Consider the following 223684-nt stretch of genomic DNA (forward strand, 5'->3'; position numbering starts at 1 on the left):
AGTGCTTCGGCTGGCGAAGGGCGCCATCGCCGACGGCGACCCGCTCGCCTTCGAACTGGTTGTCCGCCTCGATGAGCCGTTCGTCGGTGTCGACGTCGAGCCGGTGCGCGGCGGCGATCGGCGCCGCGGTCTCCTGCGCGCGCTGAAGCGGCGAAGCGACGACGTAGGTGATGTCGTGCGTCGCGACGGCTTCGGCGACCGTCAGCGCCTGGCGCTGTCCGCGGTCGGAGAGCTTGAAGCCGGGAAGGCGGCCGTACAGGATTCCGTCCGGGTTGTGCACCTCGCCGTGGCGGAGCAGGTGCACGATCGTCGTCTCGCTCACGCCTGGACCGCCTCGGCGGCGGCGCGGGCGGCGACGCGCAACGCGGACTCGATGATCTCGAACTCGGCGTCGCCCATGGCCGCGTTGACGAACCACGCCTCGTACGCGCTCGGCGGCGCGTAAACGCCGTTGTCCAGCAGCGCGTGGAAGAACGCCGGGAACCGCCAGGTCTCCGAGGCCTGCGCGCCCGGGTAGTTCGTCACCGGGTTCTCGCTGAAGAACACGCTGACCAGGTTGCCCGCGTACTGCACGGTGTGCGTGACCCCCGCCTCGGTGAGCGACCGGTCGAACAGGTCGCCGAGCCGCTTCGCGTTGGCGTCGAGGGCCGCGTACACGGCGTCGTCGGCCGCGCGCAGCGTCGCGAGCCCGGCGGCGACGGCGACGGGGTTCCCCGACAGCGTCCCCGCCTGGTACACCGGCCCGCCCGGGGCCAGCTTCGCCATCACGTCGGCGCGGCCGCCGAAGGCCGCGGCGGGCAGCCCACCCGACATCACCTTGCCGAACGTGTACAGGTCACCGGCGACGCCTTCGAGGCCGAACCAGCCCGCCTTCGAGACACGGAACCCGGTCATCACCTCGTCCATGATCAGCAGCGCTCCGTGCTCGCGCGCGATCTCCTTGAGGCCGGCGTTGAACCCGTCGGCCGGGGCGACGGCGCCCATGTTGCCGGCGGCGGCTTCGGTGATGATCGCGGCGATCGCGTCCGGGTTGTCCGCAAAGGACTTCCGGACCGCGTCGAGATCGTTGTAGGGCAAGACGATCGTGTCGGCCGCCTGCGCGCCGGTGACACCGGGCGACGTCGGAAGGCCGAGGGTCGCGACGCCGGAACCCGCTTCGGCGAGCAACGCGTCGACGTGACCGTGGTAGCAGCCCGCGAACTTGATGATCTTCGCCCGGCCGGTGAACCCCCTGGCCAGCCGGATCGCGCTCATCGTCGCCTCGGTGCCCGAGTTGACCAGGCGCACCTGCTCCACCGGCTCGACGCGGCCGATGATCTCTTCGGCGAGTTCGACCTCGCCGCGCGTCGGGGTGCCGAACGACAGGCCGTCGACAGCGGCTTCGCGTGCGGCCGAAACGACGTCCGGATGCGCGTGCCCGAGGATCATCGGGCCCCACGAGGAGACCAGATCGACGTAGCGGTTGCCGTCGGCGTCCCAGAGGTACGGCCCCTCACCGCGCACCATGAACCGCGGGGTGCCGCCGACGGAGTTGAAGGCCCGCACCGGGGAGTTCACCCCGCCCGGGACCACGGCCTTCGCTCGTTCGAACCACGCCTTGGACTGATCGACTCCGGTAGTCACGTCCCCAGTCTCGCAAATCACGGAGGACACCCGTCGCCGAGTCCTCGCGGTTCCGGGCCCGGCGTGACCAGGCCCACTAGGGTGGGAGCACTCGGCGTCGAAACCCTCGCGGAGGAATCCACGTGTCCACGGTGCCGTCACCACCGACCCACCACCGTCGCCTGCGCTGGCAGGCCCTGGCCGGGTTCATCGCCATGGCGGCGATCGTGGGGATCGTGGCCGGGCTGGCGGTCGCCACCCGCTCCGAAACGCACAACGCGCTGGCCCGTCCGTCGTGGGCGCCGCCGGGCTGGCTATACGGCCCGATGTGGTCGGTCCTGCTGCTCCTGGTCGCCTTCGCGGGCTGGTTCTACTGGCGTACCGACGGTGAAACGCGCGGCTTCGCCTTCTACGGCGTCTGCCTGCTGCTGACCCTGCTGTGGACGCCGCTGTTCTTCGCCGGCGGCGCGCACGTCCTCGCGCTGGCCGACGTCGTCGTGCTGGACTTCGTCGTGCCCATCACGATGGCGGAGTTCGGCCGCCGGTCGAAACTCGCGGCGTGGCTGCTCGTGCCGTATCTGCTGTGGCTGCTGTTCTCGACCGCGGTCAACGCCGCGGTCGTGTGGCTCAACTGAGCTTCGGTTCCTTGGGCTTGCGGCCCTTGGCTCGGACGGCGAGCAGGAACTGGCGGATCGCGTCCACCACCAGGATCGCGGCCAGCACGCCCAGCCCGATGGCGCCGGCGAGCGGGCCACCGAAGTAGCGCTGCGATTCGAGCGTCGTTTCGCCGTAGGAGATCACGACCGGGACGACACCGGCCTTCCAGCACGCGAAGGAACCCCACACGGCGAGCGCGGCGAGGATCAGTTCGACCGCCCCCACCACGGCGCGCAGGGGTTTGTGCAGCCGGGCTTCGCGCCGGGAGTCCTCCGGTGGCCACAGATCGGCGCCGGTCGGCTGGGGAAGGTCGATCACGGTGAGCAGTTTCTCATGACTCTGTGGTGCGGGCACGCACCAAATCCCCGAGAGCCTCGCGAAGGGCGTCCGGATCCTTGGCCCAGGCGCGGACGAAAACGCCGTCGTCGAGCTTCAAGCCGACTTCGCCGTACTTCTTGGGAATCGTCCAGCCTCCGCCGAGGACCCGTGAGCCGACCGGGGCCTCGTCTTCGAGCACCTCGGCGATCCGGGCCGCCTCCAGCGTTTCCCGGCCCTGCCGGTAGCCGTCCACGGTGACCGCGAGCGAGAGGTACCGGCGACGCGCGTACACCCAGGGCACCGTGATCGCCACCAGCCCCACCGCGACCAGGGTCCAGGCGAGCCAGTGGACCGGGCCGCCCGTCGCCAGTTCCGCGAGCAGCCCGGCGAGGGCGAACAGCGGCGCCCACAGCAAAGCCGTCCAGCCGACGCCGGGTTCGTCGTAGAGGGACGGCTCGGCGGTCATGGCAGCGTGCGCCCGACCTTCGGGAAATGGTCGGAGACGCTGGGCAGGTACATGAGCACCAGCGCGATCGCCACCAGCAGCGTGGACACCAGCAGGAACACGTTGAGCGAACCGCGCAGGATCAGCAGTTCCACCAGGACCAGGAAGACCGCGCCCACGGTGAGGACCGTCCTGGCCGACCGCGTTCCCTCACGGGCCTTGTACGCGAACAGCGCGAACAGGACCGCGAAGGTGAGCGCGCCGCCGAACAGCATCCACAGCAGGGTGTTCACGCCGGAAGCGACCTGCGCCGGATCGGCGGGCTGGCCGGGAACCGGGTTCTCCCTGATCTGCTTGAGGATGCCCTCGGTCAGTTCGTCCTTCAGCACCAGCAGGGCGATCTGCCCGGCCACCAGGACGACACCGGCGAGGACCCACAGCCAGAACGAAAGGGCGACCGGTTTCGGCACCGTGATCTTCGGCGGCTTCTGGCCGGGCAGGATCGGATCCGGTGACATCCCCCGCTTGCGGCGCTCGTCGTCCGTCTCGCCGGCTGTGCTGTCGCTCACGCGAGGCAGCCTACGTGGTTCCGCAGGCCAGAGCGTTGCCACCCGGGTAGCTTGTGCGCGAATCGACTCGAAAACTGGGGAATGCGAATGACCGGACCCACTCCGCCCGGCGGCGCGCAATGGCCGCCACGACCACCATGGCAACCACAGCAGGGCTTCCAGCAGGCGCGGCCCTACCCGCAACAACAGCCCTATCCGCAGAACCAGTACGGCCCCCCTCGGCAGGAACCGCCCAAGGGCAAGAAATTCCTCTTCTGGCTGGTCCCGCTGGTCGTGGTGGTCGTCGCCGCGGCCATCGTGATCCCGATCGCGCTGAGCGGAGGCGGGGATCCGAAGCAGGATCAGGCCGCCCAGCCCTCCGCCGTCCCCGGATCTCCCGGCGGGTCGCCGAAGAGCAAATGGGAACTGTCGGGCGCGAAGGACGTCCCGGAGTACAAGCACGGCATCACCACTTGGCTGCACGAAGACGACCTCGTCGTCGTCCGCGACAAGTACGTCGCCGCCTTCACCAGGGCGGACGGCAAACAGCGCTGGCTGGCCGAGGCGCCGGACGGCAAGATCTTCTGCGGCACCGGAGTCGAGCCGGTCGAGGGCAAGATCGTCCTCGCCTTCGGCAAGGCGAAGGCGGGCAGCGAAGACGGCAGCTGCGACAACGCCACCGTCCTCGATCTCAAGGACGGGAAGCTCGGCTGGCAGGTGCCGATGGCCATCCCGCAGAAGATGCCGGACCGGGTGGTCTCGGTGGAGGCCGTGGTCACGCAGATCATGGGTGACGTCGTGTTCGTCACCGCGGACCAGGGCTACGCGGCGCTCGACCTGGCCACCGGGGCGATCAAGTGGACGAAGACGTTCTCCCGCAAGGCCGACGGCGAGGACACCTGCGCCGGGCACGACATGCTGCCGCGGGACGGGAAGGCCGTCGTCGCCGTCTCCTGCCTCACCGGTGATTTCTCGGTCACCGTGATGCAGATCGACCCGGCGACCGGGAACGTCGAGCTGGAAGACAGCGTCCCCCACTCCGGCTACTCGATCTCCGGGATCGGCCTCCTGTCCGTGAAGCCCGTGCTGGCGTACGGCTCGAACACCGAGGAGGGCACGTACTTCGTCTTCGGCGACGACTTGAAGTTCAAGTCGAAGATCGACGGCGGCAAACCCAACTCCGAGGAGGAACTCGACGGCACCACCTCGCAGGGCTTCGGGCTCAGCACCTCGGGTACCGAACACCATCCGAGCGCCATCATCGTGGAAGGCGACACGTTCTACACGCCGACCAGGACGATCGGCGGACAGGTGAACGCGCTCGTCGCGGTGGAACTGAGCACGGGACGGCGCAAGTGGACGGCCTCGGTCCCGGAGGGCACGATCCAGGCGCCGATCAAGATCGTGGACGGCCAGATCCTCGCCCAGGTCGGCCCGGTCCACAACACCGGACCACAGCGGACGGTCAAGATCGCGGTCGCCGACGGGAAGGTGACACCGTTCCTGGAGGCACAGATCAGGAACTCCGAGCAGGACGAGACCGGGCCGATCCCGGGGTTCTTCCGGTACCTCTGGGCCGACGATCGCGTCTACGCCGTGGCGGGCAGGTGGTCGAAGCTCAGCGTGGACGTCTTCCTGGTCCAGGCCGGGTAGCAAGACGAAAGGACCCTCTTCGTCTCGGCGGAGAGGGTCCTTTCGTCGTTCCGGGCCTAGTCCAGCCAGGCGGCGGCTTCGGCGGCCCAGTAGGTCAGGATCATGTCCGCGCCCGCGCGGCGGATCGACGTCAGCACCTCGAGGATCGTGCGTTCGCGGTCGAGCCAGCCGTTCGCCGCGGCGGCCTCGATCATCGCGTACTCCCCCGAGATGTTGTACGCCGCGACGGGAACCGTCGACGTCTCGGCGGCGGCCCTGATGACGTCCAGATAGGACAGCGCCGGCTTGACCATGACCATGTCGGCGCCCTCGGCGATGTCCAGCTCGATCTCGCGCAGCGCCTCGCGGACGTTGCCCGAATCCTGCTGGTACGTCTTCCGGTCGCCCTTCAGCTGCGAATCGACGGCCTCGCGGAAGGGGCCGTAGAACGCGCTGGCGAACTTCGCCGAGTACGCGAGGATGCCGGTGTCGGTGCGTCCGGCGCGGTCGAGCGCGGCGCGGATGACGCCGACCTGGCCGTCCATCATTCCGCTGGGGCCGAGCAGATGCGCCCCCGCTTCCGCCTGCGCCAGACCCATCTCCGCGTACACGCGCAGGGTCGCGTCGTTGTCGACACCGCCGTCGGCGTCGAGGACGCCACAGTGGCCGTGGTCGGTGAACTCGTCGAGGCACGTGTCCGCCATCAGGACCGTCGCGTCGCCGAGTTCGGACCTCAGGTCGCGCAGGGCGACGTTGAGGATGCCGTCCGGGTCGATCGCGCCGGAGCCCTCGGCGTCCCGTGTTTTCGGGATGCCGAACAGCATCAGGCCGCCGACCCCGGCGTTGACCGCGTCGACGGCGGCTTTGCGCAGCGTGTCGCGGGTGTGCTGGACGACCCCGGGCATGCTGGAGATCGGGCGGGGCGCGTCGGCGCCCTCGGCCACGAACATCGGGAGGATCAGCTGGCGTGGGCGCAGCGTCGTCTCACCGACCAGCCTGCGCATCGCCGGAGTGGTACGGAGCCTGCGGGGACGATGTTCGGGAAACACCCTCACGACGGTACTCCCGCTCACTTGAGAGGTGGTGAACGGCCGAACCTTTCCTAAGGAACGGTAAAGAGTCACCTTTGTCCGATTCCCGTCCAGTGTGACGCGGGTTACCTTCCCCTGCATGTCGAGCTCAACGGTGACCGACCAACCGCAAGAACCGCCCGTCGGCTGGCGCGCACGGCTGCGCCAGGTCGGGCCAGGGATCATGGCCGCGGCGACCGGGGTCGGCGCGGGCGACCTCGTCGCGACGATGGTGGCCGGATCGCGCTTCGGGTACACGCTGCTGTGGGCGGTGCTCGTCGGCACGATCTTCAAACTCGCGCTGGCCGAAGCCGTCGGCCGCTGGCATCTGACCTCGGGCCGGACGATCCTGTCCGGCTGGCGGACGCTGGGGATCTGGGCGCTGATCTATTTCGGGATCTACACGGTGATCTGGGGTTTCGTCTACGGCGCGACCGCGATGTCCGCGTCAGGATTGCCGCTGAACGCGCTCTTCCCCGCGCTTTCGGTGCGGTACTGGGCGATGATCTGCGGCCTGCTCGGCTTCGCGCTGGTGTGGTTCGGGCGCTACGCGATCATCGAGAAACTGATGACGGTGCTCACCGGCGTCATGTTCGTGACCGTGGTCGGGACCGCGATCCTCGTCGTGCCGAACTTCGCCGCACTGTTCAAGGGCGCCGTCCCGACCTTGCCCGACGGCTCACTCGTCTACGTCCTCGGCCTGGTCGGCGGCGTCGGCGGCACGATCACCATGGCGGCGTACGGCTACTGGACGCTCGCGAAGGGCTGGCGTTCGTCGAAGTGGCTCCCGATGATGCGCACCGACAACGCCGTCGGCTACGTCATGACCGGCATCTTCGTGATCGCCATGCTGATCGTCGGCGCGGAACTGCTGATCGGCCAGAAGATCATCTCGGGCGACAAGGGCCTGCTGTTCCTCGGCGACACCCTCGCCGCGGATTACGGGCAATGGGCGCGGATCCCGTTCCTCATCGGCTTCTTCGCCGTTTCGTTCACGTCGGTGATCGGTGTGTGGCACGGCGTGAGCCTGCTCTTCGCCGACTGGTGGCGCATTCTGCGACTGCCCAAGGACGCGACGGAAAGCGTTGAAACGTATGAAAAGAAGGCCGGTGAGCGCAGTGCCGCGTACCGGGGATACGTGCTGTGGCTGACCTTCCCGCCGATGGCGTTGCTGTTCCTGGACCAGCCGTTCCAGCTCACCGTGATCTACGGCGTGCTGGGCGCGTTGTTCATGCCGTTCCTGGCCGCGACCCTGCTGGTGCTGCTGAACACTTCACGGGTGCCTCGGGAAGGGCGTTCACGGTGGCTGTCGAACGGGCTGCTGGGCGTATGCCTGGCGATGTTCGCGTATCTGGCGTACACGGAGGTCGTGAAGTTCTTCAGCTGAGGTTGGTGGGCGTCGTGAGTGATAAGTGTCGTTCTAACGCTCTTCACCACTCACGACCCCCACCCGGAACTGTCCTATGCAGACGTGCAGGGCCTACAGCGGAATGGGCTTCGTGGTGCACCCGCCGCCGCCACAGGCCGAAACGGTCAATTTCGTCTGGAAGGGCCCGGACTGCAGCACCAGGGTCTGCGTGTCGTCGTTGATGATGACGTTCTTGACTTCCGTGGTCGAACCGGAGAAGACGAACCGCGCGGTCAGCGTGTCGGAGGGCGAACTGTCGGAGACGGTCGCCACCACCCGGATCCGACCGCCGACGTTCTCGGCGGTCCCCCGCACACTCTGCACCGCGCACCCGAGCGGACTGCAGACCTCGAACGACGTGGACGGCGCCGCGGCGGCGGTACCCGCCAGACCGACCAAACCGAGCGCGAAAGCGCCGGCGGCGATACCGATCTTGGCGGCGTTGGCCAGAGATTTCATGATCACTCCCCAGTGATTGTCGGAATCACCGAGGCTACGGCCCACCGCGTCCCGCGCGGCGAAGTTTCAATCAGAACCGAAATAGCGACCCAAGTACGTGAAGGCCCCCTTCATTGCGTTAGGCGCAATGAAGGGGGCCTTCACGTACTTACCGATCGTCAGGAGCGGCGAGCCCGCTTCGCCTTGCGAGGCGGCGGGAGCGCGCCTTCGGCACGGAGCCGCGCGGCGTGCTCGGCGAGCGCGTCGACCAGGTGCGGGACGTCGGCCTTCTCGGGCTGGACGTCGACCCGCAGCCCGAACTCCACGGCGGTCTCCGCGGTCTTCGGGCCGATGCACGCGACCAGCGTGCGGGTGTGCGGCTTGCCGGCGATGCCGACGAGGTTCCGCACGGTCGAGGACGAGGTGAAGCAGACCGCGTCGAAACCGCCGGTCTTGATCATCTCGCGGGTCTCGGCGGGCGGCGGCGCGGCCCGGACGGTGCGGTACGCGGTCACGTCGTCGATCTCCCAGCCGCGTTCGCGCAGGCCTGCCGAAAGGGTCTCGGTGGCGATGTCCGCCCGCGGCAGCAGCACGCGGTCGACCGGGTCGAGGACGTCGTCGTACGGCGGGAACTCGGCGAGGAGACCCTCCGAGGACTGCTCGCCCTCCGGGATCAGCTCGGGGATGATGCCGAAGGAGCGGACCTTCGCGGCGGTCGATTCACCGACACAGGCGATCTTCACGCCGGAGAAGGCGCGGGCGTCAAGGCCGAACTCCTCGAACTTCTCCCACACCGCGCGGACGGCGTTGGTCGAGGTGAAGACGATCCACTGGTAGCGGCCGTCGACGAGCCCCTTGACCGAACGCTCCATCTGGGCGGGGCTGCGCGGCGGCTCGACCGAGATGGTCGGAACCTCGTGCGAGGTGGCGCCGTGGCCGCGAAGCCGCTCCGCCATCTCACCGGCCTGCTCCTTGGTGCGCGGCACCAGGACCTTCCAGCCGTACAGCGCGCGCGACTCCCACCACGACAGCTTCGAGCGCTGGCCGACGGCCTGGCCGATGGTCACGATGAGCGGGCCGACGAGCTCGCCCGCCTCGTTCGCGACGGTGGCCAGCGTGGTGTCCAGGGTGCGCTGGGTGTTGATGGTGCCGTTGGACGTCACCGCGACCGGGGTGGTCGGCGCCAGCCCGTGCTCGGTCAGCGCGGACGCGGCCTCGGCCAGGTGCGCCGACGTCGCGTGCAGCACGATCGGGCCGGGGGTGGCGGCCAGCGCGGCCCACTCGACGTCACCGCGGACGTCGACCTCGGTGTGCGTGCCACCGAGCGCGACACCGGCGTACGCCGGGACGGCCGCGCCGGGCGAGACGCCCGGGATGATGTCGAAGACGGCGCTGGTCCGGGAAACGGCCTGCACCTCGGCGACGACGGCGGGCTGGGTCAGCGGGTCACCGGCGATCAGCCGGAGCACCAGCCGTCCGGCCTTGGCCTCGTTCACCAGGTCCTTGGCGACCTCGGTGGCCTCGCCGACGGCGGGGCGCACTTCGGCACCTTCGGCGGCGAAGGCCAGGACGCCTGCTGGGACGTCCGGGTCGGTCACCACGACCTCGGCCTTGGCGAGCAGCTCCTGAGCGCGGACGGTCAGCAGACCGGCGTCACCGGGGCCCGAGCCCACGAAGGCGACACGCCCGGTGGTCTTACGCGCGGGGGTCATCTGTGCGTTCTCCTCTTGAGCGGCCGCAGTCGAGCGCGGCCCTACCTTCAACGTTCTGACTCACTGGGCGGGGCCGGACAGCGCGCCGGCCCCCAGGTCGAGCAGCTCGGCGGCCAGTGTCCGGCCGAGTTGTTCGGCTTCGTGCTTGTCGGCGAGCGCGGAAGCGCGCACCATGTCGACCGTGTCCCCGTCCTCTTCGACGGCGGCGGTGCCCCGCAGCGAGATCCGCTCGACGACCCGCCCTTCGGCGTCCAGGTCCTCGACGATCTCCGCGAGCGCTCCGACCGGTGCGCTGCACCCGGCTTCCAGCGCCGCGAGCAACGCCCGTTCGGCGGTCGCCACGGCACGGGTGCCTTCATCGTCCACTGTGGACCCGAGCAGGTGCTCGATGTCCACGTCCCCGGTCCGGCACTCCACCGCCAGCGCACCCTGTGCGGGCGCGGGCAGCATCTGGATCGGGTCGAGGGTCTCGGTGATCTCCTCCGCCCGGCCGATCCTGGCCAGTCCGGCACGCGCCAGGATGACGGCGTCCAGCTCTCCGTCGGTCACCTTGCGCATGCGGGTGTCGATATTGCCTCGGATCGGCACGATTTCCAAACCGAGACCGAGCGCGCGCAGCTGCGCGGTGCGTCGCGGCGAGCCGGTGCCGACGGTCGAACCGGGCGGGAGCTCGCCGAGAGTCAGCCCGTCACGGGCGATCAGCGCGTCACGCGGGTCCTCGCGGCGCGGCACGGCGGCGAGCGTGATACCGGGCTCCGGCTTCGTCGGCAGGTCCTTGTACGAGTGCACGATGACGTCGACTTCCTCGCGCAGCAAGGCTTCGCGCAGCGCGGAAGTGAAGACGCCGACCCCGATCGTCGGGATCGGCGCGGACGACTTGTCGCCGGGCGTCGTCACGGTGACGAGCTCGACCTCGGCCCCGGTGGCGCGCAGGGCGTCGGCGATGGTGCCGGTCTGCGCGAGGGCGAGTTTGCTGCCGCGTGTCCCGATGCGGATGACTCTGCTCACTGATGATCACTGTCTTTCGTAGCGGTGGGACTCGCCACCGCGGCGGGCGCCTGCGGGTCGAGACAGAACAGCTCGCGCAGCGCGTTGGCGTAATCGGTGTCGGCCGTCTCGGCGGCCAGCTGCTTGACCCGCACCGTCGGCGCGTGGAGCAGCTTGTCGACCACGCGGCGGACCGTGCGGCCGACCTCCTCGCGGACCCCGGGTTCGAGGTCCGGCAGGCGGTTGTCCAGCCGCAGCAGCTCGGCGTCGACCACCTCGGCCGCGCGGCGCCGCAGCGCCGTCACCGTCGGGGTGACCTCGGCGCTGCGCTGGCCGGCGAGGTACTCGCGCACCTCGTCGAGCACGATGCCGGTGGCCTTCGCGGTCTGCCGTTCCGTGGTCGGGGTGCCCGCATCCCGCATGCGGCGCTGGATGGTCTCGAGATCGACCACGGTGACGTCGGCCAGCTCGGCGACGTCGTGGTCGACGTCACGCGGGAGGCCGAGGTCGCAGACGACCAGCGGACGCCCGGCGCGGGCAGTGACGTGCGCGGCGGTGAAGACCGCGGCCTGCGCGCCGGTGCAGCAGACGACGACGTCCGCTTCGGCGACCGCGTCCGCGATGCCGCTCATCTGGACGGCCTTGGCGGGTACGCCCTGCTCGACGCTCGCGGCGGCGAGGCGGGCGGCCCTCGCCTCGGTGCGGTTGGCGATGGTGATCTCGCCGATGCCGGATTTGCGCAGCTGGGACGCGGTCAGCGCGCCCATCGAACCGGCGCCGACGATCAGCGCGTGCTTGCCCGCGATGTCACCCGCGGCGGCCAGCGCCTCGGAGACCACCGACGCGCCCAGCTGGTCGAGGCCGGTCTCGGTGTGGACGCGTTTGCCGACGCGGAGCGTGGTCTGGATCAGCTCGTGCAGCGTGCGGCCGACGGTGCCCGCCTCACGCGCGGTGGCGTACGAGGACCGGATCTGGCCGAGGATCTGCGTCTCGCCGACGACCATCGAGTCCAGCCCGGAGGTGACCGAGAACAGGTGCTCGATCGCGGCGCCCGCGTAGTGCACGTACAGCGAGTCGTAAAGGTCCGCGGGCTGCATCCCGGCCTGGCGGGCGAGCACGTCGGAGACGTCGTTCAGGCCGCCGTGGAAGGTCTCGACGACGGCGTAGACCTCGATGCGGTTGCAGGTCGAGACGAGGATCGCCTCGCTGACGTGCTCGGCCTGCTGCAGTTCGTGGAGCACCTTGGTCACGTCGGTCGCGGGGACCGCGACGCGTTCCAGGGTGCTCAGCTCGGCACTGCGGTGCGAGAGCCCGACCGCCAACACGCTCATTTCAGCGCACCACCATTCCGTTGCCGTGGCCGTTCACGCTGCCATTGTCGGCGCCCCCGGGGCCACCGTCTGCTCCGCCGTTGCCGTTAGCGGCCAGATCGGCGCGGCGAGCGACGTGGAACGACAGGATCTGCAGCTCGACCGCGAGATCGACCTTGCGCACCTCGATATGTGCCGGAACCTGCAGCACCACCGGGGCGAAATTCAGGATGCACTGCACGCCACCTGCGACGAGGCGGTCGCAGACCGACTGCGCGGCGGTGGGCGGAGTGGCGATGACGCCGATGGAGATCTGCCGTTCGGCGCAGACTTTGGGGATCTCGTCGAGATGCGAGACCGGGAGGCCGCCGACCGGGACGCCGACCAGGTCGGGGTCGAGGTCGAACAGCGCCTCGACCGGGAAACCGCGGCCGGGGAACCCGCCGTAGTTCGCCAGCGCGTGCCCGAGGTTGCCGATGCCGACCACGGCGACCTTGTGCTTACGGGTCAGGCCGAGGATCCGCTCGATCTGGCTGACCAGGACCTGGACGTCGTAGCCGACGCCGCGGGTGCCGTAGGAGCCGAGGTAGGACAGGTCCTTGCGCAGTTTCGCGGAGTTGACGCCCGCGGCCTGGGAAAGCTCCTCGCTGGAGATCGTCGTCGAGCCCTGCTCGGCCAGCCCGGAGAGGACACGGAGGTAGACGGCGAGGCGGGCGACGGCGGCTTCGGGGATCGACTTCGCGCGAACCGCTTCCGGTTCGGCGGTGGCCTCGACGGCGGGCATCTCCGCGGTGGGCGCGTTGTCGGCGTCCGGTGTCACCCGGGTGCGCCGGCCTCGTTGCGACACCACGCTTGTCCGCTCCTCTGGTCCTGCTGACGACATGAGTCGCCGAACCTGGAAATCGGCTCTTGACCCGCGGCGCTGAGTCCGGTTCGATGCCGGGCGCTTTCGGAGGCGACGTATCTACGGTAGCCACTTGTGAACGCAGGCACAAAGTCACTGGTAGGTGCTGTGGTCAGTCTCTCGTAGAGCTTCTAACGGCACCGGTGGACCGTCGCTACGGAAATGTTTCGTAGGGCGCCCTCCGCACCTGGGTGACGTGCAGCTCGGCCCCGGCGCCCTGCGAAAGGTTTCCGTCAGCGCGCGCTGAATGTCACCGTGTGCCAGCCGGTGGCGCCGTCCGGAACGGTTCCGGCCCGCTCCGGCGTCTGCGTGTAGCCCGACTGGTCCGTCGCCCGGACGGCGATCTCGTGCTGACCAGGGCCGACCTGCACCTCGGTCCACCACATCCGCCAGGTGTCCTTCGACGTCTCGGCGGACAGGACGGCTTCCTGCCACGGCCCTTGATCGACCCGGACCTCCACCTTCGCGACGCCGGTGTGCTGCGCCCACGCGGTCCCGGACACCACGACCTTGCCCGCGTTCACCGCCGAGCCGGGCGCGTCGATCCGCGACTGCGTCTTCACCGGCGCTTCCCTGGCCCAGCCGCGGCCGAGCCAATAGGCCTGGCGCTCCGCCCACGTGGTGATCTCCAGTTCGGTCACCCATTTCGTGGCGGACACGTAGCCGTAGAGCCCGGGGATCACGATCCGCGCGGGGAAGCCGTGCTCGATCGGGAGCGGTTCGCCGTCCATGCCGAGGGCGAGCATCGCGCCGCGTCGCGGGTCCAGGGCGGCTTCGACCGGGGTGCCGCAGGTCCAGCCGTCGACACTGGTCGCGAACATCTGCTCGGCGCCGGGTTTCACGCCCGCTTCGATCAGCAGGTCGCGCAGGTCGATGCCGATCCAGCGGGCGTTGGAGATGTACGGCCCGCCGACCTCGTTGGAGACGCAGCACAGGGTGACGTCGCGTTCGATCAGCGGCCGCGAGCGCAGATCTTCATACCTGTAGGTGACTTCGCGGTCGACCATCCCGCGGATCTGCAAGCTCCAGTCCTCGGTGCGGACCTGCGGGACCACCAGCGCCGTGTCGATCCGATAGAAATCCTTCGAAGGAGTGATGTACGGCGGGGTGCCGAGCTTCGCGAAGTCCGCGTCGGGCGGGATCGGCGGCGCGGTCCTCGCAGCGACGAGCCTGCCGACCGCGGCACGCGACTCCTCGGCGTTCTTCCTGGTCCCGACGATCTGGCCGGTCAGCGCGGCGACGCCCGCCCCCGCTGCGACCGAAGCGCCCGTGATCAGCACCTTCCGCCGGTCCGGGCCTTCGCCTTCACGGTCGTCGAAGAACACCTTCGGGCGGAAGAACGAGTGCAGCCGGGTGAACACGACGAGCGCGACGACGGTGGCGATCACCGGCGCGAGCAGCGCGATCTGCCCGAGGTCGGTCCGCACGAAGACGGCCGCGACGCCCGCCGCGCCGAGGACGCCGACGATCACCTGGCCCGGGACCGGGTTGCGGCGCGAGAGCTGCCCGGCGAGCAGCGCGAACAGCACCAGTACGACGGCGAGGCCGATCTTGAGGACGAACTTGTCCCAGGTCTCCAGCGTCCGCTCGGCCCAGGCGACCACCGCGTGCGGGCTGTGGTCGATGACGAAGTTCGCGACGGCGACGAACGGCGAGGCCGTGTACCCGACGAAGCCCGCGACGAGATGCCCCACGCCGAGCGCGGCCACCAGCGACAGAAGGCCGGTCAGCGCGGCTTGCGAAAGGGTGAGCCTGCGTTCGTCGTCCACGACTCCATCTTCGCCACGGATACGCCCGGACGTCGGCCGATCGCCCTTACGAGACTGTTACGCCGATTAGCGGAGCTGAAGATGGACCTGAGGACGCGACCGACGTGTGAACCCGCCATGGCCGAAGGCCCCGCGATCGCGGACGCGGGTTCACCTTCAGACACTCACGCCAGCGCCTCCCGGAGCCTGTCCTCTTCCACACGCCAGTAGCCGTGCTCGGCGTCGTCGACGAGGATCACCGGCACGCGGTCGCCGTATTCGGCCCGCCATTCGGGGTCGCTGTCGACGTCCTCCGCCGACCAGGCGACGCCCAGCTCGCCGCAGATCCGCTCGATGTCCTGCTCCGCGACCTCGCACAGGTGGCAACCCGTGCGGGTCATGACGGTCACGTGGTGGGCCATGACCCCATCCTTACCTGAGGCGCATTCTGCGCAGCTTCCCGGTGGCGGAATGCGGCAGCGACTCGGCGAACTCGACGGTGTGCGGCACCTTGTACCCGGCCAGGTGCTCCGCGCAGTGCTCGACGACCTGCTGCTCCGAAAGCGAAGCGCCGGGCGCGGGAACGACGACGGCCTTCACCGCTTCGCCGGTCCGCTCGTCGACAACCCCGACGACGCCCGCCTCGACGACCTCGTCCAGCATCGAGATCACGTTCTCGACCTCGTGCGGGAAGACGTTGAAACCGTTGACGATGATCAGGTCGTTGGCCCGGTCCACCAGGTGCAGGTCGCCGTCGGTGTCGAGGTAGCCGACGTCACCGGTGCGGAACCAGCCGTCCTCGTCGGGACCGTGGGAGCCGTCGGGCCAGTAACCGGAGAACAGGTTCGCGCCGCGGATCGACACCAGGCCGGTGCCGCCGTCCTCGTCGAAGGCGTCGCCGAGGTCGTCCGGGTCCAGCGGGACGGGCTCCGCGTCGCCGTCGCTGTCGACCAGGCGGAGCTCGACGCCGGGCAGCGGCCGCCCGACCGAACCCGGCTTCGGATAACCGGTGACCAGCGTCGTGGTGACCACCGGCGCGCATTCGGTGAGGCCGTAGCCCTCGTAGACGTCGAGGCCGGTGGCGCCGCGGAGGGCTGTGAGGATCTTGGGGTGCAGCGGCGCCGCGCCCGACGTCATCCGCCGGACGGTGGACAGGCCCTGCCCGAGTTCCTCGGGGTCCATCGCGGCGAATTCGGCGTACATCGCGGGCACGCCGGCGATCGACGTCACCCGGTATTCGGCGCAGTCGGCCAGCGTGCGCTCCGCGAGGAACCGTTCGGACAGGATCGCCGTCGCGCCGACCGCCGTGGTCTGCAGCAGACCGGGGCCGAGGCCGTAGACGTGGAACAACGGGATGGTGATGAGCACGCGATCGCCGTGTACGAGCGGTGTGGGGACGATCCGGCTCAGCTGATCGAGGTTCGCCAGCAGTGCCCGGTGCGACAGCATCACGCCGCGCGGCGGGCCCGTCGTGCCGGAGGTGTACGAGATGACCGCTATGTCCTCCCCGGCTCCGGACTCGTCGACCGGCTCGGCTGCTCCATCCGAGGTAACAGGGGGTGAGAGGCTTGTCACTCCGCCGGGGAGTTCTTCGGTGACTTCGCGTTCGAGGACGAGCCGTGCGCCGCTGTGCTCCAGCAGCCCGTTCAGCTCCGCCGCCGGACCCTGCGGCGAGATCGGCACGACCACCGCGCCCGCCCGGAGCGCCCCGAACAACGAGACGGCGAACGCGGCCGACGTCGGCAGCCGCAGCGCCACCCGGTCGCCGCGCTCGATTCCCGCGTCGAGCAGGGCGCGGGCCAGCGAGTGGGCGGCGTTGTCGAGTTCCGACCAGGTCAGCGCGACCCCGCCGCCGGTCTCGTGGACGGCCGCCTTGCCGGGCCACTGACGGGCGGCCTCGGCGAGCAAAGTGGGCACGCTTCCTTCGGCAACCTGCTCCGCGCTCAACTGCGAACCTCTTCCCTCGGTGAACGGCGTTGTCAGTTTGTCATCTCGGCCACCGTCATGGGGGTCACTCGCTTTCGTCGCAGTTCCGTAACCCCGCCACCGCTACCTACTTCGCGGTAACTACACGTATGCTGCTGGGCGTCGTCGAGTGGTGTTGATCACTCGATGGTGAGAAAGGGAGTCCGGACGTGCAGATCTTGCAGGCCCACGCGGCGGTGGGACATGCGGGCCGGTACTCCCTGTCCGGAACGGGAGGTGCACCGTGACCCTTCCCGCGCCGCATCCCGTCTCCATGGTGGCGGGCCATATCCTCCGCCGGAGTGGCTTCCCCGCGGCGCCGTCGTCCCGGCCCAAGGTCGAGGAAAACGACGCCGCCGCCGAAGCCGCGAAGGCCGAGGCATGGGACCTGGTCAGCGCCGCCCAGGGCGGTGACACCTCCGCTTTCGGGCGGCTCTACGACCGCTACGTCGACGTCGTCTACCGCTACGTCCTGTTCCGCCTCGGCGACCGCGACCTCGCCGAGGACGTCACCAGCGAGACGTTCCTCCGCGCGCTTCGCCGCATCACGTCGGTGAGCTACCAGGGGCGTGACGTCGGCGCCTGGTTCGTCACCATCGCGCGCAACATCATCCTCGACCACGTGAAGTCGAGCCGGTTCCGCCTCGAGGTGGTCACCGACGAGGTGGCCGAGCCCACTGGGGCGCCGATCGGGAACGTCGGCGTGCAGGCGGTCGCGGGGCCCGAACAGCAGGCCATCAGCCGCGCCACCCGAGCCGAACTGCTGCGCTGCGTCGCCGAACTCGGCGAGGATCAGCGCGAGTGCATCGTGCTGCGGTTCATGCAGGGGCTCTCGGTCGCCGAGACCGCGGCGATCATGAAGCGCAACGAGGGCGCCATCAAGGCCCTTCAGCACCGCGCGGTACGCCGTTTGGCACAACTTCTGCCCACCGGATTGCGTTAAAGTCCCATATTTATGCCTCACCCGGCCTTGCCGTAACCCTTGGGCGTCCCCGCTCGTTTTCACTGCCAGACCGGTGTCAGGACCGGGCTGAGCAGATGGAGACTTCGCCGTGGGCGTGCCGGGATGGTTCGCGCGGGAGCGGGCGGACGGTGACCGCTTCGCCGATCTTGTCGACGGCTCCGCGTCCCCGGAGGACGACGAGTTCGCACGTGAACTCGCCCTTGTCGGCGGTTTGCGCGAGCTGGGCGCGGGCGGCGCTCCCGACGCGGAGACCCGGCAGCGGATCCGTGACGAGATCGCCGGGCGGCTCGCCGAGGCCGAAGCCGCGCCCAAGCGTCGTGGGCACCTCGTCGCCAACCTCGCCGCGGCCGCCGTCGCACTCGTGCTGACGCTGGGCGGCATCACCCTGCTGCTGTCCAAGGACGCGTTGCCGGGCGATCCGCTGTACGGCATCAAACGCGCGGGTGAATCGGCCGCGCTCGGGCTCACCTTCGACGAACAGGACAAGGCGAAGAAGCATCTGGAGTTCGCCGCGAGCCGCGTCGGCGAGCTCGACGAACTGACGCGGCAGGGCGCGCACACCGACGCCTACTTCACCGGCCTCACCGATTTCGAGACGGATCTGCGCGCCGGTGTCTCACGGCTCACCGCGCTCGTCACCGATCAGGGTGGCCAGACCCGGCTCGCCGAACTCCGCACCTGGGCGCGGAACCAGTCCGACCGGCTCGGTCTCCAGGTCGAGCACGCGCCCGCCGAGGCACGCGACAAGTTCTCCGCGGCCCGCGCGCTGCTCGACAAGGTCCAGGAGCGCACGACGGATCTCGGCTCGCGACTGGTCTGCTACACGATCACCACGGGCTCGTCCGACGATCTGGGCGCGGTCCCGGCCGCCGGTGACTGCGTCCGCGACCCCGATTCCCCCCACGCGGTCCTGCCGCCGCCGGTGACGTCTTCCCCGCCGTCGTCGGCACCGACCGGGTCACCGGCGCCGGTGTCCTCCGCGCCGCCGTCGTCCGCCGTGGACACCGCGGCCCCGACCGGGCCGATCGCGCCGCCGACCGGAGGCACGCCGCCGCCCGTGGCGCCCGTCCCCGGCCCGACGAACCTGCCGCCGCTACCGACGACCACCACCACGCCGAAGCCGCCGCTGCTTTCGATTCCGCCGCTCATTCCGGGATTACCGCCGATAACCATCGGCTGACTCGCTGTCACGTGAGGCAGGCACCACACCCGGGACACCGTGCTCGGCCGCTCGCTACGCTGTGCACAGGCACCTGGGATTCCGGAGGCGGTGTGCGTGTCAGTTTGGCGGGGCAAGGATAAGAGTCAAGAGCTCGAACGACTGGCCGAGCTGGCGGGCGAGGCGTCGGCCGAGGCCGCCATGGCGACCGCGTCCGCCGAAGCGCTCGAACCGCCCGCACCGCCCGCTCCGCCGGACCTGACGGCGGCCGCGTTCTTCGACGTCGACAACACCATGATGATGGGCGCGTCGATCTTCTACTTCGCCCGAGGCCTGGCCGCGCGCAAGTTCTTCACGTCCGCCGATCTGGCCGGATTCGTCTGGCAGCAGGTGAAATTCCGGCTCGGCGGCCGGGAGAACAAAGAGGACATCAAAACCCACCGCGAGCGCGCACTGTCCTTTGTGGCCGGCCGCACCGTGCAGGAACTGACCGACATCAGCGAAGAGATCTACGACGAGCTGATGTCGGACAAGATCTGGTCCGGCACCAGGGCACTCGCGCAGATGCACCTCGACGCCGGCCAGCGCGTCTGGCTCGTCACCGCCACCCCGATCGAGCTCGCGGCCATCATCTCGCGGCGCCTCGGCCTCACCGGCGCGCTGGGCACCGTCGCGGAGACCAAGGACGGCGTCTACACCGGCCGTCTCGTCGGAGACCTGCTGCACGGCCGGGCGAAAGCCCACGCCGTCCGGGCGCTCGCGTCACGCGAAGGGCTGAATCTCAAGCGCTGCACGGCGTATTCGGACTCGCAGAACGACGTTCCGATGCTGTCCGTCGTCGGGACCGCGGTCGCGGTGAACCCGGACGGCGGACTTCGCGACGTCGCGCGGGCGCGCGGCTGGGAGATCCGCGATTTCCGGACCGGACGGAAGGCCGCGAAGATCGGCGTGCCTTCGGTGCTCGGTGTCGGTGCCGTGGCCGGTGCCGTCGCGGCCGGGATGGCGTACCGGAAGCGCTGACCCGACCCCCTGAGCAATTAGTCACCTACTTGCGCCGATCGCGGCCGCGCGTGAGCACGTGCGCACGCAAGTAGGTGACTAATCGCGGAGGGCTCTAGCCCTTGAACACGCTCTTCCGCTGCGAAAGGCGTTTGTACAGCGACTGCTGGATCGACTCCCGGACCTGGTCGGTCAGGGTGAACACCAGCATCGGGTCGTCGACCGCGTCCGCGTCGTAGGTGTCCGTGCGGATGGGCTCGCCGAACTCGATGCTCCACTTCGTCGGCAGCGGGATCGCGCCGAGCGGGCCGAGCAGCGGGAAGAGCGGCGTCACCGGGAAGTACGGCAGGCCGAGCAGACGCGCGAGGAGCTTGATGTCGCCGATCTTCGGGTAGATCTCCTCCGCGCCGACGACCGACACGGGGATGATCGGCACGCCGGTCCGCAGCGCGGCCGAGACGAAACCACCGCGGCCGAACCGCTGCAGTTTGTACCGTGACGAGAACGGTTTCCCGATCCCCTTGAATCCTTCCGGCCAGACGCCGACGAGTTCTCCCTTGCGCAGCAAGCGTTCCGCGTCGGCGTTGCAGGCGAGGGTCTGCCCGGACTTGCGGGCGAAGGAGCCGACCAGCGGTACCTGGAACACCAGATCCGCGCCGAGGCCGCGCAGATGCCTGCCGCCGGGGACGTGGTCGTGCACGGCGACGGCGGTCATCAGCGCGTCGAGCGGCAACGTGCCGGAGTGGTTCGACACCAGCAGCGCGCCGCCGTCGGCGGGCAGGTTCTCGACGCCGAAGGTGTCGACGCGGAACCACTTCTCGTACAGCGCGCGGAGCGGGGGCAACAGCAGGGTCTCGGTGAGCTCGGCGTCGAAGCCGAATTCGTCGACGGTGTAGTCACCGGTCAACCGGTCACGCAGGAACCCCAGCGCCGTCCTGAGCGAGGCCGGGAGGAGCTCCGCGTCGGCCGGACGGGTCTTGGCGGGCGCGACGCGCGCCGCCCCCGGGAATTCGACGACGGGCGCGTCCGCCCGGCGCTCCTGCTCCAGATGTTCTTGCGCCTCTTCCGACTCGCGAAGATCCCGTTCCGCTTGGACGGCCGGGTCCGGCTTCTCTCTGCCGGGGCCGTGCAACGGGATGACCTGCGCTTCAGCGCCGCTCACGTTTTCCGCCTCGCCTTCTTGAGAGTTCTCGTATGGCCTGCTCACCGGCGCGCCGCCTGTCCGGTCGCCGCGGCCACCAGCACCTTGCTCGCGAACCCGGCCAGCCTGCCGCCATCCACCACGGGCCGGAGCCCGCGGCCGGTGATGTAGTCGTCGAACGCTTCCCGCGTCGTCCAGCGCGGGGTGTAGCCGAAATCCTTCTTGAGCTTCGTGATGTCCACGACGCGGCCGAAGTTCAACAGCCGCACCTGGTCGGCGGAGAAGTCGACCACGCGGGCTCCGCGCAGCACCTTGCCCACCGACGGCACGACACCGCTGGGCATCGGCAGTCCGACGCGGCCTGCCCGCCGGATGGCCTGAGACAGGGTGAGTACCCCCTCCGAGCCGACATTGAACACGCCGGGTTTGTCTTCCAGCGTCGCCTGTTCGAACACGGACAGCGCGTCCGAAGCGTGCAGCAGCTGGATTCGCGCGTCGTAGCCGAAGACGGTGGGGACGACCGGCAGCGCGAAGTAGCGCGAAAGCACGGTGTCGATCTCGGGGCTGATGATGTTGGCGAACCGGAACAGCGTCGTCGTGATGTCGGGACGGCGGCGCAGGAGACCGCGGACGTAGCCCTCCATCTCGACGGCGTCCTTCACGTAACCGCTGGTCGAGGTGGGGATGAGTTCGGAATCCTCGGTGAAGACGGCCTGCGAGCGCGCGCCGGCGCCGTAGACGGCGGCCGTCGACTTCACCACGAGCTTGCGCACGAGCGGCGAGCGCTGGCAGGCCGCCAAGAGCCGCATCGTGCCGATGACGTTGACCTCTTTGATCGCCGTGCGGCGAGCGGGACCTGCCGGATGCGCGGTGCACGACGCGTGCACCACGGTGTCGACCTTGGCCGTGCTGATCACCTTGGCGATCAGCGGGTTGCGGATGTCGGCACGGACGTATTCGGCGTGGCCCATGCGTTGCAGGACCGACTTCCGCGGGGGCGTGGTGTCGACGCCGATCACCCGCTCGAACTCCGGATTGTTGCCGAGTCTGGCGAGCAGCTTCCCGCCAAGGTCTCCCCCGACCCCGGTCACGAGCACGATGTTCGACGGCATAGGACTCCCTGCGGCTTTGGGCGGTTCTCGGACTTCGATCACGGGGTCCTGATGACCTTGAGCGCTGGTCCATCGACCGTGTGTGCGCGTACCTGCACCCATGGGAAGCATCGCGCGGCTGCCCTTGAGATGTTACCGCTCATTAGGGGTAGTCGAGCCAGCGCTTACATGCTATTAACCAGCCGCTCGCGGAGGGGATGCACGTCTCACTCGAATGGGCGGAAACCGCCCACCAAATGGGAGTGGCCCGTCCAGAAACTGGACGGGCCACTCACCGGCTGTGTCTTACTTGCCGGCCTTCCTACGCTGAACGCGCGTCCGGCGCAGCAACTTGCGGTGCTTCTTCTTCGACATGCGCTTACGGCGCTTCTTGATCACAGAGCCCATCGTGAGCGCTCCTTCCTTCGTCGTCGGTCACGCTGCCCGGCGCAGCGTCCAACGGGTGGAGCGCACAGGCACGAGCGGTCTTCCAGGGTACTCGCGCCCCGGAAGACGCCCTCGGGCGGGCACGTCGTACCCCGCGAAACGGGCCTCAGCCCACGTCGAAGTACGCGCCCTGCAGATATTCGTGAACGGCCTTTTCGGGCACTCTGAACGACTTCCCGACGCGCACCGCGGGCAACTCGCCCGAGTGAACCAGTCGGTAGACGGTCATCTTGGAGACCCGCATCAGCGTGGCCACCTCGGCGACCGTCAGGAACTGGACCTGGCCCACTGAGGGCAGATCGTCTTTCTTGTTCGGCGGCATGATTCACCGTGTCCTTCGACACGTGTCGCGCCACGAGGCTTCCCCACCTGTGGTATCGACACGCACGTGCTCTCCTGAGAGTAGCGGGACACGTGTGGCCAAAGCGACGCGAGTCACCGAGATGGGCCCGTCCGACTACGCGATCAGTCATCTACTTGCGCCGGTTCGAGGACACACGCGAGCGAGTGCCCCCGCAAGTAGATGACTAATTGCGGGGGTCGTGGGCGGCGCCCAGCTCGGTCGAGCGGTCCTTGGCGGCCTCGATGGCGGCCAGGAGCGCCGCGCGGACGCCGTGCTTCTCCAGCTCGCGGATGGCGTTGATGGTCGTCCCGGCGGGCGAGGTGACGGCTTCGCGCAGCAGCACCGGGTGTTCGTCGGACTCGGCGAGCATCTTCGCCGCCCCGACCGCCGACTGGATGATCAGCTGCCCGGCGAGCGCGCGGGGCAGGCCGAGCAGGATCCCGGCGTCGATCATGGCCTCGACCAGGTAGAAGAAGTACGCGGGCCCGGAACCGGACAGCGCCGTGACGGCGTCCTGCTGCGACTCGGGCACTTCGACGACCTGCCCGACGTGCGACAGCAGTTCCTTCACCACCGCGATGTGCTCGGCGGTCGCGTGCGCGCCCGCGGAGACCGCGCTCATCGCCTCTCCGACGAGCATCGGGGTGTTCGGCATGACCCGGACCACCGGGACGCCCTCGGCCAGCCTGCGCTCGTACAGGGCGGTCGGCAGGCCCGCGCACAGCGAGACCACCAGCGACTCCGCGCCGAGCAGCGGCGCGAGCTCGTCCAGCACCGGTTCGATGTCCTGCGGTTTGACCGCGACGACCAGCACGTCGGCCCGGCGCGCGGCGTCGGCGACGGTGACCCCGTGTACGCCGTAGCGTTCGGTCAGCTCGGCCGCGCGCGCCGGATAGCGCTCGGTGAACAGCAGGTCGGCGGGGCTGTGTCCGCCGTGCAGCAGGCCCGAGAGCAGGGCTTCCCCGATCTTCCCGGCACCCAGAACCGCGATCACAGTCATGCGCTTCAGCGTGCCAAACGGCCGCTAGGCTCCAGGCGCCGGGGCAAGCGCCAGCTGCCGCGCCTGGCAGACGAGCCTGCCCTGCGAGTCGACCACGAGCGCGTCCGAGTCGAACCAGGCCTCGTGCACCGACTGGCTCTGGACGAGCACCCGCAGCCAGCCCGGCGCCGGCCGCGTGCGCAGCAACGCGGTCAGCTGCACGGTCGGTGCCCAGCCGACCCGGCCGAGGTTGTAGACCACCGGCGGGTTCACGTCGCTCGCGAGCAGGGCGAAGTACGGATCCGCGAGCCCGTGCCTCGGCCGGACCCACAGCCGGATCCTCGGCGGGTCGCCGATCCGGCCGTGCAGGTAGCCGACGCTCGCGGGATCGAGCCGGACCTCGCAGCCCTTCGCGAGGTTGAACAGGCCTTCCGAGGTCTCGCCGGTCACGGGTACCGCGCCGGGCGGCGGCTCCGCGGGCATGGCGGGGACGTCGGTCCACTCCGGGCGCCGCATCGGCAGCCGCCCGGTGGTCACCCTGGCCTCGACGCAACTGCGGCCCCGCTGCTCCAGCGTGACCGCGACGACCGAGGACCGCCTTCCGACCTTCCGGACGTCCATGCGCAGCAACACCGGCCCCACCGCCGGGGGGTGCAGGAACTCCGCGCTGATCGCCAGCGGCTCGGACGGCGGCTCACCGCGTTCTTGGAGGAAGGTCAGGGCGGCCCGGGCCATCAGGGCCATCAGGAAGCCGCCGTGGGGGTGTCCACCGATCGACCATTCGGTCCGGAGGACCGCCGTGAAAGTGCCGTCACCCAGTGATCTCGTCGCGCACGCCGCGTCGAAGGAGGTGCTCGTTTCGTCGGCCGCGCTCACCGAGCACTGACCCAGGCCACGAGCCGATCCATCGGGGTGCGGGAGATCAACAAGCGCAGCTGGTTCACGGTCGGAACTTTACGTGTACCAGCGCCTGGAGCGCAGGGAGGAATGAATCTCCGCACTCGGAGACGATCTTTGTCACTGACCGAGGTGAAGCCTCGCGAACAGGAGTGACTCCGCGAGGTCCCGTGACCGCCGTGCCGCGCTCGGCGACCGCCGGGTGTTGATCTCCAGCACGATCTGCCCGGAGAAATCGCTGTTCACGAGCTTTTCGAGCAGTTCGGCGCAGGGCTCGATCCCGCGTCCGGGCACCAGGTGCTCGTCCTTCGGCAGGCCCGTTCCGTCGGCCAGATGGACGTGCGCGAGCCCGGAACCCATCCGTTCGGCGAGCGCGAGGGCGTCCATCCCGGCTGCCGCTGTATGGGACAGGTCGAGCGTGTAATGGCGAAACCCTACGTCCGTAGGGTCGATCGACGGACGGAACGCCGACACGCGGGCCGTCCGGGAGCCGCCGGGCGGGCGGACCTTGAACATGTTCTCGACCGCGATCTCGATCCCGCTGGCTTCTTCGAGCTCGTCGACGAGGTCACCGAACGCGTCGCCGTAGCGGCGCTGCCACCGGAACGGCGGATGCACCACGACCGTGCGCGCGCCGAGTTCCTGTGCCGCGTCCACGGACATCCGGAGGCGCACCTCGGGATCCGGCGACCACACGCGCTGGGTGATCAGCAGCGAGGGCGAGTGGATCGACAGCACCGGCACGCCGGTGCGGCGCGACCAGCGGCGCAGCGCGGAGACGTCCTGGCTGACCGGGTCCGCCCAGACCATCACCTCGACACCGTCGTAGCCGAGGTCGGCGGCCAGCTCGAACGCCGCGCCCGCCCCCAACGGCCAGACGGACGCCGTCGAGAGGCCTACCGGAATCTGCTGAACCATTCCGGCATCCTTCCCGAGGCCGCTAACGCGCGACCAGCAGGAGTGCGGCCGGTGAGACCGTCACCACCAGTCCGACCAGTACCGCGAGCACCAGGGTCTGGAGATCCTCCGCCTTGCGGATCTTCCGGACGATCCACACCAGCGCGACGATCACCAGCAGCGCGGCGACCAGCGCGGCGGCGGGGATGTTCACCCACAGCCAGTTGAAGCCCAGCCAGACACCGGCGCCGCCCACGACACCGAGGGCGAGCTGACCGGCCAGTGCCAGCCACTGCTTCCCCGGCGAGGCCTTCTCGGCGGGCGCCGCGGGCTCGTCGTCCTCGACGACCTCCTCGGCGCTGTCGTCGTAGTCGTCCTCGTACTCGTCGGCGCGGTAGCCGTAGTCGTCGCGGCCGAAGTCCGGGTACGCCGGGTCGGCGAACTCGCGCTCGTACTCGTCGAGGTTGTCCTGCCGGTCGCGGTCGTCGAGCGAATGCGGCGGCACGAACGGCATCGGCGCCGGGTGGCCCATGGTGGGCGGACCGGCGTCGAACGGATCCGGCTCGGGGTCGGCATCCGGTTCGACGGGCGCGACCGGGGGCGGCACCGGCGGGATCCCGCCGATCTCGGTGTCCTCGGACTGCACCTTCTGCCTGCGCTTGCGCCAGCCGGCGAGGCCGGCGGGCGGTGCCGGAGGCTCGACGGGCGCAGGGGCCTCGGGTTCGGGCGCCGCTTCGTCGCCGACGGCGGCGAACTGTTCGGTGCTCGGCTCGGCCTTCGGCTGGGGTGGGCGCGCCGCGGGACGGCGGCGCCGCGCCGGCTGGGCGGGCGGCGTCGCGAACGCGCCGCTCGCCATCGGACCCGGCTGGTCCTGCACGTCTTCGGCCGGAGCGTCGAGGCCACCGTCGAGCCTCGCCGACAGCCCGGACGACGGGGGCCCGGCGGGCGGCTCGGGGCGACGGCGGACCGGCGGCACCGCGCCGCGGGTCTCCTCCGGGCCTGCCGGGCGGGGACGGCCACGCGGGGGCAGGCCCTCGGAGTCCGGCGGACGCTGCTGGTAGCCGGACTGCTCCTGCGGCGGAGTCGGCCGGACGAACTGACCGGATTGCTGAGGCGGCTGCGGCGGACGCTGCTGGTAACCGCTCTGCTCCTGCGGCGGAGTCGGCCGCAGGAACTGACCGGATTGCTGAGGCGGCTGCGGCGGACGCTGCTGATAGCCGCTCTGCTCCTGCGGCGGGCGCACCGGCGGCGTCTGCCGGGTCGGGGTGGACGCGACGTCCGGCGGCACCGGCAGCGGCGCGGAGTCCTGCTGCGGAAGCGGACGCGGACCGGAGTCCTGCTGCGGCTGCGGAAGCGGGCGCGGTGCGGAGTCCTGCGGGCGCGAGCGGCGCGGCGGACGGTTGGGCGGCGGCGGGGTGTCGCCGGACACCCTGTCGATGATCGCCTGGGGCGCGGTGTCGCTCACCGACGGCGCGCGCCGTCCGCGAGTGGGCTCGGGAGCCTCGTCGTCGTCGGCCGCGCGGCGTCGCCTGCGGCGCCCGCCCTCGGGCTGGGCTCCGTGCTGCGCGAGCAGCTCCGCCACGGTCTTCTGTGGCTGGCCGCTCTCTGTCTCGTCCGTCATACCGTGCTGTCCAATGCGCGCTCAAGCCGTTGCGAACCGGCACGCGACGGGGCATCGGCGGCGTCGCACGCGCTGTCCACCGTCATCCGCATCTCCGTCACCTTTTCACCGTGCCCGTTCTCCGTCGACTAAGTCCAGTCGGGCGCTGCCGCCCACAGTCTCGTCCGCACCGTTCGAATGGTCCAGCCGTCGAAGGATGACACCTTCTCGCAGCGCCCACGGACAGATCTCCAGTTCTTCCAGGGAAAGCGCCCGCATGGTGGCTTGTGCGACGAGCGCGCCCGCCACCAGCTGATGCGACCGGCTCGCGCTGACCCCCTCGAGTTGTGCCAGGTCATGGGCGGTCATCCGGGAGATGAACGCGATGAGCTGGCGCAACGCGGTGTCGGTCAGGGTACGGCGCACATGCGGCCCGCTGGCCGACGGCGCCGCTCCGGTCAGCCGGGCGAGCGACCGGAACGTCTTCGACGTCGCCACGACACGATCGGGTTCACCCAATTTGGCGACCTTCTTCGCGAGCGGGGCGAGTTGTTCTTCGAGCCACGCCGAAGTCGCGATGAGCTCCGACCTGGTGGGCGGGTCGTGCTGGAACCGCGTCCGGGTGGTCCGGCCGGCACCCAACGGCAGCGATTCGGCCAGATCCGGTTCCTCGTCACGACCCATCGCGATTTCCAGCGAGCCGCCGCCGATGTCGAGCACCAGCAGCTTCCCCGCCGACCAGCCGAACCAGCGGCGGACCGCGAGGAAGGTGAGCCGGGATTCGTCGATCCCCGAAAGCACCTTCAGTTCGACGCCGGTCTGTTCCTGGACCTTCGCGAGCACCTTCGGGGCGTTCTTGGCTTCGCGGACCGCGGAGGTGGCGAACGCCATGACCTCTTCGCAGCCGAGCCGAGCCGCGGCCGCCTTCGCCGATTCGACCGCTCGCACGAGGCTGTCCGCGCCCGCGCGGCTCAGGTCGCCGTTGCGGGTGATCTGCTCGGCGAGCCGGAGGACGGCCTTTTCGGAATGCATCGGGGTCGGGTGGGCGCCACGGTGGGCGTCGACCACGAGCAGGTGGACGGTATTGGAACCGACGTCGAGTACCCCTAGGCGCACGAGCGTCTACGGTACCCGCCCCCACGTCAGGTCACGAAACCGTAACCGTGATCTGTATCGCAGGAGGCGGGTACCGGCCCTGTCACGTCTCGAACTTGTAGCCCAGGCCACGCACCGTGACCAGGTGCCGGGGCGAACCGGGGTCCGGTTCGATCTTCGAGCGCAGGCGCTTCACGTGGACGTCCAGCGTCTTGGTGTCGCCGACGTAGTCCGCACCCCACACCCGGTCGATCAGCTGCCCGCGGGTGAGCACGCGGCCCACGTTGCGCAGCAGGTACTCGAGCAGGTCGAACTCCTTCAGCGGCAAGGAGACCTCCTGGCCGTCGACGGTCACCACATGCCGCTCGACGTCCATCCGCACCGGCCCGGCGGCCAGCACCAGCGGCGCCAGATCGCCTTCGGAGCCCGGCTCGCCACCGCGGCGCAGCACCGCCCGCACCCGCGCGATGAGCTCACGGGCCGAGTACGGCTTGGTGACGTAGTCGTCGGCGCCGAGTTCCAGGCCGACGACCTTGTCGATCTCGCTGTCGCGCGCGGTCACCATGATCACCGGTACCGCGGAACGCTGCCTGAGCTGTTTGCAGACGTCCGTTCCGCTCATCCCGGGGAGCATGAGATCGAGCAGGACGATGTCGGCGCCGTTGCGGTCGAACTCCTCGAGCGCCTGCTGCCCCGTCACGGCGACGGCGGCGGTGAAGCCCTCCTTGCGGAGCAAGAACGCGAGCGGGTCGGCGAACGACTCTTCGTCCTCGACGATGAGAACCCTCGTCACAGGTTTCCTCCATGGTCGGGGCTTTCTTGCCCTGTTGCCACGAGACGGGGTGTCCGCTCGGGGGTCTTCTCCGGCCGGGACACCGGCGGAGCCTGTTTCGCGGCCGCGGCCGGTTCGGCGGGGATGTGCGCGGGGATCCGCAGCGTGAACGTCGACCCGGTGCCGGGACGGCTCCACAGGCCGACCGAACCGCCGTGGTTGGCGGCCACGTGCTTGACGATCGCCAGCCCCAGCCCGGTGCCGCCGGTCGCCCGGGACCGTGCCTTGTCCGCGCGGTAGAACCGCTCGAAGACACGCTGCTGTTCGTCCTCGGCGATGCCGATACCGCGGTCGGTCACCGCGATCTCGACCTTCCCGTCGACCAGCCGCCTGCTGATCGACACCGGGCTGCCCGGCTGCGAGTACGCGACGGCGTTCTCCAGCAGATTCGACAGCGCGGTGACCAGCAGCGTCCGGTCGCCCTCGACGAGGAGCCCGCTGGCCGCGTCGGTGGTGATGGTGATCTCGGCGGATTCCGCCGAAAGCGTCGTCCTGCCGAGCGCCTCGCGGACGACGGCGTCGACCTCGACGACGTTGAGGTCGGGCAGCCGCTCGGCGCCCTGGAGCCGCGACAGCGCGATCAGTTCGGTGACGAGCTGGCCGAGCCGCGTCGATTCGCGGAGGATCTTGCCGCCGAAGCGGCGGACCTCCTCGGTGTCTTCCGCGGCGTCGAGGACGGCCTCGGTGAGCAGCGCGATCGCGCCCACCGGCGTCTTCAGTTCGTGGCTGACGTTCGCTACGAAGTCCCGCCGGACGGCTTCGAGACGGATCGCCTCGGAGTGGTCGACGGCCTCGACCACGGTGAACCCGTCGCCGAGCGGGCGGACCTCGCCGTGGACGGCCTCGGGCTGACGCCCCCTCGCCTCCAGCGGGGAGAGGTCGATCTCCATCGGCTCGTCGGTCTCGACCACCTGCTCGGCGGCCTTGCGGGCCCGCGGATCGGCCTGGTTGACCTTCACCAGGCCGAGCTCGTAGGCGCGCGGGTTGTGCAGGACCATGTCGCCGAACTTGTTGAGCACGACGACGCCGTTGTTGCTCGACCGCACGAGGCGTTCGAGCAGTTCGGCCACGGTGGGGCCGGTCGGTCGCCGCTCTTCGCGGCGGGCGCGGCCCCTCGCGATCAGGAAGCCGAAAACCACACCGACGATCAGTCCGCCGAGGGCCATGGCGAGTGCAACAGGCGTGGTCACAGGGGAATCGTAAGCGCGTGGGTAGTCTTTTGGCCTAGTCCCGGCCGCGTACTCGTGATGCCTATGACACCTGGGGACACCCTGTTCGCCTGCAGGTCAGGCCTCGTTCACGTGACCGAGACCTCCCGGGTGAGACGGGTCACCCGAAACGGGGACAGCGGCACCCTCTCGTGCCCGGATTCCGACTTTCGTCGTGACCTTCCGAACCCGCTCACTGGTGAATAGCCACGTTCCCGTCACGGGTGCCGGGGAATGTTGGAAGACTGTCGCCGTGGAACTCGTCAGTGACATCTCCCTGATTCGCGGAGAAGAAGAGCTGTTCGACCGGACGGCTCATCTGTTCGTCGCGGCGACCGACATCGCGTGCGCGGCCGACGACCTCTACACCTGGGCGCTTTCCCGGCCTTCACTCACGCGGCAGGGCGAACGGCTGGTGCGCGACAAGCGGATCCGCAAGCTGTACCGCCCCGGCGTCCTGCTGAACGAGCAGACCGCGGAGCACCTGCATCACCTGTCCGGACTCGGCGCGCAGATCCGCATCGGCACCGAGGAGATCAACGAGACGATCCTGCTCGACGAGCGGGTCGCGATCATGGCCGGAGACGAGGGCAAGGCGGTGCGCTCCTACAGCGTCATCTCGCGCCCCGAGCTGGTGCAGGGCATCCTGTCGCTGTTCGAAACCGCCTGGCTGGCGTCCACCACCCTGGAGACGTTCGACGCGCGGTTCGCCGACATCCGGATGGAGGCACCGCAGATCCTCGAGTTCCTGACCACCGGCTGCAAGGACGAGAAGGCCGCGAAGAGCCTCGGCATGGGCGTGCGCACCTATCAGCGTCGCGTCTCGGAGCTGCTGGTCGCGCTCGGCGTGACGTCGCGGCTCCAGGTCGACGCGCGGGCGCGGGAACTCGGCCTCTTGTGAAGCGCTGGGCGGGGCTCGCGGTGGTGCTCGCGCTCGCGGGCTGCACCACCGCGGTCTCCGGCACCGCCGGGCCCGAGCCGGAAACCCCGCCCTCGAACCTCGCGCTCGTCGACCCCGCGCGGACGGCCTCCGTGCTCACGGCGGTGAAGACGGCCACCGAAGCGGTGTTCTCCTACGACAGCACGGCCGTGCCCGCCTACGAGAAGGCGCTCGCCGACAACCTGACGCCGGGCGCGCGTGACGAGCTGGCGAAACTGTTCGCCGAGGTCCGGAAATCGGCGGAACCGATCAAACTCGTGACGAGGGTGATCGTCTCGGCCGCGGCCGAGGAGACGCCGGACAAGGCGCGGGTGCTGACGGTGCTCGACCAGAGCAGCACCAGGGCGGGTGCGACCAGCAAGGGCATCGCGTCGGTGCTGCTCGCGACCGTGCGCGAAGGCGACCGCTGGCGGATCGACAAGGTCGAGGTGAATCCGGCGGCGTCGCCGCCCGCGGCGGAGAAACCGGGCGCCGGCGACCGAGTGTTCGCGAGGGTGCGGGATTCCGCCCGCGACGGCGCCCTCCGCGCCGCGGAGGCCCTGCTGAACGTGGACCCGGCCGACCCCGAAGGCACGTACGCCCGCTACGAGTCCGTGTCGACCGGGCCGTTGCTGACCCAGTTCCGGCAGGACAAGGCGGCGCGGCTGAACCAGATCCGGTCCGGGGGCGCGAAGGCGTCCCTGGCGCCGAACCCGGCCACCGCGGTCATGGAGGTCGTGGACGACAAGGCGAGCGTGCTGCTCTTCGCGACGACGGACGTCAAGGACGCGGCCGGGCAGGCGACGAAGCGGCACCTGCCGATCGTCCTGCGCCTCCAGCGGCTGCCCGAGGGCTGGAAGGCCGCGGGGGTCGAATCGGTCCAGCCTCTCCCCTGAACGCAATTCGTCCTCTGAATGCGGTGGTTCGAGAGCGAACTACCGCGTTCAGAGGACGAAATGCGTTGGGTTGTCTAGCGACCCTGGTTCGCGACGGCGGCCGCGGCTTCCTTGGCGGCCTCCGGGTCCAGGTAGGTCCCGCCGGCGGTGACCGGCTTGAGGTCTTCCGTGAGGTCGTAGCGCAGCGGGATGCCGGTCGGGATGTTGAGCCCGGCGATCGCGTCGTCGGAGATGCCGTCGAGGTGCTTCACCAGCGCGCGCAGCGAGTTGCCGTGCGCGGCGACCAGCACGGTCTTGCCGGCGCGCAGATCCGGCACGATCGCGGACTCCCAGTACGGCAGCAGCCGCGCGACGACGTCCTTGAGGCATTCGGTCAGCGGGGCGGCGTCACCGAGGTCGGCGTAGCGCGCGTCGCCCACCTGGCTGAACTCGTCGGCCGGGTCGATCGGGGGCGGCGGGGTGTCGTAAGAGCGGCGCCAGAGCATGAACTGCTCCTCGCCGAACTCGTCCAGGGTCTGCTTCTTGTTCTTGCCCTGCAGCGCGCCGTAGTGCCGCTCGTTGAGGCGCCAGTCGCGCTTGACCGGGATCCAGTGCCGGTCGGCGGCGTCGAGCGCCAGGTTGGCGGTCGAGATCGCCCGGCGCATCAGCGACGTGTGGACGACGTCCGGCAGCAGACCGGACTCCGCGAGGAGCTGCCCGCCCTTGCGCGCCTCCTGTTCGCCCTGCTCGGACAGCGGCACGTCCACCCAGCCGGTGAACAGGTTTTCGGCGTTCCACGTGCTCTGCCCGTGACGCAGCAGCACCAGAGTCCCAAGCTCAGCCATGGGGTTCAGCCTGCCAGAGTGAGCGGAAGCGCCGGTCAGAGGGCCGCGCTTCGCCTGGTTTCTACGGAGAGTGCGTTACCCGCAAGTAACACCTTCACCCGTCCAGAAGACGGGTTGCCAACAAGTCCCGATCTCCGGAAAACAGGCTGCACTCCGTTATCCCCGTTTTTGAATTTCACTCGAACGGAGTAACCGGTAGTCTTGTGATTACAGGTGGAGATCTGACAGGTTGACTACGTCCCGCGCGGCCGGATTCCACGCACTCCCCGGTTCGACGCGGGTGACGACCGCGACTCGTCTCCCCCCTGCCGAGTCGCGGCGCCCGCCGGCCCCGTTGGCATCCCCCTCGTCACCGGGTCCACCTTGGCGGGAACTTCAGCGGGGCGGCTCGAGATCGCGACTCCCCCCTCCCTCGAGCCGTCCCGCCTGTTCACTTTCCGGGGCCCTCGTTCGTGACAGGTATCCCCTGCCGTGCCGGCGCGGCCATTTCGCGTGATCGAACGGACGACACGCGTGCTGGGATGGACGACACGCGTGATTGAGTGGACGGCACTCCGGCCGCGATCGTGTCGTCCGCCGGATCACGCGTGTCGTCCGTTCAGTCACGTGACGTCGCCGGAACTGCGCCTCGGGGGCCTGGCCTGCTCAGTCCAGTGGGGGCGCGGACGGCAGATCCGAAGCGGTCGCCATCGCGGGCTCCGCCGGACGGCGCCGCTTGCGCAGCCACCACACCAACGCGGCCGCGGGGACGCCGAAGACCAGCAGGAACGGCGCCATCGCGCCGAGCACGGTCAGCAGGCCGCCGCCGAAGGTCAGGAACGCGTCCCAGCCGTCGGCCAGCCCGCCGAGGAACCCACTGCGGGATTGCTCCGCCGCCGCGACCGTCTCCGCCTTCACCTGCAGGGAAATCGTCGACATGGCGACACTTCCGGCCAGGCTTTCGCGCCGCTTCTGCAGCGACTCGAGCTCGGCCTCGCGGCTCGTCAGCTCGCTCTCGACCGAGGCAATCTCCGAGACCGACGTCGCCCTCGCGAGCAGCGCGCGGATGCGCTCGACGCTCGCCCGCTGGGTGGCCAGCCGCGAATCGACGTCGACCATCTGCTCGGTCACGTCCGTCGCGGTGACCTCGCGTTTGATCTGTTTCCCGAGCTTCCCCAGCTGGTCCAGCACCCCGTCGAGACGCTCGGCGGGCACGATGACGTTGACCGACGCCCGCTTCTCCTGTGTGCTCTCCTGCCCCGTGTAGCCGGCGGCGCCCTGGGTGATGACGCGCACCTGCGAGATCACGTCGGCGACGTTCGGCGCGGTGAGCTCCAGGCTCGCCGTGCGCACCAGCTTGCGGTCGGCGATGCCCGGCTGCCCCGCCGGCGCCGGGGCCTTCCCCGAACCCGCCTTGCTGTCGGGCGCTTCCTTGTTCGCCGGCCCTTGGTTCGGCCCACCTTGGTTCGGCACGGCCTGCTTGGTGTCGGCCGACATCGGCATCCCGGCGGATTCACTGCTGCCGCCGGAATCGTTGGCCGAACAGCCCGCCAGTGCCAGCACGATGCCGGCGGCGGCGACCCATCTCATTCGCTTGCGCATCAAGACCGTCTCCCTCCAGTGTCGCGGAAAGAGACGGAGCCGGGCTCAGGCCCGTTGCACCATTCGGGTCACGAGTCGGTCAAGGCTCCGGGTTCGTGTCCGTTCGAAGGCTCGACGAGATGTTTGAACGCCTGCAGGTTCGCCAGCGACTCGCCGCGGGAAACGCGCCAATCCCACTCGCGTTTGATCGATTCCGCGAATCCGAGTTCCAGCAACGTGTTGAAATCGCCGTCGGCGGCTTCGAGCACCTGTCCGAGGATCTTGTCCAACTCGGACTCGGTGACGGTGTCCAGGCCGAACCGGCCGACCAGGTAGATGTCGCCCATCGCGTCCACGGTGTAGTGCACGCCGTACAGCTTCGCGTTACGGCGCAACAGAAACCGGTAAACGTCCTCATGGGACTCATCGGGGCGGCGGCAGACGAAGGCTTCGACGGCGAATGCGTGATCCCCGGCGACCAGCCAGCAGTTGGTCTGCAACTTCTTGGTACCGGGCAAGGTGACGAAGTACTTTCCCTCGCCACGCCTTTCGTATTCCAGGCCCGCATTGTCCAAAGAGGACCGTAAGGTCTCGTCGAGCGTCAAACCGCCACCTCCGCGCGCTGTTCGAGGGCACGCCGGAACGCGCCGGTCGCCTGAGCGTACGTGTCCAGCAGCCGGTCCGTCGTACGGCGCCAGGAGAAGCGCCGCGCGTGGACGACGGCGTTGGCCGAAAGTTCGGCACGCCAGCCGGGCCGCAGCGCGACGTTCGCGAGCGCGCCCGCCCAGTCCTTCGCGTCGTGCGAAGGCACGAGCAGCCCGGAGACCCCGTGCGGGACCGCGACCGGCAGCCCGCCGACCTCGGCCGCGATCACCGGTGTTCCGCAGGCCTGCGCTTCGAGCGCGACCAGCCCGAACGACTCGTTGTAGCTCGGCACGGCGACGATGTCGGCCGCGCGGTAGACGTTGACCAGCGACTGGCCGGGCTGCGGCGGCATGAACCGGGTCTGCTCCTCGATCCCGAGGGAGACGGCCAGTTCACGCAGGGCCTGCGGCTGCTCCAGTCCGGTCCCGGACGGGCCGCCGACGATCAGCACCACCAGCCGCGACGCCAGCTCCGGCCGCTCGCGCAGCAGTTCGGCCGCGGCCAGCAGGAGGACGTCCGGCGCCTTCAACGGCTGAATGCGGCCCGCGAAGGCCAGCACGATCGCGTCCTGCGGCAGGCCCAGCGCCCGGCGCGCGGCGGGCCGGGATCCGGGAGTGAACCGATCGAGGTCGACGCCGGGCGGGATGGCGTGCACGGCGTGCGGGTCGGCGTCGTACAGCTCGATCAGCTCGCGGGCCTCGACGCGGGTGTTCGCGACCAGGCAGTCCGCCTCCTCGACGACCTGCTCCTCGCCGATCACGCGGGTGCGCGGCTCCGGGGTGTCGCCCTCGGCGAGCGCGGCGTTCTTGACCTTGGCCAGGGTGTGCGCGGTGTGCACCAGCGGCACGCCCCAGCGGTCGCGGGCGAGCCAGCCCGCCTGGCCGGAAAGCCAGTAGTGCGAATGGATGAGGTCGTAGTAGCCCGGCTCGTGGAACGCCTCGGCCCGCAGCACCCCGGCGGTGAACGCGCACAGCTGCGCGGGCAGTTCGTCGCGACCCAGCGGCTCGAACGGCCCGGCCGGGATGTGCCGGACCACCACGCCCGGCGCCAGCTCGGCGACCGGGGGCTGATCCGAGGACGTCGCCCTCGTGAACACCTCGACCTCGACGCCGCGGCGGGCCATCTCGGTGGCCGTCTGGCTCACGTAGACGTTCATGCCACCGGCGTCGCCGGTACCCGGCTGCTCCAGCGGAGAGGTGTGCAACGACAGCACCGCGACGCGCCTGGGCGCGGCGTCGAACCCGTGCAGGGGGATCGTCACCTGGTCAACACTCCCGAAGTCCTACTGATCGGCGAACCGGCGCAGTAGATCACCGAACTCGTCCGCCGCTTCGGCGAACGGCAGATGCCCCACCTCAGGTAGCCAACGCACGACAGCCCCCTGAATCTTCCCCGCCGCGTATTCCGCCGACGTCGGATCGATCACAGCATCCGCGAGACCATGGACGATAAGTGCCGGTTTGTCCAGATCGCGAAGGACGTCCTCGCTCCCGACGTCGCGCCGGAAGAGCGCGGAGCGCACCGCGGGCGGAGTGGAAAGGCACGCGCCGAGCAAGGACTGGGTGAGCGTGCCCGACACGGGGGCGGCGGTCATCCGCTCGCTGAACTGCACCAACGCGGGGATCGCGACCGCCGGATCGTCCGCCAGCACCGCCGGGATGGCCTCACGCATGGCGGGCCCGACCTTGCCGCCGGGCCGGTTCTTGCCGATTTCTGTGATGGCGCCCACAAAAACGACGCCGCCGAGCCTCGACGAGCCGTGCACGCGGAGGTAGTCGGTGATCACCAGCCCGCCGTAGGACCAGCCGACGACGATGGCGTCGTCACCGGCGAAGTCGAGGACCGAGGCGAGATCTTCGGCCCAGACCCGCGGATCGTCGTAGCCGGCGGAGGGCACCTCGGAATCGCCGTGACCGCGCAGATCCATCGCGACCAGGCGGAACCGCTCACTGAGCGCGGGATCCGCCATCTGCGGCGCCCAGGCCTTGGCGGACTGGGCCCAGCCGTGCACGAACACGATCGGACGGGTGTTCTCGGCGCCCTCGACCCACAAGCCGATGCGGGTCCCGCCGTAGCCGACTACCTCGGTCTTCATGGGCGTCAGCCTAGGAGGTTCCGGTATGCGTGGGCTCGTGAGTGGCAAGGACGGTTCTAACCGTCCTTGCCACTCACGAGGCCAAAGGGGCTACTTGATCGCCGAGAGGGCCTTCCAGGACTTCCAGTCGTAGAACCAGTCCTTGACGTCCGATTTGGTCGGGCTGCCCAGTTTCGAGCCGGTGATCTCGACCGGGTCGCCGATCATCGCCGTGTCGAAGTACTTCTTCGCGTCCGCGTCGAGCAGGTTCACGCAGCCGTGCGAGGTGTTGGCCTTGCCGATGTTCGCCGCGTTGTCCTGGTTCTCGTGGATGTACTCGCCGTTGTTCGAGATCCGGCAGGCCCACTTCTTGTTGACGTTGGTGTAGCCGTAGCGCGCGTTGTCGAACCGCGCCGTCGGCTCCTTCGTCATCACGATGAACGTGCCGTTCGGGGTGTTGCGCTGGACGTCGGAGTCGAGGCCGTTCGAGCACGGGTAGCTCGCCGATTCCGACCCGCCCCGGTAGACCTTCATCACATGGTCCGGCGTGTTGATCTTGACCACCTGGTTGCGGCCGATCTTGAACTCGGTGGTCACGTCGGCCTTGCCGTACGCGCCGCCGCCGAGCGCGACACCGTAGAGCTTCGCCTCGACGCTGACCTTGATGTTGGCGGGCCAGTACTCCTTGGGCCGCCAGTCGACCTGCGTGTCCGACAGCCAGCCCCAGGAGCCCTCGACGTCCTTGTCGGTCTTCACCTTGAGCGCCTTCTCGGCGGCCGCCTTGTCCTTGACCGGGGACGCGAACTTCACGCTGATCGGCATCGCGACGCCGACCTCGGCGTCGTCGGTCGGGTTCAGCGTGGCGCGAATCTCCTTGGCGGGCTTGACCGTGCTGAACGAGCCCTTGAACTCGGCAGGCTTGTTGTCGCTGCCGGTGGCCTTCGCGGCGTAGGTGTACGTCTTGCCGTAGCCGAGGACCTCGGTGCTGGTCCAGGTGAGCCCGTCGGGCGAAAGTTCACCCTTGACGTCCTTGCCGCCGTCCCCGGTGACCTTGACCTCGGTGAGCTTGCCGTCGGCGACCTTCACCACGACCGGCGTCACCACGGAGGCGTCCTTGGCGTCGGCGGCGGGTTCGGCGGTGATCTTCGCGAGAGGGGCGGCGTTCTGCTCTCCGGCACCACTGCCTTCCGGCTTGGCGTTGCCGCCTTCACCACTGGAGCAGGCAGCGGCCAGCATGGCCGCCCCCGCGGCGAGCGCGGCCTTGAACACCGTGCGCCGTTCGATCACGTGTACCTCCCGTTAGCTCCCCGCGAGCCCCTACCCGCTCAGCGCTGGGAACCTCTCCGACGTTACCCGCGGCGGCGGAACTCACCCCGCGCCCCTCATGGGGATAGACGCACGAAGCCGGGGTGGGGTTGTTCACCCTCCCGCAATTCGTCACCTGCTTGCGATCTTTGCGCGTGCAAGGAGACCGCAAGTAGATGACGAATTGCGGGGGTCAGAGCGCGCAGTTGATCAACAGGGGTTCCGGGTGCAGCGAAACACCGAAGCGGGCCTCGACGCCATCGCGCACTTCGCGCGCCAAAGCGAGAAGATCCTCTGTCGAGGCCTTACCGCGGTTCGTGAGCGCGAGCGTGTGCTTGGTCGACAGCGAGACCCTGCCGCCGGGCCCTTCGTGACCCTTCACGAAGCCGGCCCGCTCGATCAGCCACGCGGCGGACAGCTTCGTGCCGCCGGGCGCCGGGTACTGCGGCACGCGCACGTCCTCGCCGACGACATCCACGATCCCCGCCAGCACCTTCGCCAGCCGCGCCTCGCCGATGATCGGGTTGGTGAAGAACGAGCCCGCGCTCCACGTGTCGTGATCGTCGGCGTCCAGGACCATGCCCTTGCCGCGACGCAGGCCGAGGACGGCTTCGCGAGCTTCGGCCGCCGGGACCCGGTCACCGATCTCGACACCGAGCGTGCGAGCGAGTTCGGCGTAGCGGATCGGGGCGGACAGGCCGTCTTCGGTTACCTTGAAGCGCACGGTGAGCACGACGCCCGCGTCGGTCCCCTTCAGGATCGACGTGCGGTAGCCGAAGCCGAGCTCTTCGGCGCTCAGGGTGCGGATTTCGCGGGTAGCGCGGTCGTAGAGGTCGACCGAGACCAGGGACTCGGCCACCTCGCAGCCGTACGCGCCGACGTTCTGGATCGGTGTCGCACCGACCGATCCAGGGATCCCGGACAGGCATTCGAGCCCGCCGACGCCCTTCGCGACCAGATCCTCGACGAAACCGTCCCAGCTCTCCCCCGCCGCGACCTCGACGAGATCCCCGTCACGTTTCCAGCCGGTGGTGCCGACCTTCAGCACCGCGCCGTCGAAGCCGTCGTCGGCGACGACGAGGTTCGAACCGCCGCCGAGCAGCAGGACCGGCTCACCCGCTTCGTCGGCCTCGCGGACCGCGTCGACCAGGGCCTCCACGGTCTTCGCCTCGGCATAACGCCGTGCCGGACCGCCGAGGCGCAACGTGGTGTGGTCGGCGAGGGTGGGAGTTTCGGCTGTGCTCACGCCCGTGAACGGTACTGTCTGGCGCCATGGCCTCCCGTATCGAGCACCGATCGACGTTCTCCGCAGACCTCGCGACCACGTTCGACGCGGTCGCCGGCGAGACGGCGCTGCGGGCGAGGCTGGAGCAGATCGGCGGCGACGACGCGGAGCTGCTGGAGTACGCCCCGGCCGGGGACGGCGTGCGCTACAAGCTGCGCCAGGGCATCAGCTCGGACAAGCTCCCGTCGGCCGTGCGGACGCTGCACCGGGGCGATCTGATCGTCGAGCGTGAGCAGACCTGGAAGACCGCCGGATCCGGCTACACCGGCACCGCGACGGCGTCGGTCTCCGGCGTGCCGGGCGAGATCACCGCGAAGACGTCGCTGACCGGCGAAGGCGAGCGGACGACGCTAGTCAACAGCGGCGAGGTCAAGGTGCGGATCCCGTTCGTCGGCGGGAAGCTGGAAGGCGTGATCGCCGAGCAGGTCACCAAGCTGTTGGAACGCGAGGCCGAATTCGTCGCGAAGTGGCTGGCCGAGCGCTGAAACCGGTCGGGGCACCGACACGGGGCACGACCAACCCCAACCGGCTCCGCCGCGTCGACCGCTGGCTCGCGAGCGACCCCGGCGTGACCGGGCTGCTGCATCGCGCGGACGAACCGCTAGTGGTGGACCTCGGCTACGGCGCCTCACCGGTGACCACGGTCGAGATGGCGCGCCGGCTGCGAACGGTCCGGCGTGACGTCCGAGTGCTGGGCCTGGAGCTGGACGCCGAACGGGTCGCCGTCGCGCAAACCGCCGTCGACCGGCCGTGGCTGGACTTCCGGCGCGGCGGCTTCGAACTCGCCGGGACGCGGCCGGTGCTGGTGCGCGCGTTCAACGTGCTGCGCCAGTACGACGAAGCCGAGGTCCCGGGCGCCTGGTCGCTGATGCTGGACGCGATGGCGCCGGGCGGGCTGCTCGTCGAAGGCACCTGCGACGAGATCGGGCGGCTCAGCACCTGGGTCGCGGTCGGCTCCGCCGGGCCGCGCAGCCTGACCCTGTCGGTCCATCTCGCCAGCCTGGAACGTCCGTCCACAGTGGCCGAACGATTGCCCAAGATTCTCATCCACCGCAACGTTCCCGGCGAACGCGTCCATGAACTGCTGTCCATTTTGGACATCTGCTGGGCGACGGCGGCGCCGCACCAGAACTTCGGTGTCCGTGCCCGCTGGGCGCATACCGTCCACCTGCTCACCGCCCGGGGCTGGCCGGTGCTGAACCGGCCGTCGCGGTGGCGGCTCGGTGAACTCACCGTGCCGTGGTCGTCGGTGGCCCCGGACTAGGAATTCACCGGTCGAACCCCGCTCCGTCACCCCAAAGCGACCTGCGGTGATCACCATGGAACCGTGGAACTGCTGGAGTACGTCACCGAGCTGCTCGAGGGCACGCTCGGATCGCCCTGGCTGTGGGTGATCGTGTTCCTCGTGTCCGGGTTGGACGCGCTCCTGCCGTTCATGCCGAGCGAGACCACCGTCATCACCGTCGCCGTCCTGATCGGCACGGACTTCTCCCAGCTGGCGCTGCTCGCGCTGGTCGCCGCGCTCGGGGCCTGGCTGGGCGACTGTCTCGGCTACACCGTCGGCGCGGCCGCGGGGCCGCGAGCGCTCGCCCGCCTGCAGCGCGGTCCGGACGGCGTCCGGCGCTACGAATGGGCGAAGATCCAGGTGCGGCGCAACGCCGTCCTGCTGATCCTCGCCGCCCGCTATCTGCCAGGAGGCCGGGTCGCGAGCGGCCTCGCCAACGGCAGCCTCGGCTACCCGCCGCGCAAGTTCGTCCCGCTGGACGCCCTCGGCGCGGGCATTTGGGCGGTGTACAGCGTCCTCATCGGTCTCGTCGGCGGAGCGGCCTTCGCGGACGAACCGGAGAAGGGTCTTCTGCTGTCCTTCGCGCTCGGCCTGCTGCTCGTCGCGGCGATCGAGGTCGGGCGGCGGGTCCGCGTCCGGATACTGACCCGGCGCCGCGCGGCGGCCGAGACCAGCGACAATGGAGTCCGTGTCGAACCCTGAACGTCGCTATGTGATCTCCTTCGGCTGCCCTGACCGCACCGGCATCATCGCCCGTATCTCGGGTTTCCTCGCCGAACACGGCGGGTGGATCGTCGAAGCGGCGTACCACACGGACCCCGACACCGGCTGGTTCTTCACGCGCCAGGTCGTGCGCGCCGACTCGCTCCCGTTCGACGCCGCCGAACTGCGCACCCGCTTCGCCGACGTCGCGAAGTCGCTTTCGGCCGAGTCGAGCTGGCAGGTCAGCGACACCGGTGAGCGGCGTCGCGCCGTGATCCTCGTCTCCAAAGCCGGGCACTGCCTCTACGACCTTCTCGGCCGGGTCGCCTCGGGCGAACTGGACGTCGACGTCGCCGCCGTCATCGGCAACCACGCTTCGCTGGGCGACATCACCCGCGCTCACGGCATCCCGTTCCATCACGTCCCGTTCCCCGCCGGTGACGCCGCGGCCAAGGCGCCCGCCTTCGCCGAAGTGCGGAAACTCGTCGACGAGCACGACCCGCACGCCGTCGTTCTCGCCCGGTTCATGCAGGTCCTGCCGCCGGAACTGTGCGAAGCCTGGGCCGGGCGGGCGCTCAACATCCACCACAGCTTCCTGCCGTCGTTCGTCGGCGCGCGGCCGTATCACCAGGCCCACGCGCGCGGGGTGAAGCTCATCGGCGCGACCTGCCACTACGTCACCGCGGACCTCGACGCGGGCCCGATCGTCGACCAGGACGTCATCCGCGTCGACCACGGCGACTCCGTCGAGGACATGGTCCGCAAGGGCCGCGACATCGAGAAGGTGACGCTGGCGCGCGGGCTGCGGTGGCACCTCGAAGGCCGCGTGCTGGTGCACGGGAACCGGACTGTCGTGTTCTAGTGGTTCCTGGCGGTGCGGACGGGTCGTACTCGGCCGCGCCCGCCCGTGCCGTCAGGGAGCACCTGGGCGCGAAGACCGCGGACAGACCCACAGGACAGCGCCTAGTGGTTCACTGGTTCCATGGGGACCTCAGAGATCAAGGTGATCGAGACGCGCGAAGCGCTGCGTGAGCACCTCGGCCACCCGGCCGAGCGCACCAAGGGGAAGATCATCCCCTTCCTCGACCCGCATGCCCGCACGCTGATCGAGCACTCGCCGTTCTATCTGCTGGCGACGGCGTCGTCCGACGGGACCTGTGACGTCTCCCCGCGGGGCGACCCGGCCGGTTCGGTGAAGGTCCTCGACGACAAGACGCTGGTGCTGGCGGACCGCCCGGGCAACAAGCTGCTCGACAGCCAGACCAACATCCTCGAGAACCCGCACGCCGGGCTGCTGTTCCTGATCCCGGGGATGAACGAGACGCTGCGGATCAACGGCCGCGCGAAACTGGTCGCGGACGCGCCGTTCTTCGACGACCTCGTGGTCAAGGGAAAGCGGCCCGCACTGGCGATCATGGTCGAGGTCGAAGAGCTGTACATGCACTGCGCCAAGGCTTTCCTGCGGTCGTCGCTGTGGAAGCCGGAAACCTGGCCGGAGCGGTCCAGCCTGCCGACCGCCGGCCAGATCTTCCGCGACCAGATGAAGCTGGACATGTCGGCGGAGGCGCTGGACGCCGCGCTGACCGAAGGCGCGCTCACGACGCAGTACTGATCCGAAGGACACTTTCCTCGCATGAGATGCGGGGAAAGCGTCCTTCGCTTCAGGTCAGACGCGGACCAGCATCTTGCCGGTGTTCGCTCCGCCCAGCAGATCGAGGAAGGCCTGCGGTGCGTTGCGGATACCGTCCACAATGGTCTCCGAGTACTTGAGCTCGCCGGAGGCGACCAGCGGCGCGACCTCCTTGACGAACTGCGGCTGGAGCGCGAAGTGGTCGCCGACCAGCATGCCGCGCATGGTGAACCGCTTCGCGATGATCGACGCGAGGTTGCGCGGCGCCGCGGCCGGTTCGGTGTTGTTGTAGACCGAGATCATCCCGCAGATCGCCATCCGGCCGTGCAGGTTGATCGAGTCGATCGCGGCTTCGAGGTGCTCGCCGCCGACGTTGTCGAAGTACACGTCGATACCCTCGGGCGCCGCCGCGCGCAGCTGCTCGGCGACCGGGGCGTCCTTGTAGTTGAACGCCGCGTCGAAGCCCAGCTCGTCGGTCAGCCACTTGACCTTCTCGTCGGTGCCCGCGCTGCCGATGACCCGCTTCGCGCCCTTCAGCTTCGCCAGCTGACCGACGACGGAACCGACCGCGCCCGCCGCGCCGGACACGAAGACGGTGTCGCCCTCTTTGAACTCCGCGACGTCGAGCAGGCCGGCGTACGCGGTGAGCCCGGTCATGCCGAGGACACCGAGGTACGCGGTGATCGGCGCGGCTTCGGGGTCGACCTTCACAGCGTGCTTCGCGTCGACGACGGCGTGGGAGCGCCAGCCGAGCCCGTGCAGCACGATGTCACCCGGCTGGAAATCGTCCACGGTGGACTCGAGCACTTCACCGACGGCGCCGCCGTGCATGACCTTGCCGACCTCGTACGGTTCGGCGTAGGACTTCGCGCTGCTCATCCGGCCGCGCATGTACGGGTCCACGCTCAGCACCTGGTTGCGGACCAGGATCTGCCCCTCGCCCGGCACCGGGATCTCGACGTCGGCGATCTCGAAGTTCTCGAGCGTGGGGACGCCGTGCGGACGGGATGCGAGCCGGATCTCGGTTGCGTTCACGAGGTAACTCCAAGTCTGTTGCCCAAGCGGGGCGGTCGCCCCGTATTCACGACGGGTACAACGAACGAACCGGGGCGACCATTCCGGTTGTGGCGAGCACTACACGACCTCGGCGAGTTTGCCGAGCACTCCCTCGTAGATCCGCTTGAGCCCACCGGGCGCGAAGGTCTTTTCGAAGAAGCCGCCGATACCGCCCGCGCCGTCCCAGGTCGTCTCGATGCGGACGACGCTGCCGTCCGGCACCTCGCGGACGGTCCAGGTGGTGACCATGCTGGAGTTCGCGTCGGTCTCGACGAGGGTGCCCTCGGACGGCTCGGTCACCGTCGCGGCGACGTCACGCACGCGCTTCGACGTGGCCTGCAGCTTCCAGCGCGCCTTCGTGCCCGCGCCGACACCGCCTTCGGTGACCTCGTAGTCGCGGTAGTGCTCGGTCAGCAGCTTCGGCCGGGTTTCGGCGTAGTCCGCGACGAGCGCCCTGACCTTGTCCGCCGGCGCCTCGATGGTGCGCTCCGCGATGGCCGTGACCTTTCCCATCCCACTCCCTTTCACCCGTGTTGCAACGACAGCGTCCACGATTCCACCGGTGCTCGCAGCCGGAGCGGGCGGCCCCTCGGCGCAAGTACGTGAAGGCCCCCTTCACTGCGTCTAGCGCAATGAAGGGGGCCTTCACGTACTTCAGCTCTAGATGAGGGACTTTTCCTTCAGCCAGTCCTTCGCGACATCGGCCGGCTTCTCGCCGTCCGAGTCGACGCGCTTGTTCAGCTCACGCAGCTGCACTGTGTCGAGCGCCTTGCTCACGGCGTTGACGGCGGCCGCGAAGTCGGCGCCGCGCTCGTCGAGGACCTTCTTGTTCACCGCCGGCACGACGTTCTCGGTCGGCACGATGCCGAGGTCGTCCTCGAGCGCCACGAACTGCGGGTCGCCGACGAGCGGGCTCACCGAGTCGACCGGGATGACGGTGACCTTGCCGGACCGCAGCTGCTCGACGCGCGGGCCCGCTTCCTGCACGGTCTGGAACGTGGCCTTCAGCTTGTAGATGTCCGTGAAGCCCTTGAAGCAGGGAAGCCGCTCCGCGCACTCCGGCCCGCCCGCGACGATGACGTTGTCGACCTTGGACAGGTCGCTGATCTTCGCGAGGCCCTTCTCCTTGGCGAGGTCGGCCTTCACGATGTAGGTGTTCTTGTCCTCGGCGGGCGAGTAGTCGAGCAGGCCGATGCCGTCGGGCTCGAACAGCTTCTTGAGCTGTTCGTGCTCGCCCGCCGCGTCCTTCGCGGCCTCCTTGCCGAAGCCGGTGGTGATGGCGGCTCCCTGGTATTCCGGGATGAACTGGAGTTCGCCGGATTTCAGTGCCGGGTAGATCAGCTCGCGCGAACCGAGGTTCAGCTTGCGGGTGATCGGATAACCCTTGGCCTCCAACGCGTTCGCGTACAACTCGGCGAGGATCAGGCTGTCGGTGAAGTTGAAGGAGGCGACCACGATCGGCGCCCCGCCCTTGCTCGGCGCGGCCGGGGCCGCCGCGTCGTCTCCGCCCCCACAGGCGGTCATACCGAGGAGGGCGGCGGCGAGCACCGCGCCCACTCGAACGTTCCGTGTCCAGCGCACGTGCACACACTCCTATGACTCGTTCAGAGGAATGAACCGTATCCCCGGGCCACGACAGAATCCACATTTTGAGAGTTGCGCCCCCTCTGCTCCCAGAGAGCGGAATCCGGCCGCCCGATCGGGGTAAGGTCGGCCGGTGCGAGCATCCTCCGTGTTCCCCGTTCCCGCCCAAGGCGGACGGCCGCTCTTCGAGTGGCGGTGGGTGGACCGCAACCTCGACGAGATCTTCGAGCGGCTCGGCGAGCACATCACACTGACCGCGGCGGCCCTCGCCATCGGGCTGGTGGTGTCGATCGGTGTTTCCGTGGTTTCGCTGCGTCGCAGGTGGTTCTACGTCATCGCGCTGAGCACGGCGGGTTCGCTGTACGTCATCCCGAGCCTCGGCGCCTTCGCCGTACTGGTGCCCTTCACCGGCCTGACGTCCTTCACCACCGCGGTGATTCCCTTGGCCACGTACACGTTGCTGATCCTCATCCGCAACATCGTCACCGGTGTCGAACAAGTGCCCAAGGAAGTCCGCGAAGCCGCGCTGGGCATGGGTTTCACGCGTTCGCGGTTGCTGTGGCAGGTCGAACTCCCGCTCGCGCTGCCGGTGGTGATCGCCGGCCTGCGGGTCGCGGCGGTGACCACGATCGGGCTCGTGACGGTGACTTCCATGCTCGGCAAGGGTGGTCTCGGGTACTTCATCCGCAACGGGATCCAGACCACGACGCCGAACCCGACGTCGATCATCGTCGGCGTCGTGCTTTCCGTGGTGCTGGCCGTGGTGGTCGATCTGCTGCTGTGGCTCGGAGGGCGCGCGCTGGCGCCGTGGTCGCGGAAGGCGGCGTCGCGATGAGCATCATCGACCAGACCATCGAGTGGTTCGGCGAACCGAATCGCTGGAGCTGGACGGATCCGGCGGGCGTGCCGTACCGGACGGTCGAGCATCTCCAGTTCTCCTTGCTGGCGCTGGCGATCTCGGCCGTGCTGACGATTCCGCCCGCATTATGGCTGGCGCACTACCGACGCGCGCAGTTCCTCGCCACGAGCGCGGTGAACATCGGCCGCGCGATCCCCAGCTTCGGACTCGTGATCCTGTTCTGGTTCCTGGCCGCCCGGCTCGAAGCCGACACGACGTTCTGGCCGTTGATGCTCGCGCTGGTGGCCTTGGCGCTGCCGCCGTTGTTCACGAACACCTACGCGGGCGTCATCCAGTTGGAGCAGGAAACCGTCGACGCCGCGCGCGGAACCGGCTACCGCGAGTGGCAGATCATGCTGCGACTGGAGTTGCCGCTCGCGTCGCCGGTCATCCTGGCGGGTGCCCGTGTCGCGTTCCTGCAACTGGTGGCGACGGTCGCGATCGGCGCGATCGTCAACGACGGCGGCGGGCTCGGCCGGTACATTGTGGACGGTTTCGCCCTCGGCGATCCCGGCCACGGCGAGATCCTGGCGGGCGGCATCGCGGTCGTCGTACTGGCTTTGGTGTGCGAAGGGGTTTTCGCGCTCGTCACGCGTTGGGTGACCCCGCGCGGGTTGGCGATCCAGTCCCGCGCGGACGCCCGGTCCTGAGCGCCGAAACCAAAGCCGCCACCTCCGGTCCCAAGGCCCGATCCTCTTCGACAGGCGGCACCAGCTCCCGAAGCCACCCGTAAGTCTCGCGAAGCCCGGGCGAACCGTCCCCAGGCGCCAGGAATCGCGCCTGCGAACCCGTGATCAGCTCGCAGGCCGTGATGGCGAACATCCGCGCGCAAGCGTCACGGAGCTGGTTCCCCGCCGCCCAGGCGAACGCCTGCACGTCCTCCTGCCCACCGGAAGTGTCGACGGAACCCAACGTCGCGGGGGTGGCGAGCCGCCGCAGCGCGTGCAGTTCCCCCACCGCGCGTTTGTGCAAGGGAACCAGCCCCGCCTGCGGTCCCGGATCCACCGCCAGTTGCGCGGGAAGGCCGCTGAACCGCTCGTCGAGCAACCGGTGCGTCCGCTGCACGCTCACTTCGCCGAGATGCACCAGCGCCGCCGTCACCGCGTCCATCCGCAGCCCGAGTTCGACTGCGTGGAATCCCGTCGTGGACACGAATTCGCCGTCGAGGAACACGGGCGAATCGGTCGGCACGGAACGCCGCAGGACCGCACCCAGCTCACCGTTCACCCGCGTCAGGTGGGCGATCGCCCGCGGCGCGACGCGCACGGAGACCGGTGCTTGGACGACTTCCGGGCGCTCCGTGGCACTGTCGAGCAAGCCGACGATCTCGTACAGCACCGACTCCAGCACCTGATCGTCTCCGGCCAGCGCGGGTCGGTAGATCGCTTGCGGCGCACCGAGGACGTCGATCGCGATCGCGGCGGCCAGCGTCTGGAGGTCCACCACCCGCTGGACCTCGGTCCGCGCGAAGGCGGCGAGTGTCTCCGCCACCGGCGAGCCCTGGATGAGGGTCGCGGCCTCCTTGTGCCCTGGCTCGTACGGCTCCGCCAGCACTTCCGCCGCGGGCGTCTCGACGCCGTCCACCAGCACGGTGCCGACGCCGAGGAAGGTCTGGAAGGCGTGCGCCAGCGGGATGATCTCGCCGGCGCTGCCCAGCCCCGTCCGCGGTACGGCGGGAGTGAACCCCTCGTTCAGGCGGTCGACGAGGAACGTCACCAGCTCCGGGCTCGCCCCCGCTTCGGGCGCGAGCAGATCCCGCAGGCGCACGAGCAGCAGCCACCGCACTTCGTCGGCCGAGAGCCAGGGCGGGCCGCCGACGGCGCGGCCGATCAGCAGGTTCCGCCGGCGCGCGCTCGACGCGGGCGCGGCGATCCCCGCGAGCCGCCCCATCCCGGTGTTCACGCCGTAGACGGGGCGGTCGGTCAGCGCGGCGAGGACACGGGCGCGGTTCTCGCCGAGCTCGGCCAGCAACGCGGGGTCGATCTCGAGGAAACCGGCCTCGAAGGCCGAGGCCAGCGGGAAGTCCTTTGTGGACAGCCTCACTCGACGGGGCGCGCGAGCCCGTCGATCACCTCGGCGCCGGGCAGCGACGCGAGGGTCGAGCCCGAGATCAGCAGCTTGCCGCCGCGGATACCGCTGCCGATGACCAGTTCGGGTTCGTCGGCGACGCGCTGGTCGATCAGGATCGGCCACTCCGCGGGGAGGCCGACCGGCGTGATGCCGCCGTACTCCATCCCGGTGAGCGAGACGGCCTCGTCCATCGGGGCGAAGGAGGCCTTGCGGACGTCGAGACGGCGCTTGATCACGCCGTTCACGTCGGCGCGGGTGGTGGCGAGGATCATCGCGGCGGCGAAGCGGACCTCACCGGCGCGTTTGCCGGCGACGACGACGCAGTTCGCGGACGCGGAGAGCGGTGAGCCGTATGCCTCGCAGAAGGCCGCGGTGTCGGCCAGCTCGGCGTCGATCTCGACGACGCCGACGGCGTCCGGATCGGGCAGGGCGGCGAGCGCCTTGGCGACAGGCTCGGCGAGCAGATCCGTGCGGGAGAGGGCGGGGACGACGGTGAGGCTTCCGGCGATGGTCCAGTTGGTCACAGCGCCACGATAGTCACCAGTTGCGGCCGCCGCGTTGCACCTCGATGAGCTTGGGGCGGACGTCCACGAGGTAGACCAGGACCGCGACCAGCGCGGGCAGCCACAGGATCATGCCGCCGCCGTAGAACTGGAAGAACGTCAGCACCACGGTGGACCCACCGGTGATGAGCATCCAGATGGGCTTGGTCTTCCGATCGGCGGCCGAGTACGCGTCCGCGCGCTGCAACAGCGCATGCACGAAAGCGAACAGCCCCGTCAGCGCGCCGCCCCAATGGATGGCGATGAGGATCCAGGTGGCAACGAACACGAACTCAGCTTACGTCAAACCGGGCGAATGACCCGGGCCCCCGGCACCGAAGCGGTGCCGGGGGCCCGGGAGTTCACGCGGACCTTACTTCTCGGTGGTCTTCGGCGCGGTGGCCGGCTTCTTGGCGGCCGGGCTGGTGGTGGTGCGGCGCGCGGGGGTCGTGGTCTTCGGCTCGGTCTTGTTGGCGACCTTGCGCGAAGCCGAGCGAGTCTCGTGCGCGAGGTCGTCGCCGATCTCCTCGACCTCGCCGGCGAGGTCGACCGCGGCGTCGGAGACCTTGCGGGCGGCCTTCTCGCCGACCGAGCGGGTGCCCTTGGTGACCTTGCCGAGCACGGTGTCGATGCGCTCACGGGCGTCGGTGGTCGCGCCCTCGACCCGGTCCTGCGCGGTGCTGATCGCGTCTTCGAGCTGCTCGATGGCCTTCTTGACCTGCGGCTGCGCGGCGATCTTGTCCCACGCCTGCTCGCCGGACTCGGCCAGCTTGTTGTACAGCTTCAGCGCGGCTTCGGTGTACTCGTCGATGACCTTGCGCAGTTCGGCCGGGTCCAGCTTCTCGCGGAGGCCCTCGACGTCGTGCGGGAGCTCCTCGATGTTCTTGCGGGCGGTCTCGCTGCCCTCGACGACCTTCTCCTTGGCCTTGGACACGGCGTCGACGACGGCCTGGCCCGCCAGGTTGCCGGCGCCCAGCGCGGCCAGCAGCGGCGTGCGGACCTGGTCGAGGGCGGTGTGCTTGCGGTCGGTCTTGGTGGCCGTGGTCATGCTGACTCCTTGGTTTCTGTGACTTGGTCTTCGGTTTTCGCCTTGGCCGCCACCGCGGGTTTCGCGGCGGCGTTCTCGCGGCGGAACGATTCGTAGACGTCGAGCAGGACCTGTTTCTGCCGTTCGGTCAGCTCGATGTCGGCGCGGATCGCGTCGCCGACCGGGCCGCCCGTGGGCAGATCGAGGATTCCCGCTTGCACGTAGAGCGCCTCGGCCGAGATGCGCAGGCCCTTGGCGATCTGCTGGAGGATCTCCGCGCTGGGCTTGCGGACCCCGCGCTCGATCTGGCTCAGGTACGGATTGGACACGCCGGCGAGTTTCGACAGCTGCCGCAAGGAGATCTTCGCGTTGCTGCGCTGCTGGCGGATGTACTCGCCGATGTCGGAAGCGATGTCCGCGACCTTCTCCATCGGTCCACCCGATGCGGGCTGATCCCGGTCGATGTCTGACATCGGTCACCTCCTCGCGACGTCTCCAACGCTACGCGCGGGTGCTAGCAATTGCAAGCACTCTGCTTGCAACCATCGGGTGTGTTGGCCCTCACCCCGCTACCGTGGGGGGATGTCGAACGCGACGCGGCTGCGACGGCGCCTCGTCGAGCATCTGCTCGCCGAGGGCGTGCTGCACGACGCGCGCTGGATGACCGCGTTCCGCTCCGTGCCGAGACACGTCTTCCTGCCGCGGTTCTTCGTCCCGGCGGCGAACGGCTGGGCCGCGGTCGAAAGCGGCGACGACGAATGGCTCCGGCGCGTGTACTCCCCCGATGTGCTGGTCGTCCAGCTCGACGACGACTCGGGACTCTGGGAACGGGCGCGTTATCTCGGCGCCCAGCCGGGAACGCCGACGAGTTCGTCCAGCCAGCCGTCGATCATGGCGATCATGCTCGAAGAGCTCCGGGTCGCCGACGGACATCGCGTACTGGAGATCGGCACGGGCACCGGCTACAACACCGCCCTGCTGTGTCATCGGCTCGGATCCGGGCTCGTGTACACGGTGGACATCGATCCGGAGCTGGTCGACGCCGCGCGCAAACGCTTGGCGGAGATCGGGTACGCGCCCTCGTGCGCGGCGGCCGACGGCGCCGAGGGTTTTCCGGCGGGTGTCCTCTACGACCGGGTGCTGTGCACCTGTTCGGTGTCGTCGATCCCGCCGGCGTGGCTGGAGCAGACGATGCCGGGCGGGCTGATCGTCACCACGCTGAACCGGCCGATCGGCGGCGGACTCGTCCGGATCGTCGCGGGCGAGGGCGCGACGGGACAGGGGCGGGTGCTCGCCCGCGACGGTCGCTTCATGCCACTGCGCGCACACCGCTTCAAGCCGTCGAAGGCGCTCGAAGGCGATGTCTCTTGGCGGCCGACCCGGCTGCCGATGGGCGTGCTCACCGAAGTCCGCAGCCGCTTCGAGTTCTTCGCCGGACTTCACCTTCCGGGCGTGACGGCCGCGCGGGCGGGGCAGAGCACCACGCTGGTCCATCCGGACGGCTCATGGCTGCGGCATCGGCAGCGGGGCGGCGGGTTCGAAGTGGCCGAAGGAGGCCCGCGGCGGCTGTGGGAGATCGTCGAAGCGGCGCACGAAGACTGGCTCGGCCTCGGTGAGCCGGGGCGGGACCGGTTCGGGCTCAGCCTCGACGGCGAGGACCAGGTGATCTGGCTGGATTCACCCGACGGCCGCACTTGGCCGCTGCGCCCCTGAAAGCAGGCTTCGCACCCACTTCTCGACGTGGTCGACGGCGTCGTCCACCGGGATGTGCGTGGTGTCGAACAACTCGACCGGCGGATCCATCGAGGGCGCTTCCGCTTGCAGCCACTCGTTGAACTCCAGCATCTCCTCGACCCGCTCCTCGTCCCATTCGCGCCAGGCCGGGCGGGCGAGCAAACGCTTGCGCAGCGCGTCGGGCTCGCTGACGAGGGCCAAGTAGTGGATGTCGGAGAAGAAGACGCGCTCGGGCAGCCGCTCGAACTCGGGCGGCGCGACGGTGCCGCAGAGCACGACCGGCCGCCCGTTCTGGTGCAGCATCGCCGCCATCCGCAACCAGGTCGAGCGGAACGCGGGATGGCCGGGAACGTCGTCACGCAACGCCCCGGTCCACAACACGTCCTGCTCGACCACGAGCGCGAGATCGCCGAGCCGGTCCGCCAGCCGCGGCCCGACCGTCGACTTACCGGCGCCGCTCGGCCCGGTCAGCGCGAACAACGGAAGCCGCCGGAACGGCCACTGGTGGGCGCATACCGCGCACACCAGCAGCCCGTTCTCGACTCGTGGCCGTTCGGCGCGATCGCCGCAGGCCGGGCAGATCTTGAGATCGAGGACCACGGTCAGTCGAACAGGCCCTCGAGGAAGCCGCCCTTGCGACGCTTGTGGCCGTAGCCGTGCGGCGAATCCGCGTAGCCGCCGCGGTGTCCCCTGGGCGAGTCCGCGTAGCCGCCGCGGTAGCCCTTCGGCGAATCCGCGTAGCCGCCGCGATGCGGCCGCGGGGAGTCCGGCCGTCCGTAGTGCGGAGCCGGCGCGTGTCCACCTCCCTGGTACGGCGGGGGCGGCTGGTGCCCGCCGCCGTAGTACGAGTTCTCGGCACCGGCGATGGCTTCCAGCTCACCCCGGTCCAGGAAGATGCCGCGGCACCCCTGGCACTGGTCGATGTGGATGCCGTTCTTGTCGACGGTCTTCATGGCGTTCTGGCACTTCGGACAAATCACGTATCAGAGATTACGCATTTTTCTCGTCCGAGGTCAGCAGGCGCACAGACAAAACGGGTGCCCGGCCGGATCCGCGTACACGCGGAAGGTCTCCGGCGAGTCGTCGAGCAGCTTCGCGCCGATCTTCAGCGCGCGCTCGTGCGCGGCCTCCATGTCGGTGACGTCGAGGTCGACGTGGGCCTGCTGCGGGTTCTCGGCGGACGGCCACGCGGGCGGCCGGTGGTCGGGCACGCGCTGGAACGAGAACCGCGCGCCGCCCTCCGGGTTCCGCAGCGTCACCCAATGGCCGTCCTCGGCGACTTCGGCCGCCTCCCAGTCGAGCAGCTCGCGGTAGAACTCCGCGAGCGCGACCGGGTCCGGGCAGTCGAGCGCCACCGCGCCGAAGGTCGGTACCGCACCCATGGTTCAGCCTCCCCAATGATCGAGTAACCAGTGAAATGAGTATGCGGGTTATCGGAGCCGATGACAACCGGTCTCGCCCGTACACTGGGGAAGGTGAACACCGACGCGTCCCTGGTGGTCGAGTTTCTGAACACGGTGAACGTCGAACGCGGCACCGACCTCCTGGATGATCTGGAGTCCTGGCAGCACTGGGCGCGGGATCACCGGCTTCGCGCGGATACCCCCGTGGCCGCACGCGAAACCCGGGACGCGCTGCGCGCCGCGATCGGTGACCCGCGGCTCCCGCGGCCCGGCCTGCGCGCGCCGGCGGAGATAGTCCTCGGTCCGGAAGGGCCGCTTCTCGTCGCGGAAACGGTCTGCGAGGCGGTGATGGCGGCGTCGACGCGGCTGACCGTGCTCGGCGAATGGATCCGGCTCAAGATCTGCCCCGCGGACGACTGCCTGTGGGCGTTCTACGACGAATCGAGGAACCGGTCGAGGACGTGGTGCTCTATGCGGGCCTGCGGGAACCGGGAGAAGGCGCGGGCCTGGCGGGCCCGGACGGCGGACATCTCGACCTGAGCCCGCGGTGTGGACTGAAAGCGTCCTTCACCGCGTCTCACGCGGTGAAGGACGCTTTCGTCGCGTCGCATGCGGCGATGGGCGCTTTCAGTCACCGCGACGTCGCGAAAGCCAGGCGGTCTCAACGTTGCGAAAGCCACTTTCGCAACCCCGGCACCGCCCACCCCGGGAACCCGAGGCACCCGAACGACCACAACTTCTGGTGTCACCCACCCCGGAGTTACCCCCAGGGGTTGTGCACACCGTTAGGCCAATAACGTGAAAAGCTGTGGATAACCCTGGGGATGACTCCACTTCCTGTGGACAACTCCCGGTGAGGCCTCCGGAGTGTGGTATAGGCGCGGTCGCTCAGAAGAGCAGCTGCGCGACCGCGTAGATGACCAGCCCGGCGAGCGCGCCGACCACCGTGCCGTTGATCCGGATGAACTGCAGATCCCGGCCGACCTGGAGCTCGATCTTGCGCGAGGTCTCCTCGGCGTCCCAGCGCTCCACGGTGTCGGTGATGATCGTGGTGATCTCCTTGGAGTAGTGCGTGACCACGTAGGCCGCCGCACCCTCCACCCAGGTGTCCACTTTGGACCGGATGTGGTCGTCGGAGACCAGCCGCCCGCCGAGGGACTCGAGGCCGGTGCGCACGCGGCGCCGCAGCTCGCTCGACGGGTCCTCGGCGGCGTTGAGCAGCATCTCCTTCGCCGTCGCCCACGCCGAGCCGATCAGCTTCTGCACCTCGTCGTGCCCCAGCATCTGGGACTTGACCTGCTCGGCGCGCGCCATCACCTCGGGGTCGGTCTGCAGGTCCTGGGCGAACTCGCCGAGGAACTTGTCCAGCGCCAGCCGCATGGGGTGGTTGACGTCGGTCTTCACCGCCCAGACGAACGACAGCACCTCGCCGTAGACCTTGTCCGCAAGCATCTCGTCGACGAATTTCGGCGACCAGCTCGGCGCCCGGTCCGAAACCACGCGCAGCATCGTCGTGTGGTTGTCCCGCACCCATTCGTAGGCGCGGTCGCACATCAGGTCGACCAGCTTGTGGTGCGCCCCGTCGGCGAACACCCCGGCCAGGATCTTGCCGAGCGGCGGGCCCCACGGCTTGTCCACGATCCGCTTGACCACGGCCTGTTCCATGATCGCCTGGACGTCTTCGTCGCGGAGCACCTTGACCGCCGCCCGGACGACGGTGGCCAGTTCCGACGTCACCCGCTCCGCGTTGGCGGGCTGCGAGAGCCAGCCGCCGAGCCGCTTCGAGACCTCGATCCGGCTCAGTTTCTCGCGGACCACGGTCTCGGACAGGAAGTTCGAGCCGACGAAGTCACCGAGGCTGCTGCCGAGGGCGTCCTTCTTGCTCGGGATGATCGCGGTGTGCGGGATCTTGATCCGCAGCGGATGCCGGAACAGCGCCGTCACCGCGAACCAGTCGGCGAGCGCGCCGACCATCCCGGCTTCGGCGGCGGCGCGGACGTAGCCGACCCAGGCGGGCCAGCCGGCGGCTTCGGCCCAGCTGGTCAGCAGGAAGATCACCGTCGCGCCGAGCAGGAACGACAGCGCGACCATCTTCATCTTGCGCAGGCCGCGGCGCTTCTCGTCCTCGGCGGCGGTTCCACCGGGCGGATCGGCTGGGGTCACCTTGGCGGGCGTCAGTTGCTCCACACCGCCATTGTCCGTGAGGATGGCTCATCGTGCGCGAACCTGTCCTCGTACCCCGCCTCCAGCCCTTCACGTCGACCATCTTCGCGGAGATGACGGCACTGGCCGTCCGCCACGAAGCCGTCAACCTCGGCCAGGGTTTTCCCGACACCGACGGTCCCGCCGGAATGCTCGACGCCGCCAAGAACGCGCTGTTCGGGGGCGCGAACCAGTACCCGCCGGGTCCCGGACGGCCGGAGCTGCGCGCGGCGATCGCGCGGCATCGTCTCCGCTACGGCGTCGAATACGACCCGGACACGGAGATCCTGGTCACCGCCGGCGCCACCGAGGCCATCGCGGCGTCGCTGATCGCGCTGACCCAGGCGGGCGACGAGGTCATCGTCATCGAGCCCTACTACGACTCGTACGCGGCCGCGGTCGCCATGGCGGGTGCGGAGCGGCGTGTCGTCGGCCTGGTGGAACGCGACGGCCGGTTCGCGCTGGACGTCGAGGGCCTGCGCGCCGCGGTGACCGGCCGGACCAGGGCGATCCTGATCAACTCGCCGCACAACCCGACGGGCACGGTCTTCACCCGCGCGGAACTGGAGGCCGTCGCCGCGCTCTGCGTGGAGCACGATCTGATCGCGATCACCGACGAGGTGTACGAGCACCTGGTCTTCGACGACGCCGAGCACCTGCCGCTCGCGACCTTTCCCGGCATGCGCGACCGGACCGTCTCGATCTCCAGCGCGGGCAAGACGTTCAACTGCACCGGCTGGAAGATCGGCTGGGTCTGCGCGAGCCCAGAGCTGGTCGCGGCGGTGAAGGCGGCGAAGCAATTCATCACCTTCGTCTCGGGCGGCCCGTTCCAGCCCGCCGTCGCCCACGCGCTGGACCACGAACTGCCGTGGGCCGAAGACCTGCGCACGAGCCTTCAAGGCAAACGGGACCGGCTCGCGTCGGGTCTCGCGGAGGCCGGGTTCGCGGTCCGGCCGACCGCCGGGACGTACTTCGTCTGCGTCGACGTCCGGCCGCTCGGCTTCGACGACGCCGCCGAACTGGCCTGGGAGCTCCCCGAACGGGTGGGCGTGGCGGCCGTGCCCGTAAAGGTGTTCACCGATCACCCGGAAGAGTGGAAACACCTTCTGCGCTTCGCGTTCTGCAAACGCAACGAGGTCATCGACGAAGCGGTCACCCGATTGCGCAAACTTCGGTGACTCGTCCGATGTTCACGGCACCGTTCACGCCCAGCCGCCCTTTTCGAGGGTCCTTTTGAGCCGGTCCAGGCATCGTCTTCGCAGCCTGCCCACACTGGCCGGGCTGATGCCCAGCTCCCCGGCGAGCTGGGCATAGGACAGCTCCGGCCGGTACGCGAGGAGCCGCATCATTCGCCGATGCGACTCCGGCAGCCGATCGACCGCCGCCCAGAGCGCACGGTCACGTTCGGCGCGGACGACTTCGGCCTCCGGGGTCGTCTCCGCCTCGGGGAGCGGGCGCGGCATTTCGCGCCTGTTCCTGGTGATCATCCGGAGCGCGCGGCGCCGCGCGGTGGTCGTCAGCCAAGCACCGAGCTTCGCTTCGTCGCGTAGTGCGCCGGGCGCGCGAAGCAGGTCCAGCCACGCGTCCTGACAGACGTCCATGGCATCGGCTTCGCTCAGCCGATACGCCTTCAACGCCCTGAGCACCGCCGCCGACAGCGCGTTCACGTCCCACATCCCGGACCCTTCCCTCCCGGCGGCTCGCGGCCGCCGCGCCGATCACCGAACGCGACTTCGACGGCACGCACCGCAGCGAGGATCCGGAAAACATCAGGTCACCGAGGATTTGAGTAGTTCCACCCGTCCCCGGATGGCCGCTCGACCCATACCGAGAGTGATCAACTTCGGTACTCCAGGCACCGGAGCCGGTTGCGTCGTTCCGCCTAACGGGCTGGATCGGCGGCGGCTGAAGTGAAACACTCCCCTCCGGTGCTAAAACTGGTGCAGCCCCGGGGGAACTGCGACCTGGCCGGAAGAGACCCCAAGCAAGATCGAACTCACGCGGGAAACGTGGGTTTCAGGCGCGGACGGTGGTGATTGCTGTGAGTGGTACGGCAGTCGTGCGCCGTGGCGGCCTCACCGCCCCGAAGCGAATCCTTTTCGCGGGCGGACTCGTGCTCACCGGTTGGATCCTCGGCGCCGTGCTGAGCACCCCGGCTTCGGCCGACGAACAGCCGCCCGTGACGCCGGAGACCTCCGTGGTCCAGCCCGCGGACGAAACCGGGTCAGGGAAAACGAGCACTCCCGAGAAGCCCACTGAGTCCACTTCGGACTCCGCCACGACCGAAACCGCGAAACCCGTTGAACCCACCGAATCCGCTGCAGAAGAGCCCGCTCCCGTTGCGCACGAGGAGCCTGAGGCCCCAGAGGACACTGTGGAGGAAGCGGCGGTTTCGAGCGCGAGTTCCGTCGAGAAGACTTCTTCTCCGGAACCGGCCACGAAGACCGCGACCCCCCAGGCGTCCAACGGCTTGCTGGGCGGCCTCATCGGCGGCGTGCTGAATGTCGTCACGACCACGGTCGGCGGTGTCGTCCAGACCGTCGGCGGGGTCGTAGACGGAATCGGCGACCAGATCGTCACGCCGATCCTCACGCCGGATCCGTGCTGCGGCGCGGGTGCCCCGGTGATCCTGCCGGGCACCGGCGACATGCTCGACCCCGTCTTCGGCGGCGGCTCCGGCGAGTCGGCGGGCGGCTCGGTCACCATCACCGTCCCGGCCAAGGCCGTCACGGAGTACGCCCCCGTGCCTGCCGCTCCGGCCCCGCGTCCTGCCGTCCCCGCCGAGAGCCCCGCTCCGGTGACGGCGAGCCAGCACCACCGCGTCACGCTGCCCGTCCGGGTCAAGACCGACGTCCAGCCCGCTCCGGCCGCGCCCGCCGAATCCGACACGCACGCGTCCCCGGACGGCGGCGGCTCGGGCGGCGGCGGTGGCCTGCCGAGCACCCCGGTGGCCCCCATCGCGCCAACGACGACCGCCCAACCTGGGCACGACAACACCGGCGGGGGCCGCGGGCCGCTCGCCGTTCTCGACTCCGGCGTGCCCGCCACGCAGCTGAAACTCCTCGGATCCGGCTGCGACCACGAAGGCGAGCGCACCGGCAGGGAAGCCGCGCTTCCCGCCACCTCCCCCGACTGACCTGACCGGGTCGCCGGGGAGAACCACGTCCAAACCAAGATCAACTTCGGGTTTCGACGTCCGCTGACCCCACGGCACAAGCCGCTTTCGCCTGCCCCTCTGTCAGGCATCCCCTTTGTCTTTCCGAACGGCCGACCGCGCCCGGCCGGTTCGGATCCCGGCCCCGGCGCCGCGCTGCCCCTGCGGCGCCGGGACCAGCACCGGGTGGACTTCGGGGGCTTCTGCTCACCGCGCCGAGCAGGAGCCGGCCAAGCTCGAAGCCCGCCTGAACCGCGGGCGGTTCCCGGCACGTCGAGGGGCTGTGCCGGGTAACCGCCGCGGTGCCCGTCCCGAGGTTTCGGCCTCGGGGCGGGCCGGATAGCCGGTGCGCTGGTCGTGCGGCGCCGATGCCCTCCCTGGAGCATCGGCAGCCCCGCCAGCGCACCGGCTATTTCCGTTTCCAGCTCCCGCATTCAGAGGACGAAATGCGGGAAGTCAGGTGACCTGGACGGCGACCGGAGCGGCCGTGGCCGGGGTCGCGGCCAGCGAGGCGGCGGCCGTGCCCAGCCGCCGCACGGCCTCGAAAAGCCGTTCGGCCGGAAGCGCGTACGGCAGCCGCAGCCAGCGCTCCAGTCCACCGTGGACACCGAACCGCGAACCCGGCGCCACCTGCACTCCGTGCCCGGCCGCGGCGACGGCCAGCCGCGTGCTCATCGGCTCCGGCAGACGGCACCACAGCGAAAGCCCGCCCCGCGGCACGGTGAACGTCCACTCCGGGCAGTACCAGTTCAGCGCCCCGGTCAGCGCGTCCCGCAACGCCAGCGCCTCCTGACGGCGGTGCGCCAGCGCGGCCCCGCCGTCGTCGAGCAGTTCGGCGAGGACGAGTTGCTCGAAGACCGGCGACCCCAGGTCGACGGCGAACCGGGCCGCGATCAGCCTGCCGATGACGTCCTCGGAAGCGCGGATCCAGCCGAGCCGCAGGCCCGCCCAATGTGATTTGGACGCCGAACCGATCGTGATGCCGAGGTCGCCCAGGTACGCGCCCAGCGGCGGTGGCCCGTCGGCCGGATCGCCTTCGAGGTCCAGCTCGACCAGCGTCTCGTCGACGATCGCCGGGGTCCGGGCGCGGTTCAGCGCGGTCGCGAGGCGCTGACGGCTGTCGGCGTCCATGCGCAGGCCGGTCGGGTTCTGGAAGTCCGCGACGAAATACGCGAGCCTCGGCGCGGATTGCCGCAGTGCGGCCTCGATGCCGACGATGTCCCAACCGGTGGCCGGATCCAGGGCTACCGGCACCGGGATGGCGTGCGCGGCGCCGATGGCCTCCAGCGAGTTCGGATATGTCGGCTGCTCGACCAGCACCCGGTCGCCCGGACCGGCCAGCATCCGCAGGACCTGCACGAACGCGTGATGCGCGCCGTTGGTGATCATCACCTGGCCGGCGTTGGTCGGCAGCCCGCGTTCGGTGTAGCGGCGGGCGATCCGCTCGCGCAGGATCCGCAGGCCACGCACCTGGTAGCCGTTCTCGCCGAGGTGGTCCACCAGCGCCTTCCGCGCGGCGTCCACGGCCGGGACCAGGCCGGCGACGGCGGGCGGGCAGGCCTGGGCGAGGTCGATGAGGTCCTCGCCGGTCGGCAGGATCGCGCTCCGCCCCCGGCCGCCGGGAGACGCGATCCACGAGCCCGCCCCGCGACGGCTGGCGACCAGACCATCGGCCCGCAGTTTGTCCAGCGCGGCGCCGATCAGCGTGCGGCTGACCTCCAGCGCGTCGGCGAGCTCGCGTTCGGCCGGGAGTTTCGTGCCGAGTGGCAGCCTGCCGTCGAGGACCAGCAGCTCGACGGCCGCCGCGAGATCCGCGGCACCGTGTCGAGAACCACTTTGGCGCCAGTTCCCCAGCAAAAGGGCCAATTTCGCACCCGAAACGCGTCCAGTCAGCGGGATCAGCGGTTCCATAAGGCCAATTGTTCCAGATTGGCCATGGTCAAGGTAGCCACTTACCCCTGATGGTGGACGCGTGGCACTCAAACTCGATCTCAGACCGGTCGGCATCTCCCAGGACACCACCCGCCGGTCGGTGCAGCTCGTCGCCGGGCTGGTCCTCTACGGCGGCAGCATGGCCATGCTGACCAGGTCCGGGCTCGGCCTCGACCCGTGGGACGTGCTCCACGAAGGGCTGATGAAGATCACCGGCCTCTCGTTCGGCACGGTCACCGCGATCGCGTCGGTGCTGGTGCTCCTGCTGTGGATCCCGCTGCGGCAGCGGCCGGGGATCGGCACCGTCGCCAACATCGTGGTCATCTCGCTCACCGTCGACTTCGTGCGGATCTTCCTGCCCGACCAGGACGTGCTCGGCTGGCAGATCGTCAACCTGGTCGCCGGCGTGGTCCTCAACGGCCTCGGCGCCGCGGTCTATGTCGGCGCCCGGCTGGGCCCCGGACCGCGCGACGGCCTGATGACCGGGCTCTCGGCCCGGACGGGCAAGTCGATCCGGCTCGTCCGGACGCTCATCGAGATCACCGTTCTGGCCGCCGGCTGGCTGCTCGGCGGCACCGTGGGCGTCGGCACGGTCCTGTACGCGCTCACGATCGGACCGCTGACGCAGGCGTTTCTGCCGTACGTCATCTGGCGGGAGCGCTCTTCGACCTCGTGAGTGGTAAGGACGGTTCTAACCGTCCTTACCACTCACGAGGTAGTCAGCTCGCCTCCCGTTGTTCAAGCAGGCGCCGGACGGCGACGTAGTCGATGCCCCGCTGAGCGAGCACGTCGGCCGCGGCACCGGGGACGGCGGTCATCGCGAGCAGCAGGTGCTCGCCATCGATGCGCTTGCTGCCGACATCGATGGCTTCGCGAAGGCTCTTCTCCAGCACCTTCTTCGCCTCGGGTGTGAACGGCCGATGGCCGCGCCCGGCGCGCCGTCCGCCGGTCAGCGCGCCGGGGCCGTGGGTCTGCTCGACCCGCTCGACGATGTGCTCGACGTCGATGCCGAACCCGCTCAGGGCTTCGACGTCGGCGTCGCTCATCCCGCCACGCCGCCGGACGCGCCGGAGGTCGTCGGCCAGTTCGTCCGCCGGGCAGCCCAGCGCGGTGAGCACGCCGGTGTGCCGCGCGATGGACGTCAGCAAGTGCAGCGCGTCGACGTTCCCCGATCCCTCGTCCGACGCCACGCGCTGAGCCCCGACGACGACATCGCGGGCTTCGGTGGTGAAGCGTTCGAACATCAGTGCCTCCCGTACTTCTTGTGCACCGCTTGCCTGCTGACCCCCAGCTCGGCCGCGATCTCCTGCCAGGACCAGCCGTGCACCCGCGCGCTGCGGACCTGCACGGCCTCGAGTTGTTCCAACAGCCGGCGCAAGGCGGCGACGGCGCGCAATCCCACCCGGGGATCGCGGTCGCCGGCTCGCGCGGCCAGATCTGTCGCTTCGGTCATGACGTCAACCTACGTTGACATCTCGCCCGCGTCAACCTCAGTTGACAGTTAGGGTCGGGTCATGGTCGAAATCGCAGTGGCGGAAAGGGACGGAGTAGGCGCGGACGGAGCGACGCGCCCGACCGAAGACCACGTCGCCGTACTCGGCAACGCCGTGGTGGTGCTCGACGGGGCGACCGCGCCACGGCCGGATCTGCCGTCCGGCGGCTGGTACGCGAGCCTGCTCGTGCACAGCCTGTCGCGGGCGCTGACCGCGGAACCCCAAGCGGATCTCGGGGTGCTGCTGGCCGAATCGATCGCCGACGTCGCCCGCCGCGAAGGTCTCGAACCGGGACGATCGCCGTCGAGCACGGTCGCGATCGCGCGCTGGACGGACGACACCGTCGACGGGCTGGTGCTCGCGGACAGCCCGATCATCGCCTTCGGGCCCTCCGGCACCGACCCACTGACCGACGACAGGCTCGTCTCGCTGCGGGAAAGCGGCCAGCTCCGCACCGGCGCCGACGTCCGCGTGAAACGCAACGCGCCGGACGGCTTCTGGGTCGCCGAAGCCGAACCGAGGGCGGCGGCCGAAGCCGTCCGGCGAAGCTGGCCGCGCTCGGAGGTCGACGCCCTGCTGCTGGCGACCGACGGCGTCTCGATCGGTGTCGACGAGTACGACCTCTTCGACTGGCCGGAGGTGCTCGCCATCAGCCGGGAGAGGGGGCCGGACGCCGTCCTCGACGCGGTGCGCACGGCGGAGAAACAGGACCCGGACGGCGAGCGCTGGCCCCGCGCGAAAAGGCACGATGACCAGCTACTGGTACTCGTCGACTTCGGGGTAGCCCCAGGGTAAAACCGGGGGCTTCCCGGATCGGAAATCCCCACCCGCGCGAGCAGGCTGAACGCATGACGTTCCCTGGGGAGAGATCGCGGGCCAAGCCCTGGCTGATCGCGTCGGCCGCGGCCATCGGCTGGGCACTGTTCACCATGGTCGTGCTCCACCTGATCAGCTCACGCGATCCGGTGTTCGACACGCTGTCCAGCTACGCCTACGTCGATCGCGGCACGGGCATGCTCGGCGCCAGCGTGCTCTCCCTTTCCATCGGCTCGCTCACCGCGCTCGGCGCGCTGGCCGCGGCCGGAGTCCCGCTCAGCCGCACCACGAAACTGCTGTTCGTGCTGTGGTCGCTCGGGCTGGCGGCGGCCGCGATCTTCCCGGCGAGCTACCCCGAGTTCCCGGATCCGGTCAGCGGCGAGATCCACCTGTACGCCTGTCTCATCGCGTTTCTCAGCCTGCCCGCCGCCGGGTTCACCCTGCGCGACAACCTGCGCGGCACGCCGGCGGCCAAGCTGGTCGGCCGCCTGGCGTGGGGCAGCGCGGCCGGGTTGGTCGTCTTCGGGCTCAGCTTCATCTTCGTTCGCCTGTCCGACATCCCGTTCTTCAAGACGCTGACCGACATCGCGCCGGTCGGCGTCATGCAGCGGGTTTCGCTGGTGGCGCACGTGATCCTGATCGCCGGGATGCTGAAGGTCGCGTCAGCGGCGCACCGCGTCGGCGAATTCGGGGGCGTAGCCGTAGAGACCGGGCAGCCCGCCCGTGTGCAGGAAGACAACGTGCTCGTCGGGCGCGAAATGGCCTTCAGCGGCCCACTCGATCAGCGCGGCGCCCACTTTGCCGGTGTACACGGGATCGAGCGCGATCCCTTCCGTACGACCGAAAAGCCGCACCGCGTCCCACGTCCCGGCGGTCGGGATCCCGTACCCGGGGCCGATCGTGCGGTCGTCGATGCGCAGGCCGTCGAGTGACGGCGGCTCGCTCCCGAGCAACACGGACGCCGCGATGGTGAGGTCGGCCAGGTTGTCGAGGGCCTCGTCGACCGGATGGCTGACGCAGGCGATGTCCAGCGTCAGCCAGTCGAGGTCCGCCGTTCCGACGACGAGCCCGGCGGAGGTCCCACCGCTGGCGTGCGGGGCGACCAGCCGCGCCTTGGCGATGCCCAGCTCGCCGAGCTGCCCGGCGAGTTCCCGCGCGGCCGCCACGTACCCGAGCGCCCCGACGCCGTCGGAACCGCCGACCGGGAACGTGGCCACCTCGCGGCCCTCGGCCGCGGCCTCGGTGATCAGCCGCTCGTAGGTCCTGCCGGTCTCCTCGCCGTCGCGGCAGATGTGCACGTTCGCACCGAAGAGATGGTCGAGGGACACGTTGCCGGACCGTTCGTACGCGTCACCTTCGCGAGGGACCTTCGCCGTCAGCACGAGCTCGCATCGCAATCCCAGCTTCGCGCAGGCCGCGGCGGTCTGGCGGCCGTGGTTGGTCTGAAGCGCGCCGAACGTGATCACCGTGTCGGCGCCGTTTTCGATCGCCGCGCCCAGCAGGAACTCGAGTTTGCGCAGTTTGTTCCCGCCCACGCCGAGCGGATGCACGTCGTCCCGTTTGAGCAGCAGATTCGGCAGGCCGAGGGCCTCGCCCAGCCGCGGTGCCGGATGCAGCGGCGTGGGGTAGCCGCCGAGGTCGACGCGGGGGAAGCGATCGAGGTTCATGAACGTCACGCTACCCGGTGGTATCGTTCGTTTGAACGAACGAGACATTCAGGGGGAGCCCATGACCACCTCGAAGGCGGACCTCGCGTTCACCGGTCTGGCCGAACAGGCCTCACTGCTCGCCACCGGAGCCACGACGTCGGTCGAGCTCACGCGTCTGGCACTCGAAAAAGCCGAGGCCAGCCAGCCCGTTCTCAACGCCTTCAAATGCCTTCGCGCCGATGAAGCCCTTCGCGAGGCTGAGGAAGCCGACCGAAGGCTCGCCGCCGGCGAGACCGCTCCCCTGCTGGGTGTCCCCACCGCCATCAAGGACGACCTCGACGTCACCGGGCTGCCGACGGCGTTCGGCTGCGAAGGCGACTTCACCGTCGCGACCGCGGACTCCCCGCCGGTCACCGCGCTTCGCCGGGCGGGCGCGGTGCTCATCGGCAAGACCAACACCCCCGAACTCGGCCAGTGGCCGTTCACCGAAGGCCCGGCGTTCGGCGCGACCCGCAATCCGTGGGACACCGAGCGCACTCCGGGCGGTTCCTCCGGCGGCGCGGCGGCGGCCATCGCGTCGGGGGTGATCGCCGCCGCGCTGGGTTCCGACGGGGCCGGGTCGATCCGGATCCCGGCCGCATGGACCGACCTGGTCGGGATCAAACCGCAGCGCGGCCGCGTCCCGACCGAACGCGAACTCTTCCACGGGCTGACCGTGGTCGGCCCGCTGGCGCGCACCGTCGCCGACGCGGCCCTGCTGCTCGACGTCGCCGCCGGGACCGGCACCGCGTTCCAGGCGGCCGCCCGCCGCGAACCGGGCCGCCTGCGGATCGGGCTCTCCATCAGGATCCCTTTCACCGCAACGAAAACCCGGCTCGACCAGCAAGCGCACGCGGCCGTCGTCCGGCTCGCGGAGCGGTTCGCCGAACTCGGCCACGAGATCGTCGAGGTCGAGCCTGACTACCGGCTGATCGGCCTCACCTTCCTGCCGCGTTCGCTCGTCGGCGTGCGTGACTGGTCCCGTCGCGTCCCGGACCAGGCGCGGCTCGATCCCCGCACGCGTGCCAACGCCCGGCAGGGCTCGGCGCTGGCCGGACCGGCCCTGCGGCTCGCCCGCGCCACGGAACCGTTGCTGCAACGGCAGATCGGCTCGGTGTTCGGCCGGGTGGACGTCGTCCTCACGCCGACCACGGCCACGCCGCCGCCCCGGATCGGCACTTTCGACAAGCTCACCGGCTGGCAGACCGACCAGGCCATGATCGCCGCATGCCCCTACGCTTGGCCGTGGAACGTGCTGGGCTGGCCGGGCGTCAACGTCCCCGCCGGACTGAGCCGGGAAGGACTGCCGCTCGGCGGGCAGCTGCTCGGCCCTTCGCACGCCGAGGAACGGCTGATCTCGCTGGCCGCGCAACTGGAAGAGGTCGAACGGTGGCAGGACCGCAAACCCGAGACCGCTTGGTGAACACCCGCGAAGCCATTCTCCACGCCGCGCTCAAGGTGGTCGGGGAGCAGGGCGTCGGCGGGCTGACCAACCGCCGGATCGCGACCGCGGCCGGAGTCTCGCTCGGCACGCTGACCTACCACTTCCCCAGCCAGACCGCGTTGCTGCGCGAGGCGATGCTGCTGTTCGTCGAAGAAGAGACCACGAAGCTGACCGGATTCGTCGACGAGTACCGAGAGCAGGGCTTGAGCGTCGAGCAGGCCGCGTCGGTGGTGGAGCAGGTCATCGCGCAGCTGCCCTTCGGCACCGACGAACTCGGCGCGCACGAGCTGTACCTGCAGGCCGCGCGCGACCCCGGGCTTCAGGACGCGGCCGCCCGCTGTTTCGCCGCCTACGACGAGCTGGCACTGGTGATCCTGAAAACGCTCGGCGTGCCGTCGCCGGAGCGGCTGACCGGCCCGGTCGTCGCGCTGATCGCCGGCCTCCAGTTGCGCCGGCTGGCCACGGGCGACGACGGCGTCGAGGTGGCGCAGTCGTTGATGATGCTCGTCCGCGGCGCGTCATGAGCGGTCCGCCGATCGTCAAGGGGACGGCGGCGTGGAGGTACTTCGGCGACTTCCGGGCCGGGTTGCTGGCGGGCCAGGTGCTGGTCCTGCAGGTCGCGCATCCGGTCGTCGCGGCCGGGGTGCGGGATCACTCCGACTACGTCGAAGATCCGTGGACCCGCCTCATGCGCACGGCCGCGTCGCTGTCCATCTACGTGTACGGCGGCCCCGAGGGGGCGCGGTACGAGGCGGACCGGCTGCGCGAATTGCATCGGTCGTTCACCGGAGTCGACGAGGGCCGCCGGTACAGCGCGCTGAACCCGCACGCCTACGCCTGGGTTCACGCCACGCTCGTCATGGTTCCCGTTGACACACAACGGTTCTACGGCACTCCGATGACTTCGTCCGAATTGGACGAGTACTACGCGCAGATGTGCGACGTCGGACGGCTTCTCGGTCTGCGAGAGCAGGACATGCCACCGACATGGCCGGAATTCGAGCGGTATTACGCGGAGATGCTCGACGGTTTCGGCCCGAACGAGACGATCTCGACGTTGTTCGAAACGATCCGCACGGTGAAGAAGCCGTGGCGATGGCTGCCCGACGAACGGTGGGTGCGGCTCCAGCGGTGGCAGCATCGGGGCCAGATGTTCGTCATCCGCGCCACGCTGCCGCCCGCGTTCCGTGAGCGCCTCGGTCTACAGTGGACAGACCGGGACCAGCGCCGGTTCGACCGGTTCCGCGCGGCGGTGCGGCTGGTCGGCGGGCTCGTGCCGGTGACGTTGCGGTCTTCGCTCGTGCGCCGGATCGGCAGGCTCAACGTCTGGTTCCGAGCCCACCCCCGCGCGTACCGTTTCCTCGGCGGCGGTTAGTGAGGGTAAGTCGAACGTGGCGTGATCGAATCCCTGTCGCACAGGCCGTCTTCGTCGACTTCGCCATGAGATGGGCCACCCTGGACAGCAGGGTTCCGGACCGACTTGCGGGCTCCCAGGTCTGAAGTGTCCACAAGGGATAAATTGCGCCGATAGTGTGCCCGTCGTGAGTGGTAAAGAGCGTTAGAACGATCATTACCACTCACGACCCCCGCACAAAGCGCCCAAATCAGACACAAATGGCGGAATCGGCATCCTTTGTGGACAGTTATGGGCGCGTCAGGTCCAGCAGGCGAGCCCTCTACGGCGACACGCCACGTTTGACTTACCCCTCAATAGTCCTCTAATCGCGCTTCCGGGTGCGAGCGTAGTGGGCGCGGGCCTTCGCCCGGTTGCCGCAGCGCGCCATCGAGCACCACTGGCGCGAACGCCTGGGCGAGGCGTCGCAGAAGCGCAGGCCACAATCGTCGGCGGCACAGATCCGCACCGCGATGTCCTCGGTCACGAGGTCGATCGTGTCGGCCGCGAGCGCGCCGAGCGCGGCGACGACCGACACCGGCCTCAGCTCCTTCACCGGCTTGCCGTCCTCGTAACGCAGCCACGGCGACGGCGCGTCGGACGCCATCTCGTTGACAAGAAGGACATCCGCGCTCCGCGGCTCACCCAACAGCACTTTGTCGACGGCTTCCCGCAGCACCCGCGCGGCCGACAGTTCGCCCGCGCTCGCCTCGGTGACGGCGAAGCCCATGAGCCGCAGCCATTCCGCGAGGGCAGCCGGGTCGGTGAGCAGCTCCCGGCCGTCCTCGTGCCGCTCGCGCACGGTGTTCACGAGGTCGAGACACGGTCGCCCGCCGTCGAAGACCCACTCCATCCGATGATTCTAACCCTTGCCATCGGTTAGAACATCGGTCTACCTTCTAACCCCATGAACCGGTTAGAAAGCAAGACCGCTTCGGTCAACGGCATCCGCCTGCACTACCTGCGCGCCGGAGAGGGCCCCGCGCTCTTCCTCCTGCACGGTTGGCCGCAGACGTCCTTCTGCTGGCACGAGATCATCGGCGAACTGGCCGAAACGCATACCGTCATCGCCCCTGACCTGCGCGGCTACGGCAAATCGGACAAGCCCCGCGACGGCTACGACAAACGCACGATGGCGGCGGACGTCGCCGCCCTCGCCACACATCTGGGTTTCGAGCGAGTGTCCGTCGTCGGGCACGACCGCGGCGGCCGGGTCGCCCACCGCTGGGCACTGGACCGGCCCGATCAGGTCGACCGGCTCGCCGCCCTCGACATCATCCCCACCAGGGAGCTCTGGAAACGCCTCGATACCGAGATCGGCCGCGCCTACTGGCACTGGCTGTTCCACCTTCAGCCGGATCTGCCGGAACTGCTCGCCGGCCGGGACATCGCCGCCTATCTCGGCTATTTCTTCGAACGCTGGACCCATCAGCGGCAGGGCCTGAGCCGGGAGGCCGTCGATGAATACGTCCGCGCGTTCTCCGCACCGGGCGCCCTGCGAGCCGGCTTCGACGACTACCGCGCCTCGTTCCCGCACGACGCGGAAGCCGACGACGCCGATTTCGACGCGGGCCGCCGCCTCGAACTTCCCGTGCTGGCACTGTGGGGGGCGAGCGGTCTGCTGGGCAAGCTGCCGACGCTGGAGATCTGGAAGGACTACGCGAACGACGTCTCCGGTACGGCGATCGAAGAATGCGGCCATTTCCTCGCCGAAGAACGTCCTCGCGCCCTGCTGGAAAACCTGAAACCGTTTCTACTCAGCTGAAACCCCCCATCCGCGGTAAGGGCCGCCGTCCCCTTTACGGGGGACCCCGGTTCACCCCGCGCCGTGACGCTTTCGGAGACCATCGTCGTTAACTTCGGGCGGGATGGGGAATTCACCGAGGGGGCGGCGCACGACGCCGTTGGTCATCGCCCGCGTACTCGTGCTCTGCGCGCTGGCGTCCTTGCTGCTGGGCGGCACAGCCCAGGCGGATGGCGTTTCGAGTGGCGCGGACGTCCAAGTCGCGCAGACGCTCGGCACCCGTGATCTCACGGTCATCCTGCGGCGGATGGACATCGCGCCCGGGCCGCTGCACGTCGACGTCGTGACGCACACCGGAAGCGCGCCGGGAACACTGAAACTGCGCGCGTCGGCCGCCGGGACGACGTTTTCCGAAACCACGGTCCGGCTGGACGGCAAACCCGGCGCGCATTCCGCGCGGCTCCAGGTCGACCAGCCGGGACCGTGGGAGCTCGGCCTCGACGACGGGACGGACACCGCGTCGATCCCGTTCATCGTCCCGGCCAGGGTCATCCCTCCGTGGGAGAAGGCCACCTTCGGCGGCTTCGTCGCCGCGGGTGTGTTCCTGGTGCTCGGTCTCGTCGTCGCGATGCGCGTGCGCCGTCCGCAGCTCGCGCTGATCCCCGCCGGCGGGATGGTCGCCGCGCTCGCGGTCGCGATCACCGGCGCGATGCTCTCCGCGTCCACCCCGCCGCCGCCCGCGCCCGGCACGGAGCTGGACCCGACGATCGACAACATCCGGGACCCGTACGCGAACGCGCAGATGTCCACTGTGGACTTCTCCCGGCCGCCGGTGAATCTGGCCGTGCACTCGCCGAACGCGCGATCAGGCGCCCTCACCGAGGTCCGGATCGCCGTCGCCGACGGCGCGACCGGCCGCCCCGTCGACGACCTTTTGGTGCACGACAACGCCTTGATCCACTTTGTCGTCATCTCTCCGACCGGCAGGCTGTGGCATCTGCATCCGGTGCGGTTCGGCCCCGGTGACTACCGGGTGAAGTTCACGCCGCCCGAGGCCGGGACCTACGCCGTCGCCGCGGAACTCGCCCGGCGAGGCGGCGGCGTGCAGCTGGCCCGCACCACGCTGAGCGTCGCGACCGGAACGGCCTCCCCCGCCGAACCCGTTCCCGCCGGAGCGGGAAAGCGAGTCGTGCAAGGGAACCCGATCGACGTCGAAATCCGGCAGGGGAAACCGACCACGATCACCGCGCGGTTCGGGAAGGCGGATCTCCAACCCTGGCTGGGCATGCTAGGCCACCTGATCGTCGTCGGCCCGATCACCGGCGACAGCCGGGTCGGCGCGGATGCCGCTGCCGCGCCGACCTGGGCCCACGTGCACTCGATGATCCCGCAGTCCCCTGGGATGCCGGGGAAACCGGATGAGACCGTCGCCGCGTACGGCCCCGACGTCCCGTTCACCTACACCTTCTCAGCGCCCGGCAAGTACCGGATCTGGTTGCAGGCCGAACGCGATTACACGGTGCTGACCGTGCCCATGCAGATCGAAGTTCCGGCGGAAGGGGCACCGCAGTGAGCACCGAGCATTCCACAGTGGACAGACACAAGCCCGTCCTGCTGATCTCCGTGGTCGCGGTGCTCGCGGTGGCGATCGTGGCCTGGCTGGTGTGGCCGAGCGGCGGCGGGGCGCAGGTCCAGCGCTCGACGCAGGGCCCGTACACGGTGCAGCTGTCGGTCGAAGACCCGCATCAGGGCGGCAACGTCTTCGCGCTGACCGTCACGGGCGCCACGCCGGACGTCGTCACCCTCGAACCCGTGATGCCGCAGATGGGGCACGCGCTCGCCCCGTCGCCCGCGATCGCGGAGGCACCGGGGAAGTTCCGCACCGGCGACGTCCTGCTGCCGATGTCGGGGCAATGGGAGATCACCGTTTCACTGCGCGGGCCGTCCGGCGCCACGCAGCACGTTTTTCCTTTGCTGGTCAAGTAAAGAGAGGGAGGTCGGGGGTATGGATCTCACCGCGGGAGGGGCGAGGACCGTCTCGGTGGCACGCAGTGAACGCACCGGTCTCGTACCGGCGGGCACCGTGCTGGCCGGATCGGTGATCTCGCTGATCGGGCTGACCTGGGACATCCAATGGCACGGCGACGTCGGCCCGGACACGTTCTTCACGATGCCGCACCTGTTCCTGTATTCGGGCAGCGCGATCTCCGGGCTCGCGAGCCTCGTGGTCGTGCTGATGACCACGGCCGCACGCCGGGCGGGCCGCCCGGTCGACGCGCGCGTCGGCGGCCGGGCGATCAACGTCTTCGGCAAGGTCTTCGCCGCCCCGGCCGGCTATCTGGTGACCGGCACCGGCGCGGCGATGTTCCTGCTGTACGGCCTATGGGACCAGTGGTGGCACGGTCTCTACGGCTTCGACGCGGTGATCGACTCACCGCCGCATATCGGGCTGCTGCTGTCGATCACGTTGAGCATCATCGGGACGGTCATGGTGTTCGCGGCCGCGCGGGAGCACCGGTGGGGCACCGTCGGCGTGGTCGGCAGCCTCGGTGTGCTGATCGCGTTCAGCACGGTGACCGTGCTGGGGTTGCAGCAGATCGACGTCGACGGGCTCGACGTCGTCTCCGTCGGCATCGCGCTGCTTTCGGTGCTGCTGGTCTCCGCGGGCGCCGGATTCTGGGCGCGGCCCGGCGGCGCGGTCCGGGTCGCCGCGGCGCTGGCGGTCATCCAGGCGATCACCTGGTGGTTCTCGCCGTGGGCCGCCGAGGCGTACGCGGGCGCCGTCGGCCTGCCGATGCGCGACTACATCGACGGCGTGCCCGCGATGCCCTCGATGATGCCGATGGCGCTGCTGCCCATCGCGGCCGTGCTCGAAGCGGTCTACCTGCTTTCCCGGCGCGGCTGGTCCGCGGGCCGGGTTTCGGTGCTGGCAGGCGGCATCGGCGGGCTCCTGGTCGGCGCGAGCATGCCGATCCAGAACGCGATCGTCTACGGCGCCGACCGGATGCCGTGGGCGGTCGTGTTCGCGACGGGCGCCGCCGGCGCGGTGATCGGGCTGCTCGGCGGGTTCGCCGGATGGCGTTTCGGCGGGATGCTGGGGCTGCTGGCCCCGGCGAAGGGGGACAACGCGCATGCGTAAGACACTGCTGGCACTGGCGGCGGCGATCGGCCTGCTGTTCGCGACCACGCCCGCGGCGAACGCCTACGAGCCGGTGAACATCGTCCACACCGAACGGGTCCAGGTCGGACCGTACGGGATGACGGTCGGCTTCAGCACTTGGCCGTTGCGCGCCATGCAATCACTGGACTTCACGTTCATCCCGGACGACGGGATCGCCGGGAAGTCGGGGACGCTCGCGTTCGTCAATCCGGAGACCGGGCGGCTGGGCCGTCCGCAGCCGCTGGCGAAGCATCCGCGGAAACTGGAGGTGTGGGGACTGGACATCCGCGCCCTGCAGACGCAGGGCTCGTGGACGTTCCGGTTCGAGATCGAGGGACCCGCGGGCAAGGGCACGGGAGAACTGCGGGATCTGGCGGTGCTCGAACAGCCGGGACCGCCGATGGCGGTGAGCTGGTCGATCAGCCTGATCCCGCTGATCGTCCTCGCCGTCCTGATCGCCGTCGCGTGGCGCCGGACGAAATCCAGGCTGCGAGGGAACGGGCTCCCCGCCACGGTGTGACTCGAAGTGACCGAAGATCGGATGGCTCGCGTGTCCCGATGGGCACGCGAGCCTTTCGTCAGGGACTCAAATCGAACTGTCCGGCCTTGACCGCCACGAGGAAGGCGTTCCACTCACCGGCATCGAAGACGAAGACGGGACTTTGGGCCAGCTTGGTGTCACGGACCCCCACCAGGCCTTCCTTGCCGAGATTGACCTCGACGCAGTTCCCCCCGTTGGGCTCACTCGCGAAGGACTTCTCCCACGCGGAGTCGTCGAACAGCGACACGGCCGTGGTCGGATCGTAATCCGCCGCCGATGGATAATCGGCCATTGGTCGTACCTCCGAACGTCGGTCGGGGGTGCGGACCGCGACCTGCGCGAACCGTCACCGTCCCGGCTTCTCCCTGCCTCAACGGGACTATCCCGCACGGCCAAGTGGGTGATCAACTCCGCCCACCCTCGACATGAAGATTATTCCAGGAGTAGGATTAATCGCAGCGGCCGGGGCTCGGTTGTTGGTGATTCGCTCGCAGCACGCGGACACCCCGGCGACGGACGTCACCGGGTGCGTCAGCAGGGAGTTTCGCCGTTCCGGCAGGCCACCGACGGCAGGTGACCGGCAGGGACACCCACCCCGCGGCGCATGACCACCCACCGCCGACCTCGTGGGGGAGGATCAGCGTGATCATTCAGGACACCATGCCGGCGACGGTACTCGCCGTCGGCAGGCTCATGGCCGGGACAGCGGGCGAAAGCCGCCGCTCCGCTCATCTCTTCGACTTGCACACCGGGGGTTCGCACCCCGAGTTCCTGCACGCCCGCTGCGGCGCGGCGATGCCGTACGACCACCTGGAATGGGTACCCGTCGGTTCGGGGATGCCCTGTGAGCGTTGTCTCGGCCTCGCCGGTTCGGCCGACCAGGCGCGGTTGCCGCGTCCGAGCCGGGGGGTGTGACCGTCGTGGCCGTCCGTCTCACCACGCTGCTGTTCCGCCGTGAGGACGAACGCCTGGCCTCGGCGAAGCACCACCACCGCACCATCGGGCTCGAATTGCGTCAGCGGTTCGGGTTCAGCCTCATCCAGGCACCGCTGCGCAAACAGCCGCCGTGGAACTCCGAAGTCGACGCGCCCGGCGCGCACCGGGACCTGATCAGGACCGGCCGGCCGTTCGAAGGTCAGTTCGAGCTGACGCCCCTGATCGGGCATCTGACCGGCCGGGCCTGACAGCTCAGGGCTTGCGGCCCAGTCCGCCGAGCCCGCCGGTGAAGGTCGGGTCGTCCGCGAACCGGTCGCTCGCCCGGGAATCCGCTTCGTCGAGATGCCAGGTGGCCATCCAGTCGATGCCGGGCTCCACCAGCTCCAGCCCGTCGAAGAACGCGGCGAACTCCGCGCGGGAGCGCAGATGGAACGGCGCGCTCGTCTTCTTGTACAGCTCCTGGACGTTCTCCCGGTTGTCGCCTTCCTTGCGGGTGACACCGTCCTCCGTCAGATGCGAGGACAGGAAGTACGAACCCGACGGCAGGAATTCGAGGTACCGCTGAACCATCTCGTGGACGGGCTCCTCCGGGCCGAGGAAGTACAGCAGGCCGACCATGACCAGCCCGATCGGCTGCCGCGGGTCGAGTACCCCGGTCTCGAGGGCGCGTTTCCAGATGTCGGCGGGATCCCGTACGTCGCCCTGCAGGACCGCGTGCCGCCCGAGCAGCCCCTCCCGTTCCAGCAGCAGCTGGGAATGCGCGACGGCGACCGGCTCGATGTCGACGTAGACGACACGGCTGTCCGGATTGACCGCGCTCGCGATCTGGTGGACGTTGCCGACGGTGGGCACCCCGGAGCCGATGTCGAGGAACTGCGTGATCCCCTGGCGCGCGAGGTATCCCACTCCGCGGCCGAGGAAGTCGCGGCCGACGCGGGCGAAGGTCTTGACCTCCGGGAACTGCTTCAGCACCTGTGAGCCGAACTCGCGGTCGATGGCCCAGTTGGCCGAACCGCCGAGGAACCAGTCGTACACCCTCGCCACGTTGGGCCGTTCGAGATCGACTCCTTCGGGGGCGACCGGGTCGATGGGGTCCTGCTGCGTCGTCATACCGTCACACCTCGTCAGAAACCGGGTTTGCGGGCGACCCCGCCGATGGCGCAGTTAAGCGCAGGCGAGTGGGGATCGTCCAGCCGCCATGCGCCGACCGGGACCAGACCCGGTGCCACGAGGTCGAAATCGCCGAAGAAACCCCGGATCTCTTCCTTGTCGCGGAAGGACGCGGGCGTGCTCGACTGCTCGTATTGCTTCACGACGCGCTGGACCTGTCCCAGCTCGTCACCTTCCACACCGGACAGCGTGACATGGGACAGGACGTAGAAGGAGCCCGCGGGCAGCAGGCGCCGGTAGCGCGCGATGACGTCGGCGAGCCCGGGGCCCGGCACGAAATGCAGGACCGCGACGGTGAGCAGGGCCACCGGTTTCGCCGGATCCAGCACGCCGGTGTCGATGGCGCGCTCCCAGATGTCGTCCGCGTCGCGCAGGTCACCGCCGAGCACCGCGTGCCTGGCGGGATCGCCGTTCCGCTCCAGCAGGATCCTGGCGTGCGCCACGGCGACCGGTTCGTTGTCGACGTACACGCACCGGCTGTCACCGTCGACGTCGTCGGCGATCTCGTGGACGTTGCCGACCGTCGGCACGCCGGAGCCGAGGTCGAGGAACTGGTTCACGCCGTGCTCGGCGCAATGCCGCACCGCGCGGCCGAGGAAGGCGCGGTTGGCCCTGGCGAGCGAGCGGATGAGCGGGAACGCCTTGACCAGCTGCTCGCCGAATTCCCGGTCCACCGCCCAGTTCGCGGTTCCGCCGAGCGCCCAGTCGTAGATCCGGGCGGCGTTGGGCCGCTCGAGATCCACGCCGTCGGGCAGGAATCGCGGGTCCATCTCAGGATTGCATCTGGGTTCTGTATAGCTCGGCGAGTTCCTTGAGGAACTGCCGGGTCTCCTGGCGCTCCAGCGCGGCGCCACGCAGCCGGTCCCAGGAGTCGACGAAGATGTTGAAGTCCTTGACGTCGTCGAGGTACAACCCGCCCGCGGAATGTTCGATGTAGACGAAATCCCTGGTGCGATCGGGAAAACGCATGATGGTGAAGTCGTTGGGCACCGCGGCGAGCCGCGCGCCGAACGGCAACACGTGCACATACACGCGCGGATGCTTCTCCAGCGCCAGCAGGTGCTCGACCTGGTCCAGCATCACCGCCGGGGCGGAGCCGCCCGGAGCGCGGCGCAAGGCGCCTTCGCTGATGATGAACCGGTAGTAGGGCGGCTGCTGCTGTTCGAAGACGGCCTTGCGATCCAGCCGGTTGCGGACCAGTGAGGTCACGTCGGTGGCGCCCGCTTCGGTGAACTGCTTGAGCATGTAGTGCTCGGACTGCAACGGGCCGGGGATCCGCTCGCCGTGCCAGGTGAGGATCTCCGCGGCCGCGGGTTCGAGGTCGGTGAAGGTGCGGAACCAGTGGGGCACCACGGATCGGTAGCCGGACCAGTGGCCGCGCTGCCCGGCCGCGGCGCGGGCCAGGTTCATCAACGTGTCGGCCTCGTCACCGTTGATCCCGAACGCGTTCAGCATGGATCGCACATCCCCGAGCTTGACCCCGACGGCACCGGACTCGATCTTGTTGACCTTGCCCTGGGTGCAGCCGAGAACCTCGGCGACCTGCTGCTGTGTCATCCGCGCGGCGTTGCGGGCATGCCGGAGCTCGTTTCCGAGCTGCTTCCGGCGCGAGGTGACGGTGCTGGCCATCGCCTTGCTCTCCCGGACCTCATAATCAGGACCGCGGCTGCCCGCCGTCCTGCGCGCGAATACTCGAACCCACCCAGGGTACTTCACCTTGAGGGGTTCGATGATGACATTGCGCAGCGTTCCAGGAAACGGCCGAAAACACCAGTCACCTGGTACGTCACCCTGGTGGCGGAGCGATCTCGTCACATTTCGGGCACGCCGGTCGGGCATAGTGACCGAGTGGACCAATCCCCCTTCGCCAGGCAGGTCTCCGACGGTGTCTTCGGGTACGTCCAGCCGGACGGTTCGTGGTGGATCAACAACTGCGGCTTCGTCGCCGCGGGCGATCACACGGTGGTGATCGACACGTGTTCCACCGAACGGCGTACCAGGGCGCTGCTGGCGACGGCGGAATCGGCGGGCGGGGCGCCGGTGACCACCGTGGTCAACACGCATCACCACGGCGACCACACGAACGGCAACTACCTGGCGACCGGCGCCACGATCGTCGGCCATCGGAAGACGCGCGAGGTGATGGTCGCGACCGGGATCAACACCTACGAGAACTCGTTCACCGGCAACGACTGGGGCCATCTGGAGCTGCGGCCGCCCGAGGTGCTGTTCGACGACCGGCTGACCGTGCACGCCGACGACGTCCGGCTGGAGCTGATCCACCCCGGACACGCCGCGCACACCACCAACGACGTACTCGTCTGGCTGCCGGAGCGGCGGGTGCTGTTCGTCGGCGACCTGATCTTCAACGGCGGCAGCCCCTTCGTGCTGATGGGCTCACCTGCCGGCTGGCGGAAGGCGCTGGACCTGGTCCGCGAGCTGGAGCCGGAGACGATCGTGCCGGGCCACGGCCCGGTGTGCGGCCCCGAAGCGATCGACGCCGTCGACGGATACCTGGGTTTCCTGCAGAAACTCGCTTCCTACGGGAAAGCAGCCGGGCTGACGCCGCTTCAGGCCGCTCACGAAGCGGATCTCGGGCCCTACGCGGCACTGTCCGAACAGGAGCGGCTGCCGGCGAACCTGCACCGGGCGTATGCCGAACTGGACGGTCTCGAGTGGGGCGCGCCGATCGACCTGGGCGCCGCGCTGGCGGACATGGTCACCTTCAACGGCGCGCCGATCCGGTGCTTCTCCTGACACGCTCCTGCTGCCGTTTCGCCGCTCGGGTGTTCCCAATGTCGCATTCGGGACGCTGAGTGTCTCTAATGCGACATTGGGAACCCCCGAACCCCAGCGTGCCGCCGCAAGCGCCGAGTTGTCCACAGCCAGGCCACGTTGTGGACAACTCCCGGTTGATCCCTTCTCGCCCCGGCGCCGTATCCCTCGACGGGGATAGGCTCGGCATGGGAATCGAAGCGGAAGGGTGCGGATGAGCAAGAAGGCGAGCATCGGGGTCACTGGCCTGGCGGTCATGGGCCGCAACCTGGCCAGGAACCTGGCGAGGCACGGGCACACGGTGGCCCTGCACAACCGTTCCGAGCAGCGGACGAAGGAACTGGTCGAGCAGTTCGGCGACGAAGGCGACTTCATCCCGGCGTATTCGGCGCAGGAGTTCGTCGACGCGCTGGAGCGGCCGCGCCAGGTCGTGATCATGGTCAAGGCCGGTGCGCCGACGGATGCCGTGATCGACGAGTTCGTCCCGCTCCTGGAAAAGGGCGACGTGATCGTCGACGCGGGCAACGCGCACTTCGCGGACACCCGGCGCCGCGAGGCCGCGCTGCGCGAGAAGGGCATCCACTTCGTCGGCACCGGTGTGTCCGGCGGCGAGGAGGGCGCGCTGCACGGGCCGAGCATCATGCCGGGCGGGTCCAAGGAGTCGTACCAGTCGCTCGGGCCGCTGTTCGAGGACATCTCGGCGAAGGTCGACGGCGAACCGTGCTGCACGCACGTGGGCGCGGACGGCGCCGGGCATTTCGTGAAGATGGTGCACAACGGCATCGAGTACGCCGACATGCAGCTGATCGCCGAGTCGTTCGATCTCCTGCGCGGTGCGGGCGGCTACTCCCCCGCGGAGATCGCCGAGGTGTTCCGCACCTGGAATTCGGGGCGGCTCGACTCGTACCTGATCGAGATCACCTCGCAGGTGCTGGCCCACACGGACGCCTCGTCCGGCAAGCCGTTCGTCGACATCGTGGCGGACCAGGCGGAGCAGAAGGGCACCGGCCGCTGGACCGTCCAAATCGGACTGGATCTGGGCGTGCCGATCAGCGGCATCGCCGAAGCCGTGTTCGCGCGTTCGCTGTCCGGCTCGTCGAACCTGCGGGAGGCCTCCCGCGGCCTCGGCGGCCCCTCGCGCGCTCCGCTGACGGGGTCCGCTTTGGACACCTTCGCGGACGACGTCGAGCAGGCGCTGTATGCGTCGAAGGTGGTGGCGTACGCCCAGGGCTTCAACCAAATCCAGGCAGGCGGCGCCGAATACAGCTGGGACATCGACCTCGGGAAGGTCGCGTCCATCTGGCGCGGCGGCTGCATCATCCGCGCGAAGTTCCTCAACGACATCACGGCCGCGTACGCCGACGAGCCCGCGCTGCCGACGCTGCTGACCTCAGGCGGCTTCCGCAAGGCCGTCGAGGATGCCCAGGACTCATGGCGTTCGGTGATCTCGACGGCAGTACGGCTCGGCATCCCGACCCCGGGCTTCTCGACCGCGCTGGCCTACTACGACGGTCTGCGCGCGGAGCGGCTTCCCGCCGCGCTGGTGCAGGGGCAGCGGGACTACTTCGGTGCCCACACGTACCGCCGCGTCGACCGCGAGGGTTCGTTCCACACCGCGTGGGCAGCCGACGGCCGCCCCGAGTCCTCCGCCTGACAGAGCTGAAGGGGACTTTCCCCGCATCGCATGAGACGAAAGCGTCCTTCACCGCGCGACATGCGGTGAAGGACGCTTTCAGCCCTCTCTGGACGCGACGATCTCCGCCAGCGCCTGCAGGATCAGCTTCTCGGTCTTCTCCTTCGTGAGTCCGAGCCCGGTCAACAGGTCGTCGCCGAGTTCGAACAGGGCCAGCAGGATGTGCTCGGTGCCGATGTAGTTGTGCCCGAGCCGCAGTGACTCCCGCATGGTCAGTTCCAGCGTCTTCTTCGCCTGCGCGCCGAATGCCATCTTCGCCGCTTCCGCCGGTTCGTCGGCGGGTTCCGGCAGCCTCGCCTCCGCGGCCTCGCGGACGGCTTCGAGAGTCACCTTCTGTGCCACGATCGCCCCGGCGGCGAGCGCGGCCGGTTCCGCGAGCAGGCCGAGGACCAGGTGCACGGGCTCGATCTGCGGGCTCTTCGCCGAGACAGCCGCGTCCCGTGACGCGACGACGACGTGCCGCGCGCGATCGGTGTAGCGGCTGAACACCTTCACCAGGTCTTCGAGCGAAGAGCCACTGGAGTCGACAAAGCGCTTCTGGGCGGCTTGTTTGGACACCCCCATGTTCTTGCCGATTTCGGTCCAGGACGCGCCGGACCGTCGCGCCTGATCGACGAAGTGGCCGATCAGATGGTCGGCCACTTCGCCGAGGTGTTCGCCGAGGTAGACCGCGTCGGACAGCTGGCCGAGCACGTCGCCGTCGGGATGCTGCTGCTTGATGTGGGAGATGAGGTCATCGAGCCGGACTGGGTTCGTCATGCCGTCAACTTTAGGTTGACGATGCAAGAATCGTCAACCCCGAGTTGACGCGAAGGTGGCTTTGAGATCGAAGCCGTTGGCCTCCAGCGTCTCGAACCGCGGCTCCGGATCCACGGCGAACAGGCGGCGCGCGGCGATGTGGTCCGGCGGCCGGTTCACCGACTCGACTCCGACGAGCACGCCGTCGCGGAACGACAACACCGAGAACTTCCCGCCTTCCCGATCCCCGGTCACGACGGTCTTGTCCGCCCCGGTCAACAGCCCGGCGATCTGCAGTTTCGCGCCGAGCTGATCGGTCCAGAACCACGGCAGGCTCTCGTAGGGCGCGGGTTCACCGACGAGAACGGCCGCCACGGCCCGCGCCTGGTCGACGGCGTTCTGCACCGACTCCAGCCGGGTCGCCGTACCCGCCTGGACACACGGGAAGTTCGCGCAGTCCCCCACTGCCGAGATCTTCGGGTCGCTCGTACGCAGGTGTTCGTCGACGACGACGCCGTTCGCCACGGCGAGCCCCGCCTCTTCGGCGAGCCGTGTCCGCGGCACCACCCCGACCCCGACCAGCACCAGGTCGGCGAGCAGGCGGCTGCCGTCGCTCAGTTCCACCTCGGCCACCCGGCCGTCACCGTGCAACGCGGCGACCCCCGTGCCGAGCAGGACCGTGTGACCGGCCCCCTCGTGCAGAGCCGCGAAGTACGCCGAAACCTCGGGAGTCGCGACACGGGCCAGCAATCGGTCCTGCGCCTCCACGATCGTCACGGGCCGCCCGGCGTGCGCGGCGAATTCGAGCCCGATGAAGCCGCCACCGATCACCACCACGTTCTCCGCGCTTTCCAGCGCGGCACGCAACACATCGGCGTCATCCTTGGTGCGCAGGGTGAACACACCATCCAAAGTGGACCCGGCGACCGGCAGAACGCGATTGTCCGCTCCTGTCGCGAGGACGAGATGGTCGTACCCGTGGGCGCTCCCGTCATCGAGCACCACCTGCGAGGCGTCGCGATTCACCGACGCGACACGGCCGGGGATCAGCTCGATGTCCTTCTCCCCGAAGAAGTCCTCGGGCCGCAAACGCAACTGGGCGTCGCCCGCGGTGCCGGCGAGGTAGCCCTTCGAAAGCGGAGGCCGCTGATACGGCAGGCCGGGTTCGTCACCGATCAGCACCACCCGGCCGTCGAACCCCTTGTCCCGCAGCGAGGTCGCCACTCCGAACCCGCTCTGCCCGGCCCCTACGACGAGGACGGTCTCCATCGGCGCTCCTTCCGTTGTGCCCGCTGTCCATTCAACACCGCTTCTTCGCAACGTGATCCTCACGCGGCGGACGCGCTACGGTCATGCCCGGCGAGTCCACTGCTTGTTCCCGCACGTGAGAAGGGGGCTCCATGAGCAGGCCCGAGGTCCACCCGGTCGACGCCCGCCCGCCCTTGCCGAAGCTGACCTTGCTCGGCCTGCAGCACATGACGATCATGTACGCGGGCTCGGTGGCCGTCCCGCTCGTCGTGGGCAGCGCGCTGAAACTGGACACGGCGACGATCGCGTTGCTGGTCAACGCGGATCTGCTGGTCGCGGGCATCGCGACGCTGATACAGGCGGTCGGGATCGGGAAGATCTTCGGCATCCGGCTGCCGGTGGTGGCGGGCGCGACGTTCACCGTGGTCAACCCGATGATCATGATCGCCTCCCAGTACGGCATGCAGGCCGTCTACGGCGCGATGATCGCGTCGGGTGTCTTCGGCCTGCTCATCGCGAAACCGTTCGCGAAGATGATCCGCTTCTTCCCGCCGCTGGTTTCGGGCACGCTGCTCATGGTCATCGGCGTTTCGCTCATCGACCCGGGCGTCGGCCTGATCGCCGGCCACGACACCGAATCGCCGGATTACGCGAAGCCCGCCAACATCGCGCTCGCGTTCGGCGTGATCGCGGTGATCGTCCTGTTCACCCGGGTCCTGCACGGGTTCGCGAGCCAGATCGGCCCGCTGCTGGCGCTGCTGATCGGTCTGGTCGCGGCCATCCCGATGGGCTTGGTGAGCTTCAAGGGGGTCGCCGACGCCGGCTGGTTCGGTCTCGCGTCGCCGTTCCACTTCGGCCCGCCGACCTTCCCGATCGCGGCCGTGCTCTCGATGTGCGTCGTGATGCTGGTGACCTACACCGAATCCACCGCGGACCTGGTCGCCGTCGGCGAGATCACCGGACGACCGGCGACGGATTCCGACCTCGCGCGCGGTCTCGCCACCGACGGCCTTTCGGCCATCCTCGGCGGCGCGATGAACTCGTTCCCGGACACCGCTTTCGCGCAGAATGTCGGCCTCGTGCAGATGACCGGGGTGCGCAGCCGATGGGTGGTCGCGATGGCGGGTGGTTTGCTCGTGCTGATGGGTCTGGTGCCGAAGGTCGGCGCCTTCGTCGCGGCCGTGCCGGAGCCGGTGATCGGCGCGGTCGCGGTGGTCATGTTCGCGATGGTCGCCGCGGTCGGCGTGCAGAACCTGAAGAAGGTGGAGTTCTCCGGCAACCACAACACTTTCATCGTCGCGGTGTCGGTCGGGGTCGGGCTGCTGCCCGCGTTCGCCACGAACCGGTTCGGGAATTCGATCTTCTTCCAGCATTTCCCGGTGTGGCTTCAGACCATCTGCGGCAGCCCGATCACGGTCGCCGCGATCGTCGCCTTCACCCTCAACCTGCTGTTCAACCACCTCGGCAAACGCCGGGACCCGGATCTACTGCAAGCGCCTTAACAGAAGAGCCACTTCGGCCACAGCTTGCACTCTTCGGTCGGCGTCGTCGAGGGCGGCGGCGGAGTCGGGTTGGGCGGCTGCGGCACGACGGTGGATCCGGTCGTCCTCGGCGGATCGGCGGGCTCGTTCGACGAAGGCGGCGTAGTGGGATCCGGGGAGTCGGACGTCGACGCGGCCGAACTCGACGTGCGGCGGCTGGACGACGTCCGGCTGGGCCGCGAGGAAGGCTCCCCCTCGCCGGTTTCGACCGTCTCGGTGGACGGGACCGCTGACGTCGCACCGGCTCCCCCGTTTTCCGAAGGCCGCTTCGGCATCTCGATGACGCTCATCTGGTGCGGCGCCGCGTTCGGTTCCGGGTCCGAATCGAACCCGACGAGAACAGCGGCCGTGCCGCAGGCGACGACCACGGCGATCACCACCGCGACAACTCTCCAGCGTGACTTTGCCCGTGACTCCTCGTGGTCGTCCCAGCCCTCGCGAATAAGCAGGTCGGCGACCGAAACGTCGTCGTCATCCACCAGCTGAAACCTTTCACACCGGGAACGAGCGAAGAGTAGTTTTACCGCAACTCACCGCCGAATGGGTGAAGTTAACCAAAAATTATTCACCCGATGGAACACGCCAGCGTAGGCCAGTCACACAGCGTGCATCCGTCCGCTTCCGCTCATCTCGGCCGTGACCGACCTTCGGTTCGCGTATACAGCGCCCCCCGCGGGTGGTGTAATCGACGGTGCCAGCACCGGAAGAGGGGATTCGGACGGATCATGGAGGCTGACGCCCTCGCCGTGCCCGGAGCCGGGAATTCCGGTCACCCGGCAGGCGCCCCGCTCGGAAACGGGCCGGTCGGCGATCTCGGCCTCGCGGGCGACCACGCCGCCATCTGGTCGTACGACTTCGAGCACGAGACCCTGTCCTGGCTGCCAGGACTGGAGAACCTGCTGGGTGGAGGCGTCCTCACCGAAGCCGAGATCGAGTCGAGGCTCGCCGATCTGGTGGCCCCGCTGACCTCCGGCACCCGCACTTCCCCGCCATGGCGCGAATTCGAACTCGAGCAGTCGTTCCGGAACCCGGCGGACGAGGTCCGCTGGGTCCGGCTGCGTGCGCGCACCATCGGTGACGACAACGGCTCGACGGGCCTGCTCGGCATCGCCACCGACGTGACCGACATCCGCGAGAACCGGCAAGCCCTCGAAGACCTCACTGACCGTTACCGGCTTCTGGTGGAACTCAGCCCCGACGCGGTCTGCGTCCACGAAGCCGGCGTTGTCACGTACGTCAACCGAGCGGCCGTCACCGCGCTCGGAGCGTCTTCGACCGCCGAGCTGATCGGGCGGCCGATCATGGACTTCGTCGCCGACGAGTCGCTCCCGGCCCTGCTGGACAGGATCGCGTCGCTCCACCGCCAAGGCGCGTCGACCGACCCCGCCGACACCGTCATGCTCCGCCTCGACGGCACGAAGTACCTGGTCCAGAGCATCTCGGTGCGCACGACGTGGGAAGGCAGGCCCGCGTTCCAAGTCATCATGCGTGACATCAGCGCGCAGAAGGCCGCCGAAGCGACCCTGCGCTACCAGGCCGCGCTGATCAGCCATGTCAGCGACGCGATCATCGCGACCAGCGGCACCGGTGTGGTGACCAGCTGGAACCCCGCCGCCGAGAACGTCTACGGCTGGACGGCCGGCGAGGCGATCGGCGGAACGGTCAGCGAGCTCGTCGGCGCCGAGCTGGACCCGGAAACGGTGCTGCGCAGGGGCGGCGTCATGCGGACGACCCACCGCCATCGCAACGGCTCGACATTGGCCATCCGCATCTCGGCCGCGGAGATGAACGACGGGTTCGTCCTGGTCTGCGCCGACGAAACGGCCCGGCGGCGCGCCGAACAGCACTACAGCACGGTGGTCGCGTCCCTGGACGAGGGCGTGGTCGTGATCGGCCCCGGCGGTCTCATCGAATCGGCCAACCCCGCGGCGTGCCGGATCATCGGCGTCGGCCACGACGACCTCATCGGCGTCCCGTGCGTGACACTGGAGCTGTACGACGAGCAGGGCCGGATCCCGCCCGCCCGGATGCCGTCGGTGATCACCCGGCGCACCGGGGCCACGCTGACCGGTCTCGTGCTGCGGTTGCGCAGGCCCGCCGGCGACGACGTCTGGATCTCGCTGACGTCGCGGCTGCTGACCCCGGAAGACCCGTCGGCCCAGGCGGTGGTCGCCTCGTTCACCGACATCACCGAACGCCGCGCCATCGGCGAACGGCTCGCCCACGAGGCGACGCACGACCCGCTCACCGAACTCGCGAACCGGACGCTGGTGCTGGACAGCCTCGCCGAGGCGCTGTCCGGCGCCGGCCGTGCCGAGCTGACCACGCTGCTGTTCATCGATCTCGACAAGTTCAAGGTGATCAACGATTCCCTCGGGCATTCGGTCGGGGACAAGGTGCTCCGCATCGCGGGCGAACGGCTGCGCCGGGGGATCGGCGAGAACGATCTCGTCGGCAGGCTCGGCGGCGACGAATTCGTCGTCGTGACCGCGGAAATCACCGAGCCGCACGAGATCAAGGCGCTGGCCGAGCATCTGCGCGAAGCGCTGACCGAACCGATCACCGTCAACGGCAGGCAGCTGCACATCGACGCCAGCATCGGCATCGTCACCGCGGCCAACGACGACACCCGGACCGCCGAAGACCTCCTGCGCGACGCGGATGTCGCGATGTACCAAGCGAAAACGCTCGGCCGGGCGCGCTACGAGTTCTTCGACGTCGAGCTGCGCGAGCGGATGCAGCGGCGGCTCCGCATGGAACAGGACCTGCGCGACGCGCTGCAGAACGAGGAACTCTGGACGGCGTACCAGCCGGTCGTGGACATCGAATCCGGCGAGATGGTCGCCGTGGAAGCGTTGCTGCGCTGGAAACATCCGGCGCACGGCACGATCTCGCCCGCCGAGTTCATCCCGCTCGCCGAGGAAAGCGACCTGATCAACCTGATCGGCAAGTACGTCCTGCGCACCACCACCCGCGAGATCGCCAGACGGCGCGAGCAACTCGGCATCGACCTCAACCTCAAGGTCAACCTCTCGGCCCGGCAGCTGGACGACCCGCATCTGGTCGCCGGCGTGCAGGACGCGCTGAAGACCACCGGGCTCCCGCCGCACGCGCTGACCCTGGAGGTCACCGAGAGCGCGCTGATGCGGGACCAGGCCGCGGCCGCCGAAGTCCTGTCGTCGTTGCGCGATCTCGGTGTCTCACTGGCGATCGACGACTTCGGCACCGGCTACTCGTCACTCGCCCAGCTGCAACGGCTCCCCTTGGATACGCTCAAGATCGACCGCACCTTCGTCACCGGCATCGCGGAATCACGCGACGCGGCGGCGATCGTCAAGAGCATCATCGCGATGGCGCACGCGGTCGACCTGATCGTCGTCGCCGAAGGCGTCGAAGACGAACAGCAGCTCGCGATCCTGCGCGAGCTGCGTTGTGACCAGGCGCAGGGCTTCCATCTCGGTCGCCCCGCGCCGCCGGACGAACTTTTCGGAGCCTTGGGATGAGTGTCGAGATCAAAGCCGGAAAAGACCGCTACGACATCGTGGTGGACGGGAAAGTCGCCGGGTTCCTGGATACCCGTACTCGCCCGGACGCGATCCTGTTCCTGCACACCGAGATCTCGGACGATTTCGCGGGACAGGGCTTGGCTGGCAAGCTCGTGACCGCGGCGCTCGACGACGTCCGGGCGCAGGGCAGGTCCGTCCTGCCCTACTGCCCGTACGTGCGCTCGTTCATCGCGAAACACCGCGAGTACGAGGATCTCGTCCCCGAGGACAAGCGCGCCGAATTCGAACTCTGAGGCTCAGCCCGGATAGATCGCCAGCAGCTTCGCGAGCTCGTCCTCGGTGAGGACGACGTCCAGTTCGCGCAGCGTCGCGTCGAGCCGCTCGGACGGGATCGTGGTGGTCTCCTTGGTCCCGTCCGGGCGTTCGACGATGAACTCCTCGCCGACCAGTTTGCGGCTGAGTCCTTCCTCCAGCCGCATGACCACCAGCTGCCCGGTGAACGGCGACCGCGGATGCGTCGACGTGTAGTGGTGGTAGACCTCGTAGTCGATCCGGTGCATCGGCGTGAGCGTGAAGGCATGCAGGTCGGTCCAGTCGTCGCCCTCCTTCTTCTGCAGGCGCCACCAGTCGCCGTCGGCGACGAGCCGGTGCGGCCAGCCCGCCTGATCCACCACGGCGCCGTCGACCAGCGGCATCGGCACCAGCATCCCGGCGCCGAAGCCGACGTCGACCAGGTGCGGGACGCCGTCCGCCTCGACCACGAGCGTCATATGCGTGTACGGCCCGTTCTTCTGCGGCTGCACCCGCGCGACCAGGCGGCGTACGGGGTAGCCGAGCTGCTCGGCGGCCGCGGCGAAAAGGCTTCCGTGCTCGTAGCAGTAGCCGCCGCGATGACGGTGGACGAGTTTGCCGATCACGTCTTCGAGCGCGATTCCCTTGTGCTGCCCCAAAAGGACGTCGACGTTCTCGAACGGGACGGCCAGGATGTGTGCCTTCGCCAGCTCACGCAGCGCGGCGGCGGAAGGTTTCGCGCGATCCTGGCCGATCCGGCCGAGGTAGGTGTCGAGGTCGAGGGCGTCGACGGTCCATTCGTCGACCTGCTCAGGTGCGATTGTCATGCTCCGACATTGACACCTCCACCTAACTCGAAGTCAATATCGGCCAACTGGTAACTGGCAACGGCCACCGACTTTCGTCACTTCCACGAACGAGTGACGATTGGCCACCCTTCCGGAGTGAGCCGGTGAAACACACCGGTGTGGAAGGAGAAAGCAGATGAGGACTCGTTCCCTCGTCGCCGGTCTGCTGACCGGAGCGGCCGCCGTACTCGGGTTGGCGATGCCGGCTTCCGCCGCCGAACCGCCCTCGGGCGTTCAGCCGCTGATCGTGGGTGGTGTGGACGCGACCGAGACCTACAGCTTCATGGCGTCCATGCAGACCAAGAGCGGTGATCACAACTGCGGCGCGTCGCTGATCGCGCCGGAGTGGCTGGTGACCGCCGCGCACTGCGTCGAGGGCGAGCAGCCGTCGAACTGGCAGTACCGCATCAACACCACCGACCACACCAAGGGCGGCGAGGTCGCCGAGGTGGACAAGTTCGTGGTCCACGAGAAGTACGACGGCTCGGGCCCGTACGACATCGCCCTGGTGCACCTGACCAAGCCCGCGGAGGCGGCGCCGATCGAGATCGGCCAATCGCCGGCGGCGGGCACCGACGTGCGCGAGATCGGCTGGGGGCTGACCTGTCCGACGCGCGGCTGCGGTGAAGCACCCGTGATTCTCCAGCAGCTCGACACCAAGGTCGCCGAAGACTCCGGGTGCTCCGGCTCCGGTGCCTACGACGCGCAGACCGAGCTGTGCATGGACAACCAGGGCGGCAAGGCGAGCGCCTGCTACGGCGACTCGGGCGGCCCGGCCGTGGTGAAGTCGGGCGACAAGTGGACCCTGGTCGGCGCCACCAGCCGCGGCCAGACCGCGAGCTGCCCGGAGATGCCGGGCATCTACACCGACGTGACCGCGTTCGGCGACTGGGTCAAGCAGCAGACCGGTAAATAGACACCGAGTCCCGCGACGCGCGGTGGCGCCCGATGCTCCTGCGACATCGGCCGCCACCGCGCGGTTGCGTGAATCCGCCCCAGGCATGAAAAAACCGCCTCGATGTGCATCGAGGCGGTTCTGAGAGCGGTGGCCAGGGCCGGGGTCGAACCGGCGACCTTCCGCTTTTCAGGCGGACGCTCGTACCAACTGAGCTACCTGGCCGGGAACGCCGGCAAGGAGCCGAACGATCTTGCGACCCTGACGGGACTCGAACCCGCGACCTTCGCCGTGACAGGGCGACGCGCTAACCAACTGCGCCACAGGGCCTTGCATACTGCTTTGTAACTGTACTGCGTACTCCCAACGGGATTCGAACCCGCGTTGCCGCCTTGAAAGGGCGGAGTCCTAGGCCGCTGGACGATGGGAGCCCGGTTCGGTTTCGGCGAACCGACCGACCCGCGCTCTCCGGTGTCCCCGGGAGCGAACATAACTATAGGACACCCCCGATTCCGCTTCCGCACAGGGGGTCCCTTAGTTGTTCACAGGGCTGGGACCTGCGAGAACGCGGTGCCTTCAGGATATCAGGCCCGAGTGGCCACCCGGGCCTGAAACGAAGCCCGGCCGCGCGGCACACCTCCGCGCGACCGGGCCCCGTGAACGAACTCAGCGCTGCACGGGCGCCTGCCCGTCCTCGTCCAGCGTCAACCCCAGCATGTCCAGCAACTGGACACAGTCATCGACACCCAACGCCCCGTTGGCCACCGCCAGCCGGGCACGGCGCACCTGATCGTCGGACACGCGCTGCGCGTCCCCCTGACCGGTGCGCTGCGCCGGCAGACCACCGGCCAACGTCGTCGAGCTTCCCCCATCGGCACCTTCGTACCGAAGGAGGAACTGTCGAACTTCCACAGACCCACCCATGGTTCCTCCAGACGGCCAACGAACAGCTTGGCCGCGAGGCTAGCCAGAGCCGGCCGCGACACACAGCCCCCCGGAGAGTGAACCTGCCGCCACGCTCCGCACAACGCAGAGCGATCACGCGTACGTCCGCGCCACATGAACCCCAGGCGAACCACAGGTGGCGCCCTGCCCGGAATTCTGCCCGCGCCCACTCGCCCTTCTCAGCAAACCGTGCGACAATCGATTTGCTGACACACCCCCGGTCAGCGCCTGTGGAGATCCCCTCCGACCCCCGCGTTCCTCCCCCTGGCGCGGGGGTCGCTCCGTTTTCTGGGGGCCACCCCCAGACCCCGGGTTCCTGGCCGCGGCGGTTGGCAGCCCAGGACGGGGAACCTTGATCGAATTTGTTCCGGGTTGCGGGTTGTGATCATGGGAAAAGGTTTTCCTGTCGGGGTTGGGCCATTCGGGACAAAAGAATCGGTGTGTCGTGGCTCACTGTGGTTGGTTTGCCGAGACCGAACCGTTATCGTGGCCCGGTGCCCCTTCCTTCCTTGAGCCGTCGTAGCGGCAGCCGCACGAACCTGAAGCCGGTCAACCCCGGTCGTCACCGCAACTCCGCCTCCAAGGAGGCCGAAGCGGTCGTCGAAGACACGGAGCTCACCAGCTACCTTCGTGCCCTCGCCCCTGAGAACGACCCGGAAAGCACCGGCACCGGCAAGCGCTTCGGTGAAGCACAGGTGTTCCAGCTGCGCATGAACCTCATCGCCTGCGAACAGCTCAAGGACGCCGCCGCCGAGCGCAACCTGTCGCCGCAGGCGCTGGCGCAGGAATGGATCCTCGAGCGCCTCTCGTGGGAGTCGCAGGCCAACTCGGCCCAACAGCGCCGCCACGAGGAAGCCCACACCGACGAATTCCGCTTCGACGCCAACGCGTGGGAGCAGCCCGTCCCCCGCTGACCCGTCGCCCGGAACGGAACAGCACAACAGAAGAAGCCTTCAAGGCAAGAGAAAAGCCCCCGGCGATTCGCCGGGGGCTTTTCTGATCAGTCTGAGCAACGCCTGAAGGGCGGACTCAGATCGCGCGGACCTTCTGGGCCTGCGGGCCCTTCTGGCCCTGACCGACCTCGAACTCCACTCGCTGGTTCTCCTCGAGCGTGCGGAAACCGCGACCCTCGATCTCCGAGTAGTGAACGAAGACGTCGCCCTCGCCGCCATCCTGCGCGATGAAGCCGAAGCCCTTCTCCGCGTTGAACCACTTCACAGTGCCTTGCGCCACCGCTTTACTCCTCGTTGCACATCCGCTTCGAGTGCCTCCGAAGCGACACCCAGACCGTCCCGGGCGGTTCCAACGAGTCGAGCGAAGAGCGCGTCACCGGCTCATGGCTCGCGTCAGAAGTTCCGCGAGTGTGAAGCCACGAACACGCAAAACGACGGCCTGATGGCAGAGTACCGGGATCTGGCCATATTTGAAGCCCGTGATCGGACTCTGGGCACCCCCAAGTACCAAGGTCACCGGAACGTCGTACGCCGATCCCGGTTCTGTCGGACCCCGTCGCTACCCTGTCGCCGCACGCCGACCTCAGGTCATCGCCGGACACGGACCGAAGTCGGTCATGCCCCGATCGTGAACCACGGCCCACCCGATTGTGACTCGCATCACTCTCCGTGGGATCAACTTAAGGGGCGGTCCGGACGTCATGGTCGGTGTACAGGGGAGCAAAGGGGAAGCTTTGAGGTTTTCGGAAACCGCGCGCCGCCGGGCGGCGTTCGCGGCACTGGGGTTGGTGGCCGTTCTGACGCTGGGGGCGTGCAGCAGCGAGCCGACCGTGTCGGCCAGCGGGCCGGACGGCGGCGGACCGGTCAGCAGTGACACCGGCGGGAAGGCTCCAGCGCCCGCCAAACTGACGTACGAGCCGGCGGCCGGCGCGCAGGACGTCGCGCCGGGGCAGCCCATCAAGGTCACCGTCGCCGACGGCACGCTCGACCAGGTCGTGCTGACCAATCCGGACGGCAAGCAGGTCGCGGGCCAGCCGTCCGAGGACAAGAAGAGCTGGTCCACCACCGAACAGCTCGGCTACGGCAAGGCGTACACGTGGTCCGGCAAGGCCACCGGCACCGACGGCAAACCCGTCGAGATCGGCGGGAACTTCACCACCGTCAAGCCGCGCAAGCAGGTGGGCGCGAACATCAACGTCTTCGACGGGCAGACGTACGGCGTCGCCATGCCGATCACGCTGACGTTCCCGAGCAAGGTCACCGACAAGGCGTCGGTCGAGAAGGCGCTGTCGGTCGAGACCACGCCGAAGACCGAGGGATCGTGGGCCTGGGTCCACGACGACACCTCGGTGCACTGGCGGCCGAAGGCCTACTGGCAGCCCGGCACCACGGTGAAGTTCAACGCCAAGATCTACGGCGTCAAGATCGGCGAAGGCGTGTACGGCAAGGAAGACCGCTCGGCGAGCTTCACGATCGGCCGCTCGCAGATCGTCAAGGGCAACACCCAGACCCACCGGCTCGTGGTGCTCCGTGACGGGCAGCAGATCGCGGACTACCCGGCCAGCTACGGCCTCGACGCCGACCCGGGCCGGGTCACGCCGAGCGGCACGCACGTGGTGATGTCCAAGCACGACACGTACTCGATGACCAACGAGCGCTACAACTACGAGAACATCGTCGTCCCGTCCGCGGTGCGGTTCTCGACCAACGGCGAGTTCATCCACGGCTACGCGCCCTCGATCTGGGCGCAGGGCAAGAAGAACATCTCGCACGGCTGCGTGAACCTGGCTCCGGCGAACGCCAAGGCGTACATGGACGGCGCCCTGGTGGGCGACCCCGTCGAGATCGAGGGCAGCACCGTGAAGATCAACCGGGCGCGCGACTACAGCGACTGGACCTACTCCTGGGACGAGTGGACCAAGCTGTCCGCTCTCGCGAGCTGAAGTACTTCCATGGAACCGGGCGGCCGGAGACCTTCGCGGTCTCCGGCCGTTCGTGTTGGTTGCCGTGCGCTGACCGGAAAGTTCCGCGGGGCGCCCTGCGGAGACGTCTCGGGAGATTTTCGAAACTCGATGCAACCGCGTGGCGGGCGGGACGCATGTCTAACGACGTAAGGCGCCGCGGCCAATGAGCGGCGCCCGGATCGAGGAGACACTCTTGCGTACTCGTATCGCTCTTACCCTCGGCGCGCTGCTGCTGGCGGGCGGCGCCGCCTTCGCGACCACGTCGCTGGCGTCGGCCGATCAGAGCGCCCCGTCGCCGACGGCCACCCAGGCGCCCCAGCCGCCGACCGAGGCCCCCACCGCGGCACCGGGCGAGCCGACCCGCGCCACCACCGCCCCGGCGCGTCCGGAGCCCGCTCCGCAGAAGACCCGCCCCGACGTCGTGAAGCCCGGTGAGCACCGCGTGCCCAAGGCCGTTCCCGCCGGGCCGACCGGGGATCTGCACCTCCCCGCCATCGTCGAAGGAGCCGGTAACTAGGTGTCGTTGAGCCGCTCGTCGAAGACCGGGACGGGCTCGCCGTGGGACGGCGAGTTCGCCCGGTACTTCGACGAGCGCGCGCACAACCTGCGTGCCACCGCGTACCTGCTGTGCGGCGACTGGCATCAGGCCGAGGACATCACCCAGGCCGCGCTGCTGAAGCTGTACCTGGCTTGGCCGAGGCTCTCCCGGCACGACGCGCTCGACGGCTACGCGCGCAAGATCGTGCTGCGGACCTTCCTCTCCGAGCATCGGCGCGTGTGGCGCAAACGGGAGAAGCTCACCGACACTCTTCCCGACGTCCCGGGCGAGGCGGGGGGCACGGAACAGGAGATGCTGGTCAGGCACGCCCTCTCCGGCATCGCCCCGAAGCAGCGGGCCGTATTGGTGCTGCGCTACTTCGAAGATCTCGGCGTCGAAGAGACGGCCGCGGCGCTGGGCTGCAGCACAGGGAACGTGAAGAGCCAGGCCGCGCGAGGGCTGGCGACCCTGCGTAAGCGGCTCGGACCGCATTTCAGCGAACTGGCCTTGAGCGGAGCGCACGACGATGGGAGGTGAGGAGATGGACGAGGACATCAAAGGCGTGCTTTCGCACGGGGCGAGCGGTCCCCCGCTGGGTATCCGGGCGGCGGACATCATCGAGCGGGGTGGCCGGATCCGGCGACGACGCAAACGACTGGCGGTGGCGGGGAGTTCGCTGGCGACGGTCGCGGTGATCGTGTTCGGCGCGATCGCCGTCGGCGGTCGTGGCGGCGAGGGTTCCGCGCCGGTGCAACCCGCGGGGCCGGGCCTTTCGACCATCGCCCCCGCACCGGTCTCGCCCGTGCCTTCCGAGACTCCCCGGCCGGAGGTCGCCCCGCAGGAACCGCCCGTTTCGGAGACGACGCCGAAACCCGGGCAGACCCGTTCGGTTCCCCGGACCGGCCAGCCGAGCCGCACGACGACGGCCGTCCCACCAGGGCCCACCCCGACGAAGCAGCCGAGCGAACCGCCGACGGCGGTCACGACCCGCTGACCTCCTGCCCGGAACGTCCGATTCGCAGGGATGTGACCCACAGTAATCGGAAATTCTCCGACATCGGCTTCACCTGGTGCTTCGTCACCTATCCGGGGGAACGGCGTTCGTTCGACCGATTCAAAGCGCTGAACGCCGACGTTTGAACGCCTACGGTCGGGGGAACAAACCCTCGACGATGGGTAAGTAAACGGGTGGGTCGGGAGGTCAAACCCATGGCCGAAGAGGCGCTGAGCGCGTCACATCAGGAAAAAGGGGAACCGGCGGAGGCCCCACCTGAGCAGATCAGAAAGGCCGTCGCCGGAGCGGCGATGGGTAACTGCATCGAGTGGTACGACTTCGGTGTTTTCGGCTTCATGCCCGCCATCCTGGGGCAGGTCTTCTTCAACGCTTCGAGCACTTCGGAAGGTGCGCTGGCGACCTTCGCGGTCCTCGCGATCACCTTCATCGTGCGGCCGTTCGGCAGCTTCGTGTTCGGTCCGCTGGGGGACAAGATCGGGCGCCAGAAGGTGCTCGCGCTGACGATCATCCTGATGTCCGGGTCGACGTTCATCATCGGCCTCTTGCCGTCCTACGCGACGATCGGCCCGGCCGCGGCCGTCCTGCTGATCCTGTTGCGCACCATCCAAGGCTTCTCGGCGGGCGGTGAGTACGGCGGCGCGGCGACGTTCATCGCGGAGTACGCGCCGGCCCGACGCCGGGGTTTCTGGGGCAGCTGGCTGGAGTTCGGCACGCTCGTCGGGTTCGCGATGGGCGCCGGCTTCGTCACGATCTTCACCGTCGTCCTCGGCGACGAGGCCATGCGCGAATGGGGCTGGCGCCTGCCGTTCCTGATCGCGGGGCCGCTCGGCATCGTCGGTCTTTACCTGCGGAACAAGCTGGAAGACACTCCGCTGTTCCAGGAGATCGAGAAGAAGAACCAGGTCGAGAAGTCGCCGCTGAAGGCGCTGCTCAAGAAGCACTGGACGTCGATCCTGCACCTGATCGGCATCGTGGTGATGCTGAACGTCGCCGACTACATCGTGATCACGTATCTGGAGACCTATCTCAAGGACGTGGTCGGGTTCAGCGGGCACACGCCGTTGCTGATCATCCTGGCGACCATCGCGCTGATGCTGATCTTGATCGTGCCGGTCGGCATCCTGTCCGACAAGATCGGGCGAAAACCCATCCTGATCGCGAGTTGTGCGAGCTTCCTGGTGTTGCCGATCCCGGCGTTCTCGCTGATGGGCGCGGCCGCGGACGACCGGAACGCCTGGCAGCTCATGCTCGGCCTGGTGATGATCGCGGTGCCGCTCGTGCTGATCCTCGCCGTGCTGGCGGCGACGCTGCCGGCGATGTTCCCGACTCAGGAGCGCTACGGCGGTTTCTCCATCGGGTACAGCGTTTCGACCGCCGCGTTCGGTGGCACGGCGTCGTACGTCATCGGCAGCCTGGTGAAGTCCACCGGCGACAACCTGTGGCCCGCGTACTACCTGATGGGTGCGGCGGCCATCGCGGCCATCCCGATCCTGCTGCTGCCGGAAACGGCAGGGGTGTCGCTGCGTCGCATCGTGAGTTCGCGGATCATCCGGCGCCGGAAGCCGGAACCGGTCACTCCCGGCGGCGCCTCGGAGCTACCGGCGAGTTAACGTCTTTCCATGAGCCGTATCTCGCAGCCGTGGCCGCCGGTCGAAGTCGAACCGGCGACCGTTCATCCGAAAGCCCCGCAGCCGGGCAGTCACCTCGGCATCCACTTCGGTGAGTGTTTCGGGTGCGGCGACGAGATCGAGGCCGGGCTCCACCTGCATTCGACGGTGGGCGAAGGGACGACGGTGTACTCCAAGTTCACCGTCACCTCCGCCCATCAGGGTGCGCCCGGCCTCGCCCACGGCGGACTCCTCGCCTGCGCTTTCGACGAGGCGCTCGGCGCGACCGTCGGCAATCTGCTGCGCCGCCCCGCGGTCACCGGGAAGCTGGAGACGGATTTCCTCCGGCCGGTCCCGGTCGGCTCGACCTTGTACATCGCCACGAAACTGGACGGCGTCGCCGGCCGGAAGATCTACGTGAGCGCCGACGGTCGGCTCGACGCCGAAGACGGTCCTGTCGCGGTGCGCGCGAGGGCACTGTTCGTGCGGGTCGAGTTCGAGCACTTCAGCACCCACGGGGATCCCGAGGCGCTGCAGAAGCTCGCCGCCGCCCACGAGAAGGCCAAGCGCGAACGCGAGTGGGACATCAACCCCTGAGCATTTCGTCATCCGGATGCGGTGGTTCGTGGGACGAACCACCGCATTCAGATGACGAATCGCGGGCTAGGTGAGGGTGCGGGGCCGGATCGCGTTCGCCTTGTCGACGAGTTCGACACGCTGGTCGACCGATCCGGCCAACCGGGCCAACGTCCGGTAACAGCGCTCGAGCCCGAAGCGCAGGCCTCGTTCGTCCAGGTCACAGCCCAGCACCTTCGCCCCCGGCGTCGGCCGGTTCTGCGAGTTGAGCCAGCCGTACGCCGCTTCGAGGACCTCCGCCGACAAACGCGTGCGACGTTCGGCGTCGAGTTGCAGACGCTCCAGCCTGGTCGAGGCGTCGACGAGATCCCGCTCGGACACCATCACCGGGTCCTTGCCGCCGCCGTTGATCCTGGTCTTGATCTTGATCGCGGCCACCTGCGCGGCGACATAGTGCGTCGAAGACGCCGGGACGGCTTCGAGCACCTCGATCGCGCTCGCCCTGGCGCCCTGCGCGAGGTACACGCGAGCGAGGCCGAAGGCGGCGCTGACGTACGACCGGTCCGTTCGCCACACCAGCTCGTAGTAGCGCGCGGCGCCGAAGTAGTCCCCGACGCCCTCCGCGCTGACGGCCAACGCCAGCTTCGGCGCGATCTCGCCGGGCAGGTCGTCGTACACCGCTTCGAACGCGACTTGCGCGACGCGGGACCGGCCGCCCGCGAGCTCGATCAGTCCGCGGTACCAGTCGATCCGCCAGTCGTGCGGGAAGCCCGCCTTGATCGCGAGGTACTGCGCCGCCTGCAGCTGCCGCTGTGCCTCGACGAGCTCACCCAGCTCGATCCGGGCCCGGACGATGCGCAACCGGACCTCGATCGACTCGCGCGGCGCGCCGGCCAGCGACTCGATCGCGCCCTTGGGATCGAGCGCGACCGTCGACGCGAGCACACCCGCCGCCGCGTCGTCCGTGTCGACCTGCGGGATCGGCAGACCCGTGACCACCTCACCGGCATCCGGCAGCGGCACACTCCCGCCGTGCTCCGGGACGACCATGTCGACGCCGAACGTGCGTGTCTCCGGGCCGAACACGGTCGATGCGCCGGGCCGCGGCTTCCCGGTACCCAGCGCCATGATCTCGCGGAGCACACCGGTCAGCTGGTCGGCCATCTCCTCGGCCGCGATGAACCGGCGGTCCGGGTCCGTATGCGTCGCCCGCTTCAGGAAGCGGTGATACGAACCGAAGAGCGCGAACAACGGGACGACGTCCGGGCCGGGCAGGGTCGTCTTGTACTTGGTGGTGTAGCCGGAGAATTCGAAGCTGAGGACGGCGAGCGTACGGCCGACCGTGTACAGGTCCGACGCCACCGAAGCGCCGTGCGTCGCCAGCTCGGGCGCGCTGTAACCGGTGGTGAAGAACAGCGGGCTCTCGTAGTCGTCGATGCGGCGGACCGCGCCGAGATCGATCAGCTTGAGCTGTTCGTGCGTCTGGATGACATTGTCGGGCTTGAGGTCGCAGTACAGCAGGTTCTGGCCGTGCAAATAGCCCATGGCGGGCAGGATCTCGAGCCCGTAGGCGATCACCTGGCCGATCGGCAGCGGCTCCGGGCGCTTCGTCTCGCGGTGGTGCGCGAGCGCGAGCTGCCGCAGCGACTGGCCGCCGACGTACTCCATGACGATGTAGCCGACCGAGTTGCCGGTGTCGCCGTCCGGGTGCTGCACGAAGTTGTGGATCTTGACGATGTTGGGGTGTTCGACCTCGGCGAGGAACCGCTGCTCGTTGGCCGCGGCCGCCATCGCGGTGGCGTCGCCGGTGTCGATCAGACCCTTGAGCACCACCCAGCGGTCGCTGACGTTGTGGTCCTGCGCGAGATAGATCCAGCCGAGCCCGCCGTATGCGAGCGCGCCGAGGACCTCGTACTGGCCGCCGACGATCTCGTTCGGCCGCAGCTTCGGAACGAAGGAGAACGGGTTCCCGCACTTCTCGCAGTTGCCCTCGGGCGAGCCGGGCTTGCCGTCCTTGCCGCGGCCGACCTTGGCGCCGCAACTACCGCAGAAGCGCTTCTCCTCCGACACCATCGGGTTGTCGAGGACCGCGGAGGCCGGGTCGCGGTACGGCACCTGCGGAACGTCGACGAGGCCCGCGCCGAGACGGCCACGACGCGACGTGCGCGACGACGTCCGGCGCGCGGTGCCGGGGAACGAGCCGGTTCCGGTGCCGGTGCCCGTGCCACGGCTGCCCGATCCGGTGCCGGTGCCGGTTCCGCGGCTTTCGCTGGGTCGTTCGGGGAGGACGCTCTCCGTGCCCGGATCCGGCAGCTGCCCGGGTCCGTTGTCGACGCGCGGCGTCGGCGGCATGATGCTCTGCGTCTCCGGCGCCGGCGAGGCGAGCACGCTGGTCGGCTGCGGCGCGTCGGCGGACGCCTGGTTCTTCGGACTCACCGGGGCCATGTCGCCCGGCGGGCGCGTCGGATCCTCGGCGCCGGGGATCGGCCGCTGCCGGCCGCGCGGCGGAGTCTGCGGCCGCTGGACGGGCGCGTGGATGGCCGTGCGCTCGGCGTCACTCTCCGGCCTGGGCTCCTGCTTGGGCCGCGACGGATCGGAGAGATCGAGCCTGCCGGAAATGGACGGTTCGGGCGTATCCCAGCGGACCGGCGCCGGCGGCGTCCAGGAGGCGGACTCCGCCTCACGGTCCGGCGTGGCGTCGTCCGGCGCTGCGTGCCGAGGACGGCGCGGCTCTTCCGACACTGGTACCTCCCGAAATCCCCGCGACGGCGTCATCCCCGATCCTAGTGGTGAGCAGGCAGGTCGTGTCCGCGCCGGGTCGAACCCGCTACGGTGCGGTGGAGAACCGATTCAGCAGGTGATGAGGGGGAGGGACCGGTGCCTGCGTCATTTTCGATGTCGATGGCCCAACTCGACGTCGTACTCGAAGGTCTCGGGCTCGGCAGATTCGTGCTGCCCTTCGAGATCCCGACCGTCGGGACCACCATCTCCGAACGCGAGCGGCACTGCGAAGAGATCTGGGCCGGGCTGGCCGAGCGGGGCTTCGCCCGCGGCGGTGAACTCCTGCGCGACTACGACCAGACCCTCCGGCTCTGGGCCACCGGCGACTTCGTTCTCACCATGGAGGCGCACGAGGTCGAGCAGGACGCCGAATACCTCTACCGGGGCGCGTGGAACAGCCGCCTGGGTGTCGTGAGCCAGCAACGCGGATTCGACATCCTCTTCGAGCCGGTCTACCCCGAACAGGTCGTCGCGACCCTCCTCGGTTACCTGCCATCACTGCAACCATTCCCCGGACGGGTGACGACGTCCAGCACACTCCCCCCGTCCAAACGACCGGACGACCCGTTCGACGAGGACCCGGACAACCTCCGCCTGGGCGCCGCCGGCCGTTTCTTCGAGCACCCCCTCGCGCGGCTGGGCACGGTCAGCGTCACCCTGCGCGACGACCGGGGCAAACCGCAGCAGAAGAGCGTCCAGTGGTTCGACAGCGTTCAGGGCCGCTTCATGCTCGCCACCGACCGCTTCCCCGACGGTGAAGTCCGCCGCACGTTCACCCCGACGAGCGGCTCTCACCTGGCACGATGGGTCCACGACCTGGTCGAAGCCGCCCGCGTCGGCAGTGCGTGATCCACGCCGGAAGGCGTTCTTGCGGGTCGTTTCCGCTGATATCGTGATCTGACGAGCGCTATGAGTAACCGGGACTTGGTACAGGGGAGAGACCATGACTGAAGGTGCCGGCGGACCGCCGGGCAACTTCTCGGACATTCTGGGCGACTTCTCGGCGCAGGCCGACCGGATGGTGACGGCGGCGAAGGAGGGGCGGTTCAAGGTCAGCGAGGAGGCCGGGGAGGCCTTGAAGACCGCCATCGACGACTACGTCTCGGATTGGGCTAAGAACCAGCGGGCCTTTCAACGACTCGCCGAGCACCCGAAACTGGGCACAGGCCCCTTCGCTCAACAAGTCGGGCAACACGCCTCCCGCGTGGCCGACGGCGACGAACTGTCGGCCAAGACCCAACTGGACGCGCTCCAGAGCGTGCTCGGCCGAGCCAAGGCAGCGATAGAGCTGGCCAAATCCAAGTATCGGGAACAAGACGCAGGCAGCGCTGACCGTTTGAAATCTCTGCAAAAGGACTGACTCGAACCGACATGGACACCAATCCACGATCTTTGAAGCTTGCCGGCCTGCCGATCGCGCTCTCCCTCCTCCTGTCCGGTTGCTCGCAGGAGAAACCGGGAAATGCGGTTCCCGGGCCCTCGTCCGCGGCGCCATCGAGTTCGCAAAGCGGGAACCCGGCGAACGTTTTCGGTGATCTCAAAGCCTGTGAACTCCTCGAACCCACCACGACGCCCAAGGGCTTCGCTGCCCCGGAAATCGAACGATACGAAAGTGACAACGGGTGCGCGGCCCAAAAGCGAGGCTACGCATCCGTGAGCATTTATCTCGTTCCCGAGGCGGGCATCGACCAACTGTCCCCTGGGCAAGGAACCAAGGTCCCGACCAAGGTCGGTGGCCGTGAGGCCGTCGAAATTCCAGGCGACTCCGGCACCGAAGCTTGCACCGTCGCGATCGCTGTCACCCCCACTGCCCGGATGACGGCATCGACGTCCCTCAACGAGGGCACGAACGAAGAAGCCTGCGCACTCGCCAGAGAACTGGCCATCGCCGCTGAGCCCAAACTTCCCAAGGTGAGCTGATGGTCCTTCGCTTGCGTGGAGGTTCTCTGAGCGCACCGATCGCGGTACTCGCGGTCGCTGGTGCGTGTGCATCCGACGGCCGATGTAGTCGAAGACCTCCGCGCCTGCGATCTGCTGGAGCCCGCCGCCACGGCCCAAAGCTTCGACCCACCAGTCGTCAAGACCTACGAAGTCCCGGAAGCCGGCATCGGCCGGCTATCGCCAGGACAAGGAACCAAGGTTCCGAGCCGGGACGCCGTCGAAATCCGCGAGATCGCAGAAGCCGCTGAACCGAAACTGCCCAGAGGCAACTGACTACGGAACGGGAGGGACCATGGTCAACGTCGGCCAAGACGACTTCGACAGCAAGTTCTCGGCGATGGGCAACACCGGCCGGACGTATGAGGCCAAGCGGTACTCCGAAACGTACGACGAGGTCAACGCGGGCCCGGGCGGCAACTCCCTGACGGCGAGGCTGACGGCTGAAGCGAAGGCGGGGCAGTACTCGGCCGATCAGGCCGCGGCGCTCACGCAGGGCCAGCAGTTCCGCACCGGACTCAACCCGTCGGACCAGCGCTATGAAGCGGTCCCGCACGGCGAGCTGAAGAACATGGTCACGCAGGATCTCGATCCGCAGGACATCGACGAAAAGGGGCAGCTCTGGAACAACCAGGGCAACTCCCTGAACACCTTCAGCAACGCCGTCCGCGACGCGATCGGCAAAGAGGGCGAGCACTGGCAGGGCGACGGCGCCAAGTCGGTCACCGATTTCTTCTCCGACATCAGCAAGTGGGCCGACACCGCGGGCGACGGCGCGTATCTCGCGTCCAACCGGTTCTCCCAGTCCGCCGCCGCGGCCACCACCGCGAAGAACTCCATGCCCGAAGAGGTCCCGTTCGACCGCAACGCCGAGTACAAGAACGCCCTCAGTCAGCTCGCGACGGGGAACCTCGCGGGGGCGGTGGACACGGTCGGCAACATTTCGGCCAAGCAGGAGCAGTCGTTCCAGGCGCACCAGCAGGCCGCGCAGGTGATGCACACCTACGACCAGTCGCTTTTCGACGTCAACTCCAAGCAGCCCACGTTCGCCCCGCCGCCGGAGATGGGCGAGTCGACGACCGCGTCCGGGTTCTCCGGAGGTACGGAGGTCAACGGCTTCAGCGGTGGGCCGGGGCCCAACAGCGGTCCTGGGCCGGGGACGCCCGGGCCGGGTGGTCCGAGCGCGCCGGCGCCGGGGCCCGGGATCACCACGGGTGGCGGGCACACCGGGGGGCCGACGCCGGGTCAGCCGGCCGGCGGGCCGCCGGGGACGTTCCGGCCTGGGCCGACGCCGGGGTTGGCGGCGCTGAACACGCCCGGCCCCAGCGGGCTCGGCCGGTTGGGCGGCGAGCAGTATCGCGGCAAGCCCGGCCGGACGACGAGCGGGCCGGGCGGCAGCGCGGCGAGCCGGTTGACCAGTGGCGGAGGCGGCGGGTTCGGGCGCAACGGCGGCTCGGGCAACGTCGCCGAGCGGCTCGCCGGCGGCAAGGTTTCGGCCGGTGAGGCCGAGAAGCTCGCGGGCAAGGGCGGCGGGTCCGGGGCGGGCAAGCTGCCGGAGGAGCGGATCACGCGGGGTGGCGCGGCCGCCGCGGGCAAGAGCGGCGGCCCGGGCGCGATGGGTGCCGGTGGCGCCCCGGGCGGCAGGGGCCAAAAGGAAGAGGACAAGGAAAAGAAGGCCCCGAACTACCTGCAGGAGGAAGACGCCGACGTCTTGTTCGGCGGCTACGAAGGCGAAGGGAAGCCGGTGCCGCCGGTGATCGGCGAGAAGTCCCCCTGAGCCGAAGCGGGCCGTTCGGGAGCGAATCCCGAACGGCCCGTTCTCACTTGTACTGGGCCGGAGGCGGCGTCCCGCCCTCGAGTTTGTTCCCGATCCATTTCGCGTAGCTCGCCTGCCACGCGCCGCCGCGCACGTTCTCCAGCACGGCGTTCACGAACCGCACCATGTCCTCGTTCTCCTTCGGGACACCGATGCCGTAGTTCTCCTCGGTGAACCGGCTCCCCACGATCTTCAGCGTCGGGTCCTGCGCGAGCATCCCGGCGAGGATGACGTCGTCCGTCGACACGGCCTCGACCTGCTTCTGCTGCAGCATCACCAGGCAGTCCGACCAGTTGTCCACCGAGACCGGCACCGGCTTCGACGGATCCGCCGCGATCTTCGTCAGCGAGGTCGACGTCTTGGTCGCGCACACCCGCCGCCCGCCGAGGTCCGCCAGGTTCCCGATCTTCGAGGCGGATTCGACCAGGATCCGTTGCCCCGCCTGGTAATACGCGGTCGAGAAGTTGACCTTCTTCAGCCGGCTGCAAGTGATGCTGTAGGTCCGCACCACGATGTCGACCTGCTTCTTCTCGAGCACTTCTTCCCGCAGTTTCGACGGGATCGCGCGGAACTGCACACGGCCTTCCGCGCTGCCGAAGATCGCCTTCGCGATCTCGTTGACCATGTCGATGTCGAAGCCTTCGAGCTGGCCCGAAGTCGGGTTCCGGAAGCCGAACAGGAAGGTCGTCTGGTCGACGCCCGCGACGAGTTTGCCGTTCTCCTTGATCTTCGCCATCGTCGAGCCGCTGGTGATCGACGTGCCGCTGGTCGGCCGCAGGCTGGCCAGCGGGTTGCAACTCGTGTCGGTCGTTCCACCACCGCCGGCGTTGTCGGCGCCGCCGACGTTCGCGGGCTGCGGCGGCGCGACCTCGCCGACGGGAGCCGGGTCGACCGGCGCCCCCGCGCTGCCACAAGCCGTCGCCAGCACCAAGACCGCGCCGAGCACGGCCGTTCGCAGACCGTTCCGCATCATCGGTACTCCCTCAGCCGTTCACGGATTCCCAACGCGGACCCCGCCGCCGCGATCAGCGCCAGCACCGCGATCCCCGGCGCGAGCAGGGTCAGCGCGCGTTCGGCGCCGCGGGTGTCGTCGAGGAATTCCTGTCGTCCCACGTTGATCGCGGCCACCAGGTTCTCGTCGAGCCGCAGGAACGCCTTGGCGGCACCGTCGGGCTTGTCGTCACGGATGGCGGTGTCGACGGCGTCCTGGTACGAGCCGTCGTCGTCCTGCTTCCGCACTTGCCCGTGCGCCTTGAACCAGGCCGACGCCGCTTGGATGGCCGCGTCCACCTTGTCCGCGGCCGCGCCGCCCGCGGCGAGACCGCGGGCCTCGCCCAGCAAGCCGCCCTGGCCGTCCGTCCCGCCGAGTTGCCCGGCGAGATCGATGAAGTCCTTTTCGTACGCCGCGCCGTCACCCCTGGCGACGAGGGTCAGCGTTTCGTCGGCTCGTGCCTGCAGTGCCGCGATCCGGGCACGGACGAGGACGTCCACCTGGTGCGAGCCGTCTTCTTCACCGCTGCCGACGAGGGAGCTCTGCACGATCAGCGCGACCGCGCCCCACAGCAGGGCCACCACCACCGACACCGTCGCGACGACCAGCCCGACGTTCAGCAGCCGGTTGGTCTTCCGCGTCAGATGCACCTGCGTGACGATCAGCGCGGCGAGCAGGGCGAGCACCAAAGCCGTTGCCAGCCAAGGAAATCCGGTCGCGTCGTCCTGTTCGGCGGCGAGCCGGTCGGTGTCGATGCGGTACAGGTCCTGGGCGGCGGGAAGGATTTTCGCCCGCATCAGCTCGGACGCTTCCCGCAGATACGAGGCGCCGACGGGGAAACCCTGCCGGTTGTAGGTGCGCGCGGTCTCGATCAGTCCTGTGTAGACCGGGATTTCGCGGCCGAGGGTGTTGATCCGCTCCGCCGCTTCGTCGACGCCGGAGGAGTCCGATGCCGCCTTCGCCAGCGCCGCCCCGGCCTCCGCGATGTCGCGTTCGTACCGCTGGCGCATCGCGAGCGGCTCGGTGCCGATGGAGAGGAACGAACTGGCCGCGGTCGCGTCGGCGTCCGAAAGCGCGCGGTAGACCTGTTGCGCGGCGGCGGCGAGCGGTTCGCGGTGGTCGATCAGGCCGTTGATCGTGTCCTTCTTGTCCTGCGCGGCCAGCGTGCCGAACAGGCCCGCGACCAGCGACAGCAGGACGAGCCCGATCGCGATCACCGACAGCCTGCCCGGCGTGGTCGCCGCGGACCGGATGATCGCGCGGATCCCGTTGCCCGGCAGTTCGAGCAGCCCGGCGATCCCTCCGCGACCTCCCGGCGCGGAGGGCGGCTCGGGGCTCCCCGGCGGCCCCGGCCGGGTCACTGTGCTCGTCATCGCCGATCCTCCCCATTGGCTCTACCCGCACAGAAGGTATCCGAGTCGGGATCAGCGCAGCCAGTGACACCGGCGTGTGTCATCGGCACGTGATCTCCCGGAGGCGTCAGAGGCCTTTTTCCAGGCCGTACCGCACGGCTTCCGCACGATTGCGCACACCGATCTTGGCGAAGGCGTGGTTGATGTGGCTTTTCACGGTGGCTTCGCCGATGAACAGTTCGGCGGCGATTTCCGGATTGGACAGCCCGCGCGCGATGAGGCCGAGCACTTCCGCTTCACGCGCGGTGAGCCCGTCCGGGAGCTCGGCCTTGGCCCTGGTGGTCGTTCTCGATTCGAGCGCGGCGACGAGCCTGTCGGAGACCTCGGCGGCGAAAATCGCCTGCCCGTTCGCGGCGGAGCGGACGGCCGCCCCGATCTCGGCACGCCCGGCGTCCTTCGTCAGGTAGCCGCGGGCTCCGGCCCGTACCGCGTCGGCGATCGAAGCGTCGTCCGCGTAAGTCGTGAGGACGACGACCGCGACCTCCGGGTGATCGCGTTTGAGCAGTCTGGTCGCGGCCACCCCGTCCAGGACGGGCATGCGCAGGTCCATCAGCACGACGTCGGCCGCGGTGTGGCGGAGCAGGTCGAGCGCCTGCCGTCCGTCGCCCGCGGAGCCGGCGACCTCGATCCCGTCGATCAGCCCGAGCAACGCGACGAGCCCTTCGCGCATGACCTGCTGGTCATCGACCACGACCACCCGGATCACGCCCGCACCACCGCCTCCACCGTCCAGTGCCCGTCGTCCGGGCCCGCGGTCAGCGTGCCACCGGCGAGCGCGAGCCGCTCCCTCATCCCGGTGAGACCGAATCCGGCGGCCTCCTCCGATCGTGCGGTTTCGGCGAGTTCGTTCCACACCCGCAAGCGAACCTCCGTCCGGGTGAAGAGGAGCCGGAGCGACACCGGCCGCCCGGCGGCGTGCTTCGCCGCGTTGGTCAACGCTTCCCGCGCGACACCCACCAGCGAGACCACCTCGGCGGACGGCAGGGGACGCTGCTCCCCCTCGACTTCGAAAGCCGCTCCGCCGTGGTGCGCGTTCGCCAGCTGTCGCAAGGCTTCGGCCAGCGACGGGACATCGCTGCGCAAGGCGGCGACCGCGTCACGCGCCTCGGCAAGGCCGTCCGCCGCCAGCCGCCGCGACGACCGGACCCTGCCGAGCGCACCGTCCACATCGGACTTCTCGGCCAGCAGGGCCTCGGCGACCTCCAGGTGGACTCCCAGTGCCCCCAGCGAATGCGCGAGGACGTCGTGGATCTCCCTCGCGATCCGCGTGCGCTCGTCGAGCGCGGCGGCCCGCGCGTGTTCCTTCTGCGCCAATCTGGTCTGCTCCAGCAGCGCGGCCGCCTGCGTCGCCTGCACCTCGTACTGCCGCCGGTTCAGGCCCAGCAGCATCAGCACCAGCAGCACGCCGGCGTTGCCGAACACCAGCGGTTCGGACGCGCCCGCGACCAGGCCGGTGACCGCCGCGAGGCTCGCGTCGAGCCCCACCACCCCCATGATGGCGGCCACCGACGGCTCGGTCAGGGTGGCGAACCGGCTGACCGTGACCACGGCCAGCACGATGGCGGAGGAGTCCTCCGCCCAGCCGAGCGCGACCGACGGCGCGACACTCGCCACCGCGAGCAGGACGGTCGCCACCCGGGGGAAACGCGGGGAGGCCGCCACGAAACCCAGCCAGCAGGCCGCGCAGACGCCATACGCCGTCCAGATCCACGCACTCGCCTCGCTCGCGGTCAGCAGCACCACCACGACCGCGGCCGTGCCGAGCAGCTGGACGACCAGCCAGCTGGGCGCGATCGTGTCCGGCAACAGCGGCTTGTCCCGCTTCCCCATGGGCCCCCTCAGTGCTCGCTCAACCGCGTGATCATCTCCACCAGGACCAGCCGGTAGGCCAGGAATCCGAGCAGGACGACGACACCCACCACGACCAGCGCCACCAGGCCTTTCACGTTCATCTTTCCCATGCCACGGACGTTAGGCACGGGGCGGGGTGGACTGGGACCGTCGCCGGGTTGAACCAGGGTGGAGATTCAACCCCGGACGGCGGGCGCGACCGAATGCGGGAGCACCTCGCCCTCGGACGGCCGTTCGACGACGACCTCGACGTCGTCGTCGAACCGGTACGGCCTCGCCAGCAGGAACCCGCCGAAATGCCGCCGCATCCTGGACATCTCCGCGCGGACGGTGACGGTGCGGCCGGCGTCGCCGAAGAGGTCGCGCGACAGTTCCGACGCCGACCTGCCTTCGCGATGCCGCGCGAGGACGTACAGCATCTCCGCGTGCCGCGGGCTCAGCCGATGCGACCAGGTTCCCGCCGCACCCGAGACGCGCAGCATGCTTTCCCGCGACGACCGCAGATCGAGTACGACCCGTGTCGGCGGCGCGTCCTCCTCCTCGGTGAGCCGGACGAGCCACCCGCCCGGCAGCGGCTCCAGCAGGCATTCGCCGTAGGCCGGCAGCCAGGTGCGGCCGGGGGCGGCGTCGTTCGGCAACGCGATCCGGCCGACCGGGACGAGCCCGGCCGAGGCCGCGATCCAGCCGTGCGGGTCGGCGATGACCGCCCGGCCCTTCACCTTGGCGAGCAGTGGCGTGGCCAGGCCGCGCAGCCGTTCGAGTTCCGAGAGGTGGGTGGTGCGCAGATGTGCTTCGGCGAGCTTCGCGACCGTATCGACCAGGGCGAGGGTCGTCGGGTGCACGGTGGCGGCGGGTCCGGAGAGGTCGACGGCACCGAGCAGCCTGCCGTCCCTCGGATCGTGCAGCGGCGCGGCGGCGCAGGTCCAGTCGTGCTGGTTGCTGACGTAGTGCTCGGCCGAGTAGACCTGGACCGGATGCCTGGCGACCAGCGCCGTCCCGATGGCGTTGGTGCCCGCGGCGCGCTCGTGCCAGTCGACCCCTTCGACGAACCCGAGCCCGTCGGCGCGGCGGCGGACCGCGGTGCTGCCGTCACGCCAGAGGACACGGCCGTCCGCGTCGACGACGGCCATGATGTGCGCGGCCTGCTCGGCGAGGCTGATCAGGCCGCCGCGCAGGACGGGGAGGACGGCCGCGAGGCCGCTCTGGCGGCGGCGGGCTTCCAGCCGGTCCGGGGCGAGCGCCGACGACGGCGAGCCGCGATCCGGGTCCAGGCCGAGATGCCGCATACGCCGCCAGGACGCGGCGATGACCGCTCGCGGAGGACTCGGGAGCGTGATCCCGGCGAGCGCCGCCTCGCGTACCTCGGCGAGGGCACGCGCGTGCCGCCGCGGGTCCGCGCCGACCGGCAGCGCCGCCTCCAGCTGCACCTGGCCCACTCCTCTGCTCTGTTCAGGCCAGTGTGCCCGGGTCTCCCGGGGAGCGGAAGGTCTCTGTGACCTGGGCGCGGCCTACCCGGGGAAGGGCGCGTCCGCGAGGCGGGGCGTGGGAACGACCTCGGCAGGCTTCCGGCCCAGCAGCAGACCGGTCCTGGTGGCCTCGGCCATCACGGCGCGGACGTCGACGCACCACGGGCCGTCGGGCTTCAGCTCCACGAAAGCGCTCTCTCCCGGCTTGAGCACGAAATGCGGTTGGCCGTCGAGCGCGATGGAACCGCCGGCCGCGGCGAGGTCGACGCGGACCCCCGCGTGCAGCACGCTCCAGCCGCGGACGCCCACCGCCCGGACGTCACCGGGCGCGATCGGCGCCTGCACGACGTACGGCGTCTCGTCGACCGGCCCGAGCGAGACCGCGACGCCGTCCACAGTGGACTTCGGACTGGGACACAGCCGCCCGGGGATGCTCGACAGCCCGACCCCGTCCGGGACGGCGAACGTGCAGTACAGCTCGGTCAGCGACGCGGGGTCCCACCGGCTCTCCGAACACACGCTGACGTCGGTCAGCGCGATCTCGCGGCGGGCCTTCGTGACGACCTCGAGCACGGTCGCGCGGTTCGTGACCAGGTCCGTGTCCACCTGGTGGGTGGCCACCAGCCCGGCGGCGAGCCCGGCGACAGTGGACTCGTCGGCGCCTCCGGACGGCAACATCAGCAGCGGCACGTCACCGCAGGCGGCCGCCGCCGCCCGCATCATGGTCTCGTTGCCGAGGCAGATGAGCACGCTGGCACCCGCGTCCACCATCCGGCGGACGGTGCCGATGATCTTCCCCGCGTCGGTCCACACCATCACCCGGCCGACGCCGGCCACTCTCAGTGCCGAACGCAGACCCTGGATGTCACGCTCCGAAGCGGGGTTCGCCACGATCCCCGCAACCGCTTCGCCCACATGTCCTCCGCTGCCGCGCCAAGTCCCTACAAGGAAACGACGTCCGGGCCACGAAAGAAAGAGTTGCACGAGGTTGCATCACAAAGCCACCTCGGCGGACGAAGGCGACCAGCAGCGCGAGTTCGAAGATCAGCAGGATCCGTTCGGCCCCTCCGCTCACGCCACGGGCGTCGACCAGGAACGTCGCGACGAAGACCCCCAGCGCGGCCAACGCGGCGTAGGACAGCCGCCGGACCTCGCCGAGGAGCAGCCCTGCCAGCGGCAACGCGGTGAAAGCAGCGAGCGCCGCATACCGGTGGATCGCGCCGTGCCAGGTCAGCGGCTGGTCCATCGGCTCTTGCGGAAACACCGCGAGCACGCACAGTCCGACGCCGAACAAGGCGACCAGCCTGGCCGCCCACACCGCCCCCGACAGGCGGACGCCGCCCGCGATGGTCAGCGCGCCGAAGCCGACGGCCAGCATGGCGACCCCGACGAGCCGCGCGCCCTGGCCGACGTGGACGTACTCGCTGAAGGTGGTGGCGAGCGGATCGACCGCGCCGGCGTTGACGATCTCGACGTAGACCGCGATGACCAGTCCCACGGCCAGCCACGCCAGCGCGGACAGCCTGATCAACCCTTTGATGTCGTTCATGAACCGAGCCTGACCGCGCGTCACGGTCCGGCACATCCCGCCCGGGCGAGCAGTCCGCGTCCCCTCGTGGGGGACTCCCGGTGTCCCCCACGAGGGGATGTGCCCGGTCCGCGGCCTCGTTAGCGTCGAGCCATGGATTCGTACGGCGGCTCCCTGGGGTGGGCGCTCCTCACCGGACGCGACGCCGATCTGGAACCGCCGTCGGCCTGGTGGCGCGGCCCGGTCTGGGTCAAGACACTCCTTGCCGGATCCGCGCTCACGGTGCTGGTGGGCCTGACTTACGGCACTTGGGCGCGCTACCTCGGCGGCGACAGCGCGCCGCTGGTCTTCTTCCTGCTGATCCTGCAGATCACGCCGCCGCTGCTGGTCGTCAAGCGCCCGCTGACCGCCGTCCGGGTGGCGGCGGCGGGGATGGTCAGCGCGATCATCGCGGTCCTCTTCCCCGCCGCCCACACGCTGTTCGGCCCGACCCTCTCGGACTGGCCGTTGCAGGTCCACGTCCTGCCGTATCTCCCGGTGCTCGCGATGACGCTCGCCCGCACGAAACCCGGCCAGGGCAGGGGGATCTCGATCATCGCCGTGACGCTGGCCGTCGGGGTCGGCGTCGCGCAGCTACCGCGCGCGGGCACGAAGACCTTGATGTGGTCGTTGATCGTGGTGGCCGCGACCATCGCGGCCGGATACGGGATGCAGCAACGCCGGAGGGCGCTGGAGCAGGCCGACGCGGCCGAGCGCACGACGGTCGAGGAGCGAGCGAAGCGGGCTTCGTTGCAGGAACGCGCGTTGATCGCCAGGGAACTGCACGACATCATCGGCCACCATCTTTCCCTGATCGCGTTGCGGACCGACAGCGCGCGCTACCGCGTCCCGGACGTGTCCGAGGCCGCGGAGGAGGAGTTCCGTGCCATCGGGGTCGCGGCGCGGGAAGCGCTCGACGAGGCCCGGCGGCTGGTCGGCGTACTGCGGGACACCGAGGCCGAGCCGGAGCACGAACCACAGCCGGGGCTCGCGGAGGTACCGTCGCTGATCGACGGCTGCCGGGCCTCCGGGATCGGGATCCGTGCGGAGATCTCCGGCGGGGATGACGTTCCCGCCCTGATCGAACTGGCCGCGTACCGGATCCTCCAGGAGGCGCTGAGCAACGCGGCACGGCACAGCCCAGGGGCGGAAGTGGACGTCGAGGTGCGGCGAGGACCCGACGGGCTCGAGATCCTCGTCGAGAACGGGCCGCCCACGCGGCCTGCCGCGCCTTCCGCCGGCGACGGCACGGGCCTCGCCGGGATCGCCGAACGCGTTAGCATGATCGGCGGTTCCCACGAGGCGGGACCGCGGGCCGACGGCGGTTTCCGCGTGGCCGTCAAGCTGGCTCTCCCGGGGGTGGACGACGCGTGACGACCGTTTTCATCGTCGACGACCAGGCCTTGGTGCGGGAGAGTTTCGCCGGCCTGCTGAACGCGCAGCCGGGTCTGAACGTGGTGGGCCAAGCAGGTGACGGGATCGCGGCGCTCGCTGCCCTGTCCGCGACGGCCACGCCACCGGACGTCGTCCTGATGGACATCCGGATGCCGGTGATGGACGGTCTGGAAGCGACCAGGCGACTGCTCGAAGGTGACGGCGAGAAGCCGAAAGTGCTCGTCCTGACGACGTTCCATCTGGACGACTACGTCTACGAGGCGCTGCGGGCGGGCGCGAGCGGGTTCCTGTTGAAGGACGCGCCGTCCGCCGAACTGATCAACGCCATCGAAGTGGTCGCCGCCGGTGACGCGCTGCTCTCCCCCGCGGTCACGAAGCGGCTCATCGCGAACTTCGTGGCGAGCGCACCGGTTCCGCGGCCGTCCCCGGCAAGGTTCGACGTGCTCACCGAACGCGAACGGGAAGTGCTGCGGTTGATCGCGAAAGGACGGTCCAATCCGGAGATCGCCGCGGATCTGGTGCTCTCGGCACAGACCATCAAGACGTATGTCGGCCGGATACTGGCGAAACTCGGGTTACGGGACCGGGCACAGGCGATCGTGCTCGCCTACGAGGCGGGGCTCGTCTCCCCCGCCTGACGGTCGGCGGGCCTCGTCAGGACGCGGATGCCGAGCGGGACGAGCGCCAGGCCGAGGGCCACCGCGGTGAAGACGCTCAGGAGCTCGCTTTCCTTGAGCACTCCCATCCAGAGCGTGCACGGCCAGAGGAACAGCAGTGCCCGCACGATGCCGAAGGTGCCTGCCCGGAACGCGCCGATGGCCAGCAGCAGCCCGCCGGCGTATTGGCCGACCGACGCGGTGACCGGGATCCGCCACAACCCGTAGGACAGGTCGACGTAGTCGTCCATCACCAGCTTCGTCGCGTGGTCCAGACCGAGCTTGTCGACGAGCTCGAAAGCCGTCAGCTCGACACCGGCGAAGTAGACCCTTGCGAACAAGCCGAACGCGAGCAGCAGGAATCCCCACGCGGCCAGCGCCGGCGACTTCGCCGCGACGATCTTCGCCAGCATCAGGAAAGCCGGCAGCAGGAGGACCGCTCCCAGCAGGAAGAGCGAGTACGCGGCCGTCACGAAGCCCGGGTTCGCGGCGTACGCGGCCAGCTGCCCGGGCGCGGCGAAGGGCTGCTGGTCGAACCACGCGACTTGCTCCGGCGTGAAGTCCTTGAGCACCAGATGCCGCAGCAACAGACCCGCGCACCACACGAGCGGGGCGAGAATCAGTACCACTCCGCCGATCCATCGGCCGGTTTTCCCGTTCATGGCGGAAGCGTCGCCGATGGGGACGGCACGGGGCAGCGGGCGAAGGTCAGGCGGGAGCCTCGACTTTCGTCAGGTTCGAGGACAGCGTGCCGGTGGGTGCGATACGTGAAGGCCACCACGCTCGCTTAGGAGGTGCTGCCGGTGCGCGGGTGGCGATTTCGCGTGATCGGGCGGACGACACGCGTGATCCGACGGACGACACGCGTGATTGGGCGGACGACACCCCGCAAAAAGCAGCAGGGCCGCCTCCCCGAGGGGATGACGGCCCTGCTTGGAAAGCTTGGGTCAGATCACGGTGACCGAGGTGGCCTGCGGACCCTTCGCGCCCTGCCCGATCTCGAACTCCACGCGGGCGTTCTCCTCGAGGGTACGGAAGCCGTTGCCCTTGATCTCGCTGTAGTGCACGAAGACGTCGCCGCCGCCGTTGTCGGGAGTGATGAAGCCGAACCCCTTCTCGGAGTTGAACCACTTCACAGTGCCCTGAGTCATAAAATCTCCATATGCAACACAAACAAACAGGAAGCCACGTCGGCAGCCCGGGTCATGACCAGACGGTTTGCTTCCCCGGAAACACGAGGAGACACTACGCCCGCTGAGTTCTGCGAGCGTGAACCAACACGAACACAAAAAACGAGACCTGAATCAGTAAAGCACACCTCACGCAGGCCGACAAGCATCGTCACCCGGGTGTGCCCGGTCGCACTGTACCTCTCCCGCCGGAGGCTCCGCCGTCCGGGCTATTCGCCGCTGGCGGCGCGCAGGGGTACCTCGGCGCCGAACGGCGAACGGCGCAACGCCTCCCGGTTCGTGGCCACGACGGCGATGTCGTGGGTCTCGGCGTCCGCGCTGAACTGCACCGGCACCACACCGGAAACGGACTTGTCCTGTGGCTTCGTTTCGTCAGCCATGTTTTCTCCCAGTGTCAACACAAGGCTCTAAGTACTGCGTGCCAACAACTTCACCGGTGATCGTCCCGGTCCATATCGGACCCTCGGTGTTGCGGCGATTGTGCCACGGACGACCGACAAAATCCGGTCTCCGCGACCGAAAGTCGGCCGAGTCGTCACCGGTTTCCCACCCTTTGGAGCAGGTGAAGGCGGCACCACAAGGGTTTCTGTGTATCCCCTGAGAAAAAGTACCGTCCGGTAGCCGGCGCGGCGGCCCTACTGGCCTCCTTGCGGTGGCCTCGCGGCGCCCAGCAGGCTCGTCAGCCGGATGTCCGGGGTCACCACGTCCGGATCCGTCCTGATGTCGATGACGCACGGCCGTTGCCGCACCAGCGCGCTCGCGATGATCGGCTCCAGCTCTTCACGGTCGTCCACGGTGTACCCGGCGGCGCCGAGCCCGCGTGCCCACGACGCGAAGTCGGTGACAGGGACGGTGACGCCCGAAAGCCGTCCTTGTTTGCGGGCCTGATGCACGGCGAGCGGGCCGTGCACTCCGTTCTGGAACACCAGGACGGTCACCGGAACGCGGTAGCGGACGGCGGTCTCGATCTCCTGCCCGGTCATGAGCGCGCCGCCGTCGCCCGCCATCGCGATCACCGTCCGGCGTGGTTCGGCGAGTTTCGCCGCGACCGCCGCGGGGACCGCGTAGCCCATGGCCGCGTTGCTCGGCCCGAGCTGGCTGCGCGGCGCGGTGAAACACCAGTAGCGGTGCATGAACTGGGCGAAGTTGCCCGCGTCACTGGTCACGATCGCGTCCTCGGGCGCGAGTTTGCGCACCGCCCGGATGACGTCGGCGGGATGGATACGGGTGGCGCCGCTGGTGTCGGGCGGTGTCATGAAGGTGTGCACGGCGGCGTTCGCGGCCGACGCGCGCCGTTGCCGCGGCGAGGCGACAGTGCGCAGTTCGCGCAGGAAGGGCTCGACCTCGGAGTCGACCCGGAAGGTCAGCCCGCCGCGGCGGGCCGGCTCGATCCCCGTGCCGACCAGCACCAGGGTCTGCGACGGCGTCGGATAGCGGAAGGACTGGGTGGTGACCTCGTCGAGCTGTGTGCCCAGCGCGAGCACGAGGTCCGCGCGCTCCAGCGCGTCCAGCTGCCGCGCGGGGATGCCGATGCCGAGGTGGCCGGCGTAGCGCGCGTGGTTCTCGGGGAAGGCGTCCTGACGGCGGAACGCGTTGTACACCGGCAGAGCGAGCTCGTCGGCGACGGCGATCAGCTCGTCGCGCGCGGCGCGGGCCCGGCCGCCGACGATCACCACCGGGTAGCGGGCCTCGTCGACCAGCTGCGCGACGGCCTCGGCGGTCCGGCCCAGCGCGCCGGTGGCGGGCGGGCGCACGGCGGCGACCGGTTTGGCCGAATCGAACGGGACCCCCCAGAAGTCGGCGGGGACGGCGACGACGGTGGGCCCCGGCCGTCCTTCCCGGCAGCGGGTCAGCGCCTCGACCAGCAGGCCGGGGACCTCGTCGGGCGATTCCGCGCGGCCGGTCCACTTGGCGATCGGCTCGAACATGGCGGTCAGATCGGCGGTCGGCAGTTCGCTCGTCGGGCCGGGATCCTGCGGCGGGTTCTCCAGGAGGACGACCATCGGGCTCTCGTCCTGGTACGCCGTGGAGACGCCGATCGCGAGGTTCGCCGCGCTCGGGCCGCGGCCGGCCAGCAGCACCGCGGGGTGCTCGGTCAGCTTGCCTTCGGCCTCGGCCATGAAGGCCGCGCCGGAGTCGTGCCTCGCCGAGACGAAGGTGATCGAACGCTCGCGTTGCAACGCGTCGAGCAGATCCAGGAAGGATTCACCCACCACCGCGTACACGCGGTGGATCTGCGCCTCGGTCAGGATCCTCACGGCCGTCTGGGCGACGGACGCTCCCGGTTGGTATCTAATGAGAAGAGCTTAGGCGGGCGGTGATCGGTGCCGTCAAGCGATCTTCCGATTCCGGCAACCCCGGAGCGGCGGAATGTCCGATATTCGGAACGTGTTCGAGCAAGGGAGCACGAAAACGTGACCTCAGCCACCGCCGGACGTGAAACTGTTTTCACTTACGGGGCGCCGGCCTTGAAATACGGCACCGGGTCGAGCGACGAGATCGGCTACGACCTCACCCAGTACGGCGCGCGCCGGGTGCTCGTCCTGACCGACGCGGGCGTCGCCGCGACGGGCTGGCCACAACGGATCGCCGAAGGTATCGAGACCTATGGCGTCGAAGCGGTCGTCTTCGACGGTGTGCACGTCGAACCGACCGACGTCAGCATGCGGAAGGCCGTCGACTTCGCCCGCGGGCAGGGCGAGTGGGACGCCTTCGTCGCCGTGGGCGGCGGGTCGGCCATCGACACCGCCAAGGCGGTGAATCTGTTGACCAGCAACGACGGCGACCTGATGGACTACGTCAACGCCCCGGTCGGCGGCGGCCGCGCCCCGAGCTCGCCGCTGAAACCGCTGGTCGCGGTGCCGACCACCACCGGGACGGGTTCGGAGAGCACCACGGTCTGCGTGCTGGACGTGTTGTCACTGCGCGTGAAGAGCGGCATCAGCCATCTCCGGATGCGGCCGAGCCTCGCCGTGGTCGACCCGCGGCTGACGGTGTCACAGCCGCCGGAGGTCACCGCCGCGAGTGGGATGGACATCCTCTGCCACGCCGCGGAGAGCTACACGGCCAAGCCGTACACCGAGTTCGACCGGAAGCGGCCGGAGGACCGGGTCCCTTACTGTGGCTCGAATCCGCTGGCCGACATGTTCGCCGAGCAGTCGCTGCGGCTGCTGTCGTGGGCGCTGCCCGCGGCCGTGCGGGACGGCTCCGACCTGAAGGCGCGCGAGGCGATGGCGCTCGCCGCGACGTTCGCCGGGCTCGGGTTCGGCAACGCCGGCGTGCACATCCCGCACGCCAACGCGTATCCGATCGCCGGGCAGGTCCGGGACTTCCATCCGTCCGGGTATCCGGGCGACGAAGCCATGGTGCCGCACGGGATGGCGGTCTCGCTGACCGCGCCCGCGGCGTTCCGGTTCACCTTCGATGCCGCGCCGGACCGGCATATCCGGGTGGCCCGGCTGCTCGCGCCGGACTACGAATGGCCGGGCGATCTGCGTGACCATCTGCCCGCGGTGCTGGGGCAGATCATGCGGGAGATCGGGATCCCCAACGGGATCGGCGCCGTCGGCTACACCGAGTCCGATGTGGACTCGCTGGTTTCCGGCACGGTGAAACAGCAACGGCTGCTGGCGACGGCGCCGCGCGAGGCGTCCGAAGCGGACCTCGCCGTCATCCTGCGCGAGTCGGTGACGCTGTGGTGAACGCCGAGTACCCGCACTGGCAGACGGTTCCGTTGCGGTGGAAGGACAACGACGTCTACGGGCACGTCAACAACGTCGTCCACTACTCGGTGATGGACACCGTGATCAACACGTGGCTGATCGAACGCGGCGGTCTCGACATCGAAACCGGTGAGGTCATCGGGCTGTGCGTGGAATCGCAGTGCAAGTACCACGCTTCGGTGTCGTTCCCGGGAGAACTCGAGGTCGGCCTGCGGGTGGGCCATCTCGGCCGGTCCAGCGTCCGCTACGAGGTCGGGATGTGCTCGAAGGAGACGGTGATCGCGGAAGGTCACTTCGTGCACGTCTTCGTGGATCGTGAATCCCGGCGGCCGGTCCCCGTCGAGGGTCTACTCAGGAGTGCGCTCGAAGAACTGCGCGCTGGGCTGGGGTAGCCGCGGCGACCACGCGTGCATGAGCTGGGCGTAGCGCGTGGACCGGTCCATGAGTTCGAGGTGGGTGCCCAACGCGGTCTCCTTGCCGTCCATCACCAGGACCCGGTCCGCGCGCAACGCCGACGTCAGCCGGTGCGCGATCACCACCAGCACCCCGCCCCGCTCGGCGAACGCCCGTTCCGCGCGGGCTTCGGCGGGTGGGTCGAGGTGCGACGTCGCCTCGTCGAGGATGACGACGCCCGCTTCGCTCGCGTAGACGCGGGCGAGCGCGATCAGCTGCGCCTCACCGGCGGACAACGTGCCGTGCCCGATCTCGCCGTCGAGTCCGCCCAGCCGCGTGACCAGCGGTTCCGCGCCGACGGCCGTCACCGCCGCCAGGAGTTCGCCGTCCATCGCGGTCTGCGCGAACAGCCCGACGTTGTCCCGCACGGATCCCGCGAAGACGTAGGCCTCCTGGGGGATCAGCGCGATCATCCGGTGCCGCAGCGCCGCCGGGACCTCCCGGACCGGCACCCCGCCGAGCAGCACCCGGCCACCTTGCGGTTCGAGCATTCCGGTCAGCAGCCCGGCCAGGGTCGACTTGCCGATCCCGCTGGGCCCCACGACCGCGAGCCGCTCGCCGGGCCGCAAATGCAGGTCGAGTCCTCGCACCACCGGCTGCGCGGCCGCGCCCCAGCTGAAGGTCAGGTCGCGGACGTAAATCGCGGTCCCATCGGGTTCGGCCGTGCCGTCGGGTTCGGGCTCGGCCTGCGCGGTCTCCGCGAGCCGCCGCAGCGCGACGATCAGCCGCAGCACCACGGTGCTCGCGGTCGCGGCCAGCCCGCGCAACGCCGGCTGCATCGTCGTCGCGAGGTAGACGAGCGCGCCGAGCGCGGCCCCGGCCGTGAGCACGCCATCCCGGACCATGCCCGGCGCGACCAGCAACGCCAGGAGCAGCGGCACGAAACCGCCGGTCGCGATCACCACCGTCCTGGCCGCCCCGGACCGCGCCACCCTCACGGCCGCCGCGGCCTGCGTGTCTATGGCGTCGTAGAGCTCCAACGCGGCCAGCGGTTCCGCGCCGCAGGCGACGACGTCGCGCATACCGGACAGCGACGCGCCCGCGACCTCCGCGGTCCGCTCGTCGGCCAGCGCAAGCGCGCGCTGACGGCGAGCGAGCGACGGGAGCAGACAGGCGAACACCGCGACCGCGACCACCACCGGGATCGCGACGATCAGCGCGAGCGAACCGGCGACGGTGAACAGCCCGGCCAGCGCCGCCACCGTCGTCACGATCATCCCGCGCGCCTGCACCAGAAGCCCGGCCGTGGCGTCGCGGACCACTTCGACGTGCTGGGTGATCCGGGCGACGCCGCTGGCATCAGGCTGGTTGCGCGGAGGTGCCGGATCGTGCAGGACCCCGCGCACGACGGCCGTCACCAGCGCGTCGCGCAACGGCTCGACGACCTTCCCGAGCTGATGCCACACCAGCCGTGAGCCCAGCGCGCCGATGACGGCGACCAGCCCGAAGACCGCGAGCCAACGCAGTCCGGTGCCTGGCCGACCCGCGGCAAACCCCTCGTCAACCGCGAGTTCGACCAGGCGACCGGACAAGAACGCGGGCGCGCTTTCCAGTACGGAGCAGGCCAGCAGGACCAGCCCGCCACGCCACTGCCCGGCCAGCGCCGAGCGGTAGAGCCCCCAGACGCTCATTGCGCACCCTCGGTGAAAACCGCCTGATAAGCCGGATCCCGCCACAGCCCGTCGTGGGTGCCGACCGCCCGGACGCGGCCGTCTTCCAGCCACACCACCGTGTCCGCCCGCGACGCGGTGGCCGCGCGATGGGTCACCACCACCCGGGTCCGGCCGGGCAGCGTGCGTTCGATCGCCTCTTCGACCGCGGCTTCGGTGACCGTGTCGAGGCTGGCGGTGGCGTCGTCGAGGATGAGCACCCGTGGCGCGTGCGCGATCGCGCGGGCCAGCCCGATCCGCTGCGCCTCGCCACCGGAAAGCGGCGTCTCCGAAAGCGGCGTCCGGTAGCCGTCCGGCAGCCGGACGATCAGGTCGTCGACCTGCGCGGACCGGCACGCGGCGCGTACGGCGGCGTCGCCCGCCCACGAGCCGTAGCCGACGGCGTCACCGATGGTCGCCCCGAGCAGCGCGGGGCGCTCGAAGGCGAACCCGACGACCGCGCGGAGTTCGTTCGGTCGCAGCCGGTCCAGCGGACGACCGTCGAGCAGCGCCGCTCCCTGGTCCGGGGTCAGCAGGCCGCCGAGGACGCTGACCAGCGCGGACTTCCCCGAACCGGATCGCCCGACGATCGCGGTGAACCGGCCGCCCGGCACGAGCAGGTCGACGTCCCGCAACGCGCCTTCGACCGTGACACCGCGCAGTTCGAGCGCGCCCCGGCCCGGGACGACACCGAGGTCGCCCGGCTCGGGGACCGGCGAGTCCAGCACCTCGTTGATCCGCCGCGCACACGACCGCGCGCGGGAAAGTGTGGTGAGCAAGGGAATCTGGGTGATCAGGCCCATGCCGAGCGCGACGTAGCCGAGCGCCGCGAGGACCTGGCCGACGGTCAGCCTGCCTTCCAGCACGCCGAAACCGGCGGCGGCGAGCACCGCGAGTTCCACCGCGGGCAGCAGCAGACCGGAGCGCCACACCATCCTGGCCTGCGTCCGCCACATCCCGCGGCCGGCGAGGCTCAGCTTCGGAAGCGGCCGCAGGACCCGTTCGGCCTCGCGGTCGGCGGTGCCCGACGCGGCGATCGTGCGGAGCCCGGTGACCGCGTCGACCATCCTCGCCGCGAGTTCGCCGGACACCTCTTGATAGGTCAGGACGTCGTCCGCGGTGTGCTTCAGATGGGTGCGCGCGAGCATCAGGCCGAACGGGATGCTGCCGAGGAAGACGAGCGCGAGCCGCCAGTCCATCAGCGCGAGCAGGACGACGGCCCCGCCGGAGATCAGCGTGGTCGATCCGAGCTGGACGACGACCGAGGCGACCATTCCCGCGCCGGTGCAGTCACCGGTGAGCCTGCTGATCGCGTCGCCGTCGGCGAAGGTCGATCGGGTGCCGAGCGCGAGATGGCGGTCGGCGAGTTTCCGGCGCAGCCAAGCGGTCGCGGCCGCGGTCATCCGCGCGGTGAGGATGCCGCCGATCAGGCCGACGGCGATCTCGGTGACACCGAGGACGATCAGCCAGGAGACCTCGGGAAGGCTGGGCCGCCCGGCCACCACGGCGTCCACCGCGGCGGCGAGCGCGCCGGGCAGCAGCAGTCCCGACGCCGTCCCGGCGAGCGCGCTGAGGATCAGCGCGATCAGGCGGGGGCGATCGAGCAGGGTCACGGTGACCAGCAGGCGATCGGCTGAACCCGCCATCCCACTCCTCAGTCTTGGTGGCTCCGCGTCCCACTCTTTGCCCCGTGTTCCCAACGAGACGAACCAGACGGCAAAATGAAGGCGCGGGAGCGGCGCACTTGGCCTGTGCCGCTCCCGCGCCTCAGTGATCAGCCGTGACTCAGTGGCAGGTCAGCAGGCTGACGGTGCTGTTGGCGCAGGAGGCCAGCAGGCTGAGGTTGCTCGCGCCGCCGTGGCTGCCACCGCCGCCGCCTTCGAGGACCTCGGGGGTTTCCAGAGCCTGCAGGTCGAGAACCAGTTCCATGGTGTTCCCTTTCACTAGTTATCTCTTGGTCCGCCGTCCTCACTGGACGGCAGTTCGGGAGGACAGGAAAGGCAGCGCGGCCTTCCCGTCCAGGGTGGCGGCCAGTGCGAGCAGGACGCCCGCGCCGCCGGTGACGACGTCCATCGACAGCCGCAGCAGCTGGTTGCCGGGGAACGCCAGGCCGCCCTTGTACGGCACCGCGTACCAGGCGAGCCGGGAAAGATGCAGGTCGATGGCGTCGCGGACCCGCTGGTCCGGTTCGGCGCCCATGGCCAGCGCGGTCATCAGCCCACCTCGGCCGAACAGCAGACCCGGATGGATGACGAACTCGCCGCGGCACGCTTCACGCAGGCCGGGAAGGCTCTTCAACGCCTTCGCGTCGGGACGGTGTTTCGCCAGTTCCTCGGCGACCATGAGGATCCCGCCGCTGCCGACACCCACGTAGGGCAACGTCCGGGTCTCACCGTCGCGGACCTGCAGCGAGCCGTCGTCGGACTCGACGCACTCCTCGATGTCCCGCTCCAGCGCCTGGTCGGCGAAGGACAGCCAGCCCTCTTCGCGGGTGCGCTCGAACAGCCGCACGAACAGCAGCGCCGGACCGGACCAGCCGTTGAGCAGGCCGGCCCTGCCGAAGTCGCCGGGTGGTGCGGCGGTCTCGAGCGCTTCGGCGAGCCGGACGGCGGTGGCCAGCGCCTGCCTGCCGAACTCGTTGTCCTTGCGGGACACCGCGAAGTGCAGCTGGGTGAGGCCGATACCGGACAGGCCGCCTTCGAGACCGTGGTCGGTGGTCTGCTCGACCAGCGTCGCCGACGCCGACAGCAGTTTGGTGGCCTCGTCGCGGTATCCGAGTTCTTCGAGGACGTACGCGATCCCGTACGAACCGTCGTAGAACCCCGGACGTCCTGGCGGTTCGCGGCGGATCGAGTCCAGCAGCCAGTGCTCGTGGGCGGGATGCCGATGGCCTGCCCCGTGCAGGGCGTGCAGTACGCCGGCCGCGCCGTAGCCGAAGCAGGCTCCGCCGACGCGGAACTGTTCGATGTCGCCGGGGAAGAGCCGGTCGGTGCGCTCGGGGGTCGCGCTGGCGAGGATCGCCTCGGTGATCTGCTTGCGCACCAGCGCCCAGTCCGGCTTGTCCTGGTCGAGCTCGGTCGCGCTCGTCAGCGGCGGGGTGTTCCGGGGGGCGAGCTCGGCGACGATCGAGTCGGCGTAGCCCTCCGGCACGTCGAAGCGCTGCTGGACGAAGTCCGCGAGCCCGCGCAGTTTCGCCGGGGCGAGTTCGAGGAGCGTGGTGAGCGGAAGGAAGATCCACAGCTTCAGGACGGCGAGCGCGTACTCGTCGACCTCGAACCCGTTCCGGTCCCGCGGGGCGCGGAAGCCGGGCGCGCCGAGGGCGGGCCGCTTGCCGCTCTCGATGTCGGACGCCATCTCGAAGTCGATCAGCGACACGGTGTCTTCGTCTTCGTCGACGAGGATGTTCAGGGAGTGCAGGTCGCCGAAGACGATGCCGCGGCCGTGCACCTCACCGACCATCGCCTCCACCCGGCGGACCAGCGCCAGCGCGCGTTCGGTGTACGCGGCGATGTCGGCCTCGGTGGTGTCGCGCCTGGTCAGCGGGTAGTTGCGGGCGAGCCAGTTGCCCAGCGAGACACCGGGCATGTACTCCATCGCCAGGAAGTGGTGCTCCCAAACGGTGAAGCGATCGTAGGTGGCCGGGATCCCGTCGATACCCTTCAACCGCTCCAGCACCTCGTGCTCGCGGCGGAGGCGTTCGACGGCGTCGATCTCGTCGCGGTCCAGGCCGGCGAACGGCCTGGCCTCCTTGAGGACCACCTGTTCGCCATCGGTCTTCCGGTCGGCGAGGTACACGCCGCCGCCGTTGGAGAAGTGCAGCGAGCTCTTCACCTGGTAGGGGAACTGATCCGCGCCGCCGCTCTTGCGAGCGGCGAGATGAGGCGCGAGGAACTCCGGAATCGTCACCCAGTCGGGTACGGAGAAGGTCGGCTCGCGTTTGTCCGGGACCAGCGTCCCGTCCGGCTTGCGCACCGCGAGGACCCGCTTGCCGTCGAGTTCGACCCATTGCTCGGCGAATCCGCCGTAGCGGACGTAGAGCGGCCCGGCACCATACCGGAGATCACTGAGAATGTATGCCCCCGGTTCGCCGTCGAGTTTCGCCGACAACTCGGCGAGAACCCGCTCGAGCTCGTTGTTGTCAGCCGGATAAAGAGTCAGTAACTTACCGCTTCCGTCACGCGGAGCGTATTTCGAATTCCTCGCGAGCAGGGTGCTCCGCGAGCGGAGATGCTTGTAGGACACACCGTGCTCGACACAATGCTCGTGCACCTTCACGAGCACCCGCTCGGCGTTGCCCAAACCTGCCGAAACGTGGATTTTCCAGCCCTGTAATGGAAGGTTTCGAGCAACAGGGTGCAACAGCCGCCACACTCCACGCACTCCCGTGCGCCAGCCGACCTCGGGAGCGGGCAGGAGGGCGGCGAAATCGTCGGCGGCGTCCCCGTTTTCCCGCTGCTCATCGAAGAACAGGGGATCGGCGAAGCAATACGCTTCGTACCGGACGTCCATCGAGCGCCCCCTCCTTGGCACCAATCGGATGGGCCATGTGCACCATCGCGATGGAGAATATTCCACCCGCCGGACACCGAGCGGCCAATCCGCCATATCGGGGGTTCGGATGGGCTGTTCAGGGACGTGAATTCGAAATCTACCGAATAGTAGGGGTACCCAGCGTGAGATCAACTTTTATTTCAACCACCCGGTCGGTGTGTAACAGGAGCGAACCGGCGAGGTAATCCCTGGTCCAGGTGGTCAACACAAAAACGCGCGACCGAATTGACAGAGCGCCAACCGAACGCGCTTCGTGATCTATTCACCCGAGGTCTGGACCAGTGCGCCGGTGCGTGGCGCCCGCCACGCACCCCACCGGTCGCCCGTCGGCGGTGATCCGCCCGGAGGTACGTTGTCGCCGGTGGAGCAGGTAAGGAGGCCGACGTGATCACAGGCTTCGCGGTGACCGTCGCGATCTGCGCGACGCTGGTCGCGGCGTGGAGTTTCGTGCAGGCCGCGCGTAGGAAACTGCCGGACAACGCACTGCTCGCCGGCCTCGCCGTGGTCGAACTCCTGCTGGTGGCCCAGCTCGTGATCGGGGTCGTGCTGCTGATCGGCGGCGGCAACCCCGGCAGCATGGCCACCTATCTCGCCTACCTGATCGGCTGTCTCGTCGTGCTCCCGCTCGGGACGGTCTGGGCGCTGGCCGAGCGCACCCGGTCGAGCACCGTGATCCTCGGCATCGCCTGTCTCGCGATCCCGGTGATGGTGCTGCGGCTGCACGAGGTGTGGGCGGGCGCCAGTGCGTGAAGAAACCGAGGAGAAGACGGTGGACAAGGCCTCCGGCCCGGGACGGATCCTGGTCGCCGTGTACGCGATCTTCGCGCTGGCGGCGACCTCACGCGCGGCCGTGCAGATCAGCACCAAGTTCCACGAAGCCCCGCTGGCCTACGCCCTCTCCGCGTTCGCGGCCGTCGTGTACCTCCTGGCCACCGTCGCGCTGGCCCGCCGCGGCGCGGGCTGGTGGCGGATCGCGCTGATCGCCTGCGCCGTCGAACTGCTCGGCGTGCTGACCATCGGCACCTTCAGCCTCTTCGACCGCGAGGCCTTCCCGCACGCCACCGTGTGGTCGGTCTACGGCCAGGGTTACCTCTTCATCCCGCTGGTACTGCCCGTGATCGGGTTGTACTGGTTGCGGCGGACGAAGGTGTGAAAGACGGGCTTGGATACCTATCGCCGGTGCGGCGCGGGCGGCGAGTTCGCGTGACTAGATGGACGACACGCGTGATTGGACGGACGACACGCGGCGGAGCCCCGATTGCGGTCGTGTCGTCCATCCAGTCACGCGTGTCGTCCACCGGATCACGCGTGTCGTCCGCCGGATCACGCGTGTCGTCCACCGGATCACGCGACATCGCGGCCAAGTCTCGTGAGTGGTAAGGACGGTTAGGACCGTCCTTACCACTCACGAGTCGAAGCAGCCCTTTTCGTTGAGCGGCCCGAAGGTGGGCAGCACCAGCCCGCACAGGTAGCCGTCGATCCAGCGCCCGTTGCCCGCGACGTTGGTGAGCACCCGGATCGCCGGCGCGAACGCGGCGATCCCCTTGGCCAGCGAATCCTGGTTGCGCTGGAGCATCGACGTCAGCCGGTCGAGTTGTTCGAGCACCGGCCCGAGCTGCCCGTCGTTGTCGGCGATGATGCCGTCAAGCGCGGTCGCGAGCCGTTTCGATCCGTCGAGCAGATTCTTGATCGCCTGCTGCCGGGCGGAGATCGCGCGCAGCAGCGCGTCGCCGTCCTGGATCAGCCGCTGGACCTCGGTGTCGCGGTCGACGAGCGTCTGCGACACCTGCCGGGTGTTCGCGAGCAGGGTCCGGAGTTGCCGGTCGCGGGAGGCGATGGTGCCGGAGAGCTTCGAGATCCCGTCCAGCGCGGAGCGAACGTCGGCGGGCGTATCGGCGAAGGTCGCCGAAATCGTGTCGAAGCTTTTCGCGAGCTGGCCGACATCGATGGCGTCGACGGTTTTCGACAAATCACGAAACGCTTCAAGGACGTCGTACGGCGCGGTGGTCCGCCGCAGCGGAATGGGGTCGCCGGGATCGAGGATCGCTTCGCCGCGCGGATCGAGCGCCAAGTACTTCTGCCCGAGGACGTTCTTGATCCGTATGGACGCGCTCGTGGCATCGCCGACCCAGGCGTCCTTCACCCGGAAGGAGACGAGCACGCGATCACCTTCGAGGTCGATCTCGGACACCTTGCCGACCTTGACCCCGGCGATCCGGACGTCGTTGTCCGCGCGCAGTCCACCCGCATCGGAGAATTCGGCGGAATAGGTCGTGCCGCCGCCGATCACGGGAAGCGCGTCCGCGTTGAGCGCCGCCGCCATCCCGAGGGCCATCGTGGTGAGCCCGGCGAGCGCCAGCTTGACCGGATCCACCGCGCCGAAGGACCTCATCGTCTCACCTCGCAGGTCACAAGCGGCAAAGCTTAGGGGCCGCTCCTGCCCATCGCCAGGCGAAACGTTGCACCGATCGGGTGGCAACGTCTGTCCATTGTAGACGCTAATCGAGCCGGACTTCGTAGTGGAGCGTCTTGTACTTCTTCAGCCGGTGCACGAGCGGGACGAGGAAACCGTGCAGGAGCCGATGCTTCCTGGCCAGGAGCCCTGCCGCGTGCCGGGCTTCTTCACCGTCGAGCAGACGGACCCGCCCGCGCACCGGCTCCCCCGTCGGAGTGCCGCGAAACGTCGACGGGGCGATCTCGATGCGCGGGTCGTTCCGCAAGCGCTTGGCCTTCCACGCCGCGTCATACGTACGGATGTACGCGTGATCCCCTTCGACGGCGATGTTGACCGGCGTCCCGATGGGCGTCCCGTCCCGTTTGAAGGTCTTCAGCAGGATCGTCTTCTGGTCTGCGAACCTGGTGAGTCGCGTTGTCATACCCATGGGACGAAGGCGCCGCGCGGAACGTGACGGCTAGCGCCAGAGCCCGTCCGCCGTCCCCCGCGCGACGTGCTCCTCGTAGATCTCGACCTTCCGGCTGATCAGCTCCAGGCAGTCGGCCAGTTCGGCGATCCGGTCCCGGACGGTGTTCTGGTGTTCCCGCAGCAGCTCCAGCCGCTTCTCCTCGTTTCCCGGCCCTTGCCGGACCAGTCCGGCGAATTCGCGGATGGTGGCGAGCGGCATCCCGGACGCCCGGAACTTCGTGCAGTTCACCAGCCAGTCGACGTCCTGTTCGGTGTACACGCGGCGGCCGTTCGAGTCCCGTTTCACCGGCGCCGCGAGCAGTCCTTCCTTTTCGTAGAAGCGAAGCGCGTGCACGCTGAGGCCCGTCCGGGCGGTGACCTGGCCGATCGCGAGTTCCGTCACTCGGGCGACGATAGCGTTTGACCTAGAGAGCCCTCTAGCTCCTAGCGTCCGCCGCATGACCACTTCACAGCACAAGATCGGCTCCGGCTTCGGCGCACGCAGCACCGCCGGAGAAGTACTGGACGGGATCGATCTTTCGGGCAAGCTCGCCGTCGTCACCGGCGGCTATTCGGGGCTGGGCCTGGAAACCACGCGCGCGCTGGCGAACGCGGGCGCGCACGTGGTCGTCCCCGCACGCCGTCCGGCCGACGCCGAGGCCGCGCTCGCCGGGATCCCCGGTACCGAGGTCGACGAGCTCGACCTGGCCGATCTGGCGAGCGTCGCGGCCTTCGCCCGGCGGTTCCTCGGCACCGGACGCCCGCTAAACCTGCTGATCGCGAACGCCGGGATCATGGCCGCGCCCGAACGGCGGGTGGGCCTCGGCTGGGAGTCCCATTTCGCGATCTGTCACCTCGGCCACCACGCCCTGGTGAGCCGTCTCTGGCCGGCACTGAAGGCGGCAGGCGGCGCCCGCGTCGTCTCGGTGTCCTCCGCCGGTCACCATTCCTCGCCGATGCGCTGGGACGACGTCCAGTTCGAGCGCGGCTACGACCGCTGGCTCGCCTACGGCCAGGCCAAGACGGCGAACGTGCTGTTCGCGGTGCGGCTGGACACGCTCGGCGCCGAACACGGGATCCGCGCGTTCAGCCTGCATCCGGGCGCCATCCTCACTCCCCTGCAGCGGCATCTGCGGCCGGAGGAGATGGTCGAGCGCGGCTGGATCGACGAACACGGCAACCAGGCAGACCCGGATTTCAAATCGCCGGACCAGGGCGCGGCCACCCAGGTCTGGGCGGCGACGTCACCGCTGCTCGACGGGCTGGGCGGGCTCTACAGCGAGGACTGCGACATCGCCGAAGTCGCCGTCGACGAGGGCGAGTGGGTCGGCGTGCGCCCGTACGCGATCGATCCCGGTGAGGCCGCGCGGCTCTGGGAGCTCTCCGAGAACCTCACCGGGACCTCGCTGGGCTAGTTCCAGAACTTGATCTCGGGGTTGCCCGGCACCGGCCCGTCCAGGAGCGGTTGCTGCCCGCCACGCAGATTCTTGTCGAAGAACGCGGAGACGTATGTCCTGGTCAGCGCCATTCCGCGCTCGCCGTCGAGCAGCTCGGGCTTGCCGAGCCCGAGCTGTTCACCCAGTACGCCGACGTCGGTGAAGGACGCGTGCCCGGCCGCCGCGACGCTGATCCAGCGCTTCCAGCCGGTGAGGTTCGGCCAGCTGCCAGCCCACGTGGTGTCCGGGCCGGCCGGGGTGTACTCGCTTTCGCGGCCGAGCAGCAAGAACGGCCGGTCGATCCCGGACGCGGGGATCGGCGACCACAGCCTGCCGTCCAGGTCGGCGCCCGCACGGATCCGCCCGTCGTCGACCATCGCGGTCGGCGTGCTGTACCCGCCGATGGAATGCCCTGCCATCCCGATGCGCGTCCGGTCGATCAGCCGGGACCAGCGCGACGAAGGCCTGGTCAGCGTGTCGAGGACGAACGAGGCGTCCGCGGAACGGATCGGCGGCAGCAGTGTCGACTCGGACCCGCACGCGGCACATCCGGTGACGCGCCCGTCCGGGAAGGCGGTGCCGTGGGACTCGTGGTTGTGGCCGATCAGCGCGACGACGAACCCCTTGCTCGCCAGCTCCTCCGCCAGTCCGGTGAGCGTCGTACGCGGTTTGCCGAATCCCGGCGACAGGACGACGAGCGCGTGCTTCCCCGGCAGCGGGGGCGCGTCGACTCTGGCACTGGTCCGGGTCCCGGCGACCAGTGCGGGGTCGACGTCGGGGAGGCCCGATTCGGTCAGGAGCGCCTTGGCTTCGGCCAAGGTGAGGTAGGGCCGTTTCGGGCCGATCGGCACCAGCGCGGGGTAGAACATCGACACCATCAGCTCGCGCGGCCCGGACGGCACCCAGGGGTCCTGGCGCGAGCGGTCGACGAGATGAAGGTCGGTGGAGCCGACGGGATGCGAGCCGGTCGGCGGCGGCAGCATCAGGCGGGGGGCCGCCGCGGCCGGGCTCGCCAACGACACCATGCCGGCGAGGGCGACCAGTGAGACGAGAAGCCTTCTCATGAGGTTTCCGTTTCTGTCGAGGATCTTCCTGCGTCCAGGCTGGAGCCCGGCGCCGTATTCGCGCGTCTGCCGCAGGTCGTATCCCGAGGTCTGCCGCGAGAGGGATCCGCGGCGCCCGATACGGGATTACGCTCGGCTGGTGCCGGCCTTCCTCAGGAATCACCCAAGAGCCGTCGACCGCGGCCTGACCATCCTCATCGGACTGTCCACTGTGGTCGCAGCCGACGATCCGGAAGGCTTCGAGTGGTGGCTGGTCTCCTTGGTGGCCTTGGCTTCTTTGCTCGTCCGGCACCGGAATCCCACGATCACCTTCGCGGCCGGAGGCACGGCCTCGCTCCTGCACCTGGCCATGGGCAACGACCTCAAACCCGTCGACGTCGTCGCGCTGGTCGGTCTCTTCTCCGTCGCGGCCTGGGGGTCGCGACGGCGTTCCGTCGCTTTGCTGGCGGTGGGTCTGTTCGTCGCCGGGGCGTGGTCTTTCCATGCCTCTGAAGCGAACACGCGGTCCCGGGCCCCGATGCCACCGCGGATCATCATCATCGATCCGCTGGCACCGGTCGACACCGACGCCAACGACCACCAAGTGCAGGACTGGGGCGGTTTTCCGGCTATCGGCCTGTCGCTGGGAGTGGCGTGGCTCGCCGGGCTGAACACGCGGCAGCGCCGGATCCGGCTGTCGGTGCTGGAGCAGCGGGCGGCGGATCTCGAACGCGAGCGCGACACGCAGGCCGCGCTGGCCGTGGCGGCCGAACGCGGCCGCATCAGCCGCGAGCTGCACGACGTCGTCGCCCACGCGCTTTCCGTGGTGGTCCTGCAGGCGCAGGGTGCCCAGGCGGAACTGGACCGGCGGCCCGAGCGATCGCGGGAGGCGCTGGACGCCATCGTCGACACCGGGCGGACCGCGTTGAGCGAGATCCGGCGGTTGCTCGGCGCGCTCGGCCAGGACGAGCCGGACTGGGAGCCCCAACCCGGTGCGGAGCGTCTGCCGCGGCTGGCCGCCGACATCCGGTCGGCGGGCACGCCGGTCGAGTTCCGCGTCGAAGGGGAGCCCCGGCCACTTCCGTCCACAGTGGACCTGGCGGCCTACCGGATCGTGCAGGAGGCGCTGACGAACGTGCTGAAACACGCCGGTCCGGACGCGTCGGTGACTATCGTGATGCGGTACGGGCCGGGAACGCTGGAGATCGAGGTGACCGACGACGGCGTCGCGGCGGAAGCGCCGTCCGGCACCGGGCACGGCCTCGAAGGGATGCGGGAGCGAGTGAACGTACTGGGCGGCACCTTCGACGCGGGACCGCGGGCGGAACGCGGCTTCGCCGTCCGCGCGACCCTGCCGTCATGACGATCCGGGTGGTCATCGCCGACGACCAGGCGCTCGTGCGCACCGGCCTGCGGATGATCCTGGACAACGCCGACGACATCGACGTCGTGGGCGAGGCGGGCGACGGTGCGGAGGCCGTCGCGCTGGTGGCGGACCTCGATCCCGACGTCGTGCTCATGGACATCCGGATGCCCGAGATGGACGGCGTCGAGGCCACCGCCGCGATCGCCGCGGCGCAGCGCGCCCGCGTCCTGGTGCTGACCACGTTCGACCTGGACGAATACGTCTACGCCGCGCTCCAGGCGGGGGCCAGCGGCTTCCTGCTCAAGGACGCGCTGGCGCCGGATCTGCTCGCCGGGGTCCGGGTGGTCGCCGCGGGCGAGGCGACCCTCGCGCCCACCGTCACCCGGCGGCTGCTCGACCGGGTCGTCACCGGCCTGCCCACGTCGCCGCCGGACGACCGGCTCGCGCTGCTCACCGGCCGCGAGAACGAGGTGCTCCAGCAGCTGGCGCGCGGCCTGTCCAACGCCGAGATCGCCGAGCTGCTGTTCCTCTCGCCGGGCACGGTGAAGACCCACGTCGGCCGCATCCTCACGAAACTCGGCCTCCGCGACCGCGTCCAGGCCGTCGTCTTCGCCTACGAATCCGGGATGATCAGCCGCTGATCGCGGCGGGCGTGCGCCAGTGCTTGCCGCGCCGGGGCCGCCGGTGCTGTCCACGCCTGCCGAGGTCGGCGAGGCTGTCCAGGGGGCGCGCGGCGAATTCTTCGGCGGTGATGGCCATCCGCACGAGGTACTTGATCTCGCCGCGCACCACCTCGGTGTCGCGCAGCCTGCCTTCCTCGCGGAAGCCGAGACCGCCGTGCAGCGAAAGCGACGCCAGGTTGCCGCCGTACACGCTGACCTCGCATTTGCGGAAGCCGCGCTGCCCGAACATATGCGCCAGGAGGACGGTGATGGCGTCCGTGGCGTAGCCGCAGCGCTGGTGACGCGGGGCGATCCCGATGCCGTAGCCGAACCGGCCGGTCACCGGGTCGGCGCCGATGGTGCACACCGAACCGACCAGCATCCGGCCGCGCACCGTCTCGATGCCGAAGTGGATGTCGTCGCCCGACGATCCCGAGCGGTGTGAGGCCCAGTGACGGTGCCCGCCGCCGACCAGCGGCGTCGCCTCTCGGGCCATGTCACGGTCGAAGCCCATCAGGACCCGGCGATCCCCCAGCCCGACCTCGCGCAACCGCACCTTCCGCCCGACCTGCTCGGGCTCCAGGGCGGAGCGGCTCACCGCGTCCGGCCGCACGGGTGCTCACGAACGATCACAAGCATGCATCGACGATATCGGGTCCCGAAACGCCCGAAGGCCCCCACCCGGGGTCCGGATGGAGGCCTTCGGCGTGAAGAAAGTCAGATGGCGACGACGCGCTGGGCCTGCGGGCCCTTCTGACCTTGGCCGATCTCGAACTCGACGCGCTGCCCTTCGTCCAGGGACTTGAAACCGCTGCCCTGGATCTCCGAGTAGTGCACGAAAACGTCCGGTCCGCCGTCGTCCTGAGCGATGAAGCCGAAGCCCTTTTCGCCGTTGAACCACTTAACGCTGCCCTGAGCCATACTTTTTCTACCTGCTCTTCATAGCGAGTCTGAGCTCATTCGATGCCCCGATCTCGCCATCCATTGTCGCAGGTCTTCGCCGGTAACACACGTCGCCGTCTCAAATTCGTACAGATCGCCAGGTCAAGGGCACCTTCGGCGGGTCGGCCGGAGGGTCGGATCGCCGATTTCGACCCCTCCGCGGAGGGTTCAGTGCTCTTCCGGCTCGGAGCCGATCCGGTAGGGCACCGGCTTGCCGTCCTCGTCGCGCACCTGGACCGGCTTGCCCTCGGCGTCCACGATCTTGCCGTCGACGATCCTGTCGCCGTCCTTGAGCCGGGAGAAGGCCCTGAGGTCGGAGTAGTCGATCACCCGGGTGGCGGTCGCGAACACCGACGGGTCGCTGCCCGCCTTGGCCGGCTTCAGGTGGTTGAACAGCAGGTTCAACACGACGGCCATGAGCGCGGCGGAGCTGATCCCCGAGTGGAAGATCGTGCCGACCCACGCCGGGAAGTGGTGGTAGAACTCCGGCGCCGCGATCGGGACCATCCCCAGCCCGACCGACGCCGCGACGATCACCAGGTTCATGTTCCCGTTGTAGTCCACTTTGGACAGGGTCTTGATCCCGGACGCCGCGACCGTGCCGAACAGCACGAGACCGGCGCCGCCCAGCACCGGGTACGGGATCGCGGCGACGACCCGGCCGAGCACCGGCAGCATGCCCAGGACCAGCAGGATCACGCCGCCGGCGGTCACCACGAACCGGCTCCGGACGCCGGTGATCGCGACGAGCCCGACGTTCTGGGCGAACGCGCTCTGCATGAACCCGTTGAAGACCGGCGCGACCGCCGAGGACGCCATGTCGGCGCGCAGCCCGTCGCCGATCCTGCGTTTGCCGACCCGCGTGCCGACGATCTCCCCCACCGCGAGCATGTCGGCCGTGGTCTCGGTGAGGGTCACCAGCACGACGATGAACATCGACACGATCGCGGCGACGTCGAAGGTCGGCGCGCCGAAGCCGAACGGGGTCGGCACGGCGAAGATCGGACCGTCCCAGACCTGCGAGAAGTCGGCCTTGCCCAGTACGGCGGCCAGCACGGTGCCGACCACGATCGACAGGAGGATCGAGAGCCGGGAGATGGCCGGGACGGCGACCTTGCTGAGCAGCAGCACGATCGCCAGCGTCATCGCGGCCAGGCCGATGTTGGAGACCGAGCCGAACTCCGGCGACTTGGTGTTGTTGCCCATCGCCCACTGGGCCGCGACCGGCATCAGGCTGAGCCCGATCACCGTGATCACCGTCCCGGTGACCACCGGCGGGAAGTACTTCACCAGCCGGGAGAACACCGGCGTGATGAGCAGGCCGAGCAGGGCGGACGCGATCACCGAGCCGAACACGGCGGGCAGCCCGCCGTCGGCCACGATCGCGGTCATCGTCGCCACGCCCGCGAACGAGGTGCCCTGGACCAGCGGCAGCCGGGAGCCGAAGAAGGGGATGCCGAACGACTGCAGGATCGTCGCCAGGCCGCCGATGAACAGGCACGACGCGACGAGCAGTCCGATCTCGGCCGTCGAGACGCCCGCGGCGCCGCCGATGATCAGGGGCGGCGCGATGATCCCGCCGTACATCGTCAGGACGTGCTGGATGCCGTAAGTGAAACTCTTGCCGATTCCGAGCCGTTCGTCCTCGGGCCTGCCGCTCGCGGCCGCTTCGGCCCGCGTCCTCTTCACCATGGATCCGCCTCTCGATAGAAGCGAGCGATGCCGGGCAATTTCAATCTGCGGAGGTTAACTTCCGCATGGCAGAACTCGCAAGACCCTGCCCGTACGGGTCGTCCTCCCGGCGAGGGGGCAAAGATCCTTTCCTCGTAGCGGGACCACGGCGCCGCGATGGTAGAAATCGGCTGCCCCGTCGGTGAGGTTTCCGAGGCAGGAAAGACGGCATACATGGCGAATCCGCTGGTCGCTGAGCGTCAGGACTCCACCAAGGCGCACTCCGGTGTCCCGCTGCTGGAATCGGCGATCGACCTCAAGGAAGGCATCGAAAAGGGCGACTGGGCCGCGGTCGCGATGGGCGCCGTCGGGACGGCTCTCGACGCGCTGTCGATGGCCATGGACCCGTTCGGTTCGATCCTCGCCGCGGGTGTCGGCTGGTTGCTCGAACACGTCGGCCCGCTCTCCGACGCGCTCGACGCCCTGACCGGCGACGCCGATCAGATCAAGGCACAGGCCGAGACCTGGTCCAATATCGCCAAGGAGCTCGGCGCCATCGGCACGGATCTGACCGACCTGGTCAAGGCCGACCTGCGGACGTGGGCGGGCGACGCCGCGGACCGCTACCGCGAACGGTCACAGGACACGGTCACCGTGCTCACCGCCGCGCAGAAGGGTTGCGAGGGCGCGTCCAGCGGCGTCAAGACCGCGGGCGAGGTCGTCGCCGCCGTCCGCACCCTGGTCCGCGACATCATCGCCGAACTCGTCGGCCACCTCATCAGCTGGGCGCTGCAGGTGCTGTTCACCCTCGGCATCGGCCTGACCTGGGTGGTGCCGCAGGTGGTGACCGCGGTCGCCAAGACCGCTTCGAAGATCGCCGACCTCACCACCAAGCTCGTCAAGGCGCTCAAGGGCCTGATGCCGCTGCTCAAGAAGGCCGACACGCTCTTCGACGACGCCGCCAAGGCCCTGCGCAAGCTGCAAAGCGGCAAGGTGGACGCGCCGCCACCGCCCAAGACCAAGGGCGGCAACGACCGCGGGATCGACGAGGGCACCAGCGGTTCCAGCGCCGACGGCAACGGCAAACCGGGCGGCGGCAACGACGGCCCCGCCCACGACAAGAGCACCAACACCAAGAGCGACAACGACCAGACGAACACCAGCGGCACCGGCGGTGGTGGCGGCACCCGCGACCGGGGCGGCAACACCGACACCACCAAGAAGGACGGCAACGGCGACCGCTCGACGTCGTCGGATTCCAAGAACTACTGCGGCGACCCCGTCGACGTCGCGACCGGCGAAGTCGTCATGAAGCAGATCGACGTGATCCTGCCCGGTGACGCGGGCGATCTCGAACTCTCCCGCACCCATCTGTCGTCCTACACCGCCGGCCGCTGGTTCGGTCCATCTTGGACGTCCACAATGGATCAACGGCTGGCGGTCCACGGCGACTGTGTCCTGTTCTACGCCGAAGACGGCATGGTGCTGACCTATCCCGTCCCGGCGGGTGGACCCGTCCTTCCAGTGCAGGGCCCACGGCACCGGCTGCGCCGCGCGGCGGACGGCTACCGGCTGTCGATGGGCGACCGCGAGCTGCTCTTCGCCGGCGCGGGCCGGATCCTGCCGCTCACGGCCATCGAGCAGAACGGCGTCCGCACCGAATTCGCTTACGCGGCCGACGGCACGCCCGCGCGGCTCCGCCGTGCCGACGGCGTCGAACTCGCGATCGGCACCGCGAACGGGCGGATCGTCGCGCTCGGCGCGCCGGGACAGCCGCCGCTGGTGCGCTTCTCGTACAACCGGCTCGGCCAGCTGAGCACCGTCATGGACTACGCGGGCCGCCCCATGACCCTCGACTACGACTTCGGGCACCGGCTCGTCGGCTGGAAGGACCGCACGGGGACTTGGTACCGCTACGTCTACGACGACGCCGGGCGCTGTGTGCGCGCCGTCGGGGCGAGCGGCTACTACAACGCGACGTTCGCCTACGAACCCGGCACGACCCGGCACACCGACGCCGACGGCCACACGTGGACGTACCGCCTCAACGACGCCAGGCAGCTGGTCGAACGCGTCGATCCGCTCGGCAACTCCCAGCGCTACTCCTGGAACCGGCGCGACGAGCTGCTGTCCACAGTGGACGAACTCGGCCGGGAGACCGGCTACGAGTACGACGAAGACGGCGATTTGGTCGCCGTCCACCGTCCCGGCGGATCGACGGTGCTGTTGACGCACGCCGAGGGCGAAGTGCGGCTCTCGGCGGGCGACGTCCAGCGCGTGGTCCCCGCGTTCGACCCGGCCACCACCCTGGTCGGCACCGGGATGCCGGTGGAGATCCCGGACGCGCCCGACCCGCTCACCGACGCCCCCGTGACGGACCGTCCCGGCGACCGCGACCTGTTCGGCCGCCCCCGCCTCGCGTACACGGCCTCCGGTGGCGCGGCGAGGCTCGGCTGGACGGCCGACGGGCGCCGTGCCTGGCGGCTCGGCCCCGACGGCGGCCGCGAGACGTGGGTGCACGACGCCGAAGGCCACGTCGTCGAGCACCGCGACGCGGCGGGTGCCGCGCGGCGCCGCAAGTACGGCCCGTTCGGCCTCGTCCTGGAAGAGACCGACGCCGCGGGCGCGCGGACGCTGTTCACCTACGACGGTGAACTGCGGCTCACCTCGGTGACCAACCCGAACGGCCGCACCTGGCGCTACGTCCGCGACGCCGCGGGCAGGCTCGTCGAGGAGATCGACTACGAGGGCCGCCGGATCGGCTACGCCTACGACGCGGCGGGACAACTGCTTCGCATGACCAGCAGTACGGGTGAAGCGACCGAGTACGACTACGACGTCGGGGGCAACGTCGTGGCGAGGCGTACCCCGGACGACGTCACGCGGTACGAATACGACGCGCTCGGCAGGATGACCGTCGCCGAGAACAGCGAGTCGCGGGTCGAGATGGTCCATGACGACGGGGACCGGGTCGTCGTCGACACGATCAACGGGCTCGGGGTGTGCTGGCGCCACGACGGCGACGTGCTCGTCCGGCGGACATCGTCCGGTGTGGACAGTGAGTGGCGGTTCACCGGCGAAGGACTGCCGCGGTCGCTGCGGATCGCCGGCCACGAAGTCGAGTTCGGCTACGACGACGCCGGGCGGGAGGTCACGCGCAGCGTCGACGGCACCGTGGTGCTCCGGCGGCGCTTCGATGCGGAAGACCGGCTCGCCGAAGAGCACATCTCGGGCGTCGGGCAGCGCGTCTACGGCTACCGGCCCGACGGCAGGCTCGCCGCCGTCGACGACGCGATCCGGCCTTGGCGGCTCACCTTCGACACCGCAGGCCGGGTCAGCGAAGCGCGCGGTCCGGCCGGGGTCGAACGGTTCACCCACGACGCCGCGGGGACCATCGCCATCGACGAGGACGTCTACAGCGGCGACGAGCGGGGCCGGGTCGTCGCGGATCAGTCCTGCGCCTACGAGTGGGACCACCTCGACCGGCTGCGCTCCGTGCGCACCCCCGACGGCGCGTTCTGGACCTACCACTACGACCCGCTCGGGCGGCGGTTCGCCAAACGCCGCTGGCTGATCGACCAGGAGGGGGAAGCCGAGCTCACGCACGACGTCCGCTTCCTGTGGAGCGGGATGACCGTGGTCGAGCGGATGGATTACGACCCCGCCGACGAGTCCTACCGGCTTCTGACCTGGGAACGCTACGACGACGACCGCCCCGTCGTGCAGATCGAGCGCACGGGCGCCCTCGAGGACGCCGTGTTCCGGGCCGTGATCACGTCGCCCGCGGGAACGCCGACCGAACTGCTGGACGAACACGGCACGCTGGTCTGGCAGGACCGCAGCAGTTTCTGGGGTGTGCCGCTGCCCGGCGCCGACACCGCCTCGATGCCGCTGGCGTTCCCCGGCCAGCACCGCGACGAGGAAACCGGGCTGCACTACAACGTCTTCCGGTACTACGACCCCAGGACCTCGCGCTACCTCAGCCAGGACCCGCTCGGCCTCGCCGCCGCGCCGAACCCCGTCGGCTACGTCGACCAGCCGCTGCTCATCGGCGACCCGCTCGGTCTCGTCCCGCCCTGCGGGCGGAGCGGTCCGGGCAGCCAGCAGCGACCTCAGCCGGTCGGGCCCAGCGGACAACCCCAACCCTTGCGGAGGAGCCCGAGGAAGCCTCCCATCGACGTCGACAAGATGTCGAAGGAGGAGTTCGAGAAGTTCAAGCCGAAACTCGACCAGATCCTGAAGGCGGACAAGCACTTCTTCTGGTCCGGTGGCACCAAGAAACGCAAGCGTGGCGAAGAGGACGAGTACCTCGGCTCGGTCGAGGAGAAGGCCACCAAGATCGCGAAGCAGAACGGCGGCAACACCCTCGAGGGAACCCTCAAGGACAACAACATCAAGATGCCCGGGTGGATCAACGACCCCAACGATCCGAGGAAGCCGCTCGTCCAGGAGAAATGGGACTACGTCTCCGAAACCTTCGCCAAGAACTCCAACAAGGACACGCACGTGGTCTTCCCCTACTGGCCGGGCAAGGGACACGACGTCTACCCGCATCGCCGCGAGGACAACGTGTTCGACGTGACCGAGTACCCGCGGCTCGAAAAGATGGGGATCGACCACATCACCAAGCACAACGCGGAAACCGGGCACACGCGCCCGTACCGGCACACCAAGTGACGTTGCCCCCGCTCACCGGATTTGGTATACCAAAGGAAGTCCGGCGAGAAAGGTGCCCCCGTGTTGATCCGTGACGTCCGCCCCTGGGGTGGACAGCGCAGCGACGTCGAGGTGGCCGACGGCCGGATCACCGCGGTGCGGCCGCACGATCCCGCCGCCGCGCCGTCGGCGGACACGGTCGAAGGGCGCGGACGACTGCTGTTCCCGTCGTTCAGTGACGTGCACGTCCACCTGGACTCGACGCGGATCGGGCTGCCGTTCCGGCCGCACACCGGCGCGCCGGGTGTCTGGGCGATGATGCTGAACGACCGCGAGAACTGGCGGAACGCCGAGGTCCCGCTGCCCGAACGCGTCGCCGGGACGCTGGAGCGCATGATCGCGAACGGCACCACCCGCGTGCGCACGTACGCGCAGGTGGACGTCGATTGCCGGCTCGAAAAGCTCGACGCCGTCCTCGCCGCGAAGGAACGCTTCGCCAAGCACGCGGACGTCGAAATCATGGCGTTCCCGCAGGCCGGGATCCTGCGCGAGCCCGGCACCGTGGACGTGCTGGAGGCTTCGCTGCGCTCGGGCGCCACGGTCGTCGGCGGGATCGACCCGTGCTCGCTGGACAAGGACCCGAAGGGACATCTCGACGTCGTGTTCGGGCTCGCCGAGAAGTACGGCGTCGAGGTGGACATCCACCTGCACGAACCCGGCCACCTCGGGGTGTTCTCGACCGACCTGGTGATCGAGCGGGTCCGCGCGCTGGACATGCGCGGCAAGGTGACCCTGTCGCACGCGTACGAACTGGGCTCGATCTCGGAATCGGTGAGCCGCCGCCTGATCGACACGTTCGCCGAACTGGACATCGCGATGGCGACCGTCGCGCCGTCCACCGACGGGCAGCTGTCGCTCGCGGACCTCACGACCGCGGGGGTGCGCGTCGGCCTCGGCGAGGACGGCCAGCGGGACTACTGGAGCCCGTACGGCAACTGCGACCTGCTCGACCGCACCTGGCAACTCGCCTTCACCCACGGTTTCCGCCGCGACGACCTGATCGAGCTGGCGCTGGCCGTCGCGACGATGGGCGGCGCGTCGATCATGAGCCACGACGTCCCGCGGCTGGCGGGTATCGGCGACCGGCCGGGGGTGGCCGTGGGCGACCGCGCCGACCTGGTGCTGGTGGACGGCGAGACCCCGACGAGCGCGGTGATGGACCGCGGCAAGGACCGCACGGTGCTGCACGACGGCGTCGTCGTGGCGGACGGGCTTTCGGTGCTCGGGTAAACCGCTGGCGCGCGATGGCGGCCGCTGCTAACTTGCCGGAGGCCGTGCGAACGAACGAGGAGGTGGTACCCGTGGACATTCCGACCAGGGTGCTCCCCTCAGGGGTCACGGCCGGGCGATAGGTCGTCCGGGAGCGCCGTTTCACGAGCACTCCCGAAAGGCACGACCATGCACTTCACTTCCGAACGACGCCTCGAAGGCGCCCTCGATCGCGAATTCACCCTCGGCGACATCCCCGGAATCCTGTGGACGCCCGAATCGGCGGCACCGGCCCCACTGATCCTGATGGGGCACCCGGGCGGACTCGGCAAGATGTATCCCCGGCTCGCGGCCAGGGCCCGGGCCTGCACGGCGGAGGGCTACGCCGCGGCCACCATCGAACTCCCCGGAGCCGGTGACCGGCCCCGCTTCCCCGCCGTCGACGAAGCCCGCGCAGATCTGCAGCGCGCGCTTAAGGCAGGCGAGCCGGTCAGCGACGACATCGTCGACCGGCTCGTCCTCCCGCTGGCCGAAACGGCGGTCCCGGAATGGCGGGCCACCTTGGACGCCCTCCTCGCGCTACCCGGAATCGGCGGTCCGGTCGGGTTCTCGGGCGGGGTGATCGCCATCGCCACGCGGCTCGCAGTGGTCGAACCCCGGATCGCGGCCGCCGTCCTGTTCGCCGGAAGCTACGTGCCCCGCAGCATCCTCGAAGAGGCCCGGCAGGTCACCATCCCGCTGCTGGTCCTGTTGCAGTGGGATGACGAGGGGAACGACCGGCAGCACGCCCTCGACCTGTTCGACGCCTTCGGTTCGCGGGAGAAGACGTTGCACGCCAACATGGGCGGGCACACCGGCGTCCCGCACTTCGAAGGAGACGCCGCGGGCCGGTTCATCACCCGGCACCTGAAGTAGGCCGCGGAGCCGATGTCGATTTCCGGGTGCGGCGTTCGTGGGGTAGTCGAGCGGTCGCCACGAGGGCGCCGTCACGACCACAGGAGACACGATGTCGCACCCGGAACCCGTCGCCCGCCGCATGTACGACCTGGTCGAGCCCATCGGCCTGATCCCCTACTTCGCCGACGAGTCCGATGAGGCGCTGATGGCACTCGGGCTGCGCAACCAGTGGGATGCCTACTTCGCCGGGCGGGCCGCGCCGTTCGGCCGGTCGGTGCCCGCCGAGGTGATCCACGCGATCTTCTACAACTTCGCGCCGGGTGAGGTGGCGCGTCATCTCCCGAAGGTCTGGGAGCTGACCACACCCGAGGCGGCGCTGGCCGCCCGGGAGCGGGGATGCGTCGCGGGAATGCGGCGGATCCTCGGTGACCTCGCCGACGACCCCGGCGTCACGCGCGCCGGCGAACTCCTGCTGAAAGCGGCGACCAGCGCACCCGTGGAGGGGCGCGCCCTCTTCGCCGCCGTCCGAACGCTGCCGGTCCCGGAGGAGCCTGTGGCGCGGTTGTGGCACGCGGCCACCCTGTTGCGTGAGCACCGCGGCGACGGCCACACCGTCGCACTGGTGGCCGAGGGCGTCGGCGGGACCGAGTGCCACGTGCTCCACGCCCTGTCCGCCGGCATCCCCGCGAACGAGTTCGGCCGGGTCTGGCATCTCCCCGCCGCGCAGCTGGCCGCGGTCGTGAACGGGATGCGCGACCGCGGCCTGATCGGGTCCGACGACCGGCTCACCGACTCGGGCCGGGCTACGAAGGAGCGCGTCGAGGCGATGACCGACCGGCTCGCGGAGGCGCCTTACAACGCCCTGAGCCCCACCGAACTCAAGAACCTTGTCGCCGACCTCGAACCGATCTCGGCCGCCATCCGGGCCACCCTCCCGTGGTAGTCACCGGACGCGATAACGCAGGTGGGTGGCGGCGCCCGCGACGGGTTCACTCTGGAGGACGAGCTCGCCCAGGTGCCCGCCGAACACGGAGGTCCCCCGGCCCAGCACCACGGGGGCGAGGTGGAGGTGGACCTCGTCGAGCAGGCCCGCCGTCAGCAGCTGCCCGGCGACGTCGGCACCGAGCACGAGGACGTCCTTGTCCCCTGCCGCATCCTTGGCACGCCGGACCGAGGCCTCCAGTCCGTCGAAGGCGAACGTGCCGCCGTTGTCGCCGAGGAGGTCTTGCCTGGTCCGATGGGTGACCACGAAACCGGGGACACCCGGCCACGGAGTCCCGCCCCACGGCCGCAACCCAAGGTCGAAGGTGCGCCGGCCGATGACGGTCGCCCCGACCAGCGCGTTCACCTCCTCGAAAACGCGGGCGTCGGGCCCCGTCCCGGCCATCCATTCGTGCAGGCGTTCCCCGCCGTCGCCCATGGGCTCCTCGGCCCGGACGTTCGGCCCGGCGGTGAAGCCGTCCAGCGACATCGACACATCCAGCACCACCTTGCTCATCGCAAGGCCTCCTTCGCTCCCGTCCGGCGCTTTCGGGAGGGAGTCGGAGCGGGCGCGGCCGTCTCGACATCCACGCACGAACGCCCTTGCCCGATCCGGACAAGGGCGTTCACAGGGCGGGTTTTCAGCCGTCGGCGCGGAGTTCCGCGTTGACGCGCTGTGCTTCGTGGAGCTGGTCTTCGAGGGTGATGATGCGGCAGGCGGCCTCGACGGCGGTGCCCTGATCGACCAGTTCCCGCACCCGGGCGGCCAGGCGAAGCTGGTGCCGGGAGTAGCGGCGGTGGCCGCCGGCGGAACGCTGCGGGACGATCAGACCGGCCTCGTCGAGGCTGCGAAGGAAGCCCTGGGTGGCGCCGAGCATGTCGGCGGCCCGGCCCATCGTGTAGGCGGGGTAGTGCTCGTCATCGAATTTGTCGGCCCCGTCGGCCGATCCGTTCTGGTCAGGGATCATTCCACCTCCACATCACAAAGGACCCCGGGTGCCAGAACGGCACCCGGGGTCCTCAGGGTTGGGTTTCACCATTGTCAACCGACGTGACCGCCGGCCTCTTGCACCCGCGTCCGCTGGAAAGCCGGACCTTGCGGGGATCGCTCATTCGTGACCGCGAACCACCTCCGAACTCGATGGAACTACGGCACCCGCGCGGCGCTACCTTGCCGCTGCGGGCGATCCAATGATGTTGCCGTTCCCTTCTTTCCTGTGTTCTCACCTTGCTGGGTACTGCTACTTCACCTACTGCGAACGGCACCGCTGGAACCCTTTCACTGATCGGTCCCAGCACGCTGACGCCGCTGGTCACTGCCCGGAGCCCCGTCACAGATCGGCTCCGGCCACCTGACCGGTCCTGCAACTGCCTTCACTGATCTACAACTGCGTGTTCTCACGGGCGCACGTGCTCCCCCCGTGTCCTGCACTTCCGCCAGGGCCGGCACTACCTGGTCGAACCTCTTCACAACCCGGCCCTGAGATCTTGCTCCCGGCCAAGCGCCCGGGGCCTGTCGCTCGCCCCGGCACCGCCTGACCGGCTCATCTCACATCTCGCGGGTAGTTACGTCATCTCCCGCGCCTGCTAGACGTTGTCTTTCTCGGTACAAGAAGAACATTACACACACCCGCCGTTGAATGTCTACCCCGGCCACCATAGATTTTCTGCAGCGCGTCGACTGGATGACAGCAGAAGGGGTACCCACGACCATGAGTGACGACCTCGCGGGAGATTCGCTCGACGAGCGGTACGGCCTGGCGGAGGTGCGTGACCTGGAGGAGTACGCCGAAGCCCTCAACCGGCTGGTCGAGCAGGGGCTGCGAGACCAGCGCACGACCTTGCTCTCGGAAGCCGAGGCCTACGCGGTGGCGGAACTACTCGGCCGGTTCGCGCTCAGCGAACCCTGGAGCGCGTTGAACCAGCTGGCCGCTTCCTTGGCCAGCCGGATCTACAACCGCCTCGGCGCCTGATCACGGCGAAGCTCAGCGGCTGACGGCGATCTCCCTCTTCACGCTCGCCAGCTTCTCCGGATTGCGGACGTGGTAGGCGCCGGTCACGTAGCCGTTCTCGACGCGGACCGCCAGCACGCCGTCGATCTCGCCGTCGACGCGGACGAGCAGGCCCGGCCCGCCGTTGATCTGGACCGGCTCGACGGTCCTTTCCGCGTCACGTTTCCACCAGCCGCCCGCCAGCAGACGCGCCACCTTGTCCACGCCCACGACCGGCCGCAGCAGGGCGTGTTTCACCCCGCCGCCGTCGCTGAGGGCGACGACGTCCGGCGCCAGGATGTCGAGCAGGCCCTGCAGATCCCCGGTTTCGACCGCTGCTTGGAAGGCCTGGAGCGCGGCCCGGTGTTCGGCGGGAGAGCCGGTGCCGCGGGGTCTGCGCGCGGCGACGTGCGCCCGCGCCCGATGGGCTATCTGGCGCACGGTGGCCGGCGCTTTGCCGACCGCTTCGGCGATCTCGTCGTAGTCGAGCGCGAAGACCTCGCGAAGCACGAACACCGCTCGCTCGGTCGGCGCGAGCGTCTCCAGTACCAGCAGCATCGCCATGGACACGCTTTCGGCCAGCTCCACGTCCTCGGCCACGTCCGGCGCGGTCAGCAGCGGCTCCGGGAGCCACGGACCGACGTAGGACTCTTTGCGCCTGCCGAGCGTCCGCAGCCGTTTGAGCGCCTGCCGGGTGGTGATCCGGACCAGGAACGCACGCGGGGCCTGCACCGTCGCGAAGTCCACGTCCACCCACCGCAACCAGGTCTCCTGCAGGACGTCCTCGGCGTCGGTGGCCGAACCGAGCATCTCGTAGGCCACGGTGAACAACAGGTTGCGGTGGGCCACGAACGCCTCGGTGGCCGGCCCCATGGCGGGGTCTCGTTCACTCATCACCGGTTCCTGCCTTTCTCGAGCGTGCCCGGATCCATACGATCCCGGCCCTCCTTCCTTTGTGACACCGAAGCCCGGTGGCCTGTGTCACAAGGCAGTCCTGTCACGGAGATCGGGTCACCGGGATCTCTTGGTCACGACGCCGAGAGAAAGGAAATACATCATGTCCACGACGACGGGCCCGCGCTCGCGCATGCCCAACCCGATCCCTTTCGTCCCCGAAATGGCCGAGGTCGCGGGCGGTCTGCACAAGGTCCTCGAGAACGGCGCGATCCCCTCGACGACCATCGCACTGCTGCAGCTGCGGGCCGGGCAACTGCTCGGCAGCACGTACTTCACGATCCGCGAAACCGGCACTCTTCGGCGAGCCGGGGAGTCCGAGGAGCGCATCACCGCGGTGGCGACCTGGCAGGACGCCACCTGCTTCACCACCCCCGAACGGGTCGCGCTGGAACTCGTGGAGGCCGTCCTCACCCCGAACCCATCCGGCGAGCGAGTGCCCGATTCGTTGTACGCCAAGGCATCCGCCTGCTACGACGCCAAAGCACTCTGGACGCTCGTCATGGCGATCGCGCATATCGGCTTCTTCGCCCCCGCGGCGCTCATCGCCAAGCCGATTCCGGGCATGCCGCCCGGCCGGAACTACACCGACTGACTTCCCCACCTTCGAGAAAGGCTTGACCCATGAGCAAGTTCGCAGTTGCCGGAGCGACCGGCCGGCTGGGACGACACGTCGTCGACGTCCTCACCGAACGAGGACACCACGTCGTGCCGATGTCCCGGGCCACCGGCGTGGACATCGTCACCGGTGAAGGACTCGCCGAAGCACTCGCCGGAGTCGAGGTCATCATCGACGTCGCCTCATGGCACGGCTCCGAACAGGATGCGGCGACGGAATTCTTCCGCGCATCGGCCCGCAATCTGCACGAAGCCGGCCGCCAGGCGGGGGTCGTCCGGATCGCCGCGGCCTCCATCATCGGCGCCGACAAGGCCACGGCCGGTTTCATCGCCGCCAAGAAGGTGCACGAGGAACTCCTCCTGGCCGGGCCCCTGCCCGTTCGAATCCTGCGGGCCGCGCAGTTCCACGAGTTCGTCGGCCAGCTCCTGGACTGGCAGCAAAGCGACGTCGTCCACCTGCCCGCCTTGCCCACGCAGCTCGTGGCCTGCCGCACCGTCGCGGAGGAATTGGTCGACCTCGCCCTCGACCGGGACGCCCACGGATCGTCGATCCCCGAAATCGCGGGGCCCCGCAAGGAAATCATGGCGGACGCCGCCCGTCTCCTCGCCGCCCGCCAGGGGATCGAGGTGGTCGGCATCGACGGCTCCGGCATGCCCGACGCCGAAATCGCGGCCGCCGGCGGTTTCCTGCCGAGCCCGCACGCCAAGCTCGCGGGCCCCACGTTCGCCGAGTGGCTCGACGCCCAATCCTGACCGGAAGGCGAAGCGCTGCTCGGGTACCCGCTGGCGGGAACCGTACGGAGGCCGGATGGGTTCTACGCCGACCGCGCATTCACCAGGAGATCCGCGACGATCAGGCCACGGTGGCCGGATAGGGACTCCTCATGGCGCCGAAGTAGGCCTCGGGCGCTCCCTCGATGTGCTCGGGCAGTTCGTCCATGAAGGCGCGCAGCAGTGGGGTCGTGTTGTGCCGATCGAGGTCCTCCTGCGAACGCCAGATCTCATAGAGGAAGAACCGGCCGTCTTCTTGCTCGTGGAGGTGGTACTGAAGGTTGCCCGCGTGCCCTCGCGACGGCTCGACGAGGTCCATCAGGAGCTTCCTGAGCTCATCGGCGTGCCCGGGCTTGGGGGTCAGGAAGCCATACAGCGAGACGGGCGCCTGCTCGGTCGAAATGGTTGTCATGCAAGCAACGTTAGGAGGTGACATCAATGTCAGCCTCAAGCCGCTTCGGCATGAGGTAAGTCACAGGAAGATCGGAAGCTGCCCCGCGAAACGTGCCGTGGCCGCATGGCTTCTCCACTACTTCGGTGACGTGATGCAACTCCAGGCCTGCGCACCAACAGGTTCCGCGGACAGAGCACGGATTCAGCAAAGACCTCATCCAGGACGCCTACGCCCGACTTCGTAACCGATCCGACCCTGGACGAACCTCCGCCGGGTACTACAGGAGTTGTGCTTCAAGGTGTTCCCGCACGGCGACGGCGGGTTCGTCGACTGGACCCAGCGGCTGGTCGGCAACCGCAAGGAGCGGACGCTGATCAGCGGTGTCGGCGTTGACCGGCTTGCGATGGTTCGCAGGCCGGGTGATCACTGGTCGGCGTAGCGCTTGGCGAGCTCCTCCTCTCGGGCCGTGGGCCAGGGGCAGCGGATGTCGCCTTGGGTGGCGGCGAAGAAGAGTTCCATGTGCACGTGCCAGGCGGCGAGGGCTTCGGGGCCGTGTGCGTTTTCTTGGAAGAGGGTCACGGTGGTGCCCTGCAGGTGTTCGTTTTGGAACTCCCAGCGCACGACGCCCTGTGGGATGCCGTCCTGGAGCCACTCGTACTCCAGCAGGTGGGGTGCTTCGGAGCGGGTGAGCCTGCCCGGGGTGATGCCGGGGTGGGCGGCTCGGGTGGGAACGGTGTCGGTGGTGCCTTCGGTGAGGAGGGCCCAGACGTCGTCGAGCGGGGTCCAGACGAGGTCGCGGGCGAAGTGGATGCCGTCGGGGTTGTCGGTGCCCTCGTCGAGGCCGAACTTCGCGATGTAATGCTCGATGCGCGAGAGCCATTCGGTGGGTGGCTCGAACTCGGTGCCGTCGGCGTGGGCGACCAGGGCGTCCAGGCAAGTAATCCAGCCGGGGACGTCGCGGCCGGCGGAGAGCTTCGACGAGATCACGGCGGTGAACACCAGCAGGCAGCCGTCGGCCTGCGGGAGGATCTCGAAGCGCAGCACGTCGTTCGCCCAGCGAAAGGCGAAGACCTTCGGCGGGTCGGACTCGAGCAGTTCCCCCTCTCCGCCGTCGGCGTCGACCGGGGCGGCGTCCGGGAAGGTGAAGCGCAGGGTGCGGCCGTCGATCGCGACCTCGGCAGGGAACCAGTGCTTCATCTCGGCCGGTTCGGTGACCACCCGCCAGACCTTCTCCGGCGAGTGCCGCAGCCAGCGCTCGAAGCGCAGCACAGGCTTACCCTCGATCATCTGCAGTTCCGCGTCCACGGGTCAGTTCCCTTCGATCTCGTCGAGTCGGCGTTCGAGCGCATCCAAGCTCTTCTCCCACATCGCGCGGTAGGGCGCGAGCCAGGCCTCGACCTCCGCCAGCGGGCGCGGGTTGACGCGGTACCAGCGGCGTTGGGCGTCCGTGCGCACCTCGACCAGGCCGGCCTCGCGCAGCACCTTGAGGTGCTTCGACACGGTCGGCTGGGTCAGCGTCAGCCGGTCGACGAGGTCGCCGACCGGCTGCTCGCGTTCACGCAGCAGGTCGAGGATCTCCCGGCGACTCGGATCCGCCAGCACGGCGAAGGTAGATGCCATGGCAGCAATATAGCTGAAGTGGCATATTCGCGCTCGGTGCGCCCGCCAAACGGGCTCGACGCGGCGGTTCGGTTGTTCAGGCGGATGGCCACCTTCGTGGTCCGCCTGCGCGGGCCTGGCTCCATCGCAGACCGAGACTCAGCTTCGGCGAACTCAGCAAGTCGAAGCCCGCACGGCTCTGGGCAGCATTCTTCAAGCCTCCACCCGAACGGTCATCCAGGCAGTTGCGCTGACCAGCACTGCAGAGCAGACGGAGACGTAACTGAGCCCGATCGTGAAAGACACCGAGGCGGACATAGGCCCAGAAGAAGCAACATCCCGCAGTTCAGCGGGACGTCGAGCGCTCGGGCCCCCTGGGCTCGAGCCAGAACCTACGGTTTAAAAGTCCACAAGTCAGCCATGTCACCTACTGGCGCTCAGTAACCAAATGGTGCCAGTTCGTGCAGGTCAACGCCTGTCTTTGCCGAGGACGAGTGCCATCGCATGCCGACCCGTGTCGGGCTCTACGTCGGCAAGGGAGCCCAATCGGAGACGTCGTGGGCTCACGACGAGCTTGGCGATTTCGGTCTCAGAAGCGAGCGGTCGGGTCTAGCCCTTTCCCTTGGCTGAGTCGACACGCCCGGGCCCCCGACTCTGGCAGCAGCCCTGCCGGAAGCCAATGAGCTTGCAACGACCCCGCGTACGCGGCGCGAACCAGACACCTGCCGCTTGGCCCTAACGTGCCCGCAACACCGGCGGCATGGTCTGTGCGCGCGGAGGTCCTGCCGTCTTTCGATTGCAGGACCTCCGCCAGCGGCATGGCAAAGTCATGCCACGATCGTCACGAGCGCCCGTCAGTCGGCTGGTTTGGCCTGTTCAGCATTAGGCCCGGCCGCGTCGTTGTAGACACGTGCAGCGAGCCTGGTGTCGTCCTGCAGTATCGCCGAAATCGGCCGCCGAGACTCGTAAAACCGATAGCGCTTCGATCGAGGAACCCTTTTCGGTCGCGTCGCCCGTCTGATCTCATCGTCGGTTAGTAGGACGGCGGCCATCTCGCGGAGCACGTCGCGCACTCTGTCGATCACGTCCGCGGCTGTTCGCGTAGATTTCTTCCAGCTCACCGTCGGCATATCATGACCAACCGAGGCGTCGGGACGACCGATGAAGGCCCGGTAGAGGCCAACGAGGTCGTCCCCATCCCGGGAAGTCAGATCGCCGTCCGCCAACACCTGGCCACCGGCACGCAGCAACTTACGGAAGGCGCCCAGAGGGTGCGCCTCGGGCGCCTCGATTAGCCGTTTTTCCACGCAGGCGAGATTCTGCGAGTCGCTGACCCAGCTCGGCAGGTCGTCGACCGTAGCCTTCAGCAGCGCAGCACCCGCGATATAGGGCAAGACCCGCTCGAGGACCAACTCGCCACCGAAGGTTTCCATCCGGAACGGGTAACCCTGCAGTTCTCGATCCCACGTCATGGCAACCAGCACAGTATTGGGATCGGCCACGATCTCACCTGCCTTCAACACCGCCCGTACGCGCGTATCCTCAACACATTGCCGCTCCGCACGTCGGTCGGCGTCCGCCCGGTGCGCATCGCAATAGCGCCTGCCGTCGTCGGCGGGACGGAAAGCGAACGAGGAAGTGGTCCCGCAGTCCGCGCAGGTCCGCTCACGTTGCCACCGCCGCTCCTCGGCAGGCGTGCGCGCTTGTTTCGGTTCGGCGTCGGCGATCGCATAGAGCAGCTTGTCAGGTTGCCTGTGCACCTTCTTCGTCGCGATCGGCGGCTGCCCAAGGCGTGGCTTCAGCAACATCCGATGCAACTCCGGACCTGTGGCGAGAACACCACCAGGTACCTGATCGGGCTGGTACCGTGGCCGGCCGTCTGGGCACCGTCCGTCGTGCCGCGCCGCCGCGGCGGCGACGTCGGCTAGCGAGGGCGCCAGATCCCAGGTTTTGTCATCAGCGATTTCGATGACACCGCCTGCCGGCGTTCCCTCAAACGGAGACAGCAGCGCCACGCGCCAACGGAAATCTCCAGTGCCGCTCTGGACGCTGGAGATTACGACGCCATCTACGGAGCCGCTCTCCGACACGCCTGAGCGCGTCAGGCTCAGCTGGACGCCGCACAAGATGTTCGGGTTTGTCAGCTTCGCCACCGCATGGTGCTCTTCAGACGTGCTGGCCTGGGAAGGAAGCTTCCTCAAGGTCTTGGTGTAGGACTCGCCCGTCTGCTTCATCTGGGCTCGGATGTAACGCCTACGTGACCGCGTGGTCATGGTCGTACTCTCCCGGCAGGCGCCCACTCCCCTGCGATTCGGGGTCGAATGCATTGGAGGCGCGAGGCTGATACAGCCTCTTGTCCTCGGTCGTGCAGGTGTTGAGTGGGCAACACTGAAGCACTCGGAGAGCGGCCCGCGCCTGGCGGCCGGACACGATCTTATCGGCATCCTGAATTGCCCTCGCCAACCGCCACGGATTCGTAGACCACAAACCCACTGCAGTCGCGAATACGCGAGGGCAAGTTGAGGATGTCGATCGTCACGGTGTCCTGAATTTCTACGTCCGTGGCTATCCAGCACAGTGGTCGGGAATCGGAGCTCCCTCTCGGAGGAAACCCGCCGCGCCGCTTCGGGCGCGACCACCGCTACAGGTGCGCGACTACCTCATGGCGCGCTTGCCCGGTGGCGTGGTGCGGGCGCCGGGTCATGCGGTCACGAAGTTTGCGGCGCTCGGCTAAACTGAGCGCCAGCTGGCCGAGTTCGGGGCCCGCCGCGGAGCCGTCACCGTCCTGTTCAACCATCACCTCGACAACATGCGGCTGCTGCGCGAAGGGCTGACAGAGAGCGTCTTCACCGACGGCGACATTCCGCACCACCACAACTGACCAGACGCCTGGCCTCACAACACCGTCGTAGTCCTGCGCCGCCACCGCGCCCAGGCCCACATGCCTCTCCGCAGCGAACCCGTCGGCTACCTCTTTCCCAACGGATGGGGCGAACCGATCCGCCCCGACTCAATCACCCACCTCTTCCGCACCCTCAACGACCAAGCCGGACTAGGACCCATCTCGCTCCACGACCTCCGGCTCGGCGCAGCGAGCCTCTCCCTCACCGCTGGAACGACCTCAAAACCGTTCAAGACCTCCTCGGCCACGCCAGCGTCGTGCTCACCGCCGACACCTACACCAGCGTCCTACTCACCCTCGCCCGCCAATCCGCCGAAGCCACCGCACGCCTCATCCTCGACGCCGCCGCTCCGCCGGACGCCGACCAATCACCGCCGGCAGACAAGCCGCCGCCCACGCCGCATAGCCAGACCCAAGAACACGCCAGCAGATACAGCCTTCAAGAGGGGAACAACCCGGGGCTGAAGCAAGCCCTCAGCCGTCCGGACCACACGAAGGCGAGCCACATGCAGGTTCGAGCACCCACGGAGCCCACACCGAGCCCACCCAAGATCACGCCGACGACTGCATGATCCACAAACAAGAACATCCCCGCCGGTCAGCGGGGATGTCGAAGAGTGGGCCGCCTGGGGCTCGAACCCAGAACCTACAGATTAAAAGTCCCCTCCGCCACTGTGCCAGGCAGTGCCGTGAAGTGTCGGATTTCGACCATTCGTGCAGGTCAACGCGGGCATCACAGCCGAACCGGGTGTCAGTCCGCATCGGGTGGTGCCGGGCTCTATGTCAGCAACAGAGCCCAATCGGAGACGGCGTGATCCTCCACTGCTCCACTCTCTCAACACTAAAGTCGACTAACGAGCAGATTCGCCAGCTCGCCCGATACGCGGAGAATCGAGGCATCATTCGCCTGGCCTGAACAACGTTGCCGGCAGCGCCCGTAACCGCTGCCGGTCAATTGTGGTCGGCGCGACCTGCAGCAGCGAGATCACAGTCTCTGTTGCAAGTGCCTATTCCCGCCCATGGTCCGCAGTGCGGTCATCGACGTTCGTCCCACGAGGAACGGTCCCAGCGGCGACGAGGTTAGGTTATCGACCTGCTAACGATCATCGAAGCGGGACGGCTTCGTAAGCTGAACGTCGACCGATTAACCATCAGGGCAGGCCGACGGGTGCACCCATCGAAGCCCCAACCTTGCCCACTTTCCCTAGCACGAGCAACTCCAACGGGGATTGCATCCTCGTATCCAAATTCAGTTCCACAACAGTCGCAGATATCGTAGCCGGACGCCTTCCCGCCCTCCCCGCGGCGGATCACCCTGCATAAGGCCATAAACTCGACAGCACACGCCGCTTTCACAGAGCATTGAATTAGCCCAAATTCGTCGGGCTTTTTCGATCTATTCAGCTGCGCCTGCTGGTACTGCCGACGCTTCTCGATAGCGCCCGACTGAACCGAGCTTGACGTTCCCGTTCGTGAGCTGCTGATCCCTGTAGTGACCATAGGTACCGCTTCCGGCCACCGGATCGATCCCGCAGTCGCCACGCCAGCCGACGCAGTAGCCCGGTGATTCCTCAGACGCAAGCCCGACTCAGGAGCGATCTACTTCGAATTCCTCAAGCGCACCCCTAACCTCATCAAGGTCGTATCCGGTACGCAGAAACAACTCGCGCCCCTCCAACAACGAGACCACATATTGCATCATACGCAGCCAACTGGAAATCAGATGACCTGACAGCTCCCCAACCGCTTCCCGACTACCCGGAAGGTCGGACAGCACTGGGCGCAGAGTGGATCCAGAGACGGAGCCGACCTCGTACGCATCGCCGAATACAATCCGAACCCTTAAGGCCTGCCCGGCGAGATTCGTGAACGAATCTACGAATTCGACCAGGATTGACAGCTCCCCAGGAGCCGCGATCTTACTCGCAAGAAGCCTCTCCTCGTATTCGCACAACTGATAGGTTAATTGCCGAATTACCTTGAACTGATTTTCGCTAATAAGTACGCAGGATTGAGAGTCGTCGAATCCACCCACCCTTACATCATCGGAATCACTCGAGTACATTCTTGAACCAATCATATCCACCTCGCGGCGTATACACAGTTCCGCCCACTCCATCCTCAATCACGACAGCCCCCTTACTTGGATCCCAGTATCCGACTCGCCCGTTCCTGAGGTATCTGGTCTCGATATTTGGAATCTGCTCGTTGATTATTCCATCAACATAGTGCCCAAGAGCCCTCTCGTCGACGCCGCGCACGAAATGGGTCCCGTCACCATCAAGCGCCCTCCTATTGGCATGATCGGCAATGTTCTTTGCGATCGGGTCCAGTGAACAGTTGTGAACGAGGATCGGCGTAGTCTCGACGAGCACGTGGTAGGTGTGCAGGGTGTCGATGGTGAGGTTGTAGACGCGCTGGTGCTGGGGCTGCCAACGGTCAACCTTGACCAGGGTGACGACCGCTCCGTTATTCGTCCGGAGGGTATCACCGGTCTTGAGGTCGGTCGCATCGGTCCAGGACGCGCGGCCTGGCGACCAGAACGGGTGTTTGTCGGTCGCGATGACCACGCCGACCTTGTCCCCGCTGGGGCCGTCGATGTCGACGGTCAGTTCGACCAGGTTCTTTTGACCTTCACCGACGATCGTCGCGATTACCGGGCGCGGCTCGGTTCTGCCGGTTTCAGGGTCCGTGGCGACGACCTCGTCACCGACCTCGACCTCCTCGATCGGCTTCGTCACCCCGCCGACAAGCAGCACTCGAGTCCCCGCGACAAAACTATTCGACGTGGCACACTTAGCCGCGGCCGGCCCGGCATCACCGGCCAACTTCGTACCCTGCTTAGCAACAGCCTTGGCTCCCGCAGCCGCCCAGCCGACGAAGGGGATAGCGGCGGCGGAGAGTCCTGCGTTGAAGTCGTCGCCTTCGCCAGCGTAGATTGCCGCGTTGACGATATCTGCGGCCTCGCCGACCAAGGGAATGTAGCCGACGATGTCAAGTCCGTTATGCGCGGCGTCGGAGAGGCTTTCCGATCTGAACAACTGCCAGACCGCGCCTGCGCCGGTCCAGGGCACCGCTACGGCGTCTATCCACTCCAGGGGCGTTTGAGGACGACGCTTCGGCTTCTTCCCGCCGGTCATTCGGGACTGCTCGAACTGCCGGCGTTTCTCGTTAGCGCCCGGCTGGCCGCGCTTGACGTTCATGTTCGTGAGCTGCTGGGGGCTGTAGTGACCGTGGATGCCGCTTCCGGCCACCGGGTCGATCCCACAGTCGCCACGCCAACCCACGCAATAACCCGGCGAGTCCTCAGGCGCGAGGCCGGTGGGGTCGCTGAGCGCGATCGGGTTGTTGTTGGCGTAGCTGTAGCCGTTGATCTGCTGCGGGCTGGATGGGTCGAGAAGCGGATCCAGGGACACGAAGCGACCCAGGTCTGCGTCGTAGTCACGAGCACCGAGATGTGTGAGACCGGTCGAGGCATCGATCGTGCCACCGACAAAACCACGCTCACCCGGCATGCCCGCGTCCGGGCCACGCTGGCTGCCGAAGGGGGTTTGGCGCCGCTGCTTGACCGTGAGGTCGTTCGCGTTGATCGCGACCTGCGTGGTGCCCTGATGATCACCAGCCAGCCATGTCAAGGCGGTGTTGGTCCGCATCGCGACGGTCGCCCCGCCGTGGGTGTAGTACCTCGTCGTGGTCGCGTTCCCGCTGGCCTTGTCGAGGCGAACTTCCTGTTGCCCGAGGTAGAGCGTCGTGCCCGTCGGATCACGCCGGATCAGCCGATCGCCGTCGGCGTCGTAGAGGAACGACGTGTCCGAAGCGCCCTCGGTCACCCTTTCGAGCTTGTTCTCGACGTTCCATTCGAGGTTCTGCTGTCCGGAGACACCGGGGCGGGCCTTGGTGTTGCCGAGTTGGTCGTAGGTGTACTGAGTCGTCTTGCCGCCCGCAGGCCCTTCCGACGTGACGGAGTTCAGCACATGCGGTTTGGCGGTTCCGGGAGCGGCGTAGCTGTACTTGCGGGTGATGTCGCCACCGGCCAGGTGCTGGGTGTCACCGGTCCGGTTGCCCGACTTGTCATAGGTGAAGGACTGCCAGTACGGGGCCGGACCACCGAGGGCGTTGACCGCGGGGAGAGCGCCACAGTCGGCATTGGCAGGGGTCCATGCCTCGGTGAGGCGTTTCAGATAGTCGTAGCCGAAGCACTGCTTGTCGACCGGCTGCCCCACTGGGGCATTACCGATCGAGGTGATATTGCCCGCCGGGTTGTAGGTGTAGCGGGTGTCGGTCTGCATCGGCTGCGGGATCTCGGCATCGACGATGGTGCGATCGAGCCGCCGGGTGTTGGTGTCGTAATAGTTCGACAGCCAAGCCCGTTTCCCATCGGTGCTGGTGCTGCTTTCACCGCCGAGCTGCAGTCGTTGTGGTTCGCCGTAGCGCGTGTATGTGGTGTCGGACACGTAGTCCTGGTAGTCGGGGCCGTCCCAGCTGCCTTCGGTTGTGAGGGGGTTCCCGAGATCGTCGTAGACGTGGAGCATGCTCTCCGCAGGCAGGTCACCAGACTTGGGAACACCGGCGCCACCGACACTTCCGTCCGGGTTGTACTGCAGGAACGACTGGTAGGTGCCGGCGAGCTTCGGCCCTTCGACCGGCGGAATGATGATTGACTGGACCGTCGGCTGATACAGCGGCCCGTAGACGTTGACCTTCTTGACGTAGGCGTTGCCGTCGACCCAGCGAGTTGACGACGCGACCTTCCCGATGCCTTTGAACGCGGTGTCGTAGGCCCATTCACTGAGCTTGGTTCCCGACAGGTTGTCTTTGAAGACGCCGGTCTTGCGGCCGAGTTGGTCGTAGCGGTAGGCGAGTGTGATGTTGCGGGCGTCGGTGCTGCTGGTTTGCTGGTTCAGCTTGTTGTAGGTGTAGGTGGTGGCGCCGCGGTCGGGATCGTCGGTGCGGATCAGCGAGCCGTGGATGTCGTAGGTGTAGGACCAGCGGTTGCCGCTCGAGTCGGTGATGGCGGCAAGTTTGTCGGAAGGGGTGTAATCGTATTTGGTTTCGTCGTAGGTGCCGGTCGGCTGGGCGCCGTGGTACTGCCGAAGGCTGCGGGTGCGACCACGGGCGTCGGTGATCGTGGTGGTCGCGAGACCGCCTTCCGGCGGTGTGACGCTGACCGAGTCTCCGCCATAGGCTGTGCTGGTTCGCCACTTCTCGTGTCCGCCGGCCCGGTAGATCGATGCAGTGGACCTGCCGGCTCCGTCGAACTCGGTGACGGTCAGTCCGGGGACCTCGGTATCGCTGGCGACCCAGAGCGAGGTATCGACGGGTTTGTCGTTGTAGAAGGGTTGTGTTGTCTTGTAGGCCCGGCCCTGTGAGTCGTATCGCGTGTCCACAAGCAGCCTGCCGCCACCAGGTGCGGGTGCCTGGGCTTGCCGGGTCCGGTAGAGACCATCGAGGATCGCGGTCGAAGTGGTGTAGTTCCCGTTAGGGCCGATACTTGTCGTGGTGACCGAGCTGGGGGCGTCCTTCCGGACCTCATAGGCGAAGCGAGCGTTACCTTGAGCGTTCTCTGCCCGGGGCCGGTTCGGTTGCCAGACTTCCGTCTTGCGCCCGAGCGCGTCGTAACTGATCTCCGTGACGCGGTTGTTGGGATCGGTGACCTTCAGGGGTAGTCCCCACGCGGGCTCGAACGCCGTGGTCGTCTTGTGCCCCAACGCATTGGAGGTGGCGAGCTGCGCGACAGGGCCCCCGATGGCCGGCGTATAGGTCGAGGTAGTGGTGTTACCCTCGGCATCGGTGACCTCGAGCGGACGACCGTAGACGTCGAGTTTGGTCTTGGAACTGGTTCGGTAGACCGGAGTGAAGCCGTTGTAGCTGTCGACTTCTTCAGCCAGCGTGACATCGCCAACCGCAGGCGGAACACCATGCGCGAGCCCGTCGTAGGACAGCCGGACGTCGGAGACGGTGTCTCGCGGATACACCGGCAGGAGACCACAGCCCGCAGAGAGGGTCTCTACCCTCGACGGGAAACTCAAAAGCCATCGTGTGGTGTTCTGCGCGTATGTCGTGGTCGTGCAGTGTTCGTCCCCGGAGATGGCGATGTCACCGAAGTCGTTGACCTTGGTGGGCAAGCCGTTGGGATCGTATTCAGTCGTGGATTTCGCGATGCGCCAGCCACCCGAGGCCAGTGCCGCGAATCCGCGCTTGACACCGGTGTTGACCAGGTATGCCTTCAAGGTGCCTTGGGTGGCTGTAGGGCCTTGCCAGGCAGGTTCGGTGATCGTCTTTCCGACGATGGCACCGGCTTCGCCGTTCTTGACGGTACTCTCGAGAGTGAAGCCCTGGAGCCAGTCCTCGTCGACGTAGGTACCGCCTTCGCTGTCCTGCACACTCGCCGTACGCGAGCCGTTGTTGGGCAGCTTGTCCCCGTGCATACCGCGGAAGTAGCGAGTTTCGGTGTAACCCATCGGCCCGCTGGGATCGTCCGGCTTGCCGGTGCGGACGATGACCTTGCCAAAGCCGCGGAACTCGTTCCAGGTCTTGTCTTTCTCGGACTCGAAATCAGCCGTCGAATAGTGCCACGCCGCGCCTTCGGGATAGGAGTAGCTGGTGACTTGTTCACTGCTCGTACTCATCCAGTCGGACTCCACGACCGACTCGACAACGTACTTGTTGAAGTAGTCGGTGCGCTCGGCGAAGTCACGCTGTGTCCAGGTGGCCGGGAAACAACGTTTGGTGTTGGTTTCCGGTTTGTCCGGCAACGATGCGGCAGTACAGTCGGCAGCGGCGTAGTTGATCGTGGTGACACCGCCGGCTTCGGAGACGATCGCGGAGAGCCGGTACCGGTTCAAGGGGCCGGCCCCGTCGCCCTTGTCCACCCGGTTCGCGAGCTTCTTGCCCTCAAAGGTGACCTTGGGCAGCGAGATCGGTGTTCCGACGTGACCGGTATGCGCGATGCTTTTGAGCCAGAGAGCGGCTTTCCGGCCGTCACCAGGATCGGGAAACTGGTGTTCCAGAGTCCAACTGTCGACATCCGCGTAGCCGGTTCCTGTCCGGACCTGAGCGGTGATCTTGGCGAGGCGTTTCGTCGACCAGAACGTCGGGCTGTAGCGGTCCTTACAGGACGGGCCTTCGCAGCGATCTGCCAAGGCGACGTCCGGGAAGTTCTCCGGCTTGTCAAGAGTGCACTGGCTGCCGGGAACGCAGCGCTCCTCGGTCGTGAAGGTCACCTTGCCTGTCGCAGGCGCAGCGTCACCGTCACGAAGTCCGTACTGGATCTCTTTGAGCGTTCCGCCACGAACGTAGGACACAGGAGTGTCTTTGAGGTTCTGGCCGTAATTGTTGGTTTCGGGATCGTAGGTGTAGCGAATCAGGTTGCCGTGGCGGTCCACGACCTTGTCGAGGTTCCAGCGGTAGGCCTGCACACAGGCGGAGTTCTCGAACTTGTTGTCCGCCGCATGACACGGTTCGCCGACGTCGTCGCCATAGACCGGTACTGTCCAAGTCGACTTCGACGCCGGCGTGGACCCGAAGAAGTACTGCGTGCCGTCGACCGTGGTGATCTTCCAGTACTCGCCGTCACGAGCACCGTTCGCGGCGCCGGTCAGGTGCTCGATGCGGGAGCCGTTGTCACTCTTCTGACGCCATGCCTTCTTCGCGGCGTCGTAAACCAGCCTGCCACCGGAACCATTGTAGGACGCGATCGCGTTATCGCTCTTCCAGCAGAGGTCACCGACCTTCGGTGGTGTCGTTCCGTTTTCTTTGTCGTCTTGACAAGCACCGTAAGCCCGTTCGACGAAGCCCGGGTGGAGGTCCCATCCGTCCCCGACCCAGGACGCCTGGTTGTTCGTGGCACTCGTGCGCCCGTCAACCGCCGACGAGGTGTAGGACAAGGCGAGGTTGGGCGTCAGGTTCCCCGGGGCTGGAGGCACACGCAGTGGATACGACCAGGAGAAATCTCCTGTTTGCGTGGACACGTCCCAGGTTGCGGTGGGCGAAAGCGATGTCGCTTTGCTGGTTCCGCCTCCGTCGGGAGTGGTGGAACCAGTGGGCTGGTTCCCCGTGAGCGCGGCCAGGCTCGCTTCGTCGGGAGTACGCCCCTGCATCGTCTGCTGTGTGACCGAGGTCGAGCCGATGTTCGGCAGGTCGACGCTCGGTCCCCCCGCAGCGTTCGCGACTTGCGTAGTGCTGACACCGCTCACTACCAGCGAGCAGATCAGTGCGACGGTGAGGGTTCTCGAAGTGCGGCGTGTGGACGACTTGTGTCGCATCAGTTCTCCAGGCTGGACGCGGCGAGGCCCGCCCCGGCGGGGCTACCTCGTGTGCGGTGGACGATTCGCGGTTCGGGCTGGAGATCTAGCCGCCGCCGGCTGTCGATGGTCGTACTTCGCCGGGCGTCGGTTCCGCGCTGCTCGTAGCTGCGAAGACGGGTTCGACTTGAGGGATGTCGGCAATGATGTAACCAAGGAATCGGTCGTTGATCAGGCCTTCGCAGTAGTCGCTGTCGCTGGTCATCGACTCGGTCCCGCTGCTGCCACAGCGGTAGAGAGATATCGCGGTGGGGTCAGCGGGTTTCTGTGTCCAGAGATGGCCGATCGATTCGATGACGGTTTTGCCCTCACAGGCGGTGTCGAGGGAGACGAAAAGGTCCGTGTAGTTCACACACGCGGTGAAGGGCTGCGTACCTTGCTGCGGAATCAGAGGAACGTAGCCATGGCGGAACTCCTTGTGATAGCCGGGCCGCGCCCCGTGCGTCGTACTGAGATGGTCGTAGGCGTTCTCGTTGTAATACCGCACGAGTGGCGCGTAGGCGAGCGTGTACCCCAGCACTCCCAGCCGAGTCGCGCCTTCACACTTCTCGTCGCTGCTGTCGAAATGTTCCTCGGCCAAAGCACAACGATAGACCGCCATGGTGGGGAGGTTGCTCGGCTGGGCGGTGTATACCGATCCGATTTCACCGAGCTTGACGTGGCCATCGCAGGAACCGTCCATTGAGGTGAAGAATTCTTCACCGTTTCGACAGGAGTACAGGACACGGGTGTTGGGATGTGTCGCCGGGACCAGCATGCCGAGGCTCTTCTCGAAGCGACTTCCGGCGGGCGGTGCCTCGCCAGTGTTCGCACTCCTCTGCTCGCCTGTTTCGTCGCGGAAGCGGCCGAACTGGCCGGCATCCGTCGCCGGAAAGGCTCCGTGCGCCTGGATCGCTTGGTCCGAGGCGATCCCGTAGCGGGCATAGACCTCGTCGATCAAGCCCGGGAAGAACTCCTTGTGTTGCCCGTTGTACTTGGCACGGCCGATCGCGAACGAACCGTCCGCTTGCCAGAGGACCACGTTCTGTTTCTTGCCGGCGAACTGCCCATTGACGTAGAGGCGGAGCTCGTGCGCGGCGTGGTCGTAGACGCCCGTCAGGTGCGTCCACCGGTTCACGACCGCTGGGTCGAAGGAGCTGACGTAGTGCAGCGGTGATGAATCGGCGTCCTGCGCGGTCGAGCCGAACGTCCACCGGTTCACTTCAGGGCGGTACTGGATCGTGAAACCGCTCATTCTCGAACCATCTTGGGACAGCACGGTCGCGACCTGGTCGGTCCGGGCCAGCTTGGCCCACGCCGACACCGTGAAACTGTCTTCTGCCGCCAGGCCACGCTCAGGTGCGGTCGCCTGGCCGCTCGTCCCGTCAAGCCGGAGTGCTGTGCCACTGATCCCCGGCACGAACGACGTTCCGCTGGACGGGACGACGGCATTGTCCCGCCAGCTGTAGTCCTGTCCGGTACCGTCGTCGAACCGCCATGCGCCCCCGTCTCCCCGTGGGGTGTCGTCATGGACCTTCCGCACCTCCGCGTCGGTGAGTGCCTTCGAGAAGGCCCGGACGTCGTCGATCCTCTCGGGGAAGAAGGCTCCGTCCTGGCCGTTCCAGCGAGCTCGGCCGATCGTGAAGGCCCCATCGGAAGGAATGGTCGCGACACCGACCTGGATGCCCGACTGGACACCGTCGACATACAACTTCAGCTGCCGGAACTGGGCGTCGTACACCACGGCCAGATGAGTCCAGTTGTGGGGAATCGAAGGTTGGGTCTCCCAGACCTCGACCCCTGGCGGATCATCCCTGTCCTCGCCGGGGACCACGACTCGCCACCTCTTCGTGCTGCCGTCGTACTGGACGAGGAAGGCGCTGACCCGGTTTCCGTTCTGCCCGAACACCGAGTAGTACCCGCTGTCGGTCTTCGTCAACTGGACCCAGGCCGCCGCCGAGAAACTCTTCGTCGTATCCAGCACCGGGCCGGCGGTCTGCGCGTAGCCGGTGGTCCCGTCCAACCGCAACCCCGGGCTGTTCAGCCCGCCGCCCCACCCGGCACCGTCCTTCAACGCCACGGTCATTCCACGACCGCTCGCGTCCAGCGCCACCTTCCCTGCATTCTCATCGAACCGCCACTGCCCCGCATCCGCGACCGGCAACGTCGCGGCACCGCCATCGGCGGCGGGGTAGGACCTGTACAGGCCGACCATCCTGTCGCGGTCGAGCGCTGTGGTGTAGAGGCGGACGTCGTCGACCTTCCCGGTCCAGTGCTGGCCCGGCTTGTCCGCGACCAGGCCTCGCCCGATCTGGGTCGCACCGGGTGCTTGCCAGCGTGTGAGCAGCGTGCCGTCGCCGACCCTGTTCCCGTTGACGTACAGCCAGGTCTTCTTGGCCTGCCGGTCGTAGGTACCGGCCAGGTGCACCCAGGAATTGATCTCCGCGGGGAAAGTCGGCACTGCGGCTTTGGTAACCGGAGCCGCGTCCGTGTCGGTCTCCGCCATCTCGAACACCCATTTCCCGCAGGCGTTGGGGTTCTCGAATTCACCGCCGAAGCAGGTCGCGTTCATCTCGTCGGCGACGTGCCCGAGCCGGAACTTGCTGGTCCGCTCGCCGTCGATGCTGACCGCGGTGAGTTTGGAGACGATGTCGGATTTGCGGTCCATGTAGACCCACGCCGACACGCTGAAACTGTCATCCGTGCGCAGATCGGCACCGGTGGTTCCGATGGCTCCGGTCTTGCCGTCGAACTGCACGGCGTTCCCGACCCTGCCGGGCGCGAACTGTGTACCCGGCTCGAGGGTTCCAGTGCGGGCGCCGGTGGAGTCGGCGACCTTGGTACCGCTGGATTCGTCGAGCTGCCAGTTGTGCACGAGCGTGAGGTCTTGGCCGGACATGGTGCGGATTTCGTCGGTGAACAGAGTCCGGCTGTAGACCTTGACGTCGTCGACCGCGCCTCCGAAAGCGTCCAGCCAGTTGCCCGCCCATTTGCCGCGGCCGATGTCGAACTCGGTGGTCGCGTTCCACTTCGCGGTGAACGACGCGGTCCCCGACAATGTGCCGTTCACATACAGCTGTATCTCGCCGGTGTTGCTGTCGTAGTTCGCGGCGAGATGGGTCCAGACATCGGTCTGGACGGGCTGCGCCGACCGCGCCCGCACGACAGAGCCCGGTGTCGTGCTGTCGGGGCCGTGCATCGCGAACGCCCACCGGTCATCGGTAGCGCCGGTGTAGCCGAGGTTGAACGCGGACACGTTTTGCCCGCTCTGACTCAGCACCGCACCCCAGCCCGGGGTCTTTTTGGTCATCTTGACCCAAGCGGCGACGGAGAAGCTCATGCTGCTGTCGACCACCGCCTGTGCGCTGACATGGTCGTCGACACCGTCCAGGTTCACCGCGAGATCGGTGTGATCCGGGTAGCTGGTCTGCCCGGCGACCCACTGGGCACCGTTCTTCGCGATTCCGTGTTTCGCCATGCCCGAGGTGTCCTGCGCGTCACCGTCGAGCTTCCAGGTGGCGGCCGTGACGTTGTTCTGGGCGACGATGCCCTGGATCTCCGCAAGGTCGAGCGTGCGGCTGTAGGCCCGCACCTCATCGACCCCGCCCGACCAGAACCCGAGCGGGGTCCCGTACTGGCTTCGCCCGATGGCGAACGCACCGGCGGCATGCCACGGCGTCGCCGGAGCAGGCACGCTCGCGACCTGCTTCCCGTTGACCACGAGGGTCAGGGTCTTCGCGGTCGCGTTGTACACGCCGGCCAGGTGGGTCCACGGCACGGTCTGCACCGTGTTCGCTCCGGACCTGGCCTCTACTGCCGTGCCACCGGTGGCGTCTCCGGGGTTCATCCCGAAAACCCAGGAACCGTTGTTCTGCTTGAGGTAGAAGCCACTCACCGCCGTGCCGTCCTGGGAGACGGCGGTCATGTCCCCGAGCTTGTCCGGCCTCACCCATGCGGTGATCGCGTAACTCTGATCGGTCCGCACCACCGACCCCGACGTGGTCGCGTAACCCTTGACACCGTCAAAGGTGGCGGAACCGTTGACGGCACCCGAAGGAATGAACCTGGCGCCGGGTTGCAGGACCGCCATCTCGCCACCCGCGGCGGCATTGCGCGCGGTCGTTCCGTCCGCGTCGTCGAGATTCCAGTAGCCGGCGGTGACGTTGTCGCTTGTGACCGCGGACTTGACCTCGGCGTCGGTCAGCACCCGGTCGTAGGTACGGATCTCGTCGACCGCACCGGCCAGGTACTCCGCCCCGGCACTGTTGATGATCGCGCGCCCGACCGCGAACTCGTGGGGCGCGGGCCACGGGTCCTTCCACACCGCACTGCCCTGGAGATCACCGTTGACATACAGCCTGATCTGCTGCGCGCCGGAGTCGTAGACACCGGCCAAATGAGTCCACGTGTTCGACTGCGCCGCATTGATCGACGTCACCGTCGTCGCCGCCGTGGCCGGGTCGTTCCCGGGCCGGAACTCCAACGCCCAGCGATCGGTCGCGGTACCGGTGTGCCCGAGCTTCACCATCGCCGTCGTCGTCGCGTTCTGGCTCAGCAGCGTCGACCATCCGGGCTTCTTCGCCGCGAGGTTGACCCACCCTGAGAAAGAGAAACTGGGGTAGGTGCTCGCCGAAGTCGGCGCCGTCACGTAGTCGTCGAGACCGTCCAGCTTGACACCGGATCCGGTACTGCCCGGCACGTACACGGGGCCACCGTGCAGCGTGGCGTCGCGGAACCCGAGCGTCGCGGTGTCCTTCGTGTTGCCTTCCAAGGACCACTGCGCCAACGGGCCGTTGCCCGCCCGCACGTAGAAGTGGTGCGCCTGCGTCGGACTGCGATGCCCCGCACGGTCGACACTCTGCACGAACAGATCCCGCGGGCCGTCTCCAGGCGGGGTCAGCTTCACAAAGGCCTTACCACCGAGGGCGTCCGCATCGATCGGTGTCGTGGGCGGATCCGTCCAGCCATAGAGATAGTGATCGACATCCGCGACCCCGCTCGCTCCGAACTCGAACACATCCGGCACGCCGACACCACCGTGCCACAGGTTGTCCGCCTTGTAGAGCGGCGCTGTCACAGTCGGCTTGGTACCGATACCCATCCGGTCGACGATGAACGGACCTGGCCCGTTCCGCCAAGGCCCGCCGTGGGCGGTGTCGTGCCCCCACACCGTCCACGTGACACGTTGCCCGTCACGCTTCGTCAAATCGACATCAGTGCTGTGATAAGCCCCCGAAGCCTGAAAGACACCAGGCGCACGCTCGTCCGGAGCTCCGCCGTAAATGTTCCAGACCGGACGGAGCTGGTCGTTGGCATCCGGGTCGGACAACCGGCTCATCAGCCGGATGGACGGGTTCCCGACATACGGCACCCCGTCGCACCACCGACACGGCGCGGGCAGCGGCGGATCGGTCTTCATGTCGTACGGCGGGTTCGGCTTCGTGTTGTAGCGGATCTCCAGTTTCGTGCTCGGCACGTCATACCTGCGCCAGGCGGCAGGATCCGACTCGGACGCCGCCTGCAGAAAATAGGTGGAAGGACCACTGGGATTATAAAAGCGGCCGACACCGAACGAGATCGCCTTATAACCTGGACAGGGTGTCCCGTCGTTCGCCGGCACCGAGGTCGTCCCGATATCCTGCCCGGTCGGCTGATTGTTCCAGGAAGTATTCCACGCGATATTGCTGTGCGCCGCGAAGAGCTTGTGATCTCTGAAACCACAATCCGGGCGATGCACCATGACCGTGTTAAAACGTACCGAACTCACCTCTTTCCCGACAAGGAAAGACGTGTCGAACTGGAAGTATGTGCGAGCAAGGTCAATGGTGTTGCATTCCGAGAACGTGCACTTGCCGACTTTTGCCCACGCGTCGCCGTCGCCCGTGCCGTTGACATACGAGCGCTCAGGGTGACCACGGAACACCTTCGCCCACATGCTCTGTCCCGGCGTCCGCATGTCCGGGTCGACCACCACCGGATACCGCGTACCCGGGTCCGCCAGCATCGCGGCATTCGGCGTCAACGTCATCGCGGAGCGATCGACCTTGACCCCGACCGGCGTGCTCGTGCTCTCCCGCCCCCGCGCGTCCCACATCGTGGCCGCAGGCGCGACGAAAACCTTCCGGCCTTCGCCGTCGACGGCCTCAACACGGCCGTTTTCATCAGAAGTGAGCTGCACGCCTTCGGTCTCGACCACGAGCTTGATCGACGCCAATGCCGGATTGCGTCCCGCCTCCGGTGTCTTGACCACAAAGCGCTGGTTGTATCCCTCCGCCTCGGTTTGCATCTCCAGGTCGACGCCAGGCAGCACCTCCCGGTACCTCGCCGTGCTGCCCTCGAGTTCAGGCTTCGGCAACACGCCAGGCCACCGCAACGCGAGACGCTTGCCCTCACGCGAGAACCGAACCAGCGGCGTCTCGCCACCGGAGGAGAACGCAACGTCGGCCACGGCCGCCCTCGGCCTGATCATGCCGTCCGGCACGGAGGCCAGCGCCGTGTCGATGGGCACCCAGCCGTCGCCCTTGCGGACCCGCACAGGCTGCGGCGACAACTGCGCCGTCAACGTCCCGTCCGGGTTCGCCAGCACTTTCTTCGCCTCAGCGGTCTGGTTCGCCACTCCGACCGGGGTGCCTTGCAACCGGGCCGCCGCGAACGCGCTGGCGGCATCCGGCGCCTCCGCGACCGGAACGACCGGGGCCGGCAGCGAACTCCTCGGCGAACTCGCAGTCACCACAACGATGCCGGCGAGCATCAAGAACACCATGGGTAACGTGCGCAGCCTTAAGCCACGCGCCACTGACGGACGCACCATCGAAAAGGACCCCCTCGGCCCGGTCAGCACGCGTCCCCCGACGCCACGCGACCCACAAAGTCATCCTGACTCTTCACGATCACCATCGAGTGGAGGAAGACTCCAACAGAGTGAACGATCATGACATGGACCAGACCAATTTGTTACAAAACTACAAGCAGGCCGCCGGTTCACCGCCTCTCAATCGGACAGATTGTTGGCATTTTTCCGACGCAGCGTTCTAATCGTTGCCGCTCGCCAACCACACCGTTCGTCAGTAATCGCAGACGCAGGCGTGCTCCTGTTCAGACATGCCGGCCTGGAGCGCACGACTTCCTACACCGAATTCAACGACACTGCCGTGAGGCGGACCGGTCACGCCAGTTCGACTTCAACGTCGGCTCCGAACGCGCAGCGGTCGGACACTTGCTGGCGCAGATCTCCGAAACCACCCGCGACAGCCACGATGGCCTCTGCTCAGCGTCTTAGCGCAATACCTCGACACGAACGACGCCAGTCCAGGCTTCACTGCCTTCGCCCAGCGCACAGGCTTCACGATTCCACGCAGCGCCTCAGTCCGGTACGAGTGCTGGCTCGGACAGGTCCAGCAACTGCACGCGCTCCACCGCCGATCGCGACGCCCACCACGGGAGGGAAGCCGAGGTAACTCATGACCGCCCCGCGCAATTCCCTGACTCCGCGAAGCAACCGCCCTCGGGAAGGCGGTGGTCCCCACGGGTGCGGAAACGGGGCGTGCACAAGCGCTGCAGCTGCCGGACGGTAGAGCCCTGAGCGGCGGTGTTCGCGCCTGCATGATCGAGGACATGGCAGCTGGAATTTCCGGGTCGAAATCCCGCCTCATCCGATGGCCGACGGCGACAGCTACGCCGCGGCGGGTTCCATCCCGGCGCACCGCGCGTCAGGCACATGACTACCTGCGCACCGCACCCGGGCTGAAGCACGCCTCAGGCGTCCGGACCACCACGAAGGCGAGCCACATGCAGGTTCGAGCACCCACGGAGCCCACACCGAGCCCACCCAAGATCGCGCCGACGACTGCATGATCCGAAACAAGAACATCCCCGCCGGTCAGCGGGGATGTCGAAGAGTGGGCCGACTGGGGCTCGAACCCAGAACCTACGGATTGAAAGCTGGCGATATCAGCGAATGCCGAACAGTGTCAGGTTCTCTCAATTCGTGCAGGCCAGCCAAACGTTAGGCCCCTGTCGCGTGTCGCGCCGCGCTAAGCCGTATCAGGCTCTACTCCCGCAACGGAGCCCAATCGGAGACGACGTGTAGTGGCTGCGAACCTAGTCCCAGGCGGTGCTCTCGATCGACAATGCCCGCGACTGTGGCTCCGGCCAGGTCAGCCGACCGTTATCAATCTGAGCGAGTTATTACTTCAGTCGACGTCACCTCGGTATTGACGAGTAGCTGCGGATCACTGGGCGCACCAGTGATCCGCAGCCGTTCGTCGATATCTCCACCTGCAGATCAGCAGGTGCAGATGCCACCATTGTTGACTCCGGCGATGCCGTTACCGCCCGCGAGGCCACTGGCGCCGGACGGCGTGGTGACGGTGTCCGCGCCGTCGTTGATGGTTCCGGAGTTCCCGAGACCACCGGCGCCCGCGGCGCCGCCGAGTCCACCGGGACCGCCGGGGCCGCTGCAGCCGGTGCCGCCGTTGCCGCCGCCGGCGCCGTTTCCGCCCTTGCCGCCGGTCGCGGTGATGTTGTCGATACCGGTTCCGCCGGTGAGAGTGCCGGAGTTTCCGATCCCACCTGCGCCACCCGCGCCGCCCACACCGCCGGCTCCGCCGGGCTGGACGGCGGCGAAACCGTTGCCGCCCTTGCCACCGACGCCACCGTTGCCGCCGAGACCGCCGTTGACCTTGAGCGTGTCGACGCCGGCACCACCGCTGATGGTCCCGGCGTTCCCGACGCCTCCGGCTCCACCTGCGCCACCGACACCGCCGGCTCCACCGCCGTGGCCGCACCCGCCGACGCCACCGCCCGCCCCGGTACCACCGGCACCACCGTTGACGGTGATGCTGTCGAGACCGGGATCGGCGAGATTACCGGTGAACGTTCCGGAGTTCCCGACGCCACCGGCCGCACCCGCACCACCGATACCCCCGGCGCCCGCGCCACCAGCGACACCGCCGCTGTTACCGCCGCGACCACCGAGACCGCCGTTGCCGCCCATGCCCGCCGTGAAGATGACAGTGTCACTACCGACGCCACCGGTGACGTTCCCGGCGTTGCCGGCACCACCGATCCCGCCGACTCCTCCGTTGCCACCGGCGCCGCCTGCTCCGCTGGCGAAGCCGGCCCCGCCCTGGCCACCGGTGCCGCCGTTACCTCCGGCACCGCCGGTGACGGTGATGCTGTCCGTACCGGCACCGCCGTCGATGACACCGGTGGTCCCCACGCCGGCACCGCCGACGCTTCCGGCTCCACCGTTTCCACCCGCGTTGCCCGCAGGGGTGCCCGCGTTACCGTCGGCGCCCGGAGGGCCGCTGGTGCCCGCGGTACCGGCGACGCCGGTGACCCTGATCGTGTCGTTACCGGCGAGCCCGTTCACCGTGCCGTTCACGGCACCGCCGGTGATGGTGATGATGTTGTTCCCCGTAGTGCCGTCCAGCACCTGACCGGCGGGAATTCCGGCGGTGCAGGTGAAGTTGGCGCCGCTCTGGGTACATCCCGGTGGTAGCGCCCATGCCTGCGCGGGCACGAGTAGGGCGAATCCCACGCCGGTGCCCAAACCGATCAGGGCCCGGCCGACGCGGGCTGCTGTGCTGATACGTGCTGTCGATCTCATGATCAACCTTCCACCTGGGTGAGGGTCCGGGACTGCTGTCACGGACCTGCGAGGTGGTGTGATGACCGGGGTTCTGGGGTCACTGCCCGGTGCCGTGTTCGAAAGGGCACCGGACGAACCAACACCCTCGACATGCCCGACCCTTCGCCCCTTCACCGGGGTTTGCAAGCGCAACCGTTGCCAGTCACCCGTACGCCATCTGGCCCCACGGATGCCAGCGATCGCGGCCGGCCTCGGCAGCGGGCCATATCCGTCGTGAGGTGCCCTCTAATCCGCCGCATACGATACTTTCACCGCACACCAGGCTCGGAATCGAAGAATCGAACCACGGGAACTCGTTCGCCATTTTCACCAATCTGGCGCATCTGCCAGCGAGGCGGAGTCGGTCTCGCCGTGTGCGGATCCGTTGGGTTCCGGGTCGAAGGCGGCACCCAGGTAGCCGAGGCGCTCGACCGCGCGATGCCTTCTGCGGGCACAAGCATCCCCCTCGGAGCCACCCGGACGATGCGGATGACCGAGCGTGGCTCAGAGGTGAAGCCTCGACACCCCTCATTTCGCCAGGAATGTGTGGAATGATGTCGTGTCGAACTCCGCCGAATGTGAGCCCATTAGAGGTACAGCGGTGTCGGTTTCCGCCACCGTCGGAGTAAATTGACTGTTGTACCCCTAGACCTCGGTGACGTGACGTACCCGCGAAGATCGCGGCTCAAGATCACGAGCCGAGGTTTTTGTGCGAAGTGGCGCACTGTCGCACCACTCCATTCCGCCGGCGCACCGCGCCCGTGTGAGTCATCGCTCCATTGTGTTTCGGGAAATGAAGATCATGAGATCTCATCAGAATCCGGTCCGCCGGGGACTCGTCGCCATGCTGGCCGGAACCCTCGCGGTCCCGGTCTTGTGGGTGGCCACCCCGCTGACCGCACACGCCGCCGTCAACTGCGTCGTCAGCCCCGGCGTGACCCAGACCAGTACGGTCGTGACCGGAAGTCCCGGCAACGACACCATCGACTGCGGTGGCACGAACCCCGCCAAGACGATCAATGGCAACGGCGGGAACGACACCATCACCGGCTCGGACTTCGACGACACGGTCAACGGCGGCGACGGCAACGACACCATCACCGGGGGTACCGGCGGCGACACCCTCGCCGGCGGGCTGGACATCGACACCATCTCCGGCAGCGCGGGCAACGACACCCTCATCGGCGCCTCCAACGACGGCAGCCAGGACAGCCTCGACGGCGGCGACGGCACCGACACCTGTCAAGGACCCGCGCCCGACCCTGACATCCACGCCAGCTGCGAGAACACGAGCACGCCACCGACATCGGGCCCGGGCTCGAGCACGGGAAACGCCACCGAACTGTGCACCGCGACCGGCGGCGTTCTGTCTCTCACCGTGAACCCAGTGGGATACGTGTGCGTGTTCAACCCACTCGACCCTGCCGACCGCCGCGTCCAAGAAGCCGGAAACATCTGTACCGGAGCCAGCGGAACATTCGTGAGCCTGCTCCCGCTGAGCTACGCCTGCCTCCTGCCCGCCCACGGCACGCTTTGACGTAGTCAGCGGAGTTGTCCAACCGCGTCGCGACGACTGTTCCGCACGAGCTCCATCACCGAGTACGCACACCGGGCGCCGGTGAACGTACGGGGCGCATGCTCCGAAACTGGCTGGGAGGCCGTCTCCTCATGATCGACAGACCGGATATCGCCACCGCCACGCACCACCGTCGAGTGAACCGGATATCCCGCACATTCGTCACGCTGGCCGATACGCTGAGCGCCGAATTCGACCTCGGCGAGTATCTCCAGGGCCTGGCCGAGCAGTGCGCCGATCTGCTGGACGTGTCGGTTGCCGGAGTACTTTTGGTCGATCGCGACAGGGGCCTGGCCGCGGTGGCGGCGTCCGCATACCAGGCGGAGTTACTGGAACTGTTCGAAGCGGAGACCGGCAACGGCCCCTGCTCCGATTGCTTCCGTAGCGGTGCCGCAGTGCGCTGCGCGGACCTCCAGGTCATGCCGCAACGTTGGCCGGTGTTCAGCACAGCGGCCCGCAAGTGTGGATTCAGTGCCGTTCAGGCTTTGCCGATGCGCCTGCGTGATCAGGTCGTCGGAGTCCTGACGCTGCTCAGCCGTGAACCCGGAAGCGCGGCCCGCGACGATGTCGACCTCGCGCAGGCTTTCGCGGACGTGGCCACCATCGGGCTCCTGCAACACCGCACGATCGAATCCGGGGACCGGACCAACCAGCAGCTACAGACCGCGCTGAACAGCCGTGTCCTGATCGAACAGGCCAAGGGAGTCCTCGCCGAGCACGGTTCCCTCTCCATGCGTGAGGCCTTCGAACGGCTGCGACGCTACGCCCGCTCACACAACCGTCGCCTGACCGAGCTGGCGGGTTCCGTCGCCGACGGCACTGAGGATTTGGACAAGATCCTCCTCTGACTACAGCGTGGCAGTTCACCACAGGGTGTATCAGAGCTCCGGCCTCGTGCTGTCCCGGCACTTCTCTCGGACAAGGCTGTCTGTCAGGGCTAGGCTCAGTGGACGACGGGGCGGGACAGGAGCGGCCGTGGTGAACGATCGGCGACAACGGCTGCGCGCCCTTCTCACCCAGGACAACCAGCACGGCCCCGGGTCCCGCCTGCGGCGCATCTGTGACATCTGTGTGGCAGAGCTCAAGGTGTCCGGCGCCGGCGCGACCGTGCTCACCAAGGTCGGCGACGACGGGACCCATCATCACCGCGGGCTGATCCACGCCAGCAACGCGGTCAGTGCGCGGCTGGAAGACCTGCAGCTCACCGTCGGCGAAGGCCCTTGCGTTCAGGCGTTCGCCACCGGCGGCCCGGTCCTGGTACCGGATCTGGCCGCCACCTACATCCGCTGGCCCGCGTTCGCCTCGGCCGCGGCCGAGCTGGGGGTGGCCGCGGTGTTCTCATTCCCTCTCCAGGTCGGCGCGGCGCGGCTCGGATCGCTCGACCTGTACCGAGACCGGCCAGGCCCGCTGACATCCGGCAGGCTGGCCGACGCGCTGATCCTGGCCGACTGGGCCACCGCCGCGGTCATCGAGCAAATCGATGGCCACAACACCAGCGACATATCCTGGATGGCCGACTCGCACGTTGAAATCCACCAAGCGGTCGGGATGGTGAAAATCCAGCTCGACGTCACCACCGAAGTGGCGCTGCTGCGGTTGCGTGGCCATGCCTTCACCACCGGCGTCCCTCTCGCACAGGTAGCCAAGCAAGTGGTGACCCGGACGCTGCGTTTCGATCCGGACAACGAGCCCGCATGAGGCGGGCGCAGAAAGGCGGCGTTGCATGAGCACGACCCCGGACCAGCGGCTGGCTCGCACCTTCGTCACGCTCGCCGACACCCTCGTCGCCGACTTCGACGTGCTGGACTTCCTCTGCCTGCTCACCGAACGCAGCGTGGAACACCTGGCCGTCGACGCGGCCGGCGTCATCCTCTCCGACCAGCGAGGCGGCTGGCGCCCCGCCGCCAGCTCCACGGAACGACCAGACCTCATCGGCCTCTTCACCGCCCAAGCCGAACAAGGCCCGTGCTCCGAATGCGTGGTGACCGGGGCACCGGTCACCAGCTCCGACCTCAGCACACCCCACGAACTCAGCCGGTGGCCACGGTTCGCCCCCGCCGCGCTCGACGCCGGATTCCGCGCCGCCTCCGCCGTGCCGCTACGACTTCGCGAACAAACCATCGGAGCCCTCACCCTGCTCAACCACGAACCGACCGAGCTCGACGCCGACACCCTCTCCATCGCCCAAGCCCTCGCCGATATCGCGACGATCGGATTCCTGCACCACCGCGCCGTGACCCACGACGAGCTCCTCTACGAACAACTCGAAACCACCATGCACCAACGCGCCATCATCGAACAGGCCAAAGGCGTCCTCGCCGAATACGGAAACCTCGACATGGACCAAGCCTTCACCCACCTACGCCACTACGCCCACACCCAACGCCGCCGGCTCTCCGCCATCGCCCGAGAACTCGCCGAAGACACCCTCCACCCCTCCGCCATACTCACCCGGAAGTCCTGACCGCACACCACCCGGCCACACCGAACACAGACAGACCGGAAACCGGCTGACACGTGATCAGTCACTCGTCTGGCCTCCTCTGCCGCGCAATACCCCTACGCCCGTCTCGACCGCACTGCTCAACCCTCGTCTCGTGCATCGATCGTTACCCGACCATGCTCGAGCGCTTGAACGAAGAACTTCTGTCGCAGCCTCCGTTCCAGACGAGACTCAAGTTCGACTTGAGCTGTCAAATGAGGTTGTGGCAGAGCCAGGCACGGCGGGCAGAGCTCCAGCGGGCCGTTGGTCCGGTGCAGCTAGCTGGACACGAACTTCGGCACAGGAGAGCAAACGGAGCCCAATCGCGGCGAACACCGCGGTGCACGCACCACAGAAAACCAGCATCCCCGCAGGTCAGCGGGGATGCTGATGTGGTGGGCCGCCTGGGGCTCGAACCCAGAACCTACGGAATCTTGGGCGGGGTCTGCGGACGTCTGCCGTTAGCTGCCGATAGCCGCTCTCACCTGCGTGAACTCTGATTGGGAATGATCACGGCCTGTGATCGTTTGGCGTCGTCTGCGGTCGTTTCCCGGGGATAAACCGGGGAGATGATCATGCTTCTCAACCCGGTCTCACGCGCGTCCGCGTGACGCCATTCTACTGTCCACACCTCCCCCTTCATCCCGATACGAAGCTAACACGCGGCCGGTGGCGTCGGGTCAAGGCACGCTTTCCAGCCTTGACGCGGCGTTACCGGCCGTTGTCACGATCAGGCGTCGGGGTGGAGGAGATCGACAACAGCGCGTAACAGGTGGCGATACACCGACGACCGGTATGTCACGACGCTCGTTGAGGAGGGCCGACGTTGGCTATGGGAATAGGCGTGCCGCCGCCGGGTGGCGCTGCGCAAGGTGACCCGCTGGCGGCCGCGTCGCCCGGCCGGTGGGCGGAGCGGAGCGGCAGCCCGCCGTGTCGGGAACCGGCGCGGCCGCCCAGGCGAGGGGCTACCTACGCACCCGGCGCGCCGCCCGGCGGCGGCGCGCCCTTGATCCCATAGAGGCAAGTTCGGCAGCCATCGAAGCCAGCTCATAGCCGAACGACTCGCAACGTTTGTGGGACGATGCAACATGGGAGATGAATGATCAACCGAACAGGCGGCAGCAACTTGAGTACACCAGAGAGTCAACGCGCCGAGCTAGATAGGCAGCGGCGCACCGTCGACTTCGACACTTACGACATCACGGTCGACGAGTTGCTACGCCGCGTCGAGAGAGGTCGCCTTGACGTAGCTCCGGCATACCAGCGGAAATTCCGCTGGGATCAACATCGACAGTCCACGCTGATTGAATCAATCTATCTCGACATTCCGATCCCACCGCTATTTCTTGCTGCAAACAATGAAGCTGGCCAAGCCAACTACTGGGAAGTCGTCGACGGGCTACAGCGCGTCACTACGCTTGTGAACTTTGCAGGGAGCGAGGACGCTCGGAATCGTGTCGGCCTAGAGCCGGATAAACCATTAAAGCTAGATGACCTAAAGAAGCTAGCGAATTTCAACGGTCACACGTTTGCAAACTTGCCAACCGACTTGAGGACCCTCTTCGAAGACCGTCCCATCAAGGTTATCGTACTTAATGACAAAAGTGACGCTCGCGTGCGATTCGATCTCTTTGAGCGGATCAATACTGGTGGCATCAAACTGACCCCGCAGGAAGTTCGCGAATGCGTATTCCGGGGCGAGTTTATTATCATGCTGGAAGAACTGGCGCAGCGCGAGGTTTTCGACATCGTCGTGAAGCTCCCTCAAAATAGCCAGAACGACAGCACTCGCGAAGAGTACATTCTTCGGTTCTTTACATACTTCGACCGATACCAACAGTTCGATCACGCAGTAAAAGAATTTCTGGACAACTACACTCTCGATCGAGTCAATGATCCCGACATTGACCGCAAGACAGTGCTGTTCGAAAAAACCTTTGAATTTCTAGCACATTGCTTTCCTGACGGAATCCAGAGCAGGAAGAAGCAGACACCTGTCAACCTATTCGAAGGTCTATCAGTCGGCGCAGCCCTAGCCTTACAAATCAACCCCAAGATCAAGCCTCCGATCGATCTCAGTTGGGTAATGGGCGAAGAGTTAAAGCAATACGTATCGGGCGCCACCAACACGCGCAACCGGGTAACTGGACGCATTGAATACTGTCGGGATAAGTTCCTTGGCAAATAACGTTGACTGCAACCCCCTCAGAGACACTTTTCGGGACCGCATCGCCGCAGCTAGACGCTTAGTTGATGCAACGAAACTACAGCAGGCACCGTTAGGTTCTTCTGCGCCTACGGATGTATCACGCGAAGCCAGGGGGCTCGCGGTCCTCCTGCTCTTCGCTGCATACGAAAACCTTTTGAAAAACCTATGCAGGAGCCTACTTGAGAATATTTCCAAGTCGCGCGCACATGCTAGTAGCCTGAAGCCGGCCCTTCGGCTGTTCCTTGCACACAGTGAACTCACCAGCGTGAGCGCAGGCGGCCAGAACAAGCTATGGAAATCTGCCGGCTTAGAAGTGATCCGCGCGATTGCAAAACGACCCGCTAGCGAGATCGACGTTGACTTATTCCCAGATGACGGAAGCTACATGAAATCGTCTCAGGTAAAGCTATTCTGCGAGGTCTTCGACTTTGGCGATCCAGGTCCAATATTGCGCGGCGCGTGGCATCGTTTAAATACGATTGTGGATCAGCGAAACAGTATCGCACATGGCAGTCGAGCACCTGAAGAAGTCGGCCGAGGTTACAGCCACAACGATATCCTGAATCTTATCAATATTTGGGAGACGAGCTGGATGGATTTTCTCACGTGGGTGGAGAGTAGCTGCAAGGGGAAAAAGTTTTATCTAGAGAAATAAGCGAATCATTGCTTCTCCATAGTTATTACAGTCTCCTTAACTCGACCTTTCGCATAGTTCTTTGCTGCGCGATTAAGGCTAGTCAGGGTTCTAGTTACGTCGAAAGGTTCAGCGTTCACGATCTTCCAGTTGCGAATAATCGCCTCTTCCTCGCAAATCTTGGCTAGCTCTACCGGGATATCCTTATAGTAAGAGTCTTGCACCACGAAGACAGCGACCGCACCTGCCTTACTCACCCGACTTAACTCATCAAATGCACTTGTCAAGTCAGAAAGATATTGGCAGGCTTGCTTAAGATAGTAAACCCCTGAAGCATGACTCTGATGTTTAGCAATTTGCTCAACCAAACTGCTAGCTGCGCACGTACGCACGTCCAGAAGACGAGCATCAGCTTCTCTGATCAAAGTCGTACCCATTAGATCTCCACGCAGGCTTCTGTCCTTCTGGATATCGACGCCCAACACAGCCAGTTCACGCGAGTACGCAACAGCGTAATCGATCCGCGTCAGATACGGAGGAGAAGTTAGAATTAAATCAGCAGATCGGTCAGCGATGGGAAGATTGCTTGCCGTGGCTTTTACTATCACCGGCGGAGCTGCGATCAAACCGGATTCGGAAATCCTGTCCGCGATATTTGACCTTTCCGCAATAACCAACTTATCAAGATCACTTGCCAAAATAGACACAGCTGGCCTACTAGGTGACATCCGCCGCACCCACGTAGGATTACTACCTTGAAAGCCTGCTGTTAGATTTCGCACAACCCTAAACAGGGCAACCAACGTTACAAGTTTGATCTCAGTTGGCGAGTCTTCGCACCACATCTGCCAGCGTCGCAATCTGGCGGCGGTCCGGGCATCGAACCAAGCATTCAGCGGGTCATCATAAAGTAACGACCGCGAACTCCGCGGCTTCCCAATCCCTTCCGGAATTTTCTTAATTGCGCGCAATGATGCAACTACATTCGCCACTGGGTTTAAGTCAACTCCGACTGATCTGACTCCCATGGACTGAGCAGCAACTGTCGTCGTTCCACTGCCATTCCATGGATCCAGAACAACGGAATCCTCAGTCAATTTATGAGCCTTTAGCGTGAAGCGCGCCCATTCGTACGAGAAGCCCGCATAGTAAGGGAAAAGGTCCGCAAGGCCCCCGGTCTCAAATTGAGGCCTTTTAGGAGAAAGGGCTTTGCGCGAGTTCGCAGCAGAGGGCAGGTGCACATCTTGGACATGAAGGTCCGAACCCTCTCCTCGACCTTGCATCATCAATGACCCCTTCTAACTCTCAGCTCTGCATGTAGAGTACACGTTGCCCCGACTCATCTGGAAGACTCCCCTACATTGGCACCGAAGCCTGGTTATCCGTGTAGCCAAATAAAGATTGACGATTGCTTAGAGGGTTTCGTTGAGGTATCTGGCCTTCGCCACTCGATCAAGCTTCGATTCTCCGGAAGAAATGTCAGATAAATTCGGCGAACCATCCTTCGCGGATTAACGATCTCGGAATTGCCCGATGTTCAAGCGCGGTTAGTCACAGTGAGAGCGGCCCAGGGAGATCGCTGTTAGCCTGGGGGTATGCGTGGTGCGGGTGATCAGCTCAGCATCGGGGAGCGTATTGCCTTCTACCGGCGGCGGCGTGGTCTGTCGCAGGCGATTCTTGCCGATCTGGTGGGCCGTACTGAGGACTGGCTGAGCAAGATCGAGCGCGGTGAACGTGAGATCCGGCGTCTGGACGTGCTGGCCGACGTAGCTCGGGGTCTGCGGGTGACGCTGGGAGATCTCCTCGGCGAACCCGTGCTGATGGAGGACGAGGACAAGAATGACGACGTCCCGGCCATCCGAGACGCGCTCATGGCCCCGCGGCGCCTGTCCCGCACCTTGTTCTCCTCGGCCATGTCGCCGGAGTACATAGACCCGGCCCCGGTGGCTCAGCTGGTGGAGGGTGCCTGGTCCAGCTATCAGAAGGGCGATCTCGGCCGTGTCGTTGCGGCTCTGCCGGGCCTGATCAAGACCAGTCAGGGCATGGAGTCCGCCTCGGCCGATGATGCCGCCTACCGGCGGGCCTGCGCTGCGGTGTCCGCGCGCGTTCATCACCTGGCCGCAACGACGCTGAGCAAGATCGGTGAAGCCGACCTAGCGTGGATCGCGGCAGAACGCGCCATGCAAGCGGCCGACGAGGCAGACGACCCGCTGGTCTTGGCTTCGGCTGCCCGTTCCGGCACTCACGCGCTCCTGGCGGTCGGCCGGTTCGATGACGCGCTTGAGCTGGGCGACGTGGCCGCGAAGTGGCTGGTCCCGAGGATGCGCGACGGTGACCCGGCCGCGCTCAGCCTCTACGGAATGCTCTACCTGCGAACAGCCGTCGCCGCTGCTCGGCAACAGGACCGCTCGACGGCCAACGAACTGCTGTCTCACGCGGGACGGGCGGCCGATCAGCTCGGCGTGAACGCCAACCACTGGCAGACCGGGTTCGGCCCAGCCAACGTCGAGCTGCACCGCCTGTCGGCGGCGCTGGATCTGGGCGACATTTCGCAGGTGATCGAGTCGGCTCCGAGGATCAGCGTCGATCATCTGCCGGTGGAGCGGCAGGTCACTCATTTGATCGATTTCGCGCGGGCGTTGAGCCTGGTCGCGAAGGATGATGAGGCGTTGTCGGCACTGCTGACGGCGGAGCAGAAGGCTCCGGGGATTGTCCGGCACAGTACGGCGGTGCGGGAGGTCGTGCGGTCGATGTATCGCCGTGCCCCGGCAACGGGTGGTAAGAAGTCCTCGCCCTTGTTGGCGTTGGCTGAGCGCTGCGGCGCGGTGAGGTAGGTCGGGTGGCGTCGCGTGTTCTGGGCCTGGTCGGCTCGGGTGCTGGTGGTGTTGAGGACCTTCTTCCGCGCGTGATCCGGCCACTTCAAGAGGATGGCTGGACGGTTGCGGTGACCTTGACTCCGACGGCGGGGCGCTGGCTGGACGAGAACGGCGGCCGCGCCGAGATCGAGGAGGCCACCGGGTTCCCGGTCCGGGTCGAGCCCCGCACGCCGGCCGAAACCAGCCCGCATCCGGCCCCGGACTGCTACCTGGTCGCGCCCGCCTCGGCGAACATGGTCGCCAAGCTCGCGATGGGCATCGCTGACAATCAAGCCCTGACGCAGGTCAACGAGGCCATCGGCACGCTCAATCTGCCGGTCGTCGTTTTCCCGCGCGTGAACGCCGCGCACGCTCGTCACCCGTCCTGGGAAACCCACATCGACGCGCTGCGGCGTGCTGGTGTGCGTCTCGTGTACGGGGACCACGTGTGGCCGCTGCATGAACCGCGGAGCGCCCCGGGCCGAGAGCTGCCCTGGTCAGCGGTGCTTTCCGCGGTGAACGAGGCCGTTCCTCTCCCCCGCTAGTCCCTACCCGGACAGTTTGTCCGGGGTGAGGCTCCTCACTGGGTGTCTCCTGTGTCCAGCGCGCCCGACCGGGCTCGCCGAGACCGAGACATCGGGAGAGCACACATGGGCATTCACGTGGTGATTCAGCCCCTCGTCGGCTACGGCGCGGCGGTGGTTTCACCCTCTCCTGGCGTTCGTCAGCTCGTCGCCGGAAGCGAAGAGACCTCCTTCATCGTCCAGGTGCCCGCCCGTATCGGCGGCCTGATGGACACCGCACGGTTCGCGCAGAGTCTCGCGGCCGCTGCCAGCGAGTTCAGCGAGTGGTGCGAAACCCAGCACCGCACGCGCTCGCATTCCTCCTCCTTCCACGACCAATGGTCCGACGCTGCCGACGACGCCGTCACGCGCAAGAACGACTGACCACACGCACCTAGGAGCACAAAATGGCTATCTACAAGGGTTCCCGGTTCCCCATCGATTTCGACGAGGCGTTCGGCCAGGGCTTGGTCATGGTCGGTGAGGTGTCGCCGGACAACGAGTACCAGTCGCGTGAGGACCGGGCTGCGGGTCGTCCGGCGCGTCAGCGGGTCGACGAGGTGACGGGCAAGCGTCAGTGGAAGGTCACGGTGACCGACCCTGACGAGGTCAAGGCCAAGCGGGCATCGTTCGAGATCACGTTGCTGGCCGATGTGCAGCCGGTGCCGACGACGTCGGAGGTGCTGCCGGGTATGCGGCCGATCGAGCTGGAGGGCCTGACGGCTGAGCCGAAGGTGGCTGGTCAGGGCGAGTTCAAGTACCAGTCCTACATGTTCCGCGCGACCGGCTTCAAGGCTGCGGCTTCGGGCGGGGCGTCGAAGTCGTCGCGGACGTCGGGCGCTGCCGAGTCAACGCCCAAGGCTGCGTGATGCCGGACGGGGTGCCGGGGAGCCACTGTGTGGCCGTGGTTCCTCCGCACCTGGTCCAGGCGTGGGAGATGGCCTACCGCCACTACAGCGCGCTGACGGCCAGGACGGCATCCGGCGCTGATGCGTTGGCGGCTCATGACCTGGCTGTTGCTTCGGTGGCGGTGGCGGCGTCCTGGCGGGACTTGGCCGCTCATGGCCAGTTGCCGTGGTGGGTTCTCGCGGCCGTGACAGCGGCGGCTGAGGGATTCGAGGAGAACGCGCGGTCGTGGGAGATGCGCGCGTACGGCGAGGAAGGGCAGGTCCGTGGCGTTCAACGCGATGTGGAAGCCGGGGCCGCAAGCGGTCGCGGGAATGCAGGGCAATGGTTCGGCGAACCCAGCCCTGGTGATCTACCTGGATCCGGACAGCCTGGCGATCCTGCCGCCGTCCGATCCCGCCGTGTGGCCGGAGTTCATCCGGCTCCTTCGCCAAATCCGCGACAGCGCGGACGAACTGGCCGTGTTCCTCGACAAGCACAAGGCGGTGTGTGATGACGACGCCGGGCCGGAATGAGCCGCAGACATTGGCGGACGCGCACGCGGTCGCTTCGGCTCATCGTCCGAAGCCGGGGTCGAATCTGGCGACCTGGCTGAAGTTCCATCAGGCCAACGCGCGCATGTGCCGAGCCGTGTCCGATGTGGATCGCGCGCACCACCACGAACTCCGTTACTGGGTGGGCTACGAGGAACGCAAGGCGGAGGAGGTGGCCGCGAAGATCCAAGAGGGGAAGTCGCAAGCCAGCTGAAAACTGAATGACAGAGCGAAAAACGCACGTGAGGACGTGTGGCGTACAAACACGTCCTCAAACGCTTTCTTGTCCTGTAAGGCGCAGAAGCGGAATCCGGCTACCAACCTTGCCGCTCCTGCGCTGTCCACAACCTCTGGAAGTGAACAATGACAACGCTAAACGATGGCAACAAGCGGGCGCTAGACGGGGTCACCCGAACGCGCTGCACAGTCTGCAAGCGGTTCGCGAAGCTGCTGCCCGGTGAGAAGGAATGCGCACCCTGTCAGGGAATGCTGCCGCTGGATCTGACCGGTGGTGGTCGTCGATGAACGGGATCGGTGTCCTTCTCGTCGGCGGCGGAGTGCTCGGCGTGGTGGTGTGGCTGCTGCACCAGATCGGTCGCGCACTCGCCACGATCTTGGAAGTCCTGGCGGCGGCCGCACTGGTGTTCATCGCACTCTGGTGGCTACTCAAATCGTTGATATGGCTGGCAAAGCAAGTCATCATGCGCTGGCGGACCAGTCTCACAGTGGTGGCGCTCGTGGCGTGGTGGCAGTACCTCGGGTGGCTGTCGCTTGCTGTCGTGACGGGCTCGGTCGTCGCCGTGCTGGTGTCGTGGCGGCTGATCGACGTCGTGTCCTATGACCACCACTGCGGCCGGTTCCTCCGGTCCTGGTGGATGCGGTGGGCGGTCTACGCGCGCAAGCTCCCGGCCTGGCTGCACGCCTGCGGGCTGAGCATCCGGGACGAGGCGCTGCCCGTGGAAGTGACGGTGAACCTGGTCGGCCGTCGACGGTTGCTGTCCCGCAAGGCCGCGTCGGCATCACGGGCCGTTCAGGTGCCGAAGGTCCTCAAGGTCCGATCGGGACCGTCGTGGGATGAGGTGCGGGTCCAGCTCGTTCCGGGGCAGAAACCCGAGGACTTCGACGAGGCCGCGCGGGCGCTGGCGGTGGCGCGCAAGGTCAAGCGGTGCCAGGTGCGGGAACTGGAGCCCAACGTGGTCTCCATCGACTTCCAGCGCCGGGACTTGCTCAAATCCGCGGTGACCTCGCTGCCGGTTCCTGACCTGGTGTCGCCCGATGGGCTCGGCGTGGATCTGCGACATGTGTGGTCCGGGACCACGGAGTACGGCTCGGACTGGCGGGTTTCGCTGGTCGGCTCAGGTGCGCACTGCCTGACCGCTGGCGCGACCGGATCGGGCAAGAACTCGGTGATGTGGTGCCCGCTGGTGTCGGCCGCACCCGCGATTCGGTCCGGTGTGGTCCGGGTGTCCGGCATCGATCCCAAGGGGATGGAACTCGCCTATGGGCGTGGGATCTTCGCCCGGTATGCGGTGAGCGGTAAGCAGGCGCTCGAACTCCTCGACGGCCTGCTTGAGGAGATGGAAGCCCGCAAGCACGAGTTCGCCGGGCGCGTGCGGATGATCCCGATCAGTGTCGAGCATCCGCTAGAGGTTCTGGAGTTCGACGAGATCGGCGCGCTGACCAAGTACACCGACCGCAAGACCCGCGACGCGATCGTGGAGAAGGTCGCCCTCCTCACCACGCAGGGGCGGGCCCTGGGCATCACGGTGCGCGGATATGTGCAGGAACCCACGAAGGACACCGTCCCGGTACGAGAACTGTTCCCCCGCCGCGTGTGCCTGCGGGTGACCTCCAAGACCCACGTCGGGATGGTCCTCGGCGACGGCGCGTACGAACGAGGCGCGTGGGCGAACCGCATCGGTGATTCCGAAGCCGGTGTCGGCTACGTCTGGGGCGAAGGCGTCCGCGAACCCCTGCGCGTCCGGGCCGGTTGGGTCGCCGACGAGGAGATCAAGGCCTTGGAGACCTACGTGACCAACGGCGGCACTCACGTCGTCCCCGAGAGGAGGGCGGCATGAACCGGCTGATGGTCTTCCTCGACGCGATCCGCGATCACCTGGACTCGTTCGCCCTTCCCCCGGCCGCGTCCGTGCGGGTTGGGGTCGGGCCTGATCCGATCACGGTGCAACTCGACTCCGACCGCCTGGAGGACGTTGCCCGTGGCCTGCTCACCTGGGCCGCCTCGCTCGACGACGTGACGGCTTCGCTGTGGCGTCCTGCGGGCGGCGGCTCGGTGCACCTGGAACTCAGCGGCCGGACTCCCTGCGGCATCCCGGTCGTGGTCTACGGCGGCGTCTGGTTCGACGAAGCGACCTTCCCGGACCTGCCTGCGGGGATGCGGCAGGACATGGCGGTGTTCGTCCTGCGGCAGTGGAACAGCCCTGGGGAGGTGGCTGCCTGATGAGCATCCAGGAATCCGCGGTGACTATGCCGGCCAAAACCCGGGCCGCCCGGATGCGCGAACCCCTCGCCTCCGACGTGGTGAAAGCGACTGCTGAGAAGCACGGGGTTTGTGTCCGGCCGTTCACGATGGAGGTTGGCGACACCGACACCGGAGAGCTTCGCTACGTCCCCGTTCCGTGTGGCTCGACTGTCGAATCGGTGTGTCTGCCGTGTGCTCGCAAGGCGAAGGCGCTGCGGCAGGTCCAGTGCCGCGAGGGCTGGCACATGGAGACCGAACCGGACTTCACTCCGGAGCCACCCTCCGAGACTCAAACCGAGCTGTTGGCGTTCCGGGCTGACCTCGTCGCCGCTTACCGGCAAGAGACGGACCAAGCGGAGGCCGACGAGCTGCGGGAGGAGATCCAGGGAGTCGACGACGAACTTCGGCAACTCGGGATGCGTGGCCGCCTCCCCTCGGTCGACCTGCCGACGAAGAAGGCGGTGAAGCGCTCGACGAAGCGGCGGCAGGACGCGCCGAACCTGCCTCGCCGGAAGGTCGCCAAGACCACCGTGGGCCGCGAGTACGCGGGAAGGTTCCGGCCGTCGATGTTCGTCACGCTCACCTGCGACACCTACGGCCCCGCCCGGTCGGACGGCGCACCGGTCGATCCGTCGACCTATGACTACCGGCGGGCGGCTCGGGACGCGGTGCACTTCTCGGCGCTGGTGGACCGGTGGTGGCAGAACCTCCGGCGGGTCGTGGGCTGGGACGCGCAGTACTTCGCCACCGTCGAACCCCAACGGCGGGCGGCTCCACATCTCCACGCGGCGATTCGGGGATCGGTCCCGCACGACGTGATCCGGCAAGTCACCGAAGCGACCTATCACCAGGTCTGGTGGCCCAACCATGACCAGGTGGTCTACGTCGACCGGATGCCGCTCTGGGACGGCGACCGCCGGGTGTTCGTCGACCCGGACACCCGCGCACCGCTGACCGACTGGGACGACGCGATAGAGGCCGTGGAGGACCCGGCGCACGTGGTCACCTTCGGCCGACAGGTCCACTCGAAAGGCATCCTCGGCGGCTCCGAAGAAGCCGGGCGGCACATCGGCTACCTGACCAAGTACCTCACCAAATCCACGGGTGAGGTGGTCGAAGCCGACACAGCGCGGCAGAAGGATCACCACGACCGGTTGCACGCTGAGCTGTCGGTAACGCCCTGCTCGCCTCGCTGCGCCGTGTGGCTGCTCTACGGCATCAACCCCAAGGGAGCCAACGGAAAGACCACACCAGGCCACTGCAAGGGAAGGGCGCATCGGCGAACCACACTCGGCCTGCCCGGTCGCCGCGTGCTGGTGTCACGCAAGTGGTCCGGCAAGACCCTCGTCGACCACAAAGCGGACCGCAAAGCCTTCGTGATCGAAGCGCTGGCGGCGGTCGGTATCGAGAAACCAACCCCCGATCCAGCGCGGCTGGTCTGGCGCAAGGTCGACTCCAGCGACGCGAATGTGCCACCTCGGGACCACCTGGTGATGCACGCGATCTCCGAACGGATCACGTGGAAAGCTGAGTACGACAAAGCACTACTAGCCGCGCAGAGTCCACCGGATCTTTCGGCAACTCCACTCGCGGCCTAAGGGGGATCACATGAACAACGTGCACGACATCGATCCACTCTGGACAGTGGAAGATGTCTCGGCCTACCTCGGGGTTCCTGTCGGGACGCTGTACCAGTGGCGCAGCAAGGGTTACGGGCCTGCTGGCCGTCGTATGGGCCGGTACGTGCGGTACCGCCCCGAGGACGTTCGGGCGTGGGTTGATCAGCTGGCCGTTGAGGTGGCCTGATGCCTCGGCCTCAACTGGAGATCGGAACGTACGGGGAGATCCGGTATTCGCCTGTCGCAGGCGGGTACCGGGCTCGTGCGCTGTTCCGCGACTTCGACGGCAACACGCGGGAGGTCGAGCGGACCGGGAAGACGAAAGGCAAGGCTGCGCAGCGGCTCAAGGACGTCTTTCGCGAGTGGACTGGGTCGACGACTGGCGAGATCACGCGGGAGACGCACCTGAAGGTCCTGGCTGAAGTCTGGATGGAACAGGTGCGGCAGGACGTCGGGGACGGCAAGAAGTCGCCGACCACAGAGACCGCGTATGAGTCGGTCCTCAACGCACACGTCGTGCCCGGCCTCGGAGAGTTGCGCGTTCGGGAAGCCACCGTGATGCGGCTGGATCGCTTCCTTGGGGCGCTTCAGCGCAACGTTGGGGCGTCGACGGCGAAGACCGCGCGGACCGTCCTTTCGGGAATGCTCGGGCTGGCGGCTCGGTACGACGCGATCGACGGCAACCCGACTCGGGACACCCGGCGCATCCCGACGGCGAAGAAGAAGCCTCGCGCGCTGGACGCGGACGAGCGTGCTGGGTGGCTGGCACGACTGGAGGCGAACGAGAAGGCGGTTCGCTGGGACCTGCCCGACTTGTCCCGGTTCATGATGGCGACCGGTGTCCGGGTCGGTGAAGCGCTCGCGACGTACTGGGAGGACGTCGACCTGGTGGCGGGCACGGTCGACATCACGCACACCGTCGTCCGGATCAAGGGGCAAGGGCTGCTCCGCAAGCCGCGTCCGAAGAGCGAGTCGAGCAAGCGCGCGCTCCCGCTTCCCTCCTGGGCCGTGGAGCTACTGACGAAGCGGGCGGCGGCCTCTGGCCCCATCTTCCCCAGCTCGACGGGCGGGATGCGCGACCCGAACAACGTCCTGCGGGTCATCCGGGAAATCCGCGGTGGCGACCACTTCCTCTGGGTCACCTCGCACACCTTCCGGAAGACGACGGCGACCGCGCTGGACGACGCAGGGGTGCCGACGAGGCTGATCGCGGACCAGCTCGGCCACTCGCGGGTGTCCATGACGCAGGACAACTACCTGGAACGGAAGACGGTCGACCCGGCCACGGCGAAGGCCCTGGAAGGGCTCTTGGATAAACCCGTTCGACCCAAAACCGGGGATAAACCGGGGAGATGATCTTGGTCCTGGCTGTCCACAACGCATGGACCAGGCGAAAGAGTGGGCCGCCTGGGGCTCGAACCCAGAACCTACGGATTAAAAGTCCGCAGCTCTACCAATTGAGCTAACGGCCCGTGCGGCTGAGTCTAGTAGACCGCCGTCGGCCACCAGGATGCCGGGGCGGCCGCCGGAGCGCCACGGAATTGTCGGGGGTCTCTGCCATGCTCGGAGGCATGGATACGGTACCCGAGGAGAACTACGCGGCCAGCTGGGAAGGCGACCGTCCGGAGCCTCCGCGCGTGGCGAGCGAGCGCGAGATCCTGACGTCCACCCTCGACTGGCATCGCCGCACCTTCGAGCTGAAGTGCCAGGGGCTGACGCCGGAGCAGATGGCCCTGCGGTCGGTGGAGCCGTCGAGCATGTCGCTGCACGGGCTGCTCAGGCACCTCACGGGCGTCGAGCGCTGGTGGTTCCGCCTGCAGTTCGCGGGCGAGGACGTCCCGTTGCTCTATTACTCCGACGAGTGGCCCGAGCAGGACTTCGAGGATCTGGGCGGTGATGTCGAGGAGGCGTGGGCGGCGTGGCGTGCGGAGTGCGTGCGGTCGCGGGAGATCGTGGCGGCCGCGTCGCTCGACGACACAGGCAAGGGCCGTCGCGACGGGGAGCCGTTCTCGCTGCGCTGGCTGCTGACCCATCACATCGCGGAGTACGCGCGCCACAACGGCCACGCCGACCTGCTGCGCGAGCGCGTCGACGGGAGGACAGGCCACTGAAATCCTGAAGTGCGATGCTGGGCCGATGAACGCCGATCCCGATTCCGGCCTCCTGTCCCCGGTCCGCGCCGGCACGCCCGCCGAGGCGGCCACGGGTGATCTCGCCTGGGTGCGGGCGCTGGTGGACACGGAGGCGGCGCTCGCCAGGGCGCAGGCCAGTACCGGGCTGATCCCGCGGGCCGCCGCGGAGGCGATCACCGAGGCCGCCGCGTCGGCCGAGATCGACGTGGTCGCGTTGGCGAGGGCGGCTCGTGAGACGGCGAACCCGGTCGTGGGGCTGATCAAGGAACTGACCGGGGCCGCCGGCACGGAGTACGTCCATCGCGGCTCCACCAGCCAGGACATCTTCGACACCGCGATGATGCTGGTCGCCGCGCGGACGCGGGCGATCCTTGTCGCCGACCTCGAGGCGACGGCGGACGCGCTGGCGGACCTCGCTCGCACGCATCGCGACACGATCATGGCCGGGCGCACCCTCACCGCCCACGCGGTCCCGACCACGTTCGGGCTCAAGGCGGCGGGCTGGCGTCAGTTGACGCTCGACGCGCTCGCCAGGGTGAACCGTGTCGTCCTTCCGGTCTCGCTCGGTGGCGCGGCGGGCACGAGAGCCGCGTACGCCGAGTACGCGCGCCTCGCCGACCTGCCCGACGGCTATCCGCAGCGGCTCCAGACGGCCTTCGCCGAGGAGACCGGTCTCGCCGAGACCACGCTCCCCTGGCACACCCTCCGCACCCCGACGGCCGACCTCGCGGCCGCCCTCGCGTTCACGGCCGCCGCGCTCGGGAAGATCGCGGTCGACGTCCAGTTCCTGACCCGCACCGAGGTCGGGGAGGTCACCGAACCGGCGGGTGAGGGCCGTGGCGGTTCCTCGGCGATGCCGCACAAGCGCAATCCGGTGCTCGCGACGCTGATCCGGTCGGCCGCGCTCCAGGTCCCGGTGCTGGCCACCGGTGTCACCCAGGCCCTGGTCTCCGAGGACGAACGGTCCGCGGGCGCGTGGCACGCCGAGTGGCAACTGCTGCGCGAATGCCTGCGCCTGACCGGCGGTGCCGCGCACACGGCGGCCGAGCTCGCCCGTGGTCTGGTGGTCGACGACGAGCGCATGCGGGAGAACCTCGGCCTCACGCACGGCCAGATCGTCTCCGAGCGCCTGTCGACCGTGCTCGCCCCGCTGCTCGGCAAAGCGCGGGCCAAGGAGGTGCTTGGACGCGCCTCCAAGCTCGCGCTGGAGCAGGACAAGCCGCTCGGCGAGGTTCTTTCCGGCCTGCCGGAGATAACCGGAGTCCTCCCCGCGGATTCCCTCGCCGAGCTGCTGGATCCGGCGAACTACACCGGGTCGGCCGGAGTGCTCACCGACGCCGCACTGGAGGCCCGCGAAGAAATTCCGAAAACTCCTTGAACCGGTCCCGCGCCGGCTCCGTGTAGGGGGTACAAGCTCACCGCGCCAAGCCGCGGAACCCCTACGAACAAGGAGAAATCCCATGCTTCGCAAGCGTTTCGTCGTCGCAGCGGCGTCCGCGACCGTGGGCCTGGTCGTGCTGTCGGCCTGCTCCGGTGGCACCGAGACCGCGGCGCCGGCCGTCGCTCCCGCCGCCGCGGTGGCCGGGGCGGGAGGAAACGCCCCCGCGGCCAAGGGTGAGACCAAGGTGGCCGTGGCCGAAGCCGGCGACCTCGGCCAGGTGCTCGTCGACAAGGACGGGTTCACCTTGTACCGCTTCGACAAGGACAGCGCGAAGCCGCCGAAGTCCAATTGCGACGGTGACTGCGCGAAGATCTGGCCGCCGATGCTGGCCGAGGGCGAGGTCCAGATCGAGGGTGTGGACCAGGCGCTGGTCGGCGAAGTGACCCGCGCCGACGGACGCAAGCAGGTCACCGTCGGTGGCTGGGCGCTTTACCGCTACGCCAAGGACGCCAAGGCGGGCGAAGCGAAGGGACAGGGCGTCGGCAGCACTTGGTACGCCGCGAACGCCAAGGGGGGCAAAGCGGGCCAGGCAGCGAAGGAAGCTCCGGCCGAAGAAAAAGACGGTGCCACGAAGCTCATCGCGAGCAACGTCGACGGCATCGGACCGGCCATTGTGGACAAGGAGGGCTTCACGCTCTACATGTTCACCAAGGACAAGAAGAACAAGCAGCCGACCTGCAACGGTGACTGCGCGAAGGCCTGGCCGCCGGTGCTCGCCGAGGGCGACGTCCAGCTCGAAGGCATCGACCAGAAGCTGCTCGGCACGGTGAAGCGCGCGGACGGCACCACGCAGGTCACCGTCGGCGGATGGGCCGTCTACCGCTACGCCAAGGACGCGAACGCCGGTGAAGCGAACGGGCACGGCGTCGGCGGCACGTGGTTCGTCATCGAGCCCGCCGGCTGCAAGAGCACCGCGCCGGTGAAGAACAAGGCCGCGCAGAGCGGGAACGCCGCCCCCAAGAAGGAGGAAGGCGCTCCCGCCCAGGAGTACGGCTACTGACCCCTAGTGGGCGAGGCCCGGCGGTCGCTCATCACGAGCGATGGTCGGGCCTTTTTCATGCTTCGGCCGTCGCGTGCCGTCGGGAACGGGATCGACGGCCGTGGCGCTGTCGGCCCGGCCCGGCACCACGTTCTCCTCTTCGTCCTCGGGCAGCAGTACCTTGTGCCGCGCGGGCAGGAACGCGATCAGCAGCCCCAAGGCGGCGAGGCCGAGGTGCAGCCAGTTGTCCGTCGCGTTGAGGTTGAACGGGTTCCCCGCCTCCGAGACCGGATTGGACGAAACCGTCCCGGTGATCATCAGCCCCCAGACGAACAGCGCGCCGAAGGCGGCGAACGTCAGGAGACCGAAGACCCTGGACCGGCCCGAGCCGAAGGTCAGCAGCAGACCGATCGCGCCCAGTAGGACGAACGCGAGGTTGTAGAGGGGATTCACCGAGAATCCGAGCACCGTCGCGTCGCTGCGACCGGCGAAATCGGCGAACCCGGTCCTGGTGAAGCCCACGATCCCGAACACCAGGAAGGCCAGGCTCGACAGCCCGGCGAGAACCTGCGCGGGTTGGACACCCGCCGTCCGGATACGAGCGCGTTGTGCACGTGCCATTGCTCCGCCTCCCAGAGTTGGCGACCTTGATTCAGGCTTGGCTGCCGGATACCCCAGGGCCCTCCCGGGCAAACCGAGGCGGCCGAACGGCCTAGCCGTGAACACGATCGGGTGATCCGGTCAACAAGTCGTGTGGGCAAGGTGAGCGGAGTCGTCCTCCTGGTGGGGCTGTGCGTGGGAGCCATTCTCGCGATGGTGCTGATTCCGTTGCCGCGTCCGGGCCCGGCGGCGGTCGCGGTCGCGGCGTCGGGGGACACGGCGATGACCGTCGAAGCGGAACCGGAACCGGTCGAATCCCCGGCCCCGTCCTCCTCGGCGGTGCCAGGACCGCCGCCGAAGGCCGTCGACACCGAGGCCCTCCCCGGCCTCGTCCCCGGCGGGCAGGTGAGCGTGGTCGTCTACGACCGCACCGCCAAGAAGACCACGGTCTCCGTCAAAGCGGACCGGCCGTACACCTCGGCTTCGCTGGTGAAACTGCTCATCGCGCTGGAAGCGCTTCAAGCGGGCGCACCGGCGAGCACCGTGCAACGGATGCTCTCGGTCAGCGACGACGACATCGCCAGCAGGCTGTGGACGGCCCACGGCGGACCCGCCATCGTCACCCGCTGGGCGACCAAGATCGGCCTCGGCGCCACACGTCCCCCCGAGGATCCCGGCCGCTGGGGCGACACCAGGACCACCGCCGCGGACGTCGCGAAGATCTACCGTTACCTGCTGGACCAGGCGGCCGCGGGAACGCGGACGACGATCATGCGGGCGTTGAGCGGCGCGACGGAGAGCGGATCCGACGGCGTCCGGCAATACTTCGGCATCCCGGACGCCGTCGGTTCCCTCCGCTGGTCGGTCAAGCAGGGCTGGGCGTGCTGCCGCGGTTCCCGGATCCTGCACAGCTCCGGCACCGTCGGCGACGATGATCGCCACATCGTCGTAGTACTGACGTCCCAACCGGTGTCGACCACCTACACCGGCGCGGGCAGGCGGGTGACCGAGGTGGCGAAAGCGCTTCGACCGGCTATTGACGACCTGTAAACAAGGTGGGACAGTGGCCGCACGCCGCTCTCTCGGGAGGTCGTCATGAGCATCGAAGCCCGCCTGCCCGCCGTGACCCCGCTCGGCCCGGATTCCGTCGCCTGGCGAGTGGTCGGCGATCGGAGACTGCTGCTCGGCGCGGGGACGGCGTTGCTGCTGCAGGTCGCCCATCCGGTGATCGGCGCCGGCGTGCACGACCATTCGAACTTCACCGAAGATCCGTGGGGCCGCCTCGACCGGACCGTCGATTCCTTGCTGTCACAGGTTTTCGGCGGCCAGGAAGCGATCGCGGAGGCCGAACGGCTCCGGGAGATGCACAAGGCGATCAAGGGCGTCGACCACCACGGCAAGCGCTATCACGCGCTGAACCCCGAGGCCTACTGGTGGGTGCACGGCTCCACGTTCTGGACGGCGGTCCGGTTGCACGACGTCTTCCTGTTCCCCATGCCCCGCCAGGAGAAGTCCAGCTTCTACGCGGAATGGCGACGACTCGGCCTGCTTCTCGGTCTTCGCGAACACCACATGCCAGAAGACTTCGAAGGGTTCGAGGCCTACTTCGACGACGTCGTCGCGAGCCGGCTCGAAGACAATCACACGGTGCGAGAACTACTCCACTCGATCACCATGCGGGACACGCCACCGCCGCCGTGGTGGTTCTTGCCGGAGACCTTGTGGCGCCCCGTCCGTCCGGCCGGCGGGACCGTGCTGACCCTGTGCGCGATCGGCCTGCTCCCCCCACCCTTGCGTGACCGATTGAGTCTCAAGTGGACAGACGCGGACGAGCGTCGCCTCCGGCGCATCGGCACGGTCACGAGGATGGCGGGGAGCCGCGTTCCCGACCGGCTTCGCTTGTACCCCAAGGCTTATCGCGCCAAGCGCGGGTAGTTATTCGACGACGTCGACCAGTGCGCCCTTGGCGCCCGTGTTCGGTAGCGGCCACGGCTTGACCCCGCCGCTGCCGACGATCTTCTTGTCCTGCGGCGCGCTCGGTGGCGCGGTGCGCGCGCCGATCCACGCCAGCACGTCCGGGATCTGGGTCTTGAAGGTGTTCATGTTGTGCCCGGCGTCCGGGATCCGCCAAGTGGACAGCGTCGTGGGCGCGCGGACGGCGGACTGGAGCTGATCGAGCGAGAAGCTCTCGAAATTTTCCTTGTCCCCCGCGATCGCGAGGATGTCGACCGGCGACGGGTGCTTCTGCAGGTTCAAGGTGATCGTGTTCGCGTCGACGATGTCCTGCCTGCCCTTGAAAAGGTTCTCCGTCTCGGCGTCCACCGCGGCCTTGAAGTAGCCGCTGACGCTCGCCGCCTGGCCGTACCACTGCGGGTGGCGCGTCACCAGGTTCATCGCGCAGTAGCCGCCCGAGGACCAGCCCGCCATCGTCCATGCCTTCCGCTGCGTGCTGGCACCGAGCTTCTCGATGGCCCAGTCGCGGATGTCGGCGGTCAGATAGGTGTCGTTGGCCGCGCCGTTGACTTCGTCGACGCATTCGGTGTCGTGGCCGACCTTCGGTTTCCCGGTCGGGTCCGGGATGATCACCAGGGTCGGCGGGAGCACGTGCTTCGCGATGGCTTCGTCGAGCCTGGCGGGCATCCCGTACGGGCCGGTGACCACTTCCGGGCCGGACGGGTAGTTCGGGATCCATTCGATGACCGGGAATTTGAGCGACCGGTACGCGGGATCGTAGTATTGGGGCGGGAAGTACACCGAGACGTCGCGCGTGAGGCCGGTGCGCTTGCCGGTCACCGTCATGTGCACGACGGAACCCTTGCCCTCCCTGGCCCGCATCGCCCCGGCGTCGCGCAGTTTGTCGAGGTCCGAGCCGTTCTCCCCGGCGACGGCGTCGACGCTGTCGGCCGAGTACACGCCGGTGCCGAACAGGGCGCCGACCGTCGGGAAGAACCCGCCGATCATGTTCCCGCCCATCGCGGTGCTGACCACGATCAGCACCACCGCGACGAGGATCGTGCCGCTGCGGCCGAGAAGCTTGCGGCGCCAGCGTTCCCAGAAGAACGGCACGGCGATGATCGCGAGCAGGGCCAGCACCACGACGATGACGAGGTTCAGTGTGGAATCGAGCCGGATGGCACTCAGTCCCAATCCCATGGCGATCGTGTCCCTCTCCGGCGGCGGCGCGCCCCGCACCGCACTTCCCACATCTGGATCAAGAGACGTGCGGCCACCGGAAAGTGTTGTCCAGGGTGACGCGTGTCACCCTGGACGGATCGCTCAGCCTGCGAGCGCGGTGCGCAGCACTCCGATCGCCTGCGCGATCGCGGCTTCCGCGGCGTGCGTTCCGCGCAACGTGTTGAGCATGACGAAGTCGTGCACGATGCCCTGGTACCGCACGGCGGTCACCGGAACTCCGGCCTGACGAAGCTTGGCGGCGTACGCCTCGCCTTCGTCGCGCAGGACGTCGGCCTCGGCGGTGATCACCAGCGCGGGCGGGAGGCCCGCCAGGTCGTCGAGGCTCGCCCGCAGCGGCGACGCGGTGATTTCCGCGCGCTGCGCCGGGTCGGTCGTGTACTGGTCCCAGAACCACTTCATGCCGTCGAGGGCGAGGAAGTAGCCCTCGGCGAACCGCCGGTAGGACTCGGTGTCGAAGTTCGCGTCGGTGACCGGGTAGAAGAGCACCTGCTGCCGGAAGGTGACGTCGCCGCGCTGCTTCGCGAGGAGGGTGAGCGCGGCGGTCATGTTGCCACCGACGGAGTCCCCGGCGATCGCGATCTTCGTGCTGTCGAAACCGTTTTCGGCGCCCCGCTCGGCGACCCACTTCGCCACGGCGTAGTTCTGCTCGATGGCGACCGGGTACCGCGCCTCGGGCGAGCGGTCGTATTCCGGGAAGACGACGGCCGCGCCCGCGCCGACGGCGAGCTCGCGGACCAGACGCTCGTGGGTGTGGAAGTTCCCGAACACCCAGCCGGCGCCGTGGATGTAGACGATCACGGGCAGCGGACCGGTGACGCCCCGCGGGCGGACGATGCGGACTTCGACGCCGTCCACGTGCGTGGTCTCCACGTCCGCGTCGGGCAGTTCGACGTCGCCGCCCTGGACCTCGTCGACGGCCTTGCGCCCTTCGGCCGGCGGCAGCTGGAAGAGGAACGGCGGGGTGGCGGTGGCCTCCACGAAAGCCTGCGCGGCCGGTTCGAGGGCCAGGTTGTGCGGGTTGGCGGTCATCTCTGCCTCCTGAAAGCCGAAGTGGACTAGTCCGAAGATAGCTCGCAACTAAGTTGGGCACAACTAAAACGTACTCAAGGAGATTTGGCTCACTCGAGTGGCGCTCTGCGGCATGATCGACGCACCATGGGGACGAGGAGGACCGATGCCGACGGACAACACCGGATCGCTGTGCCTGGACGATCAGCTGTGCTTCGGGCTCTACGCGGCATCACGGGCCGTGACCGCGCTTTATCGCGTGGTGCTCGACGATCTGGGCCTGACCTATCCGCAGTACCTGGTGATGCTCGCGCTCTGGGAGGAGGACGAGCGGCTGGTCAAGGAACTCGGCACCGTGCTGAACCTCGACTCCGGCACGCTGTCGCCGCTGCTCAAGCGGCTGGAGAAGGCCGGGCTGGTCGAGCGCGTCCGGCAAGCCGACGACGAACGGTCCGTCCGCATCAGCCTGACCGGGGACGGCGCCCGGCTCCGGGAGCGCGCGAGCGGGATCCCGAAGATCATCGGTGACGCGATGGGTCTCGACGCGGCCGGTCTCGCCCGCACCCGCGCGGAGCTCGATCGCTTGACCGAATCCGTGAACGCCTACCGCGAGGCCTACGTCCCAGCCGGTTAGCATGGAATTTCCGGCGCGGACAAAGGGATGACGATGATCGATCACGACGCGGCGCTCAGGGCCGTCGAGAACAGCTTGGACCGGCCGTCCGCGGCCCGGGTCTACGACTACTTCATCGGCGGCGACACCCACTACGCCATCGACCGCAACTTCGCCGAGAAGGTGCGCGAGCGCCTCCCGCTCATGGGCGACTACTGCAAGACCAGCAGGCAGTTCCTCGGCCGGGCCGTCCGGCACTGCGCCGAACTGGGCATCCGGCAGTTCGTCGACATCGGCTCCGGCCTGCCGACGGCGGGCAACGTGCACGAGGTCGCCGACGAGGCGCGGCCGCAGGAGGACACGCACGTCCTCTACATCGACAACGAGCCGATCGCGCTCGCGCATTCGACGCTGCTGCTCGCCGACACCGCCGACCCGGACCGTCACCACGCGATCGCCGCCGACCTGTTCGACCCCGGAGACCTCTGGGACCGGGTGATGGACTCCGGCATCATCGACGTCCGGGAGCCGATTGCGCTGGTGGTCAACGCGGTCATGCACTTCATCAAGGACGAGCAGGACCCCGACGGGCTGCTGGACTTCTACCGCGACCGGCTCGCGCCCGGTTCGCTGCTGGTGCTTTCCCAGATGACCAACGAGAACCCGGCCAACGACGAGGAACGACAGGCACTGCTCGACATCCTCGAGTACTACGAGACCACGACGAACCCCGGTTTCCTGCGCACCATGGACGAGTTCCGGCGGTTCTTCGGTGGCTGGCCGCTGCTGGAGCCGGGCCTGGTCTACGCGCCGGCGTGGCATCCGGACGAGAAGACGATCTTCGCCGCGAACCCCTCGGAGTCCCGCGTCATCGGCGGTGTCGCCCGCAAGCCATAGCTTTTCCCGTGAAGGCCCCCTTCCCTCGGCTCAGCCGAGGGAAGGGGGCCTTCACGTACTTGTGACGCGCGTCGCCTTGCAGTGCAACTAGGTGCATATGAAACTAGGTGCATGGCATTGGAGCACGCGATCCTCGTTTCGCTGTCCGAGCGGTCCGGCTCGGGCTACGAGCTGACGCGCCGCTTCGAGAAGTCCATCGGATTGTGGTGGAGCGCCACCCACCAGCAGATCTACCGTGTCCTCAAGCGGATGGAGGACGCCGGCTGGGTCGCCGTCGCCCCGGTCGCGCAGTCCGGGAAACCCGACAAGAAGGTCTACACAGTCGGTGACGCGGGGCGGGCCGAACTGGCCCGCTGGCTCGCCGAACCCGATCCGTCGGCCACCGCCAGGGAGCTCGCCGTGAAGATCCGCGGCGCCGCCCTCGGCGATCCGGCCGCCGTCGCCGCCGAGGTCGCCCGGCATCGCGACGCGCACGCGGCACGCCTCGACGCCTACCTGCTGATCGAGAAGCACGACTTCCCCGACCCCAGAGTCCTCAGTGGACAGTCGTTGCATCAGTTCCTCGTGCTGCGCGGAGGAATCCGAACCGAACAGGGCCACGTCGAGTGGCTCGAGGAAGTCCTCCGGGCATTCCACCACGATGCGTAAGGACCAGCGATGAGCCAGTACCCGAACCTGCTGTCCCCCCTCGATCTCGGCTTCACCACCCTGCGCAACAGGGTGATCATGGGTTCGATGCACACCGGCCTCGAGGACAAGGAAGCGCATTTCCCGCAACTGGCCGAGTACTACGCCGAACGCGCCCGCGGCGGGGTCGGGCTGATCGTCACCGGCGGCTTCGCCCCGAACCGGACCGGCTGGCTCCTGCCGCTGGCGTCGAAGCTCTCGACGCGCGCGGAAGCCAAGGCGCACAAGCGACTCACCGATCCGGTGCACGAGGCGGGCGGCAAGATCGCGCTGCAGATCCTGCACGCGGGCCGGTATTCCTACCATCCGCTGAGCGTTTCCGCGTCGGGTATCAAGGCGCCGATCAACCCCTTCAAACCGCGGGCCCTCTCCGGGTACGGCGTGCTGCGCCAGATCCGCGCGTTCGCCGATTGTGCCTTCCTGGCCAAGGAAGCGGGCTACGACGGCGTCGAGATCATGGGCTCCGAGGGCTACTTCATCAACCAGTTCCTCGCCGAGCGGACCAACAAGCGCACCGACAAATGGGGCGGGAGCGCGGAAAACCGCCGACGGATCGCCGTCGAGATCGTGCGCCGGACGCGCGAGGCGGTCGGCGAGGACTTCATCATCGTCTATCGGCTGTCCATGCTGGACCTCGTGGAACGCGGACAGCGCTGGGAAGACGTCGTCGCGTTGGCCAAGGAGGTCGAAGAGGCGGGCGCGACGATCATCAACACCGGCATCGGCTGGCACGAGGCGCGGGTGCCGACGATCGTGACGTCCGTGCCGCGCGCGGCGTTCACCTGGGTGACCGGCAAGCTCAAACCGCACGTCGGGATCCCGGTGGTCACGTCGAACCGGATCAACATGCCCGAGGTCGCCGAGGAGGCGCTGGCGAGCGGGGACGCGGACCTGGTGTCGATGGCGCGGCCGTTCCTCGCCGATCCGGAATGGATCCGCAAGGCCGAGAGCGGGCGCGAGGACGAGATCAACACCTGCATCGCCTGCAACCAGGCCTGCCTCGACCACGCGTTCAAGCGAAAACTGGTGTCCTGCATGGTGAATCCGCGTGCGGGCCACGAGACCACGCTGACGCTTTCGCCCACCCGCAAGACCAAACGCGTCGCCGTCGTCGGCGCCGGTCCCGCCGGGCTCGCGGCCGCGACCGGCCTCGCCGAACGCGGGCACACGGTCGAACTGTTCGAAGCCGACGACGAGATCGGCGGCCAGTTCGGGATCGCGCGGAAGATCCCGGGCAAGGAGGAGTTCGCGGAGACCATCCGGTACTACACGCGACGGCTGGAGGTCACCGGCGTCAAGGTGCACCTGGGCACGCGCGTGGCCGCCGCCGACCTGGTCGACGCCGGATTCGACGAGGTCGTCCTGGCCACCGGCGTCACGCCGCGGGTGCCGTCGCTCCCCGGTATCGATCATCCCAAGGTTCTGTCCTATGTGGACGTCGTCCGGCACGGGAAACCGGTGGGCGGCAAGGTCGCCGTGATCGGCGCGGGCGGGATCGGCGTGGACGTCAGCGAGTTCCTGACGCACACCACCTCCCCCGCGCTCGATCTGGACGCGTGGATGGCCGAATGGGGCGTCACCGATCCCGAGCGGGCGGCGGGCGGGCTGACCGAGCGGAAGGTCGAGCCGTCACCACGGCAGGTGTTCCTCCTGCAGCGCAAGAAGTCCGGTATCGGCGCGGGGCTGGGCAAGACCAGCGGCTGGGTGCACCGGGCCGCGCTGAAGGCCAAACGCGTCGAGCAGCTCACCGGGGTCACCTACGACCGGATCGACGACGACGGCCTGCACATCACCGTCGGTGACCGGCCGCGCGTGCTCGATGTGGACAACGTCGTCGTCTGCGCGGGACAGGAGCCGGTTCGCGACCTCGTGGACGAACTGCGCGCGGCCGGGCTGCCGGTGCATCTGATCGGCGGCGCCGACGTCGCGGCCGAACTGGACGCCAAACGGGCCATCGATCAGGGAACCCGCCTCGCCGCCGTTCTCTGACGTGGGGCCTTGTAGATGGCAGGATGAACCCTTGTGCGGGACGTATGCGTGATCGGGCTCGGGTTGATCGGTGGTTCGCTGCTGCGCGCGGCGCATTCGATCGGCCGCACCACGTTTGGGGCGACGACCTCCGAAGCTGACGCGGACGCCGCCAGCAGAGCGGGTTTCGACGTGACGACGCAGGTCGAAGCCGCGCTGGGCAAGGCGGCGGAGCGGGACGCGATGATCGTGCTCGCGGTGCCGCTGCCCGCGGTCGAGGAGGTGCTCCGGACCGTTTCGCGGGTCGCCGGGCACTGCGTGCTCACCGACGTGACCAGCGTGAAGGGCCCGGTGCTCGACTCCGTTCGCCGTCGCGCGCCGTACGCGAAGTTCGTCGGCGGGCATCCGATGGCCGGGACGGCGAACTCCGGCTGGAAGGCGAGCGACCCGGCGCTGTTCGGCGGCGCGGCGTGGGTGCTGGGCGTCGAACACGACACCGATCTGACCGCTTGGGCCGAAGTCGCCCAGCTCGTGCTGGACGTCGGCGCGCATGTCGTGCCGCTGCCGGCGGACTCGCACGACGAGACGGTCGCGCGGATCTCGCATCTGCCGCATATCTTCGCCGCCATCCTGGCCACGATCGGCGCGCAGGGCGGGCCGCTGGCGATGTCGCTGGCCGCCGGGTCCTACACGGACGGCACGCGGGTGGCGGGGTCGAGCCCGGCGCTGGTGCGGGCGATGACCGAGGGCAACCGGGACGCGCTGCTGCCGATCGTCGACGAGGCGCTCGGGCGGCTGGGTGCCGCGCGGGGCTCGCTGGCGTCGACGGGCGGCCTCGCGGTGACGGTCAACTCGGGTCATGAAGGGGCGCAAGCGTTCGCGGCCGCCAAGGACGCGGAACGCGCCGGGGTGCGGGTCAGCCTGAGCGCGCCGGACGCGCGGGACGGCCTGATCGCGCTCGGCGAGCGCGGCGGCTGGATCACCGCGATCGACGGCGACACCGCGATCGGCGAGGTCTCCTGACGCGTTTCGTCCTCTGAATGCGGTCGTCGCCCGCGCGAGGACCGCATCCAGAGGACGAAATGCGAGGGTTACCGGCCCTGGGGCGGGTTGTCGGGGGTGTCGTCGAACTTGTTGATGAAGCCCTTCGCCTTCTCGACCCCGGAGTCGATCTGCGAGTCGTGACCGGAGAACTTCGACTTCGCGAAGTCCGCCGCCTTGTCCAGGCCGCCCTCGATCTTGTCGTTGTGCTCGCGGAGAGCGTCGGTGGCCTTGTTCTTCAATTCGTCGAAGTTGATGCCCATGGCCACATCGTCACACAGGTACCGGCGGAGACGCCCCGGCGATCACCCGTCGTGGGGACGCTCAGAACGGCCGGTCGCCCACGATGGCGACGCGCTCGGCCACGCGCGCGTGCGGGTGGTAGTCGTTGACGGCGTAGTGCTGGGTGGCACGGTTGTCCCAGAAGGCCACCGAACCCGGCCGCCAGCCGAAGCGCACCTGGAACTCGGGGACATGCGCCCGGCTGAACAGGTACCGCAGGAGCTTGTCGCTCTCGTCGCGGTCCATGCCGACGATATGCGTCGTGAACGCCTGGTTCACGAAGAGGGTGCGCCGCCCGGTTTCCGGATGCGTGCGGACGACCGGATGCTCGACCGGCGGGAACGTGTCCTGGTGACGCAGCAGCAGTTCCGGATCGGAGAAGCGGTCGAAGCCGGGGATGAAGTCGTGCACCGCGGTCGACCCGTCGATCCGCTCGCGGACGTCTTCCGGCAGGTTGTCGTAGGCGGCGGCCATGTCGGCCCACATCGTGTCGCCGCCGACCGGCGGGACCTCGATCAGCCGCAGGACCGAACCGAGCGCGGGCTCGGGCCGGAAGGTGACGTCCACGTGCCAGATGTTCTCGAACGCGGGCATGCTCGCCGAGCGGGTGAACCGGGTGGTGTCCGCGGTCTCCCCTTGCGGGATGAACGGGTTGGTCTCCAGTTCGCCCCAGTTGGCGGCGAAGGCGCGCTGGTGTTCCGAAGTGATGTCCTGGTCGCGGAAGAACAACACCTTCCACTCCAGCAGCGCGCGATTCAGCTCGGCGTGGAGAGCGGGCGTCAGGGGCCGGGCGAGGTCGACGCCGGCGATTTCGGCACCGATCACCCGTCCCAGCGGCCGCAGCGCGAAAAGTTCGTACGGGCGTTCTTCGACGCCTTCCGGCAGGCGCCGCAGCAGCCGCGGCCCTTCGAGGATGCCGCCGTCGGGGACGGTCGCGGGGCGGAGACGGACACGGTCGGGCAGGGCGATGGACATACGTGCTCCCAGGGTTCACCGTCGGATGACTTGGCGAGATGAGGAGCTACGCGGGCGGGGAGCCCAACCGTCCACGGCGCAGGAGCAGTGCGGCGACGCCTTCGCCGGCCGAACGCGTCGGCGCGGACTCCCAGTGGACGGACACAGGGCCATCGTGGGCGCGATTTGGCGTGCGGTCAACAGTGCCCACGGGACGGGACGATCATCGTCTGCGCTCGGAGGGGAAACTTCCCGACCACGTGTTCCGCTCCTCGCGCGGACGCAGCGCCTCGGCCAGCACCCATTGCGAATGCGTCGTGCCGCCCCGGCCGACCGGGCCGAGCTGGAAGGTGACCCAGCCGACCCAGTGTCCCGTCGTCGTCGCCCGCCACATCCCCAGCAGACCGGGGACGGTGCCGGTCAGATCCAGGCCGTCGGGCAGGCGGGTCCTCACCGCGCCGACGGGGTACACCAGCTTGAGATCGACCCAAACGGGCTGGTTGGGCCGGACCATGTGGAGGTGACGCGGCCCCGGCGGCAGCGTGTCACCAGTGTCGAGCATGCGTCGATTATGCGTGAAAACTCGAACATTAGTTCGAGATGATGCTCACCCTCCCCCGTCCGGGTGGTGGCAGGCCCTCTGTGACTACAGGCGGTAGTTGACATCTACAGGAGATAGTTGGCACGGCGCTGCCCTCGGTTGCAACGTCGCTGAGGCTGAGCGCCCGACGTGGCCACTTGAGCGTCATAGTTGGCCAGTTCGACGCTCGACTGCCGTCGATGCTGTCGCCCGGGAAGAACGGCCGAAACGCGCTCAACGCGGCATGAGCGGTTGTTGATGTTGAGATACGGGCGGGTGAGGGCATACTCGGGACCGTGAACGACTATTCCTGGCCTGAGGACGGCCAGCGCCTAGGGGAACGAAGCCGCCTGGCGTGGGACGCGACGGTCGCGGCGCTTTCGGTTGGTACGCCGATCACCGGTGAAGTGATCGGACGTCAGCGCTTCGGGGTCTTCATCCGTATCGACGCAGTACCCGATGCCGTGGGCTTGGCCGAAATCACCGGGATGCCTCACAACGCGGAACTCCCGCCGATGGGAACTCACGTCGCTGGCACAGTCATCTCGCACGCCGAGCACAATCACCAGGTGAGGGTCCGTCTCGACAACTGACGCCCCAGGGCGTGCGGGTCAGTTTGAGCACAGGACTGGCCAACGACCGTGCCCAACTGGGCCAGATGAGGCGCTCAGTCACAGTCGCTGGTCAGCGTTCGATGGAACGCGGAGCTTCCCGTCCCGTGCCAACTATCGCCTGTTGTCACACCCTCAGGCGCGGCGGTGGTAGGGCAGGAACCGCCGGACCAGCCGCAGCGGCGCGCGTTCGACGAGGTCGGGGCCGCGCACGGCGTCGAAGGCGGCGCCGATCTGGTCGACGACGCCGGACAGCTGCTCGTTGTCGGGCATCGGCATCTCCGCCGGTTCCCGTTCCTCGCGCACGGCGGCCGCGAGTTCGGCGAGGGCGGCCGTCAGGAGCGCGATGTCGGCGTCGGCCGGGGCGGGGGCACCGCGGCCGAGGGTGACGCCGACCTCGGTGACGGCGTCGGCGACGCGTTCCAGCCCGGCGATCACCGGCCACCAGGCGACGGCCTGCCGTCCGGCGGCGGAGGGTTCGACGACGACCTGCTGGAACGCGGTCCGCAGGTCGGCCAGCGCGCGGTAGGCGCGGCGACGGGCGCGGGAACGTTCCAGTCGCGCTTCGCCCGAGGGCGCGAGCACGAGACCCTTGTCGACGTATTTCACCAGGCTGTCGAGGCTGTCGGCGAGCCGTCCGCCGACCTGCGGGCGCCGGCTGCCCGGCCAGAGCAGGTAGCCGAAGAGCAGCACGATCGCGCAGCCGAGGACGGTGTCGACGAGCCGCGCGAGCACCACGTCCCAGCTTCCGGTGCTGGCGAGATCCATCTGCAGGATGATCAGCGGTGTCACGAAGGCGCTGAGGATGCCGTAGTTGCGGACCTTGCCGACGGCGACGCCGCCCGCGAACACGGCGATCAGCAGGACCAGCAGCCAGCCTTCGCCTCCCGCGGCGAGTACGGCCGCGCCGATGCCCACCCCGATCACCGTGCCGATGCCACGCAACACGGCGCGGCCGAAGACCGAGCCGAAGTCGGGTTTGAGGACGATGCCGACGGTGAGCGTGATCCAGTAGGACCGTTCGAACGGGACGAGCAGCGCGACGACTTCGGCGATCGCGACGCACAACGTGAGGCGGAGCGCGGTGAACCAGGTGAGCGGGCCGGAGACGAGCGACCCCGCCCAGCCGCGGAGGCGTTTGTGCCACGGCTGGACCTCGCGCCGTTTCCGGTCGTCGCCTTTGCCTATCCGGGCGAGTCCGGCGTAGAGCGCGGCGAGGACCGGGTCGGCGTCTTCGGGCGCTTCGGGCGGCTCCGGTAGTTCCTGGTTCGCGAGTACGGCGGCCGAAGTCGCGATGAAGTGGTCGATCACGTCGTCCGGTGCGTGACGGCCGGCGTTGACCATCGCGACCGACGCCTCGACGGCGGGAGTGCTGGCCGAAAGCAGGTTGAGCAGCTGGCGGTAGGTGGCGTCGCGGCCCGACAGCCAGGATCGCGCGGTGAGCAGCCGGTCGTACGCGGTATTCATCGCGGTCGTGAGCTGGTGGCGCGCGACGCGGGAGGTGGCCTCGTCGGTCGCGGAGAGCATCGCGGCGAGTTCGACGTAGACGTGCGCGACGGCGCCGCGTTCGGGGCTGGTGGCACGGAAGGTCCAGGTGGCGAGCGCGACGAGGAGGCTCCAGGCGGCGCCGACGCAGAAGTAGCCGAGGAGGACTTCGACGCGCAGGCCGGTGACGTGCTGGCCGGTGCCGAGGACGCAGAAGACGAACATCTGGAGCCCGGCGACCGACGCGTTGCTGCCCGCGGCGCTGATCAGGGCGGACACCGCCGCGACGCCGACGACGACCGGGATGGACGCGGCCGGGATTCCGCCGGTGACCAGCCCGGCGAAGTAGCCGAGGGCGGCGGCCGCGGTGGCGCCGCCGAGCCGCCGGGCGCGGTAGCGGTACGGTCCGGCGGATTCGGAGAGGACGGTGGGCAGGGCGCCGGTGGAGACGAGCGCACCGACACCGATGTCGCCGAGCGCGTAGCCGACGGCCAGCGGGACGGCGAGGGCGAGGACGGCGCGGGCGACCATGTTCCACGGGATGGGAACCGGTGTGCTGCGGAGCAGCTGCACCAGCCAATGTGGTGCGGCGATCTCGCGGCGCGTCGTGCTCACGCCCCTATCTTGACTGATTGGACGGTACGGCCAAGGGTGGCACGTTGCGAAAGCCACTTTCGCAACGTTGAAGGTTGCGAAAGTGGCTTTCGCAACATCGCCGGAGGCGGCACTGTCACCCTTGTCCACTTATCCGTGGCGGCCGGAGCGGTTATCGTCGCCACATGGGCAAGACGTACTCCTTCGAGGTCAACCGGACGAGCAGCGCCTCGCCCGCTTCTCTGTTCGCGCTGGAGGCCGATGGTTCCCGGTGGTCGGAATGGGCGAAGCCGGTGGTGTTCCACTCGCGCTGGGCGCGGAAGCCGGACGCGGACGGGGTGGGCGCCGTCCGGGCCGTTGGGCTGTGGCCGGTGTATCTCCACGAAGAGACACTGGAGTACGAACAGGACCGAAAGCACGTCTACGGCTTCGCGGGTCTCGCGCCGCTCAAGGACTATCGCGCCGAAGTCTCGTTCACGCCGAACGCTTCCGGCGGCACGGATCTCCGCTGGACGGGCCGGTTCACCGAACCGCTGCCCGGCACCGGCGCCGCCGTCCGCACGGCCCTGCGCACCGTGATCTCGATCCTGGCCACGCGCCTGGTGAAACACGCGGAACGCGCCTGACCCCACCCCCCGCCCTTCCCAAGGGGGGCGACCCCGAGTCCAGTCTACCGGCGATGGGCGCGGGAAAGGGCTGCTCGGCGGAGTTGTCCACAGGTGGCGATGGTTGTGGACAAGTCCTGTGGGGAACTGAAGGACGCCATGGCCACAGAGGACGCGGCGAAAGTCCCCTTCAGCCCGCACCCAGGCACAGGAAGGGGCGCCGCAGCGGATCGGCGGCGGTCGCTTCCGCGAGTGCCAAAGCGGGCGCCGTTCCCGAAGCCAGCCGCCGGTGCAGGTCGGACATCGCCGCGGCGGCGGCCTTGTCGCCGACTCGCGCGATCGCGCCGATGACCGTCCGCGAACCACTGGCGAGCAGCGTCCCGGCGAAACCGAGCGCCTCCTCGCCGGGCCGGATATGACTCATCGCGAGTTCGCACGCGGCCAGCACCACCCGTTCCGGCGGCTTCGCGAGCCGGGCGGTTTCGTGCGCGTACAACGGGCCGTCGACGAGTTCCAACCGCGAGAACAGCGCGTTCGCCGGTTCGTGCGCGCCGTGCGCGACCAGATGCGCCATCCCGGAACCGTCCAAAGCGGACAGTACGGCGTCGCTGGTCGCGTCCTTCCCGTCGACGAGACGGGCCTGCGGGTACACGGTCCGCAGGTTTCGCACCTCACCGACCGAACCCGGCACACCGGGCCCGCCGGCGAGCAGGACCGGGCCGGAACTCCGCCGCCCGGACGCGGTCACCCAGGCGGTCGCCGACGGCGCGATCGACACCGGATGTCCGTGCAGTGACGGCAAAGCTCCCCACGGCAACGCGTACAGCGAGCCGATCGGCACGATGATCAGCTCGCGGTTTTCCAGCGTCTTCGCCAGCGACGCCGAGATCAGCTTGTCCAGTTTGTCCGCCCGGCGCCGCGCGGAACCGGTGACGACCTCGACCAGTGGCGCGGGCAGGTTGTCCGGGGCGAGCGCGTCGAGGTCCGCGTGCAACTGCCTCGCGGTCTCGACGATTTCCGCGAGCGGACCCAGCTTCAGCAGCCGGAACCGGCCGCGGTCGACGACCACCGCGTACAAGGTGTCGCGATACCCCATCAGGCTGACCAGCACGCGATCGCCGAGTTGCTCCACCACCTCTTCGGGTGCCGAGACCGGGCGCGGACGACCCCATTGGCTGGTGTACCACCCGAGCCGCGTCGCCTCCCGCTGCAGACGGTCGTAGCGCTCCTCGAGTTTCCCGACCGGTTCACCGGACAGCCGCCGTGCCTGGATCGTCCCCTGCACGTGCCGCATTTCGTTGATGTGCCGGGCGAGCGCGGGGTCCTCGATGACCGGCAGCGGTTCGTAGCGGTACACCTGCGCGCGTGTGCGTTCCAGCCACGCGAACAGGCTCTTCGCCCCGGCGCCGCTGCGCCTCGCCTTCTTGAGCACCAGCGTGAGCGCGAGTTTGCCCAACTCCTCGCCGTGCGCCGCGGTCCCGCAGACGAGGTCGAGCCCGCCCATGCGGTCGCGGATCTGCCCGAGTTCCGCCAGTCCGGCCCGCGCCTGCGCGAGCGCCGAACGCGGCCGATGCGACGCCACCGCGAGTTCGGCCCGGCACAACCGCAGCTGCATCCGGTGGTCGATCGGCGTGGTCTGCCGCGGTTTCGGTACCTGCGCCAGGAGTTCCTGCGCGGCGACCGTCTCTTCGCGACGGATCAGCAGCCGCACCGCGAACATCCTGGCCGCGCCCGCTTCGTCGCGCAGACCGAGCCCGGCCAGCCGGATGGCGAGATCGGCGAGCCGCTCCGGCAGTTTCGCGGACGGCTTCTTCTCCCGGTCCGCCAGTACCTTCACCGCGTCCGCGCGAAGCCGGGTCAACTCGGCGATCTCCGCCCACCGGCCGTTGCCACGCCGGAGAAAGCTCCGCCGTGCGGACGTCGCGAGCTTCTTCGCGAGGACGTGGTCACCCTCGAGGATGGCGGCCCCGGCCCGCGCGACCTCCGCTTCCGCGACGAGATGGTGCGCGCCGTTGTCCCGGAGTTCGGGGATCGCCTCGTCGAGGTGCCGCGCCGCCTCCTCGGCGAGCCCGGCGGTGAGCAGGGCCTTCGCCTGGTCGAGCCGGACGAGCGGCAGCGAGCCGGGCCCGTCGGTGACGAAGATCGAGGCCGCCTGCTCGTAGTGCCGGAGCGCTTCGGGGATGTCGCCGAGCAACTGGGCGTGATCACCCAGGTTGTGCCGGATCTTCCCTTCGAGCATCCGGTGCCCGTGTTCGACGGCGATGTCGAGCGCGGCGACGAGATCGGCGTGCGCCGCGTCCGGATTGCTCATCTGGAGATGCAGCCAAGCCCGGTTCACCAGGTTCCGGGTGAGCAGGAGGCTGTGCTTCGCAGCTTCCGCGACGAGGTTCGGCAACGCGGCGTTGTACAGCGCGAGCGATTCGTCCAGGTGCCCCGACCTCATCAGCACCACGGCTCGCTGGAGCACGACGGTGAAGCTCAGCTCGCGCCGGATGTCGCCTTCCGGCAACTGGAGCCGGACCTGTTCCGCCTCGGAGAGCCGGGCGAATCCGTCCTGCTGGGACGCGACCTCCGCCTCCGCGGCCGCCAGGCTGATGAGGATGCGGACGCGGATCGCCAGCCGTTCGACACTGCCGGGTTCGGCGGGCCCGAGGCGCGCCAAGGCACGCTGCAGCAACCGGATGGCCGCGCCCGGGCCGTGATCGGAGGCCGCGGCCCTCGCCTGACGGTGCAGATCGGCCGCCGCCTCGGCTACGGGATCGACGACAGGAAGCTGCACGGGCACACGCACTATGGGAGCACACCCGCGCCGCATAACGGAACAGCCGTCCGGTTACAGCACCACTGTCGGGGTCACGACGGTCCGGCGACAGGTCACGTCGCCGAGGTGGATCACGATCTGGGTGGTGCCCTGAGGGACGTTGTCCAGCACGAACCGGCCTCCTTCGTCGGCGGTGGTGGAACTCGTGCCGTGCTCGGCGACGCGAACCTCCACTCCGTACTCGCCGGCGGGCACGAGCCAGCCGTCGATCCGGTGTTTCTTGCCGATCTTGGTGAGGTTGATCATCACGGTCAGGTCGCTGACGGTGAAGGTGATCGTGCCGGTGTCGCTGCCGCGAACGCCCGCGGTGGCGTCCATCCGTTCCCAGCGGGCGACCTCGACGTCGAGGTTTTCGAGCGCGAGCGCGAATTGAACCCGCTGCACCAGGTCTCCCGGTGGCGGGTCCAGTTCGTCCATGAAACGCCCGATATCGGCGAGCAAGGCCTCATCGCCCGGGGAGGTCATCTCCCCCGGCGTCCCGAGGTCGTTCATCGGCTTCCCCCTTCGTGGGCCAGCAGGTCGCGCATCGATTCGAGGCAACGGCCCCTGGTCGGGCCGACACTTCCGCGCGGCATACGGAGTGCTTCGGCGACCAGTTGGTATTCGGCGCGCCCGGCCAGCACGGTCAGCCGGAGGAGCTGCTGACAGCGATGCGGCAGGCGGAGGAAGGCGCGCCAGACCCGGCGATCCCGGTCGGCGCGGACGGCTTCCTCCTCGGGGGCCGGGTGGGTGCTCTCCATGTTCTCGGCCACCTCGTCGGTCAGCGGGACAGGCTGAGCGCGGCGACCGAAGGGATGCTGGGCCTCGCGCCTGGTGGTGGTGATCAACCAGGCGGCGAGTGCTTTGGGGTCACGGAGTTTTTCGAGCTGACTGAAGAGCGCGAGCCACACCGTCTGGACCACGTCCTCGGCGGTCAGGCGGTCGAGCCCGTTCGCGCGCGCGACATGCCACACGAGCGGGGTCAGCTCGTGCACAAGTCTGTCCATCGCCTGGCGGTCACCGGCCCGCGCCGCGCGCATGCAGGCGGCATGCAGGTCGGCACCGGTCAGTCCTTCCCATGGCGGGTCTACCTCGGTCGTTTGCACGTCGGTCACCGTATCTGCCCCACTTCGGACGTGTCTTCGTGTCGGCGCTGGCAGTATCGCGGGCCCTTCGGGGAGAAGGAGCGTGCAAGAGGCTCTGGGATACATCAAGTCACTAACTTTTTTGGTCGAGTTTCGGTCGTCCCCCTCGGTCTGGGGCGAAGGGACAAAGGCACCGGCCGGCGCGAGTAGGTGTGGACTGCGCACCGGCCGGCCCTTTTTCCCTCCCCCCGGGCCCGCTCCCCAACGGGCCCGCGTCCGGGCGTCCCCCTCCCCCGAAGGAGCACCCGGAGGCAATGCCCGGAGGCCCCCTCGGCCTCCGGACATCACCTGTCTGTGTTGGTTCAGTTCACCGGCGGCTTGGTGCCGTTCGGGTCCCAGTTGCCGTCCGGGCTGGTGCCGGGACGGGGCGGGACCGGCGCCGTGATCGGCTTCGGCTTCGTGGTCTCTTCGAGGTCTTCGGTGGCCGTGGCCTCGTCGTCGACGGGCGCGGTGTTGGTCTCGGTCGTCATCGGGTGTCCCTCATTTCCTCGACTGCTCCATAGGACGCAATGAGGCTGCCACCAGATACACGCAGAGCCAGCTTTTTCGCGGAAATTTCTTGATCTGTGGCAGGCGGGTGACCTGATCAGCGTTTTTACCCGGAAAAGGTGTCGCTGAGTAGCCGTCGGCTCACGTGCGCGAGTTGTTCGGCCCAGCGCCGGTAGCCTTCGGGGCCGGGATGGAAACGGTCCTCGGCGAAGGTCGCCGGGTCCAGCATCGCGGCGGGCATCGGGACGTGGACGACACCGCGCAGCAGCGCCAGCCGCGCGGCCGCGGCGTCGAGGACGGCCGACCGCGCGCCGAGGACGTCCCGCAGCGGACGCGGCAGCGAGGGGAACCGGCCCATCGGCGGCACGCCCGCGAGCACCACCGGCACCCGGCCTACCCGGCGCCGCACGGCGACGACGAGGTCGAGCAGGTCGCGCCGGTAGCGCGTGGCCGAATGCAGTTCGATCGTGTCGTTGACACCCAGTGCGATCACCACCAGGTCGGCGGGTTCGAGCAGCGGCAGCAATTCCTCGCGCGCCACGCGCGCGTTGGCGCCGGTCTTGCCGATGGCCTGCCAGGCGACCGCGCCGCCGTCCCGCGCGAGTTCGTCCGCGAGCCGTCCGGTCAGCGCCTCGGCGTGGGTGGCCGCGCCGACGCCGTCCACGGTGGACTCGCCGAGCACCGCGAGCCGCAGCGGACGGCCGTCGCCCTTCACGAGTCCGGTGACCGGCCCCTCGGCTCCGGGCAGCCTTGGCGTCGTACGGCGCACCCGGACGGCTTGCGCGAGCAGGATCGGGGCGAGCACCACCGCACGGCTGATCACCCCGCGACTCTACTTCCGCGTTTCGTGGGGATATCAGCCCTGGGCGATCGAAACCGTCTGGCGGGCGAGCGAGTCGTCCGCGGCCGCGCGGAGCAGGTAGTCGGCGACGTCGGCGCGGTTGATGCGGTAGCTCCCGCGGACGTTGCCGTCGGTGCGGACGGCGATCGCGCCGGTGTGCGGCCCGTTCAGCAGACGAGGCGGGCGCACGATCGTCCAGTCGAGGTCGCTCGCGCGCACGATCCGCTCGGCGGCGACCATGTCCGCGAAGGCGTGCCGGAGGACTCTGCCGAGGATCGGCTTGACGACGTTCCTGGTGAAGAAGGCGTCGCCGTCGACGAACGGGCCACTGGCGCTCACCAGGAGCAGCCGCCGCGTGCCCGCCGATCCGAGCGCGGCGATCGCGGCGTTCGCCCCGTCGGTGACGATGGTCGTCGGGTTGCGGTCGCGGGCACCGAGGGCGGAGATCACCACGTCGCGCCCGGACACGGCCTCGGTCAGCGCGCCGTGCTCGGAGAGCTGGGCGACGACCACCTCCAGCAGTTCGCCTTCCGCGTCCAGACGGGACGGGTCGCGCACGACCGCCGTGACGTGGTGCCCCGCCGCCAGCGCCTGCTTGACGACTTCGGAGCCGACCCCGCCCGTGGCACCGAGAACAGTGAGCCTCATGGTCACGCCCTTTCCTGGGTTAGTGAATACTCACCCACTATGGTGAGTGTTCACCCACCACTTGTCGAGCGAACGCTGAGAAGCCCTCAGGAGCGAACATGGGAAGCCGCGAGGAGATCGTCGCCGCGGCGGCGAAGGTGATGCGAGAGCAGGGCTACGCGCATGCAACGACCAAGGCCATCGCGCGGGCGGCCGGCTACTCCGAAGCGTTGCTGTACAAACACTTCAAGGACAAGACCGAGATCTTCACGAGCGTGCTCACCGAGCGGCTCCCCGCGCTCGGGACGACCTTGGACGAGCTGATGAGGTCCGCGGCGGACGCGCCGCTCGCGGAGAATCTCGCCCGGCTGGCGCGGATCACGCTGGCGTTCTATCTGGAGAGCTTCCCGATCGCGGTGTCGCTGTTCTCCTCGCGGGAGCTGCTCGCGACCCATCGGGACCGGCTCACGAACAGGGCGGGCGGGCCGGACGTCCCGCTGGTGCGCCTCTCGGCGTACCTGGGTGAAGAGGTCCGGCTCGGCAGGGTCCGCGAGGACGCGGATCCGGACGCGGCGGCGTCACTGCTGCTCGGGGCCTGTTTCCAGTACGCGTTCCTGGCGTCCTTCGAGGACCGCGAGCCTTCCGCGGAGGAGCTGGACCAGTGGGCGAAAAGGCTCGCGGCGACGTTGGCGGTCGCGGTGGCCTCGTGAGTGGCCAGGACGGTTACAGCCACTCACGAGGCCCAGCACCTACTTGCCCTTTTCGGCCCGCATCTCGTGCCACTTCGCGTACATGTCGTTGAGCTCCTTGATCATGAAGCTCAGGAAGTCCCGCATCTCGGCGACCCGCTCGCCGGCAGGCGTGCCTTCGCCCAGCGCCGAAACGCCCTCGTCGGCCGCGTCGCGCCACATGGTGATCATGCGGTCGCGTTTCATGAAGGTGGCGTACCAGAGGTCGTCGAAGAGCCGGTAGTGGTCGCGGCGCGAGCCGGGCTCGCGTTCCTTGGCGACCAATCCGATCTGTTCCAGGTACCGCACGGCCCCCGAGATCGCGGCGGGGCTCACCGAGAGCTGGTCGGCCAGCTCGGCCGCGGTGAGGCGGCCGGCGTCGGTGGTCATCAGCGCGGCGAACACCCTGGCGGGCATCCGCTGCATCCCGATCTGGGAGAGCGTGAGGCCCAGGTGCTCCACGTAACGGCGGACGGCGTCCTCGTCTCTCTGGGTGCTCGAAGCACTCTCAGGCGTCGTCGTCATGGACACATCCTCTCCTACGTTCCCCAGAGTGATCACACCATCCATATGTTTTCTTAACTTCACAACTTCGTGAAATCACTGTACCTTCAGGTTCATGGAAAACGCCATCTCCATCTCCGGCCTCCACAAATCCTTCGGCCGGACCAAGGCTTTGGACGGCCTTGACCTGCAGGTACCCGCGGGGGAGGTGCACGGTTTCCTCGGCCCGAACGGGGCGGGGAAGTCGACCACCGTCCGGGTCCTGCTCGGCCTGCTCCACGCGGACTCGGGGGACGTCCGCCTCCTCGGCGGCGACCCCTGGAAGGACGCGGCGAGCCTGCACCGGCGCCTCGCCTACGTCCCCGGCGACGTGAACCTCTGGCCCAACCTGTCCGGCGGAGAGGTGATCGATCTGCTGGGGCGGCTGCGGGGCGGGCTCGATCAGCGCCGCCGCAAGGATCTGATCGAACGGTTCGACCTCGACCCCAGGAAGAAGGGGCGCACCTACTCCAAGGGCAACCGGCAGAAGGTCGCGATCGTGGCCGCGCTGGCCTCGCACGTGGACCTGCTGATCCTGGACGAGCCGACCTCCGGCCTCGACCCGCTGATGGAGGCCACCTTCCAGTACGCGATCCAGGAGGAACGCGAGCAGGGCCGCACGGTGCTGCTGTCGAGCCACATCCTCGCCGAGGTCGAGGCGCTCTGCGACAAGGTCAGCATCATCCGCAACGGGCACACCGTCGAGACCGGCACGCTGGCCGAGCTCCGGCACCTCACCAGGACGTCGATCTCCGCCGAGCTCGCCGGCCCGCCGAACGGGCTGACCAGGCTGGAGAACATCCACGACCTCAAGGTCGAGGGCAACCGGGTCCGCTTCGACGTCGAAACCCGCTCCCTCGACGAGGCGCTGCGCCAGCTCACCCAGGTCGGCGTCCGCAGCCTGACCAGCCAGCCGCCGACGCTCGAAGAGCTCTTCCTCCGTCACTACACCACCGAAGCGAGCGCGAAATGACCGCGACGCTGGAGCGCCCGGTGACCGTTTCCGGGCCCTCGCACGGACTCGTCGGCACCTGGCACCTGACCAGGCTGGCGCTGCGGCGGGACCGGATCGTCCTGCCGATCTGGGTCGTTCTGCTCGGGATCATGCCTTCGACGTCGTCGGGGACGTTCGAAACGCTGTACCCGACGGCCGCCGAACGGGCCGGGCTCACCGCGAGCATGGGCTCGAACCCGTCGCTTTCGCTGATCTACGGCCCCGCCTTCGATCTTTCGACCGCGGGCGGGTTCACCGCGTGGCGGCTCGGCGGGTTCCTCGCCCTGATCGCCGGGCTGATGGCGGTCTTCACCGTCACCCGGCACACCCGCGCCGAGGAGGACACCGGCCGCGCGGAACTGCTGGCCTCCGCGGTGGTCGGCCGGTACGCCCTGCTGACCGCGGGCGTGCTGGTGTCCGCCGGCGCGAGTGTCCTCATCGGACTCGTCGAGACCGGGCTGATGATCGGCGCGAAGCTGCCCGCCGCCGGCTCGGTCGCGCTCGGCGCCGCCACCGCCGCGACCGGGCTGGTCTTCACGGCGATCGCGGCGGTGGCCGTCCAGGTCGCCGAGTATTCGAGGACGGCCAACGGGATCGGCGCGACCGCGGTCGGGGTCGCGTTCCTGCTTCGCGCCGTCGGCGACTCGACCTCGGACGCGACCTGGGTCTCGTGGCTTTCCCCGATCGGGTGGGCGCAGCAGATCCGGCCGTTCGCCGACGAGCGCTGGTGGGTCTTCCTGCTGCCGCTGGCCGCGACCGTGGTGGTCGGCGCCGCCGGATACGCGCTGCTCCCGCGGCGGGACGTCGGCACCGGCATCATCCCGCCGCGTCCCGGCCCCGCCGAAGCGGCGGCGTCGCTGCGCAGCCCGTTCGCGCTGGCGTGGCGGCTGCACCGGGGTCCGTTGATCGGCTGGCTGATCGGCACGGCGGTCTGCGCCGCGGTGTTCGGCTCGGTGGCGAGCGGTATCGGCGACGTCGTCGGGGAAAGCCAGCAGGCGAAGGAGATCTTCCAGCGCCTCGGCGGCACGGACGCGCTGGTCGACGCCTTCATGGCCGCGATGGCGGGCCTGTTCGCCATGGTCGTCGCGCTCTACGGCGTGCAGTCCGCGTTGCGGCTCCGCACCGAGGAGACCGCGGTGCGGGTCGAGCCGCTGCTCGCGACGAGCGTGGGCAGGCTACGGCTCTTGGGCAGCCACCTCGTGTTCACGTTCGGCGGCACCGCGCTGATGATGCTGCTCAGCGGTGTCCTCTTAGGACTGTCGAACGGGATGCGGGCGGGCGGCGCCGGCGAGGCGGTCGGGGACATGGTGCTCGCTTCGTTGGCACAGCTTCCGGCGGTGTGGGTGATCACCGGCCTCGCCGTGACGCTATTCGGCCTGGCGCCGAAGCTCTCGACTGCGGCGTGGGCGATCGCCGGGCTGGCGTTGCTGCTCAGCCTGTTCGGCCCGGTGCTGAACCTGCCGCAGGCGGTCGTGGACGCCTCCCCGTTCTCGCACGTTCCGAAACTGCCCGCCGCGGAGTTCACCGCGACACCACTGGTCTGGCTGACCGGGGTCGCCGTGGTCGCGCTCGTGGCCGGGCTCATGGGCTGGCGGCGTCGCGACGTCGGCTAGCCACAGGGGATGACCGTGGAGGCCGTTCATCGGGGGCGGCCTTCACGGTCCTTGCCGTACCTCGCCGCCGGACGTCACGACCAGCTTCGCGACCGGCACGCCGCCTCCGCACGCTTTGTTTATCGGATAGGCGATCGCCGGGGTGACGTCGAGGACATAGGGCTCTCCGTCGTCGAGGGTCACCGTGGTCCGGACCGGCGTGGTCGCCACCGGGCGCGGACTCGGTCACGCAGGCACCGGCCCAGCACAACTCCAGCGACACACGGGTGACACCGGCGGCCACTTCCGGCGGGATGGCGAGGGATATCCCTCCCTCAGCCCGATGGCCGCACAAGCGCTTTCGCCGGCATGACACGCGGTCAAGAGAGCGAAAACGGGGAGCCGCCGCATACCAGGACAGACGGCACGAAGGGGCGCCCGGGTTGCCTCAGTCGATCCGGAATCCTGTGGTCGTACTGGGCGGCAACTCCGTCGAGGTGGGTGACGGCGTCACCGTCCTGGTCACCGTGCGCGGCGCCGGCGTGCTGGTGCGGGTGACGACGAGCGGTTCCGGCGCGCTGCCCGGAACGGTCACCGTGACCGGCCCGACCGAACGGGACGTGGTGACCGGGGAAGGGGTCGTGCCGACTTCGTACACGCGGCGCTGCGGCTCACGGCCTGCCACCAGGAGGGCGGCGACGAGCAGCCCGGTCGCTAGGCCGGCGATGGCCGCGACCGTGATGGAACCGGCGGTGGGACCTTGACCGAACATCCGGCACCCCTCGGTACACACTGCCACGCGAAGCGCAGGTACGAGGACTTCTCGCGTCGATCTTACGTTTTGTTACGTTGCGTGCGCAATCCGTCGACAACGATGCGGACGAGATGACGTTCTTCGAGTGAGTACCGTTCGGCGGCGAGGCATCCGGCGATCAGGGCACGCAGGTCGTCGCCGTCGATGTCCTCGCGGACCGCGCCCGCGGCCTGTGCCCTGGTCAGCAGCGCCTGCGAAGCCGCCCGGAAGTCGTCGCCCGCGCCCGCCTTGAACCCCAGCCCGGTCGTCTCGGCGAGCGCGTCGCAGAGTGCGCGGTTGCGCGCCGCCTGCTGGACGACGCGTTTGAAGAAGCCGAAGAACGCTTCGCCGGGGTCTTCGGCGGTCAGCAGTTCGCGTGCTTCCGCCGCGAACTGTTCGAGCCGGTCCACGACGACGGCCTGGAAGAGCACTTCCTTACTGGGGAAATGCCGGTAGACCGTACCCGCGCCGACACCGGCGATACGGGCGATCTCGTCGAGGGGGACGGCGAGGCCGTCGACGGCGAAGGCCTCTTCGGCCGCCGCGAGCACCTTCGCTCGGTTGCGGCGCGCGTCGGCGCGCAGCACGGGCTTGTCCACTGTTCCCCCTCCTCAACCGGGTCCGGCGTTCCGATTCAACGCCGCCGGTGACGAGGGCATTCCTCACTGAACGGCGGTCTGCGTCCCGTCCGGCGTGAGCAGCCCCTGGACCGTGGTGAACAGGTACTCCCAGACCCCGGGGATCAGCACCACCGCCGCGACCGCGAACACCGGGAAGATCAGCCGGTTCTCCACGTTCTTGCCGGTGCGGAACCGCAGCGGCTTCGGCGGCCGGATCTCGTACCAGGTCTCGCCCGCGATCGGGATCGGGAACAGGAACGGGCAGCCGGACTCGGTCAGCGCGTCGCCGAGGCAGTGCACGAAACACCCGGCCGCGACGGCGATGCCGAGCCAGCCGGAGATCTCCGCGAGCTGTGCCGCCTTGTCCGGCGGGGCGGTCCACACCCACCAGCCCACCGCGGCGCCGCTGACCGGCAGGAGCCAGTCGCCGAGCGCGCCTTCCGCGAGCAGCAGGCCGAGGACGACGACACCGAACACCGCCCACGGGCCGCCTTCGGTGGTGCCCCAGGAGGTCAGGAAGCCGAGACCGACGGCGAACAGCACGGTGTGCGAGAGATGGCGGTGCTTACCGGTGACCTTCTCGTCCCGAGGGCCCTTGGTCAGCGCGTAGAGGGCCGCGGAAACCCGGCGGAGCAGCCAGGAGATCGCGCCGGTGAACCAGCCGAGCAGCTTCGACGCGCGGGCGCCCGGGTGGTCGAGGTCGGGCAGGAGGGCGAATCCGGCCGTGGTCGCGGCGAACACGACCGCTTGGTGCACCGTGCCCGCCCCGACGACAGGTGCGAGCGCGAGGCCCGCGCACCAGCCGGTCAGGGCATGCGTCCGCCCCATCATCGTGCTGCCCCCAGGTGTCGCGGATCACGAGCCCACGACCGTAGCGGGGGATCAGGCGGGGGGCTCCTCCGACACGCTGAGGTGCTCGGCGACGCCGGTGAGCTCGATCACTCGGCTCACCTGCGGGCTGGGCACCAGTTCGAGCTCGACCTCGTTCTCGGCGGCATGACGCTGTGCCTGGAGCACCACGTTCAACGCCGAGGAGTCGAAGAACGTCACGCCGGTCAGGTCGGCGACCACCCGACCCGACGGTTTGTCCGTGATCAAGGCCCCGAGGGTCTCCTGGAGCTGCGGGCTCGTCAGCAGGTCGAGCTCACCGGTGACCACCACACGCGGTTCAGACGCGTCGGCGTCCAGCGTGATGCTGAAACCGGGCGGCGTGGTGTTCTGGTCCGCTGCGGGCATGCACATTCTCCTCATCAGGTGAGAACCGACGCTCAGCGCCGGAACGCGCCTGTGGTCTCAAGCGACGGCCGCGCCCAGTCCGGACACGGACGCACGCTCTTCTTCGGCGGGTAGGCGTGGCTGTCCCCGCAACGACAGTCCCAACCCTAACCCAGTACGGACGGGGCGCCACGATCGCCGTCTCGCGCGTCGCCGACCGGTGCCCGGGACGCGCTCAATGCGCGGTCAAGGCCTTGCGCTCGGCGCGGCGCTCGCGGAGGAACAACTCGCGGCGCTCGATCTCGCCCAGCCCACCCCAGATGCCGTACGGCTCCTGCACCGAGAGCGCGTGCTTGCGGCACTGCGCCAGCACGGGACAGGTCTGGCAGATGGCCTTGGCCCGCGACTCGCGCCGCTCGCGGGCCGAACCGCGCTCGTTGTCCGTGTGGAAGAACAAGCTGCTGTCGGCGCCTCGGCACGACCCACGGAGCTGCCAGTCCCACTCTTCCGCCACCACGTTCGGCAGCCGGCTCACGTCAGCCATGTCGGTCCCCGCCTTCCCAGGAGATCGTTTGTCGCCGGTTACATGCCCGCCCCCTGCACGGCTCAAACGTGGGTTTGGTTTGCTCACACCCAGGGCATCTGACCGATCGGCAGCGCAGCTCGAGAGAGGAACACACGTGGTGGACAACACCCCGCCCAGCGGGGAGGGCGCTCAACTCATCGAGGTACGCACGGCCGCGGTACCGCACGTGGTACCGACACTCCGGACGATCGTCGCGGACATCGCGATGCGCCAGGACTTCGACCTGGACGCCGTCGAGGATCTCCGGATGGCGGTGGACGAGGCCTGCTCCATGCTGCTCCCCTCGGCCTCCGACGGGCAGCTGAACTGCGTTTTCTCATGGAAGGACGGACGGATCGAGGTGACCGTCTCGGTGCTTTCGGACTCTCCGGAGCCCGACGACGAGACCGGTCTGTCCTGGCAGCTGCTCACCGCGCTGGCGACGTCCGCGCGGCGGAGCGTCGTCCCGGCCGATGGCGGCTACCTGTCCAGGGTGGAACTCATCCGGGAGAGCGAGGCGGCCCGGCCGTGACCGAACCCGTCGAGCAAGACGGCGCGGACGTCCCGGCCCTGTTCGAGCGTATGTGCGCGCTGCCCCAGGGCGCTCCCGAACGTGAAGCGCTGCGCGACGAGCTGGTGCGCGCGCACCTCGAACTCGCGCGCAACCTGGCGCGCAAGTTCCGCAACCGGGACGAGTCGATGGAGGATCTGGTCCAGATCGCGACGATCGGGCTGATCCACGCCGTCGACCGGTTCGACCCCGGTCAGGGCAGCGACTTCCTGGCCTTCGCGGTCCCCACCATCTCCGGCGAGCTGCGCCACCACTTCCGCGACAACAGCTGGTCGGTACGGGTGCCGCGGCGGCTCAAGGAGCTGAACGCGAACATCTCGGCCGTGCGCGAAGAGCTGACGATCCGGCTCTCCCGCGCGCCGAAGCCCAGTGAGATCGCCGTCCATCTCGGCGTCCCGATCGACGAGGTCTACGAGGGTCTCCGCGCCGGCCAGGGCCGGTACGGCGCCTCGCTGGACAACCTCCTGGAGAACTCGGCGCACACCCGCTTCGGCGAGGCCGACGCCAATCTGAGCCAGGCGGAGCTGCGTGAGGCGCTTCGGCCGATGCTGGAACGGCTGCCCGACCGCGAGCGCAAGATCGTCGCGCTGCGGTTCGGGTCCGGGATGAGCCAGTCGGACATCGCGCGCCGTGTCGGTGTTTCCCAGATGCAGGTGTCCAGGCTCCTGGCCGCCACGCTCAAGAAACTGCGGGAAGGACTGACCGAGACAGAACTCACGGACGGAGTCTGATTCGACCGCGCCCCTTGTGGGTACCTGGAAGCGAACAGCGGATCTGGGAGTCTCTCGCGAGGGGAGGTGCGACACCATGACGATGTCCAAGACACGATCGGAGGGCTCGTTGCCGGTGGTCTCCCTCCCCCTGCCGGTCGCTGTGACGGCACCCGCCGTCGCGCGGCAAGCGGTGCGAGCGACCCTGGCGGGCTTCGGCCTCGACGGCCCGGCGGTCGACGACGTGCTCCTGGCGACCTCCGAGCTGGTCACGAACGCCTTCGAGCACGGCGAGAGGCCGGACAGGCTCGAAATCGAGTACTCCGACGGCAGGCTCACCCTGCGGGTCTTCGATTCCGGATCGGAGCGGCCGAAGCTGAAGGAGCCATCGCCGATGGCGGCGCGCAGCCGAGGTCTCCAGCTCGTGCACGCGTTGTCCGACGACTGGGGCTACGAGCCCTGCTCCGGCGGCAAGTACGTCTGGGCCGTGTTCAGTCTCGACCGGGCCGACGCTTCAGCTTGAGCGCGGCGTCCGTTTCGGCGATGCGCTCCCGGAGCGATTTCCGCTCCAAGGCTTCGACGGCGGCGACCAGCACTTCCCTGAGCGGGTACGGCAGTTCGGCTTCCAGCTGCGCGGCCGCGGCGCTGGTCGCCGCCCACTCGGCTTCGAGCGTCGGCATCAGGCGCCGCGTCTTCTCGGTGAGCGAAACGATCCTTTGCCGGGCGTCGGCGCCGGGCCGGAGCGAGACGAGGTCCTGCCGAGCCATCTGCGCGATCGTCTGACTGGCCGCGGAATGGGTCACGCCGACTTCGGCGGCCAGGTCGCGGATGGGCGACGGCCCGTGCGTGACGAGCGCGCGGACGAACGGCGTGAACCGCGGGCGGTAGTCACCCAGTCCGATGTCCTCGAAGAACGCGACGACGTCCGCCTCGGTCACTTCGAGGACGTGCCTGAGCAAAGTGCCCATCCCTCGTTCGCGCGGCGGCCTCCCCACCAGCGGATCATAACGACATAATCGCCGGATGACGCCCGAAGAGCTGCTGACGACCACCCGGACCGTCCGCAAACGACTGGACCTGACCCGGCCGGTGCCTCTCGAACTGGTCAAACACGCCCTGCAGGTGGCGTTGCAGGCGCCGAGCGGGTCGAACACGCAGCGCTGGCACTGGCTCGTGATCACCGATCCCGGGCAGCGTGCCGAGCTCGGGAAGCTGTATCAGCGTGCGTGCCGCGAGTACCTGGATTCCCCGCACGCGGCCGGGAAACTGTTCGCGGACGACCCCGAGCGGTCGAAGGTGCAGAAGCGCGTCGGCTCCAGTGTCGAGTACCTGGCCGACAAGATGGGCGAGGTGCCCGTGCACGTCATCCCGTGCTTGGAGACGAGCAGCGCCGAACTGCCCGCCGGCAACCAGGCCGGCCTGTGGGGGAACCTGCTGCCCGCGGTGTGGAGCTACATGCTCGCGGCGCGGGCCGTCACGCTCGGCACGGCGTGGACGACGCTGCACCTCGCGTACGAGAAGGAGGCCGCGGAGATCCTCGGCCTGCCGGACAACGTGCACCAGGCCGCGCTCATCCCCACGGCGTTCTACACCGGCGACACCTTCAAACCCGCCCCGCGTCAGCCGCTCGAAGAGGTCATGCGACTGGACCGCTGGTGAGATAGGACTCCAGCCGGTCCGCCAGTTCCTCGGGATGGCTCAAGGGCACGGAGTGCGGGCCGTCGATCTCGTCGGGCGCGAAACCGAGCCTGTCCTGGACGACCCGGCGTTGGAACTCGGGCGTGAAGAAGCGGTCTCCGCGCCCGATGAGCACCTTCGTCGGGACGTCCGGCCACTCGTCCAGCGGCCACGGCTGTCCCCATTCGGCGCTGACCTGGTTCCGGCCGTGCGAGCCCGCCTCCGCGACGATGTCCGCGGGGACGCCGTTGAAGAACTTCTCCTCGTCGGTGAGGTCCTTCGCGTCCTCGAAACCCGTGTTGCCCCACCAGTCCCCCGGTGTCTCGCCCGGTTTCGGGATCATCGGGGTCAGCAGCACGAGCAGCCGCGCCGGAAGCTTCCCGGCGACAATCGGCGCGGTGAAGCCGCCGTAGGAATGGCCCAGTATCACCAGGTCCTCGCGGTCGCCGATCGCGTTCACGACGGCGTCGACGTGCTCCGGGAAACCGGCCTTCTCGTCGTCGATCGGCAGGTTCACCGCGACGACGTCGTGCCCGCGGCCGGTGAGCTCCGCCTCGAGGAGGTGGAAGTCCCAGGCGCTGCCGCCACCGCCGTGGATCAGTACGAAGGTCGCCATCGCCCCAGCCAACCCGAATCCGGGCGGATCAGCAACGACCGAGCATGTCGCTGAGCGCGCTCTTCTCGGCGGTGGTGATCGTGAGGCCGTAGTAGTGCTTCACGGTGATCCAGTCGGTGGCGTAGGTGCACCAGAACGACACGAGCGGCGGCTTCCACTGGTCCGGCGCCTTGTCGCTCTTCTCCTGGTTGACGTTGTCGGTGACGGCGAACAGCTGCGGCCTGGTCAGGTCGTTCGCGAACTGGCGCCGCTTCTCGTCGGTCCACGACTTCGCGCCGCTGACCCAGCTCTGCGCGAGCGGGACCATGTGGTCGATGTCGATGTCGGTCGGCTTCGTCCAGGTCTCGCCGTCGTAGATGCTCGTCCAGCTGCCGGAGGTCGGGGCGCAGTCGGAACCGGCCTTCACGTCCTTCCCGTCGCGCTTGAGCACGAACTCGCGGGTGTTGCAGTTGTTCCCCTGGTTGTCCCAGTGCGGATACTTCTTGCGGTCGTAGCCGTCCATCGAACCGCGCGGCGCGACGGTGAGCTCGTCCAGCTGCTTGCGCGCGTCGGCGGCGCTCGCGGGGTTGGCCGGCTTCGGCTGCAAAGCGTCGCCCTTGCCGCTCACGAACCAGAAGACCGCCAGTACGACGGCGGCGAGGGTGATCAGCAGGAGCAGCCGCTGAGCCGTGGTCATCTGGCTGGTACGCGTGGCCACCGCGCGGTTCCTCTCGACGGGGGTTGGGGAGCGCCAAGTATCGCCGCGGCGGACGGGGAAACCCGGTGCGACACGGCGATGACACCCGGTAGTTGTTGTCACATCCGGGTCCTGAGCAGCGACTACCCCAGGGACGCTGCCGGAAGGAGCGGGCTTGTGGGCGCCGAAAAACGTAAGTGGAACACCCGGGTCGACGACTATCTGAACCGGAAGGCCGCGGAACGCGGACACGTGATCGCCATGGCACGTATGGGATCCATCGCGCTGGAGCGCGGCGATCTCGACGAGGCGGAGGCGTGGTTCCGGAAGGCCGCCGAGGGCGGGGACAGGGTCGCGATGGGCAACCTGGCGCACCTCCTGACCGAGCGCGGCGTGCCGGAACAGGCCGAACGCTGGTACCGCGAAGCCGCGACGGCCGGTGATTCGCATGCCATGTCGCATCTGGGAAATCTCTGCGCGCGACGAGGTGATTCCGACGCCGCCGAGGACTGGTGGCGTCGGGCCGCCGAAGAGGGCCGGGTCGAGGCGATGGCCGAACTGGCGCGGGCGCTGCACCGGCGCGGCGAACTCCAGGAAGCCGAGTACTGGGCGGGCGAGGCCGCGGCGGCGGGCAACGTCGAAGGGATGATCACGCTCGGCGCCGTGCTCTGCGACACCGGACGGACGGCCGAAGCGGATCCCTGGTGGCGCAAGGCGAGCGAAGAGGCCGACGCGACGTCGCTGATCAAACTCGGCCGCCAGGCCCAGCAACGCGGCGACCTCACGCGCGCCGAAAGCTGCTATCACGCGGCCGCGGCCGCCGGCGCTCCCGACGCCGCCGTCCGCCTCGGCCTGGTGCTGCACCGGCGCGGAGAACTGGAAGCCGCCGAACGCTGGTACCTCAAGGCCGCCAAACGGGGCGACGCCGCCGCGATGACGAACCTGGGTGTGCTGGCCAACGACCGGAACGATCCCGGCGAGGCCACCGCCTGGTACCGGAAGGCCGCGGAACTCGGCAGTGTTCCCGCGTACACCAACCTCGGCAGGCTCGCCGCCGACCACGGGAACTTCCAAGAGGCCGAGCACTGGTTCCGCGCGGCCGCCGACACCGGCGACCAGGCGGGGCGGCGGGATCTGGAGGAGCTGTACCGCAACCGCCAGCGGTACTAGGCCTTCCAGTTCCGCATCGCCGCGAACCCCTCACGCAGCCGTTGGAGTTTGCGGCTGCGGTACGGGTCCTCGCCGTCGTCGAGCCGCCACCGCTCCTCGACGCCGGCGCGGAACACCGCGAGCCCCTCGAAACCGAGGCCCGCGGTGAAGTCCGCGATGTTCACGTCGACGCGGCCGGAACCGTCGAGGTCCAGCCGTAGCAACCACTCCGCGAGCTCCTTGGGCTCCGGCGGCGAATCGGCGCAGGCCTCCGCGTACAACGCGAGCGCTCCCGACACCTCGGAGCCGAGCGCGCCGAACGAGTCCTCGACGAAATCCAACGCCTCCACCACCAGCTCGATGACGCGGCACAACAGCGGCCCGTCCATGAGTTCCCTGACGGTGGCGAGCACCTCGCGCACCTTCTCGGTGTACGCGACCGTGCCCTGGAAGCCGACGAAACCACGCAACCGCAACGTTCCCTCGACGTGCCGTCGCAACGCGTCGAGGTCGCCGCGGCCTGCCTTCAGCGAGAGTTTGCGGAACAGGACCGGGTCCTCGTTCGCGTGCCCGACGAGCAGTTCGATCAGCTCGGCGCGGTCCAGGGTCTCGACGTACCCGCGGATGTCGGCCGCGCCGCCGTCCGCCACGCCCTCGAGGACCAGCAGCCCGACGGCCACGCAGTGCTTACAGAAGAAGCCGTCCGCCGCGTGCGGGCAGGAGCACTCGCCGGCCAGCTCGCCGTCGACGTTGCGC

224 protein-coding genes, 4 tRNA genes and 1 pseudogene (2 of these 229 cut by a window edge) are annotated in these 223684 nt (G+C 68.4%); 105 read left to right on the forward strand and 124 right to left on the reverse strand.

Going from position 1 to position 223684, the window contains the following annotated elements; translation table 11 throughout:
- Together BLW75_RS21510 and hemL are read right to left on the reverse strand one after the other, a co-directional pair.
- On the reverse strand, positions 1-322 hold the 5' portion of the coding sequence (locus BLW75_RS21510; RefSeq protein WP_034310627.1) for a histidine phosphatase family protein. 311 nt of this gene lie to the left of the window's left edge; only the first 322 of its 633 coding nucleotides appear in the window; it begins with the start codon at positions 320-322; its stop codon lies off the left edge, out of view.
- Complete coding sequence (gene hemL / locus BLW75_RS21515) at positions 319-1623, reverse strand: glutamate-1-semialdehyde 2,1-aminomutase (RefSeq protein WP_034310625.1); 1305 nt, start codon at positions 1621-1623, stop codon at positions 319-321. Before hemL ends, BLW75_RS21510 begins: the two co-directional genes overlap by 4 nt.
- Before the next feature lie 122 nt (positions 1624-1745).
- Between hemL and BLW75_RS21520 the strand changes: the two genes are divergently transcribed.
- Positions 1746-2237 (forward strand): TspO/MBR family protein, encoded by a 492-nt coding sequence (locus BLW75_RS21520; RefSeq protein WP_034310624.1) that lies wholly within the window; start codon positions 1746-1748, stop codon positions 2235-2237.
- Here BLW75_RS21520 and BLW75_RS21525 read toward each other — a convergent pair.
- Genes BLW75_RS21525 through BLW75_RS21535 form a run of 3 tightly spaced genes read right to left on the reverse strand, consistent with a single transcriptional unit; the run spans position 2230 to position 3591 of the window.
- Positions 2230-2613 carry a hypothetical protein gene (locus BLW75_RS21525; RefSeq protein WP_034310621.1) on the reverse strand — a complete coding sequence of 128 codons (384 nt, stop codon included), beginning with the start codon at positions 2611-2613 and terminating at the stop codon, positions 2230-2232. The genes BLW75_RS21520 and BLW75_RS21525 overlap by 8 nt on opposite strands.
- Positions 2591-3043: a hypothetical protein gene (locus BLW75_RS21530; RefSeq protein ID WP_034310618.1), complete on the reverse strand. Its 453-nt coding sequence runs from the start codon at positions 3041-3043 to the stop codon at positions 2591-2593. Before BLW75_RS21530 ends, BLW75_RS21525 begins: the two co-directional genes overlap by 23 nt.
- The gene (locus tag BLW75_RS21535; RefSeq protein WP_034310615.1) at positions 3040-3591 is read right to left on the reverse strand and encodes a hypothetical protein; all 552 of its coding nucleotides are present in this window, start codon (positions 3589-3591) and stop codon (positions 3040-3042) included. Before BLW75_RS21535 ends, BLW75_RS21530 begins: the two co-directional genes overlap by 4 nt.
- A gap of 87 nt (positions 3592-3678) precedes the next feature.
- Here BLW75_RS21535 and BLW75_RS21540 point away from each other — a divergent pair, with 87 nt between their 5' ends.
- Complete coding sequence (locus BLW75_RS21540) at positions 3679-5223, forward strand: outer membrane protein assembly factor BamB family protein (protein WP_034310613.1); 1545 nt, start codon at positions 3679-3681, stop codon at positions 5221-5223.
- Between the two features lie 56 nt (positions 5224-5279).
- On the opposite strand, the gene hemB is transcribed toward BLW75_RS21540, so the two are convergent.
- A complete protein-coding gene (gene hemB / locus BLW75_RS21545; RefSeq protein ID WP_091599879.1) occupies positions 5280-6251 on the reverse strand; it encodes a porphobilinogen synthase in 972 nt (323 codons plus the stop codon).
- A gap of 121 nt (positions 6252-6372) precedes the next feature.
- On the opposite strand from hemB, the gene BLW75_RS21550 reads away from it, so the two are divergent.
- Positions 6373-7659 carry an Nramp family divalent metal transporter gene (locus tag BLW75_RS21550; RefSeq protein WP_034310609.1) on the forward strand — a complete coding sequence of 429 codons (1287 nt, stop codon included), beginning with the start codon at positions 6373-6375 and terminating at the stop codon, positions 7657-7659.
- 93 nt (positions 7660-7752) lie between these two features.
- On the opposite strand, the gene BLW75_RS21555 is transcribed toward BLW75_RS21550, so the two are convergent.
- The 8 genes from BLW75_RS21555 to BLW75_RS21590 form a co-directional block, all read right to left on the reverse strand.
- Positions 7753-8139, reverse strand: coding sequence for a hypothetical protein (locus tag BLW75_RS21555; protein WP_091598028.1), 387 nt, complete (start codon positions 8137-8139; stop codon positions 7753-7755).
- A gap of 158 nt (positions 8140-8297) precedes the next feature.
- On the reverse strand, positions 8298-9830 hold the full coding sequence (locus BLW75_RS21560) for a bifunctional uroporphyrinogen-III C-methyltransferase/uroporphyrinogen-III synthase (RefSeq protein ID WP_034310603.1): 1533 nt from the start codon (positions 9828-9830) through the stop codon (positions 8298-8300).
- A gap of 60 nt (positions 9831-9890) precedes the next feature.
- Positions 9891-10838 (reverse strand): hydroxymethylbilane synthase, encoded by a 948-nt coding sequence (gene hemC, locus BLW75_RS21565; protein ID WP_034310599.1) that lies wholly within the window; start codon positions 10836-10838, stop codon positions 9891-9893.
- Positions 10835-12148, reverse strand: coding sequence for a glutamyl-tRNA reductase (locus BLW75_RS21570; RefSeq protein WP_034310596.1), 1314 nt, complete (start codon positions 12146-12148; stop codon positions 10835-10837). Before BLW75_RS21570 ends, hemC begins: the two co-directional genes overlap by 4 nt.
- Position 12149: 1 nt before the next feature.
- On the reverse strand, positions 12150-12977 hold the full coding sequence (locus BLW75_RS21575; protein ID WP_395766712.1) for a redox-sensing transcriptional repressor Rex: 828 nt from the start codon (positions 12975-12977) through the stop codon (positions 12150-12152).
- A gap of 287 nt (positions 12978-13264) precedes the next feature.
- Positions 13265-14800 (reverse strand): molybdopterin-dependent oxidoreductase, encoded by a 1536-nt coding sequence (locus BLW75_RS21580; protein WP_034310591.1) that lies wholly within the window; start codon positions 14798-14800, stop codon positions 13265-13267.
- A gap of 164 nt (positions 14801-14964) precedes the next feature.
- Positions 14965-15201, reverse strand: coding sequence for a glutaredoxin family protein (locus BLW75_RS21585; protein WP_034310588.1), 237 nt, complete (start codon positions 15199-15201; stop codon positions 14965-14967).
- A 10-nt stretch (positions 15202-15211) separates the two neighbouring features.
- Positions 15212-16696: an AMP-binding protein gene (locus tag BLW75_RS21590; protein ID WP_091598031.1), complete on the reverse strand. Its 1485-nt coding sequence runs from the start codon at positions 16694-16696 to the stop codon at positions 15212-15214.
- Between the two features lie 292 nt (positions 16697-16988).
- Between BLW75_RS21590 and BLW75_RS21595 the strand changes: the two genes are divergently transcribed.
- The 3 genes from BLW75_RS21595 (at position 16989) to BLW75_RS21605 (ending at position 19887) form a co-directional block, all read left to right on the forward strand.
- Positions 16989-17687 (forward strand): sigma-70 family RNA polymerase sigma factor, encoded by a 699-nt coding sequence (locus BLW75_RS21595; RefSeq protein WP_034310584.1) that lies wholly within the window; start codon positions 16989-16991, stop codon positions 17685-17687.
- Between the two features lie 109 nt (positions 17688-17796).
- The gene (locus BLW75_RS21600) at positions 17797-18888 is read left to right on the forward strand and encodes a DUF5667 domain-containing protein (protein WP_034310582.1); all 1092 of its coding nucleotides are present in this window, start codon (positions 17797-17799) and stop codon (positions 18886-18888) included.
- Between the two features lie 96 nt (positions 18889-18984).
- The gene (locus BLW75_RS21605) at positions 18985-19887 is read left to right on the forward strand and encodes an HAD family hydrolase (protein WP_034310580.1); all 903 of its coding nucleotides are present in this window, start codon (positions 18985-18987) and stop codon (positions 19885-19887) included.
- A 94-nt stretch (positions 19888-19981) separates the two neighbouring features.
- Here the strand turns inward: BLW75_RS21605 and BLW75_RS21610 are convergent, their stop codons facing one another.
- From BLW75_RS21610 to BLW75_RS21660, 11 genes are all read right to left on the reverse strand, one after another.
- Positions 19982-21073, reverse strand: a complete 1092-nt coding sequence (locus BLW75_RS21610) for a lysophospholipid acyltransferase family protein (protein WP_034310577.1) — start codon at positions 21071-21073, stop codon at positions 19982-19984.
- Positions 21070-22119: an NAD-dependent epimerase/dehydratase family protein gene (locus tag BLW75_RS21615; protein ID WP_034310575.1), complete on the reverse strand. Its 1050-nt coding sequence runs from the start codon at positions 22117-22119 to the stop codon at positions 21070-21072. Before BLW75_RS21615 ends, BLW75_RS21610 begins: the two co-directional genes overlap by 4 nt.
- Before the next feature lie 285 nt (positions 22120-22404).
- Positions 22405-22506 carry a 30S ribosomal protein bS22 gene (locus tag BLW75_RS21620; protein ID WP_007030867.1) on the reverse strand — a complete coding sequence of 34 codons (102 nt, stop codon included), beginning with the start codon at positions 22504-22506 and terminating at the stop codon, positions 22405-22407.
- Positions 22507-22651: 145 nt separating this feature from the next.
- Complete coding sequence (locus BLW75_RS21625; protein ID WP_016330918.1) at positions 22652-22867, reverse strand: helix-turn-helix domain-containing protein; 216 nt, start codon at positions 22865-22867, stop codon at positions 22652-22654.
- A 205-nt stretch (positions 22868-23072) separates the two neighbouring features.
- Positions 23073-23888: a pyrroline-5-carboxylate reductase gene (proC, locus tag BLW75_RS21630; RefSeq protein WP_034310572.1), complete on the reverse strand. Its 816-nt coding sequence runs from the start codon at positions 23886-23888 to the stop codon at positions 23073-23075.
- Positions 23889-23912: 24 nt separating this feature from the next.
- Positions 23913-24743 (reverse strand): thioesterase family protein, encoded by an 831-nt coding sequence (locus BLW75_RS21635; RefSeq protein ID WP_034310570.1) that lies wholly within the window; start codon positions 24741-24743, stop codon positions 23913-23915.
- A 141-nt stretch (positions 24744-24884) separates the two neighbouring features.
- Positions 24885-25682, reverse strand: a complete 798-nt coding sequence (locus BLW75_RS21640; protein ID WP_034310568.1) for a sugar phosphate isomerase/epimerase family protein — start codon at positions 25680-25682, stop codon at positions 24885-24887.
- Positions 25683-25704: 22 nt separating this feature from the next.
- Positions 25705-27282, reverse strand: coding sequence for a hypothetical protein (locus BLW75_RS21645; RefSeq protein ID WP_034310566.1), 1578 nt, complete (start codon positions 27280-27282; stop codon positions 25705-25707).
- A gap of 105 nt (positions 27283-27387) precedes the next feature.
- Positions 27388-28377, reverse strand: a complete 990-nt coding sequence (locus BLW75_RS21650) for a Ppx/GppA family phosphatase (RefSeq protein ID WP_034310563.1) — start codon at positions 28375-28377, stop codon at positions 27388-27390.
- An 82-nt stretch (positions 28378-28459) separates the two neighbouring features.
- Positions 28460-29149 carry a response regulator transcription factor gene (locus tag BLW75_RS21655; protein WP_034310560.1) on the reverse strand — a complete coding sequence of 230 codons (690 nt, stop codon included), beginning with the start codon at positions 29147-29149 and terminating at the stop codon, positions 28460-28462.
- Positions 29146-30378, reverse strand: a complete 1233-nt coding sequence (locus BLW75_RS21660) for a sensor histidine kinase (protein ID WP_034310557.1) — start codon at positions 30376-30378, stop codon at positions 29146-29148. Before BLW75_RS21660 ends, BLW75_RS21655 begins: the two co-directional genes overlap by 4 nt.
- A 271-nt stretch (positions 30379-30649) precedes the next feature.
- On the opposite strand from BLW75_RS21660, the gene BLW75_RS21665 reads away from it, so the two are divergent.
- Entirely contained in the window at positions 30650-31297 is a 648-nt protein-coding gene (locus BLW75_RS21665; protein ID WP_034310555.1) for a hypothetical protein, read from the forward strand.
- Positions 31294-32211: a hypothetical protein gene (locus tag BLW75_RS21670; protein ID WP_034310554.1), complete on the forward strand. Its 918-nt coding sequence runs from the start codon at positions 31294-31296 to the stop codon at positions 32209-32211. The genes BLW75_RS21665 and BLW75_RS21670 overlap by 4 nt, the downstream gene beginning before the upstream one ends.
- Before the next feature lie 74 nt (positions 32212-32285).
- Here BLW75_RS21670 and BLW75_RS21675 read toward each other — a convergent pair whose 3' ends face one another.
- The 7 genes from BLW75_RS21675 to BLW75_RS21705 all read right to left on the reverse strand — a co-directional run bounded on the left by BLW75_RS21675 (position 32286) and on the right by BLW75_RS21705 (position 39865).
- Complete coding sequence (locus BLW75_RS21675; RefSeq protein ID WP_034310552.1) at positions 32286-33035, reverse strand: phosphoglyceromutase; 750 nt, start codon at positions 33033-33035, stop codon at positions 32286-32288.
- 645 nt (positions 33036-33680) lie between these two features.
- On the reverse strand, positions 33681-34616 hold the full coding sequence (locus BLW75_RS21680; protein ID WP_034310549.1) for a DUF4349 domain-containing protein: 936 nt from the start codon (positions 34614-34616) through the stop codon (positions 33681-33683).
- Between the two features lie 68 nt (positions 34617-34684).
- Positions 34685-35200: a type III secretion system chaperone family protein gene (locus tag BLW75_RS21685; protein WP_034310547.1), complete on the reverse strand. Its 516-nt coding sequence runs from the start codon at positions 35198-35200 to the stop codon at positions 34685-34687.
- Entirely contained in the window at positions 35197-36501 is a 1305-nt protein-coding gene (mshA, locus tag BLW75_RS21690; RefSeq protein WP_167373512.1) for a D-inositol-3-phosphate glycosyltransferase, read from the reverse strand. The genes BLW75_RS21685 and mshA overlap by 4 nt, the downstream gene beginning before the upstream one ends.
- A gap of 21 nt (positions 36502-36522) precedes the next feature.
- Positions 36523-37335, reverse strand: coding sequence for an alpha/beta fold hydrolase (locus tag BLW75_RS21695; RefSeq protein WP_034310546.1), 813 nt, complete (start codon positions 37333-37335; stop codon positions 36523-36525).
- A gap of 90 nt (positions 37336-37425) precedes the next feature.
- Positions 37426-38601, reverse strand: a complete 1176-nt coding sequence (locus BLW75_RS21700) for a L,D-transpeptidase (protein WP_034310543.1) — start codon at positions 38599-38601, stop codon at positions 37426-37428.
- Positions 38602-38812: 211 nt separating this feature from the next.
- The gene (locus BLW75_RS21705) at positions 38813-39865 is read right to left on the reverse strand and encodes a UDP-N-acetylmuramate dehydrogenase (RefSeq protein ID WP_034310542.1); all 1053 of its coding nucleotides are present in this window, start codon (positions 39863-39865) and stop codon (positions 38813-38815) included.
- Between the two features lie 26 nt (positions 39866-39891).
- On the opposite strand from BLW75_RS21705, the gene BLW75_RS21710 reads away from it, so the two are divergent.
- The 5 genes from BLW75_RS21710 (at position 39892) to BLW75_RS21730 (ending at position 43503) form a co-directional block, all read left to right on the forward strand.
- Positions 39892-40389, forward strand: a complete 498-nt coding sequence (locus tag BLW75_RS21710) for a DUF2505 domain-containing protein (RefSeq protein ID WP_034310540.1) — start codon at positions 39892-39894, stop codon at positions 40387-40389.
- Positions 40371-41168 (forward strand): hypothetical protein, encoded by a 798-nt coding sequence (locus BLW75_RS21715; RefSeq protein ID WP_034310538.1) that lies wholly within the window; start codon positions 40371-40373, stop codon positions 41166-41168. Before BLW75_RS21710 ends, BLW75_RS21715 begins: the two co-directional genes overlap by 19 nt.
- A gap of 63 nt (positions 41169-41231) precedes the next feature.
- On the forward strand, positions 41232-41891 hold the full coding sequence (locus tag BLW75_RS21720; protein WP_034310535.1) for a DedA family protein: 660 nt from the start codon (positions 41232-41234) through the stop codon (positions 41889-41891).
- Positions 41869-42753, forward strand: coding sequence for a formyltetrahydrofolate deformylase (purU, locus tag BLW75_RS21725; RefSeq protein ID WP_198935716.1), 885 nt, complete (start codon positions 41869-41871; stop codon positions 42751-42753). The genes BLW75_RS21720 and purU overlap by 23 nt, the downstream gene beginning before the upstream one ends.
- Before the next feature lie 120 nt (positions 42754-42873).
- Positions 42874-43503, forward strand: coding sequence for a pyridoxamine 5'-phosphate oxidase family protein (locus BLW75_RS21730; protein WP_034310533.1), 630 nt, complete (start codon positions 42874-42876; stop codon positions 43501-43503).
- 54 nt (positions 43504-43557) lie between these two features.
- Here BLW75_RS21730 and BLW75_RS21735 read toward each other — a convergent pair whose 3' ends face one another.
- The 3 genes from BLW75_RS21735 to BLW75_RS21745 all read right to left on the reverse strand — a co-directional run bounded on the left by BLW75_RS21735 (position 43558) and on the right by BLW75_RS21745 (position 46158).
- Complete coding sequence (locus BLW75_RS21735; protein ID WP_034310530.1) at positions 43558-44556, reverse strand: NADP-dependent oxidoreductase; 999 nt, start codon at positions 44554-44556, stop codon at positions 43558-43560.
- 99 nt (positions 44557-44655) lie between these two features.
- Positions 44656-45090, reverse strand: a complete 435-nt coding sequence (locus BLW75_RS21740) for an SRPBCC family protein (protein WP_034310528.1) — start codon at positions 45088-45090, stop codon at positions 44656-44658.
- 147 nt (positions 45091-45237) lie between these two features.
- The gene (locus BLW75_RS21745) at positions 45238-46158 is read right to left on the reverse strand and encodes an ABC transporter substrate-binding protein (RefSeq protein ID WP_091599885.1); all 921 of its coding nucleotides are present in this window, start codon (positions 46156-46158) and stop codon (positions 45238-45240) included.
- A gap of 151 nt (positions 46159-46309) precedes the next feature.
- Here BLW75_RS21745 and BLW75_RS21750 point away from each other — a divergent pair, with 151 nt between their 5' ends.
- Complete coding sequence (locus BLW75_RS21750) at positions 46310-46996, forward strand: ABC transporter permease (RefSeq protein ID WP_167373618.1); 687 nt, start codon at positions 46310-46312, stop codon at positions 46994-46996.
- The gene (locus tag BLW75_RS21755) at positions 46993-47709 is read left to right on the forward strand and encodes an ABC transporter permease (protein WP_034310788.1); all 717 of its coding nucleotides are present in this window, start codon (positions 46993-46995) and stop codon (positions 47707-47709) included. Before BLW75_RS21750 ends, BLW75_RS21755 begins: the two co-directional genes overlap by 4 nt.
- Here BLW75_RS21755 and BLW75_RS21760 read toward each other — a convergent pair.
- From BLW75_RS21760 to BLW75_RS21780, 5 genes are all read right to left on the reverse strand, one after another.
- Entirely contained in the window at positions 47648-49102 is a 1455-nt protein-coding gene (locus BLW75_RS21760) for an aromatic amino acid lyase (RefSeq protein WP_091598037.1), read from the reverse strand. The genes BLW75_RS21755 and BLW75_RS21760 overlap by 62 nt on opposite strands.
- Positions 49099-49653 (reverse strand): YbaK/EbsC family protein, encoded by a 555-nt coding sequence (locus BLW75_RS21765; RefSeq protein ID WP_034310522.1) that lies wholly within the window; start codon positions 49651-49653, stop codon positions 49099-49101. The genes BLW75_RS21760 and BLW75_RS21765 overlap by 4 nt, the downstream gene beginning before the upstream one ends.
- 13 nt (positions 49654-49666) lie before the next feature.
- Positions 49667-49960 (reverse strand): DUF2516 family protein, encoded by a 294-nt coding sequence (locus tag BLW75_RS21770; protein ID WP_034310520.1) that lies wholly within the window; start codon positions 49958-49960, stop codon positions 49667-49669.
- Positions 49961-50044: 84 nt separating this feature from the next.
- Positions 50045-50719, reverse strand: a complete 675-nt coding sequence (locus BLW75_RS21775) for a hypothetical protein (protein ID WP_034310519.1) — start codon at positions 50717-50719, stop codon at positions 50045-50047.
- Positions 50716-51129, reverse strand: a complete 414-nt coding sequence (locus BLW75_RS21780; RefSeq protein WP_091599887.1) for a helix-turn-helix domain-containing protein — start codon at positions 51127-51129, stop codon at positions 50716-50718. The genes BLW75_RS21775 and BLW75_RS21780 overlap by 4 nt, the downstream gene beginning before the upstream one ends.
- A 151-nt stretch (positions 51130-51280) precedes the next feature.
- On the opposite strand from BLW75_RS21780, the gene BLW75_RS21785 reads away from it, so the two are divergent.
- Positions 51281-52411 (forward strand): methyltransferase domain-containing protein, encoded by a 1131-nt coding sequence (locus BLW75_RS21785; RefSeq protein ID WP_034310513.1) that lies wholly within the window; start codon positions 51281-51283, stop codon positions 52409-52411.
- On the opposite strand, the gene BLW75_RS21790 is transcribed toward BLW75_RS21785, so the two are convergent.
- The 3 genes from BLW75_RS21790 to BLW75_RS21800 are packed head-to-tail and all read right to left on the reverse strand — an operon-like array spanning position 52376 to position 53814.
- Complete coding sequence (locus BLW75_RS21790) at positions 52376-53032, reverse strand: AAA family ATPase (protein WP_034310511.1); 657 nt, start codon at positions 53030-53032, stop codon at positions 52376-52378. The two genes, BLW75_RS21785 and BLW75_RS21790, sit on opposite strands and share 36 nt — an antisense overlap.
- Before the next feature lie 2 nt (positions 53033-53034).
- Entirely contained in the window at positions 53035-53412 is a 378-nt protein-coding gene (locus BLW75_RS21795; protein ID WP_091598040.1) for a zf-TFIIB domain-containing protein, read from the reverse strand.
- A 33-nt stretch (positions 53413-53445) separates the two neighbouring features.
- A complete protein-coding gene (locus tag BLW75_RS21800) occupies positions 53446-53814 on the reverse strand; it encodes a VOC family protein (protein WP_034310507.1) in 369 nt (122 codons plus the stop codon).
- A gap of 60 nt (positions 53815-53874) precedes the next feature.
- Here BLW75_RS21800 and BLW75_RS21805 point away from each other — a divergent pair, with 60 nt between their 5' ends.
- Positions 53875-54375, forward strand: a complete 501-nt coding sequence (locus BLW75_RS21805) for a CGNR zinc finger domain-containing protein (protein WP_091598043.1) — start codon at positions 53875-53877, stop codon at positions 54373-54375.
- A gap of 348 nt (positions 54376-54723) precedes the next feature.
- Here BLW75_RS21805 and BLW75_RS21810 read toward each other — a convergent pair whose 3' ends face one another.
- Positions 54724-56022, reverse strand: coding sequence for a DUF445 domain-containing protein (locus BLW75_RS21810; protein ID WP_034310501.1), 1299 nt, complete (start codon positions 56020-56022; stop codon positions 54724-54726).
- 29 nt (positions 56023-56051) lie between these two features.
- Here BLW75_RS21810 and BLW75_RS21815 point away from each other — a divergent pair, with 29 nt between their 5' ends.
- Positions 56052-57215, forward strand: a complete 1164-nt coding sequence (locus tag BLW75_RS21815) for a pyridoxal phosphate-dependent aminotransferase (RefSeq protein ID WP_034310499.1) — start codon at positions 56052-56054, stop codon at positions 57213-57215.
- Positions 57216-57239: 24 nt separating this feature from the next.
- Here the strand turns inward: BLW75_RS21815 and BLW75_RS21820 are convergent, their stop codons facing one another.
- On the reverse strand, positions 57240-57713 hold the full coding sequence (locus BLW75_RS21820) for a sigma-70 family RNA polymerase sigma factor (RefSeq protein ID WP_034310498.1): 474 nt from the start codon (positions 57711-57713) through the stop codon (positions 57240-57242).
- A gap of 365 nt (positions 57714-58078) precedes the next feature.
- On the opposite strand from BLW75_RS21820, the gene BLW75_RS21825 reads away from it, so the two are divergent.
- Positions 58079-59173 (forward strand): hypothetical protein, encoded by a 1095-nt coding sequence (locus BLW75_RS21825; protein ID WP_241783525.1) that lies wholly within the window; start codon positions 58079-58081, stop codon positions 59171-59173.
- A gap of 474 nt (positions 59174-59647) precedes the next feature.
- Here BLW75_RS21825 and yczR read toward each other — a convergent pair whose 3' ends face one another.
- Entirely contained in the window at positions 59648-61102 is a 1455-nt protein-coding gene (yczR, locus tag BLW75_RS21830; RefSeq protein ID WP_034310493.1) for a MocR-like transcription factor YczR, read from the reverse strand.
- 61 nt (positions 61103-61163) lie between these two features.
- Here yczR and yczE point away from each other — a divergent pair, with 61 nt between their 5' ends.
- A complete protein-coding gene (gene yczE, locus BLW75_RS21835; protein ID WP_034310491.1) occupies positions 61164-61799 on the forward strand; it encodes a membrane protein YczE in 636 nt (211 codons plus the stop codon).
- Positions 61800-61842: 43 nt separating this feature from the next.
- On the opposite strand, the gene BLW75_RS21840 is transcribed toward yczE, so the two are convergent.
- Both BLW75_RS21840 and BLW75_RS21845 read right to left on the reverse strand, forming a co-directional pair.
- Positions 61843-62367, reverse strand: coding sequence for a Clp protease N-terminal domain-containing protein (locus BLW75_RS21840; RefSeq protein ID WP_034310488.1), 525 nt, complete (start codon positions 62365-62367; stop codon positions 61843-61845).
- Entirely contained in the window at positions 62367-62576 is a 210-nt protein-coding gene (locus tag BLW75_RS21845; protein WP_004559389.1) for a sigma factor-like helix-turn-helix DNA-binding protein, read from the reverse strand. Before BLW75_RS21845 ends, BLW75_RS21840 begins: the two co-directional genes overlap by 1 nt.
- A gap of 61 nt (positions 62577-62637) precedes the next feature.
- On the opposite strand from BLW75_RS21845, the gene BLW75_RS21850 reads away from it, so the two are divergent.
- Together BLW75_RS21850 and BLW75_RS21855 are read left to right on the forward strand one after the other, a co-directional pair.
- Positions 62638-63411 carry a protein phosphatase 2C domain-containing protein gene (locus BLW75_RS21850; protein ID WP_034310485.1) on the forward strand — a complete coding sequence of 258 codons (774 nt, stop codon included), beginning with the start codon at positions 62638-62640 and terminating at the stop codon, positions 63409-63411.
- A gap of 134 nt (positions 63412-63545) precedes the next feature.
- Positions 63546-64016, forward strand: a pseudogene (locus BLW75_RS21855) (DUF998 domain-containing protein); the annotation flags it as partial.
- 78 nt (positions 64017-64094) lie between these two features.
- Here the strand turns inward: BLW75_RS21855 and BLW75_RS21860 are convergent.
- On the reverse strand, positions 64095-65099 hold the full coding sequence (locus BLW75_RS21860; RefSeq protein ID WP_034310782.1) for a D-cysteine desulfhydrase family protein: 1005 nt from the start codon (positions 65097-65099) through the stop codon (positions 64095-64097).
- 61 nt (positions 65100-65160) lie between these two features.
- On the opposite strand from BLW75_RS21860, the gene BLW75_RS21865 reads away from it, so the two are divergent.
- Genes BLW75_RS21865 through BLW75_RS21875 form a run of 3 tightly spaced genes read left to right on the forward strand, consistent with a single transcriptional unit; the run spans position 65161 to position 67939 of the window.
- Positions 65161-66543 (forward strand): amidase, encoded by a 1383-nt coding sequence (locus BLW75_RS21865; protein ID WP_034310480.1) that lies wholly within the window; start codon positions 65161-65163, stop codon positions 66541-66543.
- A complete protein-coding gene (locus BLW75_RS21870) occupies positions 66540-67088 on the forward strand; it encodes a TetR/AcrR family transcriptional regulator (protein ID WP_198935718.1) in 549 nt (182 codons plus the stop codon). Before BLW75_RS21865 ends, BLW75_RS21870 begins: the two co-directional genes overlap by 4 nt.
- The gene (locus BLW75_RS21875) at positions 67085-67939 is read left to right on the forward strand and encodes an oxygenase MpaB family protein (protein ID WP_034310476.1); all 855 of its coding nucleotides are present in this window, start codon (positions 67085-67087) and stop codon (positions 67937-67939) included. Before BLW75_RS21870 ends, BLW75_RS21875 begins: the two co-directional genes overlap by 4 nt.
- Positions 67940-68282: 343 nt before the next feature.
- Here BLW75_RS21875 and BLW75_RS21880 read toward each other — a convergent pair whose 3' ends face one another.
- Positions 68283-68810 carry a CGNR zinc finger domain-containing protein gene (locus BLW75_RS21880; RefSeq protein WP_034310473.1) on the reverse strand — a complete coding sequence of 176 codons (528 nt, stop codon included), beginning with the start codon at positions 68808-68810 and terminating at the stop codon, positions 68283-68285.
- A 54-nt stretch (positions 68811-68864) separates the two neighbouring features.
- Between BLW75_RS21880 and BLW75_RS21885 the strand changes: the two genes are divergently transcribed.
- The 5 genes from BLW75_RS21885 (at position 68865) to BLW75_RS21905 (ending at position 73381) form a co-directional block, all read left to right on the forward strand.
- Positions 68865-69722 (forward strand): alpha/beta fold hydrolase, encoded by an 858-nt coding sequence (locus BLW75_RS21885; RefSeq protein ID WP_034310471.1) that lies wholly within the window; start codon positions 68865-68867, stop codon positions 69720-69722.
- Positions 69723-69825: 103 nt separating this feature from the next.
- Positions 69826-71274: a hypothetical protein gene (locus BLW75_RS21890; protein ID WP_091598046.1), complete on the forward strand. Its 1449-nt coding sequence runs from the start codon at positions 69826-69828 to the stop codon at positions 71272-71274.
- Complete coding sequence (locus BLW75_RS21895) at positions 71271-71687, forward strand: FixH family protein (RefSeq protein ID WP_091598048.1); 417 nt, start codon at positions 71271-71273, stop codon at positions 71685-71687. Before BLW75_RS21890 ends, BLW75_RS21895 begins: the two co-directional genes overlap by 4 nt.
- 19 nt (positions 71688-71706) lie before the next feature.
- Complete coding sequence (locus BLW75_RS21900; protein WP_034310469.1) at positions 71707-72840, forward strand: hypothetical protein; 1134 nt, start codon at positions 71707-71709, stop codon at positions 72838-72840.
- The gene (locus tag BLW75_RS21905) at positions 72833-73381 is read left to right on the forward strand and encodes a hypothetical protein (protein ID WP_034310467.1); all 549 of its coding nucleotides are present in this window, start codon (positions 72833-72835) and stop codon (positions 73379-73381) included. The genes BLW75_RS21900 and BLW75_RS21905 overlap by 8 nt, the downstream gene beginning before the upstream one ends.
- Before the next feature lie 58 nt (positions 73382-73439).
- Here the strand turns inward: BLW75_RS21905 and BLW75_RS21910 are convergent, their stop codons facing one another.
- Positions 73440-73694 (reverse strand): DUF397 domain-containing protein, encoded by a 255-nt coding sequence (locus BLW75_RS21910; RefSeq protein WP_034310466.1) that lies wholly within the window; start codon positions 73692-73694, stop codon positions 73440-73442.
- Positions 73695-74044: 350 nt separating this feature from the next.
- Between BLW75_RS21910 and BLW75_RS21915 the strand changes: the two genes are divergently transcribed.
- Entirely contained in the window at positions 74045-74317 is a 273-nt protein-coding gene (locus tag BLW75_RS21915) for a hypothetical protein (protein ID WP_034310462.1), read from the forward strand.
- Positions 74314-74586, forward strand: a complete 273-nt coding sequence (locus tag BLW75_RS21920; RefSeq protein ID WP_091598052.1) for a hypothetical protein — start codon at positions 74314-74316, stop codon at positions 74584-74586. The genes BLW75_RS21915 and BLW75_RS21920 overlap by 4 nt, the downstream gene beginning before the upstream one ends.
- Before the next feature lie 4 nt (positions 74587-74590).
- Here BLW75_RS21920 and BLW75_RS21925 read toward each other — a convergent pair whose 3' ends face one another.
- Genes BLW75_RS21925 through BLW75_RS21935 form a run of 3 tightly spaced genes read right to left on the reverse strand, consistent with a single transcriptional unit; the run spans position 74591 to position 77137 of the window.
- Positions 74591-75448: an SAM-dependent methyltransferase gene (locus BLW75_RS21925; RefSeq protein ID WP_034310459.1), complete on the reverse strand. Its 858-nt coding sequence runs from the start codon at positions 75446-75448 to the stop codon at positions 74591-74593.
- Positions 75449-75462: 14 nt separating this feature from the next.
- Positions 75463-76278 carry an SAM-dependent methyltransferase gene (locus tag BLW75_RS21930; RefSeq protein ID WP_034310456.1) on the reverse strand — a complete coding sequence of 272 codons (816 nt, stop codon included), beginning with the start codon at positions 76276-76278 and terminating at the stop codon, positions 75463-75465.
- 1 nt (position 76279) lies between these two features.
- Positions 76280-77137, reverse strand: a complete 858-nt coding sequence (locus tag BLW75_RS21935) for a helix-turn-helix domain-containing protein (RefSeq protein WP_034310454.1) — start codon at positions 77135-77137, stop codon at positions 76280-76282.
- 219 nt (positions 77138-77356) lie between these two features.
- Here BLW75_RS21935 and BLW75_RS21940 point away from each other — a divergent pair, with 219 nt between their 5' ends.
- On the forward strand, positions 77357-78265 hold the full coding sequence (locus BLW75_RS21940) for an MBL fold metallo-hydrolase (RefSeq protein WP_034310452.1): 909 nt from the start codon (positions 77357-77359) through the stop codon (positions 78263-78265).
- A gap of 232 nt (positions 78266-78497) precedes the next feature.
- On the forward strand, positions 78498-79937 hold the full coding sequence (gndA, locus tag BLW75_RS21945) for an NADP-dependent phosphogluconate dehydrogenase (protein WP_034310450.1): 1440 nt from the start codon (positions 78498-78500) through the stop codon (positions 79935-79937).
- A gap of 78 nt (positions 79938-80015) precedes the next feature.
- Here gndA and BLW75_RS21950 read toward each other — a convergent pair whose 3' ends face one another.
- On the reverse strand, positions 80016-80735 hold the full coding sequence (locus tag BLW75_RS21950) for a Clp protease N-terminal domain-containing protein (protein ID WP_034310448.1): 720 nt from the start codon (positions 80733-80735) through the stop codon (positions 80016-80018).
- A gap of 33 nt (positions 80736-80768) precedes the next feature.
- Positions 80769-81983, reverse strand: a complete 1215-nt coding sequence (locus tag BLW75_RS21955; RefSeq protein ID WP_034310445.1) for an NAD(P)/FAD-dependent oxidoreductase — start codon at positions 81981-81983, stop codon at positions 80769-80771.
- Between the two features lie 131 nt (positions 81984-82114).
- Between BLW75_RS21955 and BLW75_RS21960 the strand changes: the two genes are divergently transcribed.
- From BLW75_RS21960 to BLW75_RS21975, 4 genes are all read left to right on the forward strand, one after another.
- Complete coding sequence (locus tag BLW75_RS21960) at positions 82115-83464, forward strand: nucleobase:cation symporter-2 family protein (protein ID WP_034310442.1); 1350 nt, start codon at positions 82115-82117, stop codon at positions 83462-83464.
- Positions 83465-83488: 24 nt separating this feature from the next.
- Positions 83489-83989 carry a hypothetical protein gene (locus tag BLW75_RS42885; RefSeq protein ID WP_158005375.1) on the forward strand — a complete coding sequence of 167 codons (501 nt, stop codon included), beginning with the start codon at positions 83489-83491 and terminating at the stop codon, positions 83987-83989.
- Between the two features lie 239 nt (positions 83990-84228).
- Positions 84229-87006, forward strand: coding sequence for a sensor domain-containing protein (locus BLW75_RS21970; protein WP_034310437.1), 2778 nt, complete (start codon positions 84229-84231; stop codon positions 87004-87006).
- Positions 87003-87302: a GNAT family N-acetyltransferase gene (locus BLW75_RS21975; RefSeq protein ID WP_034310435.1), complete on the forward strand. Its 300-nt coding sequence runs from the start codon at positions 87003-87005 to the stop codon at positions 87300-87302. The genes BLW75_RS21970 and BLW75_RS21975 overlap by 4 nt, the downstream gene beginning before the upstream one ends.
- A gap of 3 nt (positions 87303-87305) precedes the next feature.
- Here BLW75_RS21975 and BLW75_RS21980 read toward each other — a convergent pair whose 3' ends face one another.
- Complete coding sequence (locus BLW75_RS21980) at positions 87306-88127, reverse strand: arylamine N-acetyltransferase family protein (RefSeq protein WP_034310433.1); 822 nt, start codon at positions 88125-88127, stop codon at positions 87306-87308.
- Positions 88128-88284: 157 nt separating this feature from the next.
- Between BLW75_RS21980 and BLW75_RS21985 the strand changes: the two genes are divergently transcribed.
- The gene (locus tag BLW75_RS21985; protein ID WP_034310432.1) at positions 88285-89064 is read left to right on the forward strand and encodes a S1 family peptidase; all 780 of its coding nucleotides are present in this window, start codon (positions 88285-88287) and stop codon (positions 89062-89064) included.
- 130 nt (positions 89065-89194) lie between these two features.
- Here BLW75_RS21985 and BLW75_RS21990 read toward each other — a convergent pair.
- The 4 genes from BLW75_RS21990 to BLW75_RS22005 all read right to left on the reverse strand — a co-directional run bounded on the left by BLW75_RS21990 (position 89195) and on the right by BLW75_RS22005 (position 89967).
- Positions 89195-89268: transfer RNA gene (locus tag BLW75_RS21990), tRNA-Phe, on the reverse strand.
- 31 nt (positions 89269-89299) lie between these two features.
- Positions 89300-89373: transfer RNA gene (locus tag BLW75_RS21995), tRNA-Asp, on the reverse strand.
- Positions 89374-89401: 28 nt separating this feature from the next.
- A tRNA-Glu gene (locus tag BLW75_RS22000) sits at positions 89402-89474 on the reverse strand.
- 235 nt (positions 89475-89709) lie between these two features.
- Entirely contained in the window at positions 89710-89967 is a 258-nt protein-coding gene (locus BLW75_RS22005; RefSeq protein WP_020633070.1) for a hypothetical protein, read from the reverse strand.
- A gap of 515 nt (positions 89968-90482) precedes the next feature.
- Between BLW75_RS22005 and BLW75_RS22010 the strand changes: the two genes are divergently transcribed.
- Positions 90483-90902 carry a hypothetical protein gene (locus tag BLW75_RS22010; protein WP_034310430.1) on the forward strand — a complete coding sequence of 140 codons (420 nt, stop codon included), beginning with the start codon at positions 90483-90485 and terminating at the stop codon, positions 90900-90902.
- A 115-nt stretch (positions 90903-91017) separates the two neighbouring features.
- On the opposite strand, the gene BLW75_RS22015 is transcribed toward BLW75_RS22010, so the two are convergent.
- Positions 91018-91221 (reverse strand): cold-shock protein, encoded by a 204-nt coding sequence (locus BLW75_RS22015; protein ID WP_003097368.1) that lies wholly within the window; start codon positions 91219-91221, stop codon positions 91018-91020.
- 421 nt (positions 91222-91642) lie between these two features.
- Between BLW75_RS22015 and BLW75_RS22020 the strand changes: the two genes are divergently transcribed.
- The 6 genes from BLW75_RS22020 to BLW75_RS22045 all read left to right on the forward strand — a co-directional run bounded on the left by BLW75_RS22020 (position 91643) and on the right by BLW75_RS22045 (position 96662).
- The gene (locus BLW75_RS22020; RefSeq protein ID WP_034310427.1) at positions 91643-92884 is read left to right on the forward strand and encodes a L,D-transpeptidase; all 1242 of its coding nucleotides are present in this window, start codon (positions 91643-91645) and stop codon (positions 92882-92884) included.
- Between the two features lie 184 nt (positions 92885-93068).
- Positions 93069-93422 carry a hypothetical protein gene (locus BLW75_RS22025; RefSeq protein ID WP_034310425.1) on the forward strand — a complete coding sequence of 118 codons (354 nt, stop codon included), beginning with the start codon at positions 93069-93071 and terminating at the stop codon, positions 93420-93422.
- Positions 93423-93980: a SigE family RNA polymerase sigma factor gene (locus BLW75_RS22030; protein WP_034310423.1), complete on the forward strand. Its 558-nt coding sequence runs from the start codon at positions 93423-93425 to the stop codon at positions 93978-93980.
- A 4-nt stretch (positions 93981-93984) separates the two neighbouring features.
- Entirely contained in the window at positions 93985-94437 is a 453-nt protein-coding gene (locus BLW75_RS22035; protein WP_241783523.1) for a hypothetical protein, read from the forward strand.
- A 215-nt stretch (positions 94438-94652) separates the two neighbouring features.
- Entirely contained in the window at positions 94653-96068 is a 1416-nt protein-coding gene (locus BLW75_RS22040) for an MFS transporter (RefSeq protein ID WP_034310418.1), read from the forward strand.
- 9 nt (positions 96069-96077) lie between these two features.
- Positions 96078-96662 (forward strand): PaaI family thioesterase, encoded by a 585-nt coding sequence (locus BLW75_RS22045; protein WP_020633063.1) that lies wholly within the window; start codon positions 96078-96080, stop codon positions 96660-96662.
- Between the two features lie 66 nt (positions 96663-96728).
- Here the strand turns inward: BLW75_RS22045 and BLW75_RS22050 are convergent, their stop codons facing one another.
- A complete protein-coding gene (locus BLW75_RS22050; protein ID WP_034310416.1) occupies positions 96729-99383 on the reverse strand; it encodes a serine/threonine-protein kinase in 2655 nt (884 codons plus the stop codon).
- A gap of 159 nt (positions 99384-99542) precedes the next feature.
- Between BLW75_RS22050 and BLW75_RS22055 the strand changes: the two genes are divergently transcribed.
- The 5 genes from BLW75_RS22055 to BLW75_RS22075 all read left to right on the forward strand — a co-directional run bounded on the left by BLW75_RS22055 (position 99543) and on the right by BLW75_RS22075 (position 103137).
- Complete coding sequence (locus BLW75_RS22055) at positions 99543-100271, forward strand: ESX secretion-associated protein EspG (protein WP_244175786.1); 729 nt, start codon at positions 99543-99545, stop codon at positions 100269-100271.
- A gap of 94 nt (positions 100272-100365) precedes the next feature.
- Entirely contained in the window at positions 100366-100782 is a 417-nt protein-coding gene (locus BLW75_RS22060; protein WP_034310412.1) for a hypothetical protein, read from the forward strand.
- A gap of 11 nt (positions 100783-100793) precedes the next feature.
- Positions 100794-101342 (forward strand): DUF3558 family protein, encoded by a 549-nt coding sequence (locus BLW75_RS22065; RefSeq protein WP_034310409.1) that lies wholly within the window; start codon positions 100794-100796, stop codon positions 101340-101342.
- A gap of 66 nt (positions 101343-101408) precedes the next feature.
- A complete protein-coding gene (locus BLW75_RS22070; protein WP_143055341.1) occupies positions 101409-101636 on the forward strand; it encodes a hypothetical protein in 228 nt (75 codons plus the stop codon).
- Between the two features lie 19 nt (positions 101637-101655).
- Positions 101656-103137, forward strand: coding sequence for a PPE domain-containing protein (locus BLW75_RS22075; RefSeq protein ID WP_034310404.1), 1482 nt, complete (start codon positions 101656-101658; stop codon positions 103135-103137).
- 43 nt (positions 103138-103180) lie between these two features.
- On the opposite strand, the gene BLW75_RS22080 is transcribed toward BLW75_RS22075, so the two are convergent.
- The 8 genes from BLW75_RS22080 to BLW75_RS22110 form a co-directional block, all read right to left on the reverse strand.
- The gene (locus BLW75_RS22080) at positions 103181-104146 is read right to left on the reverse strand and encodes a glutamate ABC transporter substrate-binding protein (RefSeq protein ID WP_034310773.1); all 966 of its coding nucleotides are present in this window, start codon (positions 104144-104146) and stop codon (positions 103181-103183) included.
- Positions 104146-105540, reverse strand: a complete 1395-nt coding sequence (locus BLW75_RS22085) for a hypothetical protein (protein ID WP_034310402.1) — start codon at positions 105538-105540, stop codon at positions 104146-104148. The genes BLW75_RS22080 and BLW75_RS22085 overlap by 1 nt, the downstream gene beginning before the upstream one ends.
- Before the next feature lie 106 nt (positions 105541-105646).
- The gene (locus tag BLW75_RS22090) at positions 105647-106285 is read right to left on the reverse strand and encodes a response regulator (protein ID WP_034310400.1); all 639 of its coding nucleotides are present in this window, start codon (positions 106283-106285) and stop codon (positions 105647-105649) included.
- Entirely contained in the window at positions 106282-107409 is a 1128-nt protein-coding gene (locus tag BLW75_RS22095; RefSeq protein WP_034310399.1) for a sensor histidine kinase, read from the reverse strand. The genes BLW75_RS22090 and BLW75_RS22095 overlap by 4 nt, the downstream gene beginning before the upstream one ends.
- Before the next feature lie 8 nt (positions 107410-107417).
- Positions 107418-107540: a hypothetical protein gene (locus BLW75_RS43970; protein WP_277814951.1), complete on the reverse strand. Its 123-nt coding sequence runs from the start codon at positions 107538-107540 to the stop codon at positions 107418-107420.
- A 66-nt stretch (positions 107541-107606) separates the two neighbouring features.
- Positions 107607-108866, reverse strand: coding sequence for a GAF domain-containing protein (locus BLW75_RS22100; RefSeq protein WP_034310395.1), 1260 nt, complete (start codon positions 108864-108866; stop codon positions 107607-107609).
- A 72-nt stretch (positions 108867-108938) separates the two neighbouring features.
- Complete coding sequence (locus tag BLW75_RS22105; RefSeq protein WP_091598056.1) at positions 108939-109811, reverse strand: ATP-NAD kinase; 873 nt, start codon at positions 109809-109811, stop codon at positions 108939-108941.
- Positions 109762-110445: a DUF998 domain-containing protein gene (locus tag BLW75_RS22110; protein WP_158005374.1), complete on the reverse strand. Its 684-nt coding sequence runs from the start codon at positions 110443-110445 to the stop codon at positions 109762-109764. Before BLW75_RS22110 ends, BLW75_RS22105 begins: the two co-directional genes overlap by 50 nt.
- A 132-nt stretch (positions 110446-110577) precedes the next feature.
- Between BLW75_RS22110 and BLW75_RS22115 the strand changes: the two genes are divergently transcribed.
- Together BLW75_RS22115 and BLW75_RS22120 are read left to right on the forward strand one after the other, a co-directional pair.
- Complete coding sequence (locus BLW75_RS22115; protein ID WP_091598062.1) at positions 110578-111837, forward strand: sensor histidine kinase; 1260 nt, start codon at positions 110578-110580, stop codon at positions 111835-111837.
- The gene (locus tag BLW75_RS22120; protein WP_034310393.1) at positions 111834-112496 is read left to right on the forward strand and encodes a response regulator; all 663 of its coding nucleotides are present in this window, start codon (positions 111834-111836) and stop codon (positions 112494-112496) included. The genes BLW75_RS22115 and BLW75_RS22120 overlap by 4 nt, the downstream gene beginning before the upstream one ends.
- On the opposite strand, the gene BLW75_RS22125 is transcribed toward BLW75_RS22120, so the two are convergent.
- The 4 genes from BLW75_RS22125 to BLW75_RS22135 all read right to left on the reverse strand — a co-directional run bounded on the left by BLW75_RS22125 (position 112466) and on the right by BLW75_RS22135 (position 116001).
- The gene (locus BLW75_RS22125; RefSeq protein WP_091598065.1) at positions 112466-113176 is read right to left on the reverse strand and encodes a hypothetical protein; all 711 of its coding nucleotides are present in this window, start codon (positions 113174-113176) and stop codon (positions 112466-112468) included. The genes BLW75_RS22120 and BLW75_RS22125 overlap by 31 nt on opposite strands.
- A gap of 285 nt (positions 113177-113461) precedes the next feature.
- Positions 113462-113665 (reverse strand): cold-shock protein, encoded by a 204-nt coding sequence (locus BLW75_RS22130; protein WP_005163378.1) that lies wholly within the window; start codon positions 113663-113665, stop codon positions 113462-113464.
- Between the two features lie 248 nt (positions 113666-113913).
- On the reverse strand, positions 113914-114084 hold the full coding sequence (locus BLW75_RS42890; protein ID WP_167373513.1) for a hypothetical protein: 171 nt from the start codon (positions 114082-114084) through the stop codon (positions 113914-113916).
- Between the two features lie 255 nt (positions 114085-114339).
- Positions 114340-116001 carry a thiamine pyrophosphate-binding protein gene (locus BLW75_RS22135; RefSeq protein WP_277814952.1) on the reverse strand — a complete coding sequence of 554 codons (1662 nt, stop codon included), beginning with the start codon at positions 115999-116001 and terminating at the stop codon, positions 114340-114342.
- A gap of 171 nt (positions 116002-116172) precedes the next feature.
- Between BLW75_RS22135 and BLW75_RS22140 the strand changes: the two genes are divergently transcribed.
- The gene (locus BLW75_RS22140; protein ID WP_034310762.1) at positions 116173-117405 is read left to right on the forward strand and encodes a hydroxyacid-oxoacid transhydrogenase; all 1233 of its coding nucleotides are present in this window, start codon (positions 116173-116175) and stop codon (positions 117403-117405) included.
- A complete protein-coding gene (locus tag BLW75_RS22145) occupies positions 117399-117818 on the forward strand; it encodes an acyl-CoA thioesterase (protein ID WP_034310386.1) in 420 nt (139 codons plus the stop codon). Before BLW75_RS22140 ends, BLW75_RS22145 begins: the two co-directional genes overlap by 7 nt.
- On the opposite strand, the gene BLW75_RS22150 is transcribed toward BLW75_RS22145, so the two are convergent.
- The 4 genes from BLW75_RS22150 to lanKC form a co-directional block, all read right to left on the reverse strand.
- Complete coding sequence (locus BLW75_RS22150; RefSeq protein ID WP_034310385.1) at positions 117774-119510, reverse strand: ABC transporter ATP-binding protein; 1737 nt, start codon at positions 119508-119510, stop codon at positions 117774-117776. The genes BLW75_RS22145 and BLW75_RS22150 overlap by 45 nt on opposite strands.
- The gene (locus BLW75_RS22155) at positions 119507-121174 is read right to left on the reverse strand and encodes an ABC transporter ATP-binding protein (protein ID WP_034310383.1); all 1668 of its coding nucleotides are present in this window, start codon (positions 121172-121174) and stop codon (positions 119507-119509) included. Before BLW75_RS22155 ends, BLW75_RS22150 begins: the two co-directional genes overlap by 4 nt.
- A 139-nt stretch (positions 121175-121313) precedes the next feature.
- Positions 121314-121457, reverse strand: a complete 144-nt coding sequence (locus tag BLW75_RS22160; protein WP_091598068.1) for a SapB/AmfS family lanthipeptide — start codon at positions 121455-121457, stop codon at positions 121314-121316.
- Positions 121458-121496: 39 nt separating this feature from the next.
- Entirely contained in the window at positions 121497-124037 is a 2541-nt protein-coding gene (gene lanKC / locus BLW75_RS22165; protein WP_091598071.1) for a class III lanthionine synthetase LanKC, read from the reverse strand.
- A gap of 426 nt (positions 124038-124463) precedes the next feature.
- On the opposite strand from lanKC, the gene BLW75_RS22170 reads away from it, so the two are divergent.
- Both BLW75_RS22170 and BLW75_RS22175 read left to right on the forward strand, forming a co-directional pair.
- Positions 124464-124829, forward strand: coding sequence for a hypothetical protein (locus tag BLW75_RS22170; RefSeq protein ID WP_034310381.1), 366 nt, complete (start codon positions 124464-124466; stop codon positions 124827-124829).
- Positions 124822-125232, forward strand: a complete 411-nt coding sequence (locus BLW75_RS22175; RefSeq protein ID WP_198935714.1) for a hypothetical protein — start codon at positions 124822-124824, stop codon at positions 125230-125232. The genes BLW75_RS22170 and BLW75_RS22175 overlap by 8 nt, the downstream gene beginning before the upstream one ends.
- Before the next feature lie 252 nt (positions 125233-125484).
- Here BLW75_RS22175 and BLW75_RS22180 read toward each other — a convergent pair whose 3' ends face one another.
- The 3 genes from BLW75_RS22180 to BLW75_RS22190 all read right to left on the reverse strand — a co-directional run bounded on the left by BLW75_RS22180 (position 125485) and on the right by BLW75_RS22190 (position 127384).
- A complete protein-coding gene (locus tag BLW75_RS22180; RefSeq protein ID WP_034323514.1) occupies positions 125485-126471 on the reverse strand; it encodes an MCE family protein in 987 nt (328 codons plus the stop codon).
- A 106-nt stretch (positions 126472-126577) separates the two neighbouring features.
- Positions 126578-126955 (reverse strand): PPOX class F420-dependent oxidoreductase, encoded by a 378-nt coding sequence (locus BLW75_RS22185; protein ID WP_091598074.1) that lies wholly within the window; start codon positions 126953-126955, stop codon positions 126578-126580.
- Between the two features lie 36 nt (positions 126956-126991).
- Entirely contained in the window at positions 126992-127384 is a 393-nt protein-coding gene (locus tag BLW75_RS22190; RefSeq protein ID WP_034323520.1) for a MerR family transcriptional regulator, read from the reverse strand.
- Between the two features lie 55 nt (positions 127385-127439).
- On the opposite strand from BLW75_RS22190, the gene BLW75_RS22195 reads away from it, so the two are divergent.
- The gene (locus tag BLW75_RS22195; RefSeq protein WP_034323522.1) at positions 127440-128396 is read left to right on the forward strand and encodes an SDR family NAD(P)-dependent oxidoreductase; all 957 of its coding nucleotides are present in this window, start codon (positions 127440-127442) and stop codon (positions 128394-128396) included.
- Here BLW75_RS22195 and BLW75_RS22200 read toward each other — a convergent pair.
- Positions 128393-129481, reverse strand: a complete 1089-nt coding sequence (locus BLW75_RS22200; RefSeq protein WP_091598077.1) for an alpha/beta hydrolase family protein — start codon at positions 129479-129481, stop codon at positions 128393-128395. The two genes, BLW75_RS22195 and BLW75_RS22200, sit on opposite strands and share 4 nt — an antisense overlap.
- A 139-nt stretch (positions 129482-129620) precedes the next feature.
- Here BLW75_RS22200 and BLW75_RS22205 point away from each other — a divergent pair, with 139 nt between their 5' ends.
- Both BLW75_RS22205 and BLW75_RS22210 read left to right on the forward strand, forming a co-directional pair.
- On the forward strand, positions 129621-130823 hold the full coding sequence (locus tag BLW75_RS22205) for a sensor histidine kinase (protein WP_034323572.1): 1203 nt from the start codon (positions 129621-129623) through the stop codon (positions 130821-130823).
- A complete protein-coding gene (locus BLW75_RS22210) occupies positions 130820-131467 on the forward strand; it encodes a response regulator (protein WP_034323527.1) in 648 nt (215 codons plus the stop codon). Before BLW75_RS22205 ends, BLW75_RS22210 begins: the two co-directional genes overlap by 4 nt.
- Here the strand turns inward: BLW75_RS22210 and BLW75_RS22215 are convergent.
- From BLW75_RS22215 to BLW75_RS22225, 3 genes are all read right to left on the reverse strand, one after another.
- On the reverse strand, positions 131457-132101 hold the full coding sequence (locus tag BLW75_RS22215) for a GNAT family N-acetyltransferase (RefSeq protein WP_034323529.1): 645 nt from the start codon (positions 132099-132101) through the stop codon (positions 131457-131459). The two genes, BLW75_RS22210 and BLW75_RS22215, sit on opposite strands and share 11 nt — an antisense overlap.
- Positions 132102-132205: 104 nt before the next feature.
- Positions 132206-132409 (reverse strand): cold-shock protein, encoded by a 204-nt coding sequence (locus tag BLW75_RS22220; protein WP_005149851.1) that lies wholly within the window; start codon positions 132407-132409, stop codon positions 132206-132208.
- Positions 132410-132598: 189 nt separating this feature from the next.
- Positions 132599-134122, reverse strand: a complete 1524-nt coding sequence (locus BLW75_RS22225; protein ID WP_034323533.1) for a nucleobase:cation symporter-2 family protein — start codon at positions 134120-134122, stop codon at positions 132599-132601.
- Between the two features lie 213 nt (positions 134123-134335).
- Between BLW75_RS22225 and BLW75_RS22230 the strand changes: the two genes are divergently transcribed.
- From BLW75_RS22230 to BLW75_RS22245, 4 genes are all read left to right on the forward strand, one after another.
- A complete protein-coding gene (locus BLW75_RS22230; protein WP_158005444.1) occupies positions 134336-138778 on the forward strand; it encodes a DUF6531 domain-containing protein in 4443 nt (1480 codons plus the stop codon).
- 60 nt (positions 138779-138838) lie between these two features.
- Complete coding sequence (locus BLW75_RS22235) at positions 138839-140047, forward strand: amidohydrolase family protein (RefSeq protein ID WP_034323536.1); 1209 nt, start codon at positions 138839-138841, stop codon at positions 140045-140047.
- A gap of 168 nt (positions 140048-140215) precedes the next feature.
- Positions 140216-140941, forward strand: coding sequence for a dienelactone hydrolase family protein (locus BLW75_RS22240; RefSeq protein ID WP_034323538.1), 726 nt, complete (start codon positions 140216-140218; stop codon positions 140939-140941).
- A 91-nt stretch (positions 140942-141032) separates the two neighbouring features.
- Entirely contained in the window at positions 141033-141866 is an 834-nt protein-coding gene (locus BLW75_RS22245) for an SCO6745 family protein (RefSeq protein ID WP_034323541.1), read from the forward strand.
- Here the strand turns inward: BLW75_RS22245 and BLW75_RS22250 are convergent, their stop codons facing one another.
- Both BLW75_RS22250 and BLW75_RS22255 read right to left on the reverse strand, forming a co-directional pair.
- Entirely contained in the window at positions 141867-142421 is a 555-nt protein-coding gene (locus tag BLW75_RS22250) for a dihydrofolate reductase family protein (RefSeq protein WP_034323543.1), read from the reverse strand.
- Positions 142422-142545: 124 nt separating this feature from the next.
- Complete coding sequence (locus tag BLW75_RS22255) at positions 142546-142872, reverse strand: MerR family transcriptional regulator (RefSeq protein WP_034323546.1); 327 nt, start codon at positions 142870-142872, stop codon at positions 142546-142548.
- Positions 142873-143616: 744 nt separating this feature from the next.
- Between BLW75_RS22255 and BLW75_RS22260 the strand changes: the two genes are divergently transcribed.
- On the forward strand, positions 143617-143877 hold the full coding sequence (locus BLW75_RS22260; RefSeq protein ID WP_034323548.1) for a hypothetical protein: 261 nt from the start codon (positions 143617-143619) through the stop codon (positions 143875-143877).
- 12 nt (positions 143878-143889) lie between these two features.
- Here BLW75_RS22260 and BLW75_RS22265 read toward each other — a convergent pair whose 3' ends face one another.
- Positions 143890-144789, reverse strand: a complete 900-nt coding sequence (locus tag BLW75_RS22265; protein WP_091598083.1) for an RNA polymerase sigma-70 factor — start codon at positions 144787-144789, stop codon at positions 143890-143892.
- Between the two features lie 163 nt (positions 144790-144952).
- Here BLW75_RS22265 and BLW75_RS22270 point away from each other — a divergent pair, with 163 nt between their 5' ends.
- Together BLW75_RS22270 and BLW75_RS22275 are read left to right on the forward strand one after the other, a co-directional pair.
- Positions 144953-145444: a carboxymuconolactone decarboxylase family protein gene (locus BLW75_RS22270; RefSeq protein ID WP_034323555.1), complete on the forward strand. Its 492-nt coding sequence runs from the start codon at positions 144953-144955 to the stop codon at positions 145442-145444.
- 29 nt (positions 145445-145473) lie between these two features.
- A complete protein-coding gene (locus tag BLW75_RS22275) occupies positions 145474-146220 on the forward strand; it encodes an SDR family oxidoreductase (protein ID WP_034323557.1) in 747 nt (248 codons plus the stop codon).
- Between the two features lie 100 nt (positions 146221-146320).
- Here the strand turns inward: BLW75_RS22275 and BLW75_RS22280 are convergent, their stop codons facing one another.
- Positions 146321-146650, reverse strand: coding sequence for a putative quinol monooxygenase (locus BLW75_RS22280; RefSeq protein WP_034323559.1), 330 nt, complete (start codon positions 146648-146650; stop codon positions 146321-146323).
- A gap of 280 nt (positions 146651-146930) precedes the next feature.
- On the opposite strand from BLW75_RS22280, the gene BLW75_RS42895 reads away from it, so the two are divergent.
- The gene (locus tag BLW75_RS42895) at positions 146931-147071 is read left to right on the forward strand and encodes a hypothetical protein (protein WP_158005445.1); all 141 of its coding nucleotides are present in this window, start codon (positions 146931-146933) and stop codon (positions 147069-147071) included.
- Here the strand turns inward: BLW75_RS42895 and BLW75_RS22285 are convergent.
- The 8 genes from BLW75_RS22285 to BLW75_RS22330 all read right to left on the reverse strand — a co-directional run bounded on the left by BLW75_RS22285 (position 147056) and on the right by BLW75_RS22330 (position 169025).
- Entirely contained in the window at positions 147056-147937 is an 882-nt protein-coding gene (locus BLW75_RS22285; RefSeq protein WP_241784128.1) for an SRPBCC domain-containing protein, read from the reverse strand. The two genes, BLW75_RS42895 and BLW75_RS22285, sit on opposite strands and share 16 nt — an antisense overlap.
- Before the next feature lie 3 nt (positions 147938-147940).
- Positions 147941-148252 (reverse strand): ArsR/SmtB family transcription factor, encoded by a 312-nt coding sequence (locus BLW75_RS22290; RefSeq protein ID WP_034323561.1) that lies wholly within the window; start codon positions 148250-148252, stop codon positions 147941-147943.
- 833 nt (positions 148253-149085) lie between these two features.
- Positions 149086-150465: a hypothetical protein gene (locus BLW75_RS22295; protein WP_143055342.1), complete on the reverse strand. Its 1380-nt coding sequence runs from the start codon at positions 150463-150465 to the stop codon at positions 149086-149088.
- Between the two features lie 407 nt (positions 150466-150872).
- Positions 150873-151172, reverse strand: coding sequence for a hypothetical protein (locus BLW75_RS22305; RefSeq protein ID WP_034323567.1), 300 nt, complete (start codon positions 151170-151172; stop codon positions 150873-150875).
- A 1549-nt stretch (positions 151173-152721) separates the two neighbouring features.
- The gene (locus BLW75_RS22315) at positions 152722-153168 is read right to left on the reverse strand and encodes a hypothetical protein (protein WP_143055343.1); all 447 of its coding nucleotides are present in this window, start codon (positions 153166-153168) and stop codon (positions 152722-152724) included.
- Positions 153169-153184: 16 nt separating this feature from the next.
- Positions 153185-159397 carry a polymorphic toxin-type HINT domain-containing protein gene (locus BLW75_RS22320; protein WP_091598086.1) on the reverse strand — a complete coding sequence of 2071 codons (6213 nt, stop codon included), beginning with the start codon at positions 159395-159397 and terminating at the stop codon, positions 153185-153187.
- 85 nt (positions 159398-159482) lie between these two features.
- On the reverse strand, positions 159483-166166 hold the full coding sequence (locus BLW75_RS22325; protein ID WP_158005446.1) for a LamG domain-containing protein: 6684 nt from the start codon (positions 166164-166166) through the stop codon (positions 159483-159485).
- 1533 nt (positions 166167-167699) lie between these two features.
- The gene (locus BLW75_RS22330; RefSeq protein WP_143055344.1) at positions 167700-169025 is read right to left on the reverse strand and encodes a hypothetical protein; all 1326 of its coding nucleotides are present in this window, start codon (positions 169023-169025) and stop codon (positions 167700-167702) included.
- 823 nt (positions 169026-169848) lie between these two features.
- Between BLW75_RS22330 and BLW75_RS22335 the strand changes: the two genes are divergently transcribed.
- The 6 genes from BLW75_RS22335 (at position 169849) to BLW75_RS42900 (ending at position 175968) form a co-directional block, all read left to right on the forward strand.
- Positions 169849-170583, forward strand: coding sequence for a hypothetical protein (locus tag BLW75_RS22335; RefSeq protein WP_034319986.1), 735 nt, complete (start codon positions 169849-169851; stop codon positions 170581-170583).
- A gap of 131 nt (positions 170584-170714) precedes the next feature.
- A complete protein-coding gene (locus BLW75_RS22340; RefSeq protein WP_091598096.1) occupies positions 170715-171470 on the forward strand; it encodes a GAF and ANTAR domain-containing protein in 756 nt (251 codons plus the stop codon).
- A 127-nt stretch (positions 171471-171597) separates the two neighbouring features.
- On the forward strand, positions 171598-172320 hold the full coding sequence (locus tag BLW75_RS22345) for a GAF and ANTAR domain-containing protein (RefSeq protein WP_034319982.1): 723 nt from the start codon (positions 171598-171600) through the stop codon (positions 172318-172320).
- A gap of 25 nt (positions 172321-172345) precedes the next feature.
- On the forward strand, positions 172346-173086 hold the full coding sequence (locus BLW75_RS22350; protein WP_034319979.1) for a GAF and ANTAR domain-containing protein: 741 nt from the start codon (positions 172346-172348) through the stop codon (positions 173084-173086).
- A gap of 1117 nt (positions 173087-174203) precedes the next feature.
- A complete protein-coding gene (locus BLW75_RS22355) occupies positions 174204-175292 on the forward strand; it encodes a DUF262 domain-containing protein (protein ID WP_091598099.1) in 1089 nt (362 codons plus the stop codon).
- Positions 175282-175968: an MAE_28990/MAE_18760 family HEPN-like nuclease gene (locus tag BLW75_RS42900; protein ID WP_158005415.1), complete on the forward strand. Its 687-nt coding sequence runs from the start codon at positions 175282-175284 to the stop codon at positions 175966-175968. Before BLW75_RS22355 ends, BLW75_RS42900 begins: the two co-directional genes overlap by 11 nt.
- Before the next feature lie 5 nt (positions 175969-175973).
- On the opposite strand, the gene BLW75_RS22360 is transcribed toward BLW75_RS42900, so the two are convergent.
- On the reverse strand, positions 175974-177233 hold the full coding sequence (locus BLW75_RS22360; protein ID WP_091598102.1) for a DNA methyltransferase: 1260 nt from the start codon (positions 177231-177233) through the stop codon (positions 175974-175976).
- A 309-nt stretch (positions 177234-177542) separates the two neighbouring features.
- Between BLW75_RS22360 and BLW75_RS22365 the strand changes: the two genes are divergently transcribed.
- From BLW75_RS22365 to BLW75_RS22415, 11 genes are all read left to right on the forward strand, one after another.
- Positions 177543-178781, forward strand: coding sequence for a helix-turn-helix domain-containing protein (locus tag BLW75_RS22365; RefSeq protein WP_034319976.1), 1239 nt, complete (start codon positions 177543-177545; stop codon positions 178779-178781).
- A gap of 5 nt (positions 178782-178786) precedes the next feature.
- Positions 178787-179347, forward strand: a complete 561-nt coding sequence (locus BLW75_RS22370; protein ID WP_034319973.1) for a flavoprotein — start codon at positions 178787-178789, stop codon at positions 179345-179347.
- Positions 179348-179452: 105 nt separating this feature from the next.
- Positions 179453-179749, forward strand: a complete 297-nt coding sequence (locus BLW75_RS22375) for a hypothetical protein (protein ID WP_016331156.1) — start codon at positions 179453-179455, stop codon at positions 179747-179749.
- A gap of 23 nt (positions 179750-179772) precedes the next feature.
- Positions 179773-180234, forward strand: a complete 462-nt coding sequence (locus tag BLW75_RS22380; RefSeq protein WP_034319969.1) for a hypothetical protein — start codon at positions 179773-179775, stop codon at positions 180232-180234.
- A gap of 303 nt (positions 180235-180537) precedes the next feature.
- Positions 180538-180786 carry a hypothetical protein gene (locus BLW75_RS22385; RefSeq protein ID WP_034319967.1) on the forward strand — a complete coding sequence of 83 codons (249 nt, stop codon included), beginning with the start codon at positions 180538-180540 and terminating at the stop codon, positions 180784-180786.
- The gene (locus tag BLW75_RS22390; RefSeq protein ID WP_034319964.1) at positions 180764-181018 is read left to right on the forward strand and encodes an AMED_5909 family protein; all 255 of its coding nucleotides are present in this window, start codon (positions 180764-180766) and stop codon (positions 181016-181018) included. Before BLW75_RS22385 ends, BLW75_RS22390 begins: the two co-directional genes overlap by 23 nt.
- Before the next feature lie 307 nt (positions 181019-181325).
- Positions 181326-182882 (forward strand): FtsK/SpoIIIE domain-containing protein, encoded by a 1557-nt coding sequence (locus BLW75_RS22395; protein ID WP_034319961.1) that lies wholly within the window; start codon positions 181326-181328, stop codon positions 182880-182882.
- Positions 182879-183265, forward strand: a complete 387-nt coding sequence (locus BLW75_RS22400) for a hypothetical protein (RefSeq protein ID WP_034319958.1) — start codon at positions 182879-182881, stop codon at positions 183263-183265. Before BLW75_RS22395 ends, BLW75_RS22400 begins: the two co-directional genes overlap by 4 nt.
- Positions 183265-184884, forward strand: coding sequence for a replication initiator (locus BLW75_RS22405; RefSeq protein ID WP_091598108.1), 1620 nt, complete (start codon positions 183265-183267; stop codon positions 184882-184884). The genes BLW75_RS22400 and BLW75_RS22405 overlap by 1 nt, the downstream gene beginning before the upstream one ends.
- Before the next feature lie 10 nt (positions 184885-184894).
- Positions 184895-185092, forward strand: coding sequence for a helix-turn-helix transcriptional regulator (locus tag BLW75_RS22410; protein WP_034319955.1), 198 nt, complete (start codon positions 184895-184897; stop codon positions 185090-185092).
- Positions 185092-186261: a tyrosine-type recombinase/integrase gene (locus BLW75_RS22415; protein ID WP_034319951.1), complete on the forward strand. Its 1170-nt coding sequence runs from the start codon at positions 185092-185094 to the stop codon at positions 186259-186261. The genes BLW75_RS22410 and BLW75_RS22415 overlap by 1 nt, the downstream gene beginning before the upstream one ends.
- Before the next feature lie 43 nt (positions 186262-186304).
- Here the strand turns inward: BLW75_RS22415 and BLW75_RS22420 are convergent.
- Positions 186305-186377: transfer RNA gene (locus BLW75_RS22420), tRNA-Lys, on the reverse strand.
- A gap of 99 nt (positions 186378-186476) precedes the next feature.
- Between BLW75_RS22420 and BLW75_RS22425 the strand changes: the two genes are divergently transcribed.
- From BLW75_RS22425 to BLW75_RS22435, 3 genes are all read left to right on the forward strand, one after another.
- Positions 186477-187016 (forward strand): DinB family protein, encoded by a 540-nt coding sequence (locus BLW75_RS22425; protein ID WP_034320013.1) that lies wholly within the window; start codon positions 186477-186479, stop codon positions 187014-187016.
- A 25-nt stretch (positions 187017-187041) separates the two neighbouring features.
- Positions 187042-188415 (forward strand): nitrosuccinate lyase, encoded by a 1374-nt coding sequence (locus BLW75_RS22430; protein WP_034319948.1) that lies wholly within the window; start codon positions 187042-187044, stop codon positions 188413-188415.
- 82 nt (positions 188416-188497) lie between these two features.
- The gene (locus tag BLW75_RS22435; RefSeq protein WP_034319945.1) at positions 188498-189478 is read left to right on the forward strand and encodes a lipoprotein; all 981 of its coding nucleotides are present in this window, start codon (positions 188498-188500) and stop codon (positions 189476-189478) included.
- A gap of 3 nt (positions 189479-189481) precedes the next feature.
- On the opposite strand, the gene BLW75_RS22440 is transcribed toward BLW75_RS22435, so the two are convergent.
- The gene (locus BLW75_RS22440; RefSeq protein ID WP_034319942.1) at positions 189482-190078 is read right to left on the reverse strand and encodes a DUF4383 domain-containing protein; all 597 of its coding nucleotides are present in this window, start codon (positions 190076-190078) and stop codon (positions 189482-189484) included.
- Between the two features lie 132 nt (positions 190079-190210).
- Here BLW75_RS22440 and BLW75_RS22445 point away from each other — a divergent pair, with 132 nt between their 5' ends.
- Complete coding sequence (locus BLW75_RS22445; protein ID WP_034319938.1) at positions 190211-191107, forward strand: serine hydrolase; 897 nt, start codon at positions 190211-190213, stop codon at positions 191105-191107.
- Positions 191108-191152: 45 nt separating this feature from the next.
- Positions 191153-191992 (forward strand): oxygenase MpaB family protein, encoded by an 840-nt coding sequence (locus tag BLW75_RS22450; protein ID WP_034319935.1) that lies wholly within the window; start codon positions 191153-191155, stop codon positions 191990-191992.
- Here the strand turns inward: BLW75_RS22450 and BLW75_RS22455 are convergent, their stop codons facing one another.
- Together BLW75_RS22455 and BLW75_RS22460 are read right to left on the reverse strand one after the other, a co-directional pair.
- The gene (locus BLW75_RS22455) at positions 191993-193210 is read right to left on the reverse strand and encodes an alpha/beta hydrolase (protein WP_034320010.1); all 1218 of its coding nucleotides are present in this window, start codon (positions 193208-193210) and stop codon (positions 191993-191995) included.
- A 123-nt stretch (positions 193211-193333) separates the two neighbouring features.
- Entirely contained in the window at positions 193334-194281 is a 948-nt protein-coding gene (locus tag BLW75_RS22460) for an alpha/beta hydrolase (RefSeq protein WP_034319932.1), read from the reverse strand.
- A gap of 145 nt (positions 194282-194426) precedes the next feature.
- Between BLW75_RS22460 and BLW75_RS22465 the strand changes: the two genes are divergently transcribed.
- From BLW75_RS22465 to BLW75_RS22485, 5 genes are all read left to right on the forward strand, one after another.
- Complete coding sequence (locus BLW75_RS22465; protein WP_034319929.1) at positions 194427-194894, forward strand: MarR family winged helix-turn-helix transcriptional regulator; 468 nt, start codon at positions 194427-194429, stop codon at positions 194892-194894.
- Positions 194895-194921: 27 nt separating this feature from the next.
- Positions 194922-195770 carry an SAM-dependent methyltransferase gene (locus tag BLW75_RS22470; RefSeq protein ID WP_198935809.1) on the forward strand — a complete coding sequence of 283 codons (849 nt, stop codon included), beginning with the start codon at positions 194922-194924 and terminating at the stop codon, positions 195768-195770.
- 111 nt (positions 195771-195881) lie between these two features.
- Positions 195882-196418 (forward strand): PadR family transcriptional regulator, encoded by a 537-nt coding sequence (locus tag BLW75_RS22475; protein ID WP_034319927.1) that lies wholly within the window; start codon positions 195882-195884, stop codon positions 196416-196418.
- Positions 196419-196427: 9 nt separating this feature from the next.
- Complete coding sequence (locus tag BLW75_RS22480) at positions 196428-198446, forward strand: NADPH-dependent 2,4-dienoyl-CoA reductase (RefSeq protein ID WP_034319925.1); 2019 nt, start codon at positions 196428-196430, stop codon at positions 198444-198446.
- 48 nt (positions 198447-198494) lie between these two features.
- Positions 198495-199448, forward strand: a complete 954-nt coding sequence (locus BLW75_RS22485; protein WP_034319922.1) for a prephenate dehydrogenase — start codon at positions 198495-198497, stop codon at positions 199446-199448.
- A 68-nt stretch (positions 199449-199516) separates the two neighbouring features.
- Here the strand turns inward: BLW75_RS22485 and BLW75_RS22490 are convergent, their stop codons facing one another.
- The 3 genes from BLW75_RS22490 to BLW75_RS22500 form a co-directional block, all read right to left on the reverse strand.
- The gene (locus BLW75_RS22490; protein WP_034319918.1) at positions 199517-199729 is read right to left on the reverse strand and encodes an antitoxin; all 213 of its coding nucleotides are present in this window, start codon (positions 199727-199729) and stop codon (positions 199517-199519) included.
- A gap of 61 nt (positions 199730-199790) precedes the next feature.
- Positions 199791-200723 (reverse strand): TauD/TfdA dioxygenase family protein, encoded by a 933-nt coding sequence (locus tag BLW75_RS22495; protein WP_034319915.1) that lies wholly within the window; start codon positions 200721-200723, stop codon positions 199791-199793.
- 202 nt (positions 200724-200925) lie between these two features.
- Complete coding sequence (locus BLW75_RS22500) at positions 200926-201264, reverse strand: hypothetical protein (protein WP_034319913.1); 339 nt, start codon at positions 201262-201264, stop codon at positions 200926-200928.
- A gap of 314 nt (positions 201265-201578) precedes the next feature.
- Between BLW75_RS22500 and BLW75_RS22505 the strand changes: the two genes are divergently transcribed.
- The gene (locus BLW75_RS22505; RefSeq protein ID WP_091598111.1) at positions 201579-201875 is read left to right on the forward strand and encodes a hypothetical protein; all 297 of its coding nucleotides are present in this window, start codon (positions 201579-201581) and stop codon (positions 201873-201875) included.
- 153 nt (positions 201876-202028) lie between these two features.
- Here the strand turns inward: BLW75_RS22505 and BLW75_RS22510 are convergent, their stop codons facing one another.
- The gene (locus tag BLW75_RS22510) at positions 202029-203993 is read right to left on the reverse strand and encodes an FUSC family protein (RefSeq protein ID WP_034319907.1); all 1965 of its coding nucleotides are present in this window, start codon (positions 203991-203993) and stop codon (positions 202029-202031) included.
- 164 nt (positions 203994-204157) lie between these two features.
- Between BLW75_RS22510 and BLW75_RS22515 the strand changes: the two genes are divergently transcribed.
- The gene (locus BLW75_RS22515) at positions 204158-204598 is read left to right on the forward strand and encodes an SRPBCC family protein (protein WP_034319904.1); all 441 of its coding nucleotides are present in this window, start codon (positions 204158-204160) and stop codon (positions 204596-204598) included.
- Positions 204599-204767: 169 nt separating this feature from the next.
- Here the strand turns inward: BLW75_RS22515 and BLW75_RS22520 are convergent, their stop codons facing one another.
- From BLW75_RS22520 to BLW75_RS22540, 6 genes are all read right to left on the reverse strand, one after another.
- On the reverse strand, positions 204768-207368 hold the full coding sequence (locus BLW75_RS22520; RefSeq protein WP_091598114.1) for a CHAT domain-containing protein: 2601 nt from the start codon (positions 207366-207368) through the stop codon (positions 204768-204770).
- Positions 207369-207410: 42 nt separating this feature from the next.
- Positions 207411-207890 carry a hypothetical protein gene (locus tag BLW75_RS22525; protein WP_007030725.1) on the reverse strand — a complete coding sequence of 160 codons (480 nt, stop codon included), beginning with the start codon at positions 207888-207890 and terminating at the stop codon, positions 207411-207413.
- Complete coding sequence (locus tag BLW75_RS22530) at positions 207887-208492, reverse strand: RNA polymerase sigma factor (RefSeq protein ID WP_034319901.1); 606 nt, start codon at positions 208490-208492, stop codon at positions 207887-207889. Before BLW75_RS22530 ends, BLW75_RS22525 begins: the two co-directional genes overlap by 4 nt.
- A 332-nt stretch (positions 208493-208824) precedes the next feature.
- Complete coding sequence (locus BLW75_RS42905; RefSeq protein ID WP_167373514.1) at positions 208825-208992, reverse strand: hypothetical protein; 168 nt, start codon at positions 208990-208992, stop codon at positions 208825-208827.
- Between the two features lie 125 nt (positions 208993-209117).
- Positions 209118-209834, reverse strand: coding sequence for an SGNH/GDSL hydrolase family protein (locus BLW75_RS22535; protein WP_034319897.1), 717 nt, complete (start codon positions 209832-209834; stop codon positions 209118-209120).
- Between the two features lie 33 nt (positions 209835-209867).
- A complete protein-coding gene (locus tag BLW75_RS22540; RefSeq protein WP_034320004.1) occupies positions 209868-210500 on the reverse strand; it encodes an NAD(P)-dependent oxidoreductase in 633 nt (210 codons plus the stop codon).
- A gap of 98 nt (positions 210501-210598) precedes the next feature.
- Between BLW75_RS22540 and BLW75_RS22545 the strand changes: the two genes are divergently transcribed.
- Positions 210599-211189: a TetR/AcrR family transcriptional regulator gene (locus tag BLW75_RS22545; RefSeq protein ID WP_034319894.1), complete on the forward strand. Its 591-nt coding sequence runs from the start codon at positions 210599-210601 to the stop codon at positions 211187-211189.
- Between the two features lie 39 nt (positions 211190-211228).
- Here BLW75_RS22545 and BLW75_RS22550 read toward each other — a convergent pair whose 3' ends face one another.
- Positions 211229-211732: a GbsR/MarR family transcriptional regulator gene (locus BLW75_RS22550; RefSeq protein WP_034319891.1), complete on the reverse strand. Its 504-nt coding sequence runs from the start codon at positions 211730-211732 to the stop codon at positions 211229-211231.
- Between the two features lie 94 nt (positions 211733-211826).
- Between BLW75_RS22550 and BLW75_RS22555 the strand changes: the two genes are divergently transcribed.
- Both BLW75_RS22555 and BLW75_RS22560 read left to right on the forward strand, forming a co-directional pair.
- The gene (locus BLW75_RS22555; RefSeq protein ID WP_034319888.1) at positions 211827-212723 is read left to right on the forward strand and encodes an ABC transporter ATP-binding protein; all 897 of its coding nucleotides are present in this window, start codon (positions 211827-211829) and stop codon (positions 212721-212723) included.
- A complete protein-coding gene (locus BLW75_RS22560) occupies positions 212720-214357 on the forward strand; it encodes an ABC transporter permease (RefSeq protein ID WP_091598117.1) in 1638 nt (545 codons plus the stop codon). Before BLW75_RS22555 ends, BLW75_RS22560 begins: the two co-directional genes overlap by 4 nt.
- A 42-nt stretch (positions 214358-214399) precedes the next feature.
- Here BLW75_RS22560 and BLW75_RS43610 read toward each other — a convergent pair whose 3' ends face one another.
- From BLW75_RS43610 to BLW75_RS22590, 6 genes are all read right to left on the reverse strand, one after another.
- Positions 214400-214567, reverse strand: coding sequence for a hypothetical protein (locus tag BLW75_RS43610; RefSeq protein WP_241783961.1), 168 nt, complete (start codon positions 214565-214567; stop codon positions 214400-214402).
- 217 nt (positions 214568-214784) lie between these two features.
- Positions 214785-215108, reverse strand: a complete 324-nt coding sequence (locus tag BLW75_RS22570; RefSeq protein ID WP_034319884.1) for a superantigen-like protein SSL4 — start codon at positions 215106-215108, stop codon at positions 214785-214787.
- 62 nt (positions 215109-215170) lie between these two features.
- Positions 215171-215728 carry a TetR/AcrR family transcriptional regulator gene (locus BLW75_RS22575; RefSeq protein WP_034319881.1) on the reverse strand — a complete coding sequence of 186 codons (558 nt, stop codon included), beginning with the start codon at positions 215726-215728 and terminating at the stop codon, positions 215171-215173.
- Positions 215729-215791: 63 nt separating this feature from the next.
- Entirely contained in the window at positions 215792-216577 is a 786-nt protein-coding gene (locus BLW75_RS22580; RefSeq protein ID WP_034319878.1) for a metal-dependent hydrolase, read from the reverse strand.
- A gap of 54 nt (positions 216578-216631) precedes the next feature.
- Positions 216632-216985, reverse strand: coding sequence for an STAS domain-containing protein (locus tag BLW75_RS22585; RefSeq protein WP_034319875.1), 354 nt, complete (start codon positions 216983-216985; stop codon positions 216632-216634).
- 214 nt (positions 216986-217199) lie between these two features.
- A complete protein-coding gene (locus tag BLW75_RS22590) occupies positions 217200-217508 on the reverse strand; it encodes a WhiB family transcriptional regulator (protein ID WP_034319872.1) in 309 nt (102 codons plus the stop codon).
- Between the two features lie 136 nt (positions 217509-217644).
- On the opposite strand from BLW75_RS22590, the gene BLW75_RS22595 reads away from it, so the two are divergent.
- The 3 genes from BLW75_RS22595 (at position 217645) to BLW75_RS22605 (ending at position 219333) form a co-directional block, all read left to right on the forward strand.
- Positions 217645-218061 carry an ATP-binding protein gene (locus tag BLW75_RS22595; RefSeq protein WP_034319869.1) on the forward strand — a complete coding sequence of 139 codons (417 nt, stop codon included), beginning with the start codon at positions 217645-217647 and terminating at the stop codon, positions 218059-218061.
- Complete coding sequence (locus BLW75_RS22600) at positions 218058-218831, forward strand: SigB/SigF/SigG family RNA polymerase sigma factor (RefSeq protein ID WP_034319866.1); 774 nt, start codon at positions 218058-218060, stop codon at positions 218829-218831. Before BLW75_RS22595 ends, BLW75_RS22600 begins: the two co-directional genes overlap by 4 nt.
- Before the next feature lie 76 nt (positions 218832-218907).
- Entirely contained in the window at positions 218908-219333 is a 426-nt protein-coding gene (locus BLW75_RS22605) for an ATP-binding protein (RefSeq protein ID WP_034319864.1), read from the forward strand.
- On the opposite strand, the gene BLW75_RS22610 is transcribed toward BLW75_RS22605, so the two are convergent.
- The gene (locus BLW75_RS22610; protein WP_091598120.1) at positions 219302-219778 is read right to left on the reverse strand and encodes a MarR family transcriptional regulator; all 477 of its coding nucleotides are present in this window, start codon (positions 219776-219778) and stop codon (positions 219302-219304) included. The two genes, BLW75_RS22605 and BLW75_RS22610, sit on opposite strands and share 32 nt — an antisense overlap.
- A gap of 55 nt (positions 219779-219833) precedes the next feature.
- Between BLW75_RS22610 and BLW75_RS22615 the strand changes: the two genes are divergently transcribed.
- Positions 219834-220469, forward strand: a complete 636-nt coding sequence (locus BLW75_RS22615; protein ID WP_034319860.1) for a nitroreductase family protein — start codon at positions 219834-219836, stop codon at positions 220467-220469.
- Here the strand turns inward: BLW75_RS22615 and BLW75_RS22620 are convergent.
- Positions 220447-221103 carry an alpha/beta fold hydrolase gene (locus BLW75_RS22620; RefSeq protein WP_034319858.1) on the reverse strand — a complete coding sequence of 219 codons (657 nt, stop codon included), beginning with the start codon at positions 221101-221103 and terminating at the stop codon, positions 220447-220449. The genes BLW75_RS22615 and BLW75_RS22620 overlap by 23 nt on opposite strands.
- 28 nt (positions 221104-221131) lie before the next feature.
- Positions 221132-221800 (reverse strand): HNH endonuclease family protein, encoded by a 669-nt coding sequence (locus BLW75_RS22625; protein WP_034319855.1) that lies wholly within the window; start codon positions 221798-221800, stop codon positions 221132-221134.
- A gap of 156 nt (positions 221801-221956) precedes the next feature.
- Between BLW75_RS22625 and BLW75_RS22630 the strand changes: the two genes are divergently transcribed.
- Positions 221957-222949: a tetratricopeptide repeat protein gene (locus tag BLW75_RS22630; protein WP_034319853.1), complete on the forward strand. Its 993-nt coding sequence runs from the start codon at positions 221957-221959 to the stop codon at positions 222947-222949.
- Here the strand turns inward: BLW75_RS22630 and BLW75_RS22635 are convergent.
- On the reverse strand, positions 222946-223684 hold the 3' portion of the coding sequence (locus BLW75_RS22635; RefSeq protein WP_034319850.1) for an SWIM zinc finger family protein. The gene runs 155 nt beyond the window's last position; 739 of the gene's 894 nt are visible here — the last part of the coding sequence; its start codon lies off the right edge, out of view; the stop codon is at positions 222946-222948. The two genes, BLW75_RS22630 and BLW75_RS22635, sit on opposite strands and share 4 nt — an antisense overlap.

This window comes from Amycolatopsis lurida, assembly GCF_900105055.1.
Classification (GTDB): Bacteria; Actinomycetota; Actinomycetes; order Mycobacteriales; family Pseudonocardiaceae; genus Amycolatopsis; species Amycolatopsis lurida.

What these genes read in the sequence shown, in the direction of transcription:
- BLW75_RS21530 (WP_034310618.1), bottom strand. Translation starts at nt 3,043, where the DNA reads ATGACCGCCGAGCCGTCCCTCTACGACGAACCCGGCGTCGGCTGGACG.
- BLW75_RS21540 (WP_034310613.1), top strand. Translation starts at nt 3,679, where the DNA reads ATGACCGGACCCACTCCGCCCGGCGGCGCGCAATGGCCGCCACGACCA.
- BLW75_RS21550 (WP_034310609.1), top strand. Translation starts at nt 6,373, where the DNA reads ATGTCGAGCTCAACGGTGACCGACCAACCGCAAGAACCGCCCGTCGGC.
- BLW75_RS21555 (WP_091598028.1), bottom strand. Translation starts at nt 8,139, where the DNA reads ATGAAATCTCTGGCCAACGCCGCCAAGATCGGTATCGCCGCCGGCGCT.
- BLW75_RS21560 (WP_034310603.1), bottom strand. Translation starts at nt 9,830, where the DNA reads ATGACCCCCGCGCGTAAGACCACCGGGCGTGTCGCCTTCGTGGGCTCG.
- BLW75_RS21570 (WP_034310596.1), bottom strand. Translation starts at nt 12,148, where the DNA reads ATGAGCGTGTTGGCGGTCGGGCTCTCGCACCGCAGTGCCGAGCTGAGC.
- BLW75_RS21585 (WP_034310588.1), bottom strand. Translation starts at nt 15,201, where the DNA reads ATGGCCCACCACGTGACCGTCATGACCCGCACGGGTTGCCACCTGTGC.
- BLW75_RS21615 (WP_034310575.1), bottom strand. Translation starts at nt 22,119, where the DNA reads ATGCCGTCGAACATCGTGCTCGTGACCGGGGTCGGGGGAGACCTTGGC.
- BLW75_RS21620 (WP_007030867.1), bottom strand. Translation starts at nt 22,506, where the DNA reads ATGGGCTCTGTGATCAAGAAGCGCCGTAAGCGCATGTCGAAGAAGAAG.
- BLW75_RS21625 (WP_016330918.1), bottom strand. Translation starts at nt 22,867, where the DNA reads ATGCCGCCGAACAAGAAAGACGATCTGCCCTCAGTGGGCCAGGTCCAG.
- proC (WP_034310572.1), bottom strand. Translation starts at nt 23,888, where the DNA reads ATGACTGTGATCGCGGTTCTGGGTGCCGGGAAGATCGGGGAAGCCCTG.
- BLW75_RS21640 (WP_034310568.1), bottom strand. Translation starts at nt 25,682, where the DNA reads ATGGTTCAGCAGATTCCGGTAGGCCTCTCGACGGCGTCCGTCTGGCCG.
- BLW75_RS21645 (WP_034310566.1), bottom strand. Translation starts at nt 27,282, where the DNA reads ATGACGGACGAGACAGAGAGCGGCCAGCCACAGAAGACCGTGGCGGAG.
- BLW75_RS21675 (WP_034310552.1), bottom strand. Translation starts at nt 33,035, where the DNA reads ATGGCTGAGCTTGGGACTCTGGTGCTGCTGCGTCACGGGCAGAGCACG.
- BLW75_RS21680 (WP_034310549.1), bottom strand. Translation starts at nt 34,616, where the DNA reads ATGCGCAAGCGAATGAGATGGGTCGCCGCCGCCGGCATCGTGCTGGCA.
- BLW75_RS21695 (WP_034310546.1), bottom strand. Translation starts at nt 37,335, where the DNA reads ATGAAGACCGAGGTAGTCGGCTACGGCGGGACCCGCATCGGCTTGTGG.
- BLW75_RS21710 (WP_034310540.1), top strand. Translation starts at nt 39,892, where the DNA reads ATGGCCTCCCGTATCGAGCACCGATCGACGTTCTCCGCAGACCTCGCG.
- purU (WP_198935716.1), top strand. Translation starts at nt 41,869, where the DNA reads ATGGAGTCCGTGTCGAACCCTGAACGTCGCTATGTGATCTCCTTCGGC.
- BLW75_RS21730 (WP_034310533.1), top strand. Translation starts at nt 42,874, where the DNA reads ATGGGGACCTCAGAGATCAAGGTGATCGAGACGCGCGAAGCGCTGCGT.
- BLW75_RS21740 (WP_034310528.1), bottom strand. Translation starts at nt 45,090, where the DNA reads ATGGGAAAGGTCACGGCCATCGCGGAGCGCACCATCGAGGCGCCGGCG.
- BLW75_RS21755 (WP_034310788.1), top strand. Translation starts at nt 46,993, where the DNA reads ATGAGCATCATCGACCAGACCATCGAGTGGTTCGGCGAACCGAATCGC.
- BLW75_RS21775 (WP_034310519.1), bottom strand. Translation starts at nt 50,719, where the DNA reads ATGACCACGGCCACCAAGACCGACCGCAAGCACACCGCCCTCGACCAG.
- BLW75_RS21780 (WP_091599887.1), bottom strand. Translation starts at nt 51,129, where the DNA reads ATGGAGAAGGTCGCGGACATCGCTTCCGACATCGGCGAGTACATCCGC.
- BLW75_RS21785 (WP_034310513.1), top strand. Translation starts at nt 51,281, where the DNA reads ATGTCGAACGCGACGCGGCTGCGACGGCGCCTCGTCGAGCATCTGCTC.
- BLW75_RS21800 (WP_034310507.1), bottom strand. Translation starts at nt 53,814, where the DNA reads ATGGGTGCGGTACCGACCTTCGGCGCGGTGGCGCTCGACTGCCCGGAC.
- BLW75_RS21805 (WP_091598043.1), top strand. Translation starts at nt 53,875, where the DNA reads ATGACAACCGGTCTCGCCCGTACACTGGGGAAGGTGAACACCGACGCG.
- BLW75_RS21820 (WP_034310498.1), bottom strand. Translation starts at nt 57,713, where the DNA reads ATGTGGGACGTGAACGCGCTGTCGGCGGCGGTGCTCAGGGCGTTGAAG.
- yczR (WP_034310493.1), bottom strand. Translation starts at nt 61,102, where the DNA reads ATGGAACCGCTGATCCCGCTGACTGGACGCGTTTCGGGTGCGAAATTG.
- BLW75_RS21840 (WP_034310488.1), bottom strand. Translation starts at nt 62,367, where the DNA reads ATGTTCGAACGCTTCACCACCGAAGCCCGCGATGTCGTCGTCGGGGCT.
- BLW75_RS21845 (WP_004559389.1), bottom strand. Translation starts at nt 62,576, where the DNA reads ATGACCGAAGCGACAGATCTGGCCGCGCGAGCCGGCGACCGCGATCCC.
- BLW75_RS21850 (WP_034310485.1), top strand. Translation starts at nt 62,638, where the DNA reads ATGGTCGAAATCGCAGTGGCGGAAAGGGACGGAGTAGGCGCGGACGGA.
- BLW75_RS21860 (WP_034310782.1), bottom strand. Translation starts at nt 65,099, where the DNA reads ATGAACCTCGATCGCTTCCCCCGCGTCGACCTCGGCGGCTACCCCACG.
- BLW75_RS21865 (WP_034310480.1), top strand. Translation starts at nt 65,161, where the DNA reads ATGACCACCTCGAAGGCGGACCTCGCGTTCACCGGTCTGGCCGAACAG.
- BLW75_RS21875 (WP_034310476.1), top strand. Translation starts at nt 67,085, where the DNA reads ATGAGCGGTCCGCCGATCGTCAAGGGGACGGCGGCGTGGAGGTACTTC.
- BLW75_RS21880 (WP_034310473.1), bottom strand. Translation starts at nt 68,810, where the DNA reads ATGGAGTGGGTCTTCGACGGCGGGCGACCGTGTCTCGACCTCGTGAAC.
- BLW75_RS21885 (WP_034310471.1), top strand. Translation starts at nt 68,865, where the DNA reads ATGAACCGGTTAGAAAGCAAGACCGCTTCGGTCAACGGCATCCGCCTG.
- BLW75_RS21890 (WP_091598046.1), top strand. Translation starts at nt 69,826, where the DNA reads ATGGGGAATTCACCGAGGGGGCGGCGCACGACGCCGTTGGTCATCGCC.
- BLW75_RS21900 (WP_034310469.1), top strand. Translation starts at nt 71,707, where the DNA reads ATGGATCTCACCGCGGGAGGGGCGAGGACCGTCTCGGTGGCACGCAGT.
- BLW75_RS21905 (WP_034310467.1), top strand. Translation starts at nt 72,833, where the DNA reads ATGCGTAAGACACTGCTGGCACTGGCGGCGGCGATCGGCCTGCTGTTC.
- BLW75_RS21910 (WP_034310466.1), bottom strand. Translation starts at nt 73,694, where the DNA reads ATGGCCGATTATCCATCGGCGGCGGATTACGATCCGACCACGGCCGTG.
- BLW75_RS21925 (WP_034310459.1), bottom strand. Translation starts at nt 75,448, where the DNA reads ATGACGACGCAGCAGGACCCCATCGACCCGGTCGCCCCCGAAGGAGTC.
- BLW75_RS21930 (WP_034310456.1), bottom strand. Translation starts at nt 76,278, where the DNA reads ATGGACCCGCGATTCCTGCCCGACGGCGTGGATCTCGAGCGGCCCAAC.
- BLW75_RS21935 (WP_034310454.1), bottom strand. Translation starts at nt 77,137, where the DNA reads ATGGCCAGCACCGTCACCTCGCGCCGGAAGCAGCTCGGAAACGAGCTC.
- gndA (WP_034310450.1), top strand. Translation starts at nt 78,498, where the DNA reads ATGAGCAAGAAGGCGAGCATCGGGGTCACTGGCCTGGCGGTCATGGGC.
- BLW75_RS21950 (WP_034310448.1), bottom strand. Translation starts at nt 80,735, where the DNA reads ATGACGAACCCAGTCCGGCTCGATGACCTCATCTCCCACATCAAGCAG.
- BLW75_RS21955 (WP_034310445.1), bottom strand. Translation starts at nt 81,983, where the DNA reads ATGGAGACCGTCCTCGTCGTAGGGGCCGGGCAGAGCGGGTTCGGAGTG.
- BLW75_RS21960 (WP_034310442.1), top strand. Translation starts at nt 82,115, where the DNA reads ATGAGCAGGCCCGAGGTCCACCCGGTCGACGCCCGCCCGCCCTTGCCG.
- BLW75_RS21970 (WP_034310437.1), top strand. Translation starts at nt 84,229, where the DNA reads ATGGAGGCTGACGCCCTCGCCGTGCCCGGAGCCGGGAATTCCGGTCAC.
- BLW75_RS21975 (WP_034310435.1), top strand. Translation starts at nt 87,003, where the DNA reads ATGAGTGTCGAGATCAAAGCCGGAAAAGACCGCTACGACATCGTGGTG.
- BLW75_RS21980 (WP_034310433.1), bottom strand. Translation starts at nt 88,127, where the DNA reads ATGACAATCGCACCTGAGCAGGTCGACGAATGGACCGTCGACGCCCTC.
- BLW75_RS21985 (WP_034310432.1), top strand. Translation starts at nt 88,285, where the DNA reads ATGAGGACTCGTTCCCTCGTCGCCGGTCTGCTGACCGGAGCGGCCGCC.
- BLW75_RS22005 (WP_020633070.1), bottom strand. Translation starts at nt 89,967, where the DNA reads ATGGGTGGGTCTGTGGAAGTTCGACAGTTCCTCCTTCGGTACGAAGGT.
- BLW75_RS22020 (WP_034310427.1), top strand. Translation starts at nt 91,643, where the DNA reads ATGGTCGGTGTACAGGGGAGCAAAGGGGAAGCTTTGAGGTTTTCGGAA.
- BLW75_RS22025 (WP_034310425.1), top strand. Translation starts at nt 93,069, where the DNA reads ATGAGCGGCGCCCGGATCGAGGAGACACTCTTGCGTACTCGTATCGCT.
- BLW75_RS22035 (WP_241783523.1), top strand. Translation starts at nt 93,985, where the DNA reads ATGGACGAGGACATCAAAGGCGTGCTTTCGCACGGGGCGAGCGGTCCC.
- BLW75_RS22040 (WP_034310418.1), top strand. Translation starts at nt 94,653, where the DNA reads ATGGCCGAAGAGGCGCTGAGCGCGTCACATCAGGAAAAAGGGGAACCG.
- BLW75_RS22045 (WP_020633063.1), top strand. Translation starts at nt 96,078, where the DNA reads ATGAGCCGTATCTCGCAGCCGTGGCCGCCGGTCGAAGTCGAACCGGCG.
- BLW75_RS22055 (WP_244175786.1), top strand. Translation starts at nt 99,543, where the DNA reads ATGGCCCAACTCGACGTCGTACTCGAAGGTCTCGGGCTCGGCAGATTC.
- BLW75_RS22060 (WP_034310412.1), top strand. Translation starts at nt 100,366, where the DNA reads ATGACTGAAGGTGCCGGCGGACCGCCGGGCAACTTCTCGGACATTCTG.
- BLW75_RS22065 (WP_034310409.1), top strand. Translation starts at nt 100,794, where the DNA reads ATGGACACCAATCCACGATCTTTGAAGCTTGCCGGCCTGCCGATCGCG.
- BLW75_RS22075 (WP_034310404.1), top strand. Translation starts at nt 101,656, where the DNA reads ATGGTCAACGTCGGCCAAGACGACTTCGACAGCAAGTTCTCGGCGATG.
- BLW75_RS22080 (WP_034310773.1), bottom strand. Translation starts at nt 104,146, where the DNA reads ATGCGGAACGGTCTGCGAACGGCCGTGCTCGGCGCGGTCTTGGTGCTG.
- BLW75_RS22085 (WP_034310402.1), bottom strand. Translation starts at nt 105,540, where the DNA reads ATGACGAGCACAGTGACCCGGCCGGGGCCGCCGGGGAGCCCCGAGCCG.
- BLW75_RS22095 (WP_034310399.1), bottom strand. Translation starts at nt 107,409, where the DNA reads ATGGGGAAGCGGGACAAGCCGCTGTTGCCGGACACGATCGCGCCCAGC.
- BLW75_RS43970 (WP_277814951.1), bottom strand. Translation starts at nt 107,540, where the DNA reads ATGGGAAAGATGAACGTGAAAGGCCTGGTGGCGCTGGTCGTGGTGGGT.
- BLW75_RS22110 (WP_158005374.1), bottom strand. Translation starts at nt 110,445, where the DNA reads ATGAACGACATCAAAGGGTTGATCAGGCTGTCCGCGCTGGCGTGGCTG.
- BLW75_RS22115 (WP_091598062.1), top strand. Translation starts at nt 110,578, where the DNA reads ATGGATTCGTACGGCGGCTCCCTGGGGTGGGCGCTCCTCACCGGACGC.
- BLW75_RS22125 (WP_091598065.1), bottom strand. Translation starts at nt 113,176, where the DNA reads ATGAACGGGAAAACCGGCCGATGGATCGGCGGAGTGGTACTGATTCTC.
- BLW75_RS22130 (WP_005163378.1), bottom strand. Translation starts at nt 113,665, where the DNA reads ATGACTCAGGGCACTGTGAAGTGGTTCAACTCCGAGAAGGGGTTCGGC.
- BLW75_RS42890 (WP_167373513.1), bottom strand. Translation starts at nt 114,084, where the DNA reads ATGGCTGACGAAACGAAGCCACAGGACAAGTCCGTTTCCGGTGTGGTG.
- BLW75_RS22150 (WP_034310385.1), bottom strand. Translation starts at nt 119,510, where the DNA reads ATGAGCGTCTGGGGGCTCTACCGCTCGGCGCTGGCCGGGCAGTGGCGT.
- BLW75_RS22155 (WP_034310383.1), bottom strand. Translation starts at nt 121,174, where the DNA reads ATGGCGGGTTCAGCCGATCGCCTGCTGGTCACCGTGACCCTGCTCGAT.
- BLW75_RS22160 (WP_091598068.1), bottom strand. Translation starts at nt 121,457, where the DNA reads ATGGAACTGGTTCTCGACCTGCAGGCTCTGGAAACCCCCGAGGTCCTC.
- lanKC (WP_091598071.1), bottom strand. Translation starts at nt 124,037, where the DNA reads ATGGACGTCCGGTACGAAGCGTATTGCTTCGCCGATCCCCTGTTCTTC.
- BLW75_RS22180 (WP_034323514.1), bottom strand. Translation starts at nt 126,471, where the DNA reads ATGAGGTCCTTCGGCGCGGTGGATCCGGTCAAGCTGGCGCTCGCCGGG.
- BLW75_RS22185 (WP_091598074.1), bottom strand. Translation starts at nt 126,955, where the DNA reads ATGACAACGCGACTCACCAGGTTCGCAGACCAGAAGACGATCCTGCTG.
- BLW75_RS22195 (WP_034323522.1), top strand. Translation starts at nt 127,440, where the DNA reads ATGACCACTTCACAGCACAAGATCGGCTCCGGCTTCGGCGCACGCAGC.
- BLW75_RS22200 (WP_091598077.1), bottom strand. Translation starts at nt 129,481, where the DNA reads ATGAGAAGGCTTCTCGTCTCACTGGTCGCCCTCGCCGGCATGGTGTCG.
- BLW75_RS22210 (WP_034323527.1), top strand. Translation starts at nt 130,820, where the DNA reads ATGACGATCCGGGTGGTCATCGCCGACGACCAGGCGCTCGTGCGCACC.
- BLW75_RS22220 (WP_005149851.1), bottom strand. Translation starts at nt 132,409, where the DNA reads ATGGCTCAGGGCAGCGTTAAGTGGTTCAACGGCGAAAAGGGCTTCGGC.
- BLW75_RS22225 (WP_034323533.1), bottom strand. Translation starts at nt 134,122, where the DNA reads ATGGTGAAGAGGACGCGGGCCGAAGCGGCCGCGAGCGGCAGGCCCGAG.
- BLW75_RS22230 (WP_158005444.1), top strand. Translation starts at nt 134,336, where the DNA reads ATGGCGAATCCGCTGGTCGCTGAGCGTCAGGACTCCACCAAGGCGCAC.
- BLW75_RS22240 (WP_034323538.1), top strand. Translation starts at nt 140,216, where the DNA reads ATGCACTTCACTTCCGAACGACGCCTCGAAGGCGCCCTCGATCGCGAA.
- BLW75_RS22245 (WP_034323541.1), top strand. Translation starts at nt 141,033, where the DNA reads ATGTCGCACCCGGAACCCGTCGCCCGCCGCATGTACGACCTGGTCGAG.
- BLW75_RS22250 (WP_034323543.1), bottom strand. Translation starts at nt 142,421, where the DNA reads ATGAGCAAGGTGGTGCTGGATGTGTCGATGTCGCTGGACGGCTTCACC.
- BLW75_RS22255 (WP_034323546.1), bottom strand. Translation starts at nt 142,872, where the DNA reads ATGATCCCTGACCAGAACGGATCGGCCGACGGGGCCGACAAATTCGAT.
- BLW75_RS22260 (WP_034323548.1), top strand. Translation starts at nt 143,617, where the DNA reads ATGAGTGACGACCTCGCGGGAGATTCGCTCGACGAGCGGTACGGCCTG.
- BLW75_RS22265 (WP_091598083.1), bottom strand. Translation starts at nt 144,789, where the DNA reads ATGAGTGAACGAGACCCCGCCATGGGGCCGGCCACCGAGGCGTTCGTG.
- BLW75_RS22270 (WP_034323555.1), top strand. Translation starts at nt 144,953, where the DNA reads ATGTCCACGACGACGGGCCCGCGCTCGCGCATGCCCAACCCGATCCCT.
- BLW75_RS22275 (WP_034323557.1), top strand. Translation starts at nt 145,474, where the DNA reads ATGAGCAAGTTCGCAGTTGCCGGAGCGACCGGCCGGCTGGGACGACAC.
- BLW75_RS22280 (WP_034323559.1), bottom strand. Translation starts at nt 146,650, where the DNA reads ATGACAACCATTTCGACCGAGCAGGCGCCCGTCTCGCTGTATGGCTTC.
- BLW75_RS22290 (WP_034323561.1), bottom strand. Translation starts at nt 148,252, where the DNA reads ATGGCATCTACCTTCGCCGTGCTGGCGGATCCGAGTCGCCGGGAGATC.
- BLW75_RS22295 (WP_143055342.1), bottom strand. Translation starts at nt 150,465, where the DNA reads ATGAAGCAGACGGGCGAGTCCTACACCAAGACCTTGAGGAAGCTTCCT.
- BLW75_RS22320 (WP_091598086.1), bottom strand. Translation starts at nt 159,397, where the DNA reads ATGCGACACAAGTCGTCCACACGCCGCACTTCGAGAACCCTCACCGTC.
- BLW75_RS22325 (WP_158005446.1), bottom strand. Translation starts at nt 166,166, where the DNA reads ATGCTCGCCGGCATCGTTGTGGTGACTGCGAGTTCGCCGAGGAGTTCG.
- BLW75_RS22330 (WP_143055344.1), bottom strand. Translation starts at nt 169,025, where the DNA reads ATGAGATCGACAGCACGTATCAGCACAGCAGCCCGCGTCGGCCGGGCC.
- BLW75_RS22335 (WP_034319986.1), top strand. Translation starts at nt 169,849, where the DNA reads ATGAGATCTCATCAGAATCCGGTCCGCCGGGGACTCGTCGCCATGCTG.
- BLW75_RS22340 (WP_091598096.1), top strand. Translation starts at nt 170,715, where the DNA reads ATGATCGACAGACCGGATATCGCCACCGCCACGCACCACCGTCGAGTG.
- BLW75_RS22350 (WP_034319979.1), top strand. Translation starts at nt 172,346, where the DNA reads ATGAGCACGACCCCGGACCAGCGGCTGGCTCGCACCTTCGTCACGCTC.
- BLW75_RS22355 (WP_091598099.1), top strand. Translation starts at nt 174,204, where the DNA reads ATGATCAACCGAACAGGCGGCAGCAACTTGAGTACACCAGAGAGTCAA.
- BLW75_RS22360 (WP_091598102.1), bottom strand. Translation starts at nt 177,233, where the DNA reads ATGATGCAAGGTCGAGGAGAGGGTTCGGACCTTCATGTCCAAGATGTG.
- BLW75_RS22365 (WP_034319976.1), top strand. Translation starts at nt 177,543, where the DNA reads ATGCGTGGTGCGGGTGATCAGCTCAGCATCGGGGAGCGTATTGCCTTC.
- BLW75_RS22375 (WP_016331156.1), top strand. Translation starts at nt 179,453, where the DNA reads ATGGGCATTCACGTGGTGATTCAGCCCCTCGTCGGCTACGGCGCGGCG.
- BLW75_RS22380 (WP_034319969.1), top strand. Translation starts at nt 179,773, where the DNA reads ATGGCTATCTACAAGGGTTCCCGGTTCCCCATCGATTTCGACGAGGCG.
- BLW75_RS22390 (WP_034319964.1), top strand. Translation starts at nt 180,764, where the DNA reads ATGACGACGCCGGGCCGGAATGAGCCGCAGACATTGGCGGACGCGCAC.
- BLW75_RS22395 (WP_034319961.1), top strand. Translation starts at nt 181,326, where the DNA reads ATGAACGGGATCGGTGTCCTTCTCGTCGGCGGCGGAGTGCTCGGCGTG.
- BLW75_RS22400 (WP_034319958.1), top strand. Translation starts at nt 182,879, where the DNA reads ATGAACCGGCTGATGGTCTTCCTCGACGCGATCCGCGATCACCTGGAC.
- BLW75_RS22405 (WP_091598108.1), top strand. Translation starts at nt 183,265, where the DNA reads ATGAGCATCCAGGAATCCGCGGTGACTATGCCGGCCAAAACCCGGGCC.
- BLW75_RS22410 (WP_034319955.1), top strand. Translation starts at nt 184,895, where the DNA reads ATGAACAACGTGCACGACATCGATCCACTCTGGACAGTGGAAGATGTC.
- BLW75_RS22415 (WP_034319951.1), top strand. Translation starts at nt 185,092, where the DNA reads ATGCCTCGGCCTCAACTGGAGATCGGAACGTACGGGGAGATCCGGTAT.
- BLW75_RS22425 (WP_034320013.1), top strand. Translation starts at nt 186,477, where the DNA reads ATGGATACGGTACCCGAGGAGAACTACGCGGCCAGCTGGGAAGGCGAC.
- BLW75_RS22430 (WP_034319948.1), top strand. Translation starts at nt 187,042, where the DNA reads ATGAACGCCGATCCCGATTCCGGCCTCCTGTCCCCGGTCCGCGCCGGC.
- BLW75_RS22435 (WP_034319945.1), top strand. Translation starts at nt 188,498, where the DNA reads ATGCTTCGCAAGCGTTTCGTCGTCGCAGCGGCGTCCGCGACCGTGGGC.
- BLW75_RS22440 (WP_034319942.1), bottom strand. Translation starts at nt 190,078, where the DNA reads ATGGCACGTGCACAACGCGCTCGTATCCGGACGGCGGGTGTCCAACCC.
- BLW75_RS22450 (WP_034319935.1), top strand. Translation starts at nt 191,153, where the DNA reads ATGAGCATCGAAGCCCGCCTGCCCGCCGTGACCCCGCTCGGCCCGGAT.
- BLW75_RS22455 (WP_034320010.1), bottom strand. Translation starts at nt 193,210, where the DNA reads ATGGGATTGGGACTGAGTGCCATCCGGCTCGATTCCACACTGAACCTC.
- BLW75_RS22460 (WP_034319932.1), bottom strand. Translation starts at nt 194,281, where the DNA reads ATGACCGCCAACCCGCACAACCTGGCCCTCGAACCGGCCGCGCAGGCT.
- BLW75_RS22465 (WP_034319929.1), top strand. Translation starts at nt 194,427, where the DNA reads ATGCCGACGGACAACACCGGATCGCTGTGCCTGGACGATCAGCTGTGC.
- BLW75_RS22470 (WP_198935809.1), top strand. Translation starts at nt 194,922, where the DNA reads ATGACGATGATCGATCACGACGCGGCGCTCAGGGCCGTCGAGAACAGC.
- BLW75_RS22475 (WP_034319927.1), top strand. Translation starts at nt 195,882, where the DNA reads ATGGCATTGGAGCACGCGATCCTCGTTTCGCTGTCCGAGCGGTCCGGC.
- BLW75_RS22480 (WP_034319925.1), top strand. Translation starts at nt 196,428, where the DNA reads ATGAGCCAGTACCCGAACCTGCTGTCCCCCCTCGATCTCGGCTTCACC.
- BLW75_RS22490 (WP_034319918.1), bottom strand. Translation starts at nt 199,729, where the DNA reads ATGGGCATCAACTTCGACGAATTGAAGAACAAGGCCACCGACGCTCTC.
- BLW75_RS22495 (WP_034319915.1), bottom strand. Translation starts at nt 200,723, where the DNA reads ATGTCCATCGCCCTGCCCGACCGTGTCCGTCTCCGCCCCGCGACCGTC.
- BLW75_RS22500 (WP_034319913.1), bottom strand. Translation starts at nt 201,264, where the DNA reads ATGCTCGACACTGGTGACACGCTGCCGCCGGGGCCGCGTCACCTCCAC.
- BLW75_RS22515 (WP_034319904.1), top strand. Translation starts at nt 204,158, where the DNA reads ATGGGCAAGACGTACTCCTTCGAGGTCAACCGGACGAGCAGCGCCTCG.
- BLW75_RS22525 (WP_007030725.1), bottom strand. Translation starts at nt 207,890, where the DNA reads ATGAACGACCTCGGGACGCCGGGGGAGATGACCTCCCCGGGCGATGAG.
- BLW75_RS42905 (WP_167373514.1), bottom strand. Translation starts at nt 208,992, where the DNA reads ATGACGACCGAGACCAACACCGCGCCCGTCGACGACGAGGCCACGGCC.
- BLW75_RS22540 (WP_034320004.1), bottom strand. Translation starts at nt 210,500, where the DNA reads ATGAGGCTCACTGTTCTCGGTGCCACGGGCGGGGTCGGCTCCGAAGTC.
- BLW75_RS22545 (WP_034319894.1), top strand. Translation starts at nt 210,599, where the DNA reads ATGGGAAGCCGCGAGGAGATCGTCGCCGCGGCGGCGAAGGTGATGCGA.
- BLW75_RS22550 (WP_034319891.1), bottom strand. Translation starts at nt 211,732, where the DNA reads ATGACGACGACGCCTGAGAGTGCTTCGAGCACCCAGAGAGACGAGGAC.
- BLW75_RS22555 (WP_034319888.1), top strand. Translation starts at nt 211,827, where the DNA reads ATGGAAAACGCCATCTCCATCTCCGGCCTCCACAAATCCTTCGGCCGG.
- BLW75_RS22560 (WP_091598117.1), top strand. Translation starts at nt 212,720, where the DNA reads ATGACCGCGACGCTGGAGCGCCCGGTGACCGTTTCCGGGCCCTCGCAC.
- BLW75_RS22570 (WP_034319884.1), bottom strand. Translation starts at nt 215,108, where the DNA reads ATGTTCGGTCAAGGTCCCACCGCCGGTTCCATCACGGTCGCGGCCATC.
- BLW75_RS22580 (WP_034319878.1), bottom strand. Translation starts at nt 216,577, where the DNA reads ATGGGGCGGACGCATGCCCTGACCGGCTGGTGCGCGGGCCTCGCGCTC.
- BLW75_RS22585 (WP_034319875.1), bottom strand. Translation starts at nt 216,985, where the DNA reads ATGCCCGCAGCGGACCAGAACACCACGCCGCCCGGTTTCAGCATCACG.
- BLW75_RS22590 (WP_034319872.1), bottom strand. Translation starts at nt 217,508, where the DNA reads ATGGCTGACGTGAGCCGGCTGCCGAACGTGGTGGCGGAAGAGTGGGAC.
- BLW75_RS22605 (WP_034319864.1), top strand. Translation starts at nt 218,908, where the DNA reads ATGACGATGTCCAAGACACGATCGGAGGGCTCGTTGCCGGTGGTCTCC.
- BLW75_RS22610 (WP_091598120.1), bottom strand. Translation starts at nt 219,778, where the DNA reads ATGGGCACTTTGCTCAGGCACGTCCTCGAAGTGACCGAGGCGGACGTC.
- BLW75_RS22615 (WP_034319860.1), top strand. Translation starts at nt 219,834, where the DNA reads ATGACGCCCGAAGAGCTGCTGACGACCACCCGGACCGTCCGCAAACGA.
- BLW75_RS22620 (WP_034319858.1), bottom strand. Translation starts at nt 221,103, where the DNA reads ATGGCGACCTTCGTACTGATCCACGGCGGTGGCGGCAGCGCCTGGGAC.